Annotated in this window: 199 protein-coding genes and 1 tRNA gene (2 of these 200 cut by a window edge); 79 read left to right on the top strand and 121 right to left on the bottom strand. The window is 50.0% G+C overall.

Going from position 1 to position 230,686, the window contains the following annotated elements; all coding sequences use genetic code 11:
* Both SPL68_RS05605 and SPL68_RS05600 read right to left on the bottom strand, forming a co-directional pair.
* Positions 1-2,612, bottom strand: partial view of a TonB-dependent receptor gene (locus SPL68_RS05605; protein ID WP_323814091.1) — the 5' portion only. 178 nt of this gene lie to the left of the window's left edge; the window shows 2,612 of its 2,790 coding nt (coding positions 1-2,612); its start codon is at positions 2,610-2,612; its stop codon lies off the left edge, out of view.
* 353 nt (positions 2,613-2,965) lie between these two features.
* Positions 2,966-4,609, bottom strand: coding sequence for an alpha-glucosidase family protein (locus SPL68_RS05600; protein ID WP_323814090.1), 1,644 nt, complete (start codon positions 4,607-4,609; stop codon positions 2,966-2,968).
* A 307-nt stretch (positions 4,610-4,916) separates the two neighbouring features.
* On the opposite strand from SPL68_RS05600, the gene SPL68_RS05595 reads away from it, so the two are divergent.
* Both SPL68_RS05595 and SPL68_RS05590 read left to right on the top strand, forming a co-directional pair.
* Positions 4,917-7,364, top strand: a complete 2,448-nt coding sequence (locus SPL68_RS05595) for a glucan 1,4-alpha-glucosidase (RefSeq protein WP_323814089.1) — start codon at positions 4,917-4,919, stop codon at positions 7,362-7,364.
* 92 nt (positions 7,365-7,456) lie between these two features.
* Complete coding sequence (locus SPL68_RS05590; protein ID WP_323814088.1) at positions 7,457-8,920, top strand: MFS transporter; 1,464 nt, start codon at positions 7,457-7,459, stop codon at positions 8,918-8,920.
* 106 nt (positions 8,921-9,026) lie between these two features.
* Here SPL68_RS05590 and SPL68_RS05585 read toward each other — a convergent pair whose 3' ends face one another.
* From SPL68_RS05585 to SPL68_RS05495, 19 genes are all read right to left on the bottom strand, one after another.
* Positions 9,027-9,623: a hypothetical protein gene (locus tag SPL68_RS05585; RefSeq protein WP_323814087.1), complete on the bottom strand. Its 597-nt coding sequence runs from the start codon at positions 9,621-9,623 to the stop codon at positions 9,027-9,029.
* On the bottom strand, positions 9,620-10,501 hold the full coding sequence (locus SPL68_RS05580; protein ID WP_323814086.1) for a glucosaminidase domain-containing protein: 882 nt from the start codon (positions 10,499-10,501) through the stop codon (positions 9,620-9,622). Before SPL68_RS05580 ends, SPL68_RS05585 begins: the two co-directional genes overlap by 4 nt.
* Positions 10,502-10,757: 256 nt before the next feature.
* On the bottom strand, positions 10,758-11,798 hold the full coding sequence (locus tag SPL68_RS05575) for a LacI family DNA-binding transcriptional regulator (RefSeq protein WP_323814085.1): 1,041 nt from the start codon (positions 11,796-11,798) through the stop codon (positions 10,758-10,760).
* 164 nt (positions 11,799-11,962) lie between these two features.
* Positions 11,963-12,874: a S1 family peptidase gene (locus SPL68_RS05570; protein ID WP_323814084.1), complete on the bottom strand. Its 912-nt coding sequence runs from the start codon at positions 12,872-12,874 to the stop codon at positions 11,963-11,965.
* A 165-nt stretch (positions 12,875-13,039) separates the two neighbouring features.
* Positions 13,040-14,230 (bottom strand): ABC transporter permease, encoded by a 1,191-nt coding sequence (locus SPL68_RS05565; RefSeq protein ID WP_323814083.1) that lies wholly within the window; start codon positions 14,228-14,230, stop codon positions 13,040-13,042.
* A gap of 2 nt (positions 14,231-14,232) precedes the next feature.
* Positions 14,233-15,390, bottom strand: coding sequence for an ABC transporter permease (locus tag SPL68_RS05560; protein ID WP_323814082.1), 1,158 nt, complete (start codon positions 15,388-15,390; stop codon positions 14,233-14,235).
* A 2-nt stretch (positions 15,391-15,392) separates the two neighbouring features.
* Complete coding sequence (locus SPL68_RS05555) at positions 15,393-16,133, bottom strand: ABC transporter ATP-binding protein (protein WP_323814081.1); 741 nt, start codon at positions 16,131-16,133, stop codon at positions 15,393-15,395.
* Between the two features lie 241 nt (positions 16,134-16,374).
* Positions 16,375-17,598, bottom strand: coding sequence for an efflux RND transporter periplasmic adaptor subunit (locus SPL68_RS05550; RefSeq protein ID WP_323814080.1), 1,224 nt, complete (start codon positions 17,596-17,598; stop codon positions 16,375-16,377).
* 242 nt (positions 17,599-17,840) lie between these two features.
* A complete protein-coding gene (locus SPL68_RS05545; RefSeq protein WP_416377408.1) occupies positions 17,841-18,158 on the bottom strand; it encodes a type 2 periplasmic-binding domain-containing protein in 318 nt (105 codons plus the stop codon).
* Positions 18,155-18,724 carry a hypothetical protein gene (locus tag SPL68_RS05540; RefSeq protein ID WP_323814316.1) on the bottom strand — a complete coding sequence of 190 codons (570 nt, stop codon included), beginning with the start codon at positions 18,722-18,724 and terminating at the stop codon, positions 18,155-18,157. Before SPL68_RS05540 ends, SPL68_RS05545 begins: the two co-directional genes overlap by 4 nt.
* 108 nt (positions 18,725-18,832) lie before the next feature.
* Entirely contained in the window at positions 18,833-19,711 is an 879-nt protein-coding gene (locus SPL68_RS05535; protein ID WP_323814079.1) for a dienelactone hydrolase family protein, read from the bottom strand.
* Positions 19,712-19,889: 178 nt separating this feature from the next.
* Positions 19,890-20,573: a cytochrome b/b6 domain-containing protein gene (locus SPL68_RS05530; RefSeq protein WP_323814078.1), complete on the bottom strand. Its 684-nt coding sequence runs from the start codon at positions 20,571-20,573 to the stop codon at positions 19,890-19,892.
* A 5-nt stretch (positions 20,574-20,578) separates the two neighbouring features.
* Complete coding sequence (locus tag SPL68_RS05525) at positions 20,579-21,049, bottom strand: c-type cytochrome (protein WP_323814077.1); 471 nt, start codon at positions 21,047-21,049, stop codon at positions 20,579-20,581.
* Positions 21,050-21,079: 30 nt separating this feature from the next.
* Positions 21,080-22,414, bottom strand: a complete 1,335-nt coding sequence (locus SPL68_RS05520; RefSeq protein WP_323814076.1) for an ankyrin repeat domain-containing protein — start codon at positions 22,412-22,414, stop codon at positions 21,080-21,082.
* Between the two features lie 50 nt (positions 22,415-22,464).
* Positions 22,465-23,802, bottom strand: a complete 1,338-nt coding sequence (locus SPL68_RS05515; protein ID WP_323814075.1) for a DUF1552 domain-containing protein — start codon at positions 23,800-23,802, stop codon at positions 22,465-22,467.
* Positions 23,795-26,143 (bottom strand): DUF1592 domain-containing protein, encoded by a 2,349-nt coding sequence (locus SPL68_RS05510; protein WP_323814311.1) that lies wholly within the window; start codon positions 26,141-26,143, stop codon positions 23,795-23,797. Before SPL68_RS05510 ends, SPL68_RS05515 begins: the two co-directional genes overlap by 8 nt.
* A gap of 355 nt (positions 26,144-26,498) precedes the next feature.
* Positions 26,499-27,977 carry a DUF1254 domain-containing protein gene (locus SPL68_RS05505; protein ID WP_323814074.1) on the bottom strand — a complete coding sequence of 493 codons (1,479 nt, stop codon included), beginning with the start codon at positions 27,975-27,977 and terminating at the stop codon, positions 26,499-26,501.
* 23 nt (positions 27,978-28,000) lie between these two features.
* Complete coding sequence (locus SPL68_RS05500) at positions 28,001-29,071, bottom strand: DUF1214 domain-containing protein (RefSeq protein ID WP_323814073.1); 1,071 nt, start codon at positions 29,069-29,071, stop codon at positions 28,001-28,003.
* A gap of 247 nt (positions 29,072-29,318) precedes the next feature.
* Complete coding sequence (locus tag SPL68_RS05495; protein WP_323814072.1) at positions 29,319-30,176, bottom strand: transporter; 858 nt, start codon at positions 30,174-30,176, stop codon at positions 29,319-29,321.
* A 256-nt stretch (positions 30,177-30,432) separates the two neighbouring features.
* On the opposite strand from SPL68_RS05495, the gene SPL68_RS05490 reads away from it, so the two are divergent.
* Positions 30,433-33,345 (top strand): MHYT domain-containing protein, encoded by a 2,913-nt coding sequence (locus SPL68_RS05490; RefSeq protein WP_323814071.1) that lies wholly within the window; start codon positions 30,433-30,435, stop codon positions 33,343-33,345.
* Positions 33,346-34,344, top strand: a complete 999-nt coding sequence (locus tag SPL68_RS05485) for a two-component system response regulator (RefSeq protein ID WP_323814070.1) — start codon at positions 33,346-33,348, stop codon at positions 34,342-34,344.
* Positions 34,345-34,453: 109 nt separating this feature from the next.
* Here the strand turns inward: SPL68_RS05485 and ssb are convergent, their stop codons facing one another.
* Both ssb and SPL68_RS05475 read right to left on the bottom strand, forming a co-directional pair.
* Complete coding sequence (gene ssb, locus SPL68_RS05480; RefSeq protein WP_323814069.1) at positions 34,454-35,041, bottom strand: single-stranded DNA-binding protein; 588 nt, start codon at positions 35,039-35,041, stop codon at positions 34,454-34,456.
* Positions 35,042-35,144: 103 nt separating this feature from the next.
* On the bottom strand, positions 35,145-36,533 hold the full coding sequence (locus tag SPL68_RS05475) for an MFS transporter (protein WP_323814068.1): 1,389 nt from the start codon (positions 36,531-36,533) through the stop codon (positions 35,145-35,147).
* A 206-nt stretch (positions 36,534-36,739) separates the two neighbouring features.
* On the opposite strand from SPL68_RS05475, the gene uvrA reads away from it, so the two are divergent.
* Positions 36,740-39,595, top strand: coding sequence for an excinuclease ABC subunit UvrA (uvrA, locus tag SPL68_RS05470; RefSeq protein ID WP_323814067.1), 2,856 nt, complete (start codon positions 36,740-36,742; stop codon positions 39,593-39,595).
* A gap of 394 nt (positions 39,596-39,989) precedes the next feature.
* Here the strand turns inward: uvrA and SPL68_RS05465 are convergent, their stop codons facing one another.
* The 15 genes from SPL68_RS05465 to SPL68_RS05395 all read right to left on the bottom strand — a co-directional run bounded on the left by SPL68_RS05465 (position 39,990) and on the right by SPL68_RS05395 (position 63,112).
* Positions 39,990-41,504 carry a tryptophan halogenase family protein gene (locus SPL68_RS05465; RefSeq protein WP_323814066.1) on the bottom strand — a complete coding sequence of 505 codons (1,515 nt, stop codon included), beginning with the start codon at positions 41,502-41,504 and terminating at the stop codon, positions 39,990-39,992.
* Between the two features lie 129 nt (positions 41,505-41,633).
* Positions 41,634-44,975, bottom strand: coding sequence for a TonB-dependent receptor (locus SPL68_RS05460; protein ID WP_323814065.1), 3,342 nt, complete (start codon positions 44,973-44,975; stop codon positions 41,634-41,636).
* 243 nt (positions 44,976-45,218) lie between these two features.
* Positions 45,219-46,901 carry a family 15 carbohydrate-binding domain-containing protein gene (locus tag SPL68_RS05455; protein WP_323814064.1) on the bottom strand — a complete coding sequence of 561 codons (1,683 nt, stop codon included), beginning with the start codon at positions 46,899-46,901 and terminating at the stop codon, positions 45,219-45,221.
* A 538-nt stretch (positions 46,902-47,439) separates the two neighbouring features.
* Positions 47,440-48,738, bottom strand: a complete 1,299-nt coding sequence (locus SPL68_RS05450) for an adenylosuccinate synthase (RefSeq protein WP_323814063.1) — start codon at positions 48,736-48,738, stop codon at positions 47,440-47,442.
* A 45-nt stretch (positions 48,739-48,783) separates the two neighbouring features.
* Positions 48,784-49,956 carry an ATP phosphoribosyltransferase regulatory subunit gene (locus tag SPL68_RS05445; RefSeq protein WP_323814062.1) on the bottom strand — a complete coding sequence of 391 codons (1,173 nt, stop codon included), beginning with the start codon at positions 49,954-49,956 and terminating at the stop codon, positions 48,784-48,786.
* Positions 49,957-50,158: 202 nt separating this feature from the next.
* On the bottom strand, positions 50,159-51,031 hold the full coding sequence (hflC, locus tag SPL68_RS05440) for a protease modulator HflC (RefSeq protein WP_323814061.1): 873 nt from the start codon (positions 51,029-51,031) through the stop codon (positions 50,159-50,161).
* Positions 51,031-52,167, bottom strand: a complete 1,137-nt coding sequence (gene hflK / locus SPL68_RS05435) for an FtsH protease activity modulator HflK (RefSeq protein WP_323814060.1) — start codon at positions 52,165-52,167, stop codon at positions 51,031-51,033. The genes hflC and hflK overlap by 1 nt, the downstream gene beginning before the upstream one ends.
* Before the next feature lie 50 nt (positions 52,168-52,217).
* Entirely contained in the window at positions 52,218-53,552 is a 1,335-nt protein-coding gene (gene hflX / locus SPL68_RS05430) for a ribosome rescue GTPase HflX (RefSeq protein ID WP_323814059.1), read from the bottom strand.
* A 36-nt stretch (positions 53,553-53,588) separates the two neighbouring features.
* Positions 53,589-53,855 carry an RNA chaperone Hfq gene (gene hfq, locus SPL68_RS05425; RefSeq protein ID WP_039912679.1) on the bottom strand — a complete coding sequence of 89 codons (267 nt, stop codon included), beginning with the start codon at positions 53,853-53,855 and terminating at the stop codon, positions 53,589-53,591.
* A 118-nt stretch (positions 53,856-53,973) separates the two neighbouring features.
* Positions 53,974-54,975: a tRNA (adenosine(37)-N6)-dimethylallyltransferase MiaA gene (gene miaA, locus SPL68_RS05420; protein ID WP_323814058.1), complete on the bottom strand. Its 1,002-nt coding sequence runs from the start codon at positions 54,973-54,975 to the stop codon at positions 53,974-53,976.
* A gap of 5 nt (positions 54,976-54,980) precedes the next feature.
* A complete protein-coding gene (mutL, locus tag SPL68_RS05415) occupies positions 54,981-56,870 on the bottom strand; it encodes a DNA mismatch repair endonuclease MutL (protein ID WP_323814057.1) in 1,890 nt (629 codons plus the stop codon).
* A gap of 23 nt (positions 56,871-56,893) precedes the next feature.
* Positions 56,894-58,567 carry an N-acetylmuramoyl-L-alanine amidase gene (locus tag SPL68_RS05410; protein WP_323814056.1) on the bottom strand — a complete coding sequence of 558 codons (1,674 nt, stop codon included), beginning with the start codon at positions 58,565-58,567 and terminating at the stop codon, positions 56,894-56,896.
* Positions 58,568-58,698: 131 nt separating this feature from the next.
* A complete protein-coding gene (locus tag SPL68_RS05405) occupies positions 58,699-60,933 on the bottom strand; it encodes a putative bifunctional diguanylate cyclase/phosphodiesterase (protein WP_323814055.1) in 2,235 nt (744 codons plus the stop codon).
* Positions 60,934-61,094: 161 nt separating this feature from the next.
* Entirely contained in the window at positions 61,095-61,553 is a 459-nt protein-coding gene (gene tsaE / locus SPL68_RS05400; protein WP_323814054.1) for a tRNA (adenosine(37)-N6)-threonylcarbamoyltransferase complex ATPase subunit type 1 TsaE, read from the bottom strand.
* A gap of 14 nt (positions 61,554-61,567) precedes the next feature.
* Complete coding sequence (locus tag SPL68_RS05395; protein WP_323814053.1) at positions 61,568-63,112, bottom strand: NAD(P)H-hydrate dehydratase; 1,545 nt, start codon at positions 63,110-63,112, stop codon at positions 61,568-61,570.
* A 245-nt stretch (positions 63,113-63,357) separates the two neighbouring features.
* Here SPL68_RS05395 and SPL68_RS05390 point away from each other — a divergent pair, with 245 nt between their 5' ends.
* From SPL68_RS05390 to SPL68_RS05380, 3 genes are read left to right on the top strand one after another with little or no spacing between them, the layout of a single operon-like run.
* Positions 63,358-65,175, top strand: coding sequence for a DUF1631 family protein (locus tag SPL68_RS05390; protein WP_323814052.1), 1,818 nt, complete (start codon positions 63,358-63,360; stop codon positions 65,173-65,175).
* Positions 65,176-65,194: 19 nt separating this feature from the next.
* Positions 65,195-65,569, top strand: a complete 375-nt coding sequence (locus SPL68_RS05385) for a PilZ domain-containing protein (protein WP_323814051.1) — start codon at positions 65,195-65,197, stop codon at positions 65,567-65,569.
* A gap of 59 nt (positions 65,570-65,628) precedes the next feature.
* A complete protein-coding gene (locus tag SPL68_RS05380) occupies positions 65,629-66,204 on the top strand; it encodes a DUF7010 family protein (RefSeq protein ID WP_323814050.1) in 576 nt (191 codons plus the stop codon).
* A gap of 16 nt (positions 66,205-66,220) precedes the next feature.
* Here the strand turns inward: SPL68_RS05380 and SPL68_RS05375 are convergent, their stop codons facing one another.
* Entirely contained in the window at positions 66,221-66,955 is a 735-nt protein-coding gene (locus SPL68_RS05375) for an SIMPL domain-containing protein (protein WP_323814049.1), read from the bottom strand.
* Positions 66,956-67,103: 148 nt separating this feature from the next.
* The gene (locus tag SPL68_RS05370; RefSeq protein WP_323814048.1) at positions 67,104-67,766 is read right to left on the bottom strand and encodes a hypothetical protein; all 663 of its coding nucleotides are present in this window, start codon (positions 67,764-67,766) and stop codon (positions 67,104-67,106) included.
* 203 nt (positions 67,767-67,969) lie between these two features.
* On the opposite strand from SPL68_RS05370, the gene queG reads away from it, so the two are divergent.
* From queG to SPL68_RS05305, 13 genes are all read left to right on the top strand, one after another.
* Complete coding sequence (gene queG, locus SPL68_RS05365; protein ID WP_323814047.1) at positions 67,970-69,106, top strand: tRNA epoxyqueuosine(34) reductase QueG; 1,137 nt, start codon at positions 67,970-67,972, stop codon at positions 69,104-69,106.
* Between the two features lie 261 nt (positions 69,107-69,367).
* Positions 69,368-70,822: a decarboxylating NADP(+)-dependent phosphogluconate dehydrogenase gene (gene gnd / locus SPL68_RS05360; protein WP_323814046.1), complete on the top strand. Its 1,455-nt coding sequence runs from the start codon at positions 69,368-69,370 to the stop codon at positions 70,820-70,822.
* A 265-nt stretch (positions 70,823-71,087) separates the two neighbouring features.
* Complete coding sequence (locus SPL68_RS05355; protein ID WP_323814045.1) at positions 71,088-71,237, top strand: hypothetical protein; 150 nt, start codon at positions 71,088-71,090, stop codon at positions 71,235-71,237.
* Between the two features lie 18 nt (positions 71,238-71,255).
* Positions 71,256-71,654: a fosfomycin resistance glutathione transferase gene (fos, locus tag SPL68_RS05350; protein ID WP_323814044.1), complete on the top strand. Its 399-nt coding sequence runs from the start codon at positions 71,256-71,258 to the stop codon at positions 71,652-71,654.
* Positions 71,655-71,731: 77 nt separating this feature from the next.
* A complete protein-coding gene (locus SPL68_RS05345) occupies positions 71,732-72,820 on the top strand; it encodes a DUF2817 domain-containing protein (RefSeq protein WP_323814043.1) in 1,089 nt (362 codons plus the stop codon).
* Complete coding sequence (locus tag SPL68_RS05340) at positions 72,817-73,596, top strand: alpha/beta fold hydrolase (RefSeq protein WP_323814042.1); 780 nt, start codon at positions 72,817-72,819, stop codon at positions 73,594-73,596. Before SPL68_RS05345 ends, SPL68_RS05340 begins: the two co-directional genes overlap by 4 nt.
* 151 nt (positions 73,597-73,747) lie before the next feature.
* On the top strand, positions 73,748-74,392 hold the full coding sequence (locus SPL68_RS05335) for a gluconate 2-dehydrogenase subunit 3 family protein (protein ID WP_323814041.1): 645 nt from the start codon (positions 73,748-73,750) through the stop codon (positions 74,390-74,392).
* Between the two features lie 76 nt (positions 74,393-74,468).
* Positions 74,469-76,202, top strand: coding sequence for a GMC family oxidoreductase (locus SPL68_RS05330; protein ID WP_323814040.1), 1,734 nt, complete (start codon positions 74,469-74,471; stop codon positions 76,200-76,202).
* 90 nt (positions 76,203-76,292) lie between these two features.
* Positions 76,293-77,156: a sugar phosphate isomerase/epimerase family protein gene (locus SPL68_RS05325; protein WP_323814039.1), complete on the top strand. Its 864-nt coding sequence runs from the start codon at positions 76,293-76,295 to the stop codon at positions 77,154-77,156.
* A 94-nt stretch (positions 77,157-77,250) separates the two neighbouring features.
* A complete protein-coding gene (locus tag SPL68_RS05320; protein ID WP_323814038.1) occupies positions 77,251-78,321 on the top strand; it encodes an SGNH/GDSL hydrolase family protein in 1,071 nt (356 codons plus the stop codon).
* A gap of 75 nt (positions 78,322-78,396) precedes the next feature.
* Positions 78,397-78,597 (top strand): ParD-like family protein, encoded by a 201-nt coding sequence (locus SPL68_RS05315; RefSeq protein WP_323814037.1) that lies wholly within the window; start codon positions 78,397-78,399, stop codon positions 78,595-78,597.
* Positions 78,590-79,372 (top strand): type I methionyl aminopeptidase, encoded by a 783-nt coding sequence (map, locus tag SPL68_RS05310; RefSeq protein WP_323814036.1) that lies wholly within the window; start codon positions 78,590-78,592, stop codon positions 79,370-79,372. Before SPL68_RS05315 ends, map begins: the two co-directional genes overlap by 8 nt.
* A 193-nt stretch (positions 79,373-79,565) precedes the next feature.
* Positions 79,566-80,558, top strand: coding sequence for a family 43 glycosylhydrolase (locus SPL68_RS05305; protein WP_323814035.1), 993 nt, complete (start codon positions 79,566-79,568; stop codon positions 80,556-80,558).
* An 89-nt stretch (positions 80,559-80,647) separates the two neighbouring features.
* On the opposite strand, the gene SPL68_RS05300 is transcribed toward SPL68_RS05305, so the two are convergent.
* The 10 genes from SPL68_RS05300 to SPL68_RS05255 all read right to left on the bottom strand — a co-directional run bounded on the left by SPL68_RS05300 (position 80,648) and on the right by SPL68_RS05255 (position 91,732).
* Positions 80,648-82,831, bottom strand: coding sequence for a xanthine dehydrogenase family protein molybdopterin-binding subunit (locus SPL68_RS05300; RefSeq protein WP_323814034.1), 2,184 nt, complete (start codon positions 82,829-82,831; stop codon positions 80,648-80,650).
* A complete protein-coding gene (locus SPL68_RS05295; RefSeq protein ID WP_323814033.1) occupies positions 82,832-83,296 on the bottom strand; it encodes a (2Fe-2S)-binding protein in 465 nt (154 codons plus the stop codon).
* A 90-nt stretch (positions 83,297-83,386) separates the two neighbouring features.
* Entirely contained in the window at positions 83,387-84,010 is a 624-nt protein-coding gene (locus tag SPL68_RS05290) for a nucleotidyltransferase family protein (RefSeq protein WP_323814032.1), read from the bottom strand.
* Positions 84,007-85,080, bottom strand: coding sequence for an XdhC family protein (locus SPL68_RS05285; protein WP_323814031.1), 1,074 nt, complete (start codon positions 85,078-85,080; stop codon positions 84,007-84,009). Before SPL68_RS05285 ends, SPL68_RS05290 begins: the two co-directional genes overlap by 4 nt.
* Positions 85,081-85,282: 202 nt before the next feature.
* Complete coding sequence (locus SPL68_RS05280; RefSeq protein WP_323814030.1) at positions 85,283-85,750, bottom strand: hypothetical protein; 468 nt, start codon at positions 85,748-85,750, stop codon at positions 85,283-85,285.
* A gap of 25 nt (positions 85,751-85,775) precedes the next feature.
* Complete coding sequence (locus tag SPL68_RS05275) at positions 85,776-86,321, bottom strand: flavodoxin (RefSeq protein ID WP_323814029.1); 546 nt, start codon at positions 86,319-86,321, stop codon at positions 85,776-85,778.
* Positions 86,322-86,525: 204 nt separating this feature from the next.
* Complete coding sequence (locus SPL68_RS05270; RefSeq protein WP_323814028.1) at positions 86,526-87,422, bottom strand: hypothetical protein; 897 nt, start codon at positions 87,420-87,422, stop codon at positions 86,526-86,528.
* Between the two features lie 148 nt (positions 87,423-87,570).
* Positions 87,571-87,876, bottom strand: coding sequence for a DUF3144 domain-containing protein (locus SPL68_RS05265; RefSeq protein ID WP_323814027.1), 306 nt, complete (start codon positions 87,874-87,876; stop codon positions 87,571-87,573).
* Positions 87,877-87,955: 79 nt separating this feature from the next.
* Positions 87,956-90,796: an insulinase family protein gene (locus SPL68_RS05260; protein WP_323814026.1), complete on the bottom strand. Its 2,841-nt coding sequence runs from the start codon at positions 90,794-90,796 to the stop codon at positions 87,956-87,958.
* A gap of 132 nt (positions 90,797-90,928) precedes the next feature.
* A complete protein-coding gene (locus SPL68_RS05255) occupies positions 90,929-91,732 on the bottom strand; it encodes a hypothetical protein (RefSeq protein WP_323814025.1) in 804 nt (267 codons plus the stop codon).
* 167 nt (positions 91,733-91,899) lie between these two features.
* Here SPL68_RS05255 and SPL68_RS05250 point away from each other — a divergent pair, with 167 nt between their 5' ends.
* The gene (locus SPL68_RS05250) at positions 91,900-93,204 is read left to right on the top strand and encodes a diguanylate cyclase domain-containing protein (protein WP_323814024.1); all 1,305 of its coding nucleotides are present in this window, start codon (positions 91,900-91,902) and stop codon (positions 93,202-93,204) included.
* On the opposite strand, the gene SPL68_RS05245 is transcribed toward SPL68_RS05250, so the two are convergent.
* Entirely contained in the window at positions 93,201-93,974 is a 774-nt protein-coding gene (locus tag SPL68_RS05245) for a head GIN domain-containing protein (protein WP_323814023.1), read from the bottom strand. The two genes, SPL68_RS05250 and SPL68_RS05245, sit on opposite strands and share 4 nt — an antisense overlap.
* A gap of 287 nt (positions 93,975-94,261) precedes the next feature.
* Here SPL68_RS05245 and SPL68_RS05240 point away from each other — a divergent pair, with 287 nt between their 5' ends.
* The 3 genes from SPL68_RS05240 (at position 94,262) to SPL68_RS05230 (ending at position 100,049) form a co-directional block, all read left to right on the top strand.
* A complete protein-coding gene (locus SPL68_RS05240) occupies positions 94,262-96,583 on the top strand; it encodes a Tex family protein (protein ID WP_416377415.1) in 2,322 nt (773 codons plus the stop codon).
* Between the two features lie 65 nt (positions 96,584-96,648).
* On the top strand, positions 96,649-96,993 hold the full coding sequence (locus SPL68_RS05235) for a zinc ribbon domain-containing protein YjdM (protein ID WP_323814021.1): 345 nt from the start codon (positions 96,649-96,651) through the stop codon (positions 96,991-96,993).
* A gap of 71 nt (positions 96,994-97,064) precedes the next feature.
* Positions 97,065-100,049 (top strand): DUF748 domain-containing protein, encoded by a 2,985-nt coding sequence (locus tag SPL68_RS05230; RefSeq protein ID WP_323814020.1) that lies wholly within the window; start codon positions 97,065-97,067, stop codon positions 100,047-100,049.
* Positions 100,050-100,088: 39 nt separating this feature from the next.
* On the opposite strand, the gene SPL68_RS05225 is transcribed toward SPL68_RS05230, so the two are convergent.
* The 3 genes from SPL68_RS05225 to SPL68_RS05215 all read right to left on the bottom strand — a co-directional run bounded on the left by SPL68_RS05225 (position 100,089) and on the right by SPL68_RS05215 (position 102,287).
* Positions 100,089-100,928 (bottom strand): bile acid:sodium symporter family protein, encoded by an 840-nt coding sequence (locus SPL68_RS05225; protein ID WP_323814019.1) that lies wholly within the window; start codon positions 100,926-100,928, stop codon positions 100,089-100,091.
* Positions 100,929-101,028: 100 nt separating this feature from the next.
* Complete coding sequence (locus tag SPL68_RS05220) at positions 101,029-101,661, bottom strand: hypothetical protein (RefSeq protein ID WP_323814018.1); 633 nt, start codon at positions 101,659-101,661, stop codon at positions 101,029-101,031.
* 56 nt (positions 101,662-101,717) lie between these two features.
* Positions 101,718-102,287, bottom strand: a complete 570-nt coding sequence (locus tag SPL68_RS05215; protein WP_323814017.1) for a DUF4136 domain-containing protein — start codon at positions 102,285-102,287, stop codon at positions 101,718-101,720.
* A gap of 267 nt (positions 102,288-102,554) precedes the next feature.
* On the opposite strand from SPL68_RS05215, the gene SPL68_RS05210 reads away from it, so the two are divergent.
* Positions 102,555-103,031 carry a hypothetical protein gene (locus SPL68_RS05210; protein ID WP_323814016.1) on the top strand — a complete coding sequence of 159 codons (477 nt, stop codon included), beginning with the start codon at positions 102,555-102,557 and terminating at the stop codon, positions 103,029-103,031.
* 33 nt (positions 103,032-103,064) lie between these two features.
* Here SPL68_RS05210 and SPL68_RS05205 read toward each other — a convergent pair whose 3' ends face one another.
* The 3 genes from SPL68_RS05205 to SPL68_RS05195 all read right to left on the bottom strand — a co-directional run bounded on the left by SPL68_RS05205 (position 103,065) and on the right by SPL68_RS05195 (position 104,815).
* Positions 103,065-103,820 carry a sulfite exporter TauE/SafE family protein gene (locus tag SPL68_RS05205; protein ID WP_323814015.1) on the bottom strand — a complete coding sequence of 252 codons (756 nt, stop codon included), beginning with the start codon at positions 103,818-103,820 and terminating at the stop codon, positions 103,065-103,067.
* A 105-nt stretch (positions 103,821-103,925) separates the two neighbouring features.
* The gene (locus SPL68_RS05200; protein ID WP_323814014.1) at positions 103,926-104,447 is read right to left on the bottom strand and encodes a hypothetical protein; all 522 of its coding nucleotides are present in this window, start codon (positions 104,445-104,447) and stop codon (positions 103,926-103,928) included.
* A 77-nt stretch (positions 104,448-104,524) separates the two neighbouring features.
* A complete protein-coding gene (locus SPL68_RS05195) occupies positions 104,525-104,815 on the bottom strand; it encodes a hypothetical protein (RefSeq protein WP_323814013.1) in 291 nt (96 codons plus the stop codon).
* A 265-nt stretch (positions 104,816-105,080) separates the two neighbouring features.
* Here SPL68_RS05195 and SPL68_RS05190 point away from each other — a divergent pair, with 265 nt between their 5' ends.
* Together SPL68_RS05190 and SPL68_RS05185 are read left to right on the top strand one after the other, a co-directional pair.
* Entirely contained in the window at positions 105,081-105,548 is a 468-nt protein-coding gene (locus tag SPL68_RS05190; protein WP_323814012.1) for a nuclear transport factor 2 family protein, read from the top strand.
* An 18-nt stretch (positions 105,549-105,566) separates the two neighbouring features.
* A complete protein-coding gene (locus SPL68_RS05185) occupies positions 105,567-106,127 on the top strand; it encodes a glutathione S-transferase (RefSeq protein WP_323814011.1) in 561 nt (186 codons plus the stop codon).
* A gap of 109 nt (positions 106,128-106,236) precedes the next feature.
* On the opposite strand, the gene SPL68_RS05180 is transcribed toward SPL68_RS05185, so the two are convergent.
* The 19 genes from SPL68_RS05180 to bioB form a co-directional block, all read right to left on the bottom strand.
* Positions 106,237-107,430, bottom strand: a complete 1,194-nt coding sequence (locus SPL68_RS05180; protein ID WP_323814010.1) for an ABC transporter permease — start codon at positions 107,428-107,430, stop codon at positions 106,237-106,239.
* Positions 107,423-108,217, bottom strand: coding sequence for an ABC transporter ATP-binding protein (locus SPL68_RS05175; protein WP_323814009.1), 795 nt, complete (start codon positions 108,215-108,217; stop codon positions 107,423-107,425). The genes SPL68_RS05180 and SPL68_RS05175 overlap by 8 nt, the downstream gene beginning before the upstream one ends.
* Positions 108,217-109,755 (bottom strand): alpha/beta hydrolase, encoded by a 1,539-nt coding sequence (locus SPL68_RS05170; RefSeq protein ID WP_323814008.1) that lies wholly within the window; start codon positions 109,753-109,755, stop codon positions 108,217-108,219. The genes SPL68_RS05175 and SPL68_RS05170 overlap by 1 nt, the downstream gene beginning before the upstream one ends.
* 33 nt (positions 109,756-109,788) lie before the next feature.
* Complete coding sequence (locus SPL68_RS05165; protein WP_323814007.1) at positions 109,789-110,667, bottom strand: TraB/GumN family protein; 879 nt, start codon at positions 110,665-110,667, stop codon at positions 109,789-109,791.
* Positions 110,668-110,771: 104 nt separating this feature from the next.
* On the bottom strand, positions 110,772-112,904 hold the full coding sequence (pnp, locus tag SPL68_RS05160; protein ID WP_323814006.1) for a polyribonucleotide nucleotidyltransferase: 2,133 nt from the start codon (positions 112,902-112,904) through the stop codon (positions 110,772-110,774).
* Between the two features lie 244 nt (positions 112,905-113,148).
* Complete coding sequence (gene rpsO, locus SPL68_RS05155; protein WP_323814005.1) at positions 113,149-113,418, bottom strand: 30S ribosomal protein S15; 270 nt, start codon at positions 113,416-113,418, stop codon at positions 113,149-113,151.
* 164 nt (positions 113,419-113,582) lie between these two features.
* Positions 113,583-114,572: a tRNA pseudouridine(55) synthase TruB gene (gene truB, locus SPL68_RS05150; RefSeq protein WP_323814004.1), complete on the bottom strand. Its 990-nt coding sequence runs from the start codon at positions 114,570-114,572 to the stop codon at positions 113,583-113,585.
* Positions 114,573-114,577: 5 nt separating this feature from the next.
* A complete protein-coding gene (rbfA, locus tag SPL68_RS05145) occupies positions 114,578-114,988 on the bottom strand; it encodes a 30S ribosome-binding factor RbfA (protein ID WP_323814003.1) in 411 nt (136 codons plus the stop codon).
* Positions 114,989-115,060: 72 nt separating this feature from the next.
* Positions 115,061-117,841 carry a translation initiation factor IF-2 gene (infB, locus tag SPL68_RS05140; RefSeq protein ID WP_323814002.1) on the bottom strand — a complete coding sequence of 927 codons (2,781 nt, stop codon included), beginning with the start codon at positions 117,839-117,841 and terminating at the stop codon, positions 115,061-115,063.
* A 60-nt stretch (positions 117,842-117,901) separates the two neighbouring features.
* Positions 117,902-119,383, bottom strand: coding sequence for a transcription termination factor NusA (nusA, locus tag SPL68_RS05135; RefSeq protein WP_323814001.1), 1,482 nt, complete (start codon positions 119,381-119,383; stop codon positions 117,902-117,904).
* Positions 119,384-119,497: 114 nt separating this feature from the next.
* On the bottom strand, positions 119,498-119,995 hold the full coding sequence (gene rimP, locus SPL68_RS05130) for a ribosome maturation factor RimP (protein ID WP_323814000.1): 498 nt from the start codon (positions 119,993-119,995) through the stop codon (positions 119,498-119,500).
* Positions 119,996-120,281: 286 nt separating this feature from the next.
* Positions 120,282-120,358: transfer RNA gene (locus SPL68_RS05125), tRNA-Met, on the bottom strand.
* A gap of 222 nt (positions 120,359-120,580) precedes the next feature.
* The gene (locus tag SPL68_RS05120) at positions 120,581-121,480 is read right to left on the bottom strand and encodes a putative metalloprotease CJM1_0395 family protein (protein WP_323813999.1); all 900 of its coding nucleotides are present in this window, start codon (positions 121,478-121,480) and stop codon (positions 120,581-120,583) included.
* Positions 121,481-121,511: 31 nt separating this feature from the next.
* Entirely contained in the window at positions 121,512-121,754 is a 243-nt protein-coding gene (locus tag SPL68_RS05115) for a hypothetical protein (protein WP_323813998.1), read from the bottom strand.
* Positions 121,755-121,950: 196 nt separating this feature from the next.
* On the bottom strand, positions 121,951-122,625 hold the full coding sequence (locus SPL68_RS05110; protein ID WP_323813997.1) for a DUF2459 domain-containing protein: 675 nt from the start codon (positions 122,623-122,625) through the stop codon (positions 121,951-121,953).
* Between the two features lie 2 nt (positions 122,626-122,627).
* Positions 122,628-123,320 carry a dethiobiotin synthase gene (gene bioD, locus SPL68_RS05105; protein WP_323813996.1) on the bottom strand — a complete coding sequence of 231 codons (693 nt, stop codon included), beginning with the start codon at positions 123,318-123,320 and terminating at the stop codon, positions 122,628-122,630.
* The gene (bioC, locus tag SPL68_RS05100; protein WP_323813995.1) at positions 123,313-124,863 is read right to left on the bottom strand and encodes a malonyl-ACP O-methyltransferase BioC; all 1,551 of its coding nucleotides are present in this window, start codon (positions 124,861-124,863) and stop codon (positions 123,313-123,315) included. Before bioC ends, bioD begins: the two co-directional genes overlap by 8 nt.
* The gene (gene bioF, locus SPL68_RS05095) at positions 124,856-126,037 is read right to left on the bottom strand and encodes an 8-amino-7-oxononanoate synthase (protein WP_323813994.1); all 1,182 of its coding nucleotides are present in this window, start codon (positions 126,035-126,037) and stop codon (positions 124,856-124,858) included. The genes bioC and bioF overlap by 8 nt, the downstream gene beginning before the upstream one ends.
* Positions 126,038-126,106: 69 nt before the next feature.
* Positions 126,107-127,165, bottom strand: a complete 1,059-nt coding sequence (gene bioB / locus SPL68_RS05090; RefSeq protein ID WP_323813993.1) for a biotin synthase BioB — start codon at positions 127,163-127,165, stop codon at positions 126,107-126,109.
* 176 nt (positions 127,166-127,341) lie between these two features.
* Between bioB and SPL68_RS05085 the strand changes: the two genes are divergently transcribed.
* The 6 genes from SPL68_RS05085 to gcvH all read left to right on the top strand — a co-directional run bounded on the left by SPL68_RS05085 (position 127,342) and on the right by gcvH (position 132,958).
* Entirely contained in the window at positions 127,342-128,061 is a 720-nt protein-coding gene (locus tag SPL68_RS05085; protein ID WP_323813992.1) for a ComF family protein, read from the top strand.
* A 142-nt stretch (positions 128,062-128,203) separates the two neighbouring features.
* Entirely contained in the window at positions 128,204-129,652 is a 1,449-nt protein-coding gene (locus SPL68_RS05080) for a S1 family peptidase (protein WP_323813991.1), read from the top strand.
* Positions 129,649-130,701 carry an FHA domain-containing protein gene (locus SPL68_RS05075; protein ID WP_323813990.1) on the top strand — a complete coding sequence of 351 codons (1,053 nt, stop codon included), beginning with the start codon at positions 129,649-129,651 and terminating at the stop codon, positions 130,699-130,701. The genes SPL68_RS05080 and SPL68_RS05075 overlap by 4 nt, the downstream gene beginning before the upstream one ends.
* Positions 130,702-130,729: 28 nt before the next feature.
* Positions 130,730-131,290, top strand: coding sequence for a YbhB/YbcL family Raf kinase inhibitor-like protein (locus SPL68_RS05070; RefSeq protein ID WP_323813989.1), 561 nt, complete (start codon positions 130,730-130,732; stop codon positions 131,288-131,290).
* A gap of 140 nt (positions 131,291-131,430) precedes the next feature.
* On the top strand, positions 131,431-132,519 hold the full coding sequence (gene gcvT / locus SPL68_RS05065) for a glycine cleavage system aminomethyltransferase GcvT (protein WP_323813988.1): 1,089 nt from the start codon (positions 131,431-131,433) through the stop codon (positions 132,517-132,519).
* A 46-nt stretch (positions 132,520-132,565) separates the two neighbouring features.
* Positions 132,566-132,958 (top strand): glycine cleavage system protein GcvH, encoded by a 393-nt coding sequence (gene gcvH, locus SPL68_RS05060; protein WP_323813987.1) that lies wholly within the window; start codon positions 132,566-132,568, stop codon positions 132,956-132,958.
* Positions 132,959-133,048: 90 nt separating this feature from the next.
* Here gcvH and SPL68_RS05055 read toward each other — a convergent pair whose 3' ends face one another.
* From SPL68_RS05055 to SPL68_RS05020, 8 genes are all read right to left on the bottom strand, one after another.
* Entirely contained in the window at positions 133,049-134,779 is a 1,731-nt protein-coding gene (locus SPL68_RS05055; RefSeq protein ID WP_323813986.1) for an AAA family ATPase, read from the bottom strand.
* Positions 134,780-134,806: 27 nt separating this feature from the next.
* Positions 134,807-135,889 carry a 3-dehydroquinate synthase gene (gene aroB / locus SPL68_RS05050; RefSeq protein ID WP_323813985.1) on the bottom strand — a complete coding sequence of 361 codons (1,083 nt, stop codon included), beginning with the start codon at positions 135,887-135,889 and terminating at the stop codon, positions 134,807-134,809.
* Between the two features lie 109 nt (positions 135,890-135,998).
* A complete protein-coding gene (aroK, locus tag SPL68_RS05045) occupies positions 135,999-136,514 on the bottom strand; it encodes a shikimate kinase AroK (protein WP_323813984.1) in 516 nt (171 codons plus the stop codon).
* Entirely contained in the window at positions 136,514-138,655 is a 2,142-nt protein-coding gene (locus tag SPL68_RS05040; protein ID WP_323813983.1) for a type IV pilus secretin PilQ, read from the bottom strand. The genes aroK and SPL68_RS05040 overlap by 1 nt, the downstream gene beginning before the upstream one ends.
* Positions 138,656-138,691: 36 nt before the next feature.
* Positions 138,692-139,216, bottom strand: a complete 525-nt coding sequence (locus SPL68_RS05035; protein ID WP_323813982.1) for a pilus assembly protein PilP — start codon at positions 139,214-139,216, stop codon at positions 138,692-138,694.
* Positions 139,213-139,830 carry a type IV pilus inner membrane component PilO gene (locus tag SPL68_RS05030; protein WP_323813981.1) on the bottom strand — a complete coding sequence of 206 codons (618 nt, stop codon included), beginning with the start codon at positions 139,828-139,830 and terminating at the stop codon, positions 139,213-139,215. The genes SPL68_RS05035 and SPL68_RS05030 overlap by 4 nt, the downstream gene beginning before the upstream one ends.
* Positions 139,830-140,417, bottom strand: coding sequence for a PilN domain-containing protein (locus tag SPL68_RS05025; RefSeq protein WP_323813980.1), 588 nt, complete (start codon positions 140,415-140,417; stop codon positions 139,830-139,832). Before SPL68_RS05025 ends, SPL68_RS05030 begins: the two co-directional genes overlap by 1 nt.
* Positions 140,417-141,484: a pilus assembly protein PilM gene (locus tag SPL68_RS05020; protein ID WP_323813979.1), complete on the bottom strand. Its 1,068-nt coding sequence runs from the start codon at positions 141,482-141,484 to the stop codon at positions 140,417-140,419. Before SPL68_RS05020 ends, SPL68_RS05025 begins: the two co-directional genes overlap by 1 nt.
* Positions 141,485-141,587: 103 nt before the next feature.
* Between SPL68_RS05020 and SPL68_RS05015 the strand changes: the two genes are divergently transcribed.
* Positions 141,588-144,050 carry a penicillin-binding protein 1A gene (locus SPL68_RS05015; protein WP_323813978.1) on the top strand — a complete coding sequence of 821 codons (2,463 nt, stop codon included), beginning with the start codon at positions 141,588-141,590 and terminating at the stop codon, positions 144,048-144,050.
* Between the two features lie 7 nt (positions 144,051-144,057).
* Here the strand turns inward: SPL68_RS05015 and SPL68_RS05010 are convergent, their stop codons facing one another.
* Together SPL68_RS05010 and rpmE are read right to left on the bottom strand one after the other, a co-directional pair.
* Complete coding sequence (locus SPL68_RS05010) at positions 144,058-144,891, bottom strand: thermonuclease family protein (protein WP_323813977.1); 834 nt, start codon at positions 144,889-144,891, stop codon at positions 144,058-144,060.
* Positions 144,892-144,896: 5 nt separating this feature from the next.
* Positions 144,897-145,121: a 50S ribosomal protein L31 gene (gene rpmE / locus SPL68_RS05005; RefSeq protein WP_323813976.1), complete on the bottom strand. Its 225-nt coding sequence runs from the start codon at positions 145,119-145,121 to the stop codon at positions 144,897-144,899.
* A gap of 222 nt (positions 145,122-145,343) precedes the next feature.
* On the opposite strand from rpmE, the gene SPL68_RS05000 reads away from it, so the two are divergent.
* From SPL68_RS05000 to SPL68_RS04975, 6 genes are all read left to right on the top strand, one after another.
* The gene (locus SPL68_RS05000; protein ID WP_323813975.1) at positions 145,344-147,581 is read left to right on the top strand and encodes a primosomal protein N'; all 2,238 of its coding nucleotides are present in this window, start codon (positions 145,344-145,346) and stop codon (positions 147,579-147,581) included.
* Positions 147,582-147,719: 138 nt separating this feature from the next.
* Positions 147,720-148,271 (top strand): SPOR domain-containing protein, encoded by a 552-nt coding sequence (locus SPL68_RS04995; protein ID WP_323813974.1) that lies wholly within the window; start codon positions 147,720-147,722, stop codon positions 148,269-148,271.
* 86 nt (positions 148,272-148,357) lie between these two features.
* A complete protein-coding gene (gene hslV, locus SPL68_RS04990; RefSeq protein ID WP_323813973.1) occupies positions 148,358-148,882 on the top strand; it encodes an ATP-dependent protease subunit HslV in 525 nt (174 codons plus the stop codon).
* Between the two features lie 154 nt (positions 148,883-149,036).
* A complete protein-coding gene (gene hslU / locus SPL68_RS04985) occupies positions 149,037-150,362 on the top strand; it encodes an ATP-dependent protease ATPase subunit HslU (protein ID WP_323813972.1) in 1,326 nt (441 codons plus the stop codon).
* Between the two features lie 243 nt (positions 150,363-150,605).
* On the top strand, positions 150,606-150,992 hold the full coding sequence (locus tag SPL68_RS04980) for a gamma-butyrobetaine hydroxylase family protein (RefSeq protein ID WP_323813971.1): 387 nt from the start codon (positions 150,606-150,608) through the stop codon (positions 150,990-150,992).
* A 277-nt stretch (positions 150,993-151,269) separates the two neighbouring features.
* Positions 151,270-153,165, top strand: a complete 1,896-nt coding sequence (locus SPL68_RS04975) for a sulfatase-like hydrolase/transferase (protein ID WP_323813970.1) — start codon at positions 151,270-151,272, stop codon at positions 153,163-153,165.
* Between the two features lie 107 nt (positions 153,166-153,272).
* On the opposite strand, the gene SPL68_RS04970 is transcribed toward SPL68_RS04975, so the two are convergent.
* Positions 153,273-154,100 carry an undecaprenyl-diphosphate phosphatase gene (locus SPL68_RS04970; RefSeq protein ID WP_323813969.1) on the bottom strand — a complete coding sequence of 276 codons (828 nt, stop codon included), beginning with the start codon at positions 154,098-154,100 and terminating at the stop codon, positions 153,273-153,275.
* A gap of 186 nt (positions 154,101-154,286) precedes the next feature.
* On the opposite strand from SPL68_RS04970, the gene SPL68_RS04965 reads away from it, so the two are divergent.
* A complete protein-coding gene (locus tag SPL68_RS04965) occupies positions 154,287-154,832 on the top strand; it encodes a DUF4136 domain-containing protein (RefSeq protein WP_323813968.1) in 546 nt (181 codons plus the stop codon).
* A 21-nt stretch (positions 154,833-154,853) separates the two neighbouring features.
* Here SPL68_RS04965 and sfsA read toward each other — a convergent pair whose 3' ends face one another.
* The gene (sfsA, locus tag SPL68_RS04960; protein ID WP_323813967.1) at positions 154,854-155,579 is read right to left on the bottom strand and encodes a DNA/RNA nuclease SfsA; all 726 of its coding nucleotides are present in this window, start codon (positions 155,577-155,579) and stop codon (positions 154,854-154,856) included.
* 253 nt (positions 155,580-155,832) lie between these two features.
* On the opposite strand from sfsA, the gene dksA reads away from it, so the two are divergent.
* The 10 genes from dksA to pelA all read left to right on the top strand — a co-directional run bounded on the left by dksA (position 155,833) and on the right by pelA (position 167,799).
* Positions 155,833-156,276, top strand: a complete 444-nt coding sequence (dksA, locus tag SPL68_RS04955) for an RNA polymerase-binding protein DksA (RefSeq protein ID WP_323813966.1) — start codon at positions 155,833-155,835, stop codon at positions 156,274-156,276.
* A gap of 23 nt (positions 156,277-156,299) precedes the next feature.
* Positions 156,300-157,277: a tRNA glutamyl-Q(34) synthetase GluQRS gene (gluQRS, locus tag SPL68_RS04950; protein WP_323813965.1), complete on the top strand. Its 978-nt coding sequence runs from the start codon at positions 156,300-156,302 to the stop codon at positions 157,275-157,277.
* A 39-nt stretch (positions 157,278-157,316) separates the two neighbouring features.
* Complete coding sequence (locus tag SPL68_RS04945) at positions 157,317-157,499, top strand: hypothetical protein (RefSeq protein ID WP_323813964.1); 183 nt, start codon at positions 157,317-157,319, stop codon at positions 157,497-157,499.
* 38 nt (positions 157,500-157,537) lie between these two features.
* Complete coding sequence (locus SPL68_RS04940; protein ID WP_323813963.1) at positions 157,538-160,507, top strand: ATP-binding protein; 2,970 nt, start codon at positions 157,538-157,540, stop codon at positions 160,505-160,507.
* Positions 160,508-160,592: 85 nt separating this feature from the next.
* Positions 160,593-162,011 (top strand): sigma-54-dependent transcriptional regulator, encoded by a 1,419-nt coding sequence (locus tag SPL68_RS04935; RefSeq protein WP_323813962.1) that lies wholly within the window; start codon positions 160,593-160,595, stop codon positions 162,009-162,011.
* A 919-nt stretch (positions 162,012-162,930) separates the two neighbouring features.
* On the top strand, positions 162,931-164,316 hold the full coding sequence (gene pcnB, locus SPL68_RS04930; RefSeq protein WP_323813961.1) for a polynucleotide adenylyltransferase PcnB: 1,386 nt from the start codon (positions 162,931-162,933) through the stop codon (positions 164,314-164,316).
* A 3-nt stretch (positions 164,317-164,319) separates the two neighbouring features.
* Positions 164,320-164,805, top strand: coding sequence for a 2-amino-4-hydroxy-6-hydroxymethyldihydropteridine diphosphokinase (gene folK, locus SPL68_RS04925; RefSeq protein WP_323813960.1), 486 nt, complete (start codon positions 164,320-164,322; stop codon positions 164,803-164,805).
* A gap of 22 nt (positions 164,806-164,827) precedes the next feature.
* Positions 164,828-165,511, top strand: a complete 684-nt coding sequence (locus tag SPL68_RS04920; protein ID WP_323813959.1) for a deoxynucleoside kinase — start codon at positions 164,828-164,830, stop codon at positions 165,509-165,511.
* Between the two features lie 36 nt (positions 165,512-165,547).
* Positions 165,548-166,387 (top strand): 3-methyl-2-oxobutanoate hydroxymethyltransferase, encoded by an 840-nt coding sequence (gene panB / locus SPL68_RS04915; RefSeq protein ID WP_323813958.1) that lies wholly within the window; start codon positions 165,548-165,550, stop codon positions 166,385-166,387.
* 185 nt (positions 166,388-166,572) lie between these two features.
* Complete coding sequence (gene pelA / locus SPL68_RS04910; RefSeq protein ID WP_323813957.1) at positions 166,573-167,799, top strand: pectate lyase; 1,227 nt, start codon at positions 166,573-166,575, stop codon at positions 167,797-167,799.
* Positions 167,800-167,873: 74 nt separating this feature from the next.
* On the opposite strand, the gene SPL68_RS04905 is transcribed toward pelA, so the two are convergent.
* Both SPL68_RS04905 and SPL68_RS04900 read right to left on the bottom strand, forming a co-directional pair.
* A complete protein-coding gene (locus SPL68_RS04905) occupies positions 167,874-168,383 on the bottom strand; it encodes a nuclear transport factor 2 family protein (RefSeq protein ID WP_323813956.1) in 510 nt (169 codons plus the stop codon).
* Positions 168,384-168,713: 330 nt separating this feature from the next.
* On the bottom strand, positions 168,714-169,055 hold the full coding sequence (locus SPL68_RS04900) for a hypothetical protein (protein ID WP_323813955.1): 342 nt from the start codon (positions 169,053-169,055) through the stop codon (positions 168,714-168,716).
* A gap of 145 nt (positions 169,056-169,200) precedes the next feature.
* On the opposite strand from SPL68_RS04900, the gene SPL68_RS04895 reads away from it, so the two are divergent.
* The 4 genes from SPL68_RS04895 (at position 169,201) to SPL68_RS04880 (ending at position 173,060) form a co-directional block, all read left to right on the top strand.
* Positions 169,201-169,815, top strand: a complete 615-nt coding sequence (locus SPL68_RS04895; protein WP_323813954.1) for a LysE family translocator — start codon at positions 169,201-169,203, stop codon at positions 169,813-169,815.
* A 143-nt stretch (positions 169,816-169,958) separates the two neighbouring features.
* Positions 169,959-170,558 carry an RBBP9/YdeN family alpha/beta hydrolase gene (locus SPL68_RS04890; protein ID WP_323813953.1) on the top strand — a complete coding sequence of 200 codons (600 nt, stop codon included), beginning with the start codon at positions 169,959-169,961 and terminating at the stop codon, positions 170,556-170,558.
* 66 nt (positions 170,559-170,624) lie between these two features.
* Positions 170,625-171,560, top strand: a complete 936-nt coding sequence (locus SPL68_RS04885) for a diguanylate cyclase (RefSeq protein WP_323813952.1) — start codon at positions 170,625-170,627, stop codon at positions 171,558-171,560.
* On the top strand, positions 171,561-173,060 hold the full coding sequence (locus SPL68_RS04880) for a sensor histidine kinase (protein WP_323813951.1): 1,500 nt from the start codon (positions 171,561-171,563) through the stop codon (positions 173,058-173,060). It abuts the gene before it with no gap.
* A gap of 84 nt (positions 173,061-173,144) precedes the next feature.
* On the opposite strand, the gene ahpF is transcribed toward SPL68_RS04880, so the two are convergent.
* Both ahpF and ahpC read right to left on the bottom strand, forming a co-directional pair.
* Complete coding sequence (ahpF, locus tag SPL68_RS04875; protein WP_323813950.1) at positions 173,145-174,710, bottom strand: alkyl hydroperoxide reductase subunit F; 1,566 nt, start codon at positions 174,708-174,710, stop codon at positions 173,145-173,147.
* Between the two features lie 158 nt (positions 174,711-174,868).
* Positions 174,869-175,432, bottom strand: a complete 564-nt coding sequence (gene ahpC / locus SPL68_RS04870) for an alkyl hydroperoxide reductase subunit C (RefSeq protein ID WP_323813949.1) — start codon at positions 175,430-175,432, stop codon at positions 174,869-174,871.
* Positions 175,433-175,960: 528 nt separating this feature from the next.
* Here ahpC and SPL68_RS04865 point away from each other — a divergent pair.
* The gene (locus SPL68_RS04865; protein ID WP_323813948.1) at positions 175,961-177,133 is read left to right on the top strand and encodes a PIN domain-containing protein; all 1,173 of its coding nucleotides are present in this window, start codon (positions 175,961-175,963) and stop codon (positions 177,131-177,133) included.
* A 131-nt stretch (positions 177,134-177,264) separates the two neighbouring features.
* The gene (locus tag SPL68_RS04860; RefSeq protein WP_323813947.1) at positions 177,265-177,990 is read left to right on the top strand and encodes a tRNA (adenine(22)-N(1))-methyltransferase; all 726 of its coding nucleotides are present in this window, start codon (positions 177,265-177,267) and stop codon (positions 177,988-177,990) included.
* Positions 177,991-178,245: 255 nt separating this feature from the next.
* Here SPL68_RS04860 and SPL68_RS04855 read toward each other — a convergent pair whose 3' ends face one another.
* Both SPL68_RS04855 and SPL68_RS04850 read right to left on the bottom strand, forming a co-directional pair.
* The gene (locus tag SPL68_RS04855) at positions 178,246-178,704 is read right to left on the bottom strand and encodes a tetratricopeptide repeat protein (RefSeq protein WP_323813946.1); all 459 of its coding nucleotides are present in this window, start codon (positions 178,702-178,704) and stop codon (positions 178,246-178,248) included.
* A 53-nt stretch (positions 178,705-178,757) separates the two neighbouring features.
* Positions 178,758-179,519 carry a ParA family protein gene (locus tag SPL68_RS04850; protein ID WP_323813945.1) on the bottom strand — a complete coding sequence of 254 codons (762 nt, stop codon included), beginning with the start codon at positions 179,517-179,519 and terminating at the stop codon, positions 178,758-178,760.
* A 229-nt stretch (positions 179,520-179,748) separates the two neighbouring features.
* On the opposite strand from SPL68_RS04850, the gene SPL68_RS04845 reads away from it, so the two are divergent.
* The 4 genes from SPL68_RS04845 to SPL68_RS04830 all read left to right on the top strand — a co-directional run bounded on the left by SPL68_RS04845 (position 179,749) and on the right by SPL68_RS04830 (position 183,315).
* Complete coding sequence (locus SPL68_RS04845; protein ID WP_323813944.1) at positions 179,749-180,732, top strand: serine/threonine protein kinase; 984 nt, start codon at positions 179,749-179,751, stop codon at positions 180,730-180,732.
* A gap of 77 nt (positions 180,733-180,809) precedes the next feature.
* Positions 180,810-181,622 (top strand): serine O-acetyltransferase, encoded by an 813-nt coding sequence (gene cysE, locus SPL68_RS04840; RefSeq protein WP_323813943.1) that lies wholly within the window; start codon positions 180,810-180,812, stop codon positions 181,620-181,622.
* A gap of 300 nt (positions 181,623-181,922) precedes the next feature.
* Positions 181,923-182,336 carry a hypothetical protein gene (locus SPL68_RS04835; protein WP_323813942.1) on the top strand — a complete coding sequence of 138 codons (414 nt, stop codon included), beginning with the start codon at positions 181,923-181,925 and terminating at the stop codon, positions 182,334-182,336.
* A gap of 88 nt (positions 182,337-182,424) precedes the next feature.
* On the top strand, positions 182,425-183,315 hold the full coding sequence (locus SPL68_RS04830) for a hypothetical protein (protein WP_323813941.1): 891 nt from the start codon (positions 182,425-182,427) through the stop codon (positions 183,313-183,315).
* A 69-nt stretch (positions 183,316-183,384) separates the two neighbouring features.
* Here the strand turns inward: SPL68_RS04830 and mscL are convergent, their stop codons facing one another.
* The 7 genes from mscL to SPL68_RS04795 all read right to left on the bottom strand — a co-directional run bounded on the left by mscL (position 183,385) and on the right by SPL68_RS04795 (position 190,678).
* A complete protein-coding gene (mscL, locus tag SPL68_RS04825) occupies positions 183,385-183,789 on the bottom strand; it encodes a large-conductance mechanosensitive channel protein MscL (RefSeq protein ID WP_323813940.1) in 405 nt (134 codons plus the stop codon).
* A gap of 91 nt (positions 183,790-183,880) precedes the next feature.
* The gene (locus tag SPL68_RS04820; RefSeq protein WP_323813939.1) at positions 183,881-184,072 is read right to left on the bottom strand and encodes a CPXCG motif-containing cysteine-rich protein; all 192 of its coding nucleotides are present in this window, start codon (positions 184,070-184,072) and stop codon (positions 183,881-183,883) included.
* Between the two features lie 74 nt (positions 184,073-184,146).
* Complete coding sequence (gene ubiD, locus SPL68_RS04815) at positions 184,147-185,628, bottom strand: 4-hydroxy-3-polyprenylbenzoate decarboxylase (RefSeq protein WP_323813938.1); 1,482 nt, start codon at positions 185,626-185,628, stop codon at positions 184,147-184,149.
* 121 nt (positions 185,629-185,749) lie between these two features.
* Positions 185,750-187,009, bottom strand: coding sequence for a transcription termination factor Rho (rho, locus tag SPL68_RS04810; RefSeq protein ID WP_323813937.1), 1,260 nt, complete (start codon positions 187,007-187,009; stop codon positions 185,750-185,752).
* Positions 187,010-187,389: 380 nt separating this feature from the next.
* Positions 187,390-187,719, bottom strand: coding sequence for a thioredoxin TrxA (gene trxA / locus SPL68_RS04805; RefSeq protein WP_323813936.1), 330 nt, complete (start codon positions 187,717-187,719; stop codon positions 187,390-187,392).
* Positions 187,720-187,863: 144 nt separating this feature from the next.
* The gene (locus SPL68_RS04800; protein ID WP_323813935.1) at positions 187,864-190,275 is read right to left on the bottom strand and encodes a response regulator; all 2,412 of its coding nucleotides are present in this window, start codon (positions 190,273-190,275) and stop codon (positions 187,864-187,866) included.
* Positions 190,276-190,384: 109 nt separating this feature from the next.
* Complete coding sequence (locus SPL68_RS04795; RefSeq protein ID WP_323813934.1) at positions 190,385-190,678, bottom strand: hypothetical protein; 294 nt, start codon at positions 190,676-190,678, stop codon at positions 190,385-190,387.
* 369 nt (positions 190,679-191,047) lie between these two features.
* Here SPL68_RS04795 and SPL68_RS04790 point away from each other — a divergent pair, with 369 nt between their 5' ends.
* The 8 genes from SPL68_RS04790 (at position 191,048) to SPL68_RS04755 (ending at position 199,244) form a co-directional block, all read left to right on the top strand.
* Positions 191,048-192,676 carry an OpgD/OpgG family glucan biosynthesis protein gene (locus SPL68_RS04790; RefSeq protein WP_323813933.1) on the top strand — a complete coding sequence of 543 codons (1,629 nt, stop codon included), beginning with the start codon at positions 191,048-191,050 and terminating at the stop codon, positions 192,674-192,676.
* Positions 192,666-194,606 carry a glucans biosynthesis glucosyltransferase MdoH gene (gene mdoH, locus SPL68_RS04785; protein WP_323813932.1) on the top strand — a complete coding sequence of 647 codons (1,941 nt, stop codon included), beginning with the start codon at positions 192,666-192,668 and terminating at the stop codon, positions 194,604-194,606. The genes SPL68_RS04790 and mdoH overlap by 11 nt, the downstream gene beginning before the upstream one ends.
* 30 nt (positions 194,607-194,636) lie before the next feature.
* On the top strand, positions 194,637-195,209 hold the full coding sequence (locus SPL68_RS04780) for a COG4648 family protein (protein ID WP_323813930.1): 573 nt from the start codon (positions 194,637-194,639) through the stop codon (positions 195,207-195,209).
* Between the two features lie 132 nt (positions 195,210-195,341).
* Positions 195,342-195,752: an ApeI family dehydratase gene (locus SPL68_RS04775; RefSeq protein WP_323813929.1), complete on the top strand. Its 411-nt coding sequence runs from the start codon at positions 195,342-195,344 to the stop codon at positions 195,750-195,752.
* Between the two features lie 37 nt (positions 195,753-195,789).
* A complete protein-coding gene (locus tag SPL68_RS04770) occupies positions 195,790-196,527 on the top strand; it encodes a glycosyltransferase family 2 protein (RefSeq protein WP_323813928.1) in 738 nt (245 codons plus the stop codon).
* Positions 196,527-197,543 carry an LpxL/LpxP family acyltransferase gene (locus SPL68_RS04765; protein WP_323813927.1) on the top strand — a complete coding sequence of 339 codons (1,017 nt, stop codon included), beginning with the start codon at positions 196,527-196,529 and terminating at the stop codon, positions 197,541-197,543. The genes SPL68_RS04770 and SPL68_RS04765 overlap by 1 nt, the downstream gene beginning before the upstream one ends.
* Positions 197,536-198,012, top strand: coding sequence for a hotdog family protein (locus tag SPL68_RS04760; RefSeq protein ID WP_323813926.1), 477 nt, complete (start codon positions 197,536-197,538; stop codon positions 198,010-198,012). Before SPL68_RS04765 ends, SPL68_RS04760 begins: the two co-directional genes overlap by 8 nt.
* A complete protein-coding gene (locus SPL68_RS04755; protein ID WP_323813925.1) occupies positions 198,009-199,244 on the top strand; it encodes a beta-ketoacyl-ACP synthase in 1,236 nt (411 codons plus the stop codon). Before SPL68_RS04760 ends, SPL68_RS04755 begins: the two co-directional genes overlap by 4 nt.
* 104 nt (positions 199,245-199,348) lie before the next feature.
* Here SPL68_RS04755 and SPL68_RS04750 read toward each other — a convergent pair whose 3' ends face one another.
* The 7 genes from SPL68_RS04750 to SPL68_RS04720 form a co-directional block, all read right to left on the bottom strand.
* Entirely contained in the window at positions 199,349-200,077 is a 729-nt protein-coding gene (locus SPL68_RS04750) for a 3-ketoacyl-ACP reductase FabG2 (RefSeq protein WP_323813924.1), read from the bottom strand.
* Positions 200,078-200,111: 34 nt separating this feature from the next.
* Complete coding sequence (locus SPL68_RS04745) at positions 200,112-202,451, bottom strand: MMPL family transporter (protein ID WP_323813923.1); 2,340 nt, start codon at positions 202,449-202,451, stop codon at positions 200,112-200,114.
* A 33-nt stretch (positions 202,452-202,484) separates the two neighbouring features.
* Entirely contained in the window at positions 202,485-203,123 is a 639-nt protein-coding gene (locus SPL68_RS04740) for a LolA-like protein (RefSeq protein WP_323813922.1), read from the bottom strand.
* A 39-nt stretch (positions 203,124-203,162) separates the two neighbouring features.
* Complete coding sequence (locus SPL68_RS04735; RefSeq protein WP_323813921.1) at positions 203,163-203,600, bottom strand: acyl-CoA thioesterase; 438 nt, start codon at positions 203,598-203,600, stop codon at positions 203,163-203,165.
* Positions 203,600-203,878, bottom strand: a complete 279-nt coding sequence (locus SPL68_RS04730; RefSeq protein ID WP_323813920.1) for an acyl carrier protein — start codon at positions 203,876-203,878, stop codon at positions 203,600-203,602. Before SPL68_RS04730 ends, SPL68_RS04735 begins: the two co-directional genes overlap by 1 nt.
* Positions 203,879-203,994: 116 nt before the next feature.
* Positions 203,995-204,765 carry a lysophospholipid acyltransferase family protein gene (locus SPL68_RS04725; RefSeq protein ID WP_323813919.1) on the bottom strand — a complete coding sequence of 257 codons (771 nt, stop codon included), beginning with the start codon at positions 204,763-204,765 and terminating at the stop codon, positions 203,995-203,997.
* The gene (locus tag SPL68_RS04720) at positions 204,762-205,745 is read right to left on the bottom strand and encodes a chorismate transformation FkbO/Hyg5 family protein (protein WP_323813918.1); all 984 of its coding nucleotides are present in this window, start codon (positions 205,743-205,745) and stop codon (positions 204,762-204,764) included. The genes SPL68_RS04725 and SPL68_RS04720 overlap by 4 nt, the downstream gene beginning before the upstream one ends.
* Positions 205,746-205,958: 213 nt before the next feature.
* Between SPL68_RS04720 and SPL68_RS04715 the strand changes: the two genes are divergently transcribed.
* Positions 205,959-206,228 carry a phosphopantetheine-binding protein gene (locus tag SPL68_RS04715; protein WP_323813917.1) on the top strand — a complete coding sequence of 90 codons (270 nt, stop codon included), beginning with the start codon at positions 205,959-205,961 and terminating at the stop codon, positions 206,226-206,228.
* Positions 206,229-206,243: 15 nt separating this feature from the next.
* A complete protein-coding gene (locus SPL68_RS04710) occupies positions 206,244-207,638 on the top strand; it encodes an AMP-binding protein (protein WP_323813916.1) in 1,395 nt (464 codons plus the stop codon).
* Between the two features lie 51 nt (positions 207,639-207,689).
* Here the strand turns inward: SPL68_RS04710 and SPL68_RS04705 are convergent, their stop codons facing one another.
* From SPL68_RS04705 to SPL68_RS04695, 3 genes are read right to left on the bottom strand one after another with little or no spacing between them, the layout of a single operon-like run.
* Positions 207,690-209,309, bottom strand: a complete 1,620-nt coding sequence (locus SPL68_RS04705; RefSeq protein WP_323813915.1) for an NAD(P)/FAD-dependent oxidoreductase — start codon at positions 209,307-209,309, stop codon at positions 207,690-207,692.
* Between the two features lie 27 nt (positions 209,310-209,336).
* The gene (locus SPL68_RS04700; RefSeq protein ID WP_323813914.1) at positions 209,337-210,158 is read right to left on the bottom strand and encodes a beta-ketoacyl synthase chain length factor; all 822 of its coding nucleotides are present in this window, start codon (positions 210,156-210,158) and stop codon (positions 209,337-209,339) included.
* Positions 210,155-211,360 (bottom strand): beta-ketoacyl-ACP synthase, encoded by a 1,206-nt coding sequence (locus SPL68_RS04695; protein ID WP_323813913.1) that lies wholly within the window; start codon positions 211,358-211,360, stop codon positions 210,155-210,157. The genes SPL68_RS04700 and SPL68_RS04695 overlap by 4 nt, the downstream gene beginning before the upstream one ends.
* Positions 211,361-211,573: 213 nt before the next feature.
* Between SPL68_RS04695 and SPL68_RS04690 the strand changes: the two genes are divergently transcribed.
* On the top strand, positions 211,574-212,236 hold the full coding sequence (locus SPL68_RS04690; RefSeq protein ID WP_323813912.1) for a DUF3313 family protein: 663 nt from the start codon (positions 211,574-211,576) through the stop codon (positions 212,234-212,236).
* 95 nt (positions 212,237-212,331) lie between these two features.
* On the opposite strand, the gene SPL68_RS04685 is transcribed toward SPL68_RS04690, so the two are convergent.
* The 6 genes from SPL68_RS04685 to SPL68_RS04660 are packed head-to-tail and all read right to left on the bottom strand — an operon-like array spanning position 212,332 to position 218,584.
* Positions 212,332-213,492 carry a DUF3570 domain-containing protein gene (locus SPL68_RS04685; protein WP_323813911.1) on the bottom strand — a complete coding sequence of 387 codons (1,161 nt, stop codon included), beginning with the start codon at positions 213,490-213,492 and terminating at the stop codon, positions 212,332-212,334.
* The gene (locus SPL68_RS04680) at positions 213,479-213,703 is read right to left on the bottom strand and encodes a DUF4266 domain-containing protein (protein WP_416377407.1); all 225 of its coding nucleotides are present in this window, start codon (positions 213,701-213,703) and stop codon (positions 213,479-213,481) included. The genes SPL68_RS04685 and SPL68_RS04680 overlap by 14 nt, the downstream gene beginning before the upstream one ends.
* On the bottom strand, positions 213,700-214,203 hold the full coding sequence (locus SPL68_RS04675) for a TlpA family protein disulfide reductase (protein WP_323813910.1): 504 nt from the start codon (positions 214,201-214,203) through the stop codon (positions 213,700-213,702). The genes SPL68_RS04680 and SPL68_RS04675 overlap by 4 nt, the downstream gene beginning before the upstream one ends.
* 32 nt (positions 214,204-214,235) lie before the next feature.
* Entirely contained in the window at positions 214,236-214,895 is a 660-nt protein-coding gene (locus SPL68_RS04670) for an outer membrane beta-barrel domain-containing protein (RefSeq protein WP_323813909.1), read from the bottom strand.
* Complete coding sequence (locus tag SPL68_RS04665; protein ID WP_323813908.1) at positions 214,865-215,656, bottom strand: SH3 domain-containing protein; 792 nt, start codon at positions 215,654-215,656, stop codon at positions 214,865-214,867. Before SPL68_RS04665 ends, SPL68_RS04670 begins: the two co-directional genes overlap by 31 nt.
* A 33-nt stretch (positions 215,657-215,689) precedes the next feature.
* Positions 215,690-218,584, bottom strand: a complete 2,895-nt coding sequence (locus SPL68_RS04660; protein ID WP_323813907.1) for an HzsA-related protein — start codon at positions 218,582-218,584, stop codon at positions 215,690-215,692.
* A gap of 699 nt (positions 218,585-219,283) precedes the next feature.
* On the opposite strand from SPL68_RS04660, the gene SPL68_RS04655 reads away from it, so the two are divergent.
* From SPL68_RS04655 to SPL68_RS04640, 4 genes are all read left to right on the top strand, one after another.
* Positions 219,284-220,453 (top strand): hypothetical protein, encoded by a 1,170-nt coding sequence (locus tag SPL68_RS04655; protein ID WP_416377406.1) that lies wholly within the window; start codon positions 219,284-219,286, stop codon positions 220,451-220,453.
* Between the two features lie 10 nt (positions 220,454-220,463).
* Positions 220,464-223,073: a LamG domain-containing protein gene (locus tag SPL68_RS04650; protein ID WP_323813906.1), complete on the top strand. Its 2,610-nt coding sequence runs from the start codon at positions 220,464-220,466 to the stop codon at positions 223,071-223,073.
* Between the two features lie 15 nt (positions 223,074-223,088).
* The gene (locus tag SPL68_RS04645) at positions 223,089-224,681 is read left to right on the top strand and encodes a hypothetical protein (RefSeq protein WP_323813905.1); all 1,593 of its coding nucleotides are present in this window, start codon (positions 223,089-223,091) and stop codon (positions 224,679-224,681) included.
* Positions 224,682-224,802: 121 nt separating this feature from the next.
* Positions 224,803-225,732 carry a DMT family transporter gene (locus SPL68_RS04640; RefSeq protein ID WP_323813904.1) on the top strand — a complete coding sequence of 310 codons (930 nt, stop codon included), beginning with the start codon at positions 224,803-224,805 and terminating at the stop codon, positions 225,730-225,732.
* Positions 225,733-225,740: 8 nt separating this feature from the next.
* On the opposite strand, the gene SPL68_RS04635 is transcribed toward SPL68_RS04640, so the two are convergent.
* The 4 genes from SPL68_RS04635 to SPL68_RS04620 all read right to left on the bottom strand — a co-directional run bounded on the left by SPL68_RS04635 (position 225,741) and on the right by SPL68_RS04620 (position 228,042).
* On the bottom strand, positions 225,741-226,100 hold the full coding sequence (locus tag SPL68_RS04635) for a DUF1304 domain-containing protein (RefSeq protein WP_323813903.1): 360 nt from the start codon (positions 226,098-226,100) through the stop codon (positions 225,741-225,743).
* A 31-nt stretch (positions 226,101-226,131) separates the two neighbouring features.
* The gene (locus SPL68_RS04630) at positions 226,132-226,551 is read right to left on the bottom strand and encodes a hypothetical protein (protein ID WP_323813902.1); all 420 of its coding nucleotides are present in this window, start codon (positions 226,549-226,551) and stop codon (positions 226,132-226,134) included.
* A 163-nt stretch (positions 226,552-226,714) separates the two neighbouring features.
* Entirely contained in the window at positions 226,715-227,467 is a 753-nt protein-coding gene (locus SPL68_RS04625; protein WP_323813901.1) for an SDR family oxidoreductase, read from the bottom strand.
* Between the two features lie 62 nt (positions 227,468-227,529).
* Positions 227,530-228,042, bottom strand: coding sequence for a hypothetical protein (locus SPL68_RS04620; RefSeq protein WP_323813900.1), 513 nt, complete (start codon positions 228,040-228,042; stop codon positions 227,530-227,532).
* A gap of 139 nt (positions 228,043-228,181) precedes the next feature.
* On the opposite strand from SPL68_RS04620, the gene SPL68_RS04615 reads away from it, so the two are divergent.
* Positions 228,182-228,937, top strand: a complete 756-nt coding sequence (locus SPL68_RS04615; protein ID WP_323813899.1) for a polysaccharide lyase — start codon at positions 228,182-228,184, stop codon at positions 228,935-228,937.
* Positions 228,938-228,999: 62 nt separating this feature from the next.
* Positions 229,000-230,686 carry the 5' portion of a tetratricopeptide repeat protein gene (locus SPL68_RS04610; protein ID WP_323813898.1) on the top strand. Its footprint extends 710 nt past the window's final position, so 1,687 of the gene's 2,397 nt are visible here — the first part of the coding sequence; it begins with the start codon at positions 229,000-229,002; its stop codon lies beyond the right edge, outside the window.

The raw sequence follows: 230,686 nt of genomic DNA, 5'->3' as shown, positions 1-230,686 counted from the left end.
ATTTGCGCATCCCAAATTTCTGAACCTTGGTCAACAATCGGAACCAATGACAAGCTGGTGCCGCGCTCTTCAGTCAGGAATGGGCTGCGTTTACGGCCACTTACACGGAATTCAAAACCAGCGCGCTCGTAGTACACAGTTAATTGATAAGACTCTTTGGACAAACCAGGAATACGCTGTATGGTATCTTCGTATTCCACTTCGCCATCCATAAAAGTACCGCTCGCCATTACACCAAGGCCATCCAGTGCATCGCTAACAATATGGAATGGAAAGCTGATTTGTACTTCATTACCCGCTACATAACCTGAGCCGGCTTCAACAATACCAGTGGTATAACCTTGGGTTGAAACCAGAGCAGGAATATTTCTATCGTGATAACCAGGAATAATGTAACTGGTAAAATCCGTTAACACGCTAGTGGTTAAATGCCAGTTTTGCAGATCTTTGTAGAAGTAACCGAAGGACACCATACCGTCATCTGCAAAATAATATTCATAGGTCAGATCGGTTTGAATTGCTTCAATTGGTTGCAGCGCTGCATTACCAGACGAACCACTCCAGGCACTGAAGTCTGGGTCATCACTTTCACGATGCGCCTGATCAAAGTTAAAACCAATAGTGTTGTTTGGCTTCATTGAATCCATACGCGCGCGCGACATGGTTTTTGCTGCCGAGAAACGCAACATCTGCTCATCGGTCAATTGGAAGTTCATATTCAGGCTGGGCAGTAACTGACTATATTCAGCACCATCTTCAACCGGCGTTCTTACAACAGTCCCGTCTTCACCGGTGTAGGTATCAAAACCGGTTGCCGATTGGTCGGTAGATACATATTGCAAACCGACATTACCTTTTAAAATTCCGGTTTCAAATTTTGCCAAACCGTAGAGGGTAGTTACTTTTTCAAAAACTTCGTAAGTATCACCCAAACGCGCAGTTTCATAATTGGCGGCATCGATTTCTGTGTAAATGCCATCTTTGTACAAACCTATACCGTCATAGGCCAGCACATCGCCAAGGCCGAGAAAGCTCAAATCTGCAGAACCAACAATATATTTTTCTGGTACAGCAATATCGCCGCCCACAATAGTGGTGCCATCTTCAGCGTAGAACCCCGGAGCAATCAGGAAAGCGCCTTGATTCACTTTGGATTTATTGCGGTCAGAATAATTAACGCCGAATTCCACGCCGTTTACGATAGAAAACTCTACTTCACCTTCAGCTTGCAAACGCAAAGTGTCCAGCTCTTCTTCAAAATAAGGATTATTGACGAAGCCATCTTGCGCGTTGTCTACCCCACCCACTAAAGGAGCAATTGCACCGCCCCATGCTTGCGGACCAGCCAAACGAATATTGGCAGGGTCAGTGTAATCCGGCATAGCAATTGTGGAATGCGGGCCGTACATCACACCCGTTGGGGTCAACACATAAGAGCGCGCCGCTGGGTCACCTTGAGTTGCAGTACCTGCGCGACCAACACCGGAATAACTTTCCATATTGATCAAATCTTTGGATGACTCGCCCGTCGCTGCATCCAGAGTTAAAGTCCAATCATCAGTAAGTTGGTAAGCCGCATTAAAACCAAAGGTTGTCAGCTCGCCTTCTTTTACTTCGCCGTCATTACGGATAACGCTGTGGAAACCACTCCACTCACCTGCAGTTACCAATCCGTTATCAACAGTAGTGTGCACGTTGGTTACGCCACCACCCCAAATCGTACCTTCTTCAACACCGCGGAAAACTTTGCTGTCGGTGAAGTCGATGTAGAGCGCGTCCAATGTCATGCTCAGGCGATCAGTTGGTTCAAATTGCACTACTGCGGAATAAGTATCGCGCTCCATCATTGCAGAGCGCACAAATGAATCGTGGCCACCCAAGCCTACGATATCAGTATCAGGAACTGCATCTGCATAACCCCATGCACGGAATTGTTGTTCCTGACTGGGCGATTCCATGGTCGCAACAGTTAATGCAACACCGAGGGTGTCGTCCGCAAATTTATCGGAATAGGTGAACGCCAAACGATGCCCGGTATCGTCAAAATCCGGGTTGCCGGATTTGAGTTCGTTTTGTTCGTAGCTGCCAGTGATGCTAACAATACGGTCGCGCTCTAATGGGCGCAGGGTTTGCAAATCGACAATACCGCCCAAGCCTTGGTTGACGAGGCTGGCATCTGGCGTTTTATAAACGACGGCACCGGAAATAATTTCGGATGGATACAAATCGTATTCAACACCGCGGTTGTCGCCGATACCTAAAATTTCACGGCCATTCATGGTAGTAGCGACGTAGTTTTCATTAAAACCACGCACCGAAATACCACTGGTACGGCCATCGCGACGCTCACCGGCCAAACCGGGCAAACGCGCTAATGATTCAGCGATACTGGAATCGGGTAACTTACCAATATCTTCTGCGTAGATAGCCTCTACAACAGATTCAGAATTTTGTTTTGCTGCAATTGAGTTTTGGATACTGGCGCGAAAACCGGTGACCAGAACTTCTTCAACTTGATCGTCGGCGTTTTGTGCGTAAACCGCTTGTGAACCCGACACCAGCGCCATAGTGGTCGCCAATGCGAACATGTGGTTGAACTTGGATTTTTTCATGATGACTCTCTCCGCGAAGCTATGCCTTTATTTTTAACATTATGCGTACATCAGACTCTTATCTATTCTCTATCGAGAGTGTAGTGTCGCTAAAATGATAGTAGGCTTTAGACTGCATTTCTCACAATAGAATGCATACGTATTCAAAAGGCCGCATACGTATGCATTTGACTTATTCAACAAAAATATCCAGCGAAAAATAATCTTTATCGCCATCCAATAAAGATTAGTTGATTAGTTACTTTCAGCCAGAGTTTTGAGCGATTAAATTCAACTAAAAAAAGAGGGCATAAAGCCCTCTAAAGATGAGACAACAACTATGAGAACAACGAGAGAACTAGCACAAACAAAAACTAGATAACGCGAGAAAATATTGCTGAATAACCAGCGACCTGCAAACTGTTACTTTGCGTAACCACTTCATCAGTTTTATCTTTGACCGAATCACAACCATGACCATCAATTGCACTTAAAATGTAATTTTTATCCAACTCGATGGTTTGTGCATTAGCTGAAAAATTAAATGCACACAGAATTTTTTCATCGCCATAAGAACGAATAAATACTAAATAATCTTCTGCATCCGCAACAAATGTAATGTCACCTAAACGCAAACTTGGCTGTTGTTTGCGCCAGTTTACAAAGGTGCGATAGGCATTGAGCACGGATGACTGACTATCGTCTTGTAAGCTGACTGCCTGCGCTTTGTGTTCAGCGGCAACCGGCAACCAGGTTTTATGTTGCGAAAAACCAGCATAGGTTTCAGTGTGATTCCAGGGCATTGGTGTACGGCAACCATCGCGGCCTTTAAAGCGCGGCCAGAAAGTAATGCCGTAAGGATCTTGCAATTCGTGCTGCGGAATTTCCGCCTCGGTTAAGCCCAATTCTTCGCCTTGATAACTGCACACACTGCCGCGCAGTGATAACAACAGTGCATTTAATGTTTTGGCTAACTGTGGCGATTGTTCAGCACCGCCCCAGCGCGACATCACGCGCACTGAATCGTGGTTGCCAATTGACCAACACGGCCAGCCTTCGGAAAATTTATTTTCCAGCGTTTCAACGGTTTCACGAATATAAGAACCGGAGAGCTGATCAACCAACAATTCAAAACTGTATGCCGTGTGCAAGCGCGTATTGTTGGCGGTGTATTCCGACATGGTTTTGAGCGAATCTTCCGAGGCAATTTCACCCAAAGTAACAGTGCCCGGATAGCGATCCATCAGTTTGCGCAGCGATTCCAAAAACTGCAGGTTTTCAGGTCTATCGCAATCGTAAACATGACGCTGAAACGCGTAGGGATTATCTTCGCGGAAGCCACGACCTCTACGCTCCTCTTCCGGCTTGGCCGGATTATTGCGCAGCAATTTATCGTGATAGCAAAAGATAATGGCATCCAAACGCAAACCATCTACGCCGCGTTTTAACCAGAATTCAACCTCATCCAAAATTTGTGCGCGCACCGCATCGCAGTGGTAATTCAAATCCGGCTGGGTTTTCAAAAAATTGTGCAGATAATATTGGCCGCGGCGCGGCTCCCATTCCCAAGCCGAACCACCAAAAATCGCCAGCCAGTTGTTGGGTGGAGTGCCATCTGGCTGAGGATCAGCCCACACATACCAATCCGATTTTTCATTAGTGCGCGATTCGCGGCTTTCTAAAAACCACGCATGCTGATCAGAAGTATGGCTCAACACCTGATCAATAATAATTTTGATTCCGCGCGCATGAGCCTTTTCAATCAACTCATCAAAGTCGGCGAGACTGCCAAAAATTGGATCAATATCGCGATAGTCACTGATGTCGTAACCAAAATCTTTCATCGGCGATTTGAAAAACGGCGACACCCAAATCGCATCCACACCAAGGCTCGCGATGTAATCGAGCTTGCTGATAATACCGGGGATATCACCTATGCCGTCGTTGTTGGCGTCCATCATGCTGCGTGGATATACCTGATATATCACTGCGCCGCGCCACCAGGGAGTTGGAGTCATTACTAAAATCTCTTGTTATTGATTTGGTGCTGCTTATTACTTAAACCCCACTGCACGGATGCTGAAACAGACATTCACATAGCAGCAAGCAACAGGGCTTGTAAGATGTAATACCAACATACGCTAGCAGGATTTTTTCGCCAAGGGACTACATACGTATGCATTTAGCTTAACGCTAGTTTCAGCTGCAAAACCTTATAGAATACGTATGCATAATCTTGAGTTGATTCGCGCCAACGCATAAGGTGACAAAATCACCAATAAAAATGCCCAAGCCAATAAGTCTAAGTAAAAAGAGAATCCCGCCATGAAAAAAAATCTCATCGCACTGGCGATTAGCAGCCTGCTTTTATCTGCCTGTTCAGATCCAAAATCATCTGGCTCACAAACAGAAGGCAATTCAACTGCCTCTACCAATACAATTTCGGTCAATACCATTGCGCCCGGTGCCCCTGGCGCTGCTGCAGTCTGGGCCTATGCCGGCAAAACCGGCATAGGTACTTCCTATGAAACCTATACCAATGGCAGCTATAGCGACTCCGGCAGCAGCGGTACTATCTCCAAGGTCTGGTTTTCTATCGCGCAAGGCGTGCTCACAGAAACCATGTTCGGCTTGATTCACGAGGCACAATTAAAAGAATTCCAATTTTTTATTACAACCAGCGACTCGCAGGATGCAAAAAAAGTCGATGAAGAAAAGAAAGACACAACATCCACTACCAGCTATTTGAAAACCGACGCACAAGGCCGCCCGCTTTCACTTGCCTATAAAATTGTGAACAAAGATAAAGACGGTAAATATGAAATTGAAAAACATATTTTTACCGATCCCGACTCACAAAGTTTAATGATGCGTGTTGTTGTTCGTGCACTGACCGATGATGTTACTGCTTACGCTTACGTTAATCCGGCTATCGCCAATACCGGTAGTAATGACAAAGCCCACAGCAGCAAAAATGCATGGACGGCTAGCGATGGCCATCACAGCATGTCACTCAAAACCAGCGCGCAAGTTGTACAAAGTACTGTCGGTTTTGAAGGTGTATCTGACGGGCTTAAAGACTTAACCACGAATGGAACCCTTACCAATATCTATACAAGCACTGGCGTTACCGCAGGCAATGTTGCGTTTACTTTGCAATTGCCAACAGTGAAAAAAGGCAAGTCCGCACAGTGGGATTTTGTACTGGGCTTTGGCAAAAGCGAAACCGAAAGCATCGCAGCAGCAGATAAAACACTCACCTCTGGTTACGACAAAGTGCTCGCCCACTACAACGGTGAAGGCGATGCAATTGGCTGGCAAGATTTCTTACAAAAGTTGCCAGCGCTTGAAAAATTATCTGCAACTGCAACCGACGGCGGAAAATTACTTTACACCAGCGCGATGGTATTAAAAGCGCAAGAAGATAAAACTCACGCAGGTGCGTTTATCGCATCCCTCTCCAACCCTTGGGGCGACACCAAATCTGCTGAGCAATCCGCAACTGGCTATAAAGCTGTATGGCCGCGCGATTTTTATCAGGTCGCCATGGCGATGTTAGCGCTGGGCGATACTGAATCGCCGCGCATCGCGTTTGAATATTTGCAGCAGGTACAAGCGAGCGAAAAAATTGCCGGCTACAGTGGCGTTCCCGGTTGGTTCTTGCAAAAAACCCATGTGGATGGCGAACCAGAATGGGTCGGCGTGCAGCTTGACCAAACCGGCATGCCATTAATGCTCGGCTGGCGTTTGTGGAAAGACGGCATTTTGAGCGATGCCGAAATCAGCGACTGGTATAAAAAAATGCTGAAACCTGCAGCAGATTTTTTAGTGGATGGCGGCGCGGTAAAAATCATGTGGAATGATCGCACCATCACCCCACCCTACACTCAGCAAGAGCGCTGGGAAGAACAACAAGGTTATTCACCATCCACCACAGCTGCAATTATTGCCGGGTTGGTATCGGCAGGTGATATAGCAACTCAAGCGGGCGATAAAGAAAACGCCGCAAAATATTTTGCAGCAGCGGATAAATATTCCAGCACATTGGAATCACTCACCTACACCACTAAAGGTTCGCTCACCGGCGAGCTGGGCAATGGCAATTATTATTTGCGCATCAATGCCAATGAAGATCCTAATGATCATTCAGCATTAGGCACGAGCAATGCACAAGTAATTAATGATGAATCACAAGTAATCGATGGTGGCTTTTTAGAATTGGTGCGCTACGGCGTGCGTGCAGCAACCGACAAACATATTCTGGAAACACTTCCTGAATACGACAATCAACAATTGCCCGATTTACTGCGCACCAAATACGAATTCACCTTCCCCGGTGTGGAAGGCAAATTCCCCGGCTGGCGCCGCTATGGTATCGATGGTTATGGCGAAGACCTGAGCAATGGCTTTGGTTATGTTGAAGCTAATAACTCATCACAGGGTCGCGGTCGTGTCTGGCCATTTTTTACCGGTGAGCGCGGTCACTATGAGTTGCAACTGGCAAAAGCAAATAACAGTCTCGATATGGAAAAACTGCGCAACACTTACGTCAAAGCAATGGAGCTGTTTGCCAACGAAGGCATGATGCTGCCCGAACAAGTCTGGGATGGCGTAGGCAATAATGACGCCTACAATTATCCAATGGGTGAAGGCACAAACGCAGCAACACCTCTGGCATGGACTCACGCGGAATACGTAAAACTATTGCGCAGCTACAGCGATGGAAAAGTGTGGGACAGAAATGCGAGCACTGAAGCACGCTACGTAAAATAGTTTTTATCGCATTCACGCACTCAGGTTTTTACTTGAGTGCGTATTTGTTTTTTTATCGTCATTAATAAATCAACAACAAAGGCATAACAACAATGAAACAACCTACACTCCCCTTCTGGCAAGTCTGGAATGTCAGTTTTGGTTTCCTCGGAGTGCAGCTGGGATTCGCTTTGCAAAACGCCAACGTCAGCCGTGTGCTGTCGGACTTGGGCGCAGACTTACACTCACTCTCACTCTTTTGGCTCGCCGCGCCCATTATGGGCTTACTGGTACAGCCGATTGTCGGCGCCGCATCAGATCGCACCTGGAATAGCCTAGGTCGTCGCCGCCCTTATATTCTTGGCGGCGCCATTGCCGCCGCGCTGGGCATGCTGTTAATGCCCAATGCATCGCTCTTTGTTTCGTTTATCGCACCCATGTTATTTGGCGGATTGATGCTGGCATTAATGGACGGCGCCTTTAACGTCACCATGCAACCCTTCCGTGCGCTAGTGGCAGATATGGTACCCAATGAGCAGCGCACCCTCGGTTACTCGATTCAAGCGCTGCTGATTAATATCGGCGCGGTGATCGGCTCTATATTGCCGTTTGTGCTCACCAATGTAATCGGGCTGGAAAATACTGCACCTAAAGGTGAAGTTGCGCCTACAGTGACTTGGGCGTTTTATATCGGTGCCAGTGCGCTTTTCCTAACAGTTTTATGGACAGTCACTCGCACCAAAGAATATGCACCGGATGATTACAATCGTTACAAAGGTTTAACCGCAACTGCACCAGCAGAAAAAAAATCACTCGCACAGCGATTGGGAAATTTTTGGCAATTATTTATCAATATGCCCAAAACCATGCGCCAATTGGCAGTAGTGCAATTCTTCTCATGGTTTTCACTTTTTATTATGTGGGTCTATACCACACCGGCAATTACCCAACATATTTGGGGTATAGAAGCCAAATGGTTTGATGCAACTTATTTGCACTCGCTCGATATGATCCCGCCTGAAATTGCCGCCGCAAAAGGCGCTGCCGGCGACTGGGTAGGAATTATGTTTGCGGCCTATTCATTATTTGCCGCCGTATTTTCCGTATTCCTGCCACGCATTGCCAATCGCTTTGGCCGCAAGCTCACCTACTCGCTGTCACTGCTTGCCGGTGGTTTGGGTTATATGAGTTTTATGCTGTTTCAAAATTCGGAAGTTGTGCATGTGAACCTGCTTTTGACTCAAGTGGATATTCCGCAGGGCGCGCTGGATTTATTAATCCCCATGATCGGCATCGGCATCGCCTGGGCAGCAATCCTCGCCATGCCCTACGCAATTTTGGCAGGCTCACTGCCCGCCGATAAAACCGGCGTCTACATGGGCATTTTCAATTTCACCATCGCCGCCCCGCAAATTGTTTCGGGTTTAGTCGCAGGGCAAATTCTGAAACATGTATTTCACAACGAAGCGATTTATATTTTGGTGTTGGCGGGTGTGTGTATGATTCTTGGGGCGATTTCGGTTTACTTTGTGAAGGATTCAGAGACTGAAATAGGACTGGAACCGCAAGGACATTAGTTTTTTAAAAAATTAAAAAGCCTGCCAAATATTATTTGGCAGGCTTTGTATTCTCCCCAAAACTGACAAAGCTGAGCAAAAATAGCAACAACTTAATATTTCTGTATCACAGCAAATCAATAATCGAAACTAAATCCACTCCCTTCCCACCTTTCTTAAATACAGCAACCCCTCCGACCAACATGCTGTCTATCACTTGGGTCTCAGCATAAGCCCAACACTCCGATGCAGCTGCTAAAACAATCGGATCTCCACTGTTAGACTCAGGAAGCAACTCAATCACCTCTTTCAATGGAGCATCCCATTGATCAAAAGCCAAGCCACAAATATTTTCCGGCATGTCATAATGCGGCAATGCTTTATCGTCTTTAATTGCCCGCCCTGGAAATATTATTTTTAAGTTAAATGGAGTTTGGGTTTTCAGCAAAAACATCATATCGTCTGTTATAGCAGAAGCCGACACCTTAGCGCTCAATTCCTCTCCTCTGCCACCAAGGTTACCCGATGTAAATTTTCTAACAAGATGCACACCAGCAGGATCAGCAGCCGCCTTAAACTTAGACACATCACCATTTTGCACAGCGTCAAAAAAAAGCTGTGCGGACGCATCAAACTCCCTCTCCATATTGAAGTGCTTTACTTCTGCATTACACGCACAGAGAAATACTGAAAGAATAATTCCAACAAAAAAATGAAGCGTCATATTAACCTCCATGAATTCATAATTGATATTAATGTTTTTGCATAATTGGGATCTGTTGCATAACCAGCCTTTTGAAGCCCCTCAGCCCAAACTTTTGGATCTTTTGAGTTAAAAAGAAATTTGTATCTTAAATTTCTTTTCAGAAAATTGGTTCTACCCGAAATAGACTCAGCGAAACTATTGTAGGCTTGAAACCTGCCAATTATTTTTATTCTTTTCCCATCAACTACTTCATGGGTATATACATCTACTGACCCAGCGGTGCCAGCCCCTTTAATGCCAAACAAATTGTAACTATATTTTTTGGTATTCATATCTGTCGGCACAGATTTACCAAAACCTGTTTCAAGAATGGCCTGCGCAGCTGTCACCGCTGCAGGAACACCAGAGCTTAATTCCTCTTTCTTGGCAGCCTCAAAAACCCGCCTAACAAACTCATCCTTAGTAAGAGATTGCAGATCAACATTTTCAGATACAGCGCCATTTGGACGAACATTTAAGTTTTTATTGATCCTAGATTGCGAGCCAAAAGCCCCTGACAACAATGCACTGGGCGCTAATCTAGATTCCATTTTATCTGGATTACGCATAGAGAGGCTTTGTTTTGACAGCAATATGGTTGAATTCAATTTTTCGAGTGTTCTTCCCGATGGATCAATACGACCATCTGGAATGGAAAAGCGCAGTAAAGCTTGTTGAAACAGACGGATTGCCGCTTTGGTTTTCTGTCCGGCAACACCATCTTCTTTAAGTGGGATCTGAGGGGAAAGTAAGTTACCTTTTATTACTAAATTCAACGCCTTTTGTATCGCAAAAACATCAGGCCTATGATTTTTTCCATTTTCTCCAACTGAATATGAAATCCTTATAACACTCATTATTACTCCTTTAGGTCACAACCTTGTTAAACAAACTCCATCGTTCTTTCTGTGCCACAAAAAGCCAATCCGAATGAAAATATAAACTTTATCTTTAATATATAAATTTATATCTGCAATCTAGAATTAGAATACAGCCAACTGCCTTAGCAATACTCTCACTCAGTTCACATTAAAAATCATGGCTTATTTAAAAAAACAAAAATCCTGCCAACACCATACTGACAGGATTTTTATTATCACCAGAGCTTAATAATCACTTTTTAATCGGCTTTTCTCCACAAGAGCCACGCACGATTAATTTGGCTGGAAGCAACATAGATTCGGGGCGTTCGCCTTCTACCATTTTCAATAGATTCTCTACCAAAAGTTCGCCTGCAAGTAACGTATCTTGTTGCACGGTAGAAAGCGGTGGATAGGTGTAAGATGCCATTGGGATATCATCAAAACCCATTACGGCTACATCTTTTGGTACATGTAATTCTGCTTCTTCAAGTGCTTTCATGGCACCGATTGCGATTAAATCACTAGCGCCAAAAATCGCATCAAAGGGTAAGCGGCGCTGTAACAAACTGAGCGTTGCTTTGTAGCCTTCTTCTTCAGACGTTTCTGCTGCTACTTGTAACTTGGCATTAATCTCAATTCCCGCTTCTTTTAATGCTTTGCAAAAGCCGTGATAGCGATCGGCAAACTCAGGACTGTGTTCGGATACATCGCCAAGGAAGGCAATATTTTTTCGCCCCAGCGACAGTAAATGTTTCGCCGCGTTATAGGCGCTATTGAAATTATCGCAACCAATTGAAACGCCCGGCTGCCCTTCAAGCACGGGACCCCAGGTAATAAAATGCGCGCCTACTTCAGTGAGATAGGTGAGTTTTTTGACGAAGCTTTCGTAGTCGCCGTAGCCCAAAAAGATGATGCCATCGGCGCGATTGGCATCTTCATAATCCGCATGCCAGTCTTCACTAAATTGCTGAAATGAAATTAACAAATCAAACCCGCGTTTGGCGGTTGCGCGTGTAATGCTGCCGAGCATGGAGAGGAAAAACGGGTTGATTAAGGAGTTGCCGGTACCGTGATCTTCGCAGAGCAACAAGGCAATTGTTTTGGTTTGCTGGGAGCGAAGGCTGCTCGCATTTTTATCGACCTTGTAGTTAAGCTCTCGCGCTATTTGCTGAACTTTAAGGCGGGTTTCTTCATTGACCAAGGGGCTGTTGCGCAGCGCGCGGGAGACGGTGGATTGGGATACCCCGGCGCGATAGGCAATATCAAAGGAGGTGGGTTTGTCGTCTTTCAACTTGTTTACCCTCGCATGTTGTACGCATTGTTGTAATTTTTTGTAGTAATAAGGGGCGATACTACATCAGCCCTTATTTTTGGTACAGCAAGTAATAGCCAGCCATAAGAAAAGCCGCTGTGGCTAGCAGCGGCTTTTCAGGTTTCTGGCTATTTAACGGTAGATCAAGCTTTGCGCGTCCGCCGGGCGACCAACCCCATTAGGCCGATGAGGGCCAGCATGCCCCCACCAGATTCAGGCACACTCTGTGCATTTACCTTTCCATCGATCCAGTCGACAAAACTGCTTACACGGGTTGAACCAAATACATCGCCATATCCGAATGCACCATCACCACTGAAATCACTGATAAAGGAATGCACCCCCGCCAAATATAACTGACCATCTTCCTGAATAAACACACCGCCACCTGAATCACCCGGTGCAATCATCAGCTCCAGCACTGTTGCGAGATCATCAAAATCGACACCTAAAAAATCAAGCGCGTTATAAGAAGCATCTGTCGGGTGATCGAAGTCAGACCAGAGAATTTGCTGGCCGTTGCCCTCTGCTGACCAGAGATCATCAATAATATTGGTTCCAGCGCGACGCTGATAATCGATAAACTCTATGCCGGTTTCACCATTACCGGTATAGCCAAAACCGGCACTGGCAGAAAGCTGTAGCCACTCGCTACTGCCGCTGTAAAGTTGCGCGGGAGCCACATCAAAGTCTGTATCAAAATGCATTAGACCTATATCCCAACCCGCAAAAATATTGGCATCGCTATAGCTTTCATGCGCCACCCAGGAATCAGCCTCATAAAAACGCCATCCACTTTCGCTTGGCAAATAAAAAGACATGGCATTAGCTTTATTGACGCAATGACCAGCGGTTAATACCCAATTCTTATTAATAACTGTACCGCTGCATGAATAAGAGGAGTCAGCGGTGTCGCCAAAAATCAAACCAACACCGCTGAATTCGGGGCTCGTAGCAAATTGAGTATATGAAGTGTCTGGCGTATCGTGACGAATGAGTCCTGCGGTTGCAGGTAGGCTCAAAGCAGCCACTAAAAGACTTGTGATTATTTTCATAAAAAAATCCTTATTAAAGATAAAACATTCCCGCAGATGCTGATTCAACAATGATGTTTACCGAATCATTCTAGCCCGAAAAATATATAGCAGCTCCTTGGTTATGAAAAGCCAAAAAGTAAAAAGCCGCTGGCAAGCAGCGGCCGACACAAAAAACTACCGGCACTACACCTCACGCAATGCCGTTGCTACAGGCAAGCGTGCCGCGCGAATAGCGGGGAAAAACCCGCCGATAAAACCAATTACCGTAGCGAAGATGACACCTTGTATTAGTAAATCTGGCGTAACCGCAAAATCAAATACTACCTGACTAAAGCTGGCAAAATTCAGAGTGGATACTGTGTAACCGTTAAATATCAGATAGACAATAATTGAGCCGATAATACCGCCAACAATCGCCAACACCAAAGATTCAACCAGCGTTGAAATCGCCACCGGCGTTGCGCCAAAACCTATCGCACGCAGAGTTGCAATTTCGCGAGTGCGATTGGCAACTGAGGTGTACATGGTGTTAATCGCACCAAAAATCGCGCCCAACGCCATTAGAAATGCAAGCGGATAGCCCACCATTTTGATGAATTTGCTTAGCGGTTCTGATTGCTCGGCTAAATAGTCCGTTTCTTTTTTTACATCCATATTAAATTTGGGATCAGCCGCAATCGCTTCTTTGATGGCAGAAAAACTATTTTTGTCTGCCACTTTTGCGCGCACAATTTGATAGCTGTTACCGCGGCGATAAGCATTTTGCAAAATTTTGGCATCGCACCACAATTCAGATTCCGCCAAACCACCGCCAGCTTCAAATACACCTACAACCGTCCATTCGGTTTGACCAAATTTCACCACTGATCCCACGTGCAAATTGGCGAACTGCGATTGCGCGCCGCGCCCGACAATCAATTCATTTTTACCCGGTTCAAAATTGCGCCCTTCGATAATCTTGAATGAATTACGCACCGCAAACGCCATAGGTTCAACACCGCGCAACGGCGCATTGGCTGTTGTATCTTTGTTGCGCATGGGAATATCGACGATCACAAATAGCTCCGGCGAACTAATCGGTTTATCGCCATCTTTTGCAATTCCAGGTAGGTTCGCAATCAACTGGGTTTGATCGTAACCCATGCCGCTACTCATCTCCGATGTAGCCCCAGCGCGCATCATAATGACCACATCATCTGCACCGGCACTCACCATAGTGCGCTGAAAACCACTGGCCATAGATAGCACGCCAATAAACACACCCACAACACAGGCCACGCCAAAAACCGCTACCGATGAAGTGCCAATACGCTGCGGTAGATTGCGCAGATTCATCAGCGTCACCGTAATTATTTGTGCAATAAAATTAAACATAATTAACGTCTCCGCAGTGCAGTAACTATGTTGAGGCGCAAGCCTTGTAGCGCGGGAATAATGCCGGTGAGCAAGCCAAATAAAAGCATCAGCCCTACTCCCAATAACATCATCGCCGGCGATAAACTCAGCCCCGGCAAGGTTGCTGCCATTGATGTTGCAGCGCCGCTGATAAAAAATTTCGCCAGCAACAATCCGATTAACCCGCCGATCAATGCGATAACAATCGCTTCCGACAACACCATTAACATAACGGCAACATCGGAAAAGCCCAGGGTTTTTAAAATCGCCAACTCAGGAATTCGCTCGCGAAAAGATTGCGCCATGGTATTGCCCGCAACCAACAGCATAGTGAAAAACACCGCACCTAAAATTAAGGTAGTGATCAGCCCTATATCGCCAAATTGTTTGGCAAAAGATTTGGCAAAATCTTTTTCACTGCTAGTTTTGGTTTCCGCTGGTGAATTGGCAAAGAGCGCATCAACCGCTGCGGCTACTTGCGCTGATTGTTTTGGATCTTCCACCTGAATAATCAACCAGCCTAAGGTTCCCTTACCGTACTGTCGCGCCTCATCAAAATAATCGTAGTGCATCAGCATGGCGCTGGTATCGGCGCTTTTACTTTTTGCTTCGTAAATACCTTCAATGACGAACTCCCATGTGGTGCTGCCATCTTCACGCGGGAACATGCCAATCAAAGGAATGCGATCACCAATTTTCCACTGGAAACGCTCGACTAATGCTTTACCAATCACGACGCCGATGCGATTATTTTTCCATGCCTGCATTTGCTCTTCAGGTAAAGAGATCATCTCTTTATATATTTCAAAATAATCTTCAGCGATGATGGGAAATTGCGGAAATTGGTTTTTAGCATCCTGATAATAGCCACCAAACCAGTTTGCGGATGTCGCCTTCTCGACTCCATCGAGCGCCTGCACTTTTGCCAAGTAGGCTTCCGGCAAAGGTTGGATCAAACTGATTTTATTGATGCTCACCAAGCGATCTTCGCCTGCGATTTCCGCGCCTTGGTCAAAGGCCGCTGCCAAACTGCGTAGCAAACCAAATAACAAAAACGCTATGACAATTGATAGTAAGGTCAAAGTGGTGCGCATTTTTTTGCGCCCTAAATTACTTAACAAAAACTGTAGGTAATACATGATTAATAAGCTCCTGTATTGCCATTCGTATCCATAGTAATCAGCGAACCCTTATCCATATGCCATGTATGGCGCGCGTGATCTGCGGCGCGCGGATCGTGCGTTACCATAATGATGGTTTTTTGTTGCTGCTCATTGAGTGTTTGTAATAGCGAGAGAATTTCATCGGCAGTGGCGCGATCCAAATCACCCGTCGGTTCGTCGCACAACAATAAATCCGGGTCGCTCACCAGTGCGCGGGCGATGGCAACACGCTGCTCCTGACCACCAGACAATTCACTCGGGTAGTGCTTGGCGCGATTGGATAACCCAACCAATTCCAAGGCCGCCGCCACATGCAATTTCCGCTGTTTGCTGGATAAATTGGTCAGCAGCAACGGCAGCTCAACATTTTTTTCAGCGGTTAATACCGGCATCAAATTATAAAACTGGAAGATGAAACCAACATGGCGCGCGCGCCATTTGGTGAGCTGTGAGGATGACATTTGATCCAGCCGCTGGCCGCCAATAATTAATTCACCGGCAGTGGGTTTATCCAAACCGCCGAGCAAATTCAGCAGTGTGGTTTTGCCAGAGCCAGATGGCCCCATAAGCGCGAGAAAATCGCCGCGACGAATATCCAGATTGAGATCAGCAAGCACACTGACCTGCTCTTTACCTTTTTTATATGCCTTGGAAATACCTTTTAATTGCACCAAAAGCTCATCGGAAACCTGTGATTGAGTTGCAAGCGATGACGTCATAAATCCTCCATATATAGGCAAGAGTGCCACAGAAAAGATAAATTAAAATTATTTGCAAAATAAAGATAGAACAACTGACAACGAAAAATCGAAATGTAAAAAATCAAACAGAAAAGCGATTTAAAGGAAAATCAAAAAAAGAAAAGCAGTAGAAAACTTACGAAAACTTTTATTTTTATTTAATTGCGCTGGCTCACTGCGCCAGCGCCTTTTAAAACTTAAATTACTTCAACCCCAGCGGTTATTGCAGCTCAATCTCGGAGCCATCTTCCAAGTCCGGCGGAATCACCACCACAAAATCTTCACCTGCACGCAGACCAGTGGCGACATAAACGTCAGTGCCATAGCTGGCGTTAAGCGTAACTTTGCGCAACTCTGCCACACCATCTTTTACTACAAATAAAAATTTCTCTTCGCCTTCCGAGCGTACCGCAGTAATCGGCACACGCACACCTAGCGGCTCTTTTGGTTTTTCTTCTTCAACTGGCTCGGCATTCATAAATGCCACTTTCACGCCCATATCAGGAAGGATGCGCGCATCGCCCACTTGAAAACCAATGCGCACTTTTACTGTGGCTTTTTGGCGATCTGCAGCAGGAATAATCGCAATTACCTTGGCAGGAATTTTCCAGTCGGGATAAGCCTCCAGCGTCGCTTGCACAAATTGATCGACACGCACACGCTGGATATAGGATTCATTGACATCCACTTCGATTTCCAAAGAGTTCATGTCGACAATGGTGCAAATACCCGTGCGGGTAAAGCCGCCGCCAGCAGAAATCGGTGAAATCATTTCGCCCGGCTGTGAATCTTTACTGATCACCACACCTTTAAATGGCGCGCGCAGAGTCAGGTCATCCAAATTTTGTTGCTGTAGCGCCAAACGTTTTTCGCTTACGGTGATATCGGCTTTGCGCGCATCCAGTTGCGCACGCAGGGATTCAAAATCCGCGCGCGCTTTATCCAACGCTGCAGCGCTGACTAGTTGCTTGCGCGCCAATTCGGTATTGCGCTCCAGCGTTAATTTCGCCTCGGTTAAACGCGCCTGGGTTTCTGCCACTTGGGTTTTGGCGGAGTGCAATTCAGCTTTGCTTAGCTCGTAGGATTTAATCGTATTGGAATCATCCAAACGCGCGACTATTTGATCCTGCTCGACTTGTTGGCCTTCTTCGATGTAAATCTCAGCCACTTTTCCAGTCACTTTGGAGGAGACAGTTGCGGTGCGGCGCGCGACTACATAACCGGTTGCATCCAACACCCGCGCTGATGATGAATCTGGCACTGCCATACGCGCCATTTCCACTTGTACTTTTACTGGCGCTGGCTCGCTCAGCATATTCACCGCCACCACTATGGCAGCAGCCACGGCGGCAATCGCAATCCAGATGCGCGCCTTGTTGGTGTCATCAGGCACTTGGTCGCGGTTAATGCGTAATTGCGAAAGGAGTTCGTCTTTATTCGTCACAATATGCTCTGCTCGTTATCGACTGGAAAACAAAAGGGTATGCAGGGCATTATCATTCAATAACGGCGCCCGAGCCTAGGGGTTTTCGTATTCCAGTGACTGTCCTTACCTGTGGTGTGTTCTTATTGGGAATAGAGTAGTCGCGGCAGCTCTGCGACGACAACAATCAATGTCATCAGAAAGCTATGACATTGATCATAAAATCGCCGCAACAATTCACCTTAACGACAGTAAAGAGAGGATTAGAGCGCAGGTTTAAAGCCTGCCATTTCCGCAGGCAAGATGGGATTTTTAAGGGTGATCATGCTTCTCGCGGGCAAATCGACTTGTTGTAAATCTGCTGCAAAGTAGCGATTAAAAATTGCGTCCAATTCACCATTCGTTTGAATTGCCAGCAAGCCCTGCGCAACTCGCTCAGCCAGCGCTTTGTTATTCGGATTGACGTAAAACACCAGCGGGAAGGGATAAAACACTAATAGCGAAGACTCGATTATCAACTTGCCAGATTTGGCCGCGCGCTCGGCAAATACACCGCTCACTTCATTTGCACCGAAGGTCACATAATCGAATTCATTATTTTCCAAACGTACAAACAAATCATCAAAGCTACCCTTCTCTTCCACCTTGTAACCATTTTGGCGAAACAATTCGGCATCGGCCCAAGTGGCGGGAATTCCCATACGCAGCGACTGCAATTGTGCGGGGATTTGATTGCGGCGAATTTTGCTTTATCTGCAGCGCGAATAATCAGAATGCGATAACCGAGCAGACCTTTCATCAGCGGTTGAGGAATCAGAATTTTCGGCTCATCGGCCAATTTTGTATTGCCCGCGACTGTGCCAAAAATATCAAAACCTTTTTTGCTAAACACACTGGCTTCATCGGCGGCTGCGGGGTAATCAGTTTTATCTTCTTGCAAATTCCATTTGCCAAAATGTGCTTGAGTCGCGACAAGTGCAGCCTCCAAAACCTCGCGCTCATATTGCTGACGCGATGCAGTTTTATTGCCGTTCCATAATTTGATTGATGTGACTTTATTCGCGCTGGCTTTTTCGGTTTCGGCATTAGCGCCGATTGAAGCAAACAAGGTGCAGAGAAATAGTAGAGAGAAAAATCGACCTGCCATGATTGTGCTGCCTTATTGTTTTTGATGAAGGTAGATCATCGCCCGATCTACCTTCAACATCCAGTCCCACCTTTGGCTGGGCAGAATCTGGAACAACAAGATAAGCAATTAACCCAGCGCTTCTTCCAAAGTAACCAACAATCGGCTCCAAGCGCGCTCGGCTTGAGCTTCGTTGTATACACGTGAATCCGGCGGACACCAGCCGTGTAGCGCGCCTTTGTAGACTTCAATTTCGGCTTTTAACCCTGCGCTCGCAAAACTGCTGGCGAGGGTTTCTTTTGCTTTTGGATCGCGCTGATCGTCGTTTTCGGCAACGGCGATTAAGAAGCGGGCTTTCATTTTGGGGATTAATAAATGCGGGCTGTTTTCTGCATCGGTCGCGAGGCCACCGCCGTGGAAACTCGCAGCAGCGCCTATGCGCTCGGGGATAGCTGCTGCGGTGCGCATCACAATTGGGCCACCCATGCAGTAACCGGTGGTGCCGATTTTTTTGCTGGTATCGACAGCTTTTTGTTGATCCAAAAACTGCACAAAAGCTTTGGCATCGATCACATTGGTTTCGGGGCTGAGAGTTTGCGCTAGAGCCATTACAGTCGCGCGGGTATCAGGATCATCAAAGCTCGCGCCTACTCCCACCACCGGTGCTTTTTGGGTGCGGTAATAAGGATTGACCACCAGCACCGAGTAACCACTTTCGGCGAGGCGCTTGCCCATCATTTCAAACGCGGGGCGCAGGCCGAGAATATCCGGCCAGATCAATACTGCAGGATGCTTACCATCGGACGGGTGAACAAAATAGGCATCGGCTTCGCCATCGGGAGTTTTGATGGTGACATAGGATTGAGTGACAGCCTTGGCGTTGGCGCTCATCGGCAGATACATCATCAAACCAACACCGAGCATACCGGTGACAAACTGGCGGCGATTTATCTGCGAGTGAGTTTTGAAATAGTCTTCGTTTTCCTGAAAGTTATGCTCGTCACACATGGATTTAGCTCCCGATAAAAGTAATCTCCCCTAACCCCTCTTTTTCAAAGAGGGGAACCTGTGACCCCCAGCTCATCTTTAATAAATAGGAACCTGCAACTCCATTTTCTGTGCGGGAGGGAACCAATAGCTCCTCCCTTTGAAAAAGGGAGGCTGGGAGGGATTCACTTTTAGCGCCTCAAGACGCCAGCGAGAACATCCATCCCACCACCGCAGCCGCTATCACCACCCCCACCACAAAACGCACCAGACTGGCGGATTGCATGGGCGCACTAATCGGCGCGATTGCTTTGCCATGAAGCATAGACGCTGTGAGGTTTTGGCGGCGCCAAATGAGGTAATAGACGATGGCGATGATATGCAGCGCGATAAACGCCAGCAGTACATTGAAAGTGATTTCATGCCATTCGGTGACCATGCGGCTGGTTTTGAATTTGAGGTAATCAGAAAAGGGGCCACCGTCGAAGCCATCGACATCGATAGCAAATAAGCCCAAACCGATTTGCAGCAACACCACAAATAGCAGCGCCAATACGCTGTAACCGCCGAGCGGATTGTGGCCGGAAGATGCAGGCTGATCGCGTCGCCCCAGGGTTTTCAGGTAAGCAATAACCGCACTCGGTTTGCGTACAAAATTACTGAAGCGCGCGGTGCTGCTGCCAAAAAAGCCCCAGTAAATACGAAACACCACCACCCCCAAGAGGGCATAGGCGCAATAGCTGTGAGTGACTATGTCGTGCTGTTCAGCAGTCCACCAGCAGGCGGCAATCAGAATCACCATCGACCAGTGGCAAATGCGCACTGGCCAATCCCACAGGCGTTGTGTGACGGCCGCAGCCGTCAGCGGGGCAGATGAAGTCATGGAGATTAATCAGCGCGGAAACTGTTGTGGCAAGAACCGCAGCTGTCTTTTACCGCCATAAATTGGGTTTTGATGGCAGCAATGTCGGTGCCTTTTGTCGCAGCCGCCAAGGCTTTACTGGCAGCGATAAAGTCATCGCTCGCTTTGCTGAATTTTTCCGGATTTTTCCAGATGTAAGGCAGTGCATCGGTTTTGCCTGCTTCCGGGCCGCTACCTTCAGGGAACCAGCCGGGAACTTTTACCGCCAAGGCAGCGATAACGTCGGCGTTTTTGTCGATTTTGGCGATATCCGGCGCATCGCTTTTCAGCTGGCCGTTGATCGCTTTCATGGCGCCGCCCATATCTTCAAAGCCTTCGTGACGCTCATGCATCACTTCTTTTTGCGCAAACGCAGATGCGGCGCACACAGCAGCCAATACACCCGCACAGGCGATACGAACAGATTTATGGGACAGGGTTTTAAAAACGTTATTCATCTTTTTTATCCTTAGGGTTTAAAAGAGTGTTTAAAGAAACACATCGGCAAACTCGGTCTTGGCTCTAAATTCCTCGACTTTTGCGAGGTCTTTTGGAGTCTGCCCCTTGGCATCGGCAATATCAATACGCGCGCCATGTTTTGACAGAACTTTAAACAATTCATGCAGTTGCGGATTAGTCAGCGGCAAATAAGAGGCGCCATTCATCAAGCTCAGCAGCGGCGTTTGCCCCTGTTTGTTGGTGACATTCATATTGGGCGCGAGAAGAAATGCCTGCTCTAAGGTTGCCGGATCAGTCACTACTGCCGCCATCACCAGATTGGTGCCGTCCTCAATACTAAATTTCGTATCTGCCCCCGCCGCCACAAGGATTTTCATGATCTCAGGTGCTCCCTTTTCCACCGCCAAAAACAGCGGCGACTTGGGATAGGTAATGTAAGGGCGAGCAGTGAAGTTCACCTCGTAGCGCCAAACCACTTGGGATGTGCCAGTCAGCGCATTGGGGTTAGCACCCTTTTCCAACAGCAGCGACACCAACTGCGGCTGCTTGGCGAGTACCGCCGCGTGCAGCAGCAAATTGCCATTGCGGTCGTAAGTATTTAAATCAACGCCATGATTGATCAGCACTTCCGCGATTTCATACTGCTTGCGATACATCGCCATCTGCACCATTGAAGTACCGTCCGGCGCTTTATAGGCGATGTCGCTACCCGCTTCGATCAATGCAAGCGGCGCTTCCGGGTTGCTGCTCATAAGCGCAAACATCAGCGGGCTAAAACCTTTTTTGGTGATGCGATTGGCATCTGCTCCGGCTTTCACCAGCAGCTTGATGTTCTCCACCTGCCCTTTGGCTGCCGCCCACATGAGCGGCGATTGACCGGTCTCATCGACAGCATCTACTACCGCGCCCTTTTCCAGCAGGCGCGCCACGATTTCCGGGCTGGAGTTGCCCGCGCAGAGTGCGAGTGGCGTAACGCCGGTGGCAGTGGCGCGATTCACATTGGCACCTGCATCCAGCAGCGCCGCAACTATGCTCGGCTCACCGCGCTGGCAGGCAGTCACGAGCGGACTGAAATTGGGGATGGAAGTGATGGCGTCCGGCTTGGCACCTGCTTTTAACAAGCTAACCACCAATTCCGGATTCTGACTGTCTGCCGCCCAAGCTAGCGGCAGCGAACCATCAGGCAAAGCCTGATTGGGATTGGCACCATCGTCCAGCGCTTGCTGCAATTTGGCCGCATCCCCCAGATGCAGCGCCTGCATCAAACGCTCATGGTCGCTCGGCGATTTGGCGCCCACGACACCAGCGTAAAGTGAGAGCGTTAATGCTGCGCCACTCACTGATAGAGCTAACAATTTATTCACGTTTTACCTCGTTAGTTCGATGCCCAGCGGCTAAACCATCAATGTTTTGCTTACACCATCAACGTTTTAATAGTGCCGGTGCTGTCGCCAAAGCTGTCCGCAGGCACGCCCATCTGTTGCATCAGCGATAGCATCAGGTTGGCCATAGGCGTGTGCTTGGCTTCGGCAATATGGCGATTACCGCGAATGCCGCCACCCGCGACTATCGCCGGCAGGTTCATATTGTCGTGGTCATTGGGCTCACCGAGGCTCGCTCCCGCCATCACAAAAGTGTTGTCGAGCAGGCTGCGCTCGCCATCGGCGGTAGCGGCCATACGGTCGAGCATGTAGGCCAGCTGCTCCATGTGGTAGCGGTCGATTTTCACCAGCTTGGCGATTTTCGCCTCGTCGCCGCCGTGGTGACTGAGGCTGTGGTGCGAGTCAGGCACGCCGATTTCGGCATAGGCGCGGTTGCTCAGTTCGCGCCCGAGCATAAAGGTGGATACGCGCGTCATATCGCTTTGCAGCGCGAGGATTTGCAAATCCACCATGATGCGCACGTGTTCTTCAAAGGATTCAGGAATGCCGGCGGGCAGCAGCAGTTTGCTGGTATCCACCGACTGGCTCTGTTGGCTGGCTTTCTGGATGCGGCGCTCTACGGTGCGGATCGAATCCAGATACTCCTCCAACTTACGGCGATCATTCGCACCCAAGCGTGGCGATAAGCGCGCGGCATCTTCCATCACAAAATCGAGAATACTGGCCTTGGTTGCGAGCTGGGCTTTGCGCGCCTGCTCGTCCATGCCCGAGGTATCGCCAAACAGCCGCTCAAACACATCGCCCGGTTTTACCGCGACCGGCAAAGGCGAGGTCGGGCTGCGCCAGGAGAGCGTATTGGTGTAGGTGCAGCTGTAGCCTACATCGCAACTGCCAAGCAGGCTGGGCGGCTCAATGCCCAACTCCAGCGAGGCGAATTGGGTGTGATGGCCAATATGGTTGGCGATCACCTGATCCATTGAAATGCCGCAGTAAATGTCTGCCCCCTCGGTGCGTTTGGGGTGCGCGCCAGTCAGATAGGCGCCGCAACTGCGGCCGTGGCTGCCGGGACCATCACCCAGTGCATTGGCGTTGTAATGCGCGAGGCCAGAGATCACCGAAAACCTGTCTTTGTGGCGCGCAAGCGGCTCCAGCAAAGGGCTGAGCTGATAGTTAGTGCCCACTTGCGCGGGAGTAAACTGATCCATACGCATGCCGTTGGGGGAATAAAACACGCTCAGGCGCTTGGGGCGATTGTCCATCGCCGTGTTCGCCAAGGCCGATGGGATTAGCGATTCCATCAGCGGCAACGTGACCGCAGCACCCACACCACGAAGAAGACCGCGACGACTAAGAGAAAAGTTTTTACTCATGGCTAGGTACCATCCGATAGTTGAAAGGTTGGCTGTTGAGAATTCCCCAAATAATGCTGTGAATGGCGTAGTTGTCTGCACTCGCCTGCGCCACGATTTTGCGCAGCTGCGGCTGGTCGCTCGGCTCTACACCGCGGCCGAGCGCGTAAGTCAGCAAACGCTCGGTAAAGGCACCGGCAAACTGGTGCTTGCGCTCCATAAGCACATCTTGCAAGCCAAATAGCCCTTCAAATTCGGTGCCATCAGGCATATTGGTGCGCACATCAATCGGGCGACCGGCATCCAGCAGACGGAAACGCCCGACTGCATCGTATTTCTCCAGCGCCAGACCGAGCGGATCCATCTTCACATGGCAAGAGGAACAGGCCGGATCTTCACTGTGTTGTGCCAGTTGTTCGCGCGCGTTGAGTGCTTTGCCGCCCTTATCCTGTGCTTTAAGTGCCGGAATATCTGGCGGCGGTGGTGGCGGTGGCGAAGCCAGCAGGTTGTCGAGAATCCACTTGCCGCGGCGCACTACCGAGGTGTGATTGGAGTAAGAGGTTACGGTGAGGATACTGCCCTGCCCGAGCAGGCCGCCGCGCATGGAATCTGGCGCTAGGGCGACCTTGCGGAAGGCTGGCCCCTGCACACCGGCGATACCGTAATGCTTGGCCAAACGCTCGTTGAGGAAGGTGTAGTCGCTCTTGATAAAGTCGAGGATGCTGGCGTTGTCGCGCAGGATCGAGGTGAAAAACAGCTCGGTCTCGCGCTTCATGGCGGCGCGCAGCGGTGCATCAAACTCGGGGAACTCCTTCACGTCCGGGCGCTGGAATTCGAGGTTGCGCAGGTATAGCCACTGGCCAGCAAAGTTCTGCTCCAGCGCCAGCGCGCGGTCATCGGCCAGCATGCGAGTCACTTGTTGTTTCAATACTTCCGGCTCGCGCAGTTTTCCTTTTTCAGCGAGCAGCAGCAGTTCTTCGTCCGGCAAGCTGCTCCATAAAAACAATGCGAGGCGCGCTGCGTATTCGGTATCGGTGATTAGATGCATATCGCCGGGTTTGCTACCGGCAGGGTCAGACTCATGCAGGAACAAAAAGCCGGGCGATACCAAAATCGCCTGAATTGCCGCCGCTATGCCCTGCTCAAATCCAGCCGACTGTTCGGCCTGTTCGTAGACTTTCATTAAACGGTCAATGTCCACTTCCGTCACCGGGCGGCGATAGGCTTGCTGCGCGAGACTGCCGAGGATTTTGCGCGCGCAATAGGCTTCATCAAGCGGCCAAAAGCGCGGCATACAGTTGAAGATTTTGGCGCGGCTGGGCGTATCGCCTGCGCCCGCAACCTCATAGGGGCCAGCGACGTTGATCTCCAACACATCGCGCGGGAAGTTCTTTTGCGCAAAGCGCGGCGACATGTAATAAGACGGCACCTGGGTATCGCCCACACGCGCACCATCGACGATAAAGTCCAGCGTCAGCTCGGTCGGCGCTTCGGTTGGCAGCGGCACTTCTTCGGTGTTGTTGCGCAGGATTTGCACCTGTTCATCCAGCGCCAGCTGCTTGCGGAAACTCATGCCGATACTGTGCGGCCCAGCCGCAAGTGGCACCCGCAGGCTGACGCGGTTGTCATCCAAGCGATCCACTTCGTTGTTGGTATTGGCGTTCAAATAAGCGCTGATTTCGTAGATGCCATCGTAGGGCGCGTAGTACTCAAAGGCACCTCCGCCGCGCGAATCCAGTGGCAAGTCCGTGCTCATGCGCTCATCCACCGAGGGCACGCCTTGGTTCAGAATCGAACCGTCTTTGGGCAGTTGATAAGTGATGGTCGATGGCTGGGTCGAACCCACGCCTACCGCCAGACGGCTCACCTTGCCCGCCACCGCCATATAGCGATCCATAAGCGTGGGCGAAACCGAAAGCACATCGGCGATATTGTCGAAGCCGTAGCCGGTATCGTCAGTCGGCAGCGCTTCACTCACATTTACATCCAAATCGAGCAGATCGCGCACCGCGTTGTTGTACTCAGTGCGATTCAAGCGGCGCAGAGTCGCGCGGCCGGCGTTGGGGTGAGCCTCGGCATAGCCATCAAGCGAGCTTTGCAGCCAGCCGGTAAAACCCGCCAGCTCATCCGCCTTGGGTTGCGGGCGCGATGCAGGCGGCATTTCGCGCCGCTCGGTCACACGCAAAATCGCCTCCCACTCCTTCAAACCTTTTCCTTGGGCGATGTCGTTAAAGTCGATATCCTCAAACGACAAATTGCCCGACAGCCGCTCATCGTTATGGCAGCGGGAGCAATGTTTATCCAGAAAGGCTTCTGCCTCTGCCATTGCAGGTGTCGCATGGGCAGCATTCCCGCCAAGCATTACCAGCGGCACCCCCATCACAGCTAAAAAACGGTTGATTACAGCCATAATTCTTCTTTTTTGCCCCTGAACTTGCTTCGCCCAAGACGAAACCAATAGGTGAATTTGGGTGACAAAACACACAGCCCAGAAAGAGCAAAAAGCAGTCCAATTACATGACCAAATAGTCAATTTTTGTAAGCAATATGGTTTTATCCATAAAAATCAAAAGGATAAATATCGATAATTGTTAGCGAGGGGAACAATCTTTAACGGAGACAAATGCTAAGAAATAAAAAATGCACCAGCGCGGTTTAGGCGACTGGTGCATTGGGGTGGAGCTATGAGCTAAAAGCGGGCAGATATCCGCCTTAAATTAACGCCCTTTAACCACTGCTGGCGGAATCCATTGACGATTCACAATCACTTGCTCTGGCCAATAAGCGCGGATGTAAATCGAGAATTCGCCTTTGGGCGATGGCAACCAGTTGGCGGCCTTGACAGGATCTTTCGGTTTCTTATGTGAAAGATAGATGGTCAGCGACCCATCTTGAGCGAAATTCAGATCCTTGTTTTTGGTACCCACTGAATAGCGATTGATGTCATTGGGTTCAAAGAAGTGCTCCTTGTTATACATGGTGAGCGACCAGAAACCCTTGACCGGCACACCACCCTCGGGAAAGGTGATGGTGTAATCATTTTTGCCGTTCAAACGTTTACCATCCGGCCCCAAGTCCAGCGCGTAATACATGGTCTCGTTAGGCGCGTTAGAGAAGATGTTAGCTTTGGCCGCCGACATACGGGTGAGGTAATCCGTTCCCCATTGCGCCGCGTTAACCTGCATTGTCCAGCCCGTTGGCAAACGCAGCCCCTGATTGCGCCATTCAAAGAGTTGCGCTTTGATCATGTCCTTCTCGGTTGTTTGCGCAACTTCTTTTAACACGTCCATCACCGCCGGATCGCGTTTCGCAGCGGCAAGCAGGCTACGCGCCTGAGTGTAGATCGCCTCCTCACCCGGCAGTGGAGGAACCTCATCCAGCAGGGTTGGCAATAGATCAAAGAAGCCATCCGGATCTACCCACTGGGTTTCTCCGGAACTGCCCGCTGCTGCGGGGAACTTCGGCAGTTTGCTCCAATCGGTGATTTTCACTTTGCCATCAAATTTCGACAGTGGATAAACGCCAATGCCGTTGATCAACGGCTGGATTGCCTGCTTGTCTTGTGGCGTGTCGTCAACGAACAGGCGCGGCAATACAAAACCACCCTGAGTCGGCGAGCGGAATACCGCCTCAATCCCCTTGGGTACGGTGCCCTTCCAGTCTGGGCCTACCAGCAGGTAAAAACCGGGCTTGCTGTTATACATACTGCCCAATTTTCCGAAGCCATCAGTGCGCTGATCTGCCAATTGGAATACCCAGAAGCGCTTGCCAAAATCCGGCACCTGCACAACAACAGGTTCCTTATCCAGCCGCAGCGTGGACATGCCGTAGACCACATCCTGATTTGGCGCGGCGACAAAGCGCTGCGCCGGATCAAGGTAATCCGTTAGCATCGACAAGTGATTATTGGGCGCCACCGGAAGAATCCCGCCTTGCAAACCCGGCTCTGGTGCCTTGCCGATAGTCACAATTCGGTTGTGGGTGTTGGCCATAGGCCAACCCCACAAATAGATAAACTCTGCTTGTAAACGCGCATAGTCCAGCGGCATGGTAGTGCCTTCCGGTGTGCCGGGAATCGACGCAGCCGGTGTGGTATTTACCGCGGGCACGGTTGGTGTGTCGGCAAATATCATCGATGCTTGGCTCATCGCCATAACTCCCGTCAGCGTTGCAGCCGCCAATTTCTTAATCTTCATGACTCACTCCTTAAATCCGTTGTTTACTCGATAACAAAAGTAGGGCCATTTTTATTGATGTACTCAATGGCTGATTCTTTGGAATCCGGCAGGTAAAAACGGAATAGCGCAGCAAAAGGCACAGAGGTTTCCAGATTATTTTTCTTGCCGGGTGAGTTGAAATTGATGGTGTAAGTGCCGTCAGCATTAGGCTCGGCTTGGGTATTGGAGATGGCAGAAATATCCTTCGCCAACCAGCCTTCTTCGTTATAAATAGTGACTGACCAGAAGCCGCCGCGCTCCGTTTGGATTGAAGGCGGTGTAAAGGTCACGCTCGCTGGCTGAATCTTGCCATCGACGATTTTGGACTTGTTCACAAATGGCCAGTAAGCCGCATCTGGCAAGCCCAGTCCGCCCCAACCATAGGCAGTGCCGTAGAGGTGATCCTGTGGGCGTGAAAGGTAAGGCGTTCCGTTCACGTAGCGGGTGTGGGTCAGCGCACCGCTCTTAACATCTTTCACCAAGGCCGCGCGGATTTCTTCGGTCTTTTTCAATGGCAATACAAAGTCCGGGCTCACATAAGGCTTGGCCGATTTAGCTTCGATAGTTGCCAGTTTTTGCAGACGTAATGTCTCTTTAATACCGCCTTTGTCGTCCGTCAGAATCGGTACACGCATATTCAGGTAAACGTGAGTACCGTAGGTCAAATCGTCGGGGGTGATGGTGATGGACTCACCCGCATAGATCACACCGGCGACATAGTTCTGCATATCGATCACTTGAATGATCTGATAGTGATTACCTTTCGGCAGCGTAAAGGTCGCGCCCTCGCTCACATCCACCACCGCACTGGCATAGATGCCATCCTGATTCTCACGAATCACCTGCTGGGTTTTTACGCGGCTCAAATCGCTCTGATAAGCCCACTTGTTAATCGGCGCTTTGGCAAGGCTGCGCTTAAAGTTGAAATCACTCTCCGACACTTTGTACACATAGTCAGGGACGCCAAAATCGGCCGGCGTTTTGACTTTGTACCCAGGTGCAATATCCGCATGCGCTTGCATGACCAGAGCAGCAACGCCCAGTATGCCAAAGAGGATGTGGTGCTTTTTCATATCAGTAGTTCCTTTTTTGATGGGTTTAAAACGTGTTTGAAAAATGCGTAGAGGCTTAACTATGAATAGATGGATGAAACGGAAATCAGCATAAAGTAACGCGACACTGCGAAAATTATGTGACGTGAAAATGAGTGTAGACAAATTTATGACAAAAATGGAAAAAGCGATTTGAGGCGACAAAAATGAGCAAAAAAGCCCCGGATGATCGGGGCTATTTGGAATAACAACATTCTCTTGCACAAATTTATTTTGGAAACATGAACACTAAGCCCGCGCGAAAGCCCCAGCCGCGTGGGCCGTTCTCGGTATGTTCGGCGTAGTAGCGAGGGCCAATTTGGAATTGCACTGGCTGGCTGCCGAATTTAGTTACTTTGGAGACAAACATGCCAATGGGAATATTCCACTCTTCCGACTTCCAGTCGTAGGTGGATTCCGCCTGCAGGGTGAAGCTCCACGCGGTTGGCGTGGTGTAGGAAAAGAAGGGTTGGAAGAAGGTTGCGCTTACATCGGCGCGGTCACTTTCACCCGCAAATGACCAGATGTGATTAGCCAGCGCCCCAAACGTCACATGCCCGGCCTGTTTCAACACGACGCCAGTTGGGCCTGCGCCCCATTTTTCTGTGCCGAGCAAATCATCCGTGGCGGTAGGGAGCAAAAACACGGGGCCAACACCCCAGATCAAGCCGCTAGACGTTGGGGCTTTGGGGGAGAAAAACACGCTTTGCACTACATCGCCCAAGCCCGACTCGCCGTTAGTGCCGGGAATCACATCGTCCTGCTGAATCACCGGCACAATGGTGCGCGAAATCAGATTCCAATCTTCTGATATCGAAATAGGAATCACCGGTTGTACATTGAGCGTATAGCGGTGGCCATCGTGCTGCGCGCCCATATCCTGATCATAATTGAGCTGGAATGGCAGACTGATCAATGAGGAGATAGGGTTGGAAAGCTGCTTCGCCAGATCGGCAGCGCCATGATCCTGCGCCATGGAGGGATGTGCGATACACGCCAGCAGCGCTGCACTTGCCACCCAGGTTTTGCGCAATGGGCCGCGCGATTGATTAGCCGAATGATTCTTAGGTTGATCGTTAGCTTGCATGAATTACTCCTTTCAAATTACTACCCAATAAAAGTGCCTAATAAAAAGCCCAAAAAACACTACACCCAACGATAGCCCGAGAAAGACGACAATGCATCTTTACTTGTCTGAATTCAGCCAAAAGTCTGACAAGTTTTGTTTAGCCAATGGCGATTCTGCAAATAACAGCCACACTGTAATGGCGCAATAAATTATATTTATCTTATTAACCTTTCGTTTCAGCGTCCTCATTTCAATTCTTCGCCACTAAAATTCCATGCTAGATATTTTTATCGACTACAACTCCCAGTACAGCCTGATCCAAGGCCATCACAATCCGGCCTTGGTCGCCGTATCCATTCTGGTAGCGATTATCTCCTCGATGATGGCGCTGCAAATCGCCGGTATGGCGCGCGTGGCGCAGGGGCGCTTGCTGCGCCAGATTGCGCTTATCTCCGGCTCCATCGCGCTAGGCGGCGGCATATGGTCTATGCACTTTATCGGCATGCTCGCCTTTGAGCTGGGTACTCATGTTCACTATCACCCATTTATCACCCTCGGCTCCATGCTGCCGTCAGTGCTCGCCTCCTGGGTGGCGCTGCATATGTTGTCGCACAGCAGCATCAGTAAACGGCAATTGGCAATTGGCGGAGTGCTGGTGGGTGCGGGTATAGGGGCGATGCATTACAGCGGCATGGCGGCGATGGATATGGGCGCCACCCTGCTCTACGACCCGCTCTGGTTTATCGCCTCTATTATTGTGGCAGTGGTGATGGCGATGATTGCACTCTGGGTGCGCTTTGGGCTGCACAACCACGGCAAGCTCAACACTACCCGCGCAACACTGTTGAGCGGTGTGATCATGGGCTGCGCGATTGCTGCTATGCATTACACCGGCATGGCGGCGGCGCGTTTTATCGGCACACCCGATGCGCACTTCACCGCTGACAGTAGCCACAGCTTTCTCGCGTTTATTATCAGCGCCATGACCGTTGCCATCAGCCTGTTGGTGATTGCGGGCAATCTGATCCTGCGCTATCGCCAGCTGTATCGCCATATGGTGAAAATCGAGCGCGAGCTGTCATCGCGCGAGCAGCAATATCGCACGCTTATCGCCAATATTCCGGGCGTGACTTTTCGCACTCAGGCAAATGAGCCTTGGCAGGTGATTTTTATCAGCGATGCGATTGAAGCATTAAGCGGCTGGGAAGCGGAAAAATTCTTCGCCCATGAAATTAATCTGGGCGACATAGTTCACCCGGACGATGTTGAGCGCATTTCGCAGGAACTGATTCCTGCACTGGACAATAAAACTGCTTACGTGATCGAGTATCGCATGCGGTGCCGCGACAACAGCGAGCGCTGGGTGACTGAGCGTGCGAGCGGCGTTTACGACGAGAAAGGCAAATTAAAGTGGATCGATGGGGTGATTATCGACATCACCGATTCCAAAGCCATGCAAACTGATTTAGTCGTCGCCAAAGACAGCGCCGAACAGGCTGCAACAGCCAAGGGCATGTTCCTCGCCAATATGAGCCATGAAATTCGCACCCCCATGAACGCGATTATCGGCTTCACCGAATTATTATTGGACTCGCCGCAACAACCGGAACAGCTGCGCCATTTGCAAACCGTTAATCGCTCGGCGCGTTCGTTGTTATCATTGCTCAACGATATTCTCGATACCGCAAAACTGGAGCGCGGCGCCGTCGAGTTGGATACAAAAGCATTTTCACTGCACGAAGCAGTGCAGCAGATCATCAACGAACAAGTTAATCAGGCGCAGAAAAAAGGTCTGCAACTCAGTGTTAACTTTGCAAAAAGCATGCGCGATTTTGTGTTGGGTGATGAACTACGGCTGCGCCAGATTTTGCTCAACCTGATTGGTAATGCGATTAAATTTACCCAGCATGGCAGCGTGACACTGGATATTTCTGAAAAAAATGATCGCGTTATTTTTAAGGTGATCGACACAGGTATCGGAATTCCTGCTGATCGTATCCAACATATTTTTACACCGTTCACTCAAGCCGATGCCTCTATGGCGCGCCGTTTTGGCGGCACAGGTTTGGGCACCACCATCGCTCGCCAACTCACAGAATTAATGGGCGGCAGCATTAATGTCACAAGTGAATTAAACCAAGGCAGTTGTTTTGAAGTAGAGCTGCCGCTGCCAGCAACAGAGGCGATAAAACCTATCTCCGCAGCCACCACAATTTCGCTGCCGATTTTGCACATTCTGATTGCCGATGACGTGCCACAAAATATCGAAGTGTTACAACTCATGCTCACGCGCGATGGCCATCGCACTATCACCGCAAGCAATGGTATGGAAGCATTTGAGCAATTTAAAAAACACAAATTTGATTTGGTATTGATGGACATTCAAATGCCGGAAGTCGATGGTTTACAAGCATGCCGCATGATTCGCCAATGGGAACGAGAACAAGCCGTTGAAGCCACTCCGATTATTGCGCTTACGGCGAGCGTACTGGAGCAAGACCGCAAAGATGCCAGCACTGCGGGCATGAATGGTTTTGCATCTAAACCCATAGTGCGCACTGAATTGCACAATGAAATTGCCCGCTGCCTGGGGCTGATAAAAACCGAAGCCACACCTACGCAAAATAAAAATGAACTCACGCAGGATATTGACTGGCAATCAGCCGAACAGCGCTGGGGAGATCGCACAGCACTCACCAAAGCAATTCAGAGTTTTTTCGCAGACAACACCAAGCCAACTGCATTTTTTATGCAGCCGGAGAATCAACACAAACACCTTGAAGCACAACAAGAAGCGCACCGCATAAAAGGTGCAGCGGCGAATTTGGGCTTAATCAGTTTGATGCAAGTTGCACAGCAAATCGAACAATCGGAAACAATGAATGCAGATTTATTCGAGCAGATGAAAACAGCGTTTGAAAATATCATCGCGCAAATAAAACCAATCGAAACGGATAAAACCAACAGCGCCATTCATCACCAATGGAATCGCGCACTATTAGAAAAATTGTTAGCTGCCTATTCACACGGCACCTTTGACGATGAAGCTTATCGCGAGCTAACGAAAACAATTTCGTCCGAGCATATCGCCCCACTCGAACAAGCGCTGGATCAATTTGATTTTGATCTCGCAGCAAACGTTATTCAGTCATGGATTGACCAAAGCGCATCAGCGCAAGAGGTATAAATGACTATTGCACCGCGTGACACTCGTCCAAAACTTTTATTGGTTGATGATGAACCCGTCAACCTGCAAGTGTTAAAACAAATTTTGCAGCAAGACTATCGCCTGCTGTTTGCGCGCGATGGCGAAAAGGCACTGAGCCTTGCAGAAAACGAGCAACCACAATTAATTTTGTTAGACATTATGATGCCCGGCATCACCGGATTGGAAACCTGCCAGCGTTTAAAACAAAATGCCAAAACGCAGCATATCCCAATTATTTTTGTCACCGCACTAGCCGATACGAACGATGAAACCGAAGGCTTTAAAATGGGTTGTGTGGATTACATTACCAAACCGGTAAGCCCACCGATTGTGCTTGCGCGCGTAAAGGCGCAGTTGTCATTGGTCAGCGTTGAATCGCTGCGCGAGACACGCCTGCAAGTTATTCATCGCCTCGGCCGTGCAGCTGAATACAAAGACAACGAAACCGGCTTGCATGTCATCCGCATGAGCCACTACGCCAAAGAAATTGCGCTCGCTGCGGGCATGAGTGAAATCGATGCGGAAGAATTATTAAACGCAGCGCCCATGCACGACATAGGCAAAATCGGCATCCCCGATGTGATATTGCAAAAACCCGGAAAGCTCACACCAGAAGAATGGGAAATTATGAAAACCCACACCAGCGTCGGCGCAGAAATTATTGGCGAGGACAATTCCAATCTATTAAAAATCGCACGCACGATTGCACTCTGCCACCACGAGAAATGGGACGGCAGCGGCTACCCCAACAGTCTTGCTGGCGATGCCATTCCCATCGAAGCCCGCATAGTCGCCATCGCCGATGTATTCGACGCACTCACCAGCGTCCGCCCTTACAAAAAATCATGGTCAATTGAAGAAGCAACGGCTTATATCGAACAAGAATCCGGTAAACATTTTGATCCGGAATTAGTGAATGCCTTTAATGCCGCGCTGCCAAAAATTCTGAGCATTCGCGCCAATTTGCTGGATGAGTAACCCTGTTTAACTTGCAAGGGTCCGTCGCTTGTAAGAAGGCAAAAACAACAAAGCCCTGAGTTACAGGGCTTTGTTCAATCTTGGTTAACGTTTTTCGAAAACCTACTGATCAGAACGGGATATCGTCATCAAATGAATCAAACCCGGCAGGCTGATGCGGCGCGCTTGGTTGTTGTGGAGCCTGTTGTGGTTGTTGCGGCGCGCGCGCTGGCTGCTGGTAACCGCCACCTTGTCCGCCTTGGTTATAGCCACCCTGCGCAGGCGCGTTGTTGTACTGGGGCGCTTGATCGAAACTGTTGGCGATTGCGGCTGCATTCATCGCGCCGCCACCCATTCCACCACCCATGCCAGCGTTATCGCTGCGACCATCAAGCATTTGCATTTCGCTAGCGACGATTTCAGTGGTGTAGCGATCAGAACCATCTTGCGCTTGCCATTTACGGGTGCGCAGTGCGCCTTCAATGTAAACCTTTGAGCCTTTACGCAGATACTCGCCGGCAATCTCGCCCAGACGATTAAAGAATACGACGCGGTGCCACTCGGTACGCTCTTGCGGCTGACCAGTGTTTTTGTCTTTCCAGGTTTCCGAGGTGGCTACGCTGACGTTGGTCACGGCACCGCCAGAGGGCATGTATTTCACTTCGGGATCTTGCCCGATATTGCCAATCAAAATTACTTTATTTATTCCGCGTGCCATTTTGTATTCCTCTTGATTTACGGTGTATCCGCCTTCTGTTTTTGTAGTTGGCGGCTTTCAGATTGTTGGTGTTTGCCCTCGGTTGAGGGCGAGCTACTTTACACTAGAGTCCGCCGTCTACGATAGCGGCCAAGTGTTTGCGGTCTACCCTGCGCTGGTCGACTTTAAGGTAGATAGTATTTTCCGATGCCACAATAATCGCCTCGGCCACACCATCCACCGCGCGCAGTTTTTCAAGAATCGTTTGATGATCATGCCCGCGCAGCGGAATCAACACACTGGCGAGAAAATGCGGCGGTTTCATCGACCAGGCCACGGCCAACCAAATCAGCACCAATACTGCATTGAGCGCAAACACTGCATTGGCGCCCTGCTGCTGGAGCAGCCATCCGCCCAAAGCGCCGCCACCAAACACACCCAGCACCTGACAAGTGGAATAAATTCCGGTTGCAGTTCCCTTGGCTCCGGCGGGGGCGATTTTACTGACCATCGATGGCTGGGTTGCCTCCAGAATATTGAAGGCGATAAAGAATACAAAGAGGATGAATAAGGCCAATACTAACTGGGTGGATATCAGCATAAATGCCAATTCCGATAGCAACAGTAAGCTGACAGCAATCAGAAACACCCCTTTAATCTTGCGGCGTTTTTCCGCGATGATCACGAATGGCAGCATCAGCACAAACGCAAAGGCGAGCAGCGGGAAATAGATAAAGCCGTGGTATTCGCGGTCGATATGAAGCTGGTTTTGCAACATCAACGGCAGCACCACAAAGCTCGACATCAACACAAAGTGCAGTACAAAAATCCCGACATTCAAGCGCAGTAACTGCGGGTGTTTGAGTGTCTTCGCAAGCAAGCCCGGCACGGCAACCGCCTCCCGCTTGGAGGTGGACTCGGCCACATTGGGCACCAGTTTAAGCAGGATATAAATCCCCACCACACCCAGCGCGGCTGTCAGCCAGAAGATCGCGCCAACACCGCCCCAAGCCGCCAGCAGCGGGCCGACTGTCATTGCAACGGAGAAGGAAACACCGATGGACGCGCCAATCGTCGCCATCGCCTTGGTGCGGTTTTCATCAGAGGTAAGATCGGTCAACAGTGCCATCACCACCGCCGAAATAGCCCCACCGCCCTGCAAAAAACGACCGAGAATCAAGCCGTAAACTGAATCCGCCAAGGCCGCAACAACGCTGCCCAGAACAAAAATGATCAAACCCGCGAGTATCAACGGTTTGCGCCCGATGCGGTCGGACAGCACACCAAAAGGAATCTGTAACAGCGCCTGGCTAAAGCCATAAGCGCCCAGCGCCAAACCAAGCAAAAATGGGCTGTGATGGGCATATTCGGTGCCATAAAGCGCCAATACCGGCAGCAGCATAAACAGGCCGAGCATGCGGAAGGTATAAAGTGCCGCCAGTGACATCACCACTTTGCGCTCAAAAGGCACAGCTGCGTCGGTCACGCGGGAAGGTAAAACAGGATCTTGCATGGGAACAGAGTTCTAGTCGTTTATCGAAGGGGCGACAGTGTACCAACTCACGCCCGCATCAGCCCATAAAACTGCCGCAAGTTTGCAGCAAATTCCATGCGTCATTTTTATCCAAGCTTTACAGAAGATGCTCCACTCCTGACATCAACTGTCAAGCTATTCACGTATAATCGACCGTTTTGAATGGCCACGGCGGATTGCAGTAGATGGACAAAATTATTGTTAGGGGTGCGCGCACCCACAATCTCAAAAACGTTGACCTCGATATCCCGCGCGACAAACTTGTCGTGATCACCGGCCCCTCCGGCTCGGGCAAGTCATCGCTGGCGTTCGATACGCTCTACGCCGAAGGCCAGCGCCGCTACGTGGAATCGCTCTCCACTTATGCGCGCCAGTTCTTGTCGATGATGGAAAAACCCGATGTCGATCACGTAGAGGGACTTAGCCCGGCGATTTCCATCGAGCAAAAATCCACCTCCCACAACCCGCGCTCCACCGTGGGCACCATCACTGAAATCTACGACTATCTGCGCCTGCTCTACGCCCGCGTCGGCGAGCCACGCTGCCCGGAGCATGGCGTACCCCTGACCGCGCAAACCATCAGCGAGATGGTAGACACCACTCTCGCCCTGCCCGAAGGCACCAAACTCATGCTGCTGGCGCCGGTAATCCGCGACCGCAAGGGCGAGCATCTGCATATATTTGAACAGCTCAAGCGCGATGGTTTTATCCGCGTGCGTATCGACGGAATCCTCTGCGATCTGGACGACACGCCCAAGCTGGATAAAAAGAAGAAGCACACGGTTGAAGTGGTCGTCGACCGCTTTAAAGTGCGCGAAGATTTAAAACTGCGCCTGTCCGAATCCTTTGAAACAGCGCTGAATTTGTCTGAAGGCATCGCCTGCATTAATTACATGGATGGCGAAGCGCCCGACCGCTTGTTCTCATCCAAGCACGCCTGCCCGATTTGCGATTACAGCCTGACCGAACTCGAGCCGCGCCTCTTCTCATTCAACAATCCCGCCGGCGCTTGCCCGACTTGCGACGGATTGGGCGTACACCAGTTTTTTGATGAAGACAAAGTTATTCAAGACACTAGTTTGAGCTTATCGGAAGGCGCTATCCGCGGCTGGGACAAGCGCAATGTTTACTACTTCCACATGCTCAGCTCACTCGCCAAGCATTATGCGTTTGATGTGAATACACCTTGGACCAAGCTAAAAGCCAAGCAGCGCGACGCAGTGCTTTACGGCTCAGGCGAGGAAGTGATTGAGTTTAATTACATCAATGATCGCGGCGATGTGTACAAACGCAGCCACAGTTTTGAAGGCGTGCTGACCAATATGGAACGCCGCTATCGCGATACCGAATCCAACTCGGTGCGCGAAGACCTGACCAAATTCCTGTCGAGCCAGCCCTGCCCCGCTTGTGAAGGCACTCGCCTGCGACTGGAAGCTCGCAATGTGTTTATCGATGAGCGCCCGCTACCAAACATCACCGAAATGCCCGTCGCCGATGCTTACGACTACTACATGAAACTGGCCTTTACCGGCCGTAAGGCTGGTATCGCTGATAAAATTCTTAAAGAACTGCGCGATCGCTTCCGCTTCCTCGTCGATGTCGGCCTGAATTACCTGACACTCAACCGCAGCGCCGAAACCCTCTCGGGCGGCGAAGCTCAACGTATCCGCCTCGCTAGCCAAATCGGCGCCGGATTGGTGGGTGTAATGTACATCCTCGACGAGCCGTCCATCGGCCTGCATCAGCGCGATAACGAGCGACTACTTAAAACTCTGACGCACCTGCGTGATATCGGCAATACAGTGATTGTGGTGGAGCATGATGAAGATGCTATTCGCCTCGCCGATCATGTGATCGACATAGGCCCCGGCGCAGGCGTACATGGTGGACAAGTCATCGCCCAAGGCAATGTAAAAGCCATCATGGCAAACAAAGACTCGATCACTGGCCAATATTTAAGTGGCACCCGTGAAATTGCGGTGCCTGAGAAGCGCCATCCGTTCGACAAAAAAAACCTACTGCGCTTGACCGGCGCAAAAGGCAACAACCTGCAAAATGTAACGCTGGAAATTCCGGTCGGCCTAATGACCTGCGTGACCGGGGTATCCGGCTCGGGTAAGTCCACGCTCATCAACGCCACCCTGCATCCGCTAGCGGCCACAGCACTTAACGGCGCTACAACTCTTGATCCAGCACCTTATGACACCATCGAAGGCATGGAGTTGTTCGATAAGTGCGTCGATATCGACCAAAGCCCCATTGGCCGAACCCCGCGCTCCAACCCTGCCACCTACACCGGCATATTCACACCGATTCGCGAGTTGTTTGCTGGCACTCAGGAATCACGCTCGCGCGGCTATCAACCCGGTCGCTTCAGCTTTAACGTTAAAGGCGGACGCTGCGAAGCCTGTCAGGGTGATGGTGTCACCAAGGTGGAAATGCATTTCCTTCCAGATGTGTACGTCCCCTGCGATGTGTGCAAAGGCAAACGCTACAACCGCGAAACACTGGATGTGAAATACAAAGGGAAAAACATCAATGAAGTCTTGGGAATGACAATCGAAGATGCTCGCGCATTTTTCGACCCAGTCCCTTCGATTGCCAACAAGCTACAAACCCTGATTGACGTGGGCCTGTCTTACATCTGCCTTGGTCAATCAGCCACCACCTTGTCCGGCGGCGAAGCCCAGCGGGTAAAACTTGCCAAAGAGCTCTCCAAGCGCGATACCGGCAAAACACTCTATATCCTCGATGAGCCCACAACCGGCCTGCACTTCTATGACATCCAGCAGCTACTGAATGTATTGCACCGCCTACGCGACCACGGCAATACCGTTGTAGTGATTGAACACAATCTGGACGTTATTAAGACCGCTGATTGGATTGTCGATTTAGGGCCGGAGGGTGGAAGCGGCGGCGGGCAAATTATCGCCACGGGAACACCAGAGGAAATTGCGAAGATTGAACACTCACACACAGGAAGATTTTTAGCACCGATGCTTAAATCGGGAACTAAAAAATCGAAAACAACGAAGAAATAACAGAAAAAAGAGGATTTAGAAAAAGAAAAAAGGGGCTTTGCATCCAGCAAGCCCCGTTGCATCCTGCTTGGGAAACCGATCTTCATGATCGGCTGGCATCATGCCTAACAGGTTTCATTCCATCGATAGCCTCATCCTGAAACCAAATCCTTAATCAACACATCCTGTCCTGATTAGCGTCCTTGTGCTAGCCATTTTATCGAAAATGAGAATGGATAACAGTCGGAAAAGGCTGAAAGCTTTGTGAGACATTGACCATATAGGCAGACGAAATATGGAAGTTAAAGTGTCGAATCCATAAATTAAAATCTCACTCACATTCATTCTGAGTAAAGACAGCCCCACAAGCAGCACTCAAAAGCCACACAAAAAATTAATGGCTAGCAGCGGTTCATTAATCCATCTTCTTTGCCTTGCAATGCTCAGCAATAAACTGCGCATGCGTGGGCATATAATCGACTGACTTTTCTATCACACGCTTGACACCGTCAAGGCGCTGGGCGATTTCATCTTTGGTCATTCGGTCAACCAATGGATGATAGGCACGCGGATGGATGCCTTGACCATGCATCACCTCAAGCCAGCTCAAATCGTTAAACATTTCAGAGCTATTGCGATAAATACGCCCGTTCTTTTTGAACTGTTCAATTTTTTGAGTCAACGCCTCGGGAATACTCATAGTGCGGCAATAATTCCAAAACTCAGAGTCGTTTCGCTCAGTCGCGTGGTAGTGAAGAATTAAAAAGTCGCGAATTTTTTCAACTTCAAAATCTGCCTGCCGATTAAATTCATCAATATCTTCCTGATCAAAATTTTTATTCGGGAAAAAGCTCATCAAGCGGGCGATGGTAGATTGCACCAGATGAATACTGGTGGATTCCAATGGCTCCATAAAACCACTAGCCAAACCTACCGCCAAACAGTTTTTGTTCCAGAATTTTTTGCGCTTCCCTGTTACAAATTTCAATAGCCGAGGATCAGCCAAAGGTTTTCCATCGAGATTATTTAACAAGATGGAGAGAGCTTCATCTTCGCTCATAAATTTGCTGGCAAATACATGTCCGTTCCCAATGCGATGCTGCAGTGGAATTCGCCATTGCCAACCAGCTGCATGGGCAGTAGAACGCGTATAAGGAATGGGATCACCATCGCTTTCGCAAGGCACAGCCCAGGCGCGATCACAGGGCAGCCAATGCGTCCAATCTTCGTAGCCTGTTTTTAATGCCTGCTCAATTAACAATCCCCGAAAGCCAGAGCAATCAATAAAAAAATCAGCTTCAACTCGCTCGCCTGATGCCAACTGCACCGCTTCAATAAAACCATCATCGGCGCGCAGAATAGTATCGACTACTGTGCCGTCAGTGCGAATCACACCACGTTGCTCTGAATATTCACGCAAAAAACGCGCGTACAATCCCGCATCAAAATGGAAAGCGTAGGCAATATTCGACAAAGGAGAATTGCCCGCATCAAATGGCCGCATAAATTTGCCGCGATCAGATGCAACACCGCCAATGGTGTACAACCCCAATTCGTCCGCTTCACCTAACTGCGACATTTTCAACCAATAGTGATAAAACTGAATGGCCTCCATATCCTTACCCACTTCACCAAAGGCATGGATATATTTGTGACCAATTTTTTTCCAATTTACAAATTGAATTCCGAGTTTAAATGTTCCCTGCGTTTTACGAAGAAACTCATCTTCATCTAAATCCAAAAATTTATTAAACAACTGGATTTGCGGAATAGTCGCCTCACCAACGCCAACAGTTCCTATATCTTCGGATTCAATCAATCGAACCTGGCAATAATTATTTTTTAGCACTTTCGCCAAAGCCGCTGCTGTCATCCAACCGGCTGTTCCGCCACCAACAATGACAATGCGTCTTATATTATTCTCATGCATTACAGCCACCTAACTTCATTACTTGCATAAACCAAAAATAGTTCACTTTACTTTTTAAAAGTATCACAGCGTTCAAAAAAAAGGCACAACCCAGTGGTTGTGCCTTTTGTAGTCTGAACCCCAAAGCTCTTAGAACACAGCTTTCACCGTCAGTGCTAAACGGCGGTCATTGACGAACCAGGAACGACCCGTTTCACGACCTTCTCCGTCCAGCATCATCAAGGTTTCCGTCTGGGTATTCGCCAGATTGGTACCCTGCAGGCCGATAGAAATTTCATCAGTTAGCTTGTAGGTTATCGCACCATCAAGGAAGCCCGAATCACTATTCCAGATCGGCTGACCGCTGATTACATCACGCGTAGTTAAAAGATACTTGGAGCGCCAGTTGTAAGCCAAACGCGCCGACCACTCATCTTTCTCGTACATGAACACCAGGTTAGCAGTGTGTTCCGACTGACCACGCAGAGGCAGACCTTCCAAGGCGGCAGGATCAAATGGCTCCAGACCGGGTTGCGGTGTTACATCCTCATCCGGCTCCGCTTCAGTGGCAGTTTCGCTAGAAGAGAAGTTCGGAATACCTTCTGAATCAACAAAGGTGTAGTTCGCCTGAATACCAAAACCATCGAAAGGCGCTGGCAGCATATCGAAGAATTGCTGGTAAGCCAGTTCGATACCCTGCAGCTTTCCTTCTTGGCCATTACGCGTAGTGGTGAATTCGACGGTTTGGGTGACGCCGGTATCAGGGTTGGTGAAAGTTCTGGGCAGCGCACCCTCAATAAAGAAGTTTTTCAGATCTTTATGGAAAATCGTCGCGGTCAAAGAACCAACAGGGGCAAAATACCACTCCAAAGAAGCATCCCATTGGACGGACTCCATGGGCTGTAACCCAGGGTTACCACCACTACCGGTCCAAACCACTGGGTCAACTGACTCAATATCGACACCAGAGTCTTGCGGCCCAGGCATGGCTGGAACATCCGGATCAGGTTCCACTCGCGTAGTCACCAAACTGCGCGCACCAAGAACAGCCTGATTGCGAACTTCAGACATATCCGGTAGGGCGATAGCCTTGGATACTGCAAAGCGACCAATAAGGTCATCAGTCAGTTCTACCTTCAAGTTAAAGCTCGGCAACACACCATCCCACTCTGCACTCTCCCCCAATTCACCTTCATCGTAGTCATTGCCAAACGCCTTTTCATCTGGACTTAGCCAGTTATTAGCATCGCGCGAGTAAGAGGCAAGAGTAGTCACTTGATCCAACCAATCCTGTTCTGATTCAAACAGACCCGGATCGAAAGGCCCAATTTGATCTTCAGCCCACTTGCGGATAGCACCACTGTCAGTTAAGTCAGTAGGCGCCCCATCAGGAATAGCTTGACCAATCATATCTGGGAATTGAACCGACCCTATCGCATCGCGATCCAGCTTAACGTAGCGCAAGCCGACATTACCGTTGAAGCGGACAGCAGTTTCATCCGAACCAAAATCCAAGCGAACATAGATAGCTTGGTTCGTTTCCGTTGTATCGTAGACTTCAGCGGGAACGAAATAGGTTCCGGGAATAACATCAGGGCGATTTTGGTAGGGCTCCCAGATACCCTCTCCATCAGGGTTGTTCTGAGGCAATTGACGGCCAGCGATTACATCTTTCAAGAGACTTTCAGTTGGGAAAATAAAGCCATCGCCCGGAATGGAAACTACACCACCGCGATGAAAGTCACTCCAATCAACATACTGGAACTCGTTATAAATACTCTCATCCAGCTCGGACAGCCACAGGGCACCATCGCCGCCACCGGGCGCCCACTCTGCACCAAGGCTTCCCCAGTTATAAGACGTGGCACGCACAACCTGGTTACGTTCAGCGTAGCGAACACCGGCTTTAACAGAGGTAACAAAACCGTCTTCGAAGTGATGGGTAACATCAAAGCGTCCAGCGCGGGATTCACCTTCAGATCGCTCATAATGATCCATGGCGGAACGTAGCCAGTAGGAATCACGATCCTGGAAGTAGTTGGAATCACCTGCTGGGTCATTAGAGAAACCTGGGAAATCGGTCGCATACCATTCTGGATTGGCATCGCGACGCCCATCCCAAGGTTCAATGACTGTGAGGCTAGGCGTATCGCGGCGCAAATCAAGGATCTGCAACGCGTGGATACCAAGCGCTACCTGCAGGTCGTCATCCGATGTGGTCGCATCGACAAACTGTAAATCACCCTCAAACTCCCATGCCTCACTTGGTGCCCACTTAACATTGAAACTCAGGTCGTCAACGATAGTGTGGGTATCTTTGTAGCGGGTATCGGCCTGATACTTCTGACCGAAATAGTCATTGGTAGTGACGTAGCCGTCCGGACCCGATGTACCCCATACCCCATCAGGATCCCAGTCTGTATCCCAACCGCGCGGTACACGACCTTCACCGCCACGCCAACCACCACCATCGGTGATATAACCAGATTCAAAAATACTGTCGCCGCTGAAAGCAAACTCAGTACCGGGATAAGGGCGTGCGCGACGGTTTTCACTTACTGTGCCATCGTCGTTTGCGTCACCGTAGCCACCCTGATACTTGACGGCATTTTCTTTCCAGCTCAAACGGGCATCTGAGCGCAAGAACTCAGCAGTAGTTTGTAAGGTTTCATCAGGACTCGCCCACTGCAGCGCAGCGGCAAATCCACGGCGAACACGCTCATCTTCTTTGGTGAAGAAGTTGGAGCCGTTCGTCATCCACACTTGGCCATCATCCATCGCAACACTCGATGGAGCACCCAAAGTATCGGCGCGATACTTCACAAAAGCATCACTCTGAATACCATGTGAGGTGCCAGCCAGCTCGGAATAGGAAGCGTTAATCAGGAACCCGAATTCGCCGAGATCATCAGTCATCCACCGATTACTGTAGAGACCTGAAATAGTGGGCGAGGCTTCTTCAGCCATATCCCCGTAAGAGACATCGCCGGTAAAGGCAATCATCTGACCATCTTTATCAAAAGGTTTGCGGGTCTTCAGACTGACCGTACCACCAATACCACCTTCAATCATATCGGCGGACTGGTTTTTATACAGATCTACTCCCCCCATCAACTCTGGTGGTACGTCCTGAAAGTTCAAACCACGACCCGAGTTGGCGGTAAAGGAATCGCGGCCATTAAATTCACTTCGGGTCGCGCTCATACCACGGATAACTGCACCACTGCCTTCCACACCAAAGTGGTCAGGATCATCAGGTGCCTGAAAACGCTCAATCGATACACCGGGCATCCGCTGCATAGCTTCCAATACACTGCGATCCGGTAGCGAACCAATGTCTTCTGCCGAAATAGCATCTACAAAGGTGTCCGCATTACGCTTGATATCCTGGGCGTTCTCAAGATTTTGGCGGACGCCACTAACTAAGACCTCCTCTACCGACTGATCTTGTTCAGGCGCATTCTGCGCAAAGGAGGGAGAGCTTATTGCCATAACACACATGGCAAGCATCGACTTTTTGAAAGTAATAGTTTTCTTGGCTTTGTCTCGATAGACCATAGCGCTTTACCCCATTGTTATTATGTGACGTTGTTATTCTCGACATAGCATCGACTGGCGATGTTCTGCATATGCAATGCCTGACATTGCCCTTCAACACTCATTATTTGGTTTTTTAGTCCAGGGGCCGCAAAAGCCCCTGTACTGTATTTCGTACTACAGCTGCTAGCGTGCGGATTACTCGACGGTAAACCTGCGGAGCAGAATCGGATCTGCGGATTCCTCACGAACAGCCAATCCCGCGCCTTGAAGCTTGATCCCCATGCGCAAAGCGGACGGATCAGCGGGAACCCCCTCCATAACACGCTCAAACCGGAACCAACCGTTACCTAGATCTTCCGCGGAACTGAGGGCTAAGTTGCTGCCATAGTTCCCAGCGTAACTGCCGCTGTTTTGCTGAATGTAGAGCTGTATCGCCATGCCGGGGTTTTCAGTGATGTAATAGTCACTAAGGTACAGTTCCACACCAACTGTCGCGCCTTCCAAATCTGGTAACTCACCTTCAGTAGCAAGATACATAATCGTCCGCTCGTTACTGTCTGTTGCCTGCCAATTCGGAGCAATGCTCAGCGCACCACTTTCGCTGTCGTACGATAAATCAGGAGCACCAGCGAGCCCCTGCCAGTTGTCATTGCCCCAAGTACCAGCATCAACCGACGCCTGAGAGGGAACAATTTGGAAGGGGCCAGAATCACTGGAAGAAACGATATTGATTTGCATCTTGTTAATAGTCAGGCGACCTGCTGGCTGATTCTTAACTTGTAGCCCAACCCGGATGGCCTGCCCCTCTTCTGCCACAAATGCCTCGTTCTCCGTAGCGCAATTCACTTCGTAAGGCACGCCCGCGGTCAATGAGCCATTGCCCACATAACAACTAAATTCACCGGTGTAACTACCGAAATTCAATTGAATTATTGGCTGAACATCAGCACCCGAATCTTTGAACGCCTGATCTACAGTGAAGGTCATATCAAAACTGCGACCAACCAAATCAACTGGGCCTTCAAGCAGATAAACCAATTTTTGATCAGCGGCGGTAGGCTCAAAATAGACACCACTTTCATCGCGCTGAACTGTGACCGCAGGTGCGGCATCCATTACCGTCCAAGCCGGATCATCCATACCGACGACTAACGGACCAGTGCCAGAAGCCGGGGTCAAGGTGACGTTATCTACCCACAAAGATCCACCAACCCCGAGAGCCTTGCCGTTAGCCACAAAGCGCACACCAATTTCGTTAATGTTGCGTAGGTCAAAGCCGTCATCGTGCCATCCAAAAGTACCGTAATCGATGGTCTCGACATCGCCCTCCATAACGGTTTCGCCGGTGCCGGCCGCCAATTCCCACATCTCAATGCGGTTCCAGCCAGCTTTTGGCCGATAGCCGATACTTACACCCTTACGCCCCTGAGCGTTACCCAACAATAGATGCATTCTCATCTTGCCGTCGTTGGCGTACTCGTCAGTGACATAGACCCAGATTCTGGCCGCAGAGCCTGTCATATCGCTGATTTCGCCCACAGCACCAACGATATCCAACTGATCAATATCGCTAGCCCACTGTGGTTCTACCGCCAACACTTGCTCACTAGCATTCCAGCTCAGAGCAGCAGTGGCGCTACAAGCATCTACGCAACGGCTACTCCAGTCGTAGGTGTCAGCCTCTTCACTGAAAGGGTTGAAAGAAAAAATACGTGGCTCGGCTGGCTCTGGATCGGGATTCCCCCCTCCTCCATCACCCCCACCATCTCCCCCATTATCTACGGGCGGTGGCGCCTGCTTCGGCCCTAGGTTGTTATCTCCACCACAGGCAGAAAGCACAAAGATTGTGCAGAATACGATGAGCATTTTTTGGAACATATTGAGACCCTCTATTATTCTAATCTTGGATTTAAATATTCTAAGCGCAAGCTAACTGAATCCGGCTGGCTTCCTCTCTGTGCTTATCGCAGCTCAACAATCCGTCGACTTTGGAGTCGATTGGAAGAGCCAAAACCGACTGAACAGAAGCAATACCCATAAAAAATTCAAAGTGAATAAGTCATCTTGGTTTATTTACGAGGAAGCAGCCGACCCTTTATTAACATTATGATCAGGTGATTTTTATAGAGCTGAGACCCTGACTGACATCCGCATGCGCACTTCAGAAAAAGTTATTTTTATCCAATTCGCTTGCATACTTGTGAACAAAGTCACCAACCCAATGAAGACTATACCCAAACACCATATGTGTCAATGTGACCATAAGACATGCAAACACTAAAAATTCACACAACTCAACTCAAAAATGACAGCGCTATCATTTGAAAAACAACAATCATTTCATAGACAATAATTATTTTTAACCAATAAAAAAGCCCGCATTCTCAGCGGGCTTTTTTATGTCCAAATTCAGGTCTTACGCAGAAAAAGGATGGCGCAAAACGATGGTTTCAATACGATCCGGGCCAGTTGAAATAATATCAATTGGTGCCTTGATCAACTCTTCCAAGCGGCTGATGTAAGCGCGCGCATTGGCGGGTAAAGCATCGAGAGTTTGAGCACCTACGGTCGACTCACTCCAACCTGGCATCTCTTCATAAATTGGCTTGATACCAGCCCAACCATCGGCATCGTAAGGCATACCTACGATTGGATTGCCTTTGGCATCTTGATAACCGATACAGATTTTTACAGTTTCAAGACCGTCCAGAACATCCAATTTAGTCAGGCAGATGCCGGTCACACTGTTGATACGATTTGCATGGCGCACAGCAACAGCATCGAACCAACCACAGCGGCGCTTGCGGCCAGTAGTGGCGCCGAACTCATGGCCTTTTTGGCCAAGATATTCGCCAATTTCACATTCCAGCTCTGTCGGGAACGGACCGGAGCCTACACGCGTAGTGTACGCCTTGGTGATCCCCAATACGTAATCAAGGTACAGAGGGCCGAAACCAGAACCGGTCGCAGTGCCGCCAGCGGTGGTGTTAGATGAGGTTACAAAAGGATAGGTGCCGTGGTCGATATCCAACAGCGAACCCTGTGCACCTTCAAACAGAATGCTCTCACCTTGTTCGCGAGCACCGTGCAACAGCTCGGTTACATCAATCATCATCGGCAGTAACTGCTCTGCCCAGAGCTTGCAGTCAGCCATTACTTTATCGAAATCAACTGCATCAACTTTGAAGTAGTTGGTTAGCACAAAGTTGTGATAAGTCAGGATTTCTTTCAACTTAACCGCAAAACGGTTCAAGTCAGCCAAATCACCCAGACGCAGACCGCGACGTGCAACCTTGTCTTCGTAGGCTGGGCCGATACCGCGGCCGGTGGTGCCGATTTTGGCGTCGCCACGTGCAAGTTCGCGCGCCTGATCCAGCGCAACGTGGTACGGCAGAATCAGTGGGCACGCGGGTGAAAGGCGCAAATTTTTGCGAACTTCAACGCCGGTTTCTTCCAGACCTTTGATCTCTTTCAGCAGCGCCTCAGGAGACAAAACCACGCCGTTACCAATCAGGCAGGTAACGCCATCGCGCAGGATGCCGGAGGGAATCAAGTGAAGTACGGTTTTTTTGCCGTCGATCACCAAGGTGTGACCCGCATTGTGGCCGCCTTGAAAACGCGTCACCAGGGAGACCTGATCGGTCAACAAATCTACGATCTTGCCTTTACCTTCGTCACCCCATTGGGTGCCCAATACCACGACGTTCTTGCCCATGACTGGTTTAACTCTCTGTGCTAGATAAAAAAGAAAACGGTTTGATTAAAGCGCGATGACTTGATACTGGCCATCTTTTAACACTAATTGGCGATCACAGCCTAACTCGGTCAGATTGGCATCACCATTAACAGAAATAATGCGTTGACCTTGTTGGCGCAGGGCTTGAATCGCCTGCCACTGCTGAGCATCACCGGTATCAACAACGGCAACGGCAGCAACACTGGTTTTGGACAACAGACCCAACTTGCTAATAGCAGTGATATCCACCGCAAAACCGGTCGCCGGACGCGCGCGCCCAAATACTTCGCCGATATGATCGTAACGACCACCGCTGGCGATAGGATTACCATAACCCGGCGCAAAAGCGGCAAAGACCAGACCGGTCAAATAGTGATAGCCACGCAGTTCACCCAGATCAAAATACAATTCTGCCGCTGGGTAGCGCTGTTCAATCACGCGCGCAACTTCATCCAACTGGTCTACCGCCGCTTGCGCCGCAGGAACACCAACAAACAATTCACGTGCGTTTTGCAAGACTGACTTGTTGCCCGCCAAACGTGGCAACATCAAAAACAATTCAGCCTTGGCCGGATCGGTAATATTAGCGGCGACCCAAGCGCGAATCTCAGTGGTCGCCTTGCGCTGCAGTAATTCAAAAAAAGTTTCTTCCTGAACTTTGTTCAGGCCGGCATCGGCAGCTATAGCACGATAAATACCGACATGACCTAAATCGATATGCAGGCGCGGCAAGCCAGCGACCTGTAAAGACTCCAATAACAGCGATACCACTTCGATATCCGCTGCGGGTCCCACTTCACCGTAAAGTTCAAGCCCTGCCTGAATAGGCGTACGGGTTGCAAGCGGGTTTTTCGGCTTGGTGTGCACTACATGGCCGGCGTAACACAGGCGATTGGCGCCAGTGTGATTAAAACTGTGGGCATCCATACGAGCGGTTTGCGGGGTGATGTCGGCGCGAATGCCCAGTGTGCGACCGCTCAACTGGTCGGTCACTTTAAAGGTGAGCAGGTCAACATCGCGCCCCAGACCGATTAGCAGAGAATCGGTGTACTCCAGCAGGGGAGGAATCACCATGTCGTAGCCCCAGGTGCTGTACAAATCCAGCAAGCGGCGACGCAAACTATCTATGGCTTTGGCCTCGGCGGGGAGAATTTCCTCCACTCCGTCCGGTAGCAGCCAACGATCAGCGTAGGTCATAAGCGACTCTAGGTTAAATGCAGGGTTAAATGCGCGCTTTTGAGGTAAGAATCCGGTAAACGCACATAAAAAAACCGAGCGGCTGGCTCGGTTGCGGCATTTTAACACTGTTTGCTGCGGGATTTGTAGGCTAATTACAATTAGATCACCCTGAAAAGTAAATCGCCCGCAGAGCGGGCGATTTAAGAGTCAAACTGATCAGCTAGTTTTTACCTTTCGGGTCTTTCAGGTAGCGGAAGAAGTCACTTTTGGGGTCAACTACCATCAAGTCTTCTTTACCACTAAAGCTCTGGCGATAGGCATTAAGACTGCGCACAAAGCTGTAAAACTCAGGGTCTTTACTATAAGCCTCAGCAAAAATCGCTGCTGCTTGAGCATCACCTTCACCGCGAATACGTTCAGCATCGCGATAAGCATTAGCTTCAAGAATCGCGCGCTGCTTGTCAGCATCAGCACTGATCACCTCCGCCTGCTCTTTACCTTGCGAACGATATTCGCGCGCCTCTTTTTCACGATCTGCCGCCATACGTGCAAATACTGACTGACTGGCCTCCGGCGGGAAATCGATACGCTTAACGCGGATATCCTTAACTTCCATACCTAGCAGTCTCACCGCATCTTCATTGATGCTTGCCGTTATTTCATGCATTAATTCGTCGCGCTTGCCAGATACCACATCATGTAATGTACGACGACCGAACTGGTTACGAAGACCATCTGATACACGCTGCGCCAAGCGGTTTTCCGCAGTTGCCTCATCACCGCTAGTGGCTTTGTAGTAGGTTTCGACGTCTTTTACCTGCCACTTAATGTAGGAGTCCACGACCAGACGCTTATTTTCTACAGTGAAGAAGCTTTCAGGGGTCATATCTGCCGTTAAAATACGGCCATCAAACTTCGCGATTTTGGCCCAGGGCTTTTTAAAATGCAGGCCTGGCTTGATATCCGACTCCACTAAACGACCAAACTCCAGTTTGATAGCACGCTGGTATTCGGTTACGACATACACCGAATTGAATGCCACTAAAAAGCCGATAATCAAAACAATAAGCGAAGCAAAACCTTTAGTCGACATTAGCGCATCTCCCGACGAACAAGGGGCTTGGGTGACTCAAGCGTCTGGGCAGCCCGACTATTAAACGTATCTGATTGAGTTTGCGCCTGTGAATCGGTAGCTGGCGCACGAGAGCCCATACGATCCAAAGGCAGATACAGCATATTGTTACCGCCCTCAACATCCACCATAACTTTGGAAGAGTTGGTCATCACGCTCTCCATAGTTTCAAGATAGAGACGCTCACGCGTCACTTCCGGCGCACGCTTGTATTCAGTCAGCAGACTTTCAAAGCGATCCGATTCACCCTCTGCGCGAGCCACCACTTCAGCTTTATAAGCTTCCGCTTCTTCGATCATGCGCTGCGCACGACCACGCGCTTCAGGAATAATCCCGTTAGCATAAGCTTGAGCCTGATTCTTCAAGCGCGCCTCATCTTCTTTCGCCCTGATCACATCATCAAACGCCGAGCGCACCTCCTCAGGCGGACGGGCATCCTGAATGTTTACGTTAATTACCTGAATACCGGCACCGTAAGAATCCATATAAGCCTGCAAACGCTGCTTCACCTCAGCGGCAATTGCCTGACGACCTTCGGACAACACCTGATTCAACTCAGTCGAGCCGATAACATGGCGCACCGCTGAATCAGTCGCATGGCGCAAACTGATTTCAGGGTCTTTAACGTTAAGCACGTAAGCGCGCACATCGGATACGTTAAATTGCACAGTGATTGGCAGCTCAACGATGCTTTCATCTTCAGTCAACATCAAACCGCGCGATGGATACTGACGCTCACCGGTCACGTTGACGATGTAAACCTCAGTGATCAAAGGCGCATTCCAGTTCAAACCTTCGGTTTTGATTTCAGAGAATGCACCAAATTTAAGTACAACGGCGCGCTCTTTGGCATCCACCTGATAAACACCTGCGCCGACATAAAAGAGCGCAGCAATCACCAATCCGATAACAAATAAGGGGCCGAAGCTGGCGCCGCCAGATGATTTACCACCACCTGATCCACCGCCAAACATACCATTGAGCTTGTCTTGTAACTTTTTAAACGCCTCGTCCAGATCCGGTGGGCCGTCATTATTCCTGCCGCCACCGCGTCCGCCCCAGGGGTCTTTATCTTTTCCCGGTTCATTCCAGGCCATAGTTTTTCTCCAGGTAGAAAGTAAAACAGTTTTGAGGATGCGACATGACGTTACTCTGCGCCGAACTCTTCATCGGCTGCCGATAAATCCTGACCATCCCACATCAAATCCTCGTAGTGCACAGACGCAGCACTGAGAATTCGCAATAAATCACTTTTAGGCAATCGTATTTGCAAAAGACTGGCACCATCTTCACGATAAGCTTCATCGACTACCGCTTGCTGGGTGTAAAGCATAGCGCGCAAACGCCCTAAGGTCGGTGCCAATACCAATCGCCCGCTCACCACCTCTTTACCTAATAACTCAGAGATTGCTTCTGCTAATAAATCGCAGCCTGCACCAGTTTGAGCTGAGAGCCAAACCGCGACTGGCTTGCCATGTTCATCGCGATCAATTTGCGGCTCGGCATCGGTGAGCAAATCGATTTTGTTATACACGCGCAACTGGGGTAAATCAGCAGCGCCAATTTCTTCCAACACCAGATCCACTTGCTCGACATTACGCAATCGCTCTTCCGCTGCGGAATCTATCACATGCAAGAGTAAAGTTGAGTTACTGGCCTCTTCTAATGTCGCTCGAAAAGCCTCAACCAATTTATGTGGAAGATGACTGATGAAACCTACGGTATCGGCCATCACTACCGCCCCCACATCGGATAACTCAATGCGACGCATAGTAGGGTCAAGGGTGGCGAAGAGCTTGTCTATTGCATACACATCCGAACCGGTGATGCGATTAAACAGAGTAGATTTTCCTGCATTGGTATAACCAACCAAAGACACAGTAGGAATGGCCGCGCGTTGACGTGAACGTCGCCCTTGATCGCGCTGGGAGCGCACTTTTTCCAAGCGCTGCTCAATCATAGTGATGCGATTGCGCAATAAACGACGGTCAGTTTCCAGCTGGGTTTCACCCGGGCCACGCAAACCGATACCACCTTTCTGGCGCTCCAAGTGAGTCCAGCCGCGAATCAATCGCGTAGCTGTATGGCGCAACTGCGCCAACTCTACTTGCAACTTACCCTCAAAAGTACGGGCGCGCTGGGCAAAAATATCCAGAATCAAACCGGTGCGGTCGAGCACACGACACTGAAGTACTTTCTCCAGGTTGCGCTCTTGGCTGGGAGTTAGAGTGTGATTAAAAATCACCAATTCTGCTTTGTGTTCAGCAACCAAATCCGCCAACTCTTGCAGCTTGCCGGTACTGATTAAAAACTTTGCAGTAGGGGAAACACGGGAACCACTGGTAAGAAAGGCAACAGGATCTCCTCCTGCGGACAATACCAGCTCTTCAAATTCGCGGGGATCTTCGGCTTCTTGGCCGTGAGATAAATTCAGGTGAACCAGCACCGCCAGTTCACCCGATTCGGGGCGATCAAAAAACAATTAGCGACCTCGAGGCTATATCAATAGCTTGATAGATTACTCGGCTTGCTCGTCTTCTTCGCCTTCGATACCGCCTGCTTCATTCAGCAGAGGAACGCGTACTGCACGTGACGGTACTACGGTGGAGATTGCATGCTTGTAAACCATTTGGCTTACAGTATTTTTTAACAGCACGACAAACTGATCAAATGACTCAACCTGGCCTTGTAACTTGATGCCATTTACCAAGTAAATGGATACAGGTACACGTTCCTTGCGCAGAACGTTCAGGTAAGGGTCTTGTAAGCTATGCCCTTTTGACATGTTTATCTCCTATGGACAAGAAAAATTATAGTAATTACCCACCCAAAATACCTGATACATCTAGCAAGAAGGGGGTGGAAGAATGCATGAAAATCTGACTAGGGTTCTCACGTGATCATTATATGGCTGCGGTACCTATAAAATTCAAGGCGCAACGCACAATTTCTTCCTTCGTGAGTGATTTTCCCTGTTCAGTCTCAGTGTATATCCAGTGTAGTTCACTATTTGAGGTTGTGTTCCAGCCGCGCAACCAGGTGAATTGACGTTTGGCTAATTGCCGTGTCGCAATAATCCCTCTTTCGATCATTTCGGGATATTCCAAACGACCATCAAGATAATCCCACACCTGGCGATAACCAACCGCACGAATGGCAGGCAGGTCAGAATGCAAATCGCCGCGGCGATAAAGTTGTTCCACTTCGTCAACCAAACCACCGGCAAGCATCTTTTCAAAGCGCACAGCGATTCGTTTATGCAGGATGGAGCGATCACGCGGTGCTATCGCTAGCTGGCAGACATTGTATCGTTCACAAAAAGACGGCTGCGCGGATGCGTGATGTTGACGCTCGCGTAATTGCGCCATGGTTTTGCCGCTGACGCGATACACCTCCAGCGCGCGACTGACCCGCTGGGAGTGATTGGGATGAATCTCGGCAGCGGTTTCAGGATCGACCTCGGCCAGCTGCGCATGAATATGTGGCCAGCCAAATACTTCTGCTTCGCGTTCGATTTGCGCACGCACTTCAGGATCGGCGGCAGGCATTTCCGCCAAGCCATCGAGCAGCGCACGAAAATAGAGCATGGTGCCACCGACCAATAAGGGGATACGCCCTTGGGCATGAATATCCGCAATTTCGCGCTCGGCATCTGCTAAAAAATCCGCGACCGAATAAGGCTCAGCCGGATCGCGAATATCAATCAGTCGATGCGGCGCCTGCGCCTGTTCTTCAGCGGATGGTTTGGCTGAGCCAATATCCATACCACGATAAACCAATGCCGAATCCACACTAATCAACTCAACAGGTAAATGTTGACGGAGGGAAATGGCCAGATCGGTTTTACCCGAGGCGGTTGGCCCCATTAAAAAAATGACCGGCAGCTTTTGCGCAGATGCGTTCATAGTTACTACTGCCCGCGCATAAATAATTTGTCGAGATCATCAAGCGACTGCAGCAGCCAGGTCGGACGCCCGTGATTGCATTGGCCGCTGCGCTCGGTCGCTTCCATATCGCGCAGCAGCGCATTCATCTCAGGAATCGTTAATTTGCGATTAGCGCGCACCGAACCGTGACAGGCCATAGTGCCGAGAATTTCGTTGATGTGATGCTGAATGCGTTCGCTGCTGCCGTGCTCGATCAAATCTGACAACACATCGCGCACCAACTGTTCCACCTTCGCGCGATTTAAAATCACCGGCAGTTGGCGGATCAATAAAGTCTCGGGTCCTGCGCGCTGCAATTCAAAGCCAAGTGATTTAAAAATATCGTAGAAATTTTCGGCGCAGTCTGCCTCTTTTTCACTGACAGCAATACTCTCGGGCACCAACAGCGGCTGGGTTTGGATACCGCCGCAGGCAAAAGATTCTTTCATGCGCTCATAGGTGATGCGCTCGTGCGCCGCATGCATATCCACCACAATTAAACCCTGCGCATTTTCCGCAAGAATATAAATCCCTTTTAATTGTGCGATGGCATAACCCAGCGGGGGGATTTCTTCATCTGCCGCCTCCGGCAATACATAGGTTGCTGCGCCAGCATAAGGCGTTGCGGGGCGATGCAACTCGCCATAACTGTTCATCTGTTCGCGCACAGCATCCGGTGAAATTGTTGATGGCTGATAGCTCGGCGCGTAGCTATTTGTTGATGCAGCGCGAAACCCCATCGTCTCCTGCCCTTTAAATTCACCAGCGGCAATTCCCTGAATGGGGCGAGCCGATGACAAGGCAAACGGATTTACACTGGGAGCCTCATCTGCGCCTTCGCCCAACTCGCGCTTGGCGAGCGTATCTTCCGGACGGACTTTGGCGAGCGCGTGATGCAAACTTGAATAAATAAAATCATGCACGCTGCGATTATCGCGAAAGCGCACTTCGTGTTTGGTGGGATGCACATTCACATCAACAGTCGATGGATCTAGCTCCAAATACAACACAAACGCCGGATGACGGCCGTGATAGAGCACATCCTGATACGCCTGACGCACAGCGTGGCTGACAAGTTTGTCGCGAATCGCGCGGCCATTGACATAAAAATGCTGCAAGTCGGCTTGGCTGCGCGAAAAGGTCGGCAGCGCTACCCAACCCCACAATCTTAGTGGCCCGCGTTCAATATCGATATGCACCGCGTTTTCCATAAACGCGGGGCCGCAAACTTGCGCAACGCGGCGCTCCTGCTCCAATTGCGAATCGCCCGCGCGCCATGAATAAATCGCACGGCCGTTGTGGCGTAAATTAAAGGCGACATCAAAACGCGATAACGCCAAGCGTTTTACAACATCTTCAAGATGAGTGTATTCAGTTTTATCGGTGCGCAAAAATTTTCGACGCGCAGGCGTATTGAAAAATAAATCGCGCACCTCAACAGTGGTGCCGCGCGGATGTGGTGCTGGCGACAATTGGGTTTCCATATCGCGGCCTTCGGCAACCACTTGCCAACCCGCGCTTTCTTCATTAGTGCTGCTGATTAACGCCAAGCGTGCAACCGAACTGATACTCGCCAAGGCTTCGCCGCGAAAGCCCAAGGTTGCAACGGCTTCGAGATCATCTAATTCGTAGATTTTGCTGGTGGCGTGACGGCTGAGTGCGAGCGGCAGATCGTCTTTATCGATCCCGCCGCCGTTGTCGCGCACGCGCATCAGTTTGATACCGCCCTCTTCCACATCGATTTCCAAACGTGTGGCGCCCGCATCGAGCGAGTTTTCCAGCAGCTCTTTAATGACCGACGATGGACGCTCCACCACCTCACCAGCGGCAATTTGGTTGGCGAGGCGCGGGCTGAGTAATTTAATTTTTCGCATGGGGGAAACCGCAGTTGGAACTATTAGGAGGCGGGAATTCGCAAAGTCTGGCCAATCTTGACCGTCGCATTTTTCATGTTGTTGTGGCGCTGTATCGCACTCACACTGACGCCGTAGCGCGAAGCAATGCGCGACAGCGTATCGCCCGCCACCACCTTATGTTGTTTGGGCAGAGCGGGCGGAGGAGTATAAACCGGCGCGGCCACTGCTCTTGTTGCAGCAATCGAACCTCCAGCGGGGATTTTCAGATTTTGGCCTAATTTCACCGTAGTCGTGCGCATATTGTTGTGCTGCATAAGACTTTGCATGCTTACGCCGTAACGCGCGGCAATGGCCGATAAACTATCGCCCGAGGCCACTGTGTGCGAACGCTCAATATCTTTTAACGCACCCGATTCAAGCTGCGCCGCCACATAGGTTCCCGCAGGTGGATGCTGATAAAAATGCTGCTTGATGCCTTTAAATACCGACTGCGCCATCTGTTTGCGATACGCCGGTGTTGCCAGTTTGCGCGATTCTTCCGGGTTGGAGATAAATCCTGTCTCGACCAAAATTGAAGGCACATCAGGTGATTTCAATACCATAAATCCAGCTTGTTCCACATGGCGCTTATGTAGATGCGCAATGCCGCCCATCGAATTTAATACGTGATGCCCAACCTGCAGACTTGAATTCAGCGTGGCGGTCATCGACAAATCGACCAACACGCCTGCGAGCACCTGATCTTTATCATCGAGGCTAATATCGCCCACACCGCCGATCAAATCCGATTCATTTTCACGCTGCGCCAAAAAGCGCGCAGTTTCAGAAGTTGCACCATTCTGCGAAAGCGCAAATACCGAGGCGCCGCGTGCACTGGCTTTGGTAAACGCATCCGCGTGGATGGAAACAAACAAATCCGCCTTCATGTTGCGCGCCAGATCGCGACGTTTTTTGAGCGGGATAAAATAGTCACCAGTGCGCGTGAGCTTACCGGTAAAACCCGGTTGCGCATTAATCGCTGCAATCAATTCTTTGGCGATAGCGAGAGTCACATCTTTTTCGCGCAGGCGATTCGGCCCCATAGCACCAGGATCTTCACCACCGTGGCCAGCATCTACTGCAATGACGATAAAACGTTTGCCACTTAAATCGGCGCGCGCTTGAGTTGCTGGAGGGGGGGAGGCCAGAGCTGCGGTCTGAGTTGCGGTTTTAACAGCCGATTTGGTTTGTGTGGCTACAGTTGGTTGGTTTGCAGGCGCAGGCGCGACAGCCGGTGTAGATACTGGTGCGGTGGTTGCGGCAGTTGTTGTAGCAGGTACATCATCGTAGAGATCAATCACCAGACGGTCATGCATACCGCCGTGAGCTTTGAGCGAGAAACTGTTGGGGGCGACTTTATTTTTTAAATCCAGCACCAAGCGCAAATCATTTTTGCTGGATACCGAACTGCGAATCGCCATGACTGGCGTTGTTTCGAGTGGCAATTTATTGAGGTCGCCCACAAGGCGACTGTTGGCGACATCCAAAACGATGCGCTCAGGATTTTCCATTTGCGTGAGCGTGTGCTTTACCGGCGCATCCAAATCCAACACTATGCGCGTGTGATCCGGCGCGCGCCACACGCGAATACCATTAACGGTGGCCGACTGGGCAACCTGAGCAATTAATACTATGCCCATGCAGCAAACAGCGCTCAGCCAACGAGAAAAAACCATAAGCGATCTCAGCAACATCAAAATAAAGTGTGCGCACTTTACCGCAAAACCCCTTTTTCGCTCTAGCATAATCGCCAAATTGATTACTAATCAACCAAGCTTAACGCACTCATTTGCATTGCCGTTTTAGACTAGTCAGTTTTCATGAACGATTGAATATCAAAAACCTGTGCTGCATGGGCGCGCATGAATTCGATAAATTCCACCTCGGGCAATGGCCGCGCAATCACATAACCTTGCGCGATGGTGCAGCCATCTTTTTTCAGAATATGCAGGGTTTGATCATCCTCCACACCTTCTGCAACCGTACTCAAACCCAGCTCGCGCGCCATCAAAATGGTTGAGCGCACAATGCTGTGGTTGCGCGGATTAATCAGCATGTCACACACAAAGCTGCGGTCGATTTTTAATTCGCGGATGGGGAACATACTTAAATAAGAGAGCGATGAATAACCTGTGCCGAAATCATCGACCGAGGCGTAGACACCCAACTCACTTAATTGTGTGAGCACCTGTTTTACCCGCTGCGGATCTGAGGCCACCGAGGTTTCGGTCAGTTCCAATTTAATATCGCTGGGCAACCCCTGATGACGAATCAAAGTTTGACTGATGATGTCCGGCAGATGGGTTTCGATCACATCGTGCGCGGCAATATTCACGCTGATGCAGCAGGGCAGCTCGCGCTTGCGCAATAGCACCGCCACACGCACGGCCTCGTCGATCATCTGCGCAGTGACTTGCTCGATCAAGCCGGAATTTTCCAGCAGCGGAATAAAAACATTGGGCGGCACCATGCCCAAACGCGGATGCTGCCAACGCACCAATATTTCGGCCGAGGTAATTTTGCCGGTGCGCAAATCCAACTGCGGCTGAAACACCGGATACATTCCCTGCACATTGCCATCACTGAAAATCGCCATTATGTCCAGATCGACACGGCTCGGCTCCATCGCCGCTTCATAAGCCAACCAGCGGCGCCGACGCGATTCACTCATCGCCAGCGCTGTCTCGGCATGCCGCATCAATTTACTCGCGGAGCGGCCATGCTCCGGCCAATAGGCGGAGCCACCGATCAATTGCGAACTTAAGCCCGGATCGGAATCGAGCATATCGCCGTGCAGATTTTCCATCAGCAGGTGCGCATCGGTTTTATCGATAAAGAGCGCAAATACGCCGCGCCCCAAATAGGCGGAAAAACTCCCGGGCAATTGCAGCAAATGATGCGCAAAGGTATTCACCAGCAACTCCGCGCGCACAAAACCAAAGGTGCGCACTATCACATCCAGATCGGCCAATTTAAGCAGCAGGATTTCTTTTTCCTGTTTGACTGGCAGCTGATGCGAATGAAAATAATCATCCAAACGGTCGATAAAATACGGCAGCCGCGCAAGGCCAGTTTGGCCATCAAAATTCAGCAATCGCCGCAATTCCTGTTCCGCCGCCTCGCGCTTGGTTAGTGCATCGCTAAGTTCATGGGTGCGCTGCGCCACCTGCCGTTTCAGGCTCCAATACCAACTGCCACCCAACAGTAAAAAGCCGCACAAGAGCGCAAATCCCAGCGAGAAAAAATGCAGCCAGCGCTTATCTTCCTCGGCCGGTTCTAACTCATTTTTCCACTCTTGATAAAGCGCCTGATAGCGTCCGCTTTCAATCGTTTTGAGTAGCGAATCCTGCAACCATGCAGCCAATTCCGGTTTGTTTTTATTGACCGCAAACGCATAGCCGCGCGACCAAAACGGCGGCCCCATACGCACCAATTCCCAGCCCTGTTCGCGCAGTAATTTATCTGTCGCCAGATTGCCCAGCACCGTGTAGTCCGCCTCACCATCCACCACCGCCTTGATCGCCGCCAGCGTATTTACTGTAAGCACCAACTCGGGTGGATTCGCCGACTGGCGCAATTGTTGATGCGCAAAAGATTCCTCCTCTACGGCTACACGCTTACCAGCAAGATCATTAACCGATGAAACCCGCGCGGCATCGGGCGCGGCATAAATCGCATGGGAGAAGAAAATAAAAGATTGGGTAAAGATGAATTTTTGCGCGCGCTCGGGCGAGTAGTACATGGGCACCACATCCAAACGCCCGGCTTCCAATGCGCGCATAACCTCCGGCCAGTTAGCTAGGCGATGCTCCGCCTTGCTGCCGCCAATACTTGCAAGCTCGCGCGCCAGATCGACGTTAAACCCTTTCACCTGATTTTTATCCATCCACTCCAGCGGCGGATAGGTGAGATCGCCACCGAATAAAACTTTATCGGGCGGCTCATAGGCCAACAGGGAACCCGGCAAGCACAAGCCGAATACGAACACAGATGCCATTAACCGCAGGCAAGTGATGGTCAAGCAGAAATGAATCTGGCGCATCCTTTGATCACTCGATAAGTGGCGCATCAACACCGATGGCCAATTGATCCAATAAGCCTAGGGCATGAACTGAAGTTTCACCAATATAAAGCTTTAAGCGCCACCATAATGATGGAAAGCGCCCGTGCAGGATTGGACCAATCGGCCAGAAGAAAGGTAATTCAGGAGGGAGGCAATAATGCGCTGAGCGCAGCGGATTCAGTGCGCACATCAATGTGACGGCCTTCGCCAGCGACGCTGATGTCGATCACCAAGTCGGGCGCAGGCAAGACACCTGTGCCGCGCGCAGGCCATTCGAGCAGACACAGGGTGTTATCGGCAAAGTAATCGCGGATGCCCATGTACTCCAACTCTTCCGGATCGCCGAGACGGTATAGATCGAAGTGATAGAGCGTGCGTGCGGCCAATTCATAGACCTCGACCAGTGTGTAAGTCGGACTTTTCACCGCGCCTGTGTGACCAAAGGCACGCAGTATGCCGCGCGTCAGGGTCGTTTTACCGGCGCCCAAATCGCCCAGCAGATGCACGCTGAGCGCGCCGGTATAGCGGATAAATGCCTGCCCGAGCTGCTCGCCCAGCGCAACCATTTCAACTTCATTTGCAGCCAGATAAGTCGGCATGATCAACCCCGCGCCTAGAGCAATTGGCCGAGGTAAGGAATCAGGTCAGTTGCAAGCAGGCTGCGCTGCCCCTGATCTTCCGCCGCCAGATCTGCCGCGCAGGCGTGAACCACTGCGCCCAAGCGCGCTGCATCTGTCGCCGTTAAGCCCTGTGCCATAAGCGCGCCGAGAATGCCCGAAAGCACATCGCCCATGCCACCGCTGGCCATACCGGGGTTGCCGTCAGTGACAACGCCAATCACGCCATCATCTGCCGCAACCAAGCTGCCTGCGCCCTTTAATATCACGCTGGCGTTGTAGCGCTCACTGAGCGCACGCACTGCCGCAAAGCGATCCGCCTGTACTTCGGCGGTGGTGATGTCCAATAATCGCCCAGCTTCAGCAGGGTGCGGCGTGAGCAACCAAGGGCTGTGTTGCTGATGCTTAGCCGCAGGCACAACGCGACCTTCAGCGAGAATATTGAGCGCGTCAGCATCCAATACCAGCGGCAAACCGGATTTAACCGCCTGCTGTAACATTTGCTCTGACCAGGGCGAACGCCCAAGCCCCGGGCCAACCACCAATACAGTCGGGCGAGTCAGCAGCGGTTCCAACTCCTGACCAGAGACTACACCGCAAGCCATGATCTCTGGGCGGCGCGCCAGAATCGCAGCCACATGCTCGGGGCGTGTCGCCACACTTACATTGCCTGCGCCAGTGCGCGCGGCAGCTTCGGCAGCCATCAGTGCGGCGCCACCAAAACCGGTATCGCCACCAATCACCATTACATGGCCAAAATCGCCCTTGTGAGCATCGGCCGCGCGAGGGGCGAGCAGCTCAGTCAGCTCACTTAAAGCCAAGCGCTCGGCACAGGGCGATACCGCATCATAAGTCGCTGCAGGCACATCCAAATTAGCAAGTACTAACTCACCAGATTGCGCCGCACCGCGACCAGTCAGCAATCCGCGCTTAAGCGCGATAAATGACAGAGTGAGGCTTGCCTGTACCGCAGCACCGGCAACTGCGCCAGTATCGGCATTCAAGCCAGAGGGAATATCCAGCGCCAGCACTGGCAAACGGCTGTGGTTGATCTGTTCAATCGCTTGGGCAAACTCGTCACTTGGCGCGCCGCGCAGGCCAATGCCCAAGAGCGCATCCACAATCACACCTGTTGTCGGCGCAACCGCTTGCGCAAACGGCGTCATAGGCACGCCTTCCTGCAAGGCAAACTCATAGGCTTGGCGCGCTTCGCCGGTAAGCTTTTCAGGTGCAGTCAACTGAATAATCTGCACTGGCAACAACCGCTGCGCCGCCAATGCCGCCAATACATAGCCATCGCCGCCGTTTTTACCTGCACCGCAGTAAATACTGATTTGCTCCGCCGCAGGGAAACGCTCCACCAGCAACTCAAAGGCTGCGCGCCCAGCGCGTTTCATCAATTGAATTGAGGGAATACCACTGGCTATAGCAGCGGCATCCAGTGCGTAGACCTGCTCGGCAGTGTAAAGGCCACTTGTGTAAAGCGCACTTGTGTAAAGCCCATTTGTGCAAAGAAAGGAGGATGAAGCGGTAATTTTCATAAAGCGCGACCAATATAGGCAGGCTGTGAGCCCAAGAATATAGACAAGGATATAGAAATGAATGGGCGCGATTATACGCAAGTTGCCAATGCGAGGTTACCCGAATAACGGGCAAAATACGGCGGCAACCAGCCGCGTTGACTATAGTGGGATCATTAGGCAGCAATATTGAAGGATAGCTTTGTCGCACCTGCTGTCTCATTTTTCGTTACCTGCGACTACAACCTCTACGACCACGGAATCGAATGTCAGAATTTACCCTGCACGCCATCACTGAAGGCGACTCATTACAACTGGGCGAAGTCTTTGCCAGTATCGCCGCCGCAGAAACCGGCAATACCAGCCAGCTGCGCCAACAACTGGCCAGCGAATGGTTTGATCGTTTTACCCAAGCCAACCCCTGGGATCACCAGCTGCAACCGTTGCTCGCCGAATTCAAACCCATTGCGCTCGCCTATATCGCCAGTAGCGATGAGTTTTACTGCAACGAAACCCATCCACTGCGCCGGTTTTTGGCGACCATCGCCCTGCCCGCCAGCCATTGGTGCCTACGCGATTCAAAACCCAACCAGCAGCTATTCGATAAGCTGAGCGCGCTTTTCTCCTTCGCGTGTCTCTACTGGTCGGGAAGCGAGGAAGCGCAGATCGCCGGCGCCGCCAACCTCAACCAAACCCTGGAGAGCTTCACCAGCTGGCTCGCGAGTGAAGACAAACGCGCTGCGCTGCTGGAGTCCCGCCTGTGCGAAACCGAGCTGGCCAACCTGAAACTCATCAGCGCGGAAACCCGCGTGTTGGATAGCATCAACCGCCACTTGGCGCAGCGCCCACTGCCCGATGAACTGCACAACAGCATCAGCGGCACATTGAAAAGCGAGCTGCAATATTGGGCATTCAACAATACGCCCGATGAGCTGGCGCAGCTGCCGCTGTGGAAAAGCTGGCAGCGGCTGTTACCCGCACTCGGGCAGTTGTTCAGCTGCGATGACACAGAGGTCGATGAGCAACTGCTGTACGAGCAGATCCCGCTGGTGCTCGCCGAATTGGAGCGCAGCCTTGAACACCCGAGTAGCAACGCTCAAGCCTATGGGCAGCTGGTCGAACAGTTCAATCGCTGCCTGATGGCAGCCATCCAAAAACAGCCCCAGCCGTGTTCGCGCTTTGCTGAACTCGCCACCCCCAACGGGCAGAGCGATCTGCACACGCACATCCCTAAATCCCTGTTACAGCAAACCGAACATATCGCGCTTGGCGATTGGATTCTGTTTGCCGGTGAGGATCAAACCGACATTCGCTGCAAGCTGGCACTGAAAAATCCCGAGTTGGATCAGCTGTTGTTTGTCGATCACACCGGGCGCAAGGTGATGAACAAAACCACCAAGGATTTTGCGCTCTGCCTCTCGACCGGCATTGCGCGCCCGCTGCCAATGCAATCGCCCGCCGAGGTGATCAACAATCTGTTGCCGCCACTGATCGAGCGCGCCAATCGCGGTGTGCACGCGCAATTACTGGCACAGAAACACAAAGCCGAGCAGCTGGTACGCGCGTTTATCGCCCAGCAACAGGCCGCCGCCGAAGCTGCTGAACGCGCGCGCCTTGCAGAGCAACAGCGGATGGAGGAACAACTGGAAGCGCGCCGCGCCGCCGCGCGCAAAGCCATGAATGAAGCGCGCGCACTGGCCGACGAAAAGAAACGCCGCGCAGCCGAGCAAGCCGCCGAAGCTGAACGTTTGCGCATCGAACAAGCCGCCACCCAAGCCGCCGAAGCCCTCGCTAAACAACAGCAGGCGACCCAAAGCGTGAATGAATTACAGGTTGGCGCCTGGCTGGAAATCAGTCAGGATACTGACTCTGGCGAGAAATTACGCGCCAAGCTATCGGTGATTATCAGCTCCAGCGGCAAGTATATTTTTGCCGATCAGGTCGGGCGCAAACTCGCCGAACTGACCCGCGAGCAACTGATTGCGCAGATCGCCAGCGAGCAGATCAAAATCCTGCGCAACGGCGACAACTTTGAAGACCAACTGGCCAAAGTGATTCGCGGTTTGCGCCGCGATGTCACCTGAGCCGCAGGGGAGGACGCCCATGAATAATAATGAACAACGTCAGGAATTCCGCCTCGACAATCAGCTCACCTTGATTATCGAACTCGACTCATCCGCCAACGGCGAACCCACGCTCGTCGTAAGCAAAAGTTTGGATATTTCTGCAAATGGCATACGCGCCATTAGCCATCAAGCCATCGAAAGCGACATCATTTTGCGCTGCTGTATTCGCGATGAAAGCAGTGACCGCCAATTTCTGCTGGTCACTGAAGTGAAGTGGTGCCGCCCGCATACTGATGGCGATTTTCTCATTGGCCTCAGCCTGTTTGATTCCGTTGGCACCGACATAGTCGAATGGAAAGAATTTATCGCGCAAATCTATACCGGTACAAACACAAATACCAATACCCCATAACAATAAGCCAGTCCTATCAGCCGCAAATTGAATTCATCACTATTGCTAAGGAGATTGCTATGACTACTACCACCCCGGACCTCAACCGCGCACGCCACCAGTTTCAGCAGCGCCGCTTTTTAAATATGCCGCTGGCGGGCATCATCTGCTGGATTTTGATCGGCATTGGCAGCAATTTCATTCACTCGGAAATGGGCAAATCGCTACTGGTGTTTATCGCCACCGGCAGCATTGTTTATCTCGCAATGCTACTGAGCAAAATAACCGGTGAGCCGTTTTTTCATCGCGAGAAAAATCCATTCGACACCTTATTTTTGATCACGGTGCTGATGGCTTTTTTGGTGTACAGCATTGCGATTCCCTTCTTCTTGCAGGATTACCGCTCGCTACCAATGAGTGTGGGGATTCTTACCGGATTGATGTGGCTGCCATTTTCCTGGATGGTGCAACACTGGATTGGTTTTTTTCATACCATCCTGCGCACCCTGTTAATTGTGCTGGCTTGGTTCTTCTACCCAGATCACTCTTTTGTGCTGATTCCAGCAATTATTGTCGGTATTTATGTGATCTCGATTGCGGTGCTGGAACAGCGCTGGCGCAGTTTGCAAAAATCAGCAAACCCACGCCACGCTTAACAACAAATTGAGCAGACTATTTCAGTAAGTACACCACATACACCTGCGCGCTGACTTTCATCACGCCCGGCTCAAACGGCTCGCTGGCAGCGCGCTGCAGGGTGGCGGAATCGGCCTTCATCACCGCTGAGTTGCCCATCAACTGACGATTGGGCAGCAGTTCCCAACGCTCATTGCCGCGATTGTTAAATTCGGAAATTGACCAAGGCTCGCCCGCCGTTTTTCCCTGGGATTTTGCCAAGCGATTGGCGCGTGCTTTGGCGTCAGCCATAGCGGCATCCTGCACTTTTTCTTCCACTGCTTTTTTGTCGGCGATAGTTAAATTGGTGCTGATGGTTTCCGAAATTTTTGCATCCACCATCGCCTTCATCATTTCGGGATATTTTTTTATGTCGCGCAAATTGATGTCGACCTGACGCGATACATTGTTGCCAGTCAACACACGCTGGCCGTCTTTGTATTCATATTCGGGGCGGATATTTAATGCAGTAGTAGCTATATCATTGGCCTTGATGCCAAATTTTTTCACCGTATCGATAAGCAGCCGCGAGCGCTCATCCACATCGGCCTTGGCTGCAGCCAAATCCAGATCAACCTTTTGAATGCTCAAAGTAAAGGTCATCATGTCCGGTTCAACTTCAATCTCCGCCGAGCCTTCTACATAAACATGGGGCTGTTCGGGCAAGGGACTGGCAAACACTATTGGGCAAAACGCCATTAGGACAAAAGCAAACTGCTGCAATCTCATCATTAACTCCTTGGTAAAATATAAACCTCAGTCTAACCCGCAAAACTGAACCTTAACGAAACAACATGTTAAAGAGTGTACAAAAAACAAGGGCAGCCTTTTGCTGCCCTTTTGCTCGATTTTCTTTACATTTTTCACATCTATCCACGCATTATGCTGATCGCTTATATCTGCACAAAATTAACATCAGCATGCCAAGACTGAACAACCATAATAGCCTTGATTCAGGAACGCTCGTAGGAATGGATGTCTCAAATTGTAAATCGTCGATTAAGGTGCCCCAACGCATATTGTAATAACCGCTGAAGGTAATCTCAGAAATCCCCCCCTCCGCGGCAAATGAAATCGGCTGCTGGGGGCGGTAAGGCTCATTGATCTCCATACCCATTGAACCGGAGGTAATTATTTTTCCCAGATATCCCCCTGGACCATAAAAGTTAATGGTATTGGCGTAATCAAAAGCCGAGCTGACGATCATCGCCACATATACGGGCAAGTGTTCATCGACAAATTTAATCTTCATAAAATTAGAGCCGAATAAATACTGCGAAAATTCGAGATCATATTGTGAGGAATAATATGCCTTACCCAAATAACCTCCCTGAACTAATATCCCCTGCGACACATACTGATCCGTGATAGGCGTGTCATACCACTGAGGATCTTCGGGTGGAACGTAAACGAAATCATTAAAATCAATTAATGCTGCACGTGCCGGACTGATCGACAGATACAGGATCAGAAAAAACAACGCTACTGATGCTAGAAAATAGAAAGACAGGAAACGTTTGCCGGAATGGAAATAGGCGTTCATATACATCACTCCTTCGGTAGCCATAGGGAATTTTTGCAAGCAACAACAACGATTAGCGCACGCAAAAAACAAACCACTCTTACGATAAGCACTAACGATATTCTTAAAATCAAACAACACATCAACTATCCCCCCAGAGCATGACAAACTGCCGTTCATTAATTCTGGCAAAATACACCCACCCCCTCTGTTAACGAGCAGCCATGCCAAACCTCGACCTCCACCAACTCGCCGCTGATATCAAACTCTGGGGCCGCGAACTTGGCTTCCAGCAAGTCGGTATTACCGATATCGACTTGAGCGACGCTGAAGTTCGCCTGCACGAATGGCTGGCCAAGGGCTATCACGGCAGCATGGAGTGGCTCGCAGCGCACGGCAATAAACGCTCGCGCCCGGCGGAATTGCTGCCCGGCACAGTGCGGGTGATTTCGGTGCGCATGGATTATCTGCCCGGTGACACCGCGCAAATCAAAATCCTTAAAGACCCGACCAAAGCCTATATCTCCCGTTATACGCTCGGGCGCGACTACCACAAGCTGATCCGCAAACGCTTGAGTGTGCTCGCGCAAAAGATTGATGATGCACTGCCTGAGGATTATCCATTCAAAGACAAGAGGCCCTTTAAAGGCCAAAACCGCGCCTTTGTCGATAGCGCACCCGTCATGGAGCGGCCGCTCGCGGAAAAAGCGGGACTGGGTTGGACGGGCAAACACACGCTGATCATCAACGATAAGGCTGGCAGCTGGTTTTTTCTCGGCGAGATTTTTACTTTCGTCCCACTACCGGTTGATGAACCACAACAACCCAATCAATGTGGCGAGTGCACCGCCTGCTTGAAAGTCTGCCCCACAGATGCCTTCCCGCGCCCCTACGAACTGGACGCGCGCCGCTGTATTTCTTACCTCACCATCGAAAACAAAGGCGCCATTCCCGAAGAATTCCGCGAGCCCATCGGCAACCGAATTTTTGGCTGCGACGACTGTCAGGCCATCTGCCCCTGGAATAAATACGCGCAATTCACCAACGAGACCGACTTTTTACCGCGCCACGGCTTGGCCGACAGCGATCTGGTCGATCTGTTTAACTGGACGGAAGAGGAGTTTTTAACCCGCACCGAAGGCTCGGCAATTCGCCGCGTGGGTTATGAGGGATGGCAGAGAAATATCGCCGTGGGTTTGGGCAATGCGCCGACTGATGAGCGCATCATTCAGGCGCTGAACGACAAAAAGGCACAGGCATCACCATTGGTGGTAGAACACATCGACTGGGCCTTGGCGCAGCAGGCCAATCCTGAGCGCCGCCGCAAACGCAAAATCAAGCAAGATTCACCCGCAAAGTAACATTCACCCGCAAATTGATCCGCTCAATCCCTTAATAGCCAGAAGTTTTCGCTATCGACTGTATTTTTGGCGCGCAAACAGGAATAATACGCACCCCTTCAAGAGCGCTGCCGTTAGAGCGGCGCCGTTAGATAGAATCGGTCAATCACTGCTCCCTGGGGTTTTACCAGGTCAGCGTTCGTTTTGATGACGACCAGGACTGCCCTGTTGAACTGTCCCTGCGAGCCAGGACATCAACCACAACGATAGGCTATTACTACTATGAAATCACATTCCGATATAGGCTTGGTTGGCTTGGCAGTGATGGGTGAAAACCTCATCCTGAATATGGCGAGCAAAGGCTATACAGTTACCGCTTACAACCGCTCTGTTGAAAAAGTAGACGCCTTCCTCGAAGGCCGCGCCAAGGGCAAAACCATTCGCGGTGCACGCTCCATTGAAGAGCTGGTAGCCTCTTTGGCAAAACCACGCAAAATTATGCTGATGGTAAAAGCCGGTAAAGCGGTAGATGACTTTATTGAGCAACTGATTCCACACCTGGAAGAAGGCGACATCATTATCGATGGCGGCAACACTCACTTCCCCGACACTGACCGTCGCACCGCTTACTTGGCGAGTAAAGGTCTGCGCTTCATCGGTACCGGCGTATCCGGCGGTGAAGAAGGCGCATTGACTGGACCATCCATCATGCCCGGCGGCTCACCAGAAGCTTGGCCATACGTGAAAGACATTTTCCAGGACATCTCCGCCAAAGTAGCCGATGGCTCACCTTGCTGTGACTGGGTTGGAGAGAACGGCGCTGGCCACTTTGTGAAAATGGTTCACAACGGTATCGAATACGGCGACATGCAATTGATCTGTGAAGCCTACCAACTGCTGAAAGACGTAGCTGGCCTGACTGCTGATCAAATGCACGAAGTATTTGCCGAGTGGAACAAAGGTGAACTCGATTCTTACCTGATCGAAATCACCCGCGACATCCTCGCCTATAAAGATGAAGATGGCTCACCACTGGTTGAGAAAATCCTCGACACCGCTGGCCAAAAAGGTACCGGTAAGTGGACTGGTGTAATCGCACTGGATTTGGGTGTACCTCTCACTCTGATTTCTGAAGCAGTATTTGCGCGTTGCTTGTCATCGCAAAAAGCTGAACGTGTTGAAGCTGCGAAAATTATCAAAGGCCCAGCTGTGACCATCACCGCTGACAAACAAGCCTTTATCAATGACGTACGCAATGCAGTATTCGCTTCAAAAATTATTTCTTACGCTCAAGGTTATTTGTTGATGCGTGAAGCGGCGAAAGAATACGGTTGGAACCTGAACTACGGCGGCATCGCTCTGATGTGGCGTGGCGGTTGTATCATTCGTTCATCATTCCTCGGCAACATCAAAGAAGCATTCGATAAGAATCCTGAATTGAAAAACCTGCTGTTGGATGATCACTTCGCAAAAACTGTTGATGCAGCTCAAGCTGGCTGGCGTCGTGTTGCTGCTGCTGCGATTGTTAACGGTATCCCGGCCCCAACAATCACTTCAGCACTGACCTACTTCGACGGCTACCGCACTGCACGCTTGCCAGCAAACCTGCTGCAAGCCCAACGCGACTACTTCGGTGCGCACACTTACGAGCGCCTCGACAAACCACGCGGCGAATTCTTCCACACCAACTGGACCGGTCGCGGCGGCAACACCGCATCGACCACCTACAACGTTTAATTTTTTAAACGCGGTGTGAGAAAAACAAAAACCCGAATCAGAAATGGTTCGGGTTTTTTGTTGGTGTGTTCAGTCATCGTTTTCCCGTAGGTTGGGGTGAGGAACGAACCCCAACATTCGTAATCGCAAACCGCACATAACTTAATTAATAAGAAAAACAACGGTACACGAATTTGGTGTTGGTGGTTGCGGAGAGATGGTCATGTTGGGGTTCGTTCCTCACCCCAACCTACATTTACACCGATAAAATTTATTGAGTAATGCCATGAAAAAACGAACCGATAACGCGTCACAAGATAATTCAACCAATTCGATATTAGAGGGAATTAAAAAAGGAGAAGAAGCCATAAAGAAAGGAAATGTACTCACGCATGCGCAAGTCAAAGAAAAACTCAGGAAGTGGCTTAAATCTTAATTCACTGGGTACAACCTCATGCTAACCGGACTCAATCACATCACCATTGCTGTTTCCGATTTGGATATTTCTTTTGATTTTTATTGCCAACTTTTGGGATTTAAACCTCATGTGCGCTGGGATGCAGGAGCCTATCTCACACTTGGAAATTTGTGGCTTTGCTTATCGCTTGATAAAACAGCGCCGGCAACTGATTACACACATATCGCACTGGATTGTGCGCCAGAAAATTTCCGCGCAATTGCGATAAAACTATGTGAAGCCGGAATTCAGGAATGGAAGCAGAACACCAGTGAAGGCGACTCTTTATATTTTCTCGATCCAGATGGACACAAATTGGAAATTCATTGTGGCGACTTACAAAGCCGTTTGGATTCATTAAAAGAGAAACCGTACAAAGGACTGATTTGGTATTGATACTGTCACAAAAGCGTCAAGAAAGCGCGGGTGAAAAACCGTTATGCTGATACCACAGTCAATTGCGGAGCGCGCCTATGACGGTTCAGCAGCCTTATTCCGATGTTGCCAGTGCGTCGGCCAGTCATTTACGCAGCGATGCTGAGCGCCGCCGTTTTGAGCAAAAAATTCCTGAATTGCTGGAGCTTGAGCGGCTGATTCAACAATTTCCGCAGCACCTTCACACCCGCACTGAAACGCTGCTCGAATCCGAGTGGGGTAACTTTCCGCTCTACTCGCTTACACTCGGCAATAAAGATCCTTCAGCGCCTACATTGTTAATGACGGGCGGCATGCACGGCATTGAACGCATTGGCAGTCAGGTATTGATTGCGTGGCTGCATACGCTGTTGGAGCGATTGCAGTGGGATGCGCAATTGCAACAGCAACTCACGCAGATGCAGTTAGTGCTGCTGCCGATTTTAAATCCGGTCGGTATGTACTTGAATCAACGCGCCAATGGCAATGGCGTGGATTTAAATCGCAATGCGCCGATAGATGCCGAAGGTGCTGTGCCACTGCTTGGTGGCGGTCACAGACTCGGGGCGTTTTTGCCCTGGTATCGCGGGCGCAAACGCGGGCAGATGGAAATTGAAAATATCGCATTGGAGCAAGTGTTACAGCGGCAAATTTTTAATCGCCCTTTTGCAGCGACAATTGATTTGCACTCGGGCTTGGGCATGCAGGATCGGCTTTGGTTTCCGCACGCGTATCGCAAAAAAGCGATTGGCAATATCGCCGAATACATCGCACTGAAAATGCTGTGGGAGCGCAGCTACCCCAATCACACTTATATTTTTGAGCCGCAATCGATTCATTATTTATCCCACGGTGATTTGTGGGATTATTTTTATTATCAGTCGCGCGCGCAGCAGCAAACGCATTTTTTACCGCTTACATTGGAGATGGGCTCCTGGATGTGGGTGAAAAAAAGTCCGCGCCAAATCTTCAGTTTTGCGGGATTATTTAATCCGCAAATGCAGCATCGCCTTACGCGGGTGTTGCGCCGCCATATTGTGCTGCTGGATTTTATGCTCGCCGCCACGCTCAATAATCACAATTGGCTGCCAGATGAAAAACAGACTGGATTGTTAAAACAAACCGCACGGAGTTTATGGTTTACATGAAGCACATAGTGTTATTGCGCGGCCTTGCGCGCGAGGCGGCGCACTGGTTTGAATTCCCGCAACAATTGCAAAAATATCTTGGCGATGAAGTGCAAATTCACTGCATCGATTTTCCCGGCTGTGGGCATTATTTTTCGCAGCCAGCGCTTGGCTCCATCACTGCAATGACAGACCACGCACGCAGCGAACTCGCGCGCTTAAAAATCAATGCATCAGGCGATGCAATTTATCTCGTCGGCATTTCCATGGGCGGCATGATCGCGTTGGATTGGGCGCAGCGTTTCCCGCAGGAAATAGAAGGGTTAGTACTTATCAACTTCAGCACTGGTAGCCAGCCATTTTGGTGGCGTTTACGCCCAAGCGCATGGGCGGGCATGATCTGCGCGCTATTTGCCTCTATGCCCACGCGCGAAGCGGGAGTTTTGAATATTGTCAGCAACAAGCCAGAGGTTCGCGCGCACTACTTGCCGCAGTGGTTGCACATCCAACAACAGCACCCGGTATCGCGCGCGACGATTATTGCGATGCTGCGTGCAGCGGCAGCTTTTCGCCCGCAAGCATCCTGCAAGGCCGATGGGTTAATTCTGGCCAGCACCAGTGACCGTATGGTGTCGGTACGTGCCAGCGAAGCCATCGCCACCCAATTTAATTGGCCGATTGCGCTGCATAAATCCGCCGGTCACGACTTGCCGATGGATGCCCCGGATTGGACGGCGCAGCAGATTGCTAATTGGCTGGCGAAAAGTGCATCAAACCGCCGTAAAAATGCGATGTAAACGATTACAAATTTACAAATATAAACCCCTCTTAACCCATCGCCCAACTAGACTTGATCGCAACCTGCCCTAATAAGAGGCTGGATTCATACCGTGTTTGCCGTGCACCTGACCGCAATGAGCAGCGCAACAATAACGATCGAGGCTCTTAATGAACAAACCGAACCTGCTTATTCCATTAGTCGCGGAAGACATAGCTACATCCCAGGAGCAGGAGATAAACAACTCGCGCCGCTCGGCAATCAAACAACTTGCATTGGCCTGTGGCTTGGTTCTATCCAGCAGCTCACTCTCTGCACTTGCCGCTAGCGTAACGCCTCCTACCGATTTATCGCGCAGTAAAAAAACGCTGTTAAATTCAGATCAGTTAGCACTGGTACGTGAACTGGGTGAAATTATTATTCCCACTACCGATACTCCCGGTGCCATTGCTGCAGGCGTGCATGATTTTATTAATCATTTCATCGCCTACTGTGCGACACCTGCAGAGCAGCAAGAATTATTCGCTGGTTTAAAAACTATCGACACTGCTGCGCAATCTCGCGTTAAAAAATCTTTTTTAAGCGCAAACAAAACTGAACAAATTGAATTACTGACCAGTATGGAAAAAGCGGCTGATGGTTTTACCCAAAACGATCGCCACTTTATCAAGCAATTAAAAGCGCTGGTCACCTTCGGCTATTACACCTCGGAAATTGGCGCCACTCAGGAATTGGCTTACCTCGCAATTCCCGGCGGCTACAAAGGCAATTTCAAATTCAAAGATGTCGGCAAAGCTTGGGCGCTTCCGCAATAAAGCATTCGCCTAATTACCCAATCCGACACTCTTGGCTGCGGCCAATATTATTTGAATTTAGTCAGGTGAGATTTTCATGAGTAACAGTATTTACATTAAAAAAAGCGCCCAAGTATTTGATGCAATCGTGGTAGGTTCCGGTATCACCGGCGGCTGGGCCGCGAAAGAATTAACCGAGAAAGGTTTAAAGACTCTGATGGTCGAGCGCGGCCGTCCGGTTGAACATCGCAAAGATTATGTCGGCGAAGGCATTAAGCCTTGGCAGATGCCATTTCGCGGCAAAGTGGAAAACAGCATTGTCGATGAACAGCATTACGTGCAAAAAAAATGTTACGCATTTAGCGATGCAACTAAACATTTTTTTGGCAACGACAAAGACTATCCCTACAGCACGCCTAAAGATAAACCTTTCGACTGGATTCGCGGCAATCAGCTGGGCGGAAAATCCCTGCTCTGGCATCGCCAATCCTACCGCTGGGCAGAGCACGATTTCACTGCCAACGCGCGCGATGGCCACGGCGTAGACTGGCCGATTCGCTACAAAGATGTTGAAAGCTGGTATGACTACGTTGAAACCCACGCAGGTATTAGCGGCTCGGTAGAAAATCTGGAAATTTTGCCTGACAGTAAATTTTTACCGCCGTTTGAAATGAACGCGGTAGAGAAAGAAATGAAAGCGCGCATCGAAAAAAAATGGAAAACGCGCAAATTAATTATGGGCCGTACCGCGCATTTATCTGTGCCAGCACCGCACCATACAGCGCAGGGGCGCATTCAATGCCAAGCGCGCAATGAGTGTCAAAAAGGCTGTTCGTTCGGCGCCTATTTTTCTACGCAAAGCTCAACACTGCCGGCGGCCTTGGCGACCAATAATTTGTCGATTACCACCAACAGTATTGTGCACAGCGTGATTTACGACCCCAAAACCAATCGCGCCACCGGTGTGCGTGTGATTGATGCCGAAACTATGGAGACGCGCGAATATTTTGCCAAGGTTGTTTTCCTGTGTGCATCTACACTCGGCACCACGCAGATTATGCTCAACTCGGTGAGCGAAAGCTTTCCAACCGGTATCGCTAACTCGTCTGGCGCACTCGGCCATTATTTGATGGACCACCTCTACGGCGCTGGCGCATCTGGCCGCGTAGAAGGTTTCACCGACGAATACTATTCCGGTCGCCGCCCCACTGGTTTGGTTATGCCACGCTTTACTAACTACAGTGAAATGAATTCCAACTTTTTACGCGGCTATCAATTAACCGGTGCAGCCTTCCGTGAAGATTGGAACAGCCTCGGTCAACGCGATGGATTTGGTGTGGACTATAAACAACAAATTCGCAATGCTGGCGGCTGGATATTCAGCTTGGGCGGTTCAGGCGAAATGTTGCCGCGCTACGAAAATCAGGTTTCCCTGCATCCAACCCTGAAAGACAAATGGGGTATGCCGCAGTTGCACATTGAATGTGAACTCACCGAAAACGATTGGAAGATGTTTGAAAACATCGCCGACACCGCTGCCGAAATTTTGGAAGGCATTGGCGTAAAAGATGTAACGAAAAAAATCGATGCAAAAAAAGATTGGCACCCCGGCCTCGCCATTCACGAGATGGGCACAGCGCGCATGGGTAAAGATCCTAAAACATCAGTGCTTAATGGTTTTAACCAAACGCACGATATTCCCAACCTATTTGTTACCGATGGAAGTTGCATGGCTTCAAGCGCTTCGCAAAATCCATCCTTAACTTATATGGCGCTTACTGCGCGCGCGGTAGATTATGCAGTAGCGCAAATGAAGCTCGGAAAAATTTAACTAACCACAAGGCTGATAATTAATATTCACTACAGACATTAACAATTAATACGAAATCACCCAAAAGCGATTTCCACACAGGAGCACAAGATGACACTATCAAAAACAATAAAAGCCTTAACACTGGTTGCAGCAGCAAGCATGAGCAGTGCCGTATTTGCAGATGCGCCTACACCTACATCGCCGCAATTAAGTGTGCAACTCTGGTCAATTAAAGATTCAGTTGCAGCCGACTTTGAAGGCACACTGAAAAAACTCAAAGCAATGGGTTTTCAAGGCATTGAATTCGCTGGCAACTTTGGCCCTTACGAAAAAGATCCAAAAGGTTTAAAAGCCTTTTTGGAAAAAACCGGTTTAAAAGCCTCTGGCGCGCACGTACATTTTGATAAATTATCACCCGAAAATTTTGATGCAACCGTCGCTTTCTACAAAGCAATCGACTGTAATTATTTGATCATCCCAATGGATCAACGCGCATTTACTACTGAAGGTGCAAAAGAAGTTGCCGCGGATCTGGAAGCAGTTCAGAAAAAATTAGCGGCGCACGGTATGCACACTGGCTACCACAACCATAAGCCGGAAATGCTCGGTGAAATGGGCAAAACCCCTTGGGATGTGATTGGTAAAAACACATCGAAAGATGTGATCATGCAACAAGATGTGGGTTGGACTGAAGTTGCCGGCAAAAACCCTGTTGATTTTGTTAAGGCTTACCCTGGCCGTACCATCACCACTCACTACAAAGCCGCTGCGCCGGACGAAGGCAACAAAGAGAATCCAATTCTTGGCCAAGACACCACCGACTGGAAAGCGCTGATCGAAGCCAACAAAACCTACGGCGGCACACTCTGGTTCGTAGTTGAGCAAGAAGTGTATCCAGAAGGTATGACACCTATGCAAAGCGTAGAAGCATCACTGAAAGGCTTGCAAAAAATTATTGCTGATTCAAAATAATTCATTTGCGCCGCACAAAAAACGCCGCACTGCGGCGTTTTTTATTTTAAGTAAACAATACTAAAGACAACGACAATAACGCACTGGAGAACATATGAACCTGACTCGCATCGGCATTTTAGTCGCCGGAATAACTTTGAATGCCAGCATGGCTGTGCAGGCTGCAGAATTCAAACAATTACCTACTCATACAGGTGGGCGTGTATTGGTCAGCAATGTGAGCGGCGAGCAACACTATGAATACTCATGGCCAGCAGTCTATTTTGAAACTGCATTTAAAGGCGATTCGCTTACAGTTAAGTTTGATGACGACCAAAATAATTTTCAATTAATTGTTGATAACAACAAACCCATTCTGATCAAAAAACCCGGCAAACAAGATTATGTAGTCCCCGGCTTAAGCGCAGGAAAACATCAGGTGCGCCTGGAAAAAATCAGCGAAACCCAATCCAGCAGTGGCCGCTTCCTCGGTTTTTATAGCGATGACAAGCCCGCAAAACTTCCCAAGCGCAAACGCCAGATTGAATTTATTGGCGATTCCTACACTGTTGGTTACGGCAATGTATCGCCGAGCCGTGAATGCACTAACGAAGAGTTATTTGAAACCACTAATTCACAAGTTGCGTTTGGACCGCTGGTCGCCAAACATTTCAATGCGGACTACCAAATCAACGCATCTTCCGGTTTTGGCATAGTGCGCAATTACGATGGCCATTCACCGGATAAAAGTCTGATTGGCCTCTACCCGTTTACGCTTTACAGCAACAATTACGTTTACAACAGCGATTGGCAGCCACAAGTAGTTGTGATCGGCTTGGGGACTAACGATTTTTCCACCAAACTCAAAGACGGTGAACGCTGGAAAACCCGTGAAGAACTGCAACAGGATTACATCAACAAATACGTTGAGCTTGTAAAATCTTTGCAGCGCAAAAATCCAAAAGCGCAATTTATTTTGATGGCATCAACCAACGTCGAAAACGAAATTGCCAACCAAGTTGGTAAGGTGCTGGAACAATTAAAAGCATCAGGCATGAAAAAGATCGATTCAATTATTTTCAGCGGTTTGGATTTCCAAGGCTGTCATTGGCATCCATCCGCTAAAGATGATGAAACCCTTGCCAAGATACTGACGGATTACCTGAGCTCAAACAAAGTCTGGTAATTCCCCAAAATCGTCCCTTGCCAAAAAAGCCACCTCAATATACGATTCATATACATTTCGCATATTGAGGTAATTATGGGCATTGTCAAAATCAGCGATGAGTTGCACGAGGAAATTCGCAAAGCCAGCTCAACCATGGTGCGCTCAATTAATTCGCAAGCAGAATTTTGGATAAAAATCGGCATGCTTGCCGAAACTAATCCCGGCCTCACTTACACAGAAATCCTGCGCGAACAATTGCGCTTAGTTAATGATGAGGCTGTGCTCCATGAATGAACCCATCATCAAAAGCAGCAGCGAATTAGTGCTTATGCGTGAGTCCGGGCGCTTGCTCGCATCGGTATTCGACTTTCTCGATCCGCACATGCAGCCGGGCATATCCACCATGGAAATCAATAATCTGGTGGAAAATTTCATCGTTAACAACCTTCAGGCGCGCCCCGCCAGCAAAGGCCAATACGATTATCCCTTTGCATTAAATACCTCCATCAATGATGTGGTTTGCCACGGAATGCCATCGGCAACTCAACTGCTAAAAAATGGCGATATTATTAATGTTGATATCACACTTGAGAAAAATGGTTTTATTGCCGACTCCAGCAAAATGTACATGATTGGTGAAGTATCTCCCCTTGCCATGCAGCTGGTTAAAGAAACCTACAGAGCCATGTGGAAAGGCATTCGCGCAGTAAAACCGGGGGCAACCCTGGGTGATATAGGCAATGCCATACAACAACACACCAACACCAAAGGTTATTCAATCGTGCGTGATTATTGTGGCCACGGTATTGGGCGTGAAATGCATGAAGAGCCGCAAATTCTGCACTACGGAAAACCTCATACAGGCATGGTATTGCACGAAGGAATGACATTTACGATTGAACCTATGGTCAACCAAGGCGAAGCAAAAACAAAAGTAAAACGCGACGGCTGGACGGTTGTCACACGCGATAAAAAACTCTCTGCTCAATGGGAGCACACTATCGCCGTTACCGCTGATGGCTATGAAGTTTTAACCCTGCGCAGCAACGAACCTCATTTTGTAAGCTAATTAACCTTCCACACACGAATTAAACACTTCTGCTTTACTCGTATGTAAAAAAACGCATAGTTGCTGGACAGGAAAGGTCAGCGCAGTAATCATTCGTGTTTATACAATAAGCAAAAAATTATTATCACAATAAATAGCATTTATTCGGCAAGGCTTTTCGGTTGGCAATCATCAACTACCGGAAAAAATAATCATGAAAACTATTATTACTACCACTGCGGCGCTATTACTTTCACTTCAGGCCGCAACTAGCAGCGCACAAAATCCGTTAAATTTTGGCAACAATATTCGCACCGCCGACCCCTCTGGCCATGTGTGGAATGACGGAAAAATGTATCTCTATACATCGCACGATGAAGAGTGCCAGGAAGACTTTCATATGAAAGACTGGTATGCGTTTTCATCGTCCAATCTGGTCGATTGGAAAACCCACGGGCCTTTATTATCCGTTGATGATATTAGCTGGGCAGATAATTTTGCCTGGGCGCCAGACGCTGCCTACAAAAATGGAAAATATTATTTAATTTTCCCTGCTGGCACCGGCTACAAAGACAGAATTAATCCAGAAAAAAGTACCAAATGGATGGGCTTGGGCGTAGCCGTAAGCGATTCACCTACAGGCCCCTTCAAAGACGCCATCGGCAAGCCTTTATTTACTACGCCTTATGCGAATGATCCAAGCTTATTGATCGATGACGACGGCAAAGCCTATTTGTATTTCCACGGCATGGGCGCTGATTATCAAGTCGCAGAAATGGCTGATGATTTACTCAGTATAAAAGGCGGCCTGCAAAAAATGGATATGGGCGGCCATGAGCCGAAAATGGAAGGCCCCTGGGTATTTAAACGCAACGGACTCTATTACTTCACCATGCCGGAAAATAATCGGGTGCTGACTTACTACACGTCCAAATCACCCAAAGGCCCGTGGAAATATCAGGGTGAAATAATGAATGAGGAACACGGCAACAACCATCATTCAATTGTTGAATACCAAGGCCAATGGATTTTGTTTTATCACCGCTGGTTTGAAACTCCCGGTTGCCATAAAAAACAGCGTCACGTAACGGCAGAATATTTATATTTCAATGATGATGGGACTATTCAGCCGATCAAACGTACTACTCAAGGTATTGGCGATTTCCCCGAGCATATTAAAAAGCTTAAAAATACGACCAAAAAATAGAGCACAGTCAATAAATAAGTTAAGTTCCAAATAAAAAAATGCCGCTCAATTAAGCGGCATTTTTATTTTCAACCACTAAAACAATCCGATCACACTTTATTGCCCAGCGGTAATTTAGTGACAGGTTTTCCGGTTGCGGCAAAAAGCGCATTGGCAACCGCACCTGCAATTGGCGGCAACCCAGGCTCACCGACACCCGATGGTATTTCGGCGGAGGGCACTATATGCACTTCTATTTTGGGCATAGAGTTTATGCGCATCAATGTGTAGTTATGGAAATTACTCTGCTCGACCACACCATCTTTTAAGGTAATGGCTTCGCCCAGTGCAGCACTTAAGCCCATTCCAATACCACCTTCCATTTGCGCGCGAATCACATCGGGTGTTACGGCAACGCCGCAATCCACTGCGCAGACAACGCGCTCAACTTTAAATGTTTTGTCGGGGTTGATGCGCACTTCTGCAACTTGCGCAACCCAGGTTCCAAAAGATTTATGCACAGAAATTCCGCGCGACACGCCAGCGGGCAATGATTTTTTCCATTCCGCTTTTTCGGCAGCCAGATTTAATACACCCAGTGCGCGCGGCTCTTTGGCGAGCAACTCGCGGCGAAAAATAACCGGGTCTTTTTTTGCTGCTTTTGCAAGTTGATCAACAAACGTTTCCACCACAAAGGCATTGCCTGAGTGGCCAACCGAGCGCCACCAAAGCATCGGCAGCTTTACCGGAAATTCCGAGCCCTGCACTTGCAAATGCGGAATGGCGTAGTGCATGTCTTCAATGCCTTCTACCACGGTACTATCAACTGGCCCCTGCACCATTCCTTCAAAAGGCGTACCGCGCAAAATAGATGGCGCTACCGCGTGATGCTGCCAAATCAATTCACCATCATCAGCAACGGCGCCGCGAATATGATGAACAGCCATTGGACGATAGCGAGCATTCAGAATTTCATCTTCACGAGTCCAAAGCATTTTCACTGCGCGACCGGGAAGCTGCTTGGCAATATTAGTGGCATCGACCACATAATCACTTGCGCAAGCACGACGACCAAAACTTCCGCCCGCGTAAAGTGTATTGATTTTAACTTGCTCAGGTTTCAGCCCCGTGAGCTTACTTACCTCCTGCTGATCGACCGTTGGCATTTGGCAGGCATACCATAGCTCACACTGATTTTTTTCCACTTTCACTACACAGTTCAGCGGTTCAATTGCGCCGTGAGTCAAAAATGGTAATTCGTATTTTGCTTCGATAATATTAGAAGCATTAGCAAGTGCAGCGGCGGCATCGCCATTAGTTTTTACCCTGTGACCGCTTTTATCTGCAAGCTCGTGAGATGCTTTAAATAAGGCATCACTTCCGCGCATTTCACACGCCGACAAATCCCACTCTATAGATAATAATTTTCGCGCTTGATTGGCAGACCAAAAATTATCGGCAACCACTGCAACACCGCGAGGAATTTCAATTACCGCTACTACACCGGGCGATGCTTTGGCTTTAGCGGCATCCAGTTTTTTCACCTTGCCGTATATTTGTGGTGGATACGCAACTAATGCAGTGAGCATGCCGGGCAATTGAATGTCTTGCGTGTAAATTGCCGTACCGTTGGTTTTATCTGCACTGTCTTTGCGTGGAATTGTTTTTCCTATCAACTGAAATTGTTGTGGATTTTTTAATTCCGGTTTTTGTGGCACCGGCAAAACTGCCGCCTTCGCCACCAGCTCACCAAAACTTGCCGAGCGATCACCATGAGTGACTAGCCCGTTACTTACTTGAATTTCTTTCTCTGGCACTTTCCATTGCGCTGCAGCAGCGGCCACCAGCATTGCGCGCGCCGCAGCACCGGCATTGCGCAACTGCATCCATGAATTGGCTATAGATGAAGAGCCACCGGTACCTTGCGCAGGCCCCCAAAATAAATTGTTGTATTGCGATGCATCGGCAGGAGCAAACTCCCACGCCATTTGCTCCCAACTTGCATCCAGTTCTTCCGCGACTATCGCAGTAAGGCCGGTGCTCACACCCTGCCCCATATCCAAATGCTTAACCACCATTACCACTTTGCTGTCTGGAGTGATTTTTAAAAATGCATTGAAAATGGGAGTGGCCGTCTCAGTAGTTTTTTTATCAGCTGCTGCAATATTTACGCTGACAAATCCGCTGCCAATTAATAACCCACCGCCCAGACCAAGACCGTGTAAAAAAGTGCGGCGCGATAAGGCCAGCGATTCAGATTCCGACGAAGTAATTTGCCGTTTGAGAAAATTCATTTAGGCACTCTCCCCCAACTGATCGGCTGCTTGGTGAATAGCGGCGCGAATACGATGATAGGTTGCACAGCGGCATAGATTACCTGCCATAGCTGAATCGATTTGTTCATCGCTAGGATTTTTGTTGGTTTGCAAGAGCGCAGTGGCCGACATGATTTGTCCTGATTGACAATAACCACACTGCACCACATCCAGTTCGCGCCATGCTTGTTGTACGGCTTGAAACGCGGGCGATGCAATGCCTTCTATGGTTTCTATTTTTGCACCTGCAACTGCAGATACAGGCAAACTGCATGAGCGAACCGGGCTGCCATTCATGTGCACAGTACATGCGCCGCACAGCGCCATTCCGCACCCAAGTTTAGTGCCCGTCATATGCAAGTGATCGCGCAACACCCACAGCAGTGGAGTATCAGGAGTGACATCCAGCTCTTGCGCCTTACCATCAATCGTAAGCGAAATCATACAGCTATCCTCTGCAATAAAAATTCAATCAGCGAACACGGATTATCACCAGATGCTTTTCAGAGGTTCCCTAAGAAAGCTCCAGTGTTATTAAATAATTTTTTTAAGATAAGTTTTTAAATCGACAGGTGTATCAATATCAAATTCTGCGGATGGCATAACCACAGGAACAATTTGATCAGGACAACTTAACAGTAAATTTTTTGCTCCGCGATCACCGCGACACTCATACAAACGCGCTTTAAAATTCGCGGGAAAAATCGCCGGCACGCCGAGGGTATTAGCGAAACTGGCGCAGGCAATTTTTTCTGGCTGCTCGCGCCACTGGCGATACAGCCGCTGCAAATCCTGCGCACTTACGAGCGGTTGATCACCGAGCATCACTAACACCGGATTTGCATTCTGCAAATGCTTTACACCAAAGGCCAATGAGTTGCCTATGCCTAAATCCCAAGCGCGGTACTCCAACAATTCGATATTAGAATCCGTCACTCGTTTTGGTTTGGCATTAAATTCAGACAATATTTGCGTGAGCTCTGGATAAAATGCACCACCGATCACACAGATGCGCGCCGGATTTAATTTGCGCGCTGCAGCAATACTACTGGCGATCAACGGCTGCCCTTTCCAATCACTTAATAATTTGCAGCTACCAAAACGACTGGAGTTACCAGCCGCAAGAATTAAACAATCGATTTGCAGATCTGTTTTCATGAATACACCGCCTTAGTTATTGTTGGAGTGAGCTCATCAACTGCATTTAATTCGCTCATCAGGTTGATTAGATGTAAGGGTTGTGCGCTGCTGCCAAAAATCCGCGCATGGCATTCAGCTAATACAGATAACGCGATACTCTCAGGCAAATCACCGCCCAAGGCCAAGCCCATAGGCCCGGCAATTGGATGGCGTAATTGCGCCTCAGTTAAACCCGCAAGCGCAAGCACTTCTGCTTTACGTTTGGCGGGGCCGAGTAAACCAATATAGGGCTGCATTAATGCGGGAGTTTGCAGGGCAGCAATCGCCGCCGCATCCAACCCCAGATTGTGATGCGCAACGATTACTGCATCGACCTGTTGCAGAAAATCAGCTTCCAGTTCCGTTGCAGAAACACTTAACGCTGTTACACCTGCGGGAAAACTATCGCGCTTGGCTGATGACAAACGCTGATCCGCTAACGTGACTCGCCAGCCAAGCACCAACGCCAATTGACACAGGGGAATAAGATCAACTCCGCTACCTAGAATTAATAAATGCGGCAGCGGATTAATTAATGTTGATAAAGATTGTTGCGGATTACCAACAGCGCCGAGACTTAGCTTGCCGTGTTGACGCTGTGAAAATAAACGCACGCAGGGAGTAAAACTCGCATCGGCTTGATCGATTTGCAATTGAAATTCGCACGCTTGCTGCTGTTGCAGACACGCAAAAACTTCTGGTAATTGAAGAAAATTATTCTGTTCGTTGCAAGGATGCAAAAGCACTTCTGCCGCACCGCCACAACCAATACCCAAACGCCACGCAATATTAGTGTCATCAGTCGCATCGTAAATAATGCGGCGTGATTTTCCGAGCGCGATGACCTTGCGCGCCTGTAATAATAAATCTGACTCAATACAGCCGCCGCTTAATAGCCCGAATTGATGCCCTGCATCGCTGAGCAGCATTAAGGCACCGGTTTTGCGATACACGGAACCGCGCGTATTGATGACCGCCCCCAGAACCCAATTGGCCTCGGTTTTCAGCGGCATCCAGCGCGCGAGCAGATGATGGAAATGATTGGACATGGGCAAGTATCCGTATTGTTACCATTATCGGACTACTGAGCCGGTAGATAATCCCATCGCAGCGCGAGAAAAACAGCAGAATTAACAAAACTAAACAGCGTGAAACAAAAGTGATGGCCTGAGCACCGCTAATGACCAGAATTTGTCAGCGCGGCGTCAGGAAAATGTCAGCGAGAGATAAAAACGCTATAAAAAAAATTATTTAATGAACAATTCCATATTGCACAGCATCGGTTGCAAAAAGTTGATTTACCCAGAGATCTTGCTGGTAGTGATTGGCTTTTTCCATCTCTACGACTGGTTGCAGCAATTGATGAGAAAGCGCAGGCGTGACGTAACAAGCGAGCGTCTGACGAGCGATATAGATTATGTGTGCGAGCAATTCGCGCTGATTGTTTTTACACAGGCTGTAGCCGTATTCAAGCAAGGTGCGCGTGTAATTTTTGATTGCACAATTTTTACAGTCAGCAATATGAATCAACAGCTCTGCAAGACTATAAGTCTCTTGATACATATCCACTGCGGCCGACCAGTGTTGCGCATGTAGTTGTGCGCGCGATTCGGCCAATAAAAATCGCCAGCGATGAATGGATTGCAGTAAAAATTGTTGCTGTTTTGTTTTCACATCAGCATCAATATTTTGGTCCTTTGCTTCTTCATCGCTGTACATGGCGGTTACTCCTTTTCTTGATCCGTTACGAAGCAAGCGCGCAGTTTTCGTATTCCACGATAATTTGCCCAACCCATGCGGCAATGCGGCCATCGGTCAATTCAAACTGCTGGTCTTCATCAATCGCCAGGCCGCAAAACTCGGTTTTATCGGCATTGAATGCGAGCGATGCAGCAACGTTGTAGCCGTCGGTAGGCCAGCTGCCAATGACTTCAGCACCGGTCGGCAATACACGCTCATACAACCAGCCCATGGCATCGACAAAATAATCGCCGTAGCCACGCTGATCGCCCAAGCCATAAAGCGCAACCACCGCTTCTGACAGATCGGCCTGTTGCAGATCGGATTCAAAATCTTCCCAGTCTTCTTGAATGCCGCCGAAATCCCAGGTCGGAATGCCCATGATCAAAAATTTGTATTGAGACAGTACAGTCGAGGTCACATCGGTAACGTTCATCATGTCTACCGAATAACCGTAGTTACGCAGCAGGGTTGCGATCTTTCCACCAACTTCTTCGGTGTTACCGGTATCTGTGCCAAATACCAGCGCGACTTGTGCGAGAGATGCCATATCAGTTTCCTAAAAACACTATCAACGAGAAAATTAATCAGGTCGCAATAATACACAAATGAGAAATATTATCAACAATATGCACAGACGACTGCCCTCCCAAGCAGCTAACAGGAGGGTGATTGTGGGTAGATGATCACAGGAAGATGATTGCGGGAATTAATAGATATGACAGCGATGAGAGATTAAGGACGTTTTGAGTAATTAGGGATGCCTTGAGTAGGTGCGCAGCCGGGTGTGATCCGGGTTTCCCAAACTGCCGTCATCATCGGGGTTAGTGAGTTCGATCAGTTTGCGTTTGGACAAGTTAAGCCGATCCAAACGCGCACCAAAATGCGCATCAAATATAATCCGCTGTTGACCATTTGCGGCAAGCTGCTCAAGCCCCAGTGTGAGCCGTTCTGCGAGCATCGGGTAGGCAGGGCTCACGTAAAAATACACGGGCATAGGCATATAGATAAGCAGACTTTGCTCTGGCACCAGATTGTCCACCTCTGCACCGTCGATAGTGTAGTGATCATCGATTTCAATTACGCTCAGCGGCACAAAAGAATAGCGTTTACCCGCAAGCATCTTTAATAGCGACTCCATCGTAGGCGGCTCGACCAAAGTAAAACCATTGTGCCGATACACATGCCCTTCCCAACCGCGCCCAAAACCCATTGAAAAGTCCGTCAATTGTTTCAAGGTTTTTACTTTGCTAAATCGCGGCTGATCCTCGCTGCGAATCAATAGAATGCGATACCCCATCAAGCCATTGAGCAAAGGTACAGGAACACGAATCAGCCCCTCGCGCGCGCCTTTCTGATTAGGAAACCCGACCAGCCGATCTACATTGATTTTTTCACCGTCAACCAATAGCTCGTGCTTGCGTTCGGAATTCAATGATTCCTGCGTAAATGCTAAACGATATGAACCGTGCGTCGGCTCAGTAGTTTTGAGCGCGGCATTAAGCAGCGCGAGGTAATAATCCTCACTCACCAGCGAAGTGTTATTGCCCAAATATTTAACCAGCAGCGGCTCCTCTGCCGAGACTGGCGCAATCAGGCATATGAGTACACAAACAACTAATAATCGGAATTTAATTGAAGGTTGATTCATAACAGCCTCCCCGTTTAGGGTGTAATTATGAATTTAATGCTAGCAGGTGTTTGGCGGATGGGATAACCGCTGGAGATAAAATTAAGGCGACACAAAGGTCGCCTTAAAAGCTAACTGTTATATATTCGGATCAAACAGAAGATATGAACTATTCCTCTGGTAACTCGCGATTGCCAATTAGCGTTGTATAGTTTTCGCGATAGTCATCCATGTGCTCTTTAAGAAAATCGCGATAACGTCCGGTCAGATAATTAGTTGTCCCTTCTACATCCTCGGCAAACTCATTTTTGTCGAGCGAGCTTTGCGCCACCACATAGGCATTAAAGCGCGCCGCCGCATTCATCAGCGCCGCACTCACAATACCCGGATCAGCTGTTTCGCAATCATCATTTGCCTGGTCGATGTATTTTTCAACCAGCTCCCAAAACAGATCATCATCACTTTTATTGCTCATGTTGCACTCACCAAATTGAAATAAGTTGCCAATGTTAATCCAATCGCCCCTGCAAATACATTACAGGGGCGCACAGGCTTTAATTTAAGGGGGCAAATGGTTTTGCTTTGAAATTAGTGCCGCGTAATTGCAATAGCGCCTGACCACTTTTGCCGCTGAACATCAAGCCTTGGTAAATATTGATCAGATCTTGTTTGGTCACTTTTTTCAAAGCAGCCAGATAGCGGTCGCGTGCATCAAACTTGTATTTGCCATCCCAGAATTCGCTCGAATATAGCCCGGCTTCAGCATAAAAGTCGGTTGGCTTTTGCAGCAAATTGGCGATCATCGCCTGTTTGGCTTGTTCAACATCATCCTCACTTGTCGCTCTCAATTCAGCCAGATAATCCGTACGAAACTTATCCATGCGCGCTTTAATTCCGGGCAGATCGGTATTGGAGCTTTGCACCAGCATTACAAAACCGGGAATCTCATCCACCGCATAATCAAAACTGGTCACCACATAACCCAGTTGCTCATGGGTGCGTAGCTGCATAAAAAAGGCGTTGCCAAATAAGGAATTCAATACGGCCAATTGCGCTTGTTCATCATCCGATTTTTTAGCACCAAACCAACCCTGCATTAATGCGCTATCGGCAAGCTCAACATCATCCTTAAATTGGATGGTCTTTCCTGCCGCAGGAGTAACGTAAGCAGTGAGCGCACGCTGCTCAGGCTTGCGTGTACCCGGCAGAATTTTAGCAGCAGCCAAGGCCATCTCTTTTACCTGTGCTTCAGTGTAATTGCCAACCGCATAAATACGCAGCAATGGGTTTTGTTTGATCGAAGAATGAAATGCAATAACATCATTTTTGTTAATGCTGGCGGCAGCTGCTAACAAGTCTTCATCGGTCCACTGCACTTTATTGGTCAGACGTTGTGCATGGCCAACCAATTGGCGGTAAACATGATTCTTTTTCTTGTTGGCGATATTTTTTTGCAGGCTATCCATGGCCTCGGCAAAATGTTTATCACTAATATCCAAGGCAGAAAATTCATTCAGCATTTGCTGCAACAATTGCGGATGCTTGGTGGTGTAACCTGAGATAAAAATTCCCTGACTGCCGGTACTCATCAGGCTCGCCGAAACACCCAAGGATGCACGCGCGGCACGATCAGATAAGGTCATAACCTGCTTGTTATAAACATCGTTAACCAACGCAGCCAGTACCGCATTTTTGGCGGTGCGAGTGGCGAAATCCACATTGATTTGCAGCGATAACTGGCCTTTATCTTCACGATAAAATTCAGGATGCGTTAAATAGGCTTCTACTCCCGTTTGACTCACTACCTGATGTGGCTTGAGATAAAGATTATCAACAATAGGCGCAGGCTTATCGGTAAACAGATCATTCAGCGGCGGCAAATTAAATTGATGCTGTTTGGCAAGCGAATCCCAACGGGCAAACTCTTCCGAGGTAATATCGCGGATTGCGTAACTGCCATCAAAGAATGGCACAGGTGTGTCGGTTTTTTCATTTTGATTGACGTACCACACGCGCGCCTTACGTTCATCTAACTGCGCGATTAATGACTTAATGACTTTTGCATCGTAACGGTCATAAACATAATCGGCGTTCAGCAAGTTTTCTACCGGCAAATCAAACTGTGCCATTGTGATTCCAACCGCCTGATCCAATGGCTCAGGTTTAGGTGCATTGGCAAAGTCTTTGGTGCGCATGGCTTGCAGTTCGCGGTAGTAATTCGCATTCAGACCTTCGCGTTTAATGAGATCGATGTAAGAAAAAATTGCCGCGAGGATTTCATCTTGCTGCTGTAAACCTGCATCGGTTAATTCTGCTTGCACACGCAAGAAACCATCCGGCCCATAACCTTCTGCATCGACATAGGCGGTAATCATTTTTACCAAACCTTTTTGGCGCAGCTGCTCACCTAGCGTGCCCGGCTCCTCGGAGGTAATTAAATTGCGTACAAACTCATTGGGTTTTAATCGCCACTGCTGCTTGTTGGACTGCACAGGAAAATCCACGTACAGCACCTTCATATCTTTAATAGGCTTGTAGTGAATACTCTTGCCCATTTGCGCTTTAGTTAAACCCGGCTCAGTCACATGGGGCATGGCGACATTTTTATTGGGAATAGATGCAAAATGTTTTTCTGCCATCGCCTTTAATTCTGGCAGCGATTGTTTGCCGACCAACGTCAGCTTCATGATATTGGCAGAGTAATAACGGTTATAAAATTCTTTTAGTTCATCTTGCAACTTGGAGTCTGGTTTATCTTTTAAGGTATCCAGATTGCCGATATTAAATTTAGCGCTGGGGCTATCCGGATTAGCGGTAAAACCTTGCAGTGCAAACAGATTCCAACCGTCCTGTGCTTTTTGCAATGACCACTCGTTGTTAACTGCGTTGCGTTCTTTATCACTGAAGTGAGGATCAAAAGTCGGCGTTTTAAAATAATCGCTAAATCTGTCTAGCGCCTCGTCAAATTTTCCGGCGTTAATTTGGAACAGATAATTGGTTTTATCGTAAGCGGTAAACGCATTGGTCATGCCGCCATTGGCTTGGGTGTATTTCATAAACCCATCTGGCTCGGGATACTTTTCTGTACCCAAAAACAACATATGCTCCAGATAATGCGCCAAGCCCAATTGATCTTCAGGATCATGTGCGCTGCCCACGCCTACCGCAAGTGATGCAGCAGAATTTTCCAAAGATGGATCAGACACCACCACCACTTGCAGTCCATTGGGCAACAACATGGCCGCATATTGGCGGTCATCATTCGGGCTTTTAATAATGGTGACTTGCTCGGGGTTTTGAACAACAGGTTTAGTGGTAGTGGATTCACAGCCAACCAGACTGATCGTACCCAGCATGAATAAACTGCATGCATAGGCCGTGTAGCGCTTTAACATAGCGGAGTTCCTTTTTTCACAGATATTCTTTAGTAACGGTTGTTTCGCGAGGCTATTTATAGAATTGAAATTTCGATAAGCGCGACGAAGCCTAGCAGGTTTTAGGTGGCTGCGCACAGCTTGTTGTATGACCTATTGAGCGCCTTTGGGTTCCGCCGATGGCGGCAGATTCAATTTCAGTGTAGAAATAAAATGCCGTTGGCTTTGCATGGTTGCGCCCGAGCTTTCATCTTTTACTTCACGTTTGATTGCCAGCAAGCGATTACCATAGCGCTGATATTCGGTATGAATTTCATTCTTAAACTTAAAACCAATCACGATAAAAATTCTGCCCGATCCCACCTCTGTCAACTGGCTCGCAAACGGAACACCTTTATCATCAATCCAAACCAAAAATCGATTGGTATATTTTTTAACGTATTTGCGATAACTCTTATCGATTCGCTCTTTGGGCATACTAAACGTTAGCAAGCGCGCGGGACGATTATTGTGCGCATCCATTTTTTCATTGATAAATGTATATCGCCCCAAGACCAACTCCATTTGCTCTGCAGGATACAACAGCTCGCGCCACTCCCAATATTGAAACTGCCCCACAGCATTAAGTGCAGAATTTTTTACATCTTCATCGTCAATTTTGGCCAGCTCTTCAGAGTGAAGTAGCTCAATCAGTTCGGGCGAGTGAATTACGCGCAACCCGTTTTTATCATCTTCAAAACGAAGGTTAATTAAGCCTTCGCGATCAATTAATTGTTCGTGATCGCCACTGCGGCCGAATAATGTAAATTGCGCATCAACCACAATAGGAGCTTTTGATTGTAACTGCGCAAGTGACTGACGTAGGTCGGATACTCCATCAGCCTTCACTAAAGCTGCCACTGCCAACAAAGCAGCTACAGCCAATTGCGCTATTATTCGTAACAGGACTCTGAACATAGCTAAATCCTTTCACCTCTTTATCGCTACAAACCTTATGCAGCATAGCAATAGCCGTTTAATAAGCGCTAAAAAATAAGATTAAAAAATTGAAAGCCCAGACTAAGACAACTATTCTAGGTTGATTGAGATGCCGCACTGCAAGAGCACACCACTGGATCATCGCCATGAATCGTCTAACATTTCCAGCGCTGGGTAAATATCTGGATTTACTGGTCGATACCCTTTGTGTGGTCGATAAAAATGGCCATTTCCTCTATGTTTCACCCAGCGCCGAGCAGATTTTTGGCTACACCCAAGCGGAGATGATGGGCAAGCAAATGCTCGACTTGATTCATCCCGATGATCGCCAGCGCACCCTTTGCGCAGTCGATAAAATTGTCGCCGGTGAACCCCAGCCCCATTTTGAAAACCGCTATATCCGCAAAAATGGCGATACTGTACATATCATGTGGTCAGCACGCTGGTCTGAAAGCGATCAGTGTCGGGTTGCTATCGCGCGCGACATCACCCGCCGTAAACAAGCCGAATCCATTCAGCAGGCGGTGTTTGCAATTGCAGAAGCCTCACATAACGCACGGGATTTACGCACCCTGTTTACCGAAATACATCGCATTGTTGGTGAACTATTACCTGCGGAAAATTTTTCGGTTGCCCTGCAGGACAAAACCTCCAAGCGCATTACCTTTCCCTATTCACGCGAACAAGTAGAAGTGTCATTTGGGCAAGATGGAGCACACACCAGTGATCGATTACTTGAACAAGTATTAAGTAGTGGCGAGGCGCAATTATTTAATGCCAATAATGAACATCAATCGCTACAAAGCTGGCTGGGCGTACCACTGAAATCCCATTCAGAGGTGCTGGGCGCATTAGTGCTAAAAAGTTTTTCCACCAAACAACAATACACTGAAAAAAATATTGAGCTTCTGCAATTTGTATCCACCCAAATTGCTACCGCCGTTGAGCGCAAACAAATGATGGCGCGATTGGAACATCTTGCGCTTTACGACCAACTCACCCGTTTACCCAATCGCACATTGTTTTATGATCGCATTCATTCTGCAATCGCTCGCGCAAAACGAAACTCCAGTATTTTTTCATTGCTCTATCTGGACTTAAATAAATTCAAAACTATTAACGACCAATATGGGCACACCACCGGCGATTTATTATTGGAACAAGTCGCGCGCCGCTTGGAGCAATGCGTGCGCGAATGCGATACGGTTGTGCGTTTCGGCGGCGATGAATTTGTAATCCTGTTGGAAAATATTCATCGCGCCGACGAGAGCCACAACATTATTCTGAAAATTAAAGCTGCATTCGGTGGAGCATTTGATTTAGCGGGAACTCAAATAAACATCATGCCCAGCATTGGTATTGCACATTATCCAGAAGACGGAGACAGTGACACCCAACTACTGCGCAAAGCAGATCAGAGTATGTATCAGGAAAAATATCAGCCAGATTAATCATCGCGCGCTTTAACCTGACTCGCGCCGCTGGCGTCGGTTTTAGCTTTGGGGCGGCCATAATAATTAATATTCGATGCTCCACTCGCCTGAGCTTCCAACTCATCAGTTACTGTAACTTCAATTTGGGATGCACCGCTGGCATCGAGCTTTGCATTCTTGGCTGTTAACTTTTTCGCTCTCATATTACTCGCCCCGCTCACATTGACCTGCAGCGACTGCACATTGCCCGCTTTTACTTTTGCATCCGATGCGCCTGACAATTCATACTTTTGAAATTGACTATGCACCCGCTCACTGCTCATTTTGGCTGCACCGGATAAATCTACGCGCAATTGGTTTGCATCAACATCAGCAAAGTCAACTTCTGCCGCTCCGCTATTGTTGAGCGCAAAATTTTCGCTTTTTAGATCATTTACTTTTGCGTAGGCGCCGCCGGATAACTCCAGATATTCAAGTTGCTTTACACGCAATACAATTTTTACGTGATCATCTCCCTGACCAAACCAATTAAAAAAATTGTTATCGCTTTTAATCCAGACACTGACGCGCTTGCCGGTTTGATCGACTTTCACCCGCTCCATGACTTCTGCATCGGCCTCAATTCGTAAGTACTCGCTACCATCTTGAGTTATTTCAATTTTAGCGCCGCCACCAGCTGAGAATTCGCTGAAGTCTTTCACCGGATAGGTTTTGGCAATTGAGCCAGCCCAAGCAGCTGACGCCAGAACACTGAACATAAACACTGAAATTAGCGATTTAAAAACCATGATTTACCCCACAATTTTTGAGTGCATTAGCTATTAAATGCACTTAACTTTTATTGCTGCTTTTATCACTGCGCCTCAACACAGTGGCCCCAAGTGACTATTAAGATGCTGTTTTCCCGGTTTTGGATTCATCACTGCCGACATTATTTTTAGCCCTGCGTCAGCCTCAAATCCCGTTCATAAACAGGGGGTAAATTCAAGTCTGGTAGGCACAAGGATTTTGGGGATAATGGAGCCTTTCTTTATTGCCTTATCCCTACGTAACACGAGTCCGATTTATGACCAGTTTGCCGAGTATTGCAAAACGCATCGCCGATGAATTAAACGTTCAAGAACAACAAGTTAGCGCCGCCGTGGGGCTATTGGATGAAGGCGCGACAGTGCCGTTTATCTCCCGTTACCGTAAAGAAGTCACCGGTGGGCTGGACGATTCGCAAATGCGTACACTGGAAGAGCGCCTGCGCTACCTGCGCGAGCTGGAAGAGCGCCGCGCTGCGATTCTCAAATCCATTGGCGAACAGGGCAAACTGACCCCCGAGCTGGAGCACGAAGTCTCCATCGCCGATACCAAAAATCGTCTGGAAGACTTGTACCTGCCCTACAAACCCAAGCGCCGTACCAAAGGCCAAATCGCCAAAGAAGCTGGCCTGGAACCACTGGCAGAAGCTTTATTGGCCGACCCAACCCTCGCGCCCGAAGTAGAAGCGGCGAAATACTTCAATGCCGAGCACAGCATTAATGATGTGAAATCTGCGCTCGATGGTGCCAAATACATCCTTATGGAAAAATTCAGTGAAGATGCTGAATTGCTCGGCCGCTTGCGTCACTTTTTGCACAACGAAGCTACGCTCTCTGCACGTGCGGTTGCTGACAAGCTCACCGACACATCGCAAGAAGTGCAAAAATTTCGCGATTATTTTGAGCATGATGAACAACTCAAATCAGTTCCATCCCATCGCGCTTTAGCAATGTTCCGCGGCCGCAACGAAGGCGTACTGACTATCGCGATTAAAGTGGGCGATGAAGAACAACGTGTTGGTCATCCGTGCGAGACAATGATCGCCGATCACTGGCACGTGCAAGATAAAGGCCGCGCGGCTGATGGCTGGCTCGCAGAAGTTGTGCGCTGGACTTGGCGAGTAAAACTGCTCACCCATTTGGAAACTGATCTGCTCGGCGAGCTGCGTGAAAAAGCCGAAGAAGAAGCGATCAAGGTTTTCGCATCCAACTTAAAAGATTTATTGCTCGCGGCACCTGCAGGGCAAAAAGCCACTATCGGCCTCGACCCAGGTATGCGCACAGGTGTGAAAGTCGCTGTGGTTGATGCAACCGGCAAAGTGCTCGATCACTGTGTGATGTACCCCACTCCACCACTGAATAAAATTGCGGAATCTGAAGCGATTCTGGTTCACCTGTGCAACAAACATAATGTCGGTTTGATCGCAATTGGTAACGGCACCGCATCGCGCGAGACAGAAAAATTTGCGAAAGATGTGCTCAAACGTCACCCCGACATTAAAGCCAGCGCCGTCATTGTGAGCGAAGCCGGCGCATCGGTTTACTCAGCCTCTGAATACGCCGCAAAAGAATTTCCGGATCTCGACGTGACTATACGTGGTGCAATTTCCATTGCGCGCCGCTTGCAAGATCCGCTCGCGGAATTGGTAAAAATCGATCCAAAATCCATCGGCGTTGGCCAATATCAACACGACGTGTCGCAATCGCAATTAGCGCGCTCACTTGACGCTGTAGTTGAGGACTGTGTGAACGCAGTCGGCGTAGAAGTGAATACAGCTTCGGCTGCACTGCTTGCACGCGTATCGGGCTTGAATACCACGCTTGCAAATAACATCGTAGAGTTCCGCAACCAAAACGGTGTGTTTGCCTCACGCGCCGCGCTGAAAAAAGTGCCGCGCTTTGGTGAAAAAACTTTTGAACAAGCGGCAGGATTTTTGCGTGTTGCAGGCGGTGATAACCCACTTGATGCTTCTGCAGTTCACCCGGAATCCTATTCAGTGGTAGAAAAAATTGCGCAGAAAAATACGCGCGAATTAAAAGGACTGATTGGTGATTCATCTTTCCTGCGTGGATTAAAAGCGGCAGATTACACCGATGAAAAATTTGGTGTGCCGACCGTGACCGACATCATCAAAGAATTGGATAAACCCGGCCGCGACCCACGCCCGGAATTTAAAACTGCGCAATTCACCGATGGTGTAGATGAAATTACCGACTTGGTTCCTGGCATGATTTTGGAAGGCACTGTCACCAACGTTACCAATTTCGGTGCCTTTGTTGATATTGGTGTACATCAGGATGGTTTGGTACATATCTCTGCCCTGTCACACAACTTTATTAAAGACCCGCGAGAGGCTGTTAAAGCCGGTGACATCGTTAAAGCCAAAGTGATGGAAGTGGATGTTGCGCGCAAACGTATCGCCCTGTCATTGCGTTTGGATGATACTCCCGGTGAAAAAGTAGAGGGCAAGAAAGGCGGTGAGCGTTCACCTTCGCAAAATCAGCAGCGTGCGGCGCAGCGCAATAACCCGGCGCCAGCTGCGATGGGCAGTATGGGAGCCTTACTGCAACAGGCGATGAAAAAGAAGTAAGTCTTTGACGTAAATTTTAATGAAATAATGCCCCGCATTCGCGGGGCAGATATGCGAGAAAAATCATGAGCGATTTACCCCAGTGCCCAAAATGTAATTCTGAATACACCTACGAAGACGGCACTCTATTGATTTGCCCCGAGTGTGCACATGAGTGGCCGAAAAATGCAGACGAAGCAGCTAGTGATGAAGATGTTGTTATCGTGCGCGATGCCAATGGCAATGTGTTAGTTGATGGCGACAACGTTACCGTAGTAAAAGATTTAAAAATCAAAGGCAGCTCTTCAGTAATCAAAGTCGGCACTAAAGCGAAGATTGTGCGCATCGTCGAAGGCGATCATGATCTCGACTGCAAAGTTGATGGTATGGGCGCAATGATGTTGAAATCGTCAGTGGTGAAAAAAGCCTAGCATTCAGATGCACACCATATGCTACCTTTAGTGCGTAGCATATGTGCGTTCAGAACAAGGAGATCCACCCCATGCCTGCAGGGTCAGTAGTGAGCAGAAGCTTACGCAAAATTTATCAAAACCGCTTTGTACGCTGGTTGGCAGCTATTTATTTAGCCTATCTAACCCTGTGCGTGCTCATCGTGATGCCGGCGATCAACTGGGGGCTAAATGCGGTCTATCAGCAGCAAACCGGGCGCCCACTGCATTACAATTTTATCCGCTTCAATCCCTTCGCTCTCTCGCTAACCCTGCCCAATGTGCGTGATAACAATAGCGATGGCACTAACCTCTGGTCTGCCAAGCAGATTTATATCGACGTGGCGGTTATTAAGAGCTTGGTAAACCTTGCCCCCGCTATTGATGATATCGAGCTTGATGGCATTAATATTCATGCACATAAACTGGCCGATGGCGGCTGGACCTTTGACGATATACAACAACGCCAAGCTGCACTTGCCGCTGCCGCACCGCCCGAAACAACCGACACCACTACCGATGAATTGCCAGCGCTGCTAATCAAACAGATTCACATCGCAATTGATTCGCTGAAGTTCAGCGATGATAGCCAAGCAGAACCTTTTGAGCTGGATCTGCAAAAAATTGAATTTGGTCTGCAAGATTTTTCTACCTTGCTGGAAGAAGGTCAGCCTTATCGCCTAAACGCTACCCTGGGCGAAAAAGGCGAGCTAAGTTGGGTCGGTGATGTCTCGCTCAAGTCTGCCCAAAGCAAAGGCGAGCTGGCGGTTCGCAATATAGATTTGCAACCGGCGTGGCAATATTTTAAATCCCAACTGAATTTTACTTTGCAAAAATCGCTGCTGAATATTCAGGGGCAATATCAAGTTAACTGGAAAAAAGACCTTTATTGGTCAATTAACCAAACTGAGCTTTCGCTGCTGGAAACTAAAGTCACTAGCGGAAAAAGTAACGCGCGTGATGCCGATATAAATTTGGGTGAGTTGCGTGTAACCGGAATTAATGTCGCAAGCGATGCACAACTGGCGGTCATCGACAAAGTACAAATAAATGGTTTTAGTCTTGCGAGTTGGAGCGAAGGTAGTGATAACGGTTTGACCCGCGCGTTCACTCCAAAAACTACCGAATCACCCTCAACCAATAACACGACCAACGACGAAGACGATACAAGCAAGCCTTGGCTGGCGCAGATAAAAACTGTCGCAATCAATGACGCTGCAATTGATTGGCGCGTCGCGGAATTGGAGCAACATCAATTTGCTATTCGCAAATTAAATGTGACTGTGAGCAACATCGACAGCAGTGGAAAATCGCCGCTGGATATTCAGCTTAATGCCAGCATCGATCAACAAACCAAATTCGCACTGAGCGGCGATTTCAATTTAACCAGCCTCGACGGCAATCTCACATCCACCATTGATGCGCTGCCAGTTGCATTAGCACAACCGATGCTAACCCCTTATTTACTCGCCACTATTGCCTCCGGCAGCTTAACAACCAGCGCCGAATTGCAAGTGCGCAATGCCGAACTTATTCAGATGAAAAGCAAAGGGGAAGTTGCTGATATTAAATTGATCCCTAATGCTGCCAAACAAGAATTACTGGTATGGAAAAATTTGCGCTGGAGCGATGCACAGATAAATCTGACCGAGCAAATTATCGATTTGCCACTGGTCGAATTAAGCGGATTTGATAGCCGTTTTATCATCACCGCCGATGGCAAAACCAATTTCCAAACGCTATTTCCAGAATCAGTAGCGACAGCGGATGCAACAAAAAACACACCTGCATCACAGCCGGCAACTACTGAAAATAACGCTGCAACGACGAGCGAATCGGCGGAAAAGAGCTGGCAATTTAGTCTGCATAAATTTGTGCTGGATAAAGCATCTTTCCGTTTCAACGATGAATCGCTTACACCACAATTTACCGCAGCGGTACAAAACTTTAGCGGCACTATGACCGAGCTTTCATCGGACACCAGCAAACCAGCATCATTTAATTTTCACGGTGATGTAGACGGTTATGCGCCGGTGAAACTGCAAGGCAAAACCCAGCCTTTTCTTGCGCAACCACTACTGGATGCACGGCTCGATTTTGAGAATCTCGATCTTGGCGGTTTTAGCAGTTATTCCGGCACCTATGCCGGCTGGAAAATTGATCGTGGCCTACTTACCGCCAATTTGCACTATCGCCTGAACGATGGCCGCATCCTCGGCGACAACCATATCGAAATGGATCAACTACTGCTGGGCGAACGGGTCGAAAGCATGAGCGCGATGGATATTCCCTTGCGCCTGGCGCTGGCGCTCATCACCGATGAAAACGGTTTGGCCACACTGGATATAGGTGTAAGTGGCGATCCGGCCGACCCGAGTTTTGATATAGGCAAGGTGATTCGTCAGGCGATTCGCAATACCTTCGTCAAAATTGTCACCGCACCCTTTAAGTTACTTGGCAATCTGGTAGGCACTAAAGAAGATTTGGGCGAATTACCCTTTAACTCTGGCTCATCCCAACTGCTCACTACCGCCACACGCAGGCTTAACTCGTTGCAACAAGCGATGCAGAAACGTCCGGATTTACGTATAGAGCTGCGTGGCATCTACGACCAGCGCACCGATTTGCGCGGCTTGCAAGCAGCGCAGGTTAAACACCTATTGCTGAATCAGGGCTTGGAAAATAGCGACATCAAAGCGCAAAACGAGCGCTGGCAGAAAGCAGTCGCGGCGGAATATCGCCAACTGAATCTGAAGCCCGATGGCGAACTCACACCAACACAAATGTACGAACAGTGGCTGGCTACCATTCCAATCGCACCTGAAGCACTCAATGAGCTGGCAGCGCAGCGCAGTATTAATACCAAGCAGTTTTTAGTGCAGCAGCTCAATGTAGACGCCAGCCGGGTGCTGATCAATTCCAGCCTGGATTGCAGCGAGCCAAACCTGTGTACCCGTCGCCGCGTGCTGCTGGATTTATCGGATATCAACCAAACTGCCGCTACATCCCAGTCAGCACCAGCGCCGCAGACGCCTTAGTCACAGTTCAGTTACAGCTCAATCACTGCCGCAGTCCTGTCACTTGGGGGACTGGGACTTTTTCCCTCTCCAGACGAGATATGGAATAGACACGGCAGCGGACGCCAAACTGTAGGCAAGAACCACGGCGAGCGTGTTGGTATTTGGGAATGCGCCTGCGACTAACACGGCGATACCGATATGACGTGTTGCGCAAGCCACTGCCAACACGGTGCGATTATCCGGATTAGGGCCGCCAAATACATGCCCTAATACCACAGCCAGTATCATCGCCAGCAGCAACACTGCCAAATCCCGCCAGTGAATCTGGGCAAATACCTGCCAATGAATCGCCAATAAGATAAGCGCTGCCACAGCCAACAAAATACCAGCAATACTCATCAGCTTATCGCTGTAGCGCTCACACAAGTCAGGCAATAACCATTGCGCCAACATCCCCGCCAGCAGTGGCAATAAAAATGCTTTGGCGAGCACCCAAGCAACAGTTGTGGTGGATATATCCTCATGGGTTCCGAACTGCTGATTCAGCAGCGTGACAGCAAAAGGAACCAGAACAATAGCAAGAAGCGATGAAGTCACTACCAGGCTAAACACATAGGAACTACTGCTCCCCATATCCAGTTTACGCGGTAAGAGTGGCGCACCGGCCGATACCGCGAGCACCAAGAGCGCCGCCTTGGTCATCGCCGATACGGGCATAACGTAAATCAGCCCAAGCACCGCCAGAGGCACCAATACATACATCACAAAAAACGAGCGCAGCATTAACGCTGGATGACGCCACAAAAAGGTCAGATCAGCGAGGGTTGAGCGCGAACCTATGGCAAATACCACTACGGATACGGCTATTTTGAGTATGGCGAGCAAAATTAACGTCATTATCCAGCTCCTTGCGCGATTGATGCTTTAGTAAGCAAGCATCCAAATAATAGACATAAAAAATGCGGCACATGGCCGCATTAGTAGGTGGATTGCGAACTTAATTTCGCTCCCAGTTATCACCTTTTTTACAGAAGCTGTAGTGACCATCCATAGTGCCGCCATTGGCATTGATGATACTGATGGCAAGCTCACGGCAAGGCACACCCGCTTTGGTGAAGGCGGTAATTGGCACTACCACGCCGGAATTTTTAGACTCCGGGTTAAACCAGGATGCAGGGACTTTATTACTGCGCTCTGACTCCAACACTTCATGCACAGTCCCCTCAAGGATTTTCCAATCAGCGTCGGTCATCTGGCGAATCAACGAATCTTTTACGCGCCACTTTTTATCCTCACCACGGCAGATATCAAAACGGTAATACTCCGGTTTTACCGTTTCTTTGCTGAGTTTAAATAGTGTTCTGCGACACTCAGAGGTACCCTCGTTAAAGGACAACTTGGGTTTGATCTGCACCTGAATCGCGCTTTCGGGCGAGCGCCAATTAATGATCTCTTGGTCCGGCTGCTGATTGAGCACATCGCCAATTTCCTGTTTCAACGCAGCAACTTCACTTGAGCTTAATTGCGACAACAAGCTCGATTCCAGAAAACGTAAATTCGCCGCACTGGTTAGCGATGCAGGCAACGCAAAGATCACCCCCCATAACAGTGAACGCAACAACACACTCATTCAAAGCCCTCCTGAGATATCCACCCTGTAACGGGGAGCGTTAATAACAAATCGATTTATTGTGCCGGTTGGCGAGTTGGGTAATGAGCATAGATGGTAGAGATGACACTATTAATTGCCGCTTCCGGATTCTCCATCGCAGTTTTGGTCAACTTACCTTCTGTTGTACCTTCCCACACCAGTTGTTTTTTCTTGGCGTCGATCACATCAATAGTCACTGTACCTACCTTGTAATGAACTGTGCTCACATCCATCGGATAAGTAGCAAAACCACCGTACATACCCGCACGATAACCGTAATAACCCGGATACATAGTCGTACCGCTGCTGCGCACATCGCTGCGCGATTCAACGTTAGTGGTGAAGTTCACCAGCAAATCGGGGTTATTGGCACTGAAGGTGTACCCCAATCCAACCATTTCACGCTGCACGGCATTTTTGAAGTAGCCAGTCATGAGAGTTGAATAGCCGGATTTATCGGTTGCCAATGAGTCAACAAAGCCAAAGGTGCGATACGAACTAAAGTTGGCATTGCGATCAAAATCGCTGTTCACTTTAGGGGTGGTAGTACAAGCAGATAACACGAGGGCGGCAACAAGTGTGTGCCAAAGTTTCAACGCGCGCATAACGTAACTCTCCTTAATAAAATGATAAAAACAACACATCGTTAAAGCTGAACATGAAACATAGCTGGATTGATTGTTGCCGATGAACCCTATTGCCGCAAGTTAATTATCATAAATGGCCCGACAACAAGCCTCGAATATGACTCCACTTTGAAGAGTTACCCAATTCACAGACTGCTTTGTAATTTGTGACGCAAGTCAGTAATATCGCCCCCGCAATAAAGCCACAGGATTGAAATTGGGAACGCAAGACATTAGGAGCAAGTTATGGGAGCGACAATAACAACAGGGCAGGCGATAAAATTAGCATTGGGCGGATTAGTGCTGTTTGGGCTGGGAGCTGCAACAGTATATTTCCTTGTAGCACCCGCACCCGGCGATACACCTGCAGAAATCTCAGCATCAATAGCGCAAGAACAAACCTCTTCTGAAGCGATTCCCCCCTCCTCTGCAGCTGTCGATTCAGCACCAGTTGCTATCACCACCGAATCATTCTATGAAGCAGCCGAGGCGCGCCGCGAGCAACTTCTTATCGACAAAGAAGAAGCTGATCGAATTGCCAAACTCAAAGCCATCAAAGAGCGCAGTGTGGAATGTAAATTTTGGAAGCAGCAACAAAAAACATCCAGCGCCGCAGCAAAAATTGAAGAGAAGATCGATGAGCACTGCAATCTGCCAAGCTCGTCATCTGCGAGTGAATCCAATAGTGCGGACACTGCCAGCACCGATACTCCAACCCAATGAAATCGGATTATTGTTCAGTGTTTAACTGGACAATCATCCCAAAATGCCTTCATAGGTGAGTTTGATTCCCGCCAGAAATAGAAAGCCATAACTGATCCAATAAAATATTCGGTCAGATACGCGGCGATGTAAATAAACACCAAGCCATACACCGAGTGGGGCTAGCGGCAGCAGTATGAGTGAAGTGACGAAGGAGCTGCTGTCGATTTGCCCAAGCAGCGCATAGGGGATCAGTTTTATAAAATTGATGATGGCGAAAAATAAAATCGTTGTCCCCGCCAATGCAGATTTGGATAAATGCTGTGGCAACAAATAGATTGCAACAGGTGGGCCGCCCGCATGTGCAATGTAGCTGACATAACCGGCGATACTCCCCCAAAAAGTCCCTGCAATTTTATTCGGTTTACGCTCTTTTAATTGTTCAAGAAATTGTTTGCCCCATAAGTAGTGCAACACAAAATAAATCGATAACAATCCGATAATTAATCGAATCCAATCCGCGTTGGTTATTTCAAATGTGAGTGCGCCAGCAACAGTTCCCAGCAAAGCACCGGGTAACAAAATTTTTAAATTCAACTTGTCCCAAGTGCCGCGAAAACTCCACAAACCAAACGCATCCATACTGCACAGAATGGGCAATAAGATCGCTGCCGCGAGGCGCGGATCAATCATGAGCGATAACAGCGGAACAGCAAGGACACCAAAGCCACCGCCAAAACCGCCTTTGGACATACCAACTAAAATTACAACGGGGACGGCGAGCAGATAAAAAGAGAGATCACTAATCATAAAAACACGGCTGCAGAGCGATGACAAAAGACATCGGCAGCATGATGAAAAACGACAGGTTTATCCAGCGCTATCCCTGCGCCCAGATAAATTTTTTCAGTAAAATTACTCGAGGGTTACGGGATAATAATCGTATTCGCAATAGCCGGAGTTGGAATCGCAAATTTCGATAAACATGTACACTTTTTGCGGCACTTGATTGATCAGGGGATAAATATCCGTTTCATGCGCCGAGCCTTCGCAGGACATAAAAAAATCATGGGTGTATTCACATACCCAAGCTCCCGACTGATCGCAATAACGGCCGGCTCCGCACACTTGCGAATACACCGCCAAGCTGCCCGCAAGCGTAGCGCGGTCGTTAATACGCAGTGATACCGTGTAATCCTCGATGCTATTTACATCCCAAAAAATCTCATATAAGCCATCGTAGAGATAAGGGCTAAGCGCCAGCGGAGGGTGATTGGGCGTTGCAGTATCCGTGTCGTAGCTATCGATAATATCGAACGCCAACAACTCGGGGACGAAGTTTTCATAGGGATCATCGACCGCAACTGTATCGCTGCCGCAGCCAAACAACCCAATAGACATGAACAGTAAAATTGCAGCGAGGGATTTGGTTTGCATAGCACAACTCCGCAGTAGGGTACGGAGTTGATGCTAGGATTTTTCCTCTGAATCCGGCCTGAATAACTCAACAGCAATCAATGACGAAACTGTAACGCGGGCTTTAAATTTACCGAGCCATCGTCTTCCAGTTGCGCGTGTTGGGTTGCCTCTGCATTGCTCACAATCACTATCGGCTGCATAAATAGTGGGCGACGCACAAACCATAGGTGCCAGCCAAAATTTTCCAGACTGCGCAGTGCAAGCAATTGGGATTCATTCAGATAGCGCCCAAGATCGATAGGCACCGCTTTTTGCACCCCACGCCGGTTTTCAACAGCCTGTTGCAAGCGCTCGGCAAGCGAGGATTTGGAGTGAGCATGTGACATTCTTGTTTCCGGCATTTTGTAGCTCCCTTTACCAGTTAAATAGCCATGTAACCCTGTAGTTGCCATCAAACACTTTATGACAAACCTCACATTAAGTGTCGCGAGAATAATCACTTCTGTCAAAAACCGTGTTGGAATATCCAGCCAATTCATCAGCATGCTTTTACATAATTGATACACAAAAGCCACATCCACCCGCTAGAATCGTCCCACACTATAAGAATATGGATTCGGTCATCTCACTCACTAACACAGGGGTTACAGCATGCACCACACGTTTACACGCAATTCCATCATCAAAAAAAGCCTTTTGATCGCCAGCTTATGTATCAGCCCTTGGGCATTTGCACACAATCACGAAGAAGAGGCTGTCGCCAAACAAGTCGAGGCATTGCGGGTGGCCATGATTGATGGCGATGCAAAAGCGCTGAAGCAACTATCATCTGCAGGCTTAAGCTACGGCCACTCAGGCGGCCACATAGAAGATCAGCAGGCGTTTATCGAAAAAATTGCCAGTGGTAAATCAGACTTTGTCACTATGGAATTGGCTGACCAGACCATCAGCATCTCTGGCGATACCGCACTGGTTCGCCACAACCTGAATGCCGATATTAAAGACGGCGGCGTACCCAACACTATCCATTTGGGCATTTTGCTGGTGTGGCAAAAGCAAGCTGGTGAATGGAAATTGTTAGCGCGTCAGGCGTTTAAATATCCACCCAAGGCGCAATAATTTAGCGGAGCAGAGTCGATGAAACTTTACGGCAGCTACACATCACCCTTTGTGCGTCATGTTCGTATTATTTTGCTTGAGACCGGATTTGATTGTGAATTTATCGAGACCGATCAAGCAGGCAGCAGCGCAAAATCGCCCACGCAACGAGTTCCATTTCTTGAAGATGGCAATGTATTTCTAACGGATTCGCTCTCTATTGCCAAATACCTGCGCGAGAAAGCTGGCCAAGATTATTGCAGAAGCCCGCAAGAATTGGATGATTTTTGTTTGGTTAATACGGTGATGGATGCAACGGTAAATTTGTTTTTTATCAAGCGCGATGATGTTGATATAACGACCGTTCCTTACTTACAACGTCAAGCAGCACGCATTCAATCGACCTTGGCAGAGCTCAATAAATTCACCCCGCCATTAGCTGCCCCCTATAACGATGCACAACTCAGACTCGCCTGTTTTATCGACTGGGCAAAGCTCCGTAATCAAGTTGATTTTTCCGTGTTTCCCAATCTGGAAAAATTCTATGCGGGTGCATTGAATTATCAACCCTTTGCTGCAACTCAACCACCGCAAAGCTAATCAGTCTATAAAAAATTAGTATCTAAAAAGTAAATTATTTTTATCGAAAAAAACCAGACTTATACTTTGAATTACAAGTCTGGTTTTTTATTTTTCCGTCACAGTGAAATCAAACACCATACACAATTTTTGGTTTGCGTAATTGCGCTGATGTAAAACGCAAAAAAATCACGGCTAGCACCAAAGATACAATCCACGCCTGAGCAAAATTCACCAGCGAAACACCGCCCCCCAAGAGCAAATCTTTTATCAATAGCTGATGGCTTAGCACCGGCACCCAGCGGAACCAATCGGCATAGGCGCTTGGGTTAAACAGGGTGTAAAACAGCGGAATCATCGGCAAAAAAATCATCAAACCCATATAGGTTTGGGCATCCTTAAAGTTGCGCGCAAATAATGAAATAACAAATTGCAAACCAGTCGACAATAAAGCAACTGACATCAAGGCAGCGTAAACAGCAATCAAATCCACAAACGACACATCAACCCGCAACCCCAATTCTTTAAAAGGAACATAGACAAGTGCAATTCCCAGCAACAACACCTCAATCAACAACACGGTTAAGGTCAGCGAAAAACTGGTCAGCCATTTACCTAACACAATTGCATTGGATGTTGCTGGCGTGATGAGCAGCGATTCTAATGAGCGGCGCTCACGCTCACCCGCCGTCATATCCGCACTAAAACCAACACTCGCCATAAACGCAGTCAGAATCAGCAACATCGGCAAACTGGCCATTACAAAAAAGCCCATTTTTTCATCGCTGGCGATATTTAAATCGCGGATATAAACCGGATTGGTAATGCCCGGCGCAATGCCGCGCGATAACAAACGCAAGCTGCCCATGCGCGCGTTCCAACTCCAAATTTGTTGCCGCACAAAATGCAAGCTGCCTTGTAATTTACTGTTGGTCGCATCGAACACCAGCGCCAATTCAATCGATTCACCTGTCGCAAATTTTTGCTGGGCATCATCGGGAATGATCAGCGCATAGCCTAAATCACCGCGCTCAACCTGCTGATAGGCATCATCAGCAACAGCATCCACCTTTACGCCCCTCTCTTGCAGCCAATCGATCAACGGCGGTAAATTTTCTGACCCCACAACCGACAATTTAATCGGCTCACTAGTGGTTGCGCGCGACTGGTTGGACATATGGATAATGAATAACGACGACGCGACAAACACACCGACGAAGTAAATTGGCATTAACAACGCCATGCGCAAACTTTTATTATCGCGCAGTGCATCGCGCCATTCTTTACGCAATACGGTCCGGATATTTCTGCATAAATCACGCATGGGCAATTTCCCCCTCCGGCTGTACCAAATTAACAAATGCCTCTTCCAGTTGATGAGATTTTCCTGCCTCCAAAATTTCTGGCAGAGCTCCATCGGCAATAATTTTTCCGTGCGCGATCACAATAATGCGATCGCACAAACCACTAACTTCATGCATTAAATGACTGGAAAAAATCACGCAGCGCCCCTGCTGCTTTAATTCGTGCAACAGGCGCCGCACTGCGCGCGTGGTGATTACATCGAGGCCATTGGTAGGTTCATCGAGCAACACATGTTGTGGCTGATGCACAATCGCACGCGCCAGCGCTGTTTTCATTCGCTCACCGAGAGAGAACCCCTCCGCACGACGATCCGCAATCGACTCCATTCCCAACAACTGAATTAACTGCTCAATCGCCAATTCCAGCGGCTGCCCACTCATTCCCTGCAACTCACCGAAGTAGCGAATATTTTCGCGTGCAGTTAAACGCTTGTATAAACCTGCATCATCCGGCAACACGCCCAACCGCTCACGCGCGGCATTTGCCTGCTTGCTCACTTGAAAATCATCGACCCATACATCGCCCGAGCTTGGCTGCAACAAACCGTAAATCAAACGCATCAGTGTGGATTTGCCCGCGCCGTTTAAACCGAGCAAGCCGGTAATTTCACCATCGCGCAGCGTAAAATTCACATCATCCAATGCGGCAATTACATCTGGTTGCGCATTTTTTTTTGCACTTTTGAAAGTGAATGAACGCGATTTTTTTGCCGCAAAGGTTTTGCTGAGATGTTCAACGCGAATCATTATTTATCACTCCCTGCCGATGACGAACTCGCCGAGGCTTTCTGGTTAGCGCCCAACACCAAGGGTAAAGGTTTGATATAACCTGCACACTCCGTGTTAATACCCGTCATTGATGCGCGCTCAATAAATTGTGCAATTAATTGCGGCATACAACCTTCAGTTGAAATGGAGTGATTACCCCCGCTGGCAGCCAGCAAACTGGCATTGGGCAAATGCTCTGCAACTGCCTTTGCCCAAACTTCCGGTGTTACCGGATCATGATGGCCAGACAACAGCAATGCAGGTACATCACTTTTTATTGGCTGCCAATAATCATCCGGTAATTTTGCTTTGGGCCAAAACTCACAAATCGCGTGCATATCTTTCACAAAATCCATTCCAAAAAACGGTTCGCTTTGTGCAATATCCGCATCAGAAACGTGCGGCCAATCTTCATTGCAGATAACGCTATAGCGCATTCCTTCCATAATATTCATCTGCTGCATTTGCTCACCCGCCAAAGCCGAAAGCGCCGCAAGCAAGCGATAATCTTCTTGCTCTGCACGGCTGATCGCGCGCGGCAATAGCACCGTTAAATCACGCGAATAGAGCGACATAAAAATTAGCGATGAAAACGCACGAGGTGTTGCAATCCAGGTATCGGTTTGCTGGTGACGCGGATGCTCAAATGAGACAGATAAAGGCGTTCCGTTTTGTTGAAGTGCTTGCAAGCGCTGAAAAACAGTTTCAGCTTTTTGCACAATATCGCCAAACGCAGCAGTGCACTCGCGCCGAGCAAGACATTCATTATTTACCGCGTGCAATGCAGCGAAAGAGTCCCGCGCAAAATATTTCGGCAAGGCAATACTCACGGGCGCTACGCCATCCAAAATTAACGCGCGCGCGTGCTGTGGATAAGCGCGTGCGTACTCCAGCGCTACACGTGTGCCGTAGGAACCTCCCCACAAATTAATCTTGGCGTAACCTAATGCAGTGCGAACCGCATCCAGATCCTGCGCGGCATAGGGTGTGGTATAGAACTGTGCATTAGCTTGATATTGTTCAGCGCATTTTTTTAGCGAGTCGAGATATTTTTGGTTCAGCTCTACTTCCGGCAATTTTTGATCTTCTGCGCTCAATTGATCGCAGCGCAAAGGATTGGATTTACCGGTGCCGCGCTGATCCACAAAAATCAAATCGCGATTTTTGCGCACATCCGCAAAAAAACCATGAATTTGATTCGCCATATCAATGGAAGAACCGCCGGGGCCGCCCTGAATTAGAAATAGCGGATCAGCCGCAGGTGCAGGGCTAACAGCAGGCAAGCGAAGAATTGATAAAGTGATTTCATTGCTGGCAGGATCATCAGGATTTTCTTTAACCGACAACTCACCGCACTCAGCACCAAACACCAAGGGCGGCTTACCGGTTTCCACAAAGCCGGGGCAAGAGCTCAATTGCAAAGCAGCCTGAGAAGCAGGGTCTACCGACTTACCACAGCCGAGAAAAAAAATAGGTAACAAACAAAAAATTCTATGCGCCGATAGAGACACGCTCATCCACAGCTCCTTCATTATCTTGCTATCGTGAAATTATTTTTTAAGTTTATAGGGAGTAATTTTATAACCACGCTGCTCCAGTTGTGCAAGCAAACCGTCGTCACCACTAAGGTGCAAACTTCCCACTAGCACCAACTCTGTTTCGGCGGAAGAAAACATAGCTTCAATTTTTGGCAACCATGCCTGATTGCGTGCCACTAACAATTGCTGATAGATCTTTGGCGTTTCACGACGCATATCAGTTGCCATTTCTGTATCCAGCTTATCCAACTCTCCCGCGCGCCAGTAACCTACAGATCTTGCCAGCACTTGATCCATTTTTTGTATATCGCGCAGCGTAGTTTTGATAATCAGATTGGCATCCATATCGGCCAAGGATGTTAATTGCATCAGTACCTCATCCGTGGTTTCCAATCCCTGAATTGTTTTTTTATCCGCTATGGCTTTTTGGTGGAAAAAAGTATCGACACCCTGTGCTGCACCATAACCTTTACGCTGCATTTCTGTTATCGATAGAGAAAGGCTTACAAACATCGCCTTAAAGATGCTCATTTGTTCGAGAGGAAATTGGCTTTGAGCGCAAACATTTTTTAATTCTTGCCAGAGCTTTGGATCTAAATCATGGGATAAACGCTTGCCTCCACTGTAGGCAAAACTCTGCGCCATCTGCTGTGCAAACTCAGGCGAATTGGCCTTATTTAAATCAGTTTCCAACACCAATACTTTTGCACTCTCATACGCATGCTCAAACTCCGGCGGCAAGGGATAATCGCTGGTGCGCAACACATGAATGGTGCCGCCCAGATAAATTTTTTGATCACCCTTGGTGATTTCATAAAGACTGGTTTCAGCACTCACGTAAGCACTGAATAGTATCGATAAGACAATCACTAACCTGCTGCAAAGTTTCATTTCTTACTCCATTAACGAAAGCATATTTATAGGTATTTTTATCCACTAAAAAAAACGCCCACCTCTTTCGGGGCGGGCGTTTTTAGCACAACAACAGCAGAAAATTACTCTTCAGATGTTTCCGCTGCTGGCGCTGGTGCAGCACCTGACTCTTCCGCCATAGCTTCTTTGATAGAGAGCTTGATGCGGCCGCGTTGGTCTACGTCCAGGCACTTAACTTTAACAACCTGACCTTCTTTCAAGTAGTCGCCTACGCTGTTTACGCGCTCGTCTGCGATTTGAGAGATGTGTACCAAGCCGTCTTTGCCTGGCAGGAAGTTAACGAATGCACCGAAGTCTACGATGCGTACAACAGTACCTTCGTAGATCGCACCGATTTCCGCTTCGGCAACAATGCCTTGTACGCGGAAGATCGCCGCGTTAAGCGCTTCGGTGTTGTCGGCGTAAATCTTAACAGTGCCATCATCGTCGATATCGATAGAAGAACCAGTTTCTTCGGTGATTGCACGGATAGTCGCACCGCCTTTACCGATGATGTCGCGGATCTTGTCTGGATGAATCTTGATGGTTTCAAAGCGCGGTGCGTTTTCGCTTACCACTTCACGTGATTTCGCGAGCACTTTGTTCATCTCACCGAGAATGTGCAAACGCGCAGCCAGAGCTTGCTCCAGAGCGATTTCCATAATCTCTTCGGTGATACCTTCGATCTTGATATCCATTTGCAGTGCAGTTACACCGCTGGTGGTACCCGCCACTTTAAAGTCCATATCGCCGAGGTGATCTTCGTCGCCGAGGATGTCGGTCAATACCGCAAAGCCGTTAGCTTCTTTTACTAAGCCCATAGCGATACCAGCAACTGGCGCTTTCAGCGGAACACCGGCATCCATCAATGCCAATGAAGAACCACATACAGACGCCATAGAGCTAGAACCGTTAGATTCGGTAATTTCGCTCACTACACGTAGGGTGTATGGGAAATCCGCTTCTGCAGGCAGAACTGCAGCAACACCACGGCGCGCCAAACGGCCGTGGCCGATTTCGCGACGGCCAGTTGCGCCCATACGACCGCACTCACCTACAGAGTAAGGAGGGAAGTTGTAGTGCAACAGGAACGCATCTTTTTTGGTGCCTTCAAGGAAGTCGATGATTTGTGCATCGCGCGCGTTACCCAAAGTGGCAACAACCAATGCCTGGGTTTCACCGCGAGTGAACAACGCAGAACCGTGTGCTTTGCCCAATACGCCAACTTCAACTTGGATTGGACGTACAGTTTTGTTGTCGCGGCCGTCGATACGTGGCTCGTTCGCAACGATGCGTGAACGCACCAAGCGGTACTCAACCATACCGAATTCAGCTTTGATTTCATCAGCAGTGAAGCCAGTCGCTTCAGTCGCCAGAGCTTCAACAGCTTGTGAGCGCAGTTCGCCCAAACGGTTGTAACGCTCAGCCTTGTCGGTGATGCGGTAAGCAACGCCGATGGCATCGCCAAAACCAGATACGATCGCATCGGTCAAACCAGCGGTCACTGGCACTGGCTGCCAATCCCAACGCGGCTTACCTGCATCGCGTGCCAATTCAGCACATGCCTGCACAACCGCTTGCATCTCTTGGTGAGCGTAAAGAACCGCGCCGAGCATGATGTCTTCCGGCAATTCTTTCGCTTCGGATTCAACCATCAATACTGCGTCTTTAGTACCGGCAACTACCATGTCCAACTCAGAGGTTTCGAGTTGCGCGTAGCTTGGGTTCAGGATGTAACCTTCCTCCTGAGTGTAACCAACACGTGCGCCACCTACTGGGCCGTTAAACGGGATACCAGAGATTGCCAATGCAGCTGAGGTACCGATCATAGCAACGATATCGGGATCGTATTGTTTGTCGGTTGATACAACAGTACAAACCACTTGTACTTCGTTGAGGAAACCCTCGGGGAACAGTGGACGGATCGGACGATCGATCAGACGTGAAGTCAGGGTTTCTTTTTCAGAAGGACGACCTTCACGCTTCAAATAACCGCCAGGGATACGGCCAGCGGCATAACTTTTTTCTTGGTAGTGCACAGACAGCGGGAAAAAATCCTGTCCGGCTTTGGCTTCTTTAGAGCCTACAACAGTACAAAGTACAGAGACTTCGCCCATGGTTGCCATTACTGCACCGGTTGCCTGACGGGCAATGCGGCCAGTTTCGAGGGTTACGGTTTGATTGCCGTATTGGAATTTCTTAATAATCGGATTCACTCTTTTATCCTTTTATATTCACTAAAAATCAATTGCGTTAATTGTTACGCGTCTATTTAAGCTTGTTCGTTAAATTTGTTCATTTCTATCGATACGAGATCTACAGAAAATCAATAAAAATCACTACAAACCAGCATCCTGCAGGGCGCCAACTTTGCTCTCATTGGCACAACTCCTGATTTCTTTTTTGCAATTATACTAAAGCACAAAATAAAAGTGCCCGCAGAGCGGGCACTGGACAAACTTAACGGCGCAGACCTAATTTTTGAATCAGAGCAACGTAACGAGAAGCGTCTTTACCTTTCAGGTAGTCCAACAATTTACGACGGGAGTTAACCATACGGATCAAACCGCGACGTGAATGGTGGTCTGCCTTGTGGTCAGCGAAGTGACCTTGCAGTTTGTTGATGTTTACAGTCAACAGAGCTACTTGGACTTCAGGTGAACCAGTGTCACCTTCTGCTTGTTGATACTCTTTAACGATTGCAGCTTTTTCAGAAGCACTCAGTGCCATGATGTTTTCCTCAATTAATATGCGATTCAATTACAGCCCGCCCGTGCATATTTACAGGTGGGTTGTTGCGGTGATTATCCGAACCTGAAAGGTTATGGGATCTCAGCCGCGGCTTTTTATCCAGACAAAGCAAGTTTGCGGATAAATTCTGGGGGCGATTCGGGCTAGTTTTCGTTAGCCGAGCGATTCGCCAAAATTCGTTTAGGGGCTACGCCACCTTCGTCAGTAATAGTGCCTAAGCCGAGAAATGCGCGGGGCGATTGTTCGGTTTCTGCACAAAAGACGCGCACAATAGCACCTTGCTCGCCAAATCGATAGACCTTGGACACCATCACCGGGTTGCCCAGTCGGAAATAATGGGCGCTGTTGGCGGGCAAGTCTACCGCAGGCAAGCTGGCCACTGGCGCATCAGTACTTAATAAGTAGCTATCCAATGCAGCATATGCAGCCTCATCGCCAGCATCTGCTTGCACCTCATCAAAACGTGCTTCCAGCTCTTCCAGAGTCACGCATTGCGCTTCATTAAATAGACCAGCGTGTGAGCGATGCAGAGTTTTCACGTGACCGCCGCACCCCAGCGCAACACCTAAATCTACGGCAATTGAGCGAATATAGGTGCCTTTGGTGCAGCGGATATCCAGCTCCACCTCGGCTTCTTCACCCGCGCGAAACGCCAGTATCTCGATACTGTGGATTGTCACCGGACGCGGCTCGCGCTCTACCTCAACCCCTTGGCGCGCCATTTTGTAGAGCGGCTGCCCATTGAGTTTAAGTGCCGAATACATAGGTGGCACCTGTAATATATCGCCACGAAACGGTTCCAGTGCTGCTTCCACTTGCGCGAGAGTAATTCTGCCCGCAGATTTTTGTTCAAGGATCTCGCCATCGGCATCGCAAGTATCCGTAGTCGCACCAAGGCGAATACAGGTGCGATAGCCTTTGTCGGCATCCAGCAAGAATTGCGAAAACTTGGTTGCCTCACCAAAACACAGAGGCAAAACACCTGTAGCGAGAGGATCAAGCGCACCGGTATGTCCAGCTTTCTCAACAAAAAACAACCGTTTGGCTCGCTGCAAAGCATGGTTGGAAGTCATGCCCGCAGGTTTGTGCAACAACAATACGCCATCAACAGGACGGCCTTTTCTACGCGCCATTCCGATTACTCGCCTTTCACATCATCTGACAACAATTCATCATCGTGTTGATGCAAGCTGTCTTCTTTCAGCGCGCGATCAATCAAGGATGACAATGCCTGACCTTTGATCGAGGTTTTATCGTAGATAAATTGCAGTTTGGGCACTGTGCGCATGCTCAACTCTTTGGCGAGGAAAGTGCGCAAAAAGCCACTCGCCTTGTTGAGAACTGATGCGGCTTCAAGGCTTTCTTTTTCATCGTCGCGACCAACAAAAGTCACATAGACCTTGGCAAAAGCCATATCGCGGGTGACGGTCACCTCATTGATATTGACCAAGCCTACGCGTGGATCGCGAATTTCAGCCGGAATCACCTGCGCCAGCAAACGCTGGATAGCATCGGATACTCGGTCTGAACGGGTAAATTCTCTTGGCATTCGCCATTAACCTCTTAAAAAAAATAAAACCCCACCCCCTTGCAGGGGTGGGGCGCAGGTACTGCGCCAAGCTTAGAGCTGACGCGCTACCTCTTTCACTTCGTAAACTTCGATCTGATCGCCGACTTTCACGTCGTAATTCTTCACACCGATACCGCACTCGAAACCATTGCGAACTTCAGCAACGTCGTCTTTAAAGCGACGCAGGGATTCCAGCTCGCCAGTAAAGATCACCACGTTGTCGCGCAGAACGCGGATTGGCTTGTTGCGGTACACGGTACCCTCAACGACCATACATCCAGCAACTTGACCAAACTTGGGAGAGTTGAACACTTCGCGCACGTTGGCAATACCCACGATGGTTTCGACGCGCTCAGGATCCAGCATCCCACTCAACGCCGCTTTCACTTCATCCAACAATTGGTAAATGATGCTGTAGTAGCGAATATCCACGCCTTCAGACTCAGCCAGACGGCGAGTAGCGCCATCAGCACGAACGTTGAAACCAACGATAATCGCGCCAGAGGTCACTGCAAGGTTTACATCGTTCTCGGTGATACCACCGATACCGGAAGAGATGATGTTCACTTGAACCTCTTCGTTACCAATATCGGCCAGAGATGCCATGATCGCTTCAAGCGAACCACGCACATCGGCTTTCACTACCACGGTCAGAGTCTTCTTCTGGCCAGCTTCCATATTGGAGAACATGTTTTCCAACTTGGATGCCTGGAAGCGCGCCAATTTCTCTTTGCGCTCTTTCTCGGCACGGAAAGCAGCAACTTCACGCGCTTTACGTTCATCGTCCAGCACCACGAAATCATCACCGGCGCTTGGAGGAGTATCCAAGCCCAGAATTTCTACCGGCGTCGATGGACCAGCTTCTTTCACTTGCTCGCCGCGCTCGTTAGACATGGCACGCACGCGGCCATAACTTTGGCCAGCGAGGATCAAATCGCCCTGCTTCAAAGTACCCTGCTGAATCAGCATGGTCGCTACAGTACCGCGGCCTTTATCCATACGCGATTCAATTACTACACCCTTAGCTGCCGCATTGGTGACTGCAGTCAGCTCCAATACTTCGGCTTGCAGGGAGATAGCTTCTAACAGCTCATCGATACCTTGGCCGGTATGGGCAGACACTTGAATGAACTGCACATCGCCGCCGTAAGCTTCAGGGATAACACCCTTGGCAACCAATTCGTTGGTCACGCGATCCGGATCAGCAGAGTGTTTATCACACTTGTTAATCGCTACCACGATAGGCACTTCAGCCGCACGGGCGTGCATGATCGCCTCTTCGGTTTGCGGCATAACGCCGTCGTCGGCCGCAACCACCAGAATCACTACGTCAGTCGCCTTGGCACCGCGAGCACGCATAGCGGTAAACGCGGCGTGGCCCGGAGTATCAAGGAAGGTGATTTCACCGCGCGAAGTAGTTACGCGATAAGCACCAATATGCTGGGTAATACCACCGGCTTCGCCAGCAGCAACTTTAGCTTCGCGGATATAGTCGAGCAGCGAGGTTTTACCGTGGTCAACGTGACCCATTACGGTAACCACAGGTGCACGAGTGGTGTGCTCACCTTCGGTTTCCAGCGATTTTTCCAGCGCGTGTTCGATATCGTTTTCGCTAACCAGATTGGCTTTGTGGCCCAATTCTTCCACGATCAACACAGCAGTGTCTTGATCGATAGATTCGTTCATTGACGCCATTACGCCCATCTTCATCAAGCGTTTGATCAACTCACCCACTTTGATGGTAAGACGCTGAGCCAAGTCAGAGACAGCAATCATCTCTGGTACATCAACTTCGTGCACGATTGCAGTGGTTGGCTTTTTGAACGCGTGTTTGTTGTGCTTTTTGTGGCTCGCACGCAGATGGCTGCGACGCGCTAATACATCGCTGTCTTCGCCATCTTCAGCAACAAAATCCATCAACTCCAATTTGGGGTTCTTTTTCGATGGAGCGCCTTTCTTAACCGCTTTACCTGCACCGCGCTTGTTGCGATCCATATCTTCGGTATCGTCTTCATCGCGCTTATGGCTCTTCTTGTGGCCATGGCTGTGCTTGGTATCTTCTCTGTCAGCTGGTGGCGCAACAGCAGCAACTGTTGGCTTGCCTTTAGCTGGGCCGCGCGCATCTGGGCGAGCTGCTTTTGCAGGAGCTTGACCAGCGGGGGCTTGGCCTGCAGGTTTTTCACCTTGTCTTTCTGTGCGCGCTGCATTGCGTTTGGCTTCTTCCGCCGCACGTTTGGCTTCTTCGCGCTCTTTCAATTCAGCTTGACGCGCCGCCTCTTCTGCCTGACGACGCTCGATGGCGGCACGGCGTTTTTCTTCAATACCATCGGTAAAGGAGATGCGATGCGAAGGAGCTTCAGCAGGTGTTTCCGCCGCAACTTCTTCAACAGCAGCAGGTTCAACAATTTCCGGTGTAACTTCTACAACTGGTTCGGGCGCAGGCGCAACCTCAGCGACTACCGGCTCAGGTGTCACTTCAACAGGTTGCACAACTTCTGGCTCTTGCTCAACAGCAGTAGATTCAGCCACTTCATCCTCGCGTTTGATGTAAGTACGCTTTTTACGTACTTCAACATTCACGGTTTTCTTTGCATTACCTGTACCGGTTTTAATGGTCGTGGTGGTCTTGCGCTGCAAAGTAATCTTTTTCGGTTCAAGCGCAGCTTCACCATGACTACTTTTCAGAAAGTTCAACAGGCGCTGTTTCTCATCGTCAGAAACTTTTGCCTCTGCATTCTTGTGCTGTAAACCAGCTTCTTGCATTTGCTTCAGCAAACGCTCGACTGGTGCACCTATCGATTTGGCGAGTTCATTTACGGTTACTTCTGCCATTGTTTTTCCTCAGGGATTGTTCGTTGCCTACAGGGTTTTGCTCACTAGAGTGGCTCACACTCAGGCAAACCAGGGCTCGCGCGCTTTCATAATCAGTGCGGCGGCACGAGTCGCATCAACACCTTCAATTTCCAACAATTCATCAATCGATTGTTCTGCCAAATCTTCCATAGTGACAATACCACGGCGCGCAAGATTTGCAGCCAGAGCGTCATCCATACCTTCCATCGACAATAAATCTTCTGCTGGCGCCACACCTTCGATGCGCTCTTCAGTTGCCAATGCTTGCGTCAAGAGCGCGTCTTTTGCACGTGCGCGCAACTCTTCTGCAACGTCTTCATCGAAGCCATCGATTGCCAACATTTCTTCGAGCGGTACGTAAGCGACTTCTTCAAGTGTGGTGAAGCCTTCTTCAACCAATACACCGGCGATGTCTTCATCAACATCCAGCGCGCTCATGAACATATTGATGTAGCTGCCAGATTCCGCTTCTTGTTTTGATTGCCACTCGGCAATGCTCATCACGTTAATGTTCCAACCAGTCAATTCACACGCAAGACGCACGTTCTGACCACCGCGACCAATTGCCATCGCAAGATTTTCTTCATTAACCGCGAGATCCATTGAACCAGCATCTTCATCAACTACGATGGATTCAATTTCAGCAGGCGACATTGCATTGATAACAAACTGCGCCGGGTTATCATCCCACAACACAATATCAACACGCTCACCGCCCAATTCATTGGATACCGCTTGCACACGCGAACCGCGCATACCAACGCAAGCCCCCACTGGATCGATACGGCCGTCATTGGTTTTCACCGCAATTTTTGCACGCAGACCTGGGTCGCGCGCAGCGCCGCGAATCTCAATTACTTCTTCAGCGATTTCCGGCACTTCAATTTTGAACAGCTCCACCAACATTTGTGGATTTGAACGGCTCAACAACAATTGCGGACCGCGCGCCTCAGTGCGCACTTCCAACAACAGCGCGCGAATGCGGTCGCCCATGCGGAAAATTTCACGGCCGATTAATTGATCCCGTGGCAATACGCCTTCAGCGTTATTACCTAAGTCAACAATGATGCTATCGCGGGTTACTTTTTTCACGGTACCGCTGATCAAATCGCCCATGCGATCGCGATATTCATCAACCATTTGCGCGCGCTCAGCTTCACGCACTTTTTGCACAATTACTTGCTTGGCGGTTTGCGCAGCGATACGGCCGAAATCAGCATTTTCAATTTTTTCGCGGTAGATATCGCCCACTTTGAGCGAAGCGTCTTTATCGCAGGCTTCATCCAAATAGAGTTGAGTACCCAGCTCTGCCATTACATCATCAGCAACCAATTCCCAGCTGCGATAAGTTTCGTAATCGCCAGTGGTGCGATTAATATTCACCTCGATGGATGAATCTTCGTCGAAACGTTTTTTAGTAGCAGTAGCGAGTGCAGTTTCAATCGCTTGAAAAATTAATTCTTTATCGACGCCTTTCTCGTTGGAAACCGCATCAGCGACCAGCAAAATTTCTTTGTTCATTGATTTGCCTCTGTTAACTCCTCAAGCCAGTGTAATGCACACCGGAAATTGACATTTTCCATCCTGGTTACCGCAAAATTTGCAGAAACCCGCTCATTTAATCGCGCAAACTAACTATTCTTTATCGTTAGTTAAGTTGTGCGCGCGCATCAAATCATCGTAACGCGGCTCTACATTCGCCTTATCAATTACATCGATTGGCAACTGCACTTCCTTATTATCGACTTGCAAAAACACATCACCGTTTTCGACTTTAGTGATCTCACCTTTAAAGCGTCGGCGACCATCGCGCGCGATACGCAAACGCACACTGATAACTTCACCAACATAGCGCGCATACTGCTCTTCTTTATAGAGAGGGCGATCCATACCGGGCGAGGACACCTCAAGCGTGTATTCACCATCGATTGGATCTTCTACATCAAACACGGCACTTACCTGACGACTGACACGCTCGCAATCATCCAGCGATACGCCATTAGGGCCATCGATAAAAATGCGCACAGTGGTGTAGCGCCCCTGTGTCAAATACTCCAAGCCCCACAGCTCACACCCTAAGGATGCAGCCACAGGCAGGACCATTTGCTCTAATAACTCTTGCTTGGAAGCCATGCTTTATTCCGCACTTAAACAGGCTCTGCAAAATACAGAAGCCCAAAAAACAAAAATGGGCACTAGGCCCATTCGAACGATTACTGCATTCACCGCACAGGCCTGCACGATGGGGGGCAAAGCCCGCAAAAAACAAATACAAAAAAGCCCCAAAAAGGGGCTTCTCGACCAAATTTGCTTTAACAACAAGCAAATTTATAAGCTCTTAATATCTGGCGAGAACCGGGAACTCCCTTTTCTTCACCCGCACCTTGTTATGCAAAGCAACAACAAGAAGCAAAAATTTTGGTTGCGGGGGCAGGATTTGAACCTACGACCTTCGGGTTATGAGCCCGACGAGCTACCAAGCTGCTCCACCCCGCGACTGAAACTCACATTTGCTAACTGCTCAAGTGAGGCCGCGAATTATAGGGAGACACTCCCACTTGGTCAAGAAAAATTAATGAATTAGAGACAAGAAAAGCAGAATAAGGCCAACAACCGAGCAATAAGGTTAATTACCCAACAAAACCTTTTAATTTGCTCAAAATTAGCAACAACTAATGACAGTTTAATGAAATGGCTACCATTGAAACACTTCGAACATCAGACTGTTTGATTTAAAAAACTCCCCACTTCCGAATTCGAGCTCACCACACCAATCTCAATCAGGCGACGATTGATATCTATATTGCGTCGCGTATTCTCGTTAAAAAACTCGGCGCGCGCCTGACGCTGATCCAACAATCGCTGCTCTGCCTCAAACCGCTCCTGATCTTCCTGTAAAAGTGCCTCTTCTTCGGCCAAACGCTGCTTTTCGCTTTCAGCATTCGCTTGCTCGGCACTCTTTACTCCTGAAGACCGACCTTGCTCGGCACCCTCTTCTGACTCTATGGCCTGCTGTTCGCGCAACTCAGCGCGCGCCTGCTGCTCCATCTGAGCTGCCTGCGCAGCCACATTGACATCCTGCCCTGATGGCTCAGCTGGTGCATTTGCAGCACGACGCAGTTGCTGCGCTTTGCGCAAGGTTGCCTCGGGGTCACCTGCGATGGGGGATGTATCGATTTTTACTTCACCGCTTACAGCGTAACTCACTCCATCAGGACCGCGCACAAAGGAATAAGTCGGACTGCTACCATACTGACCAGCGACAGCGGCATGTGCCTGCTCATGCGCGCGCACTTCGCGGTCACGCGCTGCCAGCTCATCGATTTGCTCAAGCTCTGCCTGCTGACGCTCTTGCTCTGCACGACGATTCGCAGCCCCCGCTTGTTCAGTTACGTCGCCAGACTGTGCCGCACGATCCAAACGATCGCGCTCGACATCATCATTAGGGCGCTCATCAGGGAGGCGACGATTCTGCCCTCGCCCCGATTCAGCCAACTGCTCAGCGGGTCGAAAACTGGAGGATTTGAGATCGGTAGATTCCTGACCAACAGGCGCACGCCCCATAGGCGCAAAAGGCGCTACGGTATTGGCGAAGCTGGGCGGAATATTGTTGATCACTCAAATCACCTCACAAATCCATAATTAGTAATTAGGCCTTAACATCCAATAAAGTGCCAATAGCCTCATCCGCCGCTTTCACCACCTTGGCGGAACTATCGAACAATTGGGTTTGCACCTTGAGATTAACCAGCGGCTCAGCCAGATCATTGGCCTGCGGATTATCGCGCTGGGTAGTACCCGCCTGCGCAATTTGCTGCGCCGATTGCAGCATGGATGACTGGCTTTTTTGCATGCCAATCAACCCTTGAGTAACAACAGAACCCACGTCCATCAGCTTACCCTCTCGAATAAACAATCAAATTTCAGACCAAAGGAGATATAGCGAAAAACACTCTCCCATTAATAAGTAATAGTTTACGCCGGAAGATGCCCAAAAAACAGGCGATATTGCCGCACAAAGAGGGGCTTTTAAGATGAGTTTGATGTAAAAATCGACTTACTATAACCGCCGATAAGCCAAGGAAAGATTATTGAAGTTTTTTATCTGCGGCGGTAAAGAGACCCAGCTCTTGCTGGTAATTGGATATGTATTTCGCCTGCTCAAAGACGCTCTGCGCGGTCAACTGCAAACTGCTCTTTACCGGCAAGCCAGCCTCCTGCAACGCACGCCCACTCCAGGTATTACAGTTACTAAAGAGGCTGTAATGACCGCTAGCCTGATAAAAATTACCGGTATCGACCACATAAGCCTGTAGCGGAATCACCTGCCCGGACGCATCCAGCTCAAAGGATTTGTCCAGATAGCGAATTAATTTGCGCATCCCTTTATCGCTAATAGCAATAGGAACCCGAGTTTCAACCGGGATAGATGCAAACGGCGGCTGCGCATAGCCGATCACCTGCAAAGCTGAGTGACTGGATGCAATTAGCGCTTTGGTCGCTGAGCCAAAAGTTTTGCTTTTGCCGGTGAAGTAATTGCCATCACCCCAGCCGATACGAACATAGCGCTGACCAGCTGCATCTTCTTTTAAATAGTGGCTATGTGCAGCGAGGGTTTGAGCATCGATTAACAGGCTGGTGTGCCATTCACGATAAATAAAATAAATTGTGTGCTCGCTCGCGACAGGAATTTTTTGTTTGGCTGGTACTGAACTGCAACCAGCCAAGACGCACAAAATAAAAATTCCCAAGAGCAAGCGCATGATTAATTAAATAACCCCGCAAGGGCATCAGCATCCAATGCACTCGCGACCGCTTCAGGCGCAGCATTTTCCATGCGAGGCACAACCCCCAGACAGGGCGCTGGAATACGCGCAGCCAGACTTTGAATATTTTCTTGCAGCACCGGCATATCCGCATCAATACAATTTGCCACCCAGCCGGCCAATTGCAAGCCGTCGTTACGAATTGCTTCAACGGTCAGCAATGCGTGACTGATGCAACCCAAACGCATACCCACCACTAAAATCACCGGCAGGCGCAACAACTTGGCGACATCCGCCATTGTCTCTTGCGGGTTTAGCGGCACACGCCAACCGCCCGCACCTTCAACCAAAGTGAAGTCGGCTTGATTCAAACTGCCGCGACAAAAACCGACGATGCGATCCGCCGACAACACCCGCTTTTCCTGCTGCGCGGCAATGTGTGGTGCAATCGCCGCTTCCAATGCAATCGGATTAATTTGTTCATACGCCATTGACTGGGTGATAACCGACTGCAATATAAGCGCATCAGAATTACGCAAACCTGCGTCGGTTTTTTCACAACCTGCTGCGATGGGTTTTAAGGCCGACGTCGATAAACCATGATTTTTTGCCGCGACCAACAAGCCAGCAGCAACCAAGGTTTTGCCGACATCGGTATCCGTGCCTGCAATAAAAAATGTTTTTTTAGCCATAAGATTTTTGTGCTGCCTCTTTATGTGCAGTTATGTAGATAACATCGTAAGTCGCAGGCAACCCTTGCAGGGCGCGGAATGATTCATAGGCATTTTTAAATGCGAGTACACGCGCTCGCCCTGTTAGCCCGTCGGGTTTGCCTGCATTTACATTATGCGCGCCAAGGGATTTTAGTTCGCGCGTCAATTCATTCAACTGTTCGTAATAGAGCGTGCGGTTTTCCTGCTGTATTTGACGCTGCGAAAACGACGCTTGATCAAGCGCATCCGTCAATTGCTGCACAGATTGAAACTGATTGACGTGAACATAATCATCAACTTGCTGCCAAGCTGCTTTTAATTCATGCAGTGTTTTCGGCCCCAAGGTGGCAATATAAATTTTTCCATCCGGTTTTAACACGCGCGCCAATTCCTTCATTAACTGTGCAAGATTACTGCACCACTGGATCGCCAAACTGGAAAAAATAATATCGATACTGTTGTCCGCTAACGGCAAAGATTCCGCATCGGCGCACAACCAACTTGCACTCGCTTGCTGACTCGCAGCGTAATTCAACATGCCCTCGGCAATATCCAAACCGATAACCTGCGAGCTTTGGTAGCAAGCGCTTAATTGTCGAGTGAAATAACCTGTACCTGAACCCAAATCCAGCACTACCGAGTTTTCTGGTAATTCAGTAGGCAAGCCTTCAGATAATTGTGCGCCTATGTCGCGCTGCAACTGCGCGACTGAATCGTAAGTAGCGGCTGCGCGACTAAAGGATTGAGCGACTTTTTGTTTATCCAAGTCCGAACTCGCCGTCATTTTTGTCAAAGCTCGGCTATTCAAAAAACGATTAACCGCATCGACAACCAATTGCGGTTGACTCCAATGCAATGCGTGCGCCGTGTTTTCCAACACCAGAGTTTCTTGTTGTGGATTAATTTCTGTTAGTGCATTTACCGCAGCAATCGGCACCAGCGCATCTTTTTCGGCAAATAAATGCAAACCCGGCTGATGTAATTGGGCGAAAGCTTCACGATTATCCAACATCGATAATAATTGCAGCGCTTGCAACCAGTTATCGGTTATTTCACCGGTTTCATTGCGGCGCAATTGTTTTAACAAACTGCGCTCGTTTGCATCGCCTTGTGCTAACAAGCCGCCAAACAGTTTTAATGTTGCTTGCGGGTCTTGTGCAAAACCTTGGTTAAATTGGCGATTGATGGCACGCAACATAGCAGTTGGATAATCAGGCGATGCTACAAATTTAAGATTCGCCGCCAGCGTGATAACCGCCTCGACACGCTCAGGAAAACGCGCAGCCAATTGCACCGCAAGCATACCGCCGAGCGACCAGCCCATCACCACTGCGTTTTGTGGCAACTGCGCAGCAATCTGTTCAAGCACAGCATCGAGTGAAAACTCGGATAGCGGTGCGCTTGCGCCAAAACCCGGCAGATCGATTAAGGTCACCGAAGCAATTTTTTGCAACATTTCCAACAGCGGCTGCCAAGTGCGACTGTCGCAGCCCCAGCCGTGAATCAACACCAGATTAACCATGCGCAACCTCGTGCATGATCTCTGCAAGCGCAGCCAATAATTGATCAACCTGTTCAATAGAATGCTGCGCAGAAAAAGTAATACGCAAACGCGAGCTACCAACCGGTACAGTTGGTGGACGAATCGCAATAATTAAAATGCCGCGCTCCGCCAGCTTCTGCGAGATCAATAAGGCTTTGGCTTCATCGCCAATCACAATCGGCTGGATGGGCGAAAAAGAATCCATCAACTCTAAATTCAAAGCCTGCGCACCTGCGCGAAAATGTGCGATTAGTTGCGCGAGATGTTCGCGTCGCCACTGCTCGGTTTGGATTAAACGCAAACTCGCGCGCGTTGCAGCGGCAACAGCGGGTGGCATGGCAGTGGTGTAGATATAAGGGCGCGCAAATTGGATCAGGGTTTCGATCAGCGCTTCACTGCCGGCGATAAACGCACCGGCACTGCCAGCAGCTTTGCCAAGCGTCCCCATAAGAATCGGCAACTGCTCTTGCGACAAACCAAAATATTCCGCACAGCCAGCGCCGGTTTTTCCGAGGCAACCAAAACCGTGGGCGTCATCCACCATCAACCATGCATCGTTTTTTTGTGCGAGTGCGGCAAGCTCAGGCAAGGGCGCGCAATCACCATCCATACTGAATACACCATCGACCACAATTAATTTGCGCGCTGCGTCGGTTTTATCCAAACGGTTTTGCAAATTGCTTAGGTCATTGTGCAAAAAACGCTGAAAGCGCGCGCCGCTTAATAAACCGGCATCGAGCAAACTGGCGTGATTTAATCGATCTTCAAATACCGCATCGCCCTGTCCAACAAGCGCAGTAATAGCGCCCATATTGGCCATATAACCAGTGGAAAATAACAGTGCGCGCTCACGGCCGGTAAATGCCGCCAACTCTTCTTCCAGCGCGTGATGCTCGCTGGAATGCCCCGCAACCAAATGCGAAGCACCACTGCCCACGCCGTATTTTTGCGCCGCATTTTGCAATGCGAGAATTACATCGGGATGATTGGCCAAACCCAAATAATCGTTACTGCAAAAGGCGAGATAATTTTTTCCGTCCACAACAACTTCAGGCGTTTGTGGCGACTGCAACAATTTGCGCGTGCGATACAAATGCGCGGCGCGACGTTCAGCGAGAGCAGGAGCGAGAGTTTGATCGAGATGAGATGACATGGAGAAGACACACATGAGGCGACTTCACGCGGAAGCCGCCGTATGGAAAAGCAAAATTATTTCGCGGCCTTATTTCGCAGCGTTGTAAAACATCGAATCCATTGCCGCTTCTTGCAGCTGATGCACGATCGACGCTTCCTGCTCGCTTTCATCTTCATGCACTTCGTAGGCTTCGGGTTTGATGCCGAGCTTGTTGAACAACTGCATATCTTTGTTGGCTTCAGGGTTGGGCGTAGTCAGCAGTTTTTCGCCGTAGAAAATCGAGTTGGCGCCAGCGAGAAATGCCATCGCTTGGGTTTGCTCATTCATCTGCTCGCGACCGGCAGACAGGCGCACGTGCGATTGCGGCATCAAAATACGGGCAACGGCGATAGTGCGCAGGAAGTCGAATGGATCGAGATCCGCTTCGTTTTCCAGCGGCGTGCCGCCGACTTTTACCAGCATATTAATAGGCACAGATTCCGGATGTTCAGGCATATTCGCCAACTGTTGCAACAATCCTGCGCGATCATTTTCCTCTTCTCCCATGCCGACAATACCGCCGCAACAGACTTTCATGCCTGCTTTACGCACGTTAGCGAGAGTTTCCAAGCGATCTTGATAAGTGCGAGTGGTGATGATTTCGCCGTAGTATTCAGGCGAGGTATCAAGATTGTGGTTGTAGTAATCCAGACCTGCATCGGCCAGTTCTTGCGCTTGGGCTTCATCGAGCATACCAAGGGTCATGCAGGTTTCCAGACCCAGCGCCTTAACGCCCTGCACCATAGTAGTTACATAGGGCATATCTTTGTTTTTGGGCGAACGCCAGGCAGCGCCCATGCAGAAACGGGTTGCGCCTGATGCTTTGGCTGCGCGCGCTTCTTCGATCACCTTTTCCACTGCCATCAGCTTTTCGCGCTCAAGGCCAGTGTCGTAACGGGCAGATTGCGGACAGTAGGCGCAGTCTTCCGGGCAGGCACCGGTTTTGATCGAGCAGAGAGTGCTGACTTGCACTTCGTTGGGATTGAAATGGGCGCGATGTACAGTTTGCGCCTGAAACATCAAATCGCTAAAAGGCTGGGCAAACAGGGCAAGGATTTCGGCGCGGGTCCAATCATGACGGATGTTCGGGGCAAGGCTGGCATTCATAACGAAAGTCCATAGATTTTGTAGGTAGATGACCGCATCTTAACCGAGCCAAAAAAGCTGTCAACCTGAAAACCACTTTTAGGTTTACAAGTCGATTTTGACAAACACGTCTTTTGACAAGAGCAGGCGCGCTATCGACAATGCCTCAACCAAGGATGCTCTCAATAAGGATTGTTATGCTTTCCCTCTTATCGCCAGCCAGATTGTTAAACCAACTCTTACCCGCCCCTTGCCTGCTCTGCGGCCAGAGCAGCTCCGACTTCAAGCTGCTATGCCCCAACTGCGATGCCGCCCTTCCGCGCCTGTCCAAAGAAGCTTATCTGTGCCGCAGCTGCGCCTTACCACTCACTAGCGATGCGCCCCTGTGCGGCAAGTGCCTGCACAAACCGCCAGCCTTTAGCCAAGCGAGCATCGCCTTTGCCTATGTGCATCCGCTCGACCATCTGATTCATCAGTTTAAATATCGCCACCAACTCAGCAGCGGCAAGCTGCTCGCGCGCTTATTGCTGGAGACTTGTGAACAGAGTCCTCGGCCGGATCTGCTGGTACCTGTGCCAATGCACTGGCGCAAGCGCTGGCAGCGCGGCTTTAACCAGAGTGAACTTATGGCGCGCGAGCTTGGCAAAAAACTGGGTATTCCGGTGTTATCAGCCTGCCAGCAAAGCCATCATCATCATTCGCAAAAAGGATTAAGCCGAAGTGAGCGACTTAAAAACCAGCGCAAATCTTTTGTACTGAATCCGGTGCTATCTGCGCAGCTGGTCGATAGGCATATCGCCTTGGTTGATGATGTAGTCACCACCACCGCCACAGTGCGCGCACTGAGTGAACTATTGATCAAAGCCGGCGCCAAACAGGTGGATATTTGGGCGCTGGCGCGCACGCCGGATCACTAGCCGATCCACCAACACGGGGCGCTGCAACATTCGCGTAGTAATAACAAATCTTTCTACCGCCGGCGCTTGATTGCCGCTACTATCCATTTGCTACTCATTAACTTGATATCGCCCACTTCTATTAATAGCCGCAAGGATTTTCATGAGATTTCCCTATCGACTGCTGACTCGCGCACTGGCATTGGCCATCAGCATTAGCCTGCCGGCGCTGGCAGACACCACCCCACCACTACCTTCATCCGCCGCCCAACAGCTTTACGCCTCCGCCCAGCAGGATTTGCTGCAACTGCGCGTGCTGCTCAAAAACGGCAACAGCCAGTCATCGGTTGGCTCGGGGTTTTTGATTGGCAATTCCAACTTGGTGGTGACCAACTTCCATGTGGTGTCACAAATTGCGCTGGAGCCGGAGACGTATTTCGGCGAGTACAAAGACACCAGCGGCAAAAGCGGCTCGATTGAATTGCTCGCAGTGGATGTGCTGCACGATTTGGCGATAGTGCGCATCGAGCGCAACGGCAGCGGTTTTTTCAAGATCCCGCACACAAAAGCCCCTCATACGCCCGCGAGCGATGAGCAACCGGCGCTAGTGAAACTGCACCAAGGGCAACATTTATATTCGCTCGGCAATCCGCTCGATTTGGGTTTTACCATTTCCGAGGGCACTTATAACGGAATCAGCGCACGCGGTTTTTCTGATCAACTGATGTTTACCGGCCCGGTCAACGCGGGCATGAGCGGCGGCCCCAATGTGACAGCCGATGGTCAAGTTGCAGGGGTGAATGTCGCCCATAGACGCGACGGTGAATTGGTGAGTTTTTTAGTGCCGGTGCGCTACGTACAGGCGCTGCTTGCACGCGTTACCAGCGATATGAAAGCGCCGAGCGATTTCAAACCTATCATTGGCGAGCAACTGCTCGAACATCAAACCGTGATGGTAGATACCTTGTTGGATAAGCCGTTCAGTATTAAAAGCCTCGGACCTTACCGCGTGCCGGTGCGCGAATCCGATCAGGTACGCTGCTGGGGCAATACCGACAGTTCAGCGAAAAAGCCCTACACCATCGCCAGTATTAACTGCTCGATGGAGTCGGCCATTTTTGTGTCAGGCGAATTGCAAACCGGCCACCTGAGCATGCATCACAAATACGCGCACAACAAAAAACTTAATGCGATGCAATTTGCGCAGCTCGCCACCAATATGTTTAGCGGTCAGGTTTACAGCACCGCCAAGAGTGACACCATCACGCCCGCGTCTTGCACCGAAGACTTTATCAAGCACAACAATATTTCGCTGCGCGCGATGGTCTGCGCTGAGGCCTACCATCAATTTAAAGAGCTGTACGACTTTACGTTGATTGCCGCCAGCACCGACGACAGCCAAAAAAGCCTGCAAAGCATGATCAATATTCAAGGAGTGTCTTACCAAAACGGGATGAAATTGGTTGAGCAATTTCTACAGGGAATCGACCGCGCTAGCAGCACAGATAACAGCGAGCCGATCATCGACGACAGCATTGATACGATTGAAGACGCACCACAAGACTCTTCCATCCAGCAAGACTCCTCCATCTCACAGGAGGACGTGCAATGAGCCAGATTATTTTTGTTGAACAGCTGACACCCGATGGCGAAGTATTGCATCGCACTCGCCTGACGCATTTGCCGATTCGCATAGGCCGCGCTTACGACAACGACATTATTCTCGATGACCCGCACACAGCGGCGCACCACGCGCAGATCGAGCTGAATCAGTTGGATGAACTGATCATTGCGGATTTGGGCAGTCAAAACGGCATCACCCTCGCCAATTCCCGCGAGGAGTTTTTTGTGGTCAATGGCGATAAAAGTTATCGCCTCGGCCACACTCATGTGCGCATCCGCACCGCCGATTATCAGGTCGCAGCGGAAATTAGCGATTCCACCAACCATCGCTGGGAGGGCTTTTTACCTGCCATCACCGGTTTGGTATTGCTGCTGGTCACCGGGCTGCTGAGCATTTGGCTGGCGGATTTGAATCAAGGCACCTTGAGCAAATACTTGCTGGAGCTGGTGAGCATCTTTGGATTCGCGCTCGGCTGGAGCGGCGTCTGGGCGCTGTTTAGCAAAATTCTGAGCGGACACGCGCGCTTCGGCCGCCACTTGTTTATCGTCAGTGCCGGTTTGGCCTTTCTGGAGTTCTGGGAACACATCAGCAACTTGGTCGCCTACGCCTTTAGCTGGGAGTTTTTAACCAGGTTCAATGTGCACCCGATCATCATCATTTGCGCGGTAGTGCTCTACTTCCACATGCTTACCGCAGGCAACAAACGCCCAGGCCGCTTGAAGATTTACCTCGCTGCGCTGGCGATTTTAGGCTCGGTCATCACCATGACCAAAGCCTATCAATCCAGCAATCACTTGTCGGATGAGCTGTATATGAGCCTGATTTATCCACCAGCGCTGCGCCTCAGCGGCGATCACTCGCTGGAGGAATTTATGGCGGATATGAACAGCCTGAAAGCCAAGGTAGATGAAAATCGCAAAGAATCAGGTGATAAAGAGGCAAGCGATAAAGAAACCGGCGGGAAAAACAAAACCGAAAAAGATAAGGTTAAAAAAGACCCTTCGGATAACGACAATTCCAGCAACACACAGAATTAACAAACACAACTGACAAAAGGAGCAGACAATGTTGAACAAAACCAGCATCAAACTCGCACTGGGATTATGTGGTGCCTTTGCCTTAAATAGCATGGCAGCAGAGTTTCAACTCTCCAGCCCAACCATCAAACCCGAGTCCACCTTAGGTGCCGATCAGGTATTTAATGGCTTTGGCTGTACCGGCAACAATATTTCACCGGAACTGGTGTGGAAAAATGCCCCCGAAGGTACTAAAAGTTTCGCGCTGACGGTGTATGACCCGGATGCACCAACCGGCTCCGGCTGGTGGCATTGGGTGGTGTATAACCTGCCCGCCACTACCGATAAATTAGCCGCTGGCGTAGGCACGGCCGATGGCAAAAAGCTGCCCGTCGGTAGCCTGCAAGGGCGCACTGACTTTGGCGCACCTGGCTTTGGCGGTGCATGCCCGCCAGTGGGCGATAAACCCCACCGTTATATTTTTACCTTGCACGCGCTCAAGACCGACAAAATTGAAGTCCCTGCCGATGCGACCGCCGCGCTGATCGGCTATATGATCAATGCCAATCGCATCGACCAAACCAGCTTTACCGCCTATTACAGCCGTTAATTTCAGCAGTTGATAAGTCCCCGACACCAGCGTTTACTACGCTGGCGTCGATTCGTTGGACAGTATCACCCCGCGCGCCTAGAATGGCGCCCTTTTTTACAAGCCATCATTTCAACCCACCTTTCTGCACAGGTATTCCAATGGGCAACAAAACCGCTCTCTATGCCACTCACCAAGCCATGGGCGGCAAACTCGTCGATTTCGGCGGCTGGGACATGCCACTGCATTACGGCTCGCAAATCGAAGAACACCACAAGGTTCGTCAAGCGGCGGGCATGTTCGACGTATCCCACATGACTGTGGTCGATGTCACCGGCACCGACGCCAAAGCCTATCTGCAATACCTGCTCGCTAACGATGTCGCCAAGCTCAACTCCACCTTCGGCAAGGCACTCTACAGCGGTATGCTGAACCACGATGGCGGCGTTATCGATGACTTGATCGTGTACAACCTCGGCGATTGGTATCGCGTAGTCGTCAACTGCGGTACCCGCGAAAAAGACTTGGCATGGATGGCACAAGTCGCAGAAAAATTCTCCGTCACCATCACCGAGCGCGCTGAATTGGCGATGATCGCCGTGCAGGGGCCGGATGCCATTCGCATTGCCAGCTCACTGGTAAGCCAGGAGCAGGCAGCGGTGATCGACAGCCTGCAAGTATTCCAAGGTCTGCCCGCAGGCGATTGGTTTATCGGTCGTACCGGCTACACCGGCGAAGACGGCTTGGAAATCATGCTGCCCAATGAAGCAGCCGCCAGTTTCTGGCAAGCGCTGGCAGATGCTGGTGTCGCCCCTTGCGGTTTGGGCGCGCGCGACACTTTGCGATTGGAAGCCGGTATGAATCTCTACGGCCACGAAATGGACGACAGCGTATCGCCGCTGGCCGCCAATATGGGCTGGACCATTGCATGGCAACCAGCCGAGCGTAACTTTATTGGCCGCAGCATAGTCGAAGCACAAAAAGCCGCTGGCACTACTCACAAGCTGGTCGGCCTTGTGCTGCGCGAGCGCGGAGTACTGCGTGCAGAACAGGTAGTTTGCATCGATGGTAGCGACGAAAAAGGCGTTATCACCAGCGGGACATTTTCGCCCAGCTTGGGCTATTCTATTGCTTTAGCACGTGTGCCACGCAGCATCGGCAAGCAGTGCCAGGTTGAAATGCGCGGTAAGCAAGTCACAGTAGATGTAGTCGCACCCAATTTTGTCCGCAACGGCAAAGCAGTTATCTGAACCAGATCATTAAAAATTCTTACGGAAACATCACAGGAACATCACCATGAGCGATATTCGCAAAGAACTGAAATATTTGAGCAGCCACGAGTGGGCACGTGTTGAGGAAGACGGCACTGTTACTATCGGCATTACCGACCACGCACAGGATGCACTGGGCGATGTTGTTTATGTAGAAGTACCCGAGCTTGGCAGCCGCGTTGCCGTTGGCGAAGAAGCTGGCGTTGTGGAATCAGTAAAAGCAGCTTCAGACATTTACTCGCTGGTATCCGGCGAAGTTGTTGCCGTTAACGAAGCGCTGCAAGACGCACCTGAAACCGTAAATAGCTCACCTTACGATGACGGCTGGTTCTTCCGCGTTAAGCCCGATGACTTGGCTGAACTTGACGAAGCACTGGATGCCGCTGAATACCGCGAAATGCTGGAAGATGATGAGTAATCCGCTGGCTTAGCAGCAAATAATTCATTAATAAAAAACGCGGCGATTGCCGCGTTTTTTATTGGGTCGGTTATCGTTACTCGCTACAAACTAACGCGCCGTTTTAATCTCATTCTGGATCGTTTTTACATCGCGCGGCCAAGGGCCTGCATCGCGTTGCGCTGCCGGTAAATTAGCAATCGCCTGACGTGCTTGCGCTGAACTCGCGTAATGACCAGCAATTACCACAAACCAATCCCGCCCTTGACGCTTACTCTTGAATACCAGCAACTCACTTTTATTCACCTGCGCCGCAACATACTCGCGCGCGGCCTTTTCATTACTGACACCAAGCAACTGGATGGTGTATTCACTCGGCTTCCACGACAGAATTTTGCGCTCCTGCTCACTCGCGCCAATCGCAGCGGTTGAGACAGTTTTGGCAGCTGGCTTAACCGGCTCAGGCGCAGCAACACGCACTTCTGGTTGAGCAATCGGTTGAGTCACTGGTGGCGCAACTCGCTCAACTGGCTTGGCCTGCTCAACCGGCATAGGTTCAGGTACAGACCGAGCTGCTTGTGGTGGCGCGCTGGGTAGCTGCGCTAAAGGAACCACTTCTTCCTGCTCAAACTCTGCCGATGCTGTATTTTGCTGGACCGTCTGTGTCTGTGTGATCTGTGGCTGAGTGACCTGAGATTGAGTCATCGGCTGCTGATTTGGTTGCAGAGGTTGCGTTTGCCCCTGAGGCAAAGATTGCATCAGAGGCTGCACCGGAGTATCGGTAGAACTCAGGGCTGCATTATTGCTTGCATCTGTCGAGGCTGTAGGCACTGGCACAGCAGGGGTTATCGCAACTGAGTCCGCAGACTGAGGTTCATCATCGCCCGAGTACAAAAACAACACTCCCACCACCGCAATCAACATAGCGATAGCGACTATATGCACCACAGGCAAAGGACGTTTGGCAGAAGGTGATGCCAGCGTTACCGACTCCAACAACCGCTCCTGTGCTAACTCATGCAATTCCGAGAGATGCCCTTGTGTCTGGCGCCACCAAGGGTCAACCATAGCTTCAGTAAAAATCTCTGGGCCAAGATAATCAGCCATCTCCATACGGAAATTTAAATAGTCGACGGTTTCCAGCAGTCCAAATGGCTGCAAGTGAAAATCATTGATCAGCAATTTTTCTGGACTTAATCGCTCCAATCGCTGCATCAACTGAGGTTCGCCAAAGAGTGCCAAATGAAGCCGATTTTGCTGCGGGAAATTATTCAGTAATGAAGTGATTACCGAGATGGTTTGATCATCCAGCAATTGGGCATTGTCCAGCACCACAACTGCCAAACCTTCCTCATCAGTTACCGCTTCTTCTGCAATAAAAGCCTCAAGGTGCGTCAGCAAATCTTCTGCAGAGATAGCGCCATTGGCATCAATGCCAAACGCCTGAACAATCGCGACCAGCGTTTGCTCCAGACTTTGTCCGGGGCGAATACTTAAAAAACAGATTTGATCCTGCTCGGACAATGAATCCATAAAGGCGTGAGCAATGCGTGTTTTCCCCACGCCATAATCACCCATCACTGCCAGAAGGCTGTTACTGAATTGGCACAGGTGTAATAACTGATCTAACAGCTGCCGACGCCCGGCACCAGTAAACAAAGGAAAGGAATAATCATGAGAGAAAGGATCTTCCGACAGACCATAGCGCTGGCGATAATCCGCCAGCAATTGGTCTTCAGATGCTGCGTTTTGGGACTCATCAAACAAATAACCTTGCTGTGAATCGCCGTGATCAAGCAGGCGACTGTCTGGCTGAGCACGCAGTGGTGACTCTCTCGTCATGATCTCTATCTCTTGTAACCTGTTGTATTAATCCGCTTTGCACGCATCAAAGGTGCTTTGTAACATGCCTGCATCTATATCACTGGTGATGATGGCTTTGCCCATGGACTCCAGCAGCACCAAGCGCAAACGGCCATCCAATACTTTTTTATCGACCCCCATTAACTCCATAAATTGCGCGGGCGTCATATCGGCCGGTGCTTTAACCGGTAGGTTCGCGCGTTGCAGCAAGTTAATTACACGCGCCAGTTCGTCACTGCTAATCGCGCCACGACGCCAGGACAATTCAGCAGCCATCACCATACCTGCCGCAACAGCTTCGCCGTGCAACCAATTGCCGTACCCTTGCGCAGTTTCAATCGCATGGCCAAAGGTATGTCCCAAATTCAAGATGGCGCGCAAACCACCTTCGCGTTCGTCTTGTGCCACTACATCGGCCTTATTTTCGCAGGAGCGTTTTACCGCGTACGCGAGTGCGGCCATATCACCGGCGAGCAACTTGTCCATGTTGTCTTCCAACCAGACAAAAAACTCGTAATCCGAAATCAACCCGTATTTCACCACTTCGGCAATACCGGCTGACAATTCGCGCGGTGGCAGTGTGCTCAACAAGGAAGTATCGGCAAGCACACAACGCGGCTGATAAAACGCGCCAATCATATTTTTACCGAGCGGATGGTTAACACCAGTTTTGCCGCCGACAGATGAATCCACCATCGACAACAAGGTGGTTGGAATTTGAATGAAATCAACACCGCGCTGATAACAGGCAGCGGCAAAGCCGGTCATATCACCCACAACACCACCGCCCAAAGCGATCAAGGTTGTAGTGCGATTGTGGCGCGCACTGAGCAACTTATCGAAAATACTGCCCCAAATATCCAAGGTTTTATGCGCCTCACCATCGGGCAAAATCACTGTATCGACTTGATAATCAGCAAGCGCTGCAGACAAAGCTTCCAGATACAAAGGTGCGACAGTTTCGTTGGTAACGACACACACCTGACGCCCACGAATGTGTTGACTAATTAATTCAGACTGAGAAAGCAATTGCTCGCCGATATAGATTGGATAGCTGCGATCATCCAGATTAACGGTTAAAACCTGCATAAAAAGCGCCTTTAACGAAGACATAGAAATTCAGCCGCACTTTATCACAAGCAGGGTCTGTTATCAGCGATAGGGATTCTTGCGAATAACCTGAAAAATCTAGAAAGGGTTAGACATCCTGTACAAGCGATGCAATCTCCTGTGCAACAGATTTGGGCGAGCGACGATCAGTATTAACCACAAAATCCGAAGCATCCTGATAGAGCGAATCGCGCATGGCGAGCAGGTCAATAATTTTCTGGCGCGGATTTTCAACTTGCAGCAGCGGGCGCTTTTTATCGCGCGCAGTGCGCTCAGCCAACTGATCAATGGACGCAGTGAGGTAACACACAAAACCTGACGCTTTCATAATTTCGCGATTTTGCGGTCGCAGCACTATTCCACCGCCGGTGGCGATAACCGCATCGCGCTCATTGGCCAATTCTTGCAAGACCGCAGTTTCACGATCGCGAAACCCCTCTTCGCCTTCCATATCAAAAATCCATGGAATATCGGCGCCTGTGCGCTCTTCAATCACACGGTCGCTATCGCGAAAATTGAGATTTAATTCTGCAGCCAACAATCGGCCGATGGTAGATTTGCCGGCCCCCATGGGGCCGACAAGAAAGACATTGGGCTTGCGCATTAGTTTGAAAGGGTATCCGACATCAATTTTGGTGTAACAAATATCAACAGCTCGGTTTTGAATTGACTGTCGATTGTTTTCTTAAACAAGCGACCAAGGTAAGGAATATCCCCCAAAACTGGTACCTTGGTTTCACCTTTGGTTCCCTCAAGCGAGAACACACCACCCAGTACGACTGTTTGACCGTTGTTCACCAATACTTTGGTTTCCAAGCGGGTGATATCAACCGTTGGTACACCAGTTTCAGTGACTTGGCCTATAGAGTCTTTCCACACAACCAGATCCATGATGATGCGGTTGTCAGGGGTGATTTGTGGCGTTACTTCCAGCTTCAATACCGCCTCTCGGAAACCAGTGGTAGTACCACCACTTGGTGCACTCTCCTGATAACCAATCTCTTTACCGGATTTGATCACCGCCAATTGCTTGTCACTGGTAATCACTTTTGGTTGAGACACGATTTCCGCATAACCCGAAGTTTCCAGTGCACTCAATTCCAAATCCAAATAGCTATTGTCAGTTAACACGCCGATTGCTGCCGTTGCCGCATTGGTATTGTTGACCGCAAAGTCTACTGCATTATTTTCAGTAATATTGAGCGACCTGTTGTCATCAGGGCCTTGGTTGAACCAGCGATAAGGACTCGTGCCATCTTCATCATCAAGCCCCTCTTGAGAACCAGCAAAATCAATAATCCGGTTGTTATTGGCGCTGTAGCCAACACCACCCCAGCGTACGCCAAGCTCACGTTCAAAGTCAGTGTTAGCAATAACGATACGCGCCTCAATCATCACTTGACGAATTGGAATATCGATTTGATCCACCAAGCGCTTGAATGCTTCGATGCGCTCCGCAGTATCAGTGATGATAATCGAGTTGGTACGCTCATCAACTACACCTTGACCGCGTTCAGACAATACACTACCGGTTGCACGGTTTCCGCCTTGCCCACCACCGCCACTGCCGCCGTTGTTCTCACCGCGGAACAACTCAAACATTTCTTTGGCGTTGGCGTAACGAACGCGGATGTATTCAGTTCTTAGCGGAGCCAATTCTTCTAGCTGTTTCTTGGTGGTGATCTCCTGACGCTCGCGCTCAGCAATCTCGGCCGCTGGGGCAACCATTAACACATTGCCTACTTGGCGCTTATCCAAGCCTTTGTTCTTCAGAACCATTTCAAGCGCTTGATCCCAAGGCACATTTTGTAAGCGCAAGGTGATGCGACCTTGTACAGTATCACTGGCAACCAAGTTCAGATCCGTAAAGTCAGCGATAATCTGCAATACCGCACGCACTTCAATGTCCTGGAAATCCAACGACAGCTTTTCACCGGTGTATTCAAAATCTTTCTTCTTCTCTAGCTTCTCTTGCTCTGTAAGAGGCTTGATGCTGACAACGTATTCGTTTTCGGTCTGATACGCCAAGTAGTCAAAATCACCGCCAGCACTAATATTCAATACCGAGCTTTCACCCTCTTGCGCTGCGCTAACCAAAGAAACAGGGGTCGCAAAATCAACCACATCCAAGCGACGACGCAACTCTGGCGGCAGCCAAGCATTTTTAAAGGACAACTTAACACCAGCGCCAGTACCAACCATATCCGCACTAACTTTTGGATTAGAGAGAGTCACAATCACGCGCCCTTCACCTGCAGTGCCACGACGGAAATCGATATTAGTAATTTTGGTTTGCCCGCCCATCACATCATCTTTATAGGGTGACTTTGTTGCTACTGAAACAGCAGGGCGAGCTGTTTGACCGCTATCACCACCTTGAGCAGCACCAACCTCAACAATGAAGCTATTACCGTCAGTGCGGGTTGAGTAAGCAGCTAAATCATTCAGATTCAAAATAAGACGAGTGCGGCCCTCGCTAGTCAGTACCATTGCACTCTGACCATTATCAACTGCAAGCGGAAAGCGGCGTTCTTTTAACCCACTCACCACATCAGGGAAGTCGAGCACGATACGTGCGGGCTTTTCGATGGTATAACCTTTTGGTTCCGGCGGCAGCGTATCAAACGACATACGCACCTCAAATCGCTCACCAGGCAACTGGAAAAAATTGATTTCATTGAGCGTGCTTGCCCAAAGCATGGGGGACGCCACCAAACCAACAAGTGCCACAACAAATTTACGCATATTCAACCCCGGAGTGAATAGAGCACACATGTCCGCTTATTCCTTCTCTTCTAATTTAATAATTCTGGGACGTTCAACCCAACCATTGGAACCATCACCCACAATTTCCATCACTTCAATTTGTGTTGAACTAGTGGATATTATTTTGCCGTGGTTCATTCCCAAGTAATTCCCAACAGTTGCTGGTACTACGCTATTGGCACCATCATCGATAAGCGCCCACAACTTGCCCCCCTTACTGATGGTGCCCACCATCCGCAGAGAAGTAATGTTGAAGCCTTCGAGAAATTCTTTTTCTCTGTTCAAATCAGGCGCTACTGCACGCCCGCCTTTGGCGGCCGATTCATCAATAGGAATCGGCTTTTCAAATGGACTGCGCAGTGTCATCGCACTATAGGTGAATGGTTGATAGGGGCTAAACGTAGGCAAAGGTTCAATTTGCCCCTTAGGTCTGCGCTTTGTCTCTTCCATAAAATTGATTAAGTCCTGTTGTGAGGACTGACCACAACCGACTAACGCCAACACACACAACAATTCTATTGCTATCAGCGACCGTTTCATTTCGCCGCCTCCGGTGATTTATAGCGATAGGTTTTCGCTAAAATTTTCATGCTTAAAATTTTGTTTTCTTTGGAGGTAGTAATAGAGAAGTCATGCAATGTCACAATACGCGGCATGCCTGCAACACCACTAACAAAACCACCCATATCGTGATAACCGCCATCAGCAGAAATGGTAATAGGGACCTCAATGTAATACTCAGCAACTACATCTGGCTGGAAATTGATATTGATATTGGTCAGGCCACTCTCACTGCCGCGAGTACCAATGTCTTCCAACAAACCGGGAACTTCTGTTTTAGCGGGCAGGCGTGACAACAGAGAATCAAACGTAACCTTCATCTCCTCCATCTGCGCTTTGTAAGCATCCAGGTTAGCCGCTTCAAAACTGCGCTTCTCAAATGTAGACCTAAGCGTTGCCTCTTGCGCAGTGACTGACTCAAGCTCCATATTTAAATCACTAATTTTCAGGTAATAAGTTCCTGCAAAAATCAGCACTATTAATAACAAGCAAACAAACACTTTCGCTGGCCAAGGCCAAACACCAATTTTTTCAAAGTCGATGTTATTAACATCGAACTCCTTCATCTGCTCAAGGGTATCTTGAAACGACATTATTGCGCCCCTCCAACAGGTTTCGCCGGATCAGCCGTTAGCTCAGCTGGGGCAGATGTTTCCACAGTCATCTTGAATCTGCTGGCATCCTCACCCTCTTCCGGTGCAGCATCGACCGAAATTAGGTTATGTGACGCATACCAATCGGAGGATTCAAGATTGCGTAGGAAACTGGCGATACGATTATAAGACTCGGCAACACCTTCGATGGTGACGATCTTGCCAACGCGCTGAGCAGAAGAAAGCCAAACGCCATCAGGGATAGCTCTGGCTAACTCATCGAAATAGCGCACAATAACAGGACGAGTACCTTCAAGATCGGTGATAACCTTAATACGCGCCAGTAAGTCGTCGCGCACTTTCTTGATTTCGCTAATTTCTTTTACCTGTGCATCAAGCTTGGCAATTTCCTGATTCAATAATTGATTACGTGCATTTTGATTTTCGATCGCATTTTGGACGCTTGAAACCCATACGTAAGCGCCAAACACGGCAGCCAAACCAACACCGGCTATAACACCTAAAAATTCACGTTTCTTCTCTTGGCGATAAGCTTCGCGCCAAGGCAATAAGTTAATTTTGGCCATTAGTCAAAACTCCTCATCGCCAAACCAGTCACAATCATCAATGCAGGAGCATCATTGGCAAGCGAAACCGCATTGACGCGCGATGACACTGACATGCGCGCAAAGGGGTTAGCCACCACAGTTTGAGTACCTAATTTTTCTTCAATCAAGCCTACCAACCCCTCCAGTGAGGCAACACCACCCGCAAGGATGATGTAATCCACGTCGTTATACTGGCTGGCAGAAAAGAAAAATTGAAGGGAGCGAGTGACCTGCTGAACTACAGCATCTTTAAAAGGAATAAGTACTTCCATTTCATAATCATCAGGCAAGCCGCCTTGTTTCTTGGCAAGCCCTGCCTCTTCGCGCGACAAACCATAACGGCGTTGAATTTCTTCCGTTAATTGACGGCCGCCGAACAGTTGTTCGCGGGTATAGACGGTTTTTCCATCTACCAGCACACTCAACGTCGTCATGGTGGCGCCGATATCGATAATCGCCACTACCTGCCCTTCCTGATCCTCCAGTTGCTCGGCGATCAGCTCGAAGGCACGCTCCATACAATAGGCTTCGATATCTACTTTTTCGGCGATCAAGTCGGCATCAGCCAAGACTTGCTGGCGAACCTCTACGTTTTCGCGGCGACATGCAGCAAGTAACACTTCTACCTGATCGGGATTGCGTGGAGAAAGACCTTGCACCTCAAAATCCAGCGCAACCTCCTCCAAGGGGAAGGGGATATATTGATCGGCCTCAGCCGCGATCTGGCTTTCCATGGCATCGTCATTCAAATCCATCGGCATATCGATCATTTTGGTGATCACGGCCGACCCAGCTACTGCCACGGCAGCATGCTTAAGCTTGGTCTTGGACTGTTTAACCATGGACCTGACCACCTCGGCAACAGCGACGGGGTCAGCTATGTTTTTCTCTACCACCGCATTGGGCGGCAGAGCCTTTACGGTATAGGACTCAACGCGATAGCGATCGCCACTGCGACTGAGTTCAAGCAATTTGACCGAAGTGGAACTAATGTCCAGCCCGACCACTGGCTTGGCCTTCTTATCGAGGAAACTTAAAATGCCCATTTTTCTATCTATATCCGTAACTTAGACGTTGTTTATGTTATAGCACTTTAACTTAAGCCTGCAACAAACCGATGAATATGTAAACAGGCAAAAAGCCCGTATAATGCCCGCCACCTGCGTATACCGCGCTAACTCATTAATTCAAATAGAAAAAATGATCAGTAAAAAATCCTTCTTTGGCATTATTTTCTGGCTGTTACTGGCTGGTTTAAGCGTTTCTTTGGTGACTTTCGCCGGACTTTATCTTTATTTAAGCCCTAAATTGCCGCCGGTTGATTCATTACGAGAAGTTAGATTACAGACCCCTTTGCGGGTTTATTCAAGCGACAACAAGCTCATTGGCGAATTTGGTGAACAACGTCGCACGCCACTCACTTACGAACAGATCCCTCCTTTATATATAAAAGCACTCCTCTCCGCCGAAGATGCAGAGTTCTTTGAGCATCATGGGGTTTCTCTAAAAGGCATGTTGCGCGCCGCATCACAAATTCTAAAGTCTGGCGCCATTCAATCAGGCGGAAGCACTATTACTCAACAGTTGGCGCGTGATTTCTTTCTCACTCGCAAACAAATCTTCTCACGTAAGTTTAACGAAATCCTCTTATCCATTGAAATTGAACGAAAATTCACCAAAGAAGAAATCCTGGTTCTGTTCAATAACAAAATGTTCTTTGGCAATCGTGCATATGGCTTACAGGCAGCTGCACAGATTTATTACGGCAAGGATATAGACCAACTGAGTGTCGCCCAATACGCCATGATCGTCGGCGTGCTTAAAGCCCCATCTGCCTACAATCCACTTGCCAATCTCAAGCGCGCTATGATTCGTCGCAATTGGATTATCGGGCGCATGTACGAGTTGGGACATATCGATCAAGCCACCTACCAAGCGGCAATTAATGAACCCAACACTGCCAGCTACCACGGCACCACTTTGGATGTGCAAGCGCCTTATATTTCCGAAATGGCGCGTCAGGAAGTATTAAACCGCTTTGGCGAAAAAGCGTACACCGATGGTTATAAGGTCTACACCAGTGTCGATAGCGCCATGCAAGCAACTGCGCAAGCGGCAGTATTGAAAGGTTTATTGAATTACGACCAGCGCCACGGCTATCGCGGGCCGGAGCTACACCTGAAACCATCGGAAGATGCTGATTTGATCGACTGGCAAGATCAACTGCAAGATATTCCCAATCTTGGCGGCCAGGAACCAGCTGCTGTGGTTGATGTGCAAGAGAAGTCTCTGCGCGTATTGATGAGCAATGGCGATTATGTAGATTTAAGCTGGGAGCAAGGTCTATCCAGCGTTCGCCCATATTTCACTGAAGACAGCCGCGGTGCCACTTACAAATCAGCGACCGAATTCCTCAAGCGCGGCGATGTGGTACGCATTACTAAAGATGACGATGACCAATGGCGCTTTAGTCAGGTACCTGCGATTCAGGGAGCATTGGTATCGCTCGACCCGCTCGACGGCGCGATTCGCTCTTTGGTTGGAGGCCTCGATTTCAACCAAAGCCACTACAACCGTGCGATTCAAGGCGCGCGCCAGCCGGGCTCCAGCTTTAAACCGCTGATTTACACCGCAGCGCTGGAAAATGGCTTTACTCCAGCATCAATTATTAACGATGCGCCTATCGTGATTGAAAACACCAGTACCGGTATCGCATGGCGCCCGGAAAATGACGATGGCAAATTCGCCGGCCCCATGCGTATGCGCCAAGCACTCTATCGTTCGCGCAATCTGGTATCGATCCGCTTGCTGCGCAGTATCGGCATGCAAACCGCACTCGACAGCCTTGCACGCTTTGGCTTTAACCCTAAAGAGTTCCCGCGCGACCTGACTCTCGCACTCGGTACCCACGCCCTCACCCCCATACAAATGGCCACCGCTTACGCCAGTTTTGCCAACGGCGGCTTCAAGGTTGACCCCTACTTGGTCACCCGCATCGAGGATGACAAAGGCAAGTTGGTGTACGAAGCAACTCCGAAACGCGCCTGTAAAGAGTGTGAAGTTGCCCCTAGCTATGCCGAGGATGGCAGCCTGTTTCCACTCACACCTGAAATCGATAGCAGCCAACAAGCGAAACGCATTATTGATGCGCGCATCGCCTACCTTATCGATTCCATGTTGCGTGACGTTGTAGATAAAGGCACCGGCCGCCTCGCCAAACAACTCGGCCGCAAAGATCTTGCTGGCAAAACCGGTACCACCAATGGCCCGCGCGACAGCTGGTTCTCGGGCTACAATCCCAATGTGGTTACCAGTGTTTGGGTTGGTTTCGATGCCAATACCCTGCTCGGCCGCAAAGAGTTCGGTAGCTCGGCAGCGCTGCCCATCTGGATTGATTTTATGCGCACCGCACTGGAAGGCTTGCCCGACCAACTCCCACGCCAGCCTGAAGGCATAGTGACGGTACGGATTAATTCAGACACCGGCAGACCGGCCATGCCCGGCGACCCGGACGCTATCTTTGAAGTGTTTTTAGGGGAAGATACCAACCGCACATCCGCAGCCGGTCACGAGACCACCGAGCAGGCAACCCTGCCGGAAGAGCTGTTCTAAAACCTTTCTATCGCTCGATCACCATCAGGGAGGATGGTGATCGCAGCTGCATCACCAAGGGCTTGAACTGCTGTGACCGTTTGGATGATTGCTTACCAATCCAACCGCGCACCTCTAACCGCCGCCCTTTTAGCGATTGCCAGTCGCGCTGACTATAACCAAATAATGGCCAGTCTTTTTTGGCGATACGCACTACCAACTTGCCATCCAATTCCAGCCAGACCGCTGAATTGATATCCACCTTGGCAACTCGCCCACTGATCAGGCGAAAACCAGTTTCGTCGCCGCGCATGGAGCTGCCCGCTAGCGACTGCCAATAATGATGGCGCCAGACACCCAGATTTTGCTTGCGCGCAGCCTGCTCAACTTTTGCCAGACACTTGGCCTGAGCGATATTCGGTGGCACGCCAACCTGCATCGCCATACCTGCGCGCAGCTGTTCTACTGCCAAACTGCGCCCGCGCGCGTCGTACACATGCGCCAGCAAGCGCCCGTAATGATCCCGCTTTTCTGACTCAAATCCCAAACGCACACGACCTTGAGCACGCTCGACAAAAGCCTTTGCCGTCGCACGGGACTCTTTTCCAAGCGGCTGACCCGCCTTTTTGCCATGAGCAACCTCGGGCGCATTGACACCCAAGATCCGCACTGAACGGCCATCTTGCAGCTTTAGCGTATCGCCGTCGGATACTCGCGCCACTTGCACCAGCTCACTCGCAGGCGCGCCGCACTCTGCCAATCCCAGTTGCGACCAGCAGGGCATAAATATCGCGCATAAAAAAACGCCGGAAATTTTCATTTCCGGCGTTTTTACTAGCGCGGCTAGTCGGGAGCGAAGCAAGACAATTAGTCTTTCTTGGCACCAGCGATACGGCTGCCGAAACGCTTGGTGAAGCGGTCAATACGGCCACCAGTATCAACAACTTTTTGCTTGCCAGTGTAGAACGGGTGACAAGCACCACATACGTCAACGTGCAGAGGCTTGCCCAGAGTTGAACGAGTGGTGAAGGTGCTGCCGCAGCTGCAAGATACAGCTACTTCAACGTAATTTGGATGAATGTCTGCTTTCATGATGAATGCCTTGTGTGAGCTGTGCCGCCACCCGGTCGTTGCCGAGCACCGCACATGGTTTAAAAACGGCTGTTTTTGGGAGCGGCGATACTACCAGAAAACCCTGATCACGCAACCGAAAAACCGCATTTTGTGCAAAAAACCATCACCAAAACGGCAATATCCTGCGCCTCACAGTCGATTCGGTTATGCTGACCGCCTTGTTGGATGCCAAACCGAGCCATGACCACAACTTCGCCAAACCAATCCCTGCTACTGGAAATCGCACTGCCCGTGCCGCTGCGGCGCTGCTTTGACTATTTATTACCAGCCGATTTACCGACCGATATCGACCCAGCCAAGCTCCGACCTGGCGTATTGATTCGCGCGCCCTTTGGCAATCAGGAATTAATTGGCGTACTTATCAGGGTAAAAGAAGAAAGCTTGCAGGATGTCGCAAAATTACGCCCAGCCTTGGCGTTGATCGACCCACGCCCTGCACTCGATAGCGAATTGCTCGACCTTTGCCTCTGGGCGGCAGATTACTACCAGTGCGCGCCCGGCGAGGCGCTACAAACCGCCCTGCCGGTGTTATTGCGCCAAGGCGAACCAGCGAAAATGCGCGGCGAACCTGTGTTTCAACTGACCACCGAAGGCAAGGGTTTACCCGAGGGCGCACTCAAGCGCTCACCCAAACAGGCGACACTTTTAGCCGCACTGCAATCCCGCTCACAACTCAGCCGAGCCGACCTAGATCAAATCGATATTCCGCGCACTATCGCCAAAAACCTGATCGATAAGGGCTTGGTCAAGATAGTTGAAGTAACGCCCGAACCAGCTCCGCTCCCTGAGCAACTATTGCGCGAACAGCCGCTCATCCTGAGTGATGAGCAGCTGGCGGCTTTTGCACAGATCGATTACACCTGCTTTAAAACCTACCTGCTCGATGGCGCCACCGGCAGCGGCAAAACCGAAATTTATCTGCAAGCGATTGAACAGTGCCTCGCGCAAGGCAAACAGGCATTGGTATTAGTGCCTGAGATTGGCCTGACGCCGCAGACAGTGCAGCGCTTTCAACGCCGCTTTAATTTGCCCATTGCCGTATTGCACTCCGGCCTGAATGACCGCGAGCGACTGGATGCCTGGCTGCAAGCGCGCGAGGGCATAGCCCGCATTATTATCGGCACCCGCTCGGCGGTGTTTACCCCACTCAAGGAGCCGGGCATTTTGATTATCGATGAAGAGCACGATGGCTCCTTCAAGCAGCAGGATGGCTTTCGCTATTCCGCGCGCGATCTGGCCGCGGTACGCGCGCATCGACTTGGCATTCCGCTGATTCTCGGCTCGGCCACGCCGGCACTGGAAACCCTGCACAACGCCCTGCAGGGGCGCTATCAACACCTGCAATTAAAGGTGCGCACAGGCAACGCCAAACCGCCCGAGATCCAATTGCTCGATATCCGCGGCGAAATTCTGCATGAAGGTTTTGCGCAGGCGAGCCTTGATGCGATTGGCGATACGCTCGACAAAGGCAATCAGGCGCTGGTGTTTCTCAATCGTCGCGGCTATGCACCAACGCTGGAATGCCACGACTGCGGCTGGCTGGCCAACTGCAATCACTGCGATGCGCGCATGACCGTGCATCAAACGCCGCGCCATCTGCACTGCCACCACTGCGACCATCAGCGCGCCCTTCCCAAGCGCTGCCCCAGCTGCAATAGCAGCCGAATTCAGCCCATCGGCCAAGGCACCGAACGCAGCGAAGTGGTGCTGCAACAACTATTTCCCGAGCACAAGGTGATTCGCGTCGATCGCGATTCCACGCGCAATAAAAATGCTATGCAAAAGCTGCTGGTCGATGTACACAGTGGCGAGCCTTGCATTCTAATCGGCACGCAAATGCTGGCCAAAGGCCATCACTTTGCCGATGTGACTCTAGTTGTCATTATCGATGCCGATGCAGGCCTATTCAGCACCGATTTCCGCGGCGCCGAGCGCATGGGGCAGCTGTTATTGCAGGTAGCAGGACGCGCCGGACGCGAGGAAAAGCGCGGGCGCGTGATATTACAGAGCCACCACACTGATCACCCGCTGGTGCAAACACTGGTGCAGCAGGGCTACCACGCGTTGGCCGATCTGATTTTGCAGGAACGCCAGATCACCCTGCTGCCACCCTATCGCCACTTGGCGCTGATTCGCGCCGAGAGCAAACAGGCAATAGCAGCGGTCGATTTTTTACAGCTCGCGCGCCGCTTGGCGGAACAGTTGCAGCCATCCAGTCCGCAGCTAAATTATCTCGGCCCACTACCGGCGATGATGGAAAAGCGCGGCGACCGCTTTCGCTATCAATTGCAGATCAACAGCGCCCAGCGCAAACCGCTGCAACAGCTGTTGAGCCAACTCGCACTTCAATTGGAAGCATCGCCGCAAGTCAGGCGTGTGCGTTGGTCGATTGATGTTGACCCCCAAGAGATGGGCTGATTAACAGATATAAAGTGCTAATCGGTGCGCCAAGCCACAGACACGTTTGCAAATGGCAGGCTTAGTGACTCACCCGCGCAATCCCTTTACAATCGCGCCTCGATTTAAAACCGCTACGATTTAAGACACACAAATTCCATGAGTAGAGATTTCGCCAAAAAAGGCCGCGCGCCGGCACGCCGCACATCATCATCCAAAAGTAGCTCTACACCTCCCTGGTTGTGGTTTGTTTTGGGTTTTGTGGTAGGCGCTTTTGCCGCCAGCTTCTACTTTATTAAAAACCCGGTAACTGCCCCCGCCCCCAAAGAAGAACCCAAGCCCAAGGTGACGGAAAACAAAACGCCCAAGCCGCGCTTCGATTTTTACAAGTTGCTGCAAGAGAGCGAGACCATTGTTCCTGCGAGCGAAACTATTAATGAAGAAAAACCAGCGCAGGAGCAGACCACTGAATACATCCTGCAAGTGGGTTCATTCCCGCGCGCGGATGACGCCGATAAATTGCGTGCCCAGTTAATTCTGATCAATCTGGATGCGAGTATCGAGAAAGTCGAAATCCGCAAAGGTGAGATTTGGCATAGAGTCGTTGTCGGCCCGTTCAATACCCAAAACGAGCTCACCAACGCGCGCTCGCAACTGGTCAAAAACGAGTACAACGCACTGGTACTCAAACGCGCCAAAACCAAGCGTTAATTCCTCACTCCAAGTAAGCGCCTTGAAAAAGGCGCTGCTGCCCCCACTTTCCTGACTTCCCTGTTGATTCTTTAGAAGGAAGTCCAGTGACTACAATTCTCTCTGTTCGCCGCGAAGGGCAAGTGGTAATCGGCGGCGACGGCCAGGTTTCCCTTGGTAATACCGTCATGAAAGGCAATGCGCGCAAAGTGCGCCACCTCTACAAAAATCAGGTGATCGCCGGTTTCGCAGGCGGTACCGCTGACGCCTTCACCCTGTTCGAGCGCTTTGAAGCCAAGCTTGAAGCGCACAATGGCCAACTCACGCGCGCTGCAGTTGAACTCGCCAAAGACTGGCGAACGGATCGCAGCCTGCGTCGGCTCGAAGCGCTGCTCGCGGTGGCAGACAAAGATGCCTCATTGATCATCACCGGCAATGGCGATGTGATCCAGCCGGAAGATGATTTGATCGCGATTGGCTCCGGTGGTAATTACGCCCAAGCCGCCGCCCGCGCACTGCTGGAAAACACCGATTTGGATGCGCGCAGCATTGTCGAAAAAGGTCTGAAAATCGCTGGCGATATCTGCGTGTTTACTAATCAAACGCACACGATTGAATCGCTCGAATATTAGTCAAATTTATTCCGCACTTCTGGCGGATCACCTTGTGCAGACCCGCCGTGAATACATCCCTGTAGGCTTATTGTCGACATCCATGTCTCCAACAGTCTGCACAAGGTGATCCACCAGAAGCGCTACCACTGAATTACATTCAAAAGAGTTTTTTATGTCTTCTATGACTCCGCGCGAAATCGTGCACGAATTAGATAAACACATCGTCGGCCAAGCCAGCGCCAAACGCGCCGTGGCCATCGCTCTGCGCAACCGCTGGCGCCGCATGCAGGTGCCGGCCGATATGCGCAATGAAATCACCCCCAAAAATATTTTGATGATCGGCCCGACCGGCGTAGGTAAAACCGAAATCGCACGCCGTTTGGCCAAACTCGCCAACGCTCCGTTCATCAAAGTAGAAGCGACTAAATTTACCGAAGTGGGTTATGTCGGCCGCGATGTGGAATCCATCATCCGCGATTTGGTTGATGTCGCCATCAAAATGCGCCGCGAGCAAGCGACCAAATCGGTACAGCACCGCGCGGCTGAAGCAGCCGAAGAGCGCATCCTTGATGCACTTTTACCGCCAGCAAGAAATCTGTCGCCCGAAGAAAGTAAACACGATTCCAGCACGCGCCAAATCTTTCGCAAAAAATTCCGCGAAGGTGAACTGGACGATAAAGAAATTGAAATCGATGTGGCGGCCGCTAACGTCGGCGTAGAAATCATGGCGCCACCGGGCATGGAAGACATGACCAATCAATTGCAAAACATGTTTTCATCGCTCGGCAAAGACAAAACCAAAAAAGCAAAACTCACCGTGAAAAAAGCCTTCAAGCAATTGCAGGACGAAGAAGCGGCAAAGCTAGTTAACGATGAAGATATTAAAACGCAGGCAATTGAAGCAGCTGAGCAAAACGGCATAGTGTTTATCGACGAGATCGATAAAGTGGCGCGCAAAGGTAATGTGAGTGGCGCCGATGTGTCGCGCGAAGGTGTGCAGCGCGATCTGCTGCCATTGATCGAAGGCTGCACCGTAACCACCAAACACGGCTCGATCAAAACTGACCATATTTTGTTTATCACCTCGGGCGCATTCCATCTGAGCAAACCTTCGGATTTGATTCCGGAATTGCAAGGTCGTTTGCCGATTCGCGTTGAGTTGCAAGCGCTAACGCCGGATGATTTTGAACGTATCCTCACCGAACCAACTGCATCGCTCACTGAACAACAGGAAGCGCTGCTGAAAACCGAAGGTGTAGAAATCACATTTACCAAAGACGGTATTCGTCGCATCGCCGAAACGGCGTTTGAAGTGAATGAGCGCACTGAAAATATTGGCGCGCGCCGTTTGCATACGATTCTGGAACGCCTGTTGGAAGATGTCTCATTTGAAGCCGGTGATGATGGCCATAAGCAAGTAGAAATCAACGCCGCATTTGTTGAATCTCACTTGGGCGAATTGGCGAAAAACGAAGATTTAAGTCGTTTTATTTTGTAATTGATTTACTGTTAACCCGCACTAAAAACGGCAGTCTTTGGGCTGCCGTTTTTATCTGCAAGCAAACCAGAAATAATGGCTAGCTAGCGCGCGTAATAGCCGCGTAACATTTGCGCGATTAGCACAAAGTCATTACAAAAAAATGACAAGTGTAAGTTGCCGCACTATCCACAAATCCGGAAAATTCTATCTACGGATGAGTGGGTTTAGATCGCCATAATTTGCATGGCAAGAGAGACACCTATGATCCCCAGTAAAATTCGTTTGCATAAACAATCGCGCCAACTGGAACTGCAGTTTGGCGATGAAACCGTGTTGCTGACTGCAGAGTTTTTGCGCGTGCACTCACCCAGCGCCGAGGTAAAGGGCCACGGCCCGGGTCAGGCAGTGTTGCAGCATGGCAAGCGAGAAGTCGCCATCACCCAAATTGAGCGCGCAGGTAACTATGCGATCAAGCTGGTGTTCGATGATGGCCACGATACCGGGATCTACACTTGGGAATACCTGTATCAATTAGGTACCCAGCAAGAATCTTTATGGCAGGCCTATCTGGATGCACTGCATAGCGCAGGTAAAACTCGCGATGCCAATACCAGTGTGGTGCGCCTGATGGATCCATCTCAGGGTTAATTCCTCCTTCATCCCGCCGCGTTTCTTCGCGGTTAGCTGCAATACCACTGGCGCACAACTGACTTCAGGGCGCCAGCCTCCAATAAAAACAATCGATAACAATAACTTTTTTCTACTGGCTTATCGCCAGGGGCTGCGTGCGCTTTGCGTTTTGCATTGCGGCAGCCAAACCGAACAGCCAAATGGCTGCCGGGCAACCCGTTAATCGAACTCGTTTTAGTAAACCTGTTGATCAAAAACAGAAACACGCATCCGGGATTGATGCAGGAGGAAGGACATGAAAAAACACTATTTGGCCGCACACGGTTATTTCACCCTTGGGGTGTTTTTATTATCGCTATTACCACTGTTTAGCTACTGGCAAGTCATGCCCAGACCCGATGGGCTGATGAGCAAGCTATATCAAATCAGCACCCTCGGTTATTACGGTGTGCTGCTCGGTTTGGTGGGCATCATCTGCCTGCCACTCAGCCAATGGCGCCAGACGCGCCCGATTTACGCCCTGCTGCTCGCAGGGTGGCTGCTCTATTTATTGATTGATGTGGCGACCTTTAATCTCTACCTGTTCCATGTGGATTGGCTGATGATTGAAATGTTCATCATGGATTTCTCCGGCATGGGCGTGCCGCCGCTACTGCTTGGCCTTGCCGCGCTGGCCGCCATTGCCGTGGTTGGCGGTACACTCTGGCTGAGCGCAAAAACGGCGCAATTAAAGATTATTCGCTTCAGCAGCCCGCTGTGGATCTCACTGGGTTTGAGCCTGTGTTTGCTCGCGGGCAACTCGGCTATCAATATTTGGGCGGCGCATTATCAGCGGCAGGAAATCAGCTACATCAATCCTTACTTGCCGCTTTATCGCCCTATCACCAGCAATAAACACGCGCCGCAATTGAGCCAATTATTGCCGCAGGTTTTTGTGGCTGAATTCGGCAAGATGGATCGCGAAACTGCGCAGGAAAAAAGTGTGGTGCAGTACCCGCTGCAACCGCTGGAATGCGCACCGACCGATAAACCCGAATCGATTTTGGTGTTGCTGGTAGAGAGCTGGCAGGCGGAGACGCTCAAGCCCGAGATCATGCCCAACCTGTCGCGCTTTAGTGAACAGGCGATTCGCTTTGATCAACACCTTTCAGGCGGCTCGGCAACGGTACCCGGCTTGTTCAGCCTGTTTTACGGGTTGCACGCCAGTTATTACCCGACCTTTAAGGCGACACCTGCATCCAACCCCAGCCAATTCACCGAGACGCTGAATACGCTCGGTTATCACACGCAGGTGTACACCAATACCAATTTGGAGCGCTTTGCAGTGCGCCAGTTGCTGTTCCCGCACCTGCAAGATAAGGATTTGCATAGCAGCGGCAGCGACCGCAGCATTGTGAATCAGTATCTACGCAACCATGCCGAGCACAGCGAGCAACCACAGTTCGATCTGGTGTTTCTCACGTCATCGCACTCGCCCTATAAATACCCGAACGAATTCGCGCAATTCCAGCCATTGCCCAGCGTGAAAGCCGGTTTTGTGTTTGATAACCACACCGACAATGTCGCTTACAAAAACGACTACTTCAACAGCTTGGTCTACGTGGATGATTTGCTTGGCGATATTTTGCAGCAGCTCGAAAAAACTGGCGCACTGGAAAATACCTGGGTGATTATCACTGGCGACCACGGCGAAGAATTCAATGAGAATCAGGCGGGATTCTGGGGCCACGGCAGCAACTTTACCCGCTGGCAAACACAAACTCCGCTGCTGGTGCGCCCGCCAAATTCCTATCAGCACCGCGCGCCCCATTCACGCCAGTTGCAGGCATCCAACACGGTACCACTGCACGCAGCCAAACACTTGCACGGCCGCCGCGAAAGCCGTTTATCTACCCATCAGGATTTGGTGCCAACGCTGATGCGCGAAGCACTCAATTGCAACACACCCGCACAGGCGTACAGCAATGGCGAAAACCTGTTCGATTTACCGGCGCAGCGCGAGAGTGTGATTTCGTCTTACTACAACCATGCCTATTGGGTCGATGGCACTATTGTGGATCGCAGTACCGGCAAGCAGTACGCATGGAAAAACTTTGATGAGACTGCAGCCAGTGTATCGGCGGAGCGCTTGCGTAAACTGCGCGAAGAAGAACGGCGCTTTTTAAAATCCAAAGCCGAACTAAAAAAGTAATGCAAAGATAAAAGTAACGCGAAGCTTAAAAAACGCTTCAAAAAAATAGGCGCGACAGCCAATTCTGTCGCGCCTATTTTTTTACTTAAAACTAATCAGCTGATTGTTTATGCAGAAGTCCAGTTAATCGCACCGGTGTAAGCCGTCAACAAAATCAACAATCCAAAGGCAATGCGATACCAGGCAAACGCCATAAAGGTATGATTGCTGACAAAGCGCAACAGCGCTTTCATCACCAAAAATGTACTGATAAACGAAGCTACAAATCCCGCTGCAAAAATTTCAATATCCTGCACCTCAATTAAATCGCGCGCGCCCCACATGCTATAGAGCGATGCAGCAGTAATAACAGGAATCGCAAGGAAAAACGAAAACTCGGTCGCCGCCGTGCGCGACAAACCAAAATACAAACCGCCGATGATGGACGCCCCCGAACGCGACACGCCCGGCACCAGCGCCAAACACTGGCACAAGCCAACTTTCAAAGCGCGCATGGGCGTGATTTGATCCATATCATCAACGTCCGGTTGGTACGCACGCTTCTCCACCCACATGATCGCAAAGCCACCGATGATAAATCCGGCTGCCACCACATAGGGGCTGAACAACACTGCGCGAATAAAGTCGGCAAACAGAAAACCAATCAAAATAAACGGGAAAAATGCGATAGAAACGTTGATATAGAGGTTGCGTTCAACCCCTGGTTTACCCAGGCCAAGCAAACTGGAAAAGATTTTTTGGCGGTACTCCCAGACGATGGCCATCATCGCGCCCATCTGGATAAAAATTTCAAACACTGTGCGCTTGTCTTTAGTCCAAAAATCCATCAACTCACCAGCAAGGATCAAATGGCCGGTACTGGAAATTGGCAACAGCTCCGTTAATCCCTCAACAATACCCATAATAATGGCTTTCAAAATCAGCAGCAGATCCACGCAAACTCCTTAGTTGATGGCAGTGATTGATGACAAGTGACAGACGCGATCAGCGGGCGCAAGTCTGCGATACTTAACTCGTGTTTGCAAACTCTGTGCCTATCGCCAAATAGCCGCTAGGCTATACTCGCATCACTCTTTGTTCGACCTAATTGTTCGGCCTAATTTCTCCAAGAGGATCAACCTATGCGCGCATTAGTTTCGCTCAGTTTCATGTCAGGTTTGCTGTTGCTTCTAAGCGCCTGCACCAGTACCAAATACGCCGACGACTACAAAAGCGGCACTGATTTTAGCGGCCTGAAAACCTACAGCTGGCGCGCGGTTACGGTCGATATTGGCGGCATCGACAAAGGTTTTATCCAAAAACTCGCTGATGAACAATTGCGTGCTCAAGGGTTTATTCCCGCCGAAGCCAATGCAGACTTTATGGTCGACATGCAGGTTTTTTCGCGCATTAGCACCGGCGGCAATACCAGCATCGGGATTGGCATAGGTATGCCGGTGGGCAGCCACGGCGGCATCGGCATGAGCACCGGCCAAACCGTCGGACGCGGCAAACAGGAGGGCGTGATTGTGGTGGATATCACTCAAACCAATAACAACACTCTCATCTGGCGCGGCAACGCCGAAGGCATCCCGCTGATTAACTTTTCACTCAAAGCCGAGCAAAAATTGCGTGAGAGTTTTACCAAACTCTTAACGCCTTTCCCGCCCAAATCAGTCGCGCAGTAAATCGCTGCGCCTTACACCAAATCACAACAACACAGGCACAGACCGATCCAGCACAATTCGCTCTTGCTCAGGCGCGATAGTCGCAGCATAGGCCAGCAGTTCAACTCCAGCGGCCTGCGCTGCACACAAAGTTTCGGCATAAACCTTATCGATATGGGCTGCTGCGCGCACAGTTTTTATCCCCGTGTGCTGCACACAAAATAGCAACACTGATCTATGCCCTTGGGCGCGCATCGCCATCAACTCACGCAGATGTTTGCTGCCGCGCACACTTACCGCATCGGGGAAAAAACCTTCGCCTACTGCTTCCATCCCTTCTGTTTCCAATAGAGTCACGTTTTTTACTTCGACATAACACAGGCGCGCATCACTCGAGTTATCGCTCAATAAAAAATCGATGCGCGATTTTTCCTGCCCGTAAACCTGCTCGCGCTTGAGCGATTGATAGCCCTGCAATTCAGCGATCACGCCTGTGCGTATCGCCTGCTCAACCAATTCATTGGCGCGCGCAGTATTGATGCCGGCAAGATGATTGCCCGGTGTAGTAACCAGCTCCAGCGTCTGCGGGTATTTGCGTGTTTTGCTATCACTGACGGAATACCAGCAGGGGCTATCGGGCACCAGACAATTGCGCATCGAACCGGTATTGGGGCAATGGATAGTCAGCTCGGTGCCGTCGGGCAGGCGAATATCGGCCAAAAAACGTTTGTAGCGTTTAAGCAAAATAGCGGGATAAAACTGGGGCATAGTTAGTCAACACGGCAAGATAAAAGCAAAATCGCGGGCAAATTGAAGCACAAACGCGCCATTTTAGGGCTATAGTTTTTGTTTGGAATGGGCGGGCGATGCCATAAGAAGGATATAAACCCATCTGCCACGCGGCGCGCGAAAAAACGCTAGCACTCACATTTGTTATCTGATAGCTTGCTCCCCCTTCTAAATCTGCCCGCCCATTTGGGCAGGGTAATTGCCGATCCAGGAAGTCTTGCGAGGCGCTACTATGGCGAAAAAATCACCCTCTACTGAAACCTTTGCACTGCGCCCTTTTACTCCTTATGAGGAGAAAAAAGGTGAAGAGTACATGAGCGACAACCAGAAGCTGCACTTTAGACAATTGCTGCTCAACTGGCGCTCAGAGCTAATGGAAGAAGTAGACCGCACCGTATCTCACATGAAGGACGAAGCGGCGAACTTCCCCGACCCCGCTGACCGCGCCAGTCAGGAAGAAGAATTCAGCCTTGAACTGCGCACCCGCGACCGCGAGCGCAAACTGATCAAGAAAATCGACAGCACCTTGGAGCTGATCGAAAATGACGATTACGGCTACTGCGATGCCTGCGGTGTAGAAATCGGTATTCGTCGCCTTGAAGCGCGCCCAACCGCTACCCTCTGCGTAGATTGCAAAACCCTCGCAGAAATCAAAGAAAAACAAATCGGCGGCTAATGCCGATTTGATCGGGGCGAGCATTGCTCGCCTCTATCACCATGTCCTCCCCAGCATCACAGCTCACCCCCAAACGCATTCCCCAAACATTCAAGACTGAAAACTCAGGCTATGTCGGCCGCTTTGCGCCCTCACCTTCAGGCCCTCTACACTTTGGCTCGCTGGTTAGCGCGCTTGCCAGTTATCTGGATGCCAAAGCCCAGCGCGGACACTGGCTGGTACGTATGGAAGACCTTGACCCGCCGCGCGAACAACCCGGCGCAGCCAGCAGTATTTTGCAATGTCTTGATGAGCACGGTTTGCATTGGGATGGGGAGGTTATCTACCAAAGCCAGCGTCATGACGCCTATCAAGATTGCCTCGACGCACTTGTTCAGGCCGAATTTGCCTACCCCTGCGGCTGTTCGCGGCAGGATCTAACGGCAATGGGTGGTATCTACAACGGTCACTGCCGCACTCATCAGCCCGCACTCGAAACAACATCCTCCATACGCTTAAAGCTTTATGACTTACCCGGTCGCATCAGTTCCGAGCTAATCGAATTCGAGGATATATTTCAGGGGCTGCAACACCAAAATCTGCGCAGCCAAGCGGGCGATCAAATTCTTAAGCGGCGCGACGGTTTGTTTGCCTATCAGCTTGCGGTAGTGGTGGATGACATCGCCCAAGGCATTACCCATATCATCCGCGGCAGCGATCTGCTTGATGTGACAGGCCGACAATTATTCTTTTTCGATTTACTCGGCGCGCCTCTGCCCCAATTTGGCCATGTACCCTTGGCGATGCAGACCAACGGGCAAAAACTCAGTAAACAAAATCACGCTAAAGCCATAGACAATCAATGCGCCAGCAGGAACCTGTGGCATGGGCTAAGGTTTTTAGGGCAAAATCCCCCCTCTGTCTTGGCGGACGCGCCAGTTGCCGAATTATTGGACTGGGCTTTGCATCATTGGCAACGCCACGAGGTACAAGGCTTGGGCCATCTGTACCAAGAAGAATAAAAACCTGAACCCGTCGCTCCGGCGCAAGGGAACCGATTTATGAACAATCAACGCTTGGTCATTTTGCTGCTCTTAGTGGCATACATTTTCTCACCCAGCCTGTTTAACTGGATTATCAACCCCGAAGGTGCCTGGTATCGCCCCTATATTGCGTGGGTGGCGGTGATTGTGATCGCCTTTGTGATGCAAATTCGCCGCAAGAATTACCACGAGTTTGATTAGCTCTCCATTTTAGATTTCCCATAAAGAATTAAAACAAAATGACATTTGATCTCAGCCAGGTAGCACTCATCGGCATCAGCTATTTACTGCTGCTATTTGGCATTGCCTGGATTACTGAACGCGGCTGGATTCCCGAAGCTGTCACATCACACCCCATCACCTATATTTTGTCGCTCGGCATTTTTGCCAGTGCCTGGGCGTTTTACGGGGTAGTCGACCTCGCCTTCCAATACGGTTATGGCGCACTCGCCTATTATTTAGGCACAGGCGCGCTCTTCCTGTTTGCGCCGGTCGCACTGGCGCCACTGGCCGAATTGGCGCGGCGCCATCAGGTGCATTCACTCGCGGACTTGCTGGTGTTTCGCTACCACAGCCACAGCGTGGGCGCGCTTACCACCCTCTGTATGCTGTGCGGGATTTTGCCGCTAATGGCGCTGCAAATTCAGGCGATTGCCGACACCATGCACATCCTTACTGTGAGCAGTAATCCCTCGCTGCCACTAGCCGGAACCGGATTGACCTTTAAGGATGTGATGGCACTCTGCTACTGCGCCATTCTCGCGTTTTTCACCATTTCATTTGGCGCCAACCGCGAACAGCATCGCGGCCTGATCACCGCCATGGCATTTGAATCGCTGGTGAAAGTCTGCGCTCTCTGTGCAATCGGTCTGGTTGCCGTTTTTGGAGTGTTCGATGGTTTGGATGGACTGGATCAGTGGCTGCTCGACCACCCGGAAAACCTCGCGCTGCTACACAACCCCATCCACTCGGATTCCGCCCACACGCTGCTGCTGATCTTTGTGGCCACCGCCGTCACCATGCCGCACATATTCCACTTGGGATTGGCAGAAAATCCGCTGATGCGCAACTCACACACAGTCACTTGGGCGTTCCCACTATTCCTGCTGCTGATCGCCCTGCCGATCTTCCCCATCCTCTGGGCAGGCACCGAACTCAGCGTCCCTCTGCCGCCCCAGTACTACACGCTGGGTGTACCCATCCTGTTTAACTCACCGGGTTTGACGCTGCTGGCGTTTATCGGAGGGTTATCAGCAGCGACTGGCGCGATGGTAGTGATCTCCCTTGCGCTATCGACCATGGTGATGAACCACTGGCTGCTGCCCAGCCTGAAACTGCGCACGCGCACCGATCTCTATAGCCAACTGCTGTGGCTGCGCCGGGTGTTGATCGCCGCGATCTTCATGGGCGCCTACCTGCTTTACTGGATTCTGGACAGCCGCTTTAGCCTTGCCGATTTGGCCATGATCGCCTTTATCGAAACCCTGCAATTCCTGCCCGGCACCTTTGCCATCGTATTTTGGACGAAAGGTAATCGACGCGGAATTATTGCCGGTCTCGCCATAGGCACCAGCGTTTGGGCGCTGGGATTATTCGTTCCCATCCTGACCGACCTGCGCTTTATTCAGGTGCCACTGCTCGACTGGGCAATTCCTATCGGTATCGATTACTGGAGTGAAGTGGCACTTATTTCACTGACGCTCAACACTGTGTGCTTTGTCGTCATCTCCATACTCACCCGCCAAACCGAAGACGAGCAATACAGCGCCGACCTCTGCGCGGCCGATGAAATCAGCCACCCGGTGCGCCAAGCGCTGGATGTTCACTCCGCCTCGGAATTCAAACATCGCCTCTCCAAACCGCTCGGCAAAGTCACCGCCAGCCGCGAGGTGGATATTGCCCTGAAAGAACTGAATTTAAGTATCGACGAACGCCGCCCCTACGCACTGCGCCGTTTGCGCGACCAGATTGAAGGCAACCTCTCAAGCCTGATGGGGATCCACGTCGCCAGCGAAATTATGGATAAATGCATCCCTCACGCCGCCGCCGAAGCGCAATCAACTGTCGATATCAACCTGATCGAAAACCGCCTTGAGGAATACCGCAATCACCTGACCGGTATGGCGGCAGAGCTGAACACCCTGCGCCTCTATCATCGCAAAACATTGGAAGAACTGCCGATGGCGGTCTGCTCGCTCGGGCGCGATATGGAAGTGCTCATGTGGAACCGCGCTATGTCCGAGCTGACCCAAACTCCGGGCGAGGATGTTACCGGTTCCCACTTGGAAGACATCCCTGAACCTTGGTGCAGCCTGTTGATCGACTTCAGCCAAAGCAAAGAGCCGCATTTTTATCGCCGTGAAATCGAGCTAAACAATCGCCCACACTGGATCAGCCTGCACAAAGCCAACATTGAAGGGCCGATCACTGCCGGTGTATACGATCAGGTAATGCTGCTGGAAGATGTAACTGAAACCCAATTGCTCGAACAGGAACTAGTCCACTCCGAGCGATTGGCATCTGTTGGCCGCCTCGCTGCAGGTGTTGCCCATGAGATTGGCAATCCGATCACTGGCATTGCCTGCCTTGCACAAAACCTGAAATACGACTCCAATGACCCGGAGGAGGTACTGGAAACTGCGGAGCAGATTCTCAGCCAGACCGACCGTGTCGGCCGTATCGTGCAATCGCTGGTGAGTTTCTCCCACGCCGGTCACGCCAGCAAAACCGAGTTTGAGGCGGTATCGATTCGCGATTGCGCCACCGAGGCAATCAATCTGCTCTCACTGCAAAAAGAGAAAACCCAGGTTCTGTTCTGCAACGACATCCCTAAAACCGCAATAGTTGCGGGTGATGCCCAGCGCATCATTCAGGTTTTTATAAATCTTTTATCTAACGCGCGGGATGCCAGCCCTGAGCAAGGGCGTGTTATGCTTGAAAGTAACGAAGATGAGGATTCGGTAACAGTTACTGTTACCGATGAGGGGCATGGTATCCCTCCTGAACTGATTGAGCGGATTCTCGAACCCTTCTTCACCACCAAAGAACCCGGTGAAGGTACAGGTTTGGGCTTGGCGATGGTGTACAGCATCATCGAAGATCACAGCGGCCATATGGATATCATCAGTCCGGCCGACACTGCCCTCAATCGCGGCGCGCGCTTTGTTATCACCCTGCCGCGCCACCTCGACGATTTCATGGATGTATAAGCCAGAAAAGTGAGAAAAACCAGCGACTTGCAAATCAACTCTGCAAGTTATTGACCGAAACACTTAACGCAAGACCCGGATAGCTATGAGTAAGATTCTGATTGTTGAAGACGAAACCATCATCCGTAATGCCCTGCGCAAGCTGCTTGAGCGCAACCAATACGAGGTCAGTGAGGCCCCGTCGGTAAAAGAGGCAACGTCGAAATTCCAATTGAAAGACTTCGATCTGATCGTCAGTGACCTGCGCCTGCCCGGCGCTCCCGGCACCGATCTGATCAAACTGGCAGGTGATACGCCAGTACTCATCATGACCAGCTACGCCAGCTTGCGCTCAGCGGTCGACTCCATGCGCATGGGCGCGGTGGACTACATCGCCAAACCCTTCGACCACGATGAGATGGTCAACGCGGTCAAACGTGTAATCGGCAAAGCCAAAGCCGCCAATAAAGTTGCCACCAACTCAAATGCAGCCAGCAGTGCAATCGCCGGCATGATTGGCGCCAGCGATGTTATGCAAGACCTGTACAACCGTATCCACAAGGTCGCCCCAACCAATGCAACCGTTCTGGTTCACGGTGAAACCGGGACCGGTAAAGAGCTGGTTGCGCGCGCACTGCATGAAGAAAGCAACCGCAACAACCATTTGATGATCTCGGTGAACTGCGCAGCGATTCCCGACACCCTGATCGAATCTGAACTCTTCGGCTACGAAAAAGGTGCCTTCACCGGCGCAGCCACCAATCGCGAAGGCTTGGTTGCAGCTGCCGACGGCGGCACCCTGTTCCTCGATGAAATCGGCGAATTGCCATTGGAAGCCCAAGCGCGCCTGTTGCGTGTGCTGCAAGAAGGCGAAGTTCGCCCCTTGGGCTCGGTTGAATCACGTAAGGTTGATGTACGCTTGGTTGCAGCAACCCACCGCGACCTACGCAAGCTCTCTAAAGAAGGCAAATTCCGTGAAGACTTGTACTTCCGCATCAACGTAGTTCAGCTGGAACTACCACCGCTGCGCGAGCGCGGGCGCGACATCATTAATATCGCCGAGTCCCTGCTACAACGCTATTGCTCACAATTTGGCAAACCCCAACTCAAGCTGTCCTCATCGGCGATGGACGCCATCATGAGCTACAACTGGCCGGGCAACGTGCGCGAGCTGGAAAACGCCATGCAGCGCGCCGTCATCCTGTGCGAAGACAGCACCGAAATTGGCGATCACCTGCTCTCTATCGACACCGACCAGCACGACGATTTAGATGACAACACCGGTAGCTCCGTACTGGAACCAGCGCGCTTGGCAAATCGCTCAGGCGGAGGCAGCTCAGCAGCATCAGAAGACTTGTCACTGGAAGACTACTTCCAGCGCTTTGTGCTAGAACATCAAGACAGCATGAGCGAAACTGAACTGGCACGGAAACTGGGTGTGAGCCGCAAGTGCCTGTGGGAGCGCCGTCAACGCCTTGGCATACCACGCACAAAATCATCATCAACATTGAGTAGCGTCAAATAACTTACCGACAAATTTAGCGCCAAATTCAATCCCCAGTCGCCTAACCGCACTGGGGATTTTTGTTTGCAGTGACAGTTTTTTAGATAAATGCGCCAGACATGTAAATAATCGCGCCAAAGCGTTACCCCCAACCACGAGAGTGTTACCGCACAAAAGCTGTTACCGCATTTGTCAGACGTAACAAACAAGTGACAATTCTGTAACCTATCGAAATAACAAAAAGTAATAAAAGCGCAACCAAAAACCATAACATATTGTTTTGATTGGACTTTTCATTTCTGGCACAACAACTGCTTTTAGACGGCCATAACAAAAACAAACAATATGAATTAAATGTGAATATCTAATAACAACAACAAATAATAAAAAGCGTTACGAACTTAAAAATAACAACAATAGATAATAAGAAAATGAAACAAATGAATAACAACAAGAAACAATAAGAAACGGAAAAACAAAAACATAACAACAAGAAATAATAACAACAGAAATTGAATAATAATAACGAAAACAATAACTTAAATAGAAAGTAAAATTAGAAAGAAAGATACACGCTAGAAGACAAGAGCAATAAGACAATAAAATAAAGCGGATGACAGACTAGGCACGGGATGGGATAGCACGCGAGATTGGATATGGGCACGGAAGCACCCCATTGAATGCCGATTAAAGCACCTCGGTGCACCCTCCTACGGGAAAGCTATGCTTTCCCGTTTTGCTTTCTTCTCTCTCCATATTTGGCTTCCCACAAAAACTACTCATTCTTGAAGTAAAAAAATGCGCCAAGCTGGATGGGCCACATCAACGCCCAGCCTAGGTCGAAAGCAGCCTGAACGGCAGCAATGTCGTAAAAAACCTTAAGCATCTGCTAAACTCGCCGCTCTTGTGCAACTGACTGCCTAAACACCAGCGAGACAACATGCTCAAACGCTTGCTAAACCTATTCTCTTCCGGCGCGAAGGATGCCAATAAGGCGCCTGCTACCCGCAATAGCGATGGCGCCACCTTGATCCCACGCGACCAGCACAATATCTCCCGCAAAAATATCAGCCCCGCGGCGATCAGAATTATCAAACAACTGGAAGAAGCCGGCTTTTCTGCCTATTTGGTCGGCGGCGGTGTGCGCGATTTGCTGCTCGGCAATCGCCCCAAAGATTTTGATGTCGCCACCAACGCCAAACCAGAAGAAGTTAAACGCATCTTCCGCGGCGCACGCATTGTCGGCCGCCGCTTCCAGATAGTTCACGTGCGTATGGGGCGCGAGGTGATTGAGGTCACTACCTTCCGCGGCCATCACGAAGAATCATCCTCCAGCAGTCGCAGCGAAGACGGCATGTTACTGCGCGATAATGTCTACGGCACACTCGAAACCGATGCCATGCGCCGCGACTTCACCGTCAATGCGCTCTATTACACACTCAAGGATTTCTCAGTCGTCGACTACTGTAACGGCATGAGTGATCTGCAAAACCGCACCCTGCGCATCATTGGCGATCCGGCAACCCGCTATAAAGAAGACCCGGTACGCATACTGCGCGCACTGCGTTTCGCCGCCAAACTTGGCTTTACGCTAGAAGCCAACACAGCAAAACCTATCCGTGAACTGAGCGGATTACTTCTCAACGTATCCGATGCCCGTCTGTTTGAAGAAGTGCTGAAATTGTTCTTGGGCGGCTCAGCTACAGCTACCTTTAACTTGATGCGTGAATACGATGTACTGGCACAGCTTTTCCCAGGTACCGACAAAGCCCTCAAAGCTGGCGATGAAATCGGCGCAAGTCTCATCGAACAATGCATGATCAACACCGATAAACGCATCCGCAGTGATAAAACCGTTACCCCTGCGTTTATCTACGCAGCTCTGCTCTGGCCTGCCTTGCAGGAGCAATTTAAAAAACTGAGCGGACAAATGACGCCAGCCCAAGCCTGGGCACAAGCGGCACAAAACGTGGTTAACCAACAGTTGACGCGCACCGCTATTCCCAAGCGCTTTTTGATCCCCATGCGCGAAATTTGGGATTTGCAGCAGCGCCTGCCGAGCCGTTTGGGGATGCGCGCCCTGCGCACACTCGATCATCCACGCTTCCGCGCCGCTTACGACTTCCTGTTGATGCGCGAAGCAGCGGGCGAAGCGCTTGATGGCTTGGGTGTATGGTGGACTAACTACCAGACCGCCAACGACGAAGAGCGCGAGCAGATGGTGAAAGCACTTGGGCGCCAAGGTAGTAATAAATCGGCCAGCAAGCCGCGCCGCCGTCGCCCGCGCAAACCCAAAACCGATACAGCACCCAGCGGAAACGAGTAATCCATGGCGCTGGTCTACATAGGTTTGGGGAGCAATCTGGAAGACCCGCTGGCACAAGTCATGCGTGCGTTTGGTGAGCTTGCGGAAATTCCTGAAACACAGTTACTGGCGCGCTCATCTATTTACTCAAGCCTGCCCGTCGGCCCGGAACAGCCGGACTATATAAACGCCGTCGCTCTACTCGATACCCAGCTCGCGCCCTTGGCATTGTTGGATGCGCTGCAGGCGATAGAACAGGCGCATCAGCGTGTGCGCATTCAGCATTGGGGCCCACGCACGCTGGATTTGGATTTACTGCTCTACGGCGATGACGTCATCGATCTGGAGCGTTTGAAAGTACCCCACCCTTATCTCACCCAGCGTAGTTTTGTGCTTTATCCCCTTGCGGATATCACCCCTGATTTGCACCTACCCGACGGCACCCCACTCGCCGATTTGCTCAGTCACTGCCCCGCAGACGGACTGGTACGCATGCCATCGGTTGCTTAACCATAGGCATCAAGGAGTTGTTGTGAACCCTGTATTTGAAGAACTCGGACTGGACTTAACCAACGCGCAGCTGCCGCGCTACATCGCGGTGGAAGGTTGTATCGGCGTCGGCAAGACCACGCTCGCGCGCAATATCGCGCAATTATTCAATTACGACATGCTGCTGGAACAGCCGGAAGAGAATCCATTTTTGGAGCGTTTTTATCGCGATCCAAAATCCACCGCCCTGCCCACCCAGCTGTTTTTCTTATTCCAGCGTGCCAACCAGCTGCAAAGTCTGCGGCAGGACGATATTTTCGAGCCAGTGCGCGTGGCGGATTTTTTGATCGAGAAAGACCAGCTGTTTGCCAAGGTTACACTCGACGACGATGAACTGAATATTTATCGTCAGGTCTATGACAAGCTGGTCATCAACGCACCACGCCCGGATCTGGTGATTTATTTGCAAGCGCCGCTCGATGTGTTGCTCGACCGCATCCGCCAGCGCGGCATAAGCGCCGAGCAATATATCAACGCGGATTATTTAAAAGCGCTCAACGACACCTATACTGAATTTTTCCACTTTTACGACGGCGCGCCCCTGCTCATCGTAAATGCCAAGGATTTGAATCTGGCGCAAAATCGCGATCACTTTAAGCAGTTGGTTGAGTACATTCTCACCATCAAAAGTGGCCGTCACTATTACAACCCCGTACCAGCGCTCTAGTAGATACGGTTTTTATTTTTTGCAGCGAGAATTGCCATGCCCTACGGAAACATCAACAGCACCTCAACGGCGACTACCGCACTCACTAAAAATGTCACCATCAACACACTGCAAAAATTAAAAAGCAGCGGTGAAAAATTTGTAGTTATTTCACTGTACGACGCCCATATGGCGGCGATGGCTCAACGCTGCGGTGTAGAGGTAGTATTGATTGGCGACTCACTGGGCATGACCGTACTGGGCTACGACAGCACCATTCCCGTCACCATGGAACAGATGATTTATCACGTTGAAGCAGTTGCACGCGGCAATAAAAAATCGCTGATTGTTGGCGACCTGCCGTTTATGACCTATGCCACACCCGATGAAGCTATGCGCAATTGCACACGCATCATGCAAGCCGGTGCGCAGATGGTAAAACTCGAAGGCGGCGCTTGGCTGGCGGATACAGTTCGTATGCTCTCTGAGCGCGGAGTACCTGTGTGTGCACACCTGGGTTTAACGCCACAGTCCGTCAACAAATTTGGCGGATTCCGCGTGCAAGGGCGCGATCAGGCCGGCGCTGAAAAAATTCTTGCCGATGCCAAACTGCTCGCTGAAGCAGGTGCAGACTTGATGGTGCTGGAATGTGTACCTGCCGCACTTGCTGCACAGATTACCCGCGAAATTGCCATCCCCGTGATTGGCATAGGTGCAGGCCGCGATGTGGATGCGCAAGTATTAGTAATCAACGATATTCTTGGGCTCACCGAACAGCCGCCAAAGTTTTCCAAAAACTTTTTGTTGGAATCCAATGACATCCCTAGCGCGGTACAAAAATATGTTGCGGACGTAAAAGCAGGCGTATTCCCTGGGGATGAAAATATTTTTCTGTAAGACACTTACGCAAAAAAATTACGTAAAAAATCGCGCAAAAAAACCATAAGCGGGGCAGGATACCCTGCAATCAAAACTAAAAAAATTGGCAAAAAATTCGGTAAACCATTGCACTGCAAATTGCACAACAACTTGCATAATCAATAGCACAACAACAAATCAACTACGATTAAAAGGCATGTGTCATGTTTACCAAAACCACTATTACTATTGCACTGCTAGGCAGCTGCTATCTGGCTCCTGTTTTAGCAGCACAAGCCAATCAACAAACTACCCAGCAATCCACTGAACAATCAGCCTCAGCAACAAGTATTAGCGATGAAGCCGCGTGGAAAAACTATTACGCCACATCGAAAAAAGTGCACCAAGCCGATCAGGATTTTCTCGCTGCCGAGCTGAAAAAAATCGGTCAGAAAAAGCCCACGCTGCCTGAACACACCAAAGACTTTGGTTTTGATGTTAAAAAAGTAAATGCCGATTGGTTTAACAGCGCTGAAGGCAAGCGAGTGATGGATATTATCCTCTCCTTCCAAACGCCTTCTGGCGGCTGGTCAAAACGCACCGACATGGCCAAAGCACCGCGCAAAGCCGGTCAGGCTTTTGGTGTTGAGAAAGGCTATATCCCCACCTTTGATAACGGCGCAACCAGCACCCAACTTATGCTGCTTGCCCAAGCTCACCAAGTAACTGGCGACAAACGCTACAGCGATGCCTTTGGACGCGGCCTGCAATTAATTCTGACGGCGCAATATCCGAATGGCGGCTGGCCACAAAATTTCCCGCTGACTGGCGGTTATCATGACCACATCACTTACAACGATAAGTTGATGCATGATTTGATGGTTATTTTGTACAAAACATCACAAGCCAAAAATGAATTTTCTTTTATCACTCCTGAACAACAAGCGGCAGCAACTGCAAGCCTTGCCCGCGCGCTCGACTGTGTACTGAAGTCGCAAGTGGTGGTCAATGGCAAACTGACAATTTGGGGCGCGCAGCACGATGTTAAAACCTTGCAGCCAACCAAGGCGCGTGCGTTTGAAATGGCGTCACTCACTACTGCAGAAAGTTCTTACATGGTCAACTTCATGATGAATCTGAAGAACCCCAGTAACGATGTTGTTCAATCAGTACATGCGGCCATTGCTTGGTACGAGCAAAATAAAATCGTCGGAAAAAGTTGGACGCGTGGCGATGGCGCATTAAAAGACGATAAAAATGCGAAGCCACTCTGGGCGCGTTTTTATGAGATAGGCACCAATAAAGCTGTCTTCGGTGACCGCGATGACACTGTGTATTACGACTTGGCGAAGGTTTCAGAAGAACGCCGTTCAGGCTATGCCTGGTACGTTACCGATCCGGAAAAAGTTTTGAAAAAATACGCGGACTGGGTCAAAAAGCACCCTAAATAACACTCAAGCCATTTTCAATCCCTGCAAAGCAAATTGCGCAGGGATTGAAAATTATCAACATAAAAACAGATTTACTATTTATTAGATTCGCTCGACCAGACTTTCATTGTCTGCACCGCCAGCAATTTGCACTCACCCTGTTGCTCCACATAAGTCCGCATAAATTGATAGCGCGATGTGCGCAGCGTTTTACCATCGGGATTTAATTTATCCACGCTGCTCAACCCCTCCAGCACCACCGTATTACCCAGCCGATGAAAACTTACATCATGCGAGCGACGCGCATGCGCCTGCTCTTCCGGTTTTTTTACTCGCTCCAATAATTGCACTTTGGTTTCTTTTGCACTCGCGAGGTTGTGCACCCATAAAAATTCTGGCGCGAGCAATTTATCTATAAAAATCGCATCGCCAGTTTGCAAGGCTTTTTCGTACTGGTCATCCAGCGCGACCAGATTTTTTCCATCCAAACAACTCTCTGCTTGCACTGCAACACTCAATACCGATGCGCAACAAGCAATCATAAAAACACTTTTTTTCATCGCGCTCTTTTTCATAAGACTATTTTTCATAACACGCTTTTTCATAACAAGTTTTCATCGCAAAAAATTTAAACGCATCAACTTAAAAGCACCATAAATAAAAAAAGCCGACACCACAAGATGCCGGCCAAGACCATACTAGATTACAAATAAAGGGGAGTTCCAAACTGGGCTTTGAGAAAAACCCGTCGATAACCGTACCACCTTCCTAATTCGATAAGCCAACCAAACCAACGCCATTGAACTCACAGGAAGAAACTATCATCGACAATTTGAGTATTGTTCAATTTTCAGCCGTCGCCAGTTTTTTTATAGTTTCGTTTAAATTATTTGGCGATAACCCCACATAACTGATTAAGAAAGGCTATAAAAAACCTAATCCGCTGATTCACGCACCATCAATATCGCAACTTCATTAATTAAATGCGCCAGACGGGCGGCGGTGGTAGAGCGCGACACATAATTATCTATCTCTTGATAGAGACAGTTCAGCTTGGCGCGCTGGGTGCGCAGCTCCTCTGTTACCGGCTCATAATCCAAATCGTGGTCTTGTACACTCAATTTACCCAGCTCAAATAACTCTGCATGCAGCGCACTGATCAGATCGTAAAAAAAATCTTTGCGATCAATACTGCTCGCTTCCCAGTAAGCCTGATTTAAACCGGAGAGCAAATCCTCAAGGAGTTTGATCGCTGTAGAGATATTGTTGTTCGCCATTTAGCACCTATTTCATTCGCCTGTTCACACGCCAATAGCTTGAGTATAGAAGAGATTAACGGCGCCGCTGGCGGCTCTGCTACACTCCGCGCGCCTTCCATCAAGAACTTCCAACAGATACTTTCAACAGGCTTCAGGAGCCGCTATGCCGCTCGAACAACTCTGGTTGTTTACTACCATCACCCTTGTGCTTTCCGCCAGCCCCGGCCCTGTGATGCTTGCCTGCATGATCGATGCTGGCCGCTACGGTTTTGCAAAATCCCTCTACACCATGCTCGGCGCCAGCGTGGGCAATCTGGTGTTAATGCTGCTATCGGCACTGGGATTGGGTTTATTGGTCGAACAGGCAGAGTGGATTTTTCACACGATTAAATGGCTGGGAGCGGCCTATCTGATTTATTTGGGAGTGCAACTGGTGCGCGCACCGCCGATCAGTGTAGATATAGAGGCGCGTCAGATTCGCAGCAGCCACTTGTTTAGCAAGGCTTTTATCGTTGCCGTTACCAATCCCAAAGGGCTTATTTATTTTGGCGCGCTCTTTCCGCAATTTATCGATATTAATCGCAGTATGCCGCCGCAATTTGCATTGCTTACGGTGATTTTTTTAGCGATGGATTTTGTCTGGATGAGTATTTACGCTCTAGGCGGGCGCGGCATTATGCGCTGGTTAACATCCCCCTCACATCAGCGCTGGTTTAATTGGATTTCAGGCGGCGCACTGATCCTCGCGGGCGGCGCTTTAGCCTTCACCACAATTTAAACTTCACAACCATTTGAATTTCACGCAACCGAACAATTTGGCTATAAGCAAAGAAAAAACGATTCTTTTTCATCACAAACAAATCACCTTAAGCTGCACTCCAGTCACCCGAGACACTAACGTCATCGCCACTGGAGGCAGTTATGTCATTTGCTCAACACTCTCTCTTTCCTGCGTCACTGCAACATCTGCCGGTGCTGATAGTACCGGGCTTGCGCAATAGCGATGAACAGCACTGGCAGAGCCAATGGCAGGCGCAATTGCCAACCAGTAAACGCATTGCAGTAGATGACTGGAACACCGCTGATCTGGATAAATGGAAAGCGGGCATTCGCGCTGAATTACAGCGACAGGAGCAGCCGGTGGTGATTATCGCCCACAGCTTCGGCACTCTCGCGAGCGCCAGTATCGCGGCCGAAACGCCAGAGAAAATTGCGGCATTGTTTTTGGTCGCCCCTGCCGATCCAGATAAATTCCAGATCGCTCAGCGTTTGCCGCAATCGCTGCTGGAGGTACCCACAAAAATCATCGCCAGCAGTAATGACCCTTGGCTTAGCGCCAGTAAAGCCGCCTTCTGGGCGCTGCAATGGGGTGCTGATTTTTTGCGTTTAGATAATGTAGGGCACATCAATAACGACTCCCGCTTGGGAAGCTGGCCGCAGGGTATTCAGTTATTCCGGCAGTTTTTGCGTCAGGCAAATGTGCGGACCAGTCCGGCAAAACGACTCTATCGTGCCGCTTAAATCAACATCAAATCCACATAGCAGCTATAATCAGGGCAGGTTTTTTAATATCCGTGCCGAGCCCTGATGATCATTCAGTTTCTGACCAATCAACTTCTGCCAATCCAAGCTCTGGTAAGACAATTTTTTCGCGCTCAACAGCGGATATTCATTGCGTTATGGATCATCTTGACCAGCCTGTGCGCCGCGCCTGCATTTGCCACTGAACCGGTGATTTACGCCTGGGCCGCATCCATGGCCGATGACAAACGCGGCCACTACCCCATCGAACTGCTCAAACTCGCACTCGCCAAATCCGGTCAGGACTATTACGCAACCCCCAGCAAATACAACTTGTCGCAGTGGCGCACCCTGCGGCATCTGCAATTGGACAAGGGTATAGATGTTGTCTGGACGCTCAGCTCGCCCGAGCGCGAAGAAGAACTGCTGCCCATTCGCATCCCCATCGACCGCGGCCTGCTCGGCTGGCGCCTGCTGCTCATCACCCAAGATAAAACCCAAGCATTCGCACAGCTGGACACAGAGGCACAACTCAAAGCCTTGATCGCCGGACAAGGGCACGATTGGCCGGACTTTCCGATACTGCGCAATAACGGCTACAAAGTCAGCCCCAGCTCCAGTTATGAAGGACTGTTTCATATGCTGATACGCGGGCGTATCGATTACTTCCCGCGCTCGCTTACCGAGATTCAACCCGAACTTGATATGCACGCGAATATGCCGCTCGCGATTGCCCCCAACTGGGTGCTGCACTACCCTGCACCGTTGTATTTTTTTGTGCGCAAAGATAATGTCCAACTCGCTGCGGCGATTGAACAAGGGCTGGAAGTTGCAATTCGCGATGGCAGCATGCGTAAACTGTTTACCCAACATTTTGCGAGCGCGATTGAGCAAGCCCAACTGCAACAGCGGCGCGTTCTCCATTTACAGAATTCATTACTCACGCCTGAAACGCCGCTCACGCGCAGCGAACTTTGGTTCTCACCGGAGCAAGGTTTTTAAATGTCTAGCACACCGAATAAACAACTCCCACAACCGACACGTCGCCTTGGCTTGCGCATGGTGACGGCCGTAATTGCGTTTACTTTTTTCATCGCCGCGCTTATTTCCGGCCTGCAAATTTACAGTGCTTATCGCACTGCACTGGACGATGCACAAAAACAATTTGTCGATATCGAAAAAGGCTATTTACCCAGCTTGGCCGCCGGCATGTGGTCAGTTGATCAGGTGCGTATCGATACGCTGCTGGATGGTATTGCGCAACTGCCGGATGTCGGTTTTATCGAGTTGCGCGATGAATTAAATCAGCGCTGGGTACGCCGCCATCCCGATTATCAAACTGTGTTATTCAGCCGCAGTTTCCCAATTATTCACCGCGAAGTGGCAGAAGAATTTAATCTGGGTGAACTCACCGTGGTGCTTATGCCGAACGGCATCAATGCACAGTTAATCAAAACTGCAAAAAGTATTGCCATCACCACCAGCATCACCCTGTTCTCTACTGTGTTCTTTGTGTTGTTTTTAGTGCGTCATTGGATCACGCGACATTTGGATACCATGGCTGATTACGCACAAACCTTGGATTTAAATAATTTAAATACGCCGCTCACACTTGCGCGCGGCAATTCTGAGCAACCGGATGAGCTGGGCTTGGTAGTAAATGCGATCAATAAAATGCGCATGAGTATCAGTAGCGATTTGAATCAACGCAATCATCTCTATCAGGAGTTAAACGTATATCGCAATCACTTGGAGCGACTGGTATCGGATCGCACTATTGATCTCGAATACAAAAGCCAGCAACTGGAAATTAAAACCGCTGAATTGATCGCACAAAATCGCGAGCTGGATGCCTATGCACACACAGTTGCGCACGATTTAAAACAACCTGTCAGCACAGTAATTGCCGCGTCGACCTTATTTAACAACACCCAACTGCCACCCGAGCGGAAACCGCAATTGATCGATACCATTCAGCGCTCAGCCAATAAAATGCGTTCGATTATCGACTCATTGTTGCTGCTCGCCAATATTCGCAAGAGCGAAAAAATTGCACTCACCCCAATTAATATTCGATACACGATTAACGAAGCCTGTATGCGCTTACAACCGCTGATCGAACAGCAGAATGCCAGTATCACTTTCGATGAAAATTGGCCGAACGTATTGGGGCACGAGCAGTGGATAGAAGAAATCTGGACGAATTATATTTCCAACGCGCTCAAGTACGGCGGCGAAAATCCAATCATTAAACTGGGCGCAGAACCACAAGAAAAAGGAATGGTGAAATGCTGGGTAAAAGATTCAGGCCCAGGTTTAAATGCTGAACAGCAGCAAGAATTGTTCGATAAATTTGTCCGCTTTGACACCCAGGCAGCCGAAGGCCACGGCTTTGGCCTATCGATTGTTAAACGCATTGCCCAGCGTTTGGGCGGCGAGGTAGGTTATGAACCGGCTCCCGAAGGCGGTAGTATTTTTTGGTTTAGTTTGAAAGCTGCTTAACTCTCTCTAGAAATGAGTCCCATATAAAAATGCGCGACTCTTGCGAGCCGCGCATTTTTTATTGGTGTAAATTTAACTCTGCAATCACGCCGGCGCACTGGTGCGAATCAAGTGATCAAATGCACCGAGTGATGCGGTAGCGCCTGCGCCCATCGCAATAATAATTTGTTTGTAAGGCACGTTGGTGCAATCACCCGCTGCAAATACCCCCGGAACTGAGGTTTCACCGCGCGCATTAATTTCGATTTCACCGCGATTAGTTAACTGCACAGTACCTTTCAAGAAATCAGTATTAGGCAGCAAACCAATTTGCACAAAAATACCTTCCAGCTCTACAGTTGCGATTTCATCGGTGCTGCGACTTTTGTATTTCAGCGCGGTGACTTTCTCGCCATTGCCAACCACTTCGGTGGTTAAAGCTTCGGTAATTACCGTCACATTCGGCAAGCTGAATAATTTGCGTTGCAAAACTGCATCAGCGCGCAATTTAGAATCGAATTCAATCAGGGTTACATGGGCAACGATGCCGGCCAAATCAATCGCCGCTTCTACACCGGAGTTACCACCACCGATAACGGCAACGCGCTTGCCTTTAAACAAAGGGCCATCGCAGTGTGGGCAGTAGGCAACGCCTTTACCGCGATATTCTTTTTCACCCGGCACATTCATTTCTCTCCAGCGCGCGCCGGTGGCAAGAATTACGCTCTTACTTTTTAAGCTGGCACCGCTGGCAAGTTTTACTTCGACCAAATCGCCGGCATTTTTACCAGCAACAATTTCACTGGCTTTTTGCAGATTCATCACATCAACATCGTATTCTTTAACGTGTTGCTCTAATGCCATCGCCAGTTTCGGGCCTTCGGTTTCTTTTACCGAAATAAAATTTTCAATCGCGACTGTATCCAATACTTGGCCACCAAAACGCTCGGCCACTACACCGGTGCGAATGCCTTTGCGCGCCGAGTAAATCGCCGCTGCTGCACCGGCTGGGCCGCCGCCGATTACGAGCACATCAAACGGATCTTTTTCGCTCAGCGCTTTGGCATCGCGCTCGGCAGCGCCGGTATCGATTTTGGCGATAATTTCTTCCAGCGTCATACGGCCTTGGCCGAAATGCTCACCGTTCAAATACACACTCGGCACCGCCATGACTTTGCGCTGCTCAACTTCGTTTTGAAAGAGCGCGCCATCGATCATGGTGGCAGAAAAATTCGGATTAATCGCTGCCAATAAATTTACCGCTTGCACAACGTCCGGGCAGTTGTGGCAGGAGAGCGAGACAAACACTTCAAAATGAAATTTGCCGTCTATCGCTTTAATTTGTTCAATAGTTTTTGCATCCACTTTGGGCGGATGGCCACCGGTTTGCAAAAGAGCCAACACCAGCGAGGTAAATTCGTGCCCCATAGGAATGCCGGCAAAATGAATGCGCGGTGCTTCACTCTGGGAAGCAATAGCAAACGATGGGCGATAGCTTGAATTACCTTGATCACTCACACTCACCTTATCGGAAAGCGTAGAAATTTCTTGCAGGAGGCTATACATCTCCTGACTTTTTGCACTGTCATCCAGACTTGCAACCAGTTGGATGGGGCGTTGCAGTTTTTCCAAATAGGCTTTGAGTTGGCCTTTAATCGCGGCATCTAACATGGTGTTCTCCATAAGATTTGTAATCTCCCCCAACCCCTCTTTTTCAAAGAGGGGAGCCAAACACCTGCTCTGGTTGGAGAGGCTGCCAAACGCCTCCCTTTGGTAAAGGGAGGCTGGGAGGGATTACTAAACGGTTGCTTGAGCTTTTTAAAAATCGATTAGATCTTGCCAACCAAGTCCAAAGATGGAGCCAAAGTCGCTTCACCTTCTTTCCACTTAGCTGGGCACACTTCACCTGGGTGAGCAGCAACGTATTGCGCCGCTTTTACTTTGCGCAGCAGTTCAGATGCATCGCGGCCGATACCACCAGCGTTGATTTCGATGATCTGGATTTTGCCTTCTGGATCGATCACGAAAGTACCGCGATCAGCCAAACCAGCTTCTTCAATCATCACACCGAAGTTGCGAGTGATGGTGCCAGTTGGGTCGCCGATCATTGGGTATTGGATTTTGCCAATGGTCTCAGAGCTGTCGTGCCATGCTTTGTGAGTGAAGTGAGTGTCGGTAGACACTGAGTAGATCTCTACGCCCATGCTTTGGAATTCAGCGTAGTTGTCCGCCAAGTCACCCAATTCGGTGGGGCATACAAAGGTGAAGTCCGCCGGGTAGAAGAACACGACTGACCACTTGCCTTTCAGGTCTGCGTCGGTCACGGGGATAAATTTGCCCTGATGGTAAGCCTGGGCGCTGAAAGGTTTGATTTCTGAATTGATAGTTGCCATGAGTCACACTCCTAGATCTGTTAGGGCTACGCCCGTTGGGTTAATTGCGTCAACGGGGCTCAGATTAAGGATTTAGGTTGGAGGCGGCCAATTGAGTATCACCATACTGGCGATATGGAAAATTTATTGATAATAAGCCATAGATTTTAATTAGCTATGCAATGAGCAAAAAAAAGCCGCATCCCCGTCCTTGGAGTTGCGGCTTTCGGATTGCAAATTCACTTGCCTATACGACAACCCGTCGGAGCTTCCTTCGCGTTTCATAGCCTTGTCGTTTGCTCATGTAGTCATAGTGCTGTGCGCTGTGTCAGACGGTGTAATTTAAATTGGCATGCGATGTTGCTATGGTCTTTAATTGTTTTTCTGCCCGCCGGCTCAGGGCACCAGTTGCCAGATCGAGAGTACGCGTAGGTTGGCGGTGAGCTTGCGAACCCCAACGGATGTTTAGGCCAGATAGGCGTATAAAGCAGAAGTTGATTTTCAAAGAAAATTTAAAATTGTAACCGTTATATAAATTCGAGAAGTTTAATGGCCATTTTTAGTAAAAACATTGAAATGGAATACGGCGCGATCTCTCTAGATACAAATGTTTACGAGCAGGCGAGTTTTAAGTTTGAAAGTGGAATTCTCCAGCAATTAACTCAGTTTAAAAAAAGCCCCGTTAAATTCCTTCAGACAGAAATTGTGCATAGGGAATCAATCGCACATATTGCCAAAAATATTAAATTATCAGTGGAAGAAATTGAACGAAGCCTAAACTCAGCAAGAAGACATCTATCTGTAAGCGAAAGCAATATCATGTCGGCCAGAAATTTATTATTTAATAGCACAATAGATCCGTTGGCTATAGCAAACAGCAAAGTTTCGCACTTTTATAAATCATGTGGAGTTCAATTAGTTGATTCTAGAAAGTATGTGGACATGAGCAAACTTGTTGAAATGTATTTCTCATATGCTCCGCCATTTGAAAATAGCAAAGACAAAAAGTCTGAGTTTCCTGATGCTATCGCATTACTTTCATTGGAATCATGGGCTAAAGTTAATAAAACTAAAGTTGTACTTGTTAGCAAAGATTCTGGATGGGAAAATTATTGCAGACAAACAACTAATCTAATTTGTCTTAATGATCTCCATGACGCATTGAGCAAATTCATTACACATGGAAAACTAAAGGAAGTAGTCAAATACATATATGAAGAAGAGTTGATACTTAAGTCAACCTACTTTAATCGTCATATTCAAGAGGCTATCATCACATCAATTGAGGCATCTAACCCTGAAGTTTTCGCTATGGGGTCAGTAAGAGGTATTTATGATGTTTGTTCATTGAAATATTTGGATCATCAATATGTTAGAGATAGTGATCACAATTTGGTAATGAAAATAGTTAAAGTTCTGGAAAACTCAATTGTTTTAAAAATTGAAGCAATCGTTAATTATGAGGTTGAAGTAAATTTCAACTTTAGAGTTAGGGACAAGTCTGAAAGAGTGAATATACACCTAGACGATGAGCTATATGTTTCACAAGAGGAATTTACGGCAGAAATTCTCTTGCATTTGGAAGGAGACTTTAGCGGAGATATAACTGGGGCTGAAATTACAAATATTGAAATAATAAATGAGATAGAGATTATAGATTTAGGTTTTGTTGGCCCTGATCTTGTTGGAATTTATGAGCGTGAAGGTGTATTAATACGCTAACTTTCGCTCACCAACAATAACGAGTCAGAGCAAAATTAAATACCCGCCACTGGCCGATAGAAAAACACTTTCTATTCTCGAAACATAAATCAAACTGTTTTACCCAGACAATGCTTAACAGAGCCAGCTAATTGAAACTCAGCAAAAGACTACAAAAAATCGAATCAATGGTGACTTCGCAGTACGATCATATTTGGGATTGTTGTTGTGACCATGGTTTTTTGGGCGCAGAGCTGGTGGCCAGAAAGGCAGCACCTTATGTGCATTTTGTGGATCTTGTACCCGAGCTTATGGATCAACTGGAAAATAAACTGGAGCGTTATTTTCCGATTGATGAAGAGTTAAACTTCTATTCTCTTTCCTATTCACAATGGCAAGTGCACTGTATGGATTTATGTCAGTTGCAATTGCAGGAATTTAAGGGAAAGCATTTAGTCATAATTGCGGGTGTGGGCGGTGATTTAATGAGTGCGATGGTTAGGGCAATTGCTCAAAACAATGCTGCTGCCGACATAGATTTTCTCTTGTGCCCTGTGCACCACCAATACACATTAAGGCAACAATTAATTGCGCTCGATCTTGGTTTGAAAGCTGAAACCTTGATGATTGAAAATCGTCGCTATTATGAAATAATCCTTGCATCCCCCCGTAAAAATAATGGTGTTTCAACTATAAGCCCCGTTATAAGCCCCGTCGGTCATTCAATTTGGCAGTGTCACACTCAGGAAGAATTTAATCTTGCTTCTGGCTACCTAAACAAAACGCTCGCACATTATCAGCGAAAGCAACTCAAGAGCGGTGCTGAGGTGCAGCCAATAATAGATGCTTATAGTGCGGTTACTCTCCAATATTCTTAACCTGAACTCGTTGCCCTAATCAATCACCAAAATGTTGGGCATGGCTGCCCAACCTACGGGAGCTGCGAGCACGTAGATACAATTAGCGCAGCGTAATCGTACGCATGAAAAATCAATCGACAAACTTTCAACATTCGTACGATTACGCTTCGCTAATCACACCTACATTCAAACTTGTATCGAGCGGAAATAAAAAATCCCGATTCAAAATTGAATCGGGATTTTAATTACAAAACGAATTGATGCTCAGCTGAATTAATAATCCAGAATTTCTTTCACTCGCAGTAATTCTGATTCTGTTTCAGAGCCTTTTGGCGCAAAACGCAAACCCTGCTGCACGAACATTTGGGCTTTATCAGGCAGGCCTAGTTGTACGTAGCTTTGTGCGAGCACCAGATACAAATCTGCCGCGCGACGCTCAATGCGCAAACCGCGCTCGGCGGTGGCGATAGCGCCTTGATAGTCCTGCCGTTGATATTGACTGGTCGCTTGGCGGGCGAGGCTTTGTGCAGCAGGGTTCAGCACCGCTGGCGCAGGTACAGGTGCGGGAACAGCGCCCGGTTGGGGTTGCACTACGGCAGGTTGATCTTGAGGTGGTACCGCTGCTGGTCGTTCGATCACAGGTGCAGGTTGTTGGGTTGAGGTATTGGTGGCACAGCCGACCATGGTTAGCAAACCGGCAAGAATACAAACGCGGGTTAATTGATTATTCATGGATCACTCAGAGTCAGAAAATGGGGTCAGAAAATTTTATCGCCTCGACCGGCCTAGTTATCGCCTTTCGCTGCCGCTTTTAACAAACGCGCGACTTCTTTCCACATATCGAGATAGGCCAGAGCCGCGCGGCTGCGCTGATTGTAACTGGTGAGCGGCGCGCGGCGCAGCCCCATCTGTTCAACGGCAGCATCGTTAGGGATGTAGGTTTTGAGCATGGGCACCGGCATTTTTTTGCTGTTTTCAATCGCTTCGCGGTGCAGGCTGCGGCGCATATCCACCTGATTAAAGAAGCCGACTATGCGCTCAGGCGCTGACTTTTTGCCCTTGAGAAATTCCACCACCTGCTCCATCGCACGCATCGACAAAGGGCTGGGAATCATCGGGATTAGCAAAATATCCACTTCCATCAGCAGCTGCTCTACACTCGGCGAGAGCGTGGGCGGGCAGTCAAAAATCAGAATATCGGCCTTTTCGCTCAGGGGTTTGAGCAGCTGCTTGAGGAATTTTTTCTCTTTGCTCAGCTCGTCGAATTCGCTGTCGAGGCTGCGCAGACTGAGGTCAGCGGGGATCAACATCAAGCGTGGATAGGGGCTGAATAGCTCCATCTCACCAATGGATTTGCCCTTGCTGAACAACTTGATCGCTTTGGTGGTTTCCGGCTCCGGCTGGCAAAACCAGCTCGCCGCGGCTTGGGGGTCGAGATCCCAGAGGATCACATTTTTCTTCGCGGCGGCAGCCATATAGGCCATGTTTACCGCCGTAGTGGTTTTACCCACGCCACCTTTCAGATTGTAAAACGCGATTTTTATCATAGGAGTTCCGTGCTTATCTGCCTTGTGTTGCGCCCACATATGAGTATTACCTTGTAGCATTTATAGTCGAATCATTCAAAATTTATCCAGATTAAACTGTGTAAATGCGCGCCAGAGCGCCTATTCATACGCAACCTGCCAGCAAAGCAAGCGAGCGCAATCGCCAGCAAAGCAAGCGAGCGCAATCGCCAGCAGGTACAATCGTCGCCCGGATTAGCGAGCCATCTTTATGAACCAAGCCCACCCCTACGAATTACTGACGCCTGACTTGGTGCTGGATGCCATCGACAGCACTGGTTACTTGAGCGATGCACGCATACTTGCGTTAAACAGCTACGAGAACCGCGTTTATCAGGTAGGAATTGAGGGGGCGAGCCCGCTGATCACCAAGTTTTATCGCCCCGAGCGCTGGAGTGATGCGCAGATTCTGGAAGAGCATGAATTCACCCAAGCGCTGAAGGATTTGGACATTTCTGTCGTGCCTCCGCTCGCAGATGACGCAGGCAACACCCTGCGCGAGTATCAGGGCTTTCGCTTTGCGCTCTATCCGCGTCAGGGCGGCCATGCGCCCAATCTCGATGACTTTGACGCCCTGCTCTCCCTCGGCCGCACCCTCGGGCGTATGCATGCGCTGGGGCAGGCGCGCGGGTTTACGCATCGCCCGGCGCTGGATATCCAAACCTTTGGCCGCGCCAGTTACGCTTTTTTGCTGGATAACGAGTTTATTCCCGCCAGCCTGCGCGAGTCTTATCGCACCCTTGGCGCCGATTTACTCGCCCGCTGCGAAACCCTGTTCAGCCACGTGACTTACACCCCCATCCGCCTGCATGGCGACTGCCATCCGGGTAATATTTTGTGGCGCGATGAAGTTCCGCATTTTGTGGATTTTGACGATGCGCGTATGGGGCCGGCGATTCAGGATTTGTGGATGCTGCTCTCAGGCGAGCGCGAGCAGCAGACGGCGCAGATGAGCGAGATTCTGGACGGCTACCGCGAGTTTTGCGATTTTGACTTGGCCGAGCTGCAACTGATCGAAGCACTGCGCAGTTTGCGCATCATGCACTACAGCGCCTGGCTTGCGCGCCGCTGGACTGATCCGGCCTTTCCGCGCCACTTCCCCTGGTTTAATACCGAGCGCTACTGGGGCGAGCATATTCTGGAATTGCGCGAACAGCTGGCAGCACTGAATGAGCCACCACTGGTTATTTATTAATCTCCTCATAACCTAAACTGGTATTATTGCGCCTTGTCCGCATAATGTTTTTCCTGATCACAACTAAGGTTCTGGCCATGAATGCCACTGTCCCCGCCAACAACACCGCATCCGTCCTTATCGATAGCCTGTGGGAGTCCATCCGCCTGCAAACCCGCAAACAGGCGGAGAAAGAGCCGGTACTGGCCAGCTTTCTCTACTCCACCATCCTCAATCACGACCGGCTGGAAGCAGCGCTGAGCTTTCACCTCGCCAATAAACTCGACAGCCCCGCGCTGCCGGCGATGTTGATCCGCGAAGTGATTGAGGAGGCGATGAACAAAGCGCCGGACATCATTGAAGCCGTGCGCGCCGATTTGATGGCGGTGAGCGAGCGCGATTCCGCCTGTTGCTCGCTGGTAACGCCACTGCTCTACTTCAAAGGCTTCCACGCACTTCAGGCGTATCGTGTGGCGCACTGGCTCTGGACGCAGGGGCGCAACTCGCTCGCGCTATTTTTGCAAAATCGTATTTCGGCAGTATTTGGCGTAGATATTCATCCCGCCGCACGCATCGGCAAGGGCATTATGTTCGACCATGCCACCGGAATTGTGATTGGCGAAACTGCAGTGGTGGAAGATATGGTATCCATCATGCAATCCGTCACCTTGGGCGGCACAGGTAAAGAGGCGGGCGACCGTCATCCGAAGGTGCGCAAAGGTGTTTTGATCGGCGCTGGCGCCAAGATTCTCGGCAATATCACCGTAGGCGAATGCGCCAAAGTCGGTGCGGGCAGTGTTGTATTAAAAGATGTACCCGCACGCGCGACTGTTGCGGGCGTTCCGGCGCAGATTATTGGCGAAACCCAATGCAACCAACCTGCTTGTGAAATGGATCATTTGATTCGCTAGGCTAAACCTAAGAGTCAGTTCCAAAAGCCATACTAAACACTGATCCGCTCGTTTCTCTAACATAACAACTGGCGTTAGCCGCAACAAACGCCAGTTGTGATCTACTGCGCCAGCTTGTGAACTGATGTGCCATTTCGCCCCATAATAAACAGCCCGCACCAAAACAATCCCGCTATTTGCCCCCTTCTCGATCAGAAATACCGTTAATCGCCCTGATTACCCCTTGGTCTGATTTTTGCTCAATACCATTTGCTACCGCAAAAACCACAAGAAGAAAACCTTGCTCGGGGAATCATGACCATGCAATACACCAAACCCATGATCGACTTGGTATACGAGATACGCCGCCGCGTCGATTCTGATTTAAAACCCAGCGTCAAAATGGCAAATCCGGATATGTTGCAGGAATTGGCAGACTTTTATTTCCGCACCAAAGACATCATCGCCAAAACCCTGATAAAAGAACTCTTACATCTGGCTGGCCCCCAATGGCATCAATTGGTAGAGCCAATCAATACCGAAGAGCATCATGAAATCCCCAAACAGGTGGTCAAGGTCTATCGCGGTCAAACTGTTCTGACCGATACCCCGAGCGCCCCCCCTAACACCAGCCCAAGCCCTACAGAGGCGCAGCGCAGCGAATTGCTGGTCAAGGATTTACCGCCCGCAGCGCCCAAGCCGGTGCGCATGTATCGCGGTCATCCGGTGCTATAAACATTTAAAAGAAATTTGATACGCCAAGCTCAGGGATGAATTGCTGATCTATAGTAAAAAAGTAATACCTGTTAGTGAGCGCGGCATTATGTTGATAAAAACGATACCTACATTGCGCATTCTCTGCTGGCTTTTGCTAACTCTCCCCGCGCTGCTGCGCGCAGATCAAAACCCGCCCGCAGTGATAGGTCTGCTCCCCGATATTAAAAACGACTATCTATTATTTCTGGCGGATCGCGCGCCGGAAGACATCACCTATTTTGGCGGCCCCTATGCGCGCCGGGATGTAGCTGAACTGATTTTATTGCAGCAGGCACTCAAGCTCGGCGGTTTTAATCGCCCGCTCAGTTTTATCAACGAAGAAAATTATTTTCGCAGCATTCGCAATGTGGTCGAAGGAAAAACCCTGAGCATCAGCGGGACTATATGGCAGCAGGATTTAGATCAGGTTAAAGATCGGGTATTTATCTCACCGCCCATAGTGCGCGATGGCGAATTTTTAGTTGGCATTTACACATCGCCGCATAATCAGTTGGCACTGGGCAGTAAATCTCTCGCGCAATTAACCCAGTTGCGCGCCGTCACCAGTCGCCAGTGGAAACCCGATTTACAAACCCTGCAGGAACTGGGCTTTCACAAAATTATGTACACGCCCAACTGGATCAATATGGCGCGCATGATCAATGTAGGGCGCGTTGATATTACCTTGGCGCCGTTTGCTATGACGCCGGATTTGCGTATTCAGGTGGATGGCATAGAGCTGATGCCAATTCAGGGAATAAAAATGGTGATCCCCGGTTCGCGCCATTGGCCAATCAGCCAAAAGCATCCTTATGGTGAAGAATTTAGCGAGGCATTAAATCGCGGAGTCGCTATGTTGCGCGATGCCGGCACCATCGAGCGCGCCTATCGCGAGAGCGGTTTTTTTCACCCTGAAGTTGCAAATTGGACACTTCTCAACGGCAAAAGAAATCCTTAATTAACACCCAGCACAAATAAAAACGCGGCTCAGTAAGCCGCGTTTTGGATAGCTGGAAAATATGGCGACTTATTGTTTTTGCTTTAACAAATCGCGAATTTCAGTCAGCAACACTTCTTCATTTGATGGCGGTGTCGGTTCAGCTGGCTTCGCTTCTTCTTTTTTCTTCAGACGATTAATGACTTTAATCATCATAAAAATCGCAAAGGCAACAATAGTGAAATCCAGAACTGTCTGAATAAACTTTCCGTACATAATCGACACAGTGCCTTTGCCTTCGATGATTTCCGGCAAAACAATCGCGAGATCCGAAAAGTCTACACCACCGATAAGCCAACCCAACGGCGGCATAACAACATCGCTTACCAATGAGCTAACAATCTTCCCAAATGCGGCGCCGATAATAATACCCACCGCCATATCCACCACATTGCCACGCACCGCAAATTCGCGGAAATCTTTTATAAAACTCATCAGTATTCCCCTTTATATCCGTTAAAAAATTATTAAATACAACGAAAGTTTTATAGCCTATTAAACATAATAATCCAAGCGCCAAGATGAATTACTCATCATCACGCTTGGCATAAACCTCGGGTACACCATCTTGATCCACAGTTACATGCACAACCATCGGCTGACAACAAACCTGACAGTCTTCTACATAAATCTGTTGCTCACAGGAGCAGTCAACCAACACACTAATCGGCTCGCCACAATAAGGACAATCGAGAAAACACTCTTCTTGTAAACTCATTATCAGCTCCTGTCATTACGTCTTTTGTTGCTCTTGGTGTTATCTGTTGTTGTTACCTGTTGTTGCTTTTGTTGTTAATAGGCAGTCGGTGAATCAATGCCCAACTCATCCCACAATTCGTCAATGCGATTTTTTACCGCCTGATCCATCACAATCGGCGTGCCCCATTCGCGCGTGGTTTCACCCGGCCATTTATTGGTGGCATCAAAGCCAATTTTAGAACCCAAGCCAGATACTGGTGATGCAAAATCCAGATAGTCGATAGGCGTATTTTCAACCATGGTTGTGTCCCGCGCCGGATCCATGCGTGTGGTCATCGCCCAAATCACATCATTCCAGTCGCGCGCATTTACATCATCGTCAGTGACTATGACAAATTTGGTGTACATAAACTGCCGCAAGAAACTCCACACACCCATCATCACCCGCTTGGCGTGACCAGGGTACTGTTTCTTCATGGTCACTACCGCCATGCGATAAGAGCAACCTTCCGGTGGCAAATAAAAATCCACAATTTCAGGAAATTGTTTTTGCAAAATCGGCACAAAGACTTCATTGAGCGCAACACCGAGAATTGCAGGCTCATCTGGCGGACGACCGGTGTAAGTACTGTGATAAATCGGATCGCGCCTATGCGTGATTCGCTCAACGGTAAACACAGGAAAGCTATCGACTTCGTTGTAATAACCAGTGTGGTCACCGAAAGGCCCTTCGGGCGCCATATCATTCGGCGCGATATATCCTTCCAAAATAAATTCAGCCGATGCGGGTACTTGCAAATCATTGCCGATGCATTTAACTACTTCGGTTTTATCACCGCGCAGCAAACCAGCAAATGCGTATTCAGAAAGTGTATCGGGAACTGGCGTAACCGCGCCGAGAATAGTTGCAGGATCAGCGCCCAAGGCAACCGCAACGGGAAAAGGTTTACCCGGATTTTGAATTTGGAATTCGCGAAAATCCAAAGCGCCGCCGCGATGGGAAAGCCAGCGCATAATCAATCGGTTTTTACCGATTTTCTGCATGCGATAAATTCCCAGATTTTGTCGCTCTTTGTGCGGGCCACGCGTAACCACTAATGGCCAGGTAACTAAAGGCGCAGCATCGCCTGGCCAGCAGGTTTGAATCGGAATCTGATCAAGATCGACCGCATCCCATTCCAGTACAACCTCCTGACTTGGGGCTTTACTTAAAACCTTGGGAGCCATGTTCAATACTTGTTTGAAAATCGGCAATTTTTCCCAAGCATCTTTAAAACCTTTGGGCGGCTCCGGCTCTTTTAAAAACGCGAGCAATTTGCCCACTTCACGCAGCGCTTCAACCGATTCTTGCCCCATTCCCAATGCAACGCGCTCAGGTGTACCAAATAAATTTCCCAACACCGGAATTGCATAGCCTTTGGGATTTTCAAACAACAGTGCGGGGCCACCGGCACGTAGTGTGCGGTCGCAAATTTCGGTCATCTCCAAATGGGGATCGATTTCTTGCTTAATGCGCTTTAATAAACCGCGTGCTTCCAGCAGAGCGATAAAATCGCGAAGGTCTTTATATTTCATGCGGTGAAAACTCACAGGGCGAAAAAACAAAAACGCCTTCCGCCATTAGTAGAATTGGCGGAAGGCGTTTCACGTTCCGCCCTGCAATTTTATTTTTGTGAAGCGATAACTACTCTTTCAATTACTTGCGCTTCATCGATTGGAAGAATTCATCATTAGTTTTGAAATCTTTCAGTTTGTCGAGCAGGAATTCGGTTGCAGGAACATCTTCCATATCATTCAACAGACGGCGCAAAATCCACGCGCGTTGCAACTCATCTTCTTTCATCAACAAGTCTTCGCGGCGAGTGCCGGAACGGCGCACATTGATTGCTGGATAAATACGTTTTTCTGCAATCTTGCGATCCAAATGCAATTCAAGGTTACCAGTACCTTTAAATTCTTCGTAAATAACTTCGTCCATCTTGGAGCCGGTATCTACCAGTGCGGTGGCGATAATACTCAAGCTGCCGCCTTCTTCAATGTTACGTGCAGCACCGAAGAAACGCTTAGGGCGTTCAAGTGCATGCGCATCCACACCACCGGTCAGCACTTTACCGGATGAAGGAATTACGGTGTTGTAGGCGCGCGCCAAACGGGTGATAGAGTCGAGCAGAATTACTACATCTTTTTTGTGCTCAACCAAACGCTTGGCTTTTTCGATCACCATGTCAGCCACTTGTACGTGACGCGCTGGCGGCTCATCAAAGGTAGACGCAACCACTTCACCGCGCACTGAGCGCTGCATTTCGGTAACTTCTTCAGGGCGCTCGTCGATCAGCAATACAATCAAATGACATTCAGGATTATTGCGCGTAATCGCCTGCGCAATATTTTGCATCATGATGGTTTTACCGGCTTTAGGTGGAGCAACAATCAATCCGCGTTGGCCTTTGCCGATAGGTGCAATCAAATCAATGATACGGCCGGTGAGATCTTCGGTAGAACCATTACCAGATTCAAGCGGTAAACGTTCGTTTGGAAAAAGCGGGGTGAGGTTTTCAAACAGAATTTTGTTGCGGGAGTTTTCAGGCTTATCAAAGTTAATATCATTAACTTTTAACAGTGCAAAATAACGTTCACCTTCTTTAGGTGGACGAATTTTACCGGAGATGGTATCGCCCGTGCGCAAATTGAAGCGGCGAATCTGACTGGGTGAAACATAAATATCGTCAGGGCCTGCAAGATAAGAACTGTCGGCTGAACGTAAAAATCCGAATCCATCCACCAAAATTTCCAGTACACCGTCGCCGTAAATATCTTCTCCGCCTTTGGCGTGGCGCTTGAGGATATTAAAAATAATGTCCTGTTTGCGTGAGCGGGCGATATTTTCCAATCCCATCTCATGGGCAATATCAATTAATTCTTCAATCGGTTTCTTTTTGAGGTCGGTTAAATTCATAGGAAAGACTTTGTGGATGGATGTGAGTTATTGCAGATTAGCCGTAGGGCTCGCATTGAAAAAATCTAAGAAACAGAATCGCGTATTTTTGCTGTTATTAAGCCGCTTTTGTAAAGCTGCAGGCTCAACGCCAGCGCTCAATCCCATTAGTATTATTCGTGCATATTGACTGGTTAAATGGTTGATCCGGTTATATCAGATCTGAATTATTTAAAGGCCGGGGCAAGAACAATCGCAGGGAATTTAGGGTTTGTTCGTCTGGTTTAAGGGAATCGGGAAGGTGATTCAAGGAGGAACAAACATCAGATGGGCTGAGTATAACGACAAAAATCGCCCAGTGCAAAAACAAATTGGGCCATCTTGCGATGGCCCAACGTAAATCAGAGTGCAGCGTTGATGAAATCAACCAGCTGCGGCTTGCTCACTGCACCAACTTTAGTCGCGTGAGCTGCGCCGTTTTTGAAGAGGATCAGCGTTGGAATGCCGCGCACGTTGAATTTAGCAGCGGTATCTTTGTGATCATCTACATTGATCTTGGCGATTTTCACCTTGCCTTCAAATTGCTCGGCCAAATCATCCAGAATAGGAGCGATCATTTTACATGGACCACACCATGGAGCCCAAAAATCGACCAGCACAGGTACATCTGCGCCAATTACTTCCTGTTCAAAGCTGGCATCACTAACGTGCACAATCGCATCACTACTCATATTAAACTCCAAACCTGACGGTCATTTAGTGGTGGGAGGTTCCCAATAAGTTGCAGCCATCATAAGGATTGAGTCATGCACAGGCAAGGAGAAAAAACCAATGATTGCTATAGGGCAACTCTATGCGCGCGCTCATAGCTCGATTCATTTTTGCTGTTTTTCCAACCGAGCCAAACCTGTCGACTCAAAGGCGGAATAAAGACTATTAAAGGTAATAGGTTTGGACAAATAGTAATTCATCCCACTGGCAAAGACGGCCTCCCGATGCTCCTGCAGCGCATGGGCAGTAAGGGCGATAATCGGTGTTGCCAACAAAGCTTCGCGCTGCTCGTATGCTCGAATATTGCGTGTTGCTTCAAAGCCGTCCATTTCCGGCATTTCACAATCCATCAAAATTAAATCAAAACGCTCCCCCGCGCCCTGCACCGCAGCGCAGGCTTCAAGCCCGTTTTCTGCAAATGCGGGGACTATGCCGAGCTTGCCCAGCAAGCCTTTTATCACCATGCGATTGACCGGGTTATCCTCCACCACCAACACACGCAAATGCGAAAAGTTGTCGAGATCCTTTTTTTTGCGCTCGGCGGCGATTAGCGGTACAGATTCATGCCCCAGCAAGGCGATTAATTCTTGGCGCATCAAGCGCATCGATAAAGGCTTGCGCAACACCGCGTGAATAGAAAGACTGCGCAACTGTTCCTGATCGTGATAAATATCGCCCGCGCTGAACATAAAGATAGGCAGCTCGCGAAATTCCGGCAGATCGCGCAGCTGTTGCGCGAACTCAACGCCCGTCGCATCAGGCAAACGATAATCAAAGGCGACAAAATCGTATGGCTGTTTTATATCAAGCGCATGTTTCAATTGTTCTAGCGCCGCTTGCGCACTCGTAACCGATTCCAGATTAATTCCCCACACACTGGAATGGCGACGAATAAATGCACTCAGATGAATACTTGGCTCAACCAACAATAATTTTTTACCCGATAGCATATGGCGCTTGGCTTCCGTTTGCGGACTCGTCCAGTCACGCACTGGCTCACCACTCACCTGCACAGTAAACCAAAAGCTGGAGCCTTTTCCTTTTACGCTGTCAACGCCAATTTCTCCGCCCATTAATTCGGCGAGACTTTTACAAATCGCCAAACCCAATCCAGTGCCGCCGTATTTACGTGTGGTCGATGCATCTGCCTGATTAAAGGAATCAAATAAATCCTCAGTTGAACTCTTTTCAATGCCTATGCCGCTGTCTTGCACAACAAAGCGCAATTCAACTTTGTGATCAGGCAATTCAGTAACACGTTTTACTTGCAGGGATACAAAGCCTTGTGTCGTAAATTTAAAGGCGTTGCCCAACAAATTCATAATAATTTGTCGCAAACGCGTCGGATCACCTTTGATCCACTTAGGTACGTCAGGATCAATTCCGCCAAACAATTCGATCTGCCGCTTATTCGCCGTAGCACCAAATAATTGCACGCAGTTTTCGACCAACTCATCCAACTCAAAGATGGTCTCTTCGAGCTGCATTTTCCCCGCTTCTATTTTAGAGTAATCGAGAATATCGTTAATGATCGCAAGCAGGGTTTCACCTGAGCGGTGAATTACATCGATGTAATGTTTTTGATTGTCATCAAGCGGAGTATCGCGGAGCATTTCCAACATGCCGATCACCCCGTTCATGGGTGTGCGAATTTCGTGGCTCATGGTCGCTAAAAACTGACTCTTTGCCCGACTTGCATCTTCCGCTGCATTTTTTTGGCGACGCGTTTCCAGTTTTTCTTCTTTTTCAGTCAGCAGTGCAACTTCAATTGCATGACGCTGCTCAATATCATCGAGCAGGGTTTCACGCATATGATTGATTGCATCAACGACATTATCCAATTCATCCAATGCCGGATTGGTTTTATAGCGCTTGAGTTTGAGCGGTTTGGTGAGCGTATCGAGGTTGAGATTGCGCGCATAATTGGCAATGGTTTTCATGTGGCGAGTCAGCAAGGTATGAACCAGCCACACGATAAATAGTGCAACGATCAAGGTTTTGGTTCCCTGTACCGCTGCGATAAAAAAAGCGCGCTCCCATAATTTATCGTAAATACTGTTCAGGCTAGCTGTGACGGTAAGCACCCCCAACTGCTGTTCAGGCGTACTTGGATCTTCATAAACCAAAGAATAACTGCGCACCAGAAAGCGGCTGCTATTTTGCACCAGATCTTGCGGATCATAAGAGGCAACGCTAGCCGACAAAGTTTGTTCGGTATTATTCCAATCGTGCCAATCGACTTTCACCTGCACCACATCATCAACCGCCAACACACTATTAATCTGGATGCTTAATTGCTCCTGATCAAAACCCCATAGGCTTTTAGTAATGCTTGCCAGTGTGCTGATACGCACCTGATCCAGACGTTTTTCCAACTCGGCGACATCGTCATTAAAGTTACTGTGCAACTGCAAAAGCACAGCGATTAAGGTGACGATCGAGCTGCTGATAATGATCAACCCCAATAGCCTGGCAGCTATCGGGTTTTCGCGCATATAGGTTCTTACGTTGGGCATCTCATAACCACAACTAAAGCAGAAGAAGATGCCTGTGAGTGTAGCAGCAAAAAAACACTTGCCCTATGCGAGCATGCAGAGAAAACAAAATGACGTAATGAGCGATAACTCAGCTAACGTATCCAGACTGCAGATGCAGCAGCAAACGATCAGCGCGCTCGGTAAAGTCGTCGCGCACCCGGGCATCTTGCAACTGCATGCCTAGCGCCGACACATAGCGGCGCAACCCTGAGGGACCAGTTTTACCGGCGAGCAGCCACTGCTTGAACACATCATCAACAAGCCCTTTACCCAGCACACCGAAGTGATCAATAAAAAGCAGATTCAATTGCTCGATAACACGCCTGACAACCGGCAGCAATTTAGGTTCGGCGTGGCGAGGCGAGGCAGCAACATTGCTCATACTATATCTCCTTGAGTCCTACATTTTGAGTAAAGCCGATGAAGGCTGAATCGCAAAGACTGTTTGGGAATAACCCAATCTTTTGAAACGCCCGAGTAATCGAACCCCTACAGCAAAGCCACTGCAAAAAAACCTTAAAAAATGCTGCATTGCGAGGATCAGACACGCTATTTTTAAACAGCAGATGGTTTACAATGCTTTCAATTCCTGTGCGTTGATCCGCTTAATCGCACACAGGGAACAGGAATCCCACCCGCGCTATCCAATCCCGAATTTACACACCTGTACCGTAGCCACTCGGTGCGGTAGCGCGCGCAAACGAATTTTTTGTCACCCCATTTCCAACAATCCGATACGGAGAAAACGTGGATGAGCATGTTGTTTAACAACAAAGTGGCCGGTAAGCGACTATTTACCTGTTCCGGTTTAACCGCTCTGGCGATGAGCTGTGTGTTAGGCGCCGGACTGGCAGGATCTGCGAATGCTCAATCACAAACCGCGGTTGCCCCTACTGCGGCAACCGACATTGCCCAACCTGATTTATTTGATGCGATTGGCTCGCGCGCCAAACTGCTTGCACGCCGCGAGTACAAACCCATTCAGACCAACATTCCCGATGCCCTCGCGAATATGGATTACGACCAATATCGCTCCATTCGCTTTCGCCCCGAATCATCGCTTTGGCACAACGAGTCTCTGTTTGAACTACAACTATTTCACCCCGGATTTTTGTATCGCGAACCCGTCACTCTGCACATGGCGACCGATGGCCCCGACTCCTTCGTACAATTCAAACAGGAATATTTTAATTACGATGGCCCAGCTGCACCTTTGGCAGGCGTAGCCCCGAATAACATCGGCTTCGCCGGTTTCCGCGTGCATTACCCGCTCAACAGCGATCAATATAAAGATGAGTTTTTGGTGTTTCAGGGCGCGTCCTATTTCCGCTTGGTAGGCCCCGGTTTGGCTTACGGTTTGTCGGCGCGTGGTTTGGCAATCGATACCGCCGAGCCTAAAGGCGAAGAGTTTCCGGTATTTCGCGAATTCTGGCTGGTCAAACCCGGCCCAACCGATACCCGCATGGTGATGTACGCACTGCTCGATAGCCCATCGATTACCGGCGCCTATCGCTTTGAGATCATGCCCGGAGCACCGACCGAAATGGCCGTGGAAGCGCGCTTGTTCGCACGCAAAGATATTCAAAAAGTCGGCGTAGCGCCGCTCACCAGTATGTATATGTGGGGCGAAAACCATACCCGCTTTGTGGATGACTTCCGCCCTGAAGTTCACGATTCCGATGGTTTATTGATGGCTGCATCCAACGGTGAGTGGATCTGGCGCCCGATCAGCAACCACCGCCAGTTGCGCGTGTCGTCTATGTCGGATGAAAATCCACGCGGTTTTGGCTTGCTGCAACGCGACCGCGATTTTGATCACTACATGGATATGGAATCCCGCTACGAGAAACGCCCGAGCATGTGGATTATCCCTGAAGGCGATTGGGGTAAAGGCCGCGCTGAATTAGTGGAAATACCGAGCGACAGCGAAACCAACGACAACGTAGTTGCCTACTGGGTGCCGAGTAAATCCATGAAGGCAGGCTCCACCGCCACCTTCAAATATCGTCTGCGCGCGTTTGATGATCACCTGCCGGAAAACACCAGCGCTAAAGTTATCCGCACGCGCATTGGCTGGGCAGCTAACCCCGGGCAAGCCAATCCGCCACCGGTCAGCAACCGCAAGTTTGTTATCGATTTCCGCGGGGGCGAATTGGATAACCTTTCCGCTGATGCACCTTTAGTTGCCGAGATGCAAAAAAATGCCGGTACTATCACCGAGCTGACCGTGCGCCAATTGCCGGATGGCCGTACCTGGCGCGCCTCATTCAAATTGGCACCCGAGGGCGACACAGTGGCCGATATGCGTTTGTACCTCAAATTGCGCGATCAACGTTTGAGTGAAGTCTGGAGCTACGTGTGGTACCCGGATGCAATCTGATATGACCCATGTGTTTCGCGAACCGGCTGATTTAACCGCACAACCTGTGGATGCGATTCGCATCCCAGGCAAGACTCTGCGTCGCTACATTTATGTCATTTTGAGTGTACTCACCGCCGTCAGCGGTGTGTACATCATGTTTGATATTCTGCGCGCTAATGATCTGACCACATTGGAAGCCGTGATTCTGGTGCTGTTTGGCATCAGTTTTACCTGGCTCGCACTCGCCTTCTGGAGCGGCTTGTTCGGATTCGTTTTGCAGATGCTGCGCATAGATCCGCTCAGCCTCAAATCACTCAAGCATCTGCAAGCAGACCAGTCTCCTATCAACTGCCGCACCGCTGTGGTGATGCCGGTGTACAACGAGGATACCCATCGCGTAATCGCCGGTTTTGAGGCGACTTTGCGCTCGCTGGAGAAAACGGGCGAAATCGCCCACTTCGATTTCTTCCTGCTCAGCGACACCACCAATCTGACCATCGCCCAAGCTGAGCGTGACGCATGGCAGTTGCTGCAAGCGCGCCTGGGTGAGTTGGGCAAACAGGCTTTTTATCGCCGCCGCGAGAAAAATACCGCGCGCAAAGTGGGCAACCTCTCCGAGTTTTGCCAGCGCTGGGGCGCCAACTATGAAAACATGATTGTGCTGGACGCCGACTCCATCATGGCAGGCGATTGCCTGTTAAAAATGGTGCGCGCAATGCAGGCCAATCCGCGCACCGGTTTGATCCAAACCATCCCAATCCCTGTACGCCAGACCACTTTCTTTGGCCGCTTTGTACAGTTTGCCGCCGTGCTCTACAGCCCCATGCTCGCCACTGGCCTAGCCTTTTGGCAAACCGATGCAGCCAACTACTGGGGGCACAACGCGATCATCCGCATGCGCGCTTTTATCGATCACTGCGGCCTGCCCACCCTGCCAGGCAAGGCGCCCTTTGGTGGCGATATCCTCAGTCACGACTTTGTGGAAGCCGCAATGCTGCGCCGCGCCGGCTGGGATGTATTCCTGCTCGCCGATCTGGAAGGCAGCTATGAAGAAGTACCCTGCAATATCATCGACTACGCCACACGCGACCGCCGCTGGGTGCAAGGCAATATCCAGCATTTGGGCATTCTTACCACCAAGCACCTGCACCCCATCAGTCGTATGCACTTTTTACTCGGCGCCATCGCCTATATGACCTCACTGATTTGGCTGCTAATGCTGGTACTGAGCACTGCCGATGCCGTAGTGCGCGCGATCAACTCCAATGTCTATTTCACCGAGGTGTACCAGCTGTACCCCAACTGGCCAATCGCCAAAACTGAATTGATCATTGCGTTGATTTTGCTTACTACTACCTTGTTAATGGGGCCAAAGTTTCTGGGCGTAGTGGTTGCCTTAACTCACCGCCGCAAACAATTCGGCGGCACTTACGCCATTATTAAAGGCGCCTTTATCGAAACCCTCTTCGCTGTGCTGATCGCACCCATCATGATGGTCTACCACGCCTATTTTGTGATTTCAGTATTCCTCGGCTTCAAAGTGAATTGGGATTCGCAAGATCGTGAAGGCCGCCTGCTACCTTGGGGCGAATGCATTGCGCGCACCTCAAAAATGATGACCGCCGCCATCGGCTGGGGCGTGATGACGTTTATCTATGCGCCGATTTTCTTTTGGTGGCTAACACCAGTATTAACCGGCCTGATTTTGGCACCGATACTGGTACGCTATTCCAGCAGTCTCAACCTGGGCGCGGGAGCACGTGCACACAAGATATTCTTAAGCCCTGATGAAACCAGCGAAGACCCGGTACTCACTCATCTGAACCAGCTACTCGCAGTTGAACCCGCAACACTGGCAGAACCTGCACCCATCCCGCCCTTGCCTGCTGATAACTGGACAGATATGCCGCATCGCAGCATGAATGACTATGTGCCGGTTACACGCTAGTTCGCGGCTGCAATCGCGCTTTTATCAGCAATGAAGTTTCTCATCAGTCTACTGCTGGTTATCGTCTCAATCGCCTACCCCCTGCTGGTCTACACGGGGGTAGAGCAGCAGGGCCCTGCCTTTTTTGCGCTACTGCTAGCGGTCATGGGGCTAGGCAAGTTTGTTCTCGGGCGCAAAGCCCAAGCCTCGTCAAGCCTGGGTAGCTGGCTGCCACTACTCCTGATACTGAGCTATAGCCTGACCATCGCCATCACCAATAACACGCTGCTACTCAAGTTTTACCCTGTAATTATCAGCCTTGGAATTGCCTACCTGTTTGCTTCCAGTCTCAACGCCCCCGAAAGTGTGATCGAGCGAATTGCGCGGCTCACCGGTGAGACAATTACGCCACGCGCCAAAGCCTATACCCGTCGCTTAACCGGCATCTGGGCTCTGCTCCTGCTTGGCAATGCGGCTATAGCCTGTTATCTCGCGCTCTGGAGCGATCTTAAAAGCTGGGCGCTCTATAACGGACTTATCTCTTATATAGTCTTCGGGATTTTTTTTGCGCTGGAATATGGTTACCGCCGCTACTACATCCGCAAATACCGCGATCAACCATAAAGATTGGGTTGAGTGGGCAGCTGGAGTATCATGGCGCCTGATCACACGCCCGAACCTCCAGCGCGCAAGCAGTCGATAGATTCCTCGCTGCAACAAGACCGAAACGGTCATCAATAACAATGTGACGATTCCATGCCTGACGAAAAACTGCTCGCGCAACTGCGCCATCAATTTGCTTCCACCCACTGGCCGCGTTTTGACGATTTGAATCACAGCGACAATTTTTTCGCGCTGGATATTTTTATCGGCGGCGATATGCATTGGCTGCAAGGGCATTTCCCGCAGCAACCGGTGGTTGCCGGGGTAGTGCAAACTCACTGGGCGGGTGAAATCGCCAAGCAACTATTTAATCTTAGCGATGAGTTTATTCGCATCGACAATTTAAAATTTCAGCAAGTTATTTTGCCGGAGCAACGCTTGCAATTAACGCTCGACGCAAAAATCACTGATAGCAGCTGTGCGATAAAATATTGCTATCGCAAGGACGAGATCTTATTTTCTGAAGGTAAGCTGGTCTTTAGCAACCAAGTCTCCTCACAGTAGAAAATCACTATGAGTTATAGCTTATGGGTTTTTATTTATGAACTATTGCCTATTAGTTCCGCACTACAATCACGAGCGCCAATTTATTGCATTTTTACCGCAGCTGGTTGCCGCGGGGCTGCCGATTATTATTGTCGACGATGGCAGCAGTGAAAGCAGTCGCGCGCAGGTTGAAGCCGCTGCAAAAAACTTTGAGCAAGTGTATTTTTTTGCACTGCAACGCAATCGCGGTAAAGGCAGTGCCTGCAAAGCCGGTTTTAGTTTTGCACGCAGTTTAGGCTTTACCCACGCAATTCAAATCGATGCCGACGGCCAACACAATGTTGCCGATATTGCCGAATTTGTCGTTCGCTCACAGGCCAATCCCGCCGCAATTATTTGTGGCAAACCGGTGTTTGATAGCTCCGCACCCAAAGCACGCTTGTATGGTCGCAAGGTCACAGACTTTTGGGTGGCGATTGAAACGCTATCACTACGCATTAAAGATGGCCTCTGCGGATTTCGCGTCTACCCTCTTGCGTCGATTGAAGATGTGCTCGATCACTACTTTATCGGCAACCGCATGGATTTTGATACAGAGTTGCTGGTAAAAGCAGTGTGGTTAAACACCGAGTTAATTTTTATCAACACCAAAGTAATTTATCCCGAGCAAAGTGTGTCGCACTTTAATTATCTGCGCGACAACTTATTGCTGATCAAATTACATAGTCGCCTCATGGTCGGTATGTTGATGCGCTTGCCAATGATTTTATGGCAGCGCTTGCGAGGCGAATAATGTCTGAACAACTGCACGCCAATACAACGTCCCCTCAAGAAAAAACCGCTCATTGGTCAACACTACAAGAGTCGGGAACGATTCGCGGCATTTTGTTTTTACTCTGGCTGCAGAGGGTGTTCGGGCGCCGTTTTTTCAACGCACTGCTCTACCCGATCATGGCTTACTATTTTCTGTTTAATCGCCGCGCGCGCTCAGCCTCACTCGATTTTTTACAGACTCATGCGAAAAAATATCCAGATTATTGGAATGGCAAAACGCCCGGTTACACCGCTGTGTTTAATCATATGTACGCCTTCGGCCAAACTATTTTAGATAAACTACTGGCTTGGAGCACGCCCATTCGCGAAGAAGATTTTGAAATCGCCAATGAGCCATTGCTCGCCAAATTTATGAACAAAACCAATGGCCAGTTAATTATTGGCTCGCACTTGGGCAATCTCGAATATTGCCGCGGTTTTGTACAGCGCTACAAAGCACGCACCATTAATGCGTTGGTTTACGATCAGCACTCGGCGAATTTTGTAAATGCCATGCAGCGCATTAACCCGGAATCGCGCATTCATATTTATCAAGTGAATGAATTGGATATTCCCCTAATCCTGCAACTGAAAGCCAAAATCGAAAATGGCGAATGGCTGTTTATCGCAGGCGACCGCATTCCCCTAAGCGGTGAAGCGCGTACTGTCACGGTAGATTTTTTAGATCGCCCGGCGCAATTACCCATCGGCCCCTATATGCTCGCCAAGGTATTGCAGTGCGAAGTGCAGTTGATGTTTTCTTATCGCAAAGCCAAGAAAATTTATTTTGAACTAGTGCCCTTTGCTGAGCAGGTTACGCTGCCGCGTAAAGATGGCGGCGCACAATTGCAAGCCTATGCACAGCAGTATGCGCAAGCCTTGGAACAGCAAGCCGCGCGCGCACCTTTGCAGTGGTTTAATTTTTACCCCTACTGGAGCAGCAGCGCATCGGCGGCTGAATCAGCCCAAACATTATCGGCCACACGCAATGATTGATCCGAAAATCTATGACCTTATTCCTCATCGCGAGCCTATGTTATTAATTAACAAGGTGATCGAGGTCGGGCAAAATTTTTCCTGCTCAGAAATTCTTATCAGCGAAGCTTCATCATTTTTTATTGCCGATAAAGGCGTACCCAGCTGGATAGGTGTGGAATATATGGGGCAGACAGCCGCACTGATTGCTGGCTATCAATTAGAGCAAGGTACAGTTGCGCCACATTTGGGATTACTGTTGGGCACCCGTAAATACGAAGCCTTTGTGCCATTTTTTCGCGCAGGCGATGTACTGCAAGTGCGCTGTACGGAAGTCGCTGTGGTAGGTGAAAGTCTCGCCAATTTTCAGTGTGAAATTATTAATACACGCGATCAGAGCTGTTGTGCGAGCGCGAAATTATCTGTATTTCGCAAACCTTTAGACACACAAGCACAACAAGAAAATCACTCAACAGGAGCAAGCGCGTGAGCAAACGTGTAGCCATCACCGGCGCTGGCGCCATCTCTGCACTGGGGCACGACTGGAATTCCATTCGCGCCAATATTTTGCAATTGAAAAATCGCGTGCGCTATATGCACGAGTGGGATCAGTATCCGGAATTGCAAACTCGTCTCGCCTCACCAGTAGACGACTTTGTAATGCCAGCCCATTACACCATGAAGAAAAAACGCGGCATGGGGCGCGTGGCGCAAATGGCCGTAGCCGCTACGGAACAGGCATTGATTCACGCGGGATTATTTAAAGATCCCGTTATTAGCAGCGATGCCACCGGTGTTGCATACGGTTCGGCTACTGGCAGCAGCGAAGCCGCTATGGAATTTTTTGGTTTGCTCGAACACAAATCCATGGCGAAATTAAACGGCACTACTTATTTGCGCATGATGAGCCACTCGGCGGCGGTGAATATTAGCGTGCTCTTCGGTACCTGCGGACGCATGTACACCACTAGCAGCGCTTGCACTGCGGGCAGCCAAGGTATCGGCTTTGCTTATGAAGCAATTCGCAGCGGCCAGCAAACCATTATGATCGCCGGCGGCGCCGAAGAACTCTGCCCAACTCAAGCAGCAGTGTTCGATACGGTTTACTCAGCGAGTTTAAAAAACTCCACACCTGAATTATCGCCGCGCGCGTTTGATACACAGCGCGATGGTTTGGTGTTGGGCGAAGGCGCCTGTACGTTAATTTTGGAAGATTGGGATCACGCGGTTGCGCGCGGCGCGAATATTTTGGCGGAAGTGGTTGGCTTTGCCACCAACTGCGATGGCAGCCATTTGGTTAGACCCAATCAAGTCACCATGGCAAAAGTGATGCAAAACAGTTTGCGCGACGCGCAATTAAATGCAGAACAAATTCAGTATATTTCCGGCCACGGCACCGCCACAGTTCATGGCGATATTGCTGAATCAATGGCGACTCAGGAAGTCATGGGCGGTGCAATTCCGTTTAGCAGTTTAAAAAGTTATATCGGCCACAGCCTCGGTGCTTGCGGTTCACTGGAAGCCTGGCTCGGCATAGAAATGATGAATGAAAACTGGTTCTCGCCCAATTTAAATCTGGATGAAGTCGATGAAAATTGCGGCCAACTGGATTACATCAGAAATGAAGTGCGCGAATTAAAAGCCCAGTATTTTATGAGCAACAACTTCGCCTTTGGTGGGGTAAATACATCGCTGATTTTTAAGCGGGTTGCTGATTTTTAAATGCGTTCAATCCCCAGCCCCCTTTTCCAAAGGGGGAGTTAAAAGTGCCAACTTGAACAACGGCACCTTACATTCCCCCCTTTGAAAAGGGGGGTTAGGGGGAATTAACACATCCCACCATTCACACTAATTACCTGACGAGTGATATAGCCAGCCGCATCGGACATCAAAAAGCCCACCGTTGCCGCCACATCCTCGACTTTGCCAAAGCGCTGCATAGGAATTAATTTCATCGCTTCGTCGTGATAAATCCCTTCGATCATATCGGTTTCAATAACGCCGGGCGCCACACAGTTAACAGTGATATTGCGTTTGGCCAACTCAATCGCCAATGCTTTTGTCGCACCAATAATTCCCGCTTTGGCTGCGCTGTAATTGGTTTGACCGCGATTACCGATGACACCAGACACCGATGAGAGCGTGACAATACGACCGCCTTTGCGCAGGCGAATCATTGGCATTACCAGCGGATATAAAACGTTATAAAACGCATCAAGATTGGTGTGCACCACCGAATCCCACTGCTCGCCAGTCATTGCAGGGAAGGCATTATCAGCGGCAATACCGGCGTTACAAACTACTCCGTAATAAGCGCCATTCGCCTCTACATCCGCAAGCAACACTTCACTAACTTTTTCGCGCACACACACATCAAATTGAATCAAACTGGCACTGCCACCTCTTTCAATAATTTGCGCAACCACAGCTTCGGCTTCGGATTTTCCGGAGCGGTAATGCACACATATATCAAAACCATCAGCAGCCAACTTTAACGCGCAAGCCTTGCCGATTCCGCGACTGGCGCCAGTTACTAAAATTCGTTGTTTAGTCATTATTTTTTACCTGAAAAATATTTTAAGAATTCGATTAGTTGGCAGCAAAACGTCGGCTGGCCAAGAGCATGGCACCCAGATAATTTAAGCAGCCGCCAATAAATAAAGCAGCACCAAACGCACTTACCGCTGGCAAAATACTCAAACTTAACAAACCAAAAGATAACAAATTGGTAATGGATGAAAGCGTTACGGCTGATAAGGTTTCAACTGTATTTTCACTCATCTCAGCGATAAAAATAACGTAGTCCATTCCCAATCCGACCACCAAAAACAGCGCCATCACATGAAACAATGTGAGCGGAATATTGAATAATGCCAGCAATACCAAACAGGCCGATACAGCAAACAGCGGGATAGCAATCAACTGCAAGGTTTTCTGCAAAGAATAGCGACTCAGCAACAATAGCGCCATTAGCCCCAACGCCAAAAATAATAACTGCACCGCAGCCTGACGCAAGTCTTTCATGGCGGATTCCGCATCTTGAATTGCACTGAAAAAACTGGCGCCCGACACAGGCTTCAATTTATCAGCAATACTATTCACATCCATTGTTTTGGGAATTAATAAGAGTGCGCTAATCCGTGCATCTGTTTGAATCCACAACGGCGGCAAGAGTTGATTCCGCTGATTAAAAAAATCAGCAGGATTTATTAGCTGTTTCTGCTGCGTACGATAAGCCGCGGCCAAATCACTTGCCGATATCTCATTCAACCCTTGCTGCGCAATAAATTCACCCGCCAGATTTTCACTTCCATAAAGAAGAGCGTTTAACTGATAGTTTTCCTGCTGCTGTGCAGGCGATGGAAAAAACAAATGCGCACCTAATAGTGGCAATGCAGTTGATGAGTTATCACCCGAACCAGACTCCAGTAGTGTTTGCACCTGTTCGATTCGATCGTAGACCTGCTGTAGGTTATCGCCTTGCACTAGAATAAAACTGGCGGGTTCATGACTAGCCACCCACTCACTGACTTGTTTTTCCTGTGCAATCAATGCTGGATTTGCGGCAAAAAAACTGCGCGGATTATCACTCGCAGGTAATGTAAATCCGACTACGGAAAAGCCAACGACCAGCAACAGAATTGCTATGGGCAATATCCAGCGCGATTGAAGTTTGGCAAAACTTTGTAACGCCACTCGCACCAAAAACTGCAGATGACCATCGTAGACATTGACACCTTTGGTTAAATAATGCCCCAGCGCAATAACCACCATCCATGCATAAACAAGCCCCAGCGCGGCAAAAATCGCAATCTGCTGCAACGCTGCCAACCCCGACCAGGCCAGAGCGCCAAATCCAATCACGCTGGTCAACAAACTCAAAAAGAGTGCGCGATAGAGCGGTAGGCGATTTTCACTCTGCGGATGGTGCGCTTGAAAATAGAAATAATGCAGTGCGTAATCCACCACCACACCAATCAAACTGGAGCCAAATACCAGTGTCAGTACGTGTACTGACCCAAACCAATAATGACAAATACAAAAGGCAAAGCCTAAGCCCAAAGCGATGGATAATGCCGGCAATAAAAGTGCACGCGGCCCGCGAAAAACCCAGAGTATTAATAGCAGCACGCCGATCATTGAACCGGTACTAATGGTTTGTATATCCGCGCGCGCCGATTGGGCTGCATCGGCGGCAAAAAATAAAATGCCCGACTCCAGCATTTCTGCATCTGGAAATTCAGCGCTAAATTGCGCGCTAATTTTTTTGATGCTGGCGAGCGCCAGATCCTGTTGATTCATCTCCAGCGCATCGCTGGCTAATTGCAATCGGTGTACTGCGATAAATGTTTCTGCCCCTGCGCGCGTTACAGATTGAATATCATCGCTGGCACTTAATCCCAAACGATCAAACAACGCCAACGCGTAGCCATTGGCAAACCCTAACGGATCTTGTGCGACTGGAATCAACCGCAAGAGTCCGCCGCTGCCGTAAAGATTGCGCTCTCCCTGTTTTAAAATGGCACTAGCATTTTTCTGCTTCAGCAACTCACGCGTCTGTTCATCCAGAATAAAAAATGAATGCTGTCTAAGTTGTGCCGCATAGGCATCCAGCAACCCAGTTTGATCCTGATAGCGAATTCCTTTGGCTTCGGTTTCAATTAATTCGCGCAAATAATCGCTGGCATCAGCCAGATGCTCTTCATCTTCATCAACCAACACCAGCATGAATTGCTGCGCGGCATTAGCCGACATGGCATTGAGCGCTTGATTAACTTCAGGGTTGAGCGAGAAAGAGGGGGAGAGGCTGCGCAGATTAGTATCAATCTGCAATCCAGTGCGCTGAATAGACCAAAGACAGCCAAAAGCGATCAGCGTGAGCAATAAAAGGATGGCACTGCACCAGCGATGATAGACATGCTGCGTCATAACACGCTCGCTTAAATTTTCAGGTTTTAGTTATTAATGAGAGTCAAATAATTGCTGGCAAGCAACAGCAAAGGATGCAGCATCAGCCGGTGCAATCTGTGCGCACTCTGCCAAATCGAGCTTCGCTAATGATTGCAACTGAAAGACACGTATTTCGGTAAACTCTTCTCCCTGATGCTGCATATGGATAGTGACTGAATCATCGTTACGACTTATATCAATCGCGCGTAAAAACTTTTCCATACGCTTGGCGCGCGGCGTTAAACGCACGCCTGTATCAGTTGCCGCAATAAAAAATGTTTTATCCAAATAACGCTGATTACCGCCAATGAGTTGATTGAGCATTTTTCCCAATTGGCGCTGCAAGGTACCAGATAATTTTTTACTGCTGCCATCGGCAGTTACCAATTGCGTACCACCCTGCAACTGATACACCAGAGTTTCATTGAGCGGCGCACCTGTATGCCAAAGTAAACCCTTATCGCATGCAAATGCAAAATTGCCTTGGGTTTCCAATATTTTATTAATACCAGCGAGGGATTTTTTTTGCTGATAAAGACCCGCTTGATAGCAGTTTTCCGGAAGATAGGATTGCAAGAGTTCAGCAGAAGATTCAGCGTTTACATTCACGCCGAGCAAGGCTGATACGCCAAGAACAATACCAAAACTCATGTTTATTATTTTTTTTATGGGCATGGTGATTTAACTCATTTAAGGCAGCAGCAGTTTAACTTTATCGAGCAGCGCATCGGGCGAGCCAATACGCAGCAATTTGGTCTGTGCATCCACCGCCGCTTGTACCGTGTAGGCCTTACTCAGGGTTGCACCCGTGGCGGCATCGCAAATGCGGTAGTGAATTTTCAAGCGGTATTCCCACTCCACCAAACTCGCTTTCACAATAATTTGCTGCTCAAATACCAGCGGCTGCAAATACTGAATTTGCATATCCACGATGGGAAACATAAAGCCGGATTTTTTCATATCGGCGTAGTTGTAGCCGAGTTTATCGAGCAGATTGCAGCGCGCCACTTCCAAGTATTTGCAGTAGTGGCCGTGCCACACTATATCCATCGAATCGACATCAAAAAACGGCACAGTGATGGCGGTATCCACACTAAGCAGTGCTTCTGGCTCGCGGCGGCGCGGCATTATTGAGCAGCCTGTTCCTGCCCGTTTTCCTGGGACAGAAACGCTAAAATCGCATCGATTAAATCATCGATGGTTTTTACCTGATGGAAATTTTCCAGCGTAATTTTTTTGGCGGTGATGGATTTTAATTCGATCATTAAATTCACTGCATCGATGCTATCAATATCCAGATCTTCGCGCAGACGCGCCGCGGGGGTCACTGCATCGGCAGCTATATCAAATTGTTCTTCCAGTATCGCGGTGATACGGCTCAGCAGGCTTTCACGGGTATGGGTCATAACGAGAATCTTTTTTGATAAAACCAAACAGCAGTTTTGAAGTCATTTTTGATGTCATATCTTTGATATATAGCGCCGAGGCTCCAAACCTCGGCCAGCGCCGGATTATACAAGTATCAGCGCAGTTTCTGCAGTTCACCTTGCAGGCAATCGCGCAGCGCAGCCGTCAGTGCACGCGCTTGCAATCCGGGTGGCTGCTGGTTGTCGATCAACGAGGCCACATCCATTAATGGCAATACTTTCACGATAAAATGCGGCGCACGCGCGGGAATCCGATACCAGGGCTCGCCTTTACGCAGGGTCATGGGCTGACAGTCAATCACCACTGGCAGCAGCGGACAACCAGCCGCCAGCGCAATATTGGCAGCGCCGCGCTTGAGTTGTAACTGCTCGCCATTCGTGCGTGTGCCCTCGGGGAAAATCATTAACGTCTCACCGGCGCGCAGTGCGGCGGCAGCTTTATCAACTAGCTCTACGCCCACTTCATCATTGGGGATATAACCCGCTGCAGTCACTATCCAACAGGTGAATGGGTTGCGCGCCATAGCGGCTTTAGCGATAAAAGTCACATTGGGCATCACTGTCATCAGCATTACTGCATCCAACAGGGTGGGATGATTGGCGACCACCAATACACCCGGCTGATCAAGCGCTGCCACACCATCAAATTGCACGCTCATCAAGCCCAAACGGCACACCACCCAGACATAAAACCCGACCCAACGCTGAATGGATTTGCGCACAAATTGGCGGCGGCGTTGCTCTGGCCACGGGAAGAAGCGAATCAACAGCCCCAAAACCCCGCCTAATAACAAGGCCCCCAGAGCAAACAACACAATGGAAAAAGCGGTTGCGATCAACCGCCAACACCAGTTGATCTGCTTCATAAAACCGGAGCCAGCAAGGCCGGCGATGCCAAAGCCTCAATCTCTACCAGTAGCTGGCTGCGACAAACATCAGCATGGATAAAATTGAACGCATGGGAAGGCAGGTGCTGGGATAGAAACGCCTCGGCTGCCGCGCGATCTTGCGGATGGCGCAGATAGACGCGCACCGCGCTCAGCTCGCTATCAGCCTGCTCCACATGGGAGAGCAGATAGCGAATATTGTCGAGGGTAATTTCCAGTTGCTGCTGCAGATCGCCCACCGCTTGGGTGTTGTGACCAATGATGCTGGCGGTGCCAGAGATAAACACCTGCGGCTTGCTGCGCAACGCAAGGCTGGTAGCACGCGCGAAACTCGGGCTACTGGGGCCATATTCACGCGGATATTGATAGGCAGGTTGCTGACGCGGGTTTTCATGGTGAATGCCCGAGCTACGCCCAGCCAACAGATAAATCACCGCGCCTTTGCTGTGATGCCCTAAAGCCGATGCAGCGGGATATTCGCGCGGCGCCACATGGTAATCATCAAACGCGCGCTCACGCCCGACACAGAATTTTTTGTACTCTTCGCGATCGCCATCGCCGCTGTTGATATCCGGCATAAAGTTCCAGATACGGAAGGGATAAGGGAAGCCCTTGGCCTGAATCACGCGGAACAAACGGCCATAAGCCACTTCGGTCGCTGCTTCTATATCGGTGCAATCTTCCGGCGCGATCCAGGTCGCTACGCAGAGCACATCTTCAATCTGGCTCCACTGGCAGTGTTCATCTTCGCCGCGCTCGGCCACAGTATCGCCATAGCGAATCACTTCCCAAGGCTTATCGCTCAGTGATGGCATACCCAGCGGAATAATGCCCGGCTGTGATCCCGGAGAGCAGACATCACCAAAGTTCACCAACGCCAACACACCCGGCTGGGCAAGCAGTTGGGCGACATCCAAAACCGCATTGGCAGATAAGTATTCCTGGCGAAGTAGGGGCATAACAGCGTCTTGTCACTTGTTGTCGGTGGCGGAATTAATAGCAAAAGGGGCGCGAGTTTACCCAAAAATTCCCGTCAAAAATACTCTTGATGAGCGTATAGGAAAAGCACAAACAACCGGACAAGCCCTTGGTTAGCGGATGATTTTGAGGGGCAAAACCGCTAAACTGCGCGGCCTTTTACGATAAATGACGACAATAACACCGAGGTATCTATGTCTGCGCAAACTGCTGCCCAATTGGAAATGGCCGAATTACTGGTAGAGGCACTAAATCTGGAAGATATCGCAGCCAATGAGATAGCGCCGGACGAATCCTTATTTGGCGATGGATTGGGGCTGGACTCAATCGACGCATTGGAGATCGCACTGGCTATTTCGCAAAAATACGGCGTGCAAATGCAAGCGGAAGATGAAAACACCCGCAAGGCATTCGCCACCCTCGCCTCTTTGACCGATTTTGTCCAAACGCACAAAACCAAGTAACAACTGCCCGCGCACATGAGCAGTAATAGCGCCGCAAATCCAGCTTTTTTGCCGCTGCTGGAACGCCAGCCAAACGATAGCTTTGCCCATATTGGCACCCGTTTACCCGCACTTGGCGGGCAAACCGGGGCAGTCAGCGTCAGCGAGTTTATCGGCCAAGTGATGCGTTTGGCCGAGCAATTACCAGCCGCTGGCTTTGCCATCAACCTGTGCGATAACCGCTATCTGTTTACCCTTGGTTTTTGTGCAGCGCTGGTGCGCGGCCAGACTAATCTGCTGCCGCAAAATCGCGCTCCGGCGACCCAAGCATTGCTGCGCGAGCAGCATCCCGATTGTTATGTGCTACACGATGGTCTGGATGCGCCGCTCGACAACTGCCCCCAGTTCAATTTGAATCTGAACGACTTGCGCGACACGGCTTGTAGCGACACTTGCAACGAAATTCCGCAGATTCCTGCCGAGCAGCTTTCTGCCATCGCCTTTACCTCCGGCTCTACCGGCGTGCCCAAAGCCAACCTCAAGCCCTGGCACACCTTTGTAATCAGCAGCCGTATGAATGCGCGGGAAATGCTGGGCGATAACTACCAAGAGCAGCAGCTCAATACCCTCGCCACAGTTCCCGCGCAACATATGTGGGGCTTGGAAACTTCCATGCTGCTGCCGCTGTTTAGCCGTTTATGTATTAGCGATGCGCGCCCGCTCTTCCCGCAGGATGTCGCGCACGCGCTGCAACAATTGCCGGAGCCGCGCCTGCTAATCAGCACACCCGTTCATCTGCGTGCGCTGGTGCAAAGCGGCGTAGCTATGCCGCCGGTGAAACAATTGCTCTGCGCCACGGCGCCGCTATCCGATGCGCTCGCGCAATCGGCTGAAAGCTGCTTTAACGGAGAGCTGGTGGAAGTTTATGGCTGCAGCGAAGTCGGCTCTATGGCGCGCCGCCGCACAGCACAAAGCGATACTTGGCGCTTATTTGAAGGCTTGGAATTTGCGCAGGATTTTTCAATCATTCGCGGCGATCATCTGCCGCAGGAGCAGCCGGTACAGGATCGCATTGAAACGCAGGACGGGCGTGAATTTCGCCTGCTCGGCCGTGGCGACGACATGATTGAAATCGCCGGCAAACGCGGCTCACTGCAAGAAATGAATAAGTTATTGCTCGCGACGCCGGGCGTGATTGATGGTGTAGTGTTTATGCCGGAAGATGGCGCTCAGGCGATCACTCGCCCGGCTGCGCTGGTGGTCAGCACCTCGGCGACCAAACAAGATGTCAGCGCCCGTTTTGCCGCGCACCTGGATCCGGTATTTATGCCGCGCCCACTGCTGATGGTAGATGCCCTGCCGCGCGAAGATAACGGCAAGTTACCGCGCGCAAAATTGCTGGCGTTTTACCAACAGCTGCGCGCGAAATAAGACAAGCCGCCTAAAACCTTAAGACGCCAAAAGCTTTAATCGCCCAAGACCTTAAGGCGCCAACACCTTTAATCGATAATCCCCTAGCAATTCCCGCTCCGCAGGGCTGATTTCCAGCTCAGGATTTTCCCCCAACATATCGCCAACTGCCGCGGCTATCTGCTCAACCAGATTCATATTGCGCGCCAGCTCTTCCGCCAAGGGCAATTGCGGTTCATCCATCAATACCTTGTTGAAAAATTGCAGGCAGGGAATCTTATATTGATCCATAAACTGGCCGCGATTGGGCAGCTGCAAGCGCTGTGCGGCGCGCGCGCGGAACAATGCCTGCACCGATTGATTTAACTGTTGGGCTTTTTGCAGCTCGCCCGCAAGTGGACGAATCCGCTCAAAATCGCAGAGCGCATCGCGGAAATAAAGTAGTGAGAGCACGCCCCAGTAATAACTGTAATCCCACAGCAGTTTTAAACCCATCATCACCCTATCGCCAAAACCGCCGTACTGATCTACGTAAAGTGAGAGGGTATTTTGGTAGATGGAACGCAGCAGTTTTTCGTAGACGAGCGCTTGTACGCGAATGTCCTGCCCGCGCCGCTCGGCGGTAATCAGCGAGCAAATAAAGCCGTTGGCGAAGGCGATAAAATCGCTGCCGGGCGAATAGAAAGGATCGGCAAATAACCCCGCCTCACCGGCGATTGCCCAGCGCTGGTCGCTGAACAATTGTTTGCAGTCGTAGGAGTAATCGCGCAACACCACAAAGTCGAGGAAATTGGCATCGCCTATGGCGCGCGCGAGACGGCTTTGGTGTTGCGCCAACCACGCCAGCACCGAGTCTTTATCGGCAATCTCACTTGCGCTAAACGCGGTATCGTCCATCACTATGCCAATACTGGTCACACCCGAGGCGAGCGGAATTATCCACACCCAGTAGCCGGGGCCAGTGAGGTGATTAGTGCTCAGCCAGCGGCGCCCTTCGGGCATACAGCGCGCTTGCCACTCGGCACTCTCGCACCAGTCATCAAGCGTAATTTTGCGGTCGATACGAAACCAAACTGCGTTAGCTTTGTGTTCGTTTTTTGCCGCCAACTTAAGATGATTTTTGAGTAGGCTGGCGCGCCCGGCGGTATCCACCAGCCAGCTGCCGCGCAATATTTGCTCGCCTGTTTCGGTGCGAACCCTCAGTTCTTTATTGCGTTCTGTGTCGCTTGCCGCAGCGGTATTCAGGCGCAAAATATCAGCGCTATCGATCAGGCGAACACCCAGAGCCTGCACTTCGGTCGCCAGCTGGTTTTCGATATCGCCGCGATCAATTTGATAAGTGGGAATACCAAAGGTCTGGCTCGCGCCCAGTTCATCCTGCTGGGAAAAGTCATCGGCCGGCTCGCCAAAGAAGATGCGAATGCCGAACTTTTTCAGATGCTTTTCTTTGAGATGCTCCATCAACCCCAAATGATGCGAGAGGTAGTGGGAGCCGATTTCAACAGTCGATTCGCCCACCTTGGCGATGGCGCGCGGGCGTGGAAAGCCCTGCTTTTCCACCACCACTATGGCGAGCTCGGGATTGACCTCTTTGAGCTGCTTGGCGAGTCCCAACCCCGCCAAACCGCCACCAGCGATAATCACATCCCAATCGCTAACTTGCTTTGCATCAACCTGAGTTTCTGCTGCCACTGCCATCACTCCCGGACCTTTCATGGCTTAAAAACTCAAACTCAGATTCAGCTGACGGCGCGGACTCAACGCAAATACCGCCTGCCCTGCCTGCTGGGTCGCCAACTGCTGCAGTAATCCAAGCAATTTGGCAGCGGGATTATCACGATAGAGTTGATCCAATTGCGCATGGGAAAATGCGGGCACTGTCGCCTCTGCGCCAGACTCTTCAGCCATCGTCAAACGCGCTAAGGGTGCTGCGGCTGAGCCTGCTGGCACTAACAGAATTGCCGCCGCAAAACCCTGCTCGCAGGCAAAAATCTGACGATAAGCATCGTGCGCGGGGGTATCAAATAGCGTGACCAACACTGGCTCTTGGTGCTGATCGCACTGAATCATCGCCTCCAACAACGCCAAGCCAGCGGTGTTTTGGTAGGCGGCAATGGAGTTGGCGGCTTTCATGCAGCCGGAGCTAATCGTCCAGTAGCCAGCGGCAGCATTGTGCACCGAGTTGTGAAACTTGGTGGGCGACAACTGCTTTTCGGGCGTGGTGAGCACGCGGCACATATAGTCGGTGATTTCGGTATCGCCCAGCCCCGAGCCAAACACGCAAGCGACATCGCTCGATGCCAAGCCAGATTGCTGCAGCGCCTGCCAGCTGACTTCTACTGCGGCACGCACCGGTAGCGGCGCACGGCGGCGCTCATTGGCGGGAATAATTTCCGGCTTGGGCGTTTGCGCGACCCAATCCAGTTCTGCACCTGCAGGATTAGCGAGCAGTGCTTGTAACTCAGCCCAATTATTAAAGCCCGGCCCCCAAGCGCCCAGACCTACTACATCCACAGCCAAATTCGATTTATTCAAACTCATGCTGGCACCTCCGCGCGGCTAAAAATCAGGCAGGCGTTGTTGCCACCAAAACCGAAAGAATTGCTCATTACATGGGTTAAGTTAGCGCGCTGATTGGCGGCGCTCATAGAGATAGCAATTTCCGGATCTACCTCGGCCAAATTCAAAGTGCCGGGCACTACACCCGTGACCAGTGCCTCCAGCGCAAAAATGGATTCAAGAATCCCAGCCGCACCCAGCGTATGCCCCGTCCAACCTTTGGTGGAGCTGGCGAGGGTCGATGCGGGGAACATAGCGCCGACCAAATTGCCTTCGATATGGTCGTTGGCGCGGCTGGCAGTGCCGTGCAGATTGATATAGTCGATTTGATCAGGCGTTAAGCCCGCTTGCGAGAGCGCCTGCTCAATCGCCAAGCGCGCACCTGCACCTTCGGGGTGAGGATGAGACATATGGTGCGCATCGGAGCTTTCGCCGTAGCCACTCACCTGAATGCCCGAGTGAGCAACGCCCGCATCGCCGCGCACCAGCAGCGCAAAACCGGCGGCCTCACCCAAATTGATACCGTCGCGCGCGCCATCAAAGGGGCGGCATTGGCTTTCCGACACCAGCTGCAATGAGTGGAAACCGTAGAGCACGCTCTGGCAGAGAGTATCGGCACCGCCGACCAGCACTGCATCCACTATACCCGCGCGCAGCCAGCGGCTGGCTGTGGCAAAGACCTTGGCCGATGACGAACAGGCGGTGTTGACCGTCATATTAGGGCCGTCGAGGCCGAGCAACTCGGCGACAAACAAGCCCGGCGCATGGGGGTTAAGCACCAGCTCCTGCACAAATTCAGGTGCCAACTGCCCTTGATCATCGAGGTGGCGATAAGCCTCCTCAGAGCGATCAATACTCGATGTACTGGAACCCATCACCACGCCGATACGCGCCGAGCCAAAACGCTCAATCAACTGCTGCAAAGGCGCGCGCAGCGAACTCTGCTCCAAGCCCAGCGCAATCAAGGCGTTGTTGCGGCTCTGCCAGTGCGCCAGGTCAGGGGCAAACACATAGCTATCAATCGCTGGCACCCGGCCAATCCAGGTAGGTAAATCGCAGCCGGGGAAATCATTGGCGCGCAGGCCGGAACGCTGACTCATCAGCGCAGCGCGAATTTCACCCATGCCCGCCCCAGCGGCACAGGTAGCGTCGTAATCGACAATAAAAATAGGTTCAGAAGCCACAACACACTCTCTTTTTCGCAGGAGTTGAAAATAAAGCGCTAGCCAGCGCCACAAAATGGGTTGGGATTATAGAGTTGGAGGCGCAAAAGATCACCAACCCGCTATCGGGCGGGTAATTCACATTTGGCAATCGCTTGCTATAGTTAATCCGCACTGATAGTTAATCTGCATTGATTTTTACCCGATCAATCCGCAAAGATAAAGGAGACGAATATGAAACGCGCGCTTACTCTGGGTTTACTGGTGATGTCGATGGCGGCATTCACACAGGCATCCGACAAAAAACTGGAAAAAGCCATTGCCGCAGAAGCGGAACCGCTGGGATTTACTCAAGTCAAAAACCGCTTTTTGGATAGAGTTTATTTCAACCCCAATATCAACCTGAAAGAATACCAACAGCTGCAATTTACGGATTTGGATGTCAGCAAAATCGAAGTGCGCCAACCGCCCGAGTCATACACCCGATTTAATGAGCCTTGGGTGCTGAATGATAAAGACCGCGCCTATCTGCAAAAAAAATACCTTGAACAATTTAATAAAGAGCTAATCGACAGTGGCGATTTCAAAGCCGCTGGCGGTGCAGGCAAAACCTTGTTGATTAAATCGACCCTGCTCGAGATTGCGCCCTCCGCCGTAAAAGACGATATTCAAAGCCGCAACATGGAAAAGATTTACACCGAAGGCGCGGGCACCATGAATATCCGCATGGAAATTTATGATGCTCAAACCAATGCCCTGATTGGCTTGGTGGGCGACCAATCAGATTTAGGCAATCGCTGGCAGGAAAACAACCGCCCTAATAATCAGCGCGAAGTTTCACTCGCATTTTCACGCTGGGCAACATCACTGGGTCATGCGCTAAACGGCAAAAGATAAGCGCTCGCACTCTTAGTTTGGCCGAAAATCAAACACAATAAAAAATGCCTGAACGCGCAAACGTTCAGGCATTTTTTATTGTGTTTGATTTTTCGTTAAAACCAGAACGACAGATAAAAACGAATCACATCGGCTTTTAAACTGTAGAGCGGTTCAGTGCCAGCCGCATACTCTTCCGGCGATACACTCGCATCGCGGAAGTCGTCGTAGTCGATATCAAACATATCCCAGTAAAGATTCACCGTACTTTTCTCAAACCAAGGCACTACGCCTGCGGGAATTTTATAAGTCGCGCCCAAACCCAATACATTGGATGAAAATGGACTCAGCTCTTTATCGCGCGCCAAATAATTTTGTGCATCGCGATAGGGAAATAAATCCGCATAAAAATCGGCACCCGTTTGTTTATACATCCGGTATTTCACTTCAAACAACCACTGGTCGCGGTAAGGGTGCAAATAGCGCAACTCAAAGTTGTCCGCATCGATTCCCCAGCTATCAGAAAACTGGCGCGCATCAAACCGAATAGACGCACGATAGGGCAAATAATAAATTGCACGCAAGCCAATCGCATCGCTATTGCGAGTATGCGGATAAAGTTCTGCCTGATAAGAGTAGCCGCCTGTGCCCGTTAAAAAGCGCACCGAGCGATAAGGATTATTTAAACAGCTTTCATCTTGTGCGATATCCAAACACTGATCGCTGGAGCTGTCGTAGCTGAGCGATGCCAATAAATTTTTGGTCACAATTTGCGATGCATTAATGCTGTATTTGCGGCGCTGCAAATCGCGCTTATAAGTTGGGTCAGTATTTTGCCCAACCACATCTTCACCAAAACTGACACCAAAGCCGAGGGTGGTTAAATCGCCAAAAAAACTTTGGTCGATACCAAAGCTGTAGGTTGTTGCATCGTAATCATTTTCTTTACTGCTGACGTAGCCCAGCGAGATCGTTGAGCGATCAATCAGGTACTGACCACTCAACCCAGTTTCATTGCGTTTTTCCGAATACTTACTGCCCTGAGTCACCACATCAATCGATGCGCTGCTCACCATATCCACATAGTAATTCGCCGCAACCGATACCGAAGCGCCGACATTTTTACGCACCAGAATTGAAGGGCCGTTAATGTCTGCACCGCCGCCATCGTAGCCGTGATAAAGAATATCCACACGTTCATCGGGCAATACCGCGGCCTGCGTTGAACCCACGAAGAACGCCAGCAGCAAAATCGCCAAACGATTAATTACAGCCACAGCCACCTCCCGATGCACCATCGCCACCGCGCGCAGCTTCACGCGCGTCAAATACGTGATGCAAATAAGAACTGGCGATAGGATCGCGATCAAAACTCATGACTTCATCGGCGATATTGGCGCGCTCGTAAGGTTTCACCCAAGGCTTAACCGGACTGCAAGCGGCAATGCAAAATAGCAACGCCAACAATGAAAGACGGCGCAGCATCATTCTTTAATCAGCTCGCGGATTTGATCGCGGTATTTGTTTTCATCGCCTGCTTTGTAACCGCGATTGACGTAGCGAATCTCGCCTTTTTTATCGATCATCACAGTGGTGGGCATAGCATCGACGTTATACAAACTGCTCGCTTTGCTTTCGGTATCCCACAAAATCGGGAAGGTTACGCCCAATTCTTTGATGAGTTTTTTCGCATCGGTATTATCTTCTTCTACGTTCACGCCGTAGAGCACAAAACCGGCAGCGCTGTAGCGTTTGGACATTTCATCCAGCAGCGGCATTTCTTTGCGGCAAGGGCCGCACCAGGATGCCCAGAAATTCAACATCACCACCTGCCCGCGCAATTCAGCCAAACGCACATTGTCGCCAGCACTGCTAGGCAAGGTGAAATCCGGTGCCGAATCGGCATTTGCGCTTAACGTAAATAAACTGCCAGCCAGCGCCAGACCTAAGACCAATATTTTGTTGTGCCATTTTTTATGCAGTGACATATCAGTTACTCCAATACTTTTCAGAATCTATTTTAGAAAAAGAACGAAACACCAAGGCGCGATTCCAGATTAGTCACCTGTTTGCTCTCGCCAAATAATTCATGTTCAAAACTGTGGCCGCGCATACTCAAGTCTACCGCCACCCAGTCGGTGGCATAAAAGCGCAGGCCTGCGCCGAGCATCACGGTAAAATAATCTTTCGCGGCAAAATCGGTATTACCCGCGCCCGCTAAAAAATAAAAATCGTTGTTAAAGGTCAGCTTGTCGGAAAAGAAAATTTGGCCGTGAAACAGGTTGTAACCCAGCGCCAAGTTGTAATACGCCAGGTCGCGTTCATCGCCGGTGAGCAGTTCAACGCCACCGCTCAATAATTCATAGCTGGTTTTTTCTGTTTCACTCACACCGTAGTTGGCTTCAACAAAAAAATCTTCGGTGATGTGATAGGTAAATGAAACGCCGACCAAACTGTTAGTGCCAAAATCTTCTACACTGAGCATGCCGAAAAAGATGCCCGCCTGAAAATTTTCGCTGTCCAAGTCCGCTTCTTTTACGCTGCGGCGCTCAATATCCGGGGTGATAATTTGCCCCAACTCATCGTCGCCATCGTCATCTTGCGCGCAAGCGCCGCTGCCAATTCCGATCAGACCGAAAAATAATCCGATCAGAAAAAGACGTTGAAACCTAATTTCCATTCGTTAACCTCTTCATTGGTATTGCGGCTGGTCATCACATAATGGTTGACGTATTCCATACGCAAAAATAAACGGCCAGTGAGATGCACATAAGCACCCAAGCCTGCTTGTAATAAATCGTCTTCGCGGTCTTCGGTTTGCACCAGTGTTGAACTGGGAAAAGTTTTGATGGTGCCGCTGCCGACACTAAAAAAGGGCGATGCGCGCCACTCGGGAAAAGGTTGGAATAACACGGCCGCCGCCATAATTTGGCTGTCGGAAAACTGGCCGGTATTTTCCGCGTAGCGAAATTCTGCCGACAGATTTTTAGTGAAGCGATAACCGAGATTCATACTCATGCTGTCAGCACCGGCGAAATCGCCGTAGGCTGCGCCCAACTCAAAACGATCAACCAAATAATCCGCTTGAGTGTTATCGGGAAATTCCGGTTTGCTGCCATCGAGTGCAAGAGTGAGTTGCATATCGCTGCGCTGTACCCAGCCTTCCAAGCCACGGCGGGTTTTGATTTTGATCCAGTCGGTGCGGCTTTTTAACAGGGTGATAACTTCATCGCGCTCAACCACATGGAAAATTGGATAGCCGCGCCCGGGGCCGGAATAGACGTTGATAAACGCATCGTTGACGCTGACTTGTTGCAGCGGCTGTTCAGCAAACCAATCGCTGCCAAACCAATCAGCTTGCGCTGCTGATAAAGGCATCAGCAGCAATGCAAACGCAAGGCAGTTCAAACAGCGACGCAGGTTTTGAAAGTTGGCAATCATGCCTTGATCTCGATTTTTGTAGTCATTGTTATATTAATTCGGAATCGCCATTTCAAAGGGATTGGTGTAGTAACGCCCTTCGGTGTCCAGCCATTCGGAGAGCAGTTTTAATTCGGCGTCGTTCAAGAATCCCACATGCGTCGCGTCCTCGCCACCCGCAGCCGTAAATTTATTAAAGAAACTACCGCTGGCTCGGGCGCCACCGCGGCTCATCGCTGGAGCTATGAATGGCGTTTCAACTTGACGAGGAACAGGGTTGCCAGTGACAGGATCTAACTCAAGCTCGCCTGTTTCTTCATTCACTATTTCAAACTGACAATCTTCCAGATCTTCACAAAAAGGGATGTTTTCTTCATTGAGTACAACCTCGCATTGAGGAATGTATTCATCTGGATAGAGATCTTCATATTCACAGGTAGGAATGAGCATAGATGCCATTCCGTTGTACCAAAAAGCCAATCTCTGATTGCCGTTAAGTAGCTGCAGATACGAGCGCATTTGGGTGTTTGCATTCTCCTTGATACGCGTCAGCTCTAGCTGTGCTTTAGGAACCTGCATATTGCCATCAGCATCCGCTGGCGAGTGACAACCGGCGCAGGTATTCGCGGTACCCGGCAGCGCCAATTCAGGATCAGTCACCGTCATAGGTTCGCGTTCGCGCTCCCACAGTGGTTGGATATGATATTCGTAGTTGATGACAACGCGGCAGTTGGCATTCCAGCTAATCGCTTCGCGGCAGGAGGTTGGCGTCGGCGCGGCTATGGCATCGGGCGTGAGACTGGGGTCGAGATTGTTGTAGCGATAGGCAAAAGCTTCCGCGCGTGCTGTTTCGGGCGTTGTCCACTCATCGTTATAGATAAGATCCACACTCGGCTTGCGCAGATTGCGTTCCTGCCCCGGGCCGGCCATAGCAGCACACATAATCCCCTGTAGCGCATCGGTGGAACAGTAGGTTGTGCGCGCCGCAAATTCCGCCATTGTCTCACCCATTTCCGGTACCACTGGCGCACCTAAAGGATCGAACCTCAGGGTATTGGGGAAGCTGGCCGAGGTAGCGGCGCCGGTATTGACTGGCGCCGAAGCCAGCTCAGCGCGACCCAGTACGGCGACGCCATTGCTCTCACGCAATTCGCCCGGGCGCAGGTTGATCAGTTGGTTAATACGCTGGCCAATTCGCTGGCCATCGGCGTCCAAGACTTCAAGGCTAAAGGCCACATCCGATGGCACAGCGACCATCACCGAACCATCCGGCTCGACTGGGGCATAACCCAGAATCTCTTCGATGCTGCTATTGGCGTTAAATAGGTTGCCGTAGATATTGTCGTCCTGATCATCGAGCGTATCGTCATCGGGGCGGGAGACCGCTTTCAGTAAACGCACAAAGCGCGCGGGGCGTTGCTCGGCAGGAAGGGCAGCCATAGCGGCGATATCGGCCGCGCCGCTACCCATGGGATTAAACGCGCCATCCACATCGTAAACGCTGCGGATATGCAGCACACCGAGGTTTTGCGCGGCTAAGGTCGTATCAGTCGTCGGTGCGATATATGCCGGGGGCGCGGCCAGCGCTTCAAGCGCGACAGCTTCGCTAAAGACTTTGCCATCCTCCGCCAGCACTACCGGCAGCTGGGTTTGGTTGTTGATGTCGTAAATCCAAATGCCATAAAACGCTGGTGCTTCTTCATAGCCGTCAATGGGCGCGCCTTCGGCCAGCAAGTTGGCAAGGCAAGGCCGCAACCGCTGGTTTGCCGTTTCCAGCAAGCGGCATTGACTCCAGCTCACCAGCAGGCGATTGGTGCCATCGTACAGGGGCGATAGGGACGCAAAACGGCCAGAGAGCGAAACCACATCCGTAGCTATATCCACCGGTTTGATGGAGATAGATTCAATCTCACCTTCGGTCTCATCAGTACCGTCCACCACCACCATATCGCCGCCCAGTTGCAGACCGTTTTGCATGTAGATGGCGGCGATGCGACCATCGGCCATCACCTGCGGGCGAAACAGACGCGGTGCTTCGGTCATGGTTTCTGCCGGTTCTTCATTTAAGGTCTCAGCACCAAAGTAAAACTGCACATCGGTGCCATCGGGGTTAGAAGTATAAAAACTCAGGCGCGCATTCTGGCCGGTACCCTGCCAGCGCATAAACAGCAGGCGACCGTCAGGCATCACACTTGGCTGGATATCGTGACTTTGGTTGTAGCTGAGCTGCTGGATGTCGGTGCCATCGTCTTTGACCGTATGCAGCAGAAAGCTGGTGATGTCATCGTCCTGTTCGGTTACCGCGCCAAACTGGGGTTTGCCTTCGTCGAGCAGGATTTCTTTGCTGCGCTTTTGGCGATTGGAGGTAAACAGGATGCGCCCGTCGGGCAGGTAGTGAGGACTGACATCATCGCCCTTTTCCGCCTCAAATTCGGAGGTGATTACGCGGTGCAGCAGCTTGCTTTCAAGCTGGTACTCCCAAATGTTCCAGGTCGGTTGATCTTCGTCATCTTCATCCATATCCGGGTCGAGCGGTGCGCGCATGGCAAATACCAAACGGCTGCCATCGGGGCTGACGGAGACATCTTTTACATCGTAATTGGGCGCTTCCGGCGTGTAATTCGGGTACTTGGCCAAGTCAGTTTCGTACTCGGCGCGGGTGATGTTGATCACCGCTGCCTGCGCGGTGGCGCGCGCTTTTAGGTAGAGCTCGCCGCCGGGGGTAAAGCTATCGGGCATGAATACATCCGGGTAGAGCGGCTCGCCATCTTCATCCACCGGAATCGGGCGCTGCACATAGGCAACGGGAATATCCACCACTACCGGGTCTGGCTCCTGACCGCCGTTGCTACCGCCATCACCCCCACCGCCGCCACAGGCCGTTAAGGCGGCGATGACAGACGCCAGCAGCGAAAAGGATAAACACGAGGGTAACAAGGTTTGCTTCATAGCCAGTGGCCTAAGATCCCGAAATAATCGATAGAGTTTTATTGTTGTACGGCGACATTGCGGCAACAGTGTGGTGACAGTGCGGCGATAAGAAACATGACGCTTAAACAATCTCCTGAAGGGCATTGATATTCAAAACCCGCGCCAAGGAGGCGAGCGAAATAAAGACTAGCCAAGGGTGGGCAATTCAGCCGATTTGGGCAAAATTCGTGTGAACCCCATCGCGAAATTCCATTCTTGTCGGTATTTCCCCCAAGCTGGATTCGCTGTCATCACCACCATCCTCCCAAGCAGTTACTGACCCATCAGGTACCAATCTGACATTTTGCGACACCCGCAAGCGTAATCAGAGGCGTCAAAAAAGACGTCAAATACAACATCAAGCAAGACATTAGCTGCACTTTCAGGATTTTAGCGGCCATTTGGAGAACTGTTTCTAATTCCTGACACAGCGTTGATTGGCGCATAAAAACCAGCCGTTTTAGGCACAGTCACTGCATAGAGCCTATCTGACATAGAGATAACAGAAAAACCGCCGCCGATTACGCTGTACCTAACACAAGCCACCCACCACTGTGGCTTAGGTTGTAGATCCATCTGGCTCGCGTACAAACTCCAGGAGCAACTGTGATTAACTCACCCCACCACTTGGCCCATTGGGTCAGCCGAGTATTGCGGCCTTTACCCATGATTGGGCTAATGGCACTGACACTCGCGGCTGGCAATAGCTACGCCGGTTCGCGCGAACAGGCGCTGCAAATTCACAATCGCATCGCCGGTGTACCGCCCAGCGCGACAGTGCTAGCGCAGATGACCGCTGAAATCGACGCCAATGATGTCGCCGGCGCCGTGGCCATCGCTATGGAAAACGAGGCGTTTTACAGCGTCACCCTGAAGAATTTGGCGACGCCCTGGACCAACCGCGATCGCACTGTCTTTGCGCCACTGAATGATTACACCGCTACGGTGATCGGTTTGGTAAGGGATGGCGGCGACTTCCGCACTCTGCTCTACGGCGACAAGCTCTACACCAGTAACGCCCCCGGACTGCCTGCCTATTCCATCAGCAGCAACGCTCACTACGAGGCGATTGAAGCTCAGGGCATCAGCCTCAAAAACACCTTGGTCGCGCGCGACCAAACCAGCTTGAACGGCATCCCCTCCGAGGCGACCTCCGGCGTTGTCACCAGCCGTGCCGCCGCCAAGGCCTTTTTTATCGCCGGCACCAACCGCGCCATGTTCCGCTTCACCCTGCTCAATCATTTATGCCGCGATTTGGAGCAGGTGCACGACACCTCACTCACGCCGGATTTTGTGCGCCAGGATGTGAGCCGCAGCCCCGGTGGCGATAGCCGCGTCTACCTGAATAACTGCGTGGGCTGCCACAACGGCATGGACCCTATGGCCAAAGCCTATGCCTATTACGATTACGAATTTGATGTAAACGGCGATCCGGATGGCGTGAGTGGCGCCATTCACTACAACAGCGAAGGTGTGATCGACCCGGACACCAATTCGCGCGTCGAGAAGAAATACCGCATCAACGCCAATACCTTTAAATACGGCTATGTCACCACTAATGACGACTGGCAAAACTACTGGCGTGTAGGCATGAACAAGCATTTGGGCTGGGATACCAGCCTGCCCGGCAAGGGTACTGGCGCCAAAACCATGAATATGGAGCTGGCACACAGCCGCGCATTTGCCAGCTGCCAAGTAGAGAAGGTGTTCCAGAATGTGTGCTTGCGCAAACCGGCTAATACCGCCGACCACGCACAGGTTGACCTGATCACCAACAATTTCGCCAGTGCTGGCTACAACCTGAAGCAAGTGTTTATCGACACTGCCGACTACTGCAAAGGTGAATAAGGTGATGAACATGAATATTCAAACAGCCTTGCAGTGGCACAAATCCACCATTGTTGCGCTCGCTCTCATCGCTGGATTGCTCAGCGGCTGCGGCGGCTCGGGTAGTGGCAGTGAAGTCACCACTAACCCACCTCCGCCACCAGCAACAGGTGGCGGCGATTTTGCGTATCGCGGCCAAAAACCCGCCTCAACTTCCGATATCACCAAATTCCAGACCGAGCTGTGGATCAACATCGCCCGCGAAGACCGCTGCGGCGGCTGTCACCAGACCCAAGCACCCGTCTTTGCACGCGGCGATGACATCAACCTCGCCTATGCCGCAGTAATCGATAACGGCTTGGTGTCCCTGTCTGACCCAGCCGCATCGCGCTTGGTGACCAAAGTCGCGGGCGGGCATAACTGTTGGACCAGCGACCCGGTTGCCTGTGGCGACATCATGACCGGCTGGATTAACCGCTGGGCTGGCCCGCGCGAAACCAACGCTAACGATGTAACGCTCAAAGCGCCGGAAGATAAAGAGATCGCCAACAGCAAAGCCTTCCCCATCGACAGCAGCGACTTTGCCGCCACTGTTTATCCACTGCTGACGCAATACTGCGCGGGCTGCCACTCTGAATCGGCCGCAACGCGCCAGCAGCCTTATTTGGCGAGCAGCGAAGTGGCGACTGCTTATCAAGCAGCCAAGAGCAAAATCCGTTTGGATAACCCAGCGCAGTCGCGTTTGGTGCAACGTTTGCGCGCCGACTCACACAACTGCTGGGGCGATTGCGCCGCCAACGCCAATGAAATGCAGGCCGCGATTGTCGCTTTTGCCAACGGACTGGATGCGGTGGAAGTTGACCCTGAGTTGGTGGTGAGTAAAGCCGTGGGCTTGGGCGATGCTTTTGTGCTCAGCAGCGGCGGTCGTATCGATACCGACATCATCGCCAAGTACGAATTTAAAACCGGCAAAGACACCATCGCCTTTGACACCTCGGGCATTGAACCCGCCGCCGATTTGAACCTAATCGGCAATGTCACCTGGAGCAGCGCTTGGGGCATCAAGTTTGCCGACACTGGCCGCGCGCAAGCGACAGTCAGCGGCAGCCGCAAACTCTACGACCTGCTGCGCGGCTCGGGCGAATACACCATCGAAACCTGGGTGATTCCCGATAACGTTGACCAAGGTGCTAACGATGAAAATCCGGCGCGCATCGTCAGCTATTCCGGCAGCACCAACGAGCGCAACTTCACCCTCGGCCAGTACGACTACAACTATGTCGCACTCAGCCGCAGCGACAAGAGCGACGCCAACGGATTGGAGGTGCTAGCCACCAATGCCAACGACGAGCGCGCGCAGGCATCACTGCAGCATGTGGTGGTCACCTTTGACCCGGTGCGCGGCCGCCGCATTTACGTCAACGGCGAGTTTACTGGCGATACCGACCCACTCGCGGGCGCGGTGATGAAAGACTGGGATAACGGCTATGCGCTGGTAGTGGGCAACGAGGTTTCCGGCAATCGTCCCTGGACTGGCAGCCTGCGTTTCCTCGCCGTGCACAAACGCGCCATGAGCGAAGGCGACATCCTCACCAACTTTGAAGTGGGTGTAGGCGCGCGCTATTTGCTGCTGTTTAACGTGTCTGACCTGATCGACCAACCGGCCTGTTTTACCACCACAGCCGATGGCACCAGCAGCAATTGTTTTATCGTGTTTGAAGTGCAGCAGATCGATGATTACGGCTACCAGTTTGCAGCGCCCTTCTTCACCGTTTTGGGCGGCGGCGAGTTGGATAGCCCAGTCGCGCTTAAAGGCATTCGCATCGGCGTCAATGGCACCGAAGCCATCGCCGGCCAAGTATTTGCCAACCTGGATACCCAACTCGATAGCGCTGCGGTAGTGGAAGGCCGCCAAGCCTTGTCGCCACTGGGCACAGTAGTCGAAGCCAAAAGTGGGCCGGAAGACGATGTGTTCTTCCTCACCTTCGATCAAATCGGTGCCAACACCTACACCCGTGTAATAGCCGAAGTACCTGCACCGGCGGCGCCAGCGGATATTCCCGATCAGCCACACCAAGGCTTGCGCGACTTTGGTGAAATCAACGCTAGCTTGGCGCAGATGACGGGGGTCATAAGCCCTGTAGCCAACGCAGACTGCTCTCCTCTTGAAGCATATAAATACCCTCAATGTACCTACGAGAAAGTGAAACAACAGCTGCCAACGCTCACCAATCTGGATGGCTTCCTCGCCGCCCAGCAAATGGGGATCACTCAGCTGACCGTGGCCTACTGTAATGCCTTGGTGGGCAGCAGTGCTGCCGCAAATTCCGCGCGCGCCGCCTTCTTCCCCGGCTTTGATTTCAGCGCCGCCGCCAATATCGCCTTTAACAGCGATACCAAACGCAGCCAGATCATCGAGCCGCTGCTTGCGCGTCTGCACGCCAATGAAGTGGCCGACGGCAGCAATCCGCACAGCAAACTCGACAATCAAGCTGATCCGGCGGAATTGCGTCTGGAGCTGAACCAGTTGATCGACAACATGACCAGTTGTGGCAGCGGCTGCGCCGCCGACCGCACCCTGACCACTGTTAAAGCCACCTGCGCCGCCACCCTTGGCAGCGCGGTGATGCTGTTGCAATAACCGGAGTAAATGAACATGGCCAAGTACAAAGCACCTTTACATCCGGACGCTCCACTTTATTTGCGCGATCACCGCCGCCCCATGACCCGCCGCGAGATGATCGCCCAAGGTTTCAAACTCGGCACCGGCACTCTGGTCGGCGGCTCGCTCATGAGCATCCTCACAAACCCCGCTTACGGCGCAGAAGTCACACTATCGGACGATATAGCCGCCGTGCGCGATGCCTGTGGCATTGCCGCCCAAGGCGCTGGCAAGATTCCGTTTATATGTTTCGATTTGGCAGGCGGCGCCAACTTTGCTGGCTCCAACGTATTGGTCGGCCAGCGCGGCGGCCAGCGCGATTTCTTGAGTGCAGCGGGTTACAGCAAACAGGGCTTACCGGCCGATATGGCGCCCAGCGCATCTACCGCTGCCACATTGATCGACGAAAGCCTCGGCCTGTTATTCCACGCCGATTCGCAGGTGCTCGCAGGCATCAAATCCAAAGTGCAGACCACCACCGCCGCCAATATCAATGGCGCCGTGATCGCGGCGCGCTCGGAAAACGATACCGGCAACAACCCGCACAACCCCATGTACGGTATCTACAAAGCGGGCGCGGCGGGTTCGCTGGTGGATCTGATCGGCTCGCGCAACAGCGACTCGGGCGGCAACTCAATGGCACCCGCCTCCCTTATCAACCTCGAAGTGCGCCCTACCAAAGTGGACAACCCCAACGACGTAACCGGCTTGGTGGATGTGGGCGATCTGGTGGATTTGATGAGTCAGGAAGACATTGTGAAAACAATGGAGTCCATCTATCGCATTAGTGATGCCAAGCTCAATGCCATGGCCAGCCTAGGCACCAGCCGCGATGAGGATATTAAAAAACTACTGCGCTGCGGTTATGTAAAGAGTGCGGACTTGGCCGCGCGCTTCGGCAACCCGGCGGATATTGACCCGATTGCTGACTCAGATATTGTCGGCGCCAACGGCATCTTCTCGTTCGATGAATTCGACCGCGACGGCGAGCTGCGCAAAACCGCCTCGGTGATGAAGCTGGTCGTTAACGGTTATGCGGGCGCTGGCACCATCACTATGGGCGGCTACGACTATCACACTGGCGACCGCTCCACCGGCGAAATGCGCGACGAACGCGCTGGCCGCTGCATTGGCGCCTGCCTCGAATACGCCGCGCGCAAAAACATGCCGCTGATGATCTACGTATTCAGCGACGGCTCGGTATTCAGTAACGGCATGATCGACGATTCAGAAGCCGGGCGCGGCAAAGGCGTCTGGACTGGCGATGACCAACAAACCGCCTGCTCCTTCTTCCTCGTCTACAACCCCGGCGGCCGCCCGCAACTGATGGGCGCCAACGCCGACGAGCAAGCACGTCATCAACAAATCGGCTATATGCGTCCAAGCGGCGACGTAGAAACCGCCGGCAGCCCCGCCGCCAACAACGTCAACTTGTTAGTGGAAACTCTCGTACTCAATTACATGGCGCTGCATGGCCAACAAAACCAATTCGGCACTTTATTCAAAGGCCACGGCCTCGGTTCCGCCACCATGATGGACAGACTCACCGCCTTCCAGCCCATTGTAAACGGCACGATTGGCAGCTAATCCCGCCCAAAGTTGTTCTCCAATGAAGTGTGCTTGAGCCGATCTTTGTATCGGCTTTTTTTATGCTTCGCGTTAGAATCGCCGCCCTGCCTTATCCATCGCCCCACCCGGTTTTATATTCATGACCCACTCCTGCAGTCCCTTTACCCGTCGCCATGTTCTTTTTGCCTGTGCCGTCCTATGCACCTTGCTCTGGGGAAGCTCCTACCCGGCGATTAAAAGCGGCTACTCACTACTGGGCATAGCGCGCGACAATATTCCCGCGCAAATGCTATTTGCCGGTTATCGATTTTTGCTCGCCGGAATTTTCTTATTGCTGTTCGCAAAACTGACGGGAAAATCACTCGCTATTGGCAGTGCAAAACACTGGCGACAAGTGGCCACGTTGGGCTTGGCGCAAACCACAGTGCAGTACGTATTTTTTTATATCGGCCTCGCCTACGCGACGGGTGTAAAAGCATCCATCCTCAATGCGACCGGAACTTTTTTCAGCGTATTACTCGCACATTTTATTTATCACAATGACCGATTGAGTCATCGAAAAGCGCTTGGCTGTTTGGTGGGGTTTTTCGGTGTGATGATTGTTAACTTCAACAAAAACCTGCTGGATTTTGATGTGTCGCTGCAAGGCGAAGGTTTTGTGGTAATCGCAGCCTTCACACTCGCAGCGGCATCGATTTACGGCAAACGTATTTCGCAGCACATGGATGTATTAATCATGACCGCATGGCAACTCACCATTGGCGGATTTGCATTAATACTGTTGGGCTGGGCAACCGGCGGAACCCTGAGCAACTTTGATTGGCAATCAACACTGCTGCTGATTTATCTCGCGCTGTTGTCATCCGCCGCATTTGCACTTTGGGGAACGCTGCTGAAATACAACCCCGTTGGCATGGTTACCATTTTCAATTTTCTGGTGCCGGTTTTCGGAGTGGCCTTATCGGCCATCTTCCTCGGCGAAACCATTATGGAATGGAAATATCTCATCGCCCTACTGCTAGTTTGCGGCGGAATATTTTTGGTAACCCGCTCTCAGAATAATCGCTAACCAGGCGTTTATATTCCCAACCACAACAACACAATAGCAATCACCGCCGGCAGCGTTTGGATATACAGAATTTTCCTCGCTGGCGTAAGCGCACCAAATACACCCGCAACAGCAATACAGATCAAGAAAAACAATTTAATCCCAAACGCTTCTGCACCCAACCACAAACCCCATAGCAGGCCTGCAGCTAAAAACCCGTTATAAAGCCCTTGGTTAGCTGCCAATACCCGCGTTGCTGCTGCCTTCTCAGGCGTATTGCGAAATGCGCGTAACCCCGCTGGCTTTTCCCACAAAAACATTTCCAGCACCAATATATAAATGTGCAGCAACGCAATCAGAAAAATTAACCACTCATTCAAAGTCGACATTGGTTCCCTCTACTGAATAAATAGTTTTATTTTACTGCGGCCAAATTGGCTGCTCAGTGGCTTCATCGTATTCAGGAAACACCACCAAATTAAATACTTCGCCATCAAAGACCCACGCCATTATCTGTAACTCATCGGCGTAGTAACTTTTGCCATCCTGCTTAAAATCTTCATCCAAACGAAATTCAGGGAAAATGCTTTCCAGTTCAGATTCACTAATTCCGATAATAGGTTTTGCATCCAATAATGCCGAACCGGCCATTACCGTAATCGAACTCAAACGAAAATTATCTTCCGCCTGAAACGACAACTCCAACCCATTATCAAATTCCCAAATCTCTTCGTCTGCCGTTTTATCTTTGCCCGCAGGAATACCCAACTTAACCTGCACCTCGCCTTGAGTCATACCCAAGCGAATATTATCGACCCCTGTTTTTGGAATGATTTTCATATAAACCTCGTTAATAGTGGGAGCCTTAAAATTGTCAGTCAGCTAAGCATAGTAGTAAGAATGCTTTAGACGAAATAAATCAGGGTGGAAATACAAAAACTGCCGGGAGAGAATGAAAAAGCAATCAAAACTAACTGCTTTGGGTATCACGCTAAGGAACTAACTACAACCCACCAGTAGTATCAATAAAACTCCCAGTGACAAATGACGAATTATCGGAAGCTAGCCAAAAAATAGCTTCAGCAACTTCTTTTGCTTCACCGCCTCTTTGCAATGGAATTTTTGTTTTTAATCGATCAACACGATTCGACTCACCGCCGGAGGCATGCATATCGGTGTAGATAAGACCGGGACGCACTGCATTTACGCGAATGCCTTCTGCGGCAACCTCCAACGCCAAGCCTCGGGTTAGCGTATCCACTGCGCCTTTGGAAGCAGCATAGTCAACGTATTCATTTGGCGATCCGGTTTTCGCTGCGGCAGAAGATACATTCACGATAGTTCCGCCCATGCCGCCATGTTTTGTCGACATTCGCTTCACCGCTTCTTTGCTGCACAAAAAACAACTCATCACATTTGTACGCAAAATTTTCGCAAAACGCTCGGCTGAAATATCTTCCATCCGACTTTGTTGCTTGAGGATGGCTGCGTTATTCACCAATACGGAAATGCCCCCTAACTCTGCATCGACAGTTTCAAATAGCCGGATTACATCGCTCTCAATACTCACATCCGCTTTAACTAGAATACAGCTTCCACCACGCTGGATTATTTCCTGCTTTACAGATTCAGCAGAGGTATCATTTGAAACATAATTAATACAGACAGCGTAGCCGTTTTCAGCAAACAGCTTTGCAGTTTCTGCACCTATCCCCCGACTGGCGCCAGTGATGAGCGCAACTTTTTGAACCGCCATTTATTTTTCCTTTTATAGAAAATAGGCGATAACAATACTCTTAAATGCCCTCATCTGTCCCGTCACGCCTGCTTCACATCCTCATAATCGCCAACCACATCCCTAATGCGATCTTGCGCGATTTTGGTTTCGGATTCGGTTAGGGTTTCGACGATTAATACATGCTGGCCGTGGCCGATGGCGTCTTGAATTAAATCTGCGAAGGGTTTGGATTTTTTCGCTGCGCCTGCGGCGGCGCCTAAAAATCCACCCAAGCTTGCGCCCCACCCCAGCATTGCCAGTGGTGCTATGAGTGGGCTTGCGGCAAAGAGAGTGACATTGGCGGCGACAAACGCCATCTGCGCCACTGCGCCCACGCCCGTACCCACTGCCACGCCGATGGCGCCGTCTACCGCCATCTCTTTTAATACGCCGTTACTGTCTTCTTTAACTGGGTGAAATGACTCATCGCTCGCTTTGTTGAGCAAGTGAATTCGGTCAGGTGGAATATTGGCTGATAGGAGATGGCGCTGAACTTCGCGCGCCTGATCTTCATGTTCAAAAAATCCCGTTACATGGTGTAGATAGCTGTTCATTTTCTTTCCTCCTTAATACGGTCATCGACATAGCTGAGTAAAACATCAATACTGCCCCCGACTTTTACTCGCACTTACTTTTCCGACCCGGCATCGATTTAATAATTCAAACCAAATAATTCCAATAAAAGAGGTGTTTATGCGATTTACTACTCGTTTACCTTCATCCTGCATTGCGCTAATACTGCTCGGTTTTAATGCTCAAGCCAGCATTCTCTGGCAGGGCAATTTTGAGACGGGCGATATGTCGCAGTGGGATTCGCCCATCAATGTCGCGGGTTTATCCGTCGTCGATGGCTGCACTTTTGATGGCAAACATGCGGGCAAGGTACGTTTGACGGGCGATGAATCTTTTTTGTGGATGGGCAATAAATTTTTGAATCGCAGCGAGTTTCATCATCGCCGCGCAGCGGGAGAAACCTTTGAGGACAAGGATACGTTTTTTGCGTTCAGTTTTTATCTGCCGAAAAAATTAAGCGAACACAAACACGAATTGGGCTACTGGGAATCGGATAAAAGTTGGCAGCAAATGCTGCGTTTTAACATCACCGGTAGCGAGCTGAGTTTTCAGGAATCGGCCGCGAAGGATGTGTTGTGGAAATTGCCCGAAGGCGCAGCGCCGGGGCAGTGGCATCGCATTGCGCTGCATATTCACTGGTCGACCGATGCCAAGCTCGGCTCTGCGGAAGTCTGGGTGAATGGCAAACACATGGGCAAAAACCATTTTAAAAATCTGCCTGCCAAAGACGCGCTTATGTTTACCCAAATCGGCATTTTGCGCACTCAGGAAGATAGCACCGAAGAAATCCTGATCGATGGCGCCATGGAAACCGACAACCTCACCGAGCTGCTGGAGCGCAACCGACATTTAGTTGGGAAAACCTGCCAGATGTAATGTAAATGATCTAAGCTTGGCGTTGCTTATTAGAATTTAAAGGATAGAGGGAGCCACACCCAATGGGTAAAAAGCAAAGGCGCGGCGAGAAGCATCAGCCACAAAACACAGCGCCAGCAACCGTGAAAGATGCAACAACTCAGGATCAATCAGCACGCAAAAAAATCTGGCCAGTGATTGCCGGAGCCATTGCACTGGTAGCGATTGGCGCCAGCGCTTGGTATTTTTCCGCTAAGCCTGCGGCGACGGCGCCATCACCCGTTGCGGCGATAAGTTCATCCTCAACCGTCAGCAGCGCGCCTACTGCAGCGGCTTACACATCCAATTACTCATCGACTAACCTGCCGCCCAAAACTGATTACGTCGGTCAGCAACAGTGCGCGGCTTGCCACCCCAAGCAAGTTGAAGACTGGAAAAAATCCCACCATGCGCAGGCTATGGCGCTGGCGAATGATCAAACCGTATTGGGCGATTTCAATCAGGCCAGTTTCAGTTACGAGCAAGTGAAGTCGCGCTTTTTTATGCGCGATGGCAAATACTTTGTGAATACCGATGGCCCCGATGGGCGCCTGCAGGATTTTGAAGTTCACTACACTTTTGGCGTCTACCCGCTGCAACAATATTTGCTCGCGCTGCCGGGTGGGCGCTATCAGGCGCTGAGTATCGCTTGGGATTCGCGCCCCAAAACTGAGGGAGGGCAGCGCTGGTTCCATTTGCACCCTGAGGATAAAGTCGATCACCGCGACCCGCTGCACTGGACCAAACACCAGTACAACTGGAACTTTATGTGCGCCGAGTGCCACTCCACCAAGTTGGAAAAAAACTACTCGCCCGCCACCCGCAGTTACGACACCACTTGGTCAGAGATCAACGTCGCTTGCGAAGCCTGCCACGGCCCCGCCGCCAACCATGTGCGCTGGGCGCAGCGCGGCACAGATTGGGAAACACTGGAACCCACCAAAGGCTTGAGCCATTTATTTGCGGATAACAATGCCATCTGGACCACCGACCCGGTCACCAGCACACCCAGCCGCTCGCAGCCACGCACTGGCCACAGCGAGCTGCAAGCCTGCGCCGCTTGTCACTCGCGCCGTTCGCAATTTTTTGAAGATGATCGCATCGGCCAACCATTAATGGATAACTTCTTACCCGCACTTTTGGATCGCGGTTTGTATCACCACGACGGCCAGATTCTGGAGGAGGATTTTGAATACGGCTCCTTCCTGCAAAGCAAAATGTTCCATGCCGGGGTGACCTGTAGCGACTGCCACAATCCGCACACACTGGAGCTGAAAGCCGAGGGCAATGCGGTCTGCACCCAGTGCCACGGCGCGGCGCAATTCAACACCCCCAAACACCATCACCATCCAGCCAATACACCCGGCGCCCAGTGCGTGAACTGCCATATGCCCGCCACGACTTATATGCAGGTAGATGCGCGGCGCGACCACAGTTTCCGCATCCCGCAACCGGCGCTGACGGCCGCGCTGGGTACACCCAATGCCTGCCAAAGCTGCCACCGCGATAAACCCGCCAAGTGGGCGGCGGATCAGGTACAAAACTGGTATGGCCACGCGCCCGAAGGCTTCCAGAAATTCGCCCAAACCTTTAGCGATGCCCAACAATTCGCCCCCGGCACCGACGCCAAACTGGTCGAATTGCTGCGCAACAAACAGCATCCGCCGATTGTGCGCGCCACCGCAGCACGCGCTATGGGCAGCTGGTTGAGCCAGCAAACCGTTGAGGATG

The organism is Cellvibrio chitinivorans (assembly GCF_035117775.1).
In the GTDB taxonomy this organism is placed as follows: Bacteria; Pseudomonadota; Gammaproteobacteria; order Pseudomonadales; family Cellvibrionaceae; genus Cellvibrio; species Cellvibrio chitinivorans.
Note: the sequence above shows the minus strand (reverse complement) of the source record. Positions and strands in the feature narration are given on the sequence as shown.

What these genes read in the sequence shown, in the direction of transcription:
- SPL68_RS05600 (WP_323814090.1), bottom strand. Translation starts at nt 4,609, where the DNA reads ATGACTCCAACTCCCTGGTGGCGCGGCGCAGTGATATATCAGGTATAT.
- SPL68_RS05595 (WP_323814089.1), top strand. Translation starts at nt 4,917, where the DNA reads ATGAAAAAAAATCTCATCGCACTGGCGATTAGCAGCCTGCTTTTATCT.
- SPL68_RS05590 (WP_323814088.1), top strand. Translation starts at nt 7,457, where the DNA reads ATGAAACAACCTACACTCCCCTTCTGGCAAGTCTGGAATGTCAGTTTT.
- SPL68_RS05585 (WP_323814087.1), bottom strand. Translation starts at nt 9,623, where the DNA reads ATGACGCTTCATTTTTTTGTTGGAATTATTCTTTCAGTATTTCTCTGT.
- SPL68_RS05580 (WP_323814086.1), bottom strand. Translation starts at nt 10,501, where the DNA reads ATGAGTGTTATAAGGATTTCATATTCAGTTGGAGAAAATGGAAAAAAT.
- SPL68_RS05570 (WP_323814084.1), bottom strand. Translation starts at nt 12,874, where the DNA reads ATGAAAATAATCACAAGTCTTTTAGTGGCTGCTTTGAGCCTACCTGCA.
- SPL68_RS05565 (WP_323814083.1), bottom strand. Translation starts at nt 14,230, where the DNA reads ATGTTTAATTTTATTGCACAAATAATTACGGTGACGCTGATGAATCTG.
- SPL68_RS05560 (WP_323814082.1), bottom strand. Translation starts at nt 15,390, where the DNA reads ATGTATTACCTACAGTTTTTGTTAAGTAATTTAGGGCGCAAAAAAATG.
- SPL68_RS05555 (WP_323814081.1), bottom strand. Translation starts at nt 16,133, where the DNA reads ATGACGTCATCGCTTGCAACTCAATCACAGGTTTCCGATGAGCTTTTG.
- SPL68_RS05540 (WP_323814316.1), bottom strand. Translation starts at nt 18,724, where the DNA reads ATGGCAGGTCGATTTTTCTCTCTACTATTTCTCTGCACCTTGTTTGCT.
- SPL68_RS05535 (WP_323814079.1), bottom strand. Translation starts at nt 19,711, where the DNA reads ATGTGTGACGAGCATAACTTTCAGGAAAACGAAGACTATTTCAAAACT.
- SPL68_RS05530 (WP_323814078.1), bottom strand. Translation starts at nt 20,573, where the DNA reads ATGACTTCATCTGCCCCGCTGACGGCTGCGGCCGTCACACAACGCCTG.
- SPL68_RS05525 (WP_323814077.1), bottom strand. Translation starts at nt 21,049, where the DNA reads ATGAATAACGTTTTTAAAACCCTGTCCCATAAATCTGTTCGTATCGCC.
- SPL68_RS05515 (WP_323814075.1), bottom strand. Translation starts at nt 23,802, where the DNA reads ATGAGTAAAAACTTTTCTCTTAGTCGTCGCGGTCTTCTTCGTGGTGTG.
- SPL68_RS05510 (WP_323814311.1), bottom strand. Translation starts at nt 26,143, where the DNA reads ATGCTTGGCGGGAATGCTGCCCATGCGACACCTGCAATGGCAGAGGCA.
- SPL68_RS05505 (WP_323814074.1), bottom strand. Translation starts at nt 27,977, where the DNA reads ATGAAGATTAAGAAATTGGCGGCTGCAACGCTGACGGGAGTTATGGCG.
- SPL68_RS05500 (WP_323814073.1), bottom strand. Translation starts at nt 29,071, where the DNA reads ATGAAAAAGCACCACATCCTCTTTGGCATACTGGGCGTTGCTGCTCTG.
- SPL68_RS05495 (WP_323814072.1), bottom strand. Translation starts at nt 30,176, where the DNA reads ATGCAAGCTAACGATCAACCTAAGAATCATTCGGCTAATCAATCGCGC.
- SPL68_RS05490 (WP_323814071.1), top strand. Translation starts at nt 30,433, where the DNA reads ATGCTAGATATTTTTATCGACTACAACTCCCAGTACAGCCTGATCCAA.
- SPL68_RS05485 (WP_323814070.1), top strand. Translation starts at nt 33,346, where the DNA reads ATGACTATTGCACCGCGTGACACTCGTCCAAAACTTTTATTGGTTGAT.
- ssb (WP_323814069.1), bottom strand. Translation starts at nt 35,041, where the DNA reads ATGGCACGCGGAATAAATAAAGTAATTTTGATTGGCAATATCGGGCAA.
- SPL68_RS05475 (WP_323814068.1), bottom strand. Translation starts at nt 36,533, where the DNA reads ATGCAAGATCCTGTTTTACCTTCCCGCGTGACCGACGCAGCTGTGCCT.
- uvrA (WP_323814067.1), top strand. Translation starts at nt 36,740, where the DNA reads ATGGACAAAATTATTGTTAGGGGTGCGCGCACCCACAATCTCAAAAAC.
- SPL68_RS05465 (WP_323814066.1), bottom strand. Translation starts at nt 41,504, where the DNA reads ATGCATGAGAATAATATAAGACGCATTGTCATTGTTGGTGGCGGAACA.
- SPL68_RS05460 (WP_323814065.1), bottom strand. Translation starts at nt 44,975, where the DNA reads ATGGCAATAAGCTCTCCCTCCTTTGCGCAGAATGCGCCTGAACAAGAT.
- SPL68_RS05455 (WP_323814064.1), bottom strand. Translation starts at nt 46,901, where the DNA reads ATGTTCCAAAAAATGCTCATCGTATTCTGCACAATCTTTGTGCTTTCT.
- SPL68_RS05450 (WP_323814063.1), bottom strand. Translation starts at nt 48,738, where the DNA reads ATGGGCAAGAACGTCGTGGTATTGGGCACCCAATGGGGTGACGAAGGT.
- SPL68_RS05445 (WP_323814062.1), bottom strand. Translation starts at nt 49,956, where the DNA reads ATGACCTACGCTGATCGTTGGCTGCTACCGGACGGAGTGGAGGAAATT.
- hflC (WP_323814061.1), bottom strand. Translation starts at nt 51,031, where the DNA reads ATGTCGACTAAAGGTTTTGCTTCGCTTATTGTTTTGATTATCGGCTTT.
- hflK (WP_323814060.1), bottom strand. Translation starts at nt 52,167, where the DNA reads ATGGCCTGGAATGAACCGGGAAAAGATAAAGACCCCTGGGGCGGACGC.
- hfq (WP_039912679.1), bottom strand. Translation starts at nt 53,855, where the DNA reads ATGTCAAAAGGGCATAGCTTACAAGACCCTTACCTGAACGTTCTGCGC.
- miaA (WP_323814058.1), bottom strand. Translation starts at nt 54,975, where the DNA reads ATGAACGCATCTGCGCAAAAGCTGCCGGTCATTTTTTTAATGGGGCCA.
- mutL (WP_323814057.1), bottom strand. Translation starts at nt 56,870, where the DNA reads ATGCGAAAAATTAAATTACTCAGCCCGCGCCTCGCCAACCAAATTGCC.
- SPL68_RS05410 (WP_323814056.1), bottom strand. Translation starts at nt 58,567, where the DNA reads ATGGTTTTTTCTCGTTGGCTGAGCGCTGTTTGCTGCATGGGCATAGTA.
- SPL68_RS05405 (WP_323814055.1), bottom strand. Translation starts at nt 60,933, where the DNA reads ATGCGCCAGATTCATTTCTGCTTGACCATCACTTGCCTGCGGTTAATG.
- tsaE (WP_323814054.1), bottom strand. Translation starts at nt 61,553, where the DNA reads ATGCCGACTTATCTGGCTGCAAATGAAGTTGAAATGGTTGCGCTGGGC.
- SPL68_RS05395 (WP_323814053.1), bottom strand. Translation starts at nt 63,112, where the DNA reads ATGAAAATTACCGCTTCATCCTCCTTTCTTTGCACAAATGGGCTTTAC.
- SPL68_RS05390 (WP_323814052.1), top strand. Translation starts at nt 63,358, where the DNA reads ATGTCAGAATTTACCCTGCACGCCATCACTGAAGGCGACTCATTACAA.
- SPL68_RS05385 (WP_323814051.1), top strand. Translation starts at nt 65,195, where the DNA reads ATGAATAATAATGAACAACGTCAGGAATTCCGCCTCGACAATCAGCTC.
- SPL68_RS05380 (WP_323814050.1), top strand. Translation starts at nt 65,629, where the DNA reads ATGACTACTACCACCCCGGACCTCAACCGCGCACGCCACCAGTTTCAG.
- SPL68_RS05375 (WP_323814049.1), bottom strand. Translation starts at nt 66,955, where the DNA reads ATGATGAGATTGCAGCAGTTTGCTTTTGTCCTAATGGCGTTTTGCCCA.
- SPL68_RS05370 (WP_323814048.1), bottom strand. Translation starts at nt 67,766, where the DNA reads ATGAACGCCTATTTCCATTCCGGCAAACGTTTCCTGTCTTTCTATTTT.
- queG (WP_323814047.1), top strand. Translation starts at nt 67,970, where the DNA reads ATGCCAAACCTCGACCTCCACCAACTCGCCGCTGATATCAAACTCTGG.
- gnd (WP_323814046.1), top strand. Translation starts at nt 69,368, where the DNA reads ATGAAATCACATTCCGATATAGGCTTGGTTGGCTTGGCAGTGATGGGT.
- SPL68_RS05355 (WP_323814045.1), top strand. Translation starts at nt 71,088, where the DNA reads ATGAAAAAACGAACCGATAACGCGTCACAAGATAATTCAACCAATTCG.
- fos (WP_323814044.1), top strand. Translation starts at nt 71,256, where the DNA reads ATGCTAACCGGACTCAATCACATCACCATTGCTGTTTCCGATTTGGAT.
- SPL68_RS05345 (WP_323814043.1), top strand. Translation starts at nt 71,732, where the DNA reads ATGACGGTTCAGCAGCCTTATTCCGATGTTGCCAGTGCGTCGGCCAGT.
- SPL68_RS05340 (WP_323814042.1), top strand. Translation starts at nt 72,817, where the DNA reads ATGAAGCACATAGTGTTATTGCGCGGCCTTGCGCGCGAGGCGGCGCAC.
- SPL68_RS05335 (WP_323814041.1), top strand. Translation starts at nt 73,748, where the DNA reads ATGAACAAACCGAACCTGCTTATTCCATTAGTCGCGGAAGACATAGCT.
- SPL68_RS05330 (WP_323814040.1), top strand. Translation starts at nt 74,469, where the DNA reads ATGAGTAACAGTATTTACATTAAAAAAAGCGCCCAAGTATTTGATGCA.
- SPL68_RS05325 (WP_323814039.1), top strand. Translation starts at nt 76,293, where the DNA reads ATGACACTATCAAAAACAATAAAAGCCTTAACACTGGTTGCAGCAGCA.
- SPL68_RS05320 (WP_323814038.1), top strand. Translation starts at nt 77,251, where the DNA reads ATGAACCTGACTCGCATCGGCATTTTAGTCGCCGGAATAACTTTGAAT.
- SPL68_RS05315 (WP_323814037.1), top strand. Translation starts at nt 78,397, where the DNA reads ATGGGCATTGTCAAAATCAGCGATGAGTTGCACGAGGAAATTCGCAAA.
- map (WP_323814036.1), top strand. Translation starts at nt 78,590, where the DNA reads ATGAATGAACCCATCATCAAAAGCAGCAGCGAATTAGTGCTTATGCGT.
- SPL68_RS05305 (WP_323814035.1), top strand. Translation starts at nt 79,566, where the DNA reads ATGAAAACTATTATTACTACCACTGCGGCGCTATTACTTTCACTTCAG.
- SPL68_RS05300 (WP_323814034.1), bottom strand. Translation starts at nt 82,831, where the DNA reads ATGAATTTTCTCAAACGGCAAATTACTTCGTCGGAATCTGAATCGCTG.
- SPL68_RS05295 (WP_323814033.1), bottom strand. Translation starts at nt 83,296, where the DNA reads ATGATTTCGCTTACGATTGATGGTAAGGCGCAAGAGCTGGATGTCACT.
- SPL68_RS05290 (WP_323814032.1), bottom strand. Translation starts at nt 84,010, where the DNA reads ATGAAAACAGATCTGCAAATCGATTGTTTAATTCTTGCGGCTGGTAAC.
- SPL68_RS05285 (WP_323814031.1), bottom strand. Translation starts at nt 85,080, where the DNA reads ATGTCCAATCATTTCCATCATCTGCTCGCGCGCTGGATGCCGCTGAAA.
- SPL68_RS05280 (WP_323814030.1), bottom strand. Translation starts at nt 85,750, where the DNA reads ATGTACAGCGATGAAGAAGCAAAGGACCAAAATATTGATGCTGATGTG.
- SPL68_RS05275 (WP_323814029.1), bottom strand. Translation starts at nt 86,321, where the DNA reads ATGGCATCTCTCGCACAAGTCGCGCTGGTATTTGGCACAGATACCGGT.
- SPL68_RS05270 (WP_323814028.1), bottom strand. Translation starts at nt 87,422, where the DNA reads ATGAATCAACCTTCAATTAAATTCCGATTATTAGTTGTTTGTGTACTC.
- SPL68_RS05265 (WP_323814027.1), bottom strand. Translation starts at nt 87,876, where the DNA reads ATGAGCAATAAAAGTGATGATGATCTGTTTTGGGAGCTGGTTGAAAAA.
- SPL68_RS05260 (WP_323814026.1), bottom strand. Translation starts at nt 90,796, where the DNA reads ATGTTAAAGCGCTACACGGCCTATGCATGCAGTTTATTCATGCTGGGT.
- SPL68_RS05255 (WP_323814025.1), bottom strand. Translation starts at nt 91,732, where the DNA reads ATGTTCAGAGTCCTGTTACGAATAATAGCGCAATTGGCTGTAGCTGCT.
- SPL68_RS05250 (WP_323814024.1), top strand. Translation starts at nt 91,900, where the DNA reads ATGAATCGTCTAACATTTCCAGCGCTGGGTAAATATCTGGATTTACTG.
- SPL68_RS05245 (WP_323814023.1), bottom strand. Translation starts at nt 93,974, where the DNA reads ATGGTTTTTAAATCGCTAATTTCAGTGTTTATGTTCAGTGTTCTGGCG.
- SPL68_RS05235 (WP_323814021.1), top strand. Translation starts at nt 96,649, where the DNA reads ATGAGCGATTTACCCCAGTGCCCAAAATGTAATTCTGAATACACCTAC.
- SPL68_RS05230 (WP_323814020.1), top strand. Translation starts at nt 97,065, where the DNA reads ATGCCTGCAGGGTCAGTAGTGAGCAGAAGCTTACGCAAAATTTATCAA.
- SPL68_RS05225 (WP_323814019.1), bottom strand. Translation starts at nt 100,928, where the DNA reads ATGACGTTAATTTTGCTCGCCATACTCAAAATAGCCGTATCCGTAGTG.
- SPL68_RS05220 (WP_323814018.1), bottom strand. Translation starts at nt 101,661, where the DNA reads ATGAGTGTGTTGTTGCGTTCACTGTTATGGGGGGTGATCTTTGCGTTG.
- SPL68_RS05215 (WP_323814017.1), bottom strand. Translation starts at nt 102,287, where the DNA reads ATGCGCGCGTTGAAACTTTGGCACACACTTGTTGCCGCCCTCGTGTTA.
- SPL68_RS05210 (WP_323814016.1), top strand. Translation starts at nt 102,555, where the DNA reads ATGGGAGCGACAATAACAACAGGGCAGGCGATAAAATTAGCATTGGGC.
- SPL68_RS05205 (WP_323814015.1), bottom strand. Translation starts at nt 103,820, where the DNA reads ATGATTAGTGATCTCTCTTTTTATCTGCTCGCCGTCCCCGTTGTAATT.
- SPL68_RS05200 (WP_323814014.1), bottom strand. Translation starts at nt 104,447, where the DNA reads ATGCAAACCAAATCCCTCGCTGCAATTTTACTGTTCATGTCTATTGGG.
- SPL68_RS05195 (WP_323814013.1), bottom strand. Translation starts at nt 104,815, where the DNA reads ATGTCACATGCTCACTCCAAATCCTCGCTTGCCGAGCGCTTGCAACAG.
- SPL68_RS05190 (WP_323814012.1), top strand. Translation starts at nt 105,081, where the DNA reads ATGCACCACACGTTTACACGCAATTCCATCATCAAAAAAAGCCTTTTG.
- SPL68_RS05185 (WP_323814011.1), top strand. Translation starts at nt 105,567, where the DNA reads ATGAAACTTTACGGCAGCTACACATCACCCTTTGTGCGTCATGTTCGT.
- SPL68_RS05180 (WP_323814010.1), bottom strand. Translation starts at nt 107,430, where the DNA reads ATGCGTGATTTATGCAGAAATATCCGGACCGTATTGCGTAAAGAATGG.
- SPL68_RS05175 (WP_323814009.1), bottom strand. Translation starts at nt 108,217, where the DNA reads ATGATTCGCGTTGAACATCTCAGCAAAACCTTTGCGGCAAAAAAATCG.
- SPL68_RS05170 (WP_323814008.1), bottom strand. Translation starts at nt 109,755, where the DNA reads ATGAGCGTGTCTCTATCGGCGCATAGAATTTTTTGTTTGTTACCTATT.
- SPL68_RS05165 (WP_323814007.1), bottom strand. Translation starts at nt 110,667, where the DNA reads ATGAAACTTTGCAGCAGGTTAGTGATTGTCTTATCGATACTATTCAGT.
- rpsO (WP_323814005.1), bottom strand. Translation starts at nt 113,418, where the DNA reads ATGGCACTGAGTGCTTCTGAAAAAGCTGCAATCGTTAAAGAGTATCAA.
- truB (WP_323814004.1), bottom strand. Translation starts at nt 114,572, where the DNA reads ATGGCGCGTAGAAAAGGCCGTCCTGTTGATGGCGTATTGTTGTTGCAC.
- rbfA (WP_323814003.1), bottom strand. Translation starts at nt 114,988, where the DNA reads ATGCCAAGAGAATTTACCCGTTCAGACCGAGTATCCGATGCTATCCAG.
- infB (WP_323814002.1), bottom strand. Translation starts at nt 117,841, where the DNA reads ATGGCAGAAGTAACCGTAAATGAACTCGCCAAATCGATAGGTGCACCA.
- nusA (WP_323814001.1), bottom strand. Translation starts at nt 119,383, where the DNA reads ATGAACAAAGAAATTTTGCTGGTCGCTGATGCGGTTTCCAACGAGAAA.
- rimP (WP_323814000.1), bottom strand. Translation starts at nt 119,995, where the DNA reads ATGGCTTCCAAGCAAGAGTTATTAGAGCAAATGGTCCTGCCTGTGGCT.
- SPL68_RS05115 (WP_323813998.1), bottom strand. Translation starts at nt 121,754, where the DNA reads ATGGACGTGGGTTCTGTTGTTACTCAAGGGTTGATTGGCATGCAAAAA.
- SPL68_RS05110 (WP_323813997.1), bottom strand. Translation starts at nt 122,625, where the DNA reads ATGCGCTTGCTCTTGGGAATTTTTATTTTGTGCGTCTTGGCTGGTTGC.
- bioD (WP_323813996.1), bottom strand. Translation starts at nt 123,320, where the DNA reads ATGGCTAAAAAAACATTTTTTATTGCAGGCACGGATACCGATGTCGGC.
- bioC (WP_323813995.1), bottom strand. Translation starts at nt 124,863, where the DNA reads ATGGTTAATCTGGTGTTGATTCACGGCTGGGGCTGCGACAGTCGCACT.
- bioF (WP_323813994.1), bottom strand. Translation starts at nt 126,037, where the DNA reads ATGTCATCTCATCTCGATCAAACTCTCGCTCCTGCTCTCGCTGAACGT.
- bioB (WP_323813993.1), bottom strand. Translation starts at nt 127,165, where the DNA reads ATGAATGCCAGCCTTGCCCCGAACATCCGTCATGATTGGACCCGCGCC.
- SPL68_RS05085 (WP_323813992.1), top strand. Translation starts at nt 127,342, where the DNA reads ATGCTTTCCCTCTTATCGCCAGCCAGATTGTTAAACCAACTCTTACCC.
- SPL68_RS05080 (WP_323813991.1), top strand. Translation starts at nt 128,204, where the DNA reads ATGAGATTTCCCTATCGACTGCTGACTCGCGCACTGGCATTGGCCATC.
- SPL68_RS05075 (WP_323813990.1), top strand. Translation starts at nt 129,649, where the DNA reads ATGAGCCAGATTATTTTTGTTGAACAGCTGACACCCGATGGCGAAGTA.
- SPL68_RS05070 (WP_323813989.1), top strand. Translation starts at nt 130,730, where the DNA reads ATGTTGAACAAAACCAGCATCAAACTCGCACTGGGATTATGTGGTGCC.
- gcvT (WP_323813988.1), top strand. Translation starts at nt 131,431, where the DNA reads ATGGGCAACAAAACCGCTCTCTATGCCACTCACCAAGCCATGGGCGGC.
- gcvH (WP_323813987.1), top strand. Translation starts at nt 132,566, where the DNA reads ATGAGCGATATTCGCAAAGAACTGAAATATTTGAGCAGCCACGAGTGG.
- SPL68_RS05055 (WP_323813986.1), bottom strand. Translation starts at nt 134,779, where the DNA reads ATGACGAGAGAGTCACCACTGCGTGCTCAGCCAGACAGTCGCCTGCTT.
- aroB (WP_323813985.1), bottom strand. Translation starts at nt 135,889, where the DNA reads ATGCAGGTTTTAACCGTTAATCTGGATGATCGCAGCTATCCAATCTAT.
- aroK (WP_323813984.1), bottom strand. Translation starts at nt 136,514, where the DNA reads ATGCGCAAGCCCAATGTCTTTCTTGTCGGCCCCATGGGGGCCGGCAAA.
- SPL68_RS05040 (WP_323813983.1), bottom strand. Translation starts at nt 138,655, where the DNA reads ATGCGTAAATTTGTTGTGGCACTTGTTGGTTTGGTGGCGTCCCCCATG.
- SPL68_RS05035 (WP_323813982.1), bottom strand. Translation starts at nt 139,216, where the DNA reads ATGAAACGGTCGCTGATAGCAATAGAATTGTTGTGTGTGTTGGCGTTA.
- SPL68_RS05030 (WP_323813981.1), bottom strand. Translation starts at nt 139,830, where the DNA reads ATGTCGTTTCAAGATACCCTTGAGCAGATGAAGGAGTTCGATGTTAAT.
- SPL68_RS05025 (WP_323813980.1), bottom strand. Translation starts at nt 140,417, where the DNA reads ATGGCCAAAATTAACTTATTGCCTTGGCGCGAAGCTTATCGCCAAGAG.
- SPL68_RS05020 (WP_323813979.1), bottom strand. Translation starts at nt 141,484, where the DNA reads ATGGGCATTTTAAGTTTCCTCGATAAGAAGGCCAAGCCAGTGGTCGGG.
- SPL68_RS05015 (WP_323813978.1), top strand. Translation starts at nt 141,588, where the DNA reads ATGCCCGCCACCTGCGTATACCGCGCTAACTCATTAATTCAAATAGAA.
- rpmE (WP_323813976.1), bottom strand. Translation starts at nt 145,121, where the DNA reads ATGAAAGCAGACATTCATCCAAATTACGTTGAAGTAGCTGTATCTTGC.
- SPL68_RS05000 (WP_323813975.1), top strand. Translation starts at nt 145,344, where the DNA reads ATGACCACAACTTCGCCAAACCAATCCCTGCTACTGGAAATCGCACTG.
- SPL68_RS04995 (WP_323813974.1), top strand. Translation starts at nt 147,720, where the DNA reads ATGAGTAGAGATTTCGCCAAAAAAGGCCGCGCGCCGGCACGCCGCACA.
- hslU (WP_323813972.1), top strand. Translation starts at nt 149,037, where the DNA reads ATGTCTTCTATGACTCCGCGCGAAATCGTGCACGAATTAGATAAACAC.
- SPL68_RS04980 (WP_323813971.1), top strand. Translation starts at nt 150,606, where the DNA reads ATGATCCCCAGTAAAATTCGTTTGCATAAACAATCGCGCCAACTGGAA.
- SPL68_RS04975 (WP_323813970.1), top strand. Translation starts at nt 151,270, where the DNA reads ATGAAAAAACACTATTTGGCCGCACACGGTTATTTCACCCTTGGGGTG.
- SPL68_RS04965 (WP_323813968.1), top strand. Translation starts at nt 154,287, where the DNA reads ATGCGCGCATTAGTTTCGCTCAGTTTCATGTCAGGTTTGCTGTTGCTT.
- sfsA (WP_323813967.1), bottom strand. Translation starts at nt 155,579, where the DNA reads ATGCCCCAGTTTTATCCCGCTATTTTGCTTAAACGCTACAAACGTTTT.
- dksA (WP_323813966.1), top strand. Translation starts at nt 155,833, where the DNA reads ATGGCGAAAAAATCACCCTCTACTGAAACCTTTGCACTGCGCCCTTTT.
- SPL68_RS04945 (WP_323813964.1), top strand. Translation starts at nt 157,317, where the DNA reads ATGAACAATCAACGCTTGGTCATTTTGCTGCTCTTAGTGGCATACATT.
- SPL68_RS04940 (WP_323813963.1), top strand. Translation starts at nt 157,538, where the DNA reads ATGACATTTGATCTCAGCCAGGTAGCACTCATCGGCATCAGCTATTTA.
- SPL68_RS04935 (WP_323813962.1), top strand. Translation starts at nt 160,593, where the DNA reads ATGAGTAAGATTCTGATTGTTGAAGACGAAACCATCATCCGTAATGCC.
- pcnB (WP_323813961.1), top strand. Translation starts at nt 162,931, where the DNA reads ATGCTCAAACGCTTGCTAAACCTATTCTCTTCCGGCGCGAAGGATGCC.
- folK (WP_323813960.1), top strand. Translation starts at nt 164,320, where the DNA reads ATGGCGCTGGTCTACATAGGTTTGGGGAGCAATCTGGAAGACCCGCTG.
- panB (WP_323813958.1), top strand. Translation starts at nt 165,548, where the DNA reads ATGCCCTACGGAAACATCAACAGCACCTCAACGGCGACTACCGCACTC.
- pelA (WP_323813957.1), top strand. Translation starts at nt 166,573, where the DNA reads ATGTTTACCAAAACCACTATTACTATTGCACTGCTAGGCAGCTGCTAT.
- SPL68_RS04905 (WP_323813956.1), bottom strand. Translation starts at nt 168,383, where the DNA reads ATGAAAAAGCGTGTTATGAAAAATAGTCTTATGAAAAAGAGCGCGATG.
- SPL68_RS04900 (WP_323813955.1), bottom strand. Translation starts at nt 169,055, where the DNA reads ATGGCGAACAACAATATCTCTACAGCGATCAAACTCCTTGAGGATTTG.
- SPL68_RS04895 (WP_323813954.1), top strand. Translation starts at nt 169,201, where the DNA reads ATGCCGCTCGAACAACTCTGGTTGTTTACTACCATCACCCTTGTGCTT.
- SPL68_RS04890 (WP_323813953.1), top strand. Translation starts at nt 169,959, where the DNA reads ATGTCATTTGCTCAACACTCTCTCTTTCCTGCGTCACTGCAACATCTG.
- SPL68_RS04885 (WP_323813952.1), top strand. Translation starts at nt 170,625, where the DNA reads ATGATCATTCAGTTTCTGACCAATCAACTTCTGCCAATCCAAGCTCTG.
- SPL68_RS04880 (WP_323813951.1), top strand. Translation starts at nt 171,561, where the DNA reads ATGTCTAGCACACCGAATAAACAACTCCCACAACCGACACGTCGCCTT.
- ahpF (WP_323813950.1), bottom strand. Translation starts at nt 174,710, where the DNA reads ATGTTAGATGCCGCGATTAAAGGCCAACTCAAAGCCTATTTGGAAAAA.
- ahpC (WP_323813949.1), bottom strand. Translation starts at nt 175,432, where the DNA reads ATGGCAACTATCAATTCAGAAATCAAACCTTTCAGCGCCCAGGCTTAC.
- SPL68_RS04865 (WP_323813948.1), top strand. Translation starts at nt 175,961, where the DNA reads ATGGCCATTTTTAGTAAAAACATTGAAATGGAATACGGCGCGATCTCT.
- SPL68_RS04855 (WP_323813946.1), bottom strand. Translation starts at nt 178,704, where the DNA reads ATGAATAATCAATTAACCCGCGTTTGTATTCTTGCCGGTTTGCTAACC.
- SPL68_RS04850 (WP_323813945.1), bottom strand. Translation starts at nt 179,519, where the DNA reads ATGATAAAAATCGCGTTTTACAATCTGAAAGGTGGCGTGGGTAAAACC.
- SPL68_RS04845 (WP_323813944.1), top strand. Translation starts at nt 179,749, where the DNA reads ATGAACCAAGCCCACCCCTACGAATTACTGACGCCTGACTTGGTGCTG.
- cysE (WP_323813943.1), top strand. Translation starts at nt 180,810, where the DNA reads ATGAATGCCACTGTCCCCGCCAACAACACCGCATCCGTCCTTATCGAT.
- SPL68_RS04835 (WP_323813942.1), top strand. Translation starts at nt 181,923, where the DNA reads ATGCAATACACCAAACCCATGATCGACTTGGTATACGAGATACGCCGC.
- SPL68_RS04830 (WP_323813941.1), top strand. Translation starts at nt 182,425, where the DNA reads ATGTTGATAAAAACGATACCTACATTGCGCATTCTCTGCTGGCTTTTG.
- mscL (WP_323813940.1), bottom strand. Translation starts at nt 183,789, where the DNA reads ATGAGTTTTATAAAAGATTTCCGCGAATTTGCGGTGCGTGGCAATGTG.
- SPL68_RS04820 (WP_323813939.1), bottom strand. Translation starts at nt 184,072, where the DNA reads ATGAGTTTACAAGAAGAGTGTTTTCTCGATTGTCCTTATTGTGGCGAG.
- ubiD (WP_323813938.1), bottom strand. Translation starts at nt 185,628, where the DNA reads ATGAAATATAAAGACCTTCGCGATTTTATCGCTCTGCTGGAAGCACGC.
- rho (WP_323813937.1), bottom strand. Translation starts at nt 187,009, where the DNA reads ATGAATTTAACCGACCTCAAAAAGAAACCGATTGAAGAATTAATTGAT.
- trxA (WP_323813936.1), bottom strand. Translation starts at nt 187,719, where the DNA reads ATGAGTAGTGATGCGATTGTGCACGTTAGTGATGCCAGCTTTGAACAG.
- SPL68_RS04800 (WP_323813935.1), bottom strand. Translation starts at nt 190,275, where the DNA reads ATGCCCAACGTAAGAACCTATATGCGCGAAAACCCGATAGCTGCCAGG.
- SPL68_RS04795 (WP_323813934.1), bottom strand. Translation starts at nt 190,678, where the DNA reads ATGAGCAATGTTGCTGCCTCGCCTCGCCACGCCGAACCTAAATTGCTG.
- SPL68_RS04790 (WP_323813933.1), top strand. Translation starts at nt 191,048, where the DNA reads ATGAGCATGTTGTTTAACAACAAAGTGGCCGGTAAGCGACTATTTACC.
- mdoH (WP_323813932.1), top strand. Translation starts at nt 192,666, where the DNA reads ATGCAATCTGATATGACCCATGTGTTTCGCGAACCGGCTGATTTAACC.
- SPL68_RS04780 (WP_323813930.1), top strand. Translation starts at nt 194,637, where the DNA reads ATGAAGTTTCTCATCAGTCTACTGCTGGTTATCGTCTCAATCGCCTAC.
- SPL68_RS04775 (WP_323813929.1), top strand. Translation starts at nt 195,342, where the DNA reads ATGCCTGACGAAAAACTGCTCGCGCAACTGCGCCATCAATTTGCTTCC.
- SPL68_RS04770 (WP_323813928.1), top strand. Translation starts at nt 195,790, where the DNA reads ATGAACTATTGCCTATTAGTTCCGCACTACAATCACGAGCGCCAATTT.
- SPL68_RS04765 (WP_323813927.1), top strand. Translation starts at nt 196,527, where the DNA reads ATGTCTGAACAACTGCACGCCAATACAACGTCCCCTCAAGAAAAAACC.
- SPL68_RS04760 (WP_323813926.1), top strand. Translation starts at nt 197,536, where the DNA reads ATGATTGATCCGAAAATCTATGACCTTATTCCTCATCGCGAGCCTATG.
- SPL68_RS04750 (WP_323813924.1), bottom strand. Translation starts at nt 200,077, where the DNA reads ATGACTAAACAACGAATTTTAGTAACTGGCGCCAGTCGCGGAATCGGC.
- SPL68_RS04745 (WP_323813923.1), bottom strand. Translation starts at nt 202,451, where the DNA reads ATGACGCAGCATGTCTATCATCGCTGGTGCAGTGCCATCCTTTTATTG.
- SPL68_RS04740 (WP_323813922.1), bottom strand. Translation starts at nt 203,123, where the DNA reads ATGAGTTTTGGTATTGTTCTTGGCGTATCAGCCTTGCTCGGCGTGAAT.
- SPL68_RS04735 (WP_323813921.1), bottom strand. Translation starts at nt 203,600, where the DNA reads ATGCCGCGCCGCCGCGAGCCAGAAGCACTGCTTAGTGTGGATACCGCC.
- SPL68_RS04730 (WP_323813920.1), bottom strand. Translation starts at nt 203,878, where the DNA reads ATGACCCATACCCGTGAAAGCCTGCTGAGCCGTATCACCGCGATACTG.
- SPL68_RS04725 (WP_323813919.1), bottom strand. Translation starts at nt 204,765, where the DNA reads ATGAAGCAGATCAACTGGTGTTGGCGGTTGATCGCAACCGCTTTTTCC.
- SPL68_RS04720 (WP_323813918.1), bottom strand. Translation starts at nt 205,745, where the DNA reads ATGCCCCTACTTCGCCAGGAATACTTATCTGCCAATGCGGTTTTGGAT.
- SPL68_RS04715 (WP_323813917.1), top strand. Translation starts at nt 205,959, where the DNA reads ATGTCTGCGCAAACTGCTGCCCAATTGGAAATGGCCGAATTACTGGTA.
- SPL68_RS04710 (WP_323813916.1), top strand. Translation starts at nt 206,244, where the DNA reads ATGAGCAGTAATAGCGCCGCAAATCCAGCTTTTTTGCCGCTGCTGGAA.
- SPL68_RS04700 (WP_323813914.1), bottom strand. Translation starts at nt 210,158, where the DNA reads ATGAGTTTGAATAAATCGAATTTGGCTGTGGATGTAGTAGGTCTGGGC.
- SPL68_RS04690 (WP_323813912.1), top strand. Translation starts at nt 211,574, where the DNA reads ATGAAACGCGCGCTTACTCTGGGTTTACTGGTGATGTCGATGGCGGCA.
- SPL68_RS04680 (WP_416377407.1), bottom strand. Translation starts at nt 213,703, where the DNA reads ATGATGCTGCGCCGTCTTTCATTGTTGGCGTTGCTATTTTGCATTGCC.
- SPL68_RS04675 (WP_323813910.1), bottom strand. Translation starts at nt 214,203, where the DNA reads ATGTCACTGCATAAAAAATGGCACAACAAAATATTGGTCTTAGGTCTG.
- SPL68_RS04670 (WP_323813909.1), bottom strand. Translation starts at nt 214,895, where the DNA reads ATGGAAATTAGGTTTCAACGTCTTTTTCTGATCGGATTATTTTTCGGT.
- SPL68_RS04665 (WP_323813908.1), bottom strand. Translation starts at nt 215,656, where the DNA reads ATGATTGCCAACTTTCAAAACCTGCGTCGCTGTTTGAACTGCCTTGCG.
- SPL68_RS04660 (WP_323813907.1), bottom strand. Translation starts at nt 218,584, where the DNA reads ATGAAGCAAACCTTGTTACCCTCGTGTTTATCCTTTTCGCTGCTGGCG.
- SPL68_RS04655 (WP_416377406.1), top strand. Translation starts at nt 219,284, where the DNA reads ATGGCACTGACACTCGCGGCTGGCAATAGCTACGCCGGTTCGCGCGAA.
- SPL68_RS04650 (WP_323813906.1), top strand. Translation starts at nt 220,464, where the DNA reads ATGAATATTCAAACAGCCTTGCAGTGGCACAAATCCACCATTGTTGCG.
- SPL68_RS04645 (WP_323813905.1), top strand. Translation starts at nt 223,089, where the DNA reads ATGGCCAAGTACAAAGCACCTTTACATCCGGACGCTCCACTTTATTTG.
- SPL68_RS04640 (WP_323813904.1), top strand. Translation starts at nt 224,803, where the DNA reads ATGACCCACTCCTGCAGTCCCTTTACCCGTCGCCATGTTCTTTTTGCC.
- SPL68_RS04635 (WP_323813903.1), bottom strand. Translation starts at nt 226,100, where the DNA reads ATGTCGACTTTGAATGAGTGGTTAATTTTTCTGATTGCGTTGCTGCAC.
- SPL68_RS04630 (WP_323813902.1), bottom strand. Translation starts at nt 226,551, where the DNA reads ATGAAAATCATTCCAAAAACAGGGGTCGATAATATTCGCTTGGGTATG.
- SPL68_RS04625 (WP_323813901.1), bottom strand. Translation starts at nt 227,467, where the DNA reads ATGGCGGTTCAAAAAGTTGCGCTCATCACTGGCGCCAGTCGGGGGATA.
- SPL68_RS04620 (WP_323813900.1), bottom strand. Translation starts at nt 228,042, where the DNA reads ATGAACAGCTATCTACACCATGTAACGGGATTTTTTGAACATGAAGAT.
- SPL68_RS04615 (WP_323813899.1), top strand. Translation starts at nt 228,182, where the DNA reads ATGCGATTTACTACTCGTTTACCTTCATCCTGCATTGCGCTAATACTG.